This is a genomic window from Gemmatimonadaceae bacterium (assembly GCA_035633115.1).
Classification (GTDB): Bacteria; Gemmatimonadota; Gemmatimonadetes; order Gemmatimonadales; family Gemmatimonadaceae; genus UBA4720.
In genome coordinates, this window is record DASQFN010000102.1 from 57,672 (window position 1) to 241,672 (window position 184,001).

Here is a 184,001-nt window from a genome sequence, read left to right on the forward strand (position 1 = left end):
TCATGTTAGACCGCGCCGACGCGGCGAGCGCCTAGTCATGTAGTCGCTTTATTGTCCGCTGCTTGTTCTTCGGTTTGCTCGGCCTTAGGAGCCGAGGTGTTCGAAGACTCAGCACTATCCTGCGTGTTAGAGTGCTCTGAGGTTTTCGCGGCTTGAGTTTCGGACTGTTCTCCGCCTTGACCAGTTCTCGGCTTATCGGGATCAGGCTTTTCGCCGGCCTCCGCTTGGACTGTTGCTTCGGTTTGCTCGGCCTTAGGAGCTGAGGTGTTCGAAGACTCAGCACTATCCTGCGTGTTAGGGTGCTCTGAGGTTTTCGTGGGTTGAGTTTCGGGCGGTTCCCCGCCTTGACCAGTTCTCGGCTTATCGGGATCAGGTTTTTCGTCGCCCTCTTGGCCTGTTGCTCCTGTAAACGCGGCCTCGATGCGTTTGAGCGCCCATTCCCACTTGAAGCCTACAAAAAAACAAATTGCGAGCTCACCAACGGTCACCTTTGCGAGGTCGGCACTCGCCGTACTCGGGGTTGCAATCACCAGCAAGCCCGCCTTGATAAGCAGAAAGGTCAACATGCCTAAAAGAACACCTGTGAACGGCGCGGCAAGTTGAGCTAGCAGGAACCGCCTGTGATATAGCCGTTCTGACGTTTGATGCCAGAGAAACCAGATTCCGCGTAGCTCCGCTCCAAGGCCACCGGCAAGGAGTGCTAGCATCGGAACGGTGTCGCCGAGCACCGCTCGGGGGATGATTGCGAACCTAGTGCATTCAGTGCATGTAATACCCGCGGCGATGAATGCAAGAAAAAATGCAACGTGATAGAGAAAGAGGGGAACTTGATGAACGTTCACTAAACGCCAAAGGAATCCCCGTTCATCGACCAGTGACTCCAAGACGAATTGTCCTCGTAATGTTGCTTCGCGCGCATCAGCCGCCCGATTGCCTTCGATCGCAAGGTGCGCGTTGTGAAGCTCCGTGATCGCGCGCTCGACGTCGGCGCCCTTTTTCGCGCCGCCTAGCGCTATAACGCCTCTGATTCCTTGCTCCAGCTCGTCAGCTCCGTCGCTCAGAGCTGCTAACTCCTCGTTATTGATCATCGAGAGCCCAATCAGACAGCAGTTCCGTGTTGAGACTGTCCAGCTTGGTCACGGCATCGGTGCGCCCAAGTTCCTGCAGGATGTTCCGAGCAGCTCCGGAGCAGAGATCGAACGCATTCTTGGGACGGCAAACCCTGTAGATGGTTCGCAACACCGCTGGACCGTCTAGGACTCTCTCCTTACTCAAGGCCTCTTCGCCGATTTTCTCGAGAACCATCGACATGTCTTTCTCGTCGAGATGCTTGACGCCCTGACGGCCGGCGTAATTCTTGAGCTCGATCACGAAAGAGTCGTTGACCCTAATGTCTTGAGCCTTCGCGCGGCGCTTGAGAGAAATCCCAAGCTCTCGCAGCATTTCATCTCTGAGCGGCATGGTGTTCTCCTTGGGGAGTGATCGAACGAGTTGTGGCGCTCAGAGAGAAGCCGTTCCACATGACGTACGCTCGCCACCATTCTGGCCTAACGGTCTCGCGGGCCTCGTCGCCCAGAAAGTGATGAGTGTAAGGCCCCGGCGAGATCGCACAATGCTGTTTCTATATCACTGAACTGCACGTTTTGTATCGGTCCGCCCAGAGGTTGGACCTGGAGTTGGCCCATCCCAGGTACAAAAACAGCAGTTGGGTGATACAAAACCGGCATTTCGCAATCGTCGGCAGCACTCATTTTGATGGCTGTTGCACGTTCCACAAGCGAGACGCACCGACGCACACGCTCAAGAGAACCAATGGCGACCTGGCCAAGTGGTGCAACTGTCATGTGAAATCATCGATTACCGAGCGGATAGTCTCTCGGATGTGAGAATATGAGAACAAGGAAAGCGACGGTATTGGTCACTGGTGACGTGAGACGCGGGGCCGCGATTGTCGCCTCCACTCCTCTCGCGCTGAAACTGAACGCCGACCGTGACCTCGAGCGAAGTGGCGAAGCCGATCTAGGCGGGGACACCGTCTACGTTTCCGTCGCGCTTTACAGTGAACCTACCGCCACATTCACAGTGACGATCACGCTCGAAGGGCTAGGCTCTGCGAAGCGCAAAGGCCGTTTTGTTGAGGATGTCGCTGTCCGATCTTGGAAGATTCCGCTGCGCGAGTTTGAGGAGGACGCCGACGAATGAAACCGAGACACTTGCTTGGCACGTCGCTTCGGAGTCTTACGAAATCCTTGACGTTAGTTTCTGTGAGGATTGGGCTAGTGTTCGCCCTGATTATTTTGACCCGTCAGGCACTGCAAGCGCAGGCACCGCTCCACGCCGCAGGGGAACCTGGCGTGATCATTCCCAATCGCGCGGCAACCCTCTCGCTCGATCTAAATGAGGAGCGTTTGGGACTTCATCTCTTTGACGATCAACCTGGCAAAGCGGGTATAGCCAATATTTGCGATGAAATGATCGCAACGGTTCCCGATCATTCTGAACGGCTACTCGATTTCGGCGCCGCTGCCAAGAAGGGCAAAAGGGCGCTTGTTTCCTCTGGCGCGCTTACGCCGGGAATAGACGCAGCATTTAGCCACGTCGACTTTCGAGAACTGGGTATTACCTGCCGACTCCGAACGAATGCAAAAGCGCCGCACGAACGCACGCATATGACCTCGTATCAAAGGGTTACTGGGCGTTTTTTTACACGATCAAGGGTGAGGTGGTAGAACGTAAGATCGCCACTCAGACTGGACCGACGCTGGTCCAGTTCACCGATAAGATCGGCGTAACCGCGTCCATCCTTGGCGGACTGAATCGCTCCTTCGGAAGGTCTCGCATTCTGGGGACCGCCCTCGACCTCGGCCGCGAGTGGCGAACGCCAGGTGAAGATGACCCGCAGAATGCATGTGAAACAACGATGGCTGGCATCGACAAAGACGGGAAGCAGGTTACGGTCGAGACATGCGATGATCGGTTTGTCGGTCCCTTGCCGGATGTATGGCGCGCTCAGCTTCGGTTCAACTGGAGCCAGAAAGTTCGATACCTGTCCGGAGATGCCGGACCAAGTATAGGAATTGTCGGAGCGCTTACTGCCACTGCGCGAACACGGGAACAGGTGAGCTATACAGCAGCAGCGGGGTACACTATACACCCCAAGGGAAAGCCGACGAACATCCTTGGGGCGGCTCTCTTAGAGCTGGCAGACATGACAAACACGACCGGCAAGCATCCGACGTTGCTGAAGATGCTCAATGTCCGCCTCGTACTTGGCGTGCCTCTAGATTGATCGCTTCGGGCTTGAGAGGCCCATCGCTCGGCGTTGCGACGCTCACTGGGAATACTTCAACCCCCAAGATCAGAACCGGGATCGCGCACGCCGATTTAAAAACAGCACTTGGGTGATACAAAACCGGCATTGCGGGCAGACACCGATGAACTATAGTGCCCAGGAGCGAGGGATTTTTGAACAGAATCGATCGAGTCGATCACCAAGCGCTTGGCATTGCGGCATCTTGGGCGCAACCTACTATCGGTTGGCGCTGCGTTTGCACACGGGCGACTGCGATCCAAGGGAGGTCAGGTCATGAAACAACACATTCGCACCATCATGATGGCTGCGCTCATCTGGGGCCCCGCGTCCAGTGGGATGGCGCAGCACCCTTTCCGCGGCTCGCTTCAATGGAGCGTGTTGCTTTGCGACTACACCGACAGCCCCACATCTCCTCGCTCGCTGACCGATGTACGGGACATGTTCACAAGACTCGGCACTGACGGTGTTGCAGACTACTGGTCCCGAGCGTCGAGGCAGGGAATAGTTTCCAACCGAATCGATGTGCGAGGGTTCTTCCGCGTCAATCAAACCGTCGCCATTGCCACCGCGAAAGCGCGCTGGGATCGATTCAACGACTGCACCGCGGCTGCGACAGCGGGCGGATACACTCCGCCAGGTGCAAATGGAATCATCGTCATGACCAACCCGGGAATCGACCTTTGGGGCGCTCCTGGCAGAGCCTTTGCCGCAATCGATCACGATGTTGGCGCTTTTGGCCACGAGGTGGGACACGGCCTCGGATTCAATCATTCGTTCAGTGACGATCCCACGTATCGAAACGCGTCATGGGCGCAAATAGGCGAGTACGGGGATCCGTGGGATGTGATGAGTTACGCTAACGTCTTCGGTCGACCAACAGCGCGGTTCGGCTCCTCACCGGTAGGCCATAACGGTCCGCATCTGGACCGTATTGGTTGGCTACCGCGAAACGAGATCGTGACTTTCGGGGCAGATGGGGCCACTTCCCGGGTTTTCACGCTAACGGCGCTTCATGCTCCGACGCCGGGAGGCACGCGGCTCGTTCGCATTCCGTTTGATCCTGGCGATTTGTTCCACTATTACACGATCGAGTTTCGAATGCCTCGCGCGCTTGACACAGGAATTCCCGCCGGCATCGTGCTACTGCACGAAGTTCGTCGTGGCACACCGGGGGATCCAACGAACGCGCAATACTTCAGCTTCCTCATGATCGATCCAACCGGATCGCGGCCGCCCCGCTCCTCACTCAACGCGAATGGTGTGAATGTCAGCGTAGTCAGCATCGACACCGTCGCGGGTCGGGCGACAGTTTCGGTCACAGGTAATATCGCTCAGCGCTGTCTCCAGGGATTCGTCTGGCGCGAGGCACGCTCCACTGACCGAGTGTGTGTCATCGGTGCTACACGTGCCGAGACCAGGCAAGAGAACTCGCTGGCGAACACGCGGCGGAGTCCGACTGGGGGTCCATTCGGACCGAACACTTGTCTGCCAGGATTCGTGTGGCGCGAAGCATTTCCAGGTGACCAGGTATGCGTTACAGGCGCCTCTCGCACACGGGCAGCCAGCGACAATGCCTCCGCCTCATCGCGCGCGAATCCCGCACGGTTCGTCTTCGGCCCGAATACTTGCAAGTCTCAATACGTTTGGCGAGAAGCAGATGGCATGGACTACGTCTGCGTTCCGGGTGAGACGCGTGCTGACACGCGACAGGAGAACCTTCTCGCGAGCACTCGGCGCAGCCCAGCGGGCGGACCGTTTGGACCCAATACCTGCTTGCAGGGTTTCGTATGGCGTGAAGCGTTTCCCGGTGACCAGGTTTGCGTTACCGGCGCCTCTCGTGCGCGCGCAGCCGCAGACAATCAGCAGGCGGCGAGCCGCGTCGAGAAACCGTGAGTGCGCTGTCCGCTCATTTGTCAGCTCTACATTCGTGGCGCTCTTGCGCGCGACTCTCTTGAAGGAGTTGGACCATGAACCTCAAATCACTCAAGTTGTTTCTTGTCGTTGCGTTGGTGCCGTCCGCGCTGGCGGCGCAGGATACGGCAGTACGTCATCGCCATCAGCCCGAAATCGACACCACACGAATCGGGGTTATGTCACCAATCGTTGTGCAACAGCGGCTGCGCCTGCTTGGATATTCTCGGGTGGCCATTGTCGAGAATGTGCGCTCGCACGTACGCGCAAATGCGTTTAGATCGGGCCGCGCCGTCGCGGTGAAGTATGACCCGCATTCGGGCAAGACCACAGCACTGCCGGGCCGATTTGAAAGGACTCCTCGTGGACTGCTTCTCGTGAGACCTGACGGATCCGCAATCGTACCACCGAACGAACCAGACCAGACGCCCCGGAGACAGTAACGCGCGGTCGATCACACCAAGAAACAGCGAAGGATGTCTCTGGGTTCGCAACGGCGTGGAAGAAACTCAGCTACTGCAAGGCACAGTCGCCTTTTTCTAGTGAACTCCCTAATCGGTGGAGTCCCGTCTGTGTGACCGGCTGCCGGGCCGCCAAATAAAAGCTCAAGTGTGTACTTTGCCGGACTTCGAGGGGCCGATGAAGGAACTGATCAGGAAGGGAGAAGCTGACCGGCGAATCGGTAATCAGGGGCTGCTGCTCTAGCAGGCGGCAGGTACAATGTGCACGCGGCCGTGATAGGAGCGGCAGCAACCGTGTACAAGGCGACCCGATTGATGACAGGCTCGCAGCCGGTAAACATCGCAGCCTCGTATATGACCACTTCGTGGTTGGAGGGGTAAAAGGTCAGCAGTTTGTTCACCAGCAACGGAAGAGCTTTCAGATCGTATCCCGCTCGTCGATATGTCCAATCGCCCAATGCTCCTGCCTGCCACAAGATGAGTTGACTCGAAGGATCAATGACACGGTCGTTCATAAGGAAGTCGGTGGCTTCGTACGATTGGCAACCGTTCACTGCGGGGTCCACGCCAAGGTCAGCGAAAAGGCAGTCTTCAGAAGAGATGCCTGGCAGCATACGCGCCTCAAACCCTTCGGCTCGAGCTCGACGAATAGACTCATGAGGAGGGTACGCAAACACACCGGGGTGACCGTAAAAGGCCCCGCACACGTTTGCGCCCCGCCTCACACGCGAGAGTATGAACTCGATCATTTCGTTGTAACTGTCGATGCGCTGCTTGCCCTCGGCGTAAAACCTCTGGAGTGAAGTTTCCCTGCCCGGTTTGAGCCGCCTTATCACCTCTTCTGCCACTGGATCAGCAACGAGGTGAATGAGCTCGTCCGCTCTTTGAATCCATGCAATCGCTTCAATTGTCAACTGGCCGACGGTGCGAATGCCAGTGCCGACAATCGTTAACGATCCTATTCGAACGGGCTTCAGCATATACGCCGGTGCGATTGGGTTTCCGCAGCCAATGATTATTGGTTTCGCTTTGGCTTAGCACTGCGGCCCGATTTTGACGCCTTCCGCGGTGTCTTGGCGATAGCGCCAGGATTCGTTCTAACCGGTGGCAGAGGCGGTTGGACCACAAACTGTGGCGGGGGGTGCACGACGAATTGCGGTGGCGGGTGCACGACAAATTGCGGTGGTGGATGCACCACGAATTGCGGTGGGGGATGGACAACAAACTGCGGTGGAGGATGGACAACAAACTGCGGCGGCGGATGGACAACAAACTGCGGCGGCGGGTGGACAACAAACTGAGGAGGTACCACAAACTGCGGCGGTACCACGAACTGCGGAGGCACTACGAACTGGGGAGGTATTACAAACTGCGGTGCTGGGGGAAAGATGAAATTCGGTTGTTGTCCAGTCTCGGGCGTGAACGCACTAGAAGTCGGGTTGCCCGCGAGTCGAGAGGCGATCATCGCTGGAACACCGCTACGTAGCGCGACTTTGTCCTCGTCGTTCAGACCGGCTGACTCCATTACAGATTCGGGGTCAAGCAGGAATTCACCAAGTTTCGAGGCGTCTGTCGCTACATCCGAGAGAAAGGTTCTTAGGTCCGCCATAGTCCCTCCTGAAAAGTTGCCGAGTTCGAGTTCGGCGTTCACGGACGCAGTGTAGGGGAGGCGCGTGGAGCGTCAATGCCGTTTTTGTATCATGTAACTGCTGTTTTTCTATCGCCGAGACCGAGGATTCAGCGATGCTTTGATTCTCCTTCAAGGCAAGTGTTCGTCTAATTGGAGAATCGTTCAACCCACAAACGCTGCTCTGGCAACAGCATCCCGTATTCAAGCTCGGTAGGCGTCCAGGAGTCGTTCGAGTAGATCGGGCGGGCGAAGACGAACGTGCCAGGGTGCGCCGCTGCGAATCGCTCCATTTTCCGAAACACTTTCCCAGCGCCAGATCGTCCCCGATTCAGTTCTGGGCGTTGCGGAAAAAGATTGATGTCGAGACCACCGCCTGCTGAGTGAGCGATGTAATGTCCCTTGTCGCGGGCTTCATCATCTTTGTCCTTGAGTCCCGGCCCGAGAAAGCCCCGTATTCTGGATGCGTCACGTTTTTTGTCCGGAGCTTTTGACAGACCGTAAACCACCACCAGCCTGTCCTCGGGATTATCTGCGCTGTGACGCGACGGGTCCGAAGTAAAATCGAAGAGATGTTCAAAGCCGTCGATGTTGATCTGAAGGATATTCGGATCGTGGCGACAGTTCTCGTAGTAGGCGTCGAGCCACAGCGGCGGGAGCTCCCTCTGCAGGAAGACGGCGGCCGTCGCATAACTGCGATCCGGCTGTGGTGGCAACACTTGTGTGTAGTCTATCGAATTGAACACGCTGCGAAATGCTACCTCATCGCCGCTCTTTCGTCCGCATGTTTAGCTGCCGACCCTCGCGAGCGAGTCGCTTGATATCCATTCCATGCCTGACCTTCAACTTCGCCTCAGTCATGAAAATCGCTGCGTCCAGTCCGGTGGCGATCCTCATGTAATCTTCGATCCACTGCGCGCGTTCGGGGTACTCGGCGGTCTGCAACACTTTCAGTAACGCGACCTGCAGAAAGCCGATCTGAGTCCGAGTAAGGCGATAACCTGCAATATCCCGGTCCCGGTAGAAACCCGCTCGCCTGGCGATTCGCAGCTCCGAGCGCCGACGCAAGAGGCCATCCTCGCTGTCATTATCATCTTCCTCGCATGACAGCGGGTTCGGATTGATGGCTGGCGGCGGAAGTATTGTCGGCGCATCGGTGCGGGGTGTCGCGAGTGGCAATAGGTGCAGAAAGTCGTTGGCTGCCTGGTCGCGGTTCGTCAGGTGCGCCATTCCAAACAGTTTCTCCAGAGTAGATAACATCGACGTGTGGTCGTAAATCGTGTGATCGATCACACCGCGCTTGGTGTAAGGAGAAATCACCAGTGTCGGAACCCGCACGCCGAGCTGATCGAACTTGAAACCATGTTGGACATATGCTGCGGTCTCGAGGTCCCCTGGTGGAACCGCGGAGCCAGGCGCTACGTGATCGTAGAACCCACCATGCTCGTCGAACGTGACAATGAGCATGCTGTGCTCCCAGTGTGGTGAATTGCGAATCGTTTCGTAGACTTTCTTGATTAACCGTTCGCCTCGCGTGACGTCGTCGAGCGGGTGCATTGAGTTGCCGCAGGTAAAGTCTCCGGGACCCGTAACGTCGAACTTGTGCGAGCCGTACTTGGGTTCGATGAATACGAATTTCTCGCCGAATGTGGGTTTGTTCACCTCACTCGCGAAGTCATCGAAATCCTTGAATCGACCTTGAAGAGCATTGAGATTCATGCCCTTCATTGCAAAGCTTACAGGAAAATCATCTCCCTCGAAAATCCGCCAGCGTTTGCAATTGGCATCCAGCAGGTCGAACACATTTCCGTTCTGGAATCTGTAACCTTCGACGGTGGTCGAAGTAACGACATCCAGCTTACTTGGGCTTCCGTCGAGGCCCCCCGAGCTCGCCGCCAACAAAAAGAATCGATTGGGCCAAGTGGGCCCGGGCAATGACGAAAACCACTGATCACACACCGCGAACTCGCTCGCAAGTGTGTTGAGTACTGGCAGCTGCCCTGGATCGTAACACAACATTATGCGTTCGGGCGTAGTTGATCCGTTATCCAGGTAATTCTGGATAAAACCAGAGTTGTCGATCGCCGGGTACCCGCCGAGCACTGGGGAGTACGTTGCCCCGTTACCGCAAAGTGACACAAGCGTTTCCTCAAATTCGTGGCCGGGATCCGCGTCGATATCCTTCAGTTGGAAATCCGCTGGGGTGGCGACATTGACCGGGGCCATCGTCACCGGATTGACGTTACTGGTTACAGCCGGATCAAAGCCGACATTGAACACCGTTGGGTGGCCGTCCGGATCCACTCCGACGATCCCGCTGAAGCCCAGCATGTGGTCGAACGATCGGTTCTCTAACATCAGCACGAACACATGCTCGATGCGCGGCACGGGTCTGCGTTGGCCAAAAATCGAACCCACCAATCTGATCAGATTGCGGAAAGCGCAACGCAAGGTATCCCATGCTACGCAGACTAGTTGCAGTGCCCAGGAGACTGCGACACAAACTGTCTTCACTATCCATGCGAACGCTTTGCAAACCCACTTGGAGACCCAGTAGTACGCTTTGCAGACCCATTTCGCGACCCAGTAGTAAGCGCGGCAGAAGAACCCGGCAATGCAATTCCAAGGCGTGTACCAATGGCATTCTTCCCACGACGTGCACTTGCTGGATCCTTCATCGGCCCAACGGGAGCATTTTCTTGACCCTTCGTCAGCCCACGAGGTGCACTTGTAGTCCACTTCCGAGCTCCAGTTCTTGCAACTGATGACGAACGTATCGACCCACCTAGTGCATGTGGACATGATCAGACGTCTCTCATTGGATAAGTCCTGTGGAGATGACGGTACAAAAGGGCGAGTCGGATTCGCGCGACGCCAATGCCGATCAGCTTCCCGATCAGGCTTGCACTGAAAACGAACAGCGTTCCCCAGAACAGATCGACAAGGACCTCACCCTTTCTAATCCCATCGATGACGAAGCGGGTGATGACGAGGCCGAGAGAAACGACCATGAAGGCGCCGCCGGTTGAGCAGCCGCATTCATTGTGGTAGGCCTTGGCCCGGTCGACGTACGGTCGGAGATTTTCACGCTCTGCCGGAAACGACTTCAGCAGTCTCTCAAGCGTTGTCATGCGACAGGGGAGAAGAATGGCGTCGGAGCATGCGAGCTCGAACCAAGTTACGGGAGCGTTATCGGCTTCGAGTTTTTCCGGGTTTACGCTTGGTTCCCTTCTTCTTGCGCGCATTGGCTTTGGGCGTCTTGCTCTTCGTAGCGGATTTCGTCGCGCTTCCCTTGCGAGATCCTGCATTTTCGAACCATGCTGGTCGCGGATTCTCGAAGAACATCTGTCGGCGCAGTGATTTGAATCCGTCTTTCCAGAAATAACTCTCGCTCCAGCCATCTCCTTCGTCGAGGAAAATGCTCTTTGAGTCATTTCCTTTCGCAGCCAACTCATTCGCGACATCGCGGAAGTAAAAGTGACGGAAGAGTCGGTCGAACTCAGTCATATAGATGTCTGCTACCCGCGTATCGCCACGAATGAGGAGCATGTTCTCATCATTTTGAAGCAGAGAGTTCGACGAGAAATTTGCCGATCCTGAGCAGACGAGGGGATCGTCGGAGAGGGGATCGATGAGCAGAAATTTCGTATGGACAAAGAAGATGAAGCCCGAGTTCTTGCTGCGATAATGCTCCTCTTCCAGAAACCATCTCACGAGCTCGAAATCCTTGATCTTGTCCCGTGCAACGGGTTTGCCGTTCTTGAACCTGTACTGCTCCCCAAGCGGCACTCCATAAGAAAGAATCAAATGCGCACGGTCCTTTTGGAACTCCTCCGACTGCGTCTCTGTCGCGGGCTTCTCCATCAGCACGAAGCGGAGAAGCTTTCGTTTTGTGGCGAGCGCCGGGCTGATCTGCTTTGCGATACCGAAGGCGGCTGTGAACATCAGCGAGCTAGCCGAGTCCTCCACTCGATCCGAGTACCATTTGAGCAGATTAGCCTTAGCGCGGGGCGAGAAGACGGCAACGATGGACTCTTTGTCTATCAGCGCGGCTGGATCGGGGGTGAGCTTGAAAGCTCCAGCACGCGCGATTTCGAGGTCCGGATTCTTGCGGAGCAGCTCCCAGTAGGCGAGATACTCGGCAGCCGTGTCCGCATTGCGAACCCAATGTCCAACATTGCTCTGACCGAGAAATCCCGACGCTGTGAAATTCGTCGACCCTGTCCAGACTTCGACCGGATCGCCGTTGGCGTCGAGACGCACGATGAACTTGTTATGCGGTATTTTGGTCTTCGATCGCGGAAACAATACTTGTTTCCCCGCTCGTGTTCGCTTCGGCATGTCAGCCTCTTTGATGGCGGTTTCGTTAGCCGCCTGCTCCTTTCCTCCAGCCTTCGTCGTGTCGTGGTAGACTATTCGGACGTCAACCCCTCGCTCGATCGCGCGTTTTAGCGCCTGCAAAATCGGCGGGTACGTGAACTCATATGCGGCTACCCGGAGAGCATGCGTCTCAGGGGTATCGTCGATGTAACGCAGACATGCTCTGAGAAGGCCGCGTGACAGCCATTTAACTCGCGGATCTTCCGGGTCGTCGATGTTTTCGGGCGCCAAGTTGCCAAACTCCTCGGCGAATTTCTGGCTCGCTATTGCTCCCCGATTGAACCAGACGCCGTGCTCTCCAGCAGAAGGAAATTCCTTCTCGGTTGTGATTTCGAATGAGATAGGTGTTTCGGGGGCGAGTGCCCCGGGCGACCCGTACATTGGGTAGACCTCGAAGCGATAGCTCGTGCCAGGCTCGGCTCCGTAATCGCTCCAGATGAAGCTCTGAATGGGATGCTCGTTTGTGTAAAACCGTTTTGGTTGCGACGCGTCATCCGGATCGAGAGCGTTCTTGGGATCCGGCTCGAGCGACTGAAAGACTTTCGTAGAACGGAGCCATTTCGCGGACTGCCCGGAGCCCTTCTCCTCCCGCTTGAACGCGAACCCCCGAAGTCCGATGCGCCGTGGTTCAGGGCAGTCGATGGCAATGAGTATTGTGCGAATACCGGCAATGACCTTGATGCGGAAATCACCCGCCGACGATTCGATTCTCATGAGGCACCTCGCGACAAAACTGAGTTTGGGGTATAGGCGTCTTTCGTGTGTTAGGCGGCTGAGTATATAGGTCACCCCGCGAGGGGCAATGCCGTTTTTGTATCATCGAACTGCTGTTTTTGGATCAGGGCGGGGGCGATACAAAAACAGCAGTTGAACGATACAAAACCGGCATTTGTCGTTGGCCTCGGCGCCCTGGGGAATGCGGCAATCTGGGCGCTGGCACGCACGTCTGGCCTTACTGGAAACCTATTCTGTATTGATCCTGAAGTTGTGGAACTATCGAACCTCCAACGGTACATCCTTACTCGCGACAACTCAATCGGAACTACAAAAGCGTCGATGGCCGCAGCCGAGTTCGCTTTGTGCGCGCCACAGGACAAGAACTCAATTAGCGTTGAAGGGATTGATGCGACTTGGCAAGAGTTCGTCGACGCCCGTGGCAATTATCATTTTGATCGAGTCCTCCTCGCGCTCGACAGCGCCGAGGGTCGAATGGCTGTACAATCGTCGCTTCCCCGATGGGTAACAAACGGCTGGACACAAGCGGAAAACTTAGGTGTTACCCGGCACCCCAATTTCGAAACGAACGCATGCGTTACGTGTTTGTACATGCCCGCGGGCATTGTCAAAAGTCACGAACAACTTGTTGGTGAAGCGTTGCGCGCGCAGACAGATGAGGAGCGCTTAGAAATTAAACGTCTCCTACATTTAGGAACTCCAGTCGGTGAAACTTTCGTACGCCGAATCGCCTAAAAGTTTGGAGTTGGAGAGACTGATCTACTGCCTTTCGCCACTCGCGATCTCGAGAGTTTCTTCTTGCAAGCCGTCTGCGGCGGCGTCATTCTGAAACTGGGTGGTAGCGTCGGTCTGCCCAAATCCGTGATAGTACCGATGGCGTTTCAGTCAGCTTTGGCAGGGATTGTCTTGGCCGCGGAGGCCGTCTTGTCGGCACTCGGGAAAAGGCCGTCAGACTTTCCTGGGCGAACTGAGATTGATTTAAGGCGTGCGCCCGCAGGCCGGCTGAATTCTCCACTCGCAAAACATCCATCGGGCGGTTGCCTGTGTCAGGATCCGGCGTACCTGCGCGCCTATCGCGCGAAGTACCACTCCGACTCGCCTTGAGGTGAACCCATCAAAGCTTCGCGGCGGGTTAAGTCCGCCACTATTATCGAGCGGCTGACCGTCGTAAAGCCTTGGAGCTTCGGGGTGATGGACGGGGTCCAAAATAGCCTCGCATATCGAGGCCTCCGCGAAGACAGATCAAGCTATTTGGCTTTATCCTAAATCAGGCGTTGACTCGAAGGATTTTCCTGTCATCTCCGGATAGAGCTTCTGGGCGCGTTTGTTTGACATGAAGCTCGCAATTGCCGGCTTGGGTTTGTCAGATGGTACTTCGATCGCGGTGATCTGCTTCCTGGCGTATTCGGGTACCCGCTGCATATCGAGAATTGCATACCTCCGCGCGCTCTTTTTCTTGAGGACACCTTTCTTCACCAGGCTATCAAAGTCAATGGGCGTAGCGATGGCCTTCACTTCAACAGTCCAGTTCGACTCAACATGTGGGAACGCACCACGGCAGAACGGAGTTTGAGCGGCCTTCGCTACCTTGGTGGGCCGCCTCTTGATTGGCGTCTGATAGCCTTCGCATTTGCTCCCAGAGCGCCTGTTGCGGGTTAGACCGCCGGGCCGTGTTGCCGGGACTCTGAAGCGCTTAGTCCTTAGAATCGGAATCCAACGACACCAATGATCTCTCCATTGACGCCGTTAAACGGCGCGTGTCGATCAGCGCGATGGTGCCCTTCGACCCTAGTGAACACTCGACGAGTAATGGTCTTCTGCACGCCAACAATCCACATATTTGTCGCAGTGGTAAAGCTGCCGGAGTCGTCGTCGGAGTTGTCGAACCATAGGACGCCACCGCCCGCTCCGACGAAGACAACAGACATGAATGGCAGAGTTACGCGGGCAGCTGCTGTCAGAGTCGTAATGGGCGTCTTGAAATAGACGTCATTCGAGCCGCGGGCGAAGTAACTGGCCGGTGTTTCAAGAGGAGAGTGAAAGACGTCGATTTCAAGAGTGATGTAGCGGCCAAAGTCCCGTCCAATACCAAGACCGGCGTTTGCATACCGTTTCTGATCGGCAATCGGCGGCGTCTCGGCTTGTGAGCGCCTTCTCGAAATCTGGATCAGCCGTCGTCCTTGATGGTGGGCTGATATGGCCCTCACCAACTGGAATCCCCAGTAGCTGCGGTTGACCTGTTCTACCATTCGGCGGTCCGGACCGCGCTCAAAGCCGCGTGAGCACTCGAAAGAGAGTCGCCAAGTAGACTATCAACGCGACAGTTCGCAGCCACTCAGGTTGGCCCCACAAGGCCCAGACAAGGAGCAAGCCAACGATAGCCGCAGCGAGAACCATGATGAGCCAGATTACCGGCGGTGCCAGGCCCCCGAGCACTACCCAATTCGATCGCCTCTTGCCGAACAAGGGGAATTCTGGTTGTCGCACCTCGTCGTACACAACAAACCGAGCGATCGCATCCCAGTTTTCCTCCCTGACAGCGGTGCTATGATTGCCTCGTACAAACCGAATACGCACGTCTGCTCTTGATCGTGAAGCTAGCTTTTTAGCTTTGCCTTTGGTCATGATCGTTTACGAGTGCGACTGTCTTTTCGCAAACAGACGTCCGGTTTTCCCTGAGTAGTTTTTGCATCAAGCATGTGCTGGTTTTGTGTCAGAATCAGCGCCAATCGGGGTTAACATGTGCTCGCAAATTCGCGCGCGTGAAAATACTGAAAATGCGCTCGGCGAAACTCTCACCATGCTTTGCAGGTTTCGCTGATAAGTCTGCGCCCAGCCTTACCGTATCTTCGCCGTAATCGTAGGTAGCGCCAGTTTGGCGCATGACAATTCCGCGCGGAGGGTAGGTCAAATGACGTTCCCAAATGCAATCGGCAGCGACCAACGCCGCGACATCGCCGTCATGACCGGGATCAGAAGATATATCAGCCGACGACGACGACCCGCAATGCTGTTTGTGAACGAGGAGCATCATAATACGCAATATCGGGCTACCCGTCACGACCCTACTATGCAGGGCGATCTGCCCGACAAACATCGGCTCGGCATAGCGCGAGGGGCGCTGGTATTTGCAGCGATGTCAATCTTCCTGGGAGCTTGTGCGGATTCGCCCACTGCTCCATCAGACTCATTCTGGCACGCGTCAGCTTCGGTCTCGAGTGCGGCCCCTTCTGATGCAGTTCGCATCACACGCGCGATCGCTTACGCGATGCGCGACGCGTCAATACGGAAAGCCGTGCAAACGGCAATGCGCTCGTCGCTGGTCAACGAGCACAAGCTTGTGTTGCAAGATTACTTAAAGACACAGAAGGGCGCAAAACTTTTCTCTGCCACCGCGGCTGCATTAGACGTAACTCCGCAGACGCTCAACGACCTACTTGCAAACTTGCCCAACCTCGACTTCTATCTTCCCTTCAAAGCACATCGTCTTGCTTGGAAACCAACCTCTGACGTCTACGTCGCGACCACGTTTGACCCTGATGCCGCCACGCTTACAGCGTACGGCACCAATGGTCAAACAATACTCACGCGCGTTCGATCTCTCTTGGGATATCGAAACGTAGGTTTCACTGCCGGCCGTTGAACCAGCCTTTGCAACGTACCTGCGCCGACTCTTTCGGATGAGGAGAAGAATTCGTGTAACGTGGACAAACGCTGTCAGTCGTGGACAGAGCGTGTTATTTCAAGACTTCACAACGTTTGATCTAGCCTTTACTGCTCCTATAGGAGCGCCGAACAAGCGAACGCATGACGCCATCGGGGTCAGAACTGAGCCGCGAAGCAAGCTCGCCGGCGGGAATTCCGGCAAGCTGTAATGTCTGCCGCTCGAACGTCCGCCGCGACGCAAGCCCGCTGGCACGCGCAGCCGCAGTTAAAGAGCCGCCAGCCATGAGGACAGGGAAGCTTTTTAGCAGTCTCGCCAGGCCAAGGAACCAACTCGCGGACTGAAGCCCCTCGGCGCTCAGCCAACGATCGATCGACCTTCTGGTGGCGCCAGCGGTATCGGCCAGAGCTTTCGCACTTGTAATGGACGCCGAGCTGAAGATGGCAATCAGCGCCAACTCGAGCTCGAACGGTAAGCGCAACAGTTGCGTGCGCAGTGCATTTAGAAAAAGGACGCCAGTATCTACTGTGTGCAGATCGCCAATTGCGCGTTCCAGTCGAGCCTTCGTATCTCCGAAACCGCGGAGGACGACTTGAGAGACGCCGAGAGGCAGGAGCTCTAGGAGCAGCGAGACGGAGCGAGGACTTGGGTCAATGTAGGCGAGAATGGGAATGGGATCCTTCTGCAAGCAGCGTCTGAGATCGTCGTAGCCTGCGTCGAGACGATGGGTATCGAGAATTAGAGCATCGAACGACCGATCATGGAAAGCGTGGCAAAGATCCCTATAGTTGTTGAATGCCATGACCCGATCGTGTGGAATCGCTTCCCGAATCCGGTGCACCGAGCGTAAGGGGAGAAATGCAGCAAGGGGCATAACGGCTCCGCGGTGCTGACACATAACTGGTGCGACAAACCGAATCAGCTACTCTGACGCTGCCGGCAGCGATGCCGCCAAATGCGTCAAAGATCGAATTGGTGCTCATCATGTCACGTGATCAACGGCACGACAATGCCGGTTTTGTATCGGGAGAGTGCATGTTTTGTATCGGAGTCGAAGTGGTGGTTTCTTAATTGCCCCACGGGATCGTATATCGGCGTGCGAGGAGCTCTTAAGTCTTCGCATTCATAGGAGAAATTCCTCCGACCGTTCGCGGAAAAGGGGCTCGTCGGTCCCGAGCTCGGCTTTCCATCGCTGAGTTTCGCCAGCAACACGTCCGGCGAAATTCTTCGATCCGCTTTGCACGCTCTGCACGCGCTCTGCACGCGCTCTGCAGTCAGCGACGCAGACTCGTCCCACTCTACTTCTCCGATGCAGATCGCGCGGGACACGAGGCACGAATGGATGTGACACGAATTCGGCGTCGCTGCGCGAAGAATCGATGAGCCGTGGAATTCTCAACGCACTGGACGCACCATATAGCGGAGAGCCGATGCTCGTCATCGTCGGTGATTTGCTGACGTGCGGAGAACATCTGGCATACGTGGCGATCATCCGCTCGATATCACGCCTTCAATCGTTCTCGCCGGATGTCACACCGGGCGCTGCACGATCGGCCACGTTTCACTCCTTGACGCTACACCCACAGTCCTCCGCGGACTCGGCACCTCCGTTCCGCGAAGATATGACCCGTACTCACCGACGGGGACTATCAAATCGCCCTCGCGCATTTCAGGTAGCTAGAGTTAGTCCGCAGCCACGTCGCCGTTTGCGGCGGCACCGCGACATCTCATCGGCACCTGAGCATTGCGACCCGCATCGTCGCGCAATGATATAAAACCGACAGTCCGATGATACAAAAACGGACTTTACATACCGCCCGCTAAGGCTAACGTGAACTGGACGGACAGTTTCATTGAATGCCGTAACGACTCTCACGCTCTACGAAGGAGCGTCACAATGAACACCGCTATAGTGTCGTGGTCCGCAAAGTTCTTGTCTCGATTTCCGCAAATCGTTGCCGCAAACGTCTTGGTAGCTTGTATTGCCGGAGCAGCGTCAGCCCAACGCACGTATTACATCGACGAATCAACGGATTTCACAGGAAACGGCTGTCAAAACATCGACTTGAATGATGTCACCTCGAGCTTGCGAAATTCGCTGAACTCGAATGGCTGGTCAGGCCAGCGGTGGACAAATGTTAGCGCGTGGCCCCAGGACTATTACGAATCGACCATGTCGGGGTTGTCCGGTGTAGATAATCTCTATGGCGACAATGCACTGCTCACAGTTTACGCCGGACACGGTAACAGGGCGCTATTCCAGTTCGGCTTCATGCGCAACAACCGCTGCCTGGTCGTATTGGATGCGCAAGCACGGCTCGGCTTGCAAGGCGGTGCCCGCGGAGTCTACGCGATGCATGTGACGAGCTGCACTCTCAACCTGGGCTCGCTTAGCAGGAACTTTAACCACGAGGTTCGGCAGCAGTTCGGCTATCACAATTCGCCATCGGTGAAGGATGACCAGCCGCGCGACTTCTTCGAGGCGACGGAGGACAAGACGAACGCACAGGCGTGGATTGATGAAATGGAAGACCGTCCCGGCTGGTTTACCGGTGACAACTCACCGGTCGTGCTCACATTTGGCTTGGACTCGAACCACGCCGATTGGGTCCGCAACACCGCGAAACTACGAGGCGGTCGACTACTGTACACACCACCTAAGCCATGGGCTTGGTTCAACTGGATAATGTACGATCACGGCGACAATGGATGCTGAGCACACAGCAAGGCATCCTCCGGAGAGCACAATGAAACAATTACTTGTAGTCGCGTGCATAGGATCCGCCTTCATGTTTGGAGGAGCCTGTGTTTCATCGGCGCAGCAGGGGAAAGAAAGCCCCGACCGCTTCGGTAGCTTCGAGATGAGATGGCAGACCTCCACACCTGCGTCAGTTGCAGCTCGAGCGCAGGCGGTAGCTGAAGTAATGAAGGGCAGACGCCTGCCGCGGCGAGCGATGGTCGTGGCTGATACAGCTCATCTCAGTGCCGCGCGGCGCATGCGCATCAACGTGCCCGACGCTCCGGAGCTCGATATTGTCTACCTGCCCGAATATGACGAACTACGAATTGTCGATATCGAGTTGAGCGCCGCCTCGGCTCCGAGCTCCGAGATTTCACAGGCCGAAGCGTTGAAGCTCGCGAAGAAATTCTTCGACGAGCTGGCCGCCCGCAAAATCGTCGATCCCCAGCAGTTCGCCTGGAGCAACGCCGATGTCGCATCAACCTGGATCGGCGGAGGCTCGAGACAGAGCAAAACAATAGAGAAGCGGCGTGTGGAGTATCGTATCACACTTCGCCGACAGCTAAATGGGATCGAGGTGGCAAACTCCGGCATACGGATTGGTGTGCATGTAAGCGGCCGGATTTCAGCTGTGCGCCTTGGCGGAGTTTCGGTGGCGACGCAGCCAAGCGGAATCAGTTCCCGCCGAGTGACAGTCAACGAGATCATGGGCCGCTTCGAGCGGGAGGTAGTGCCGAAGGGCGCCAAGTCGAAGATCGCTTGGTCGCGAGTAATGTACGTAATGCCGGAAACGAAACGCTCTGCACTGGTCGGGCCGTTGTACGTGATCTCGTACTCGCTGGAATTTCCGAGTGACGATCGAAACACGGTTGTCAGCCGACGTAAGACCGTGGGATTCTCTCTCGTTGATGTAAAGGCTGCGCCAATTGACTTGACACCCGAGGTGCGCCCGCCGACGATCGAAAAGACACGTAAGTAGGGCACTATCTGACTCGACCAAACGCTCGGCTCCGCAGACTGGATACCGCCATCCAGGATTTCCGTCGCGAACTTACTGATCGTGAGATGCTGCCCGGCGCCCAACAACAACGCGACGCCGCGTTGAAAATGCTGGATGATGCTGAGCCATTCCAAAAAAGCAGGAAACCTCGAGAACGGCTGGGCGATCGTTCACGGGTCGCAGCGAGTCGCTGTTCTGAGTTACACCGACGACGATCTCAACGCACTGGCGACATCGTTGAGATATGAATGCGAAGATAAACTGCGCGGATGGCGCCGTAGCGCAGCGTCAGAGCACCTTGGTATACCTGGATCAACGCCGCGGCGCGGAGATGTCCAGCAGGCAATGAAATCGATCCACGAGCACTCAGACAACACATCCACAAGCTGGAACTCGTCCACGAGCAGCTGCGTCTTCTTTTTCCAAGTCTTCTCCTCGCATTGTTGTTACTTGCCGGCATAGTGATCTATGGCAAATACGACCTCGGCGAGCTCCAGCCCCCTGACCTGTGGATGGTCATGCTACTCGGCGCACTCGGTGGCGCGCTCAGCGCTGTGCGTAGCACTTCGGGCGGCTCGGACAGGAAGATCCCCGAGAGTCGCTTCGCTGCGCCAATCACTTTCCTTCGGCCGATCATTGGAGCATCCGCTGCTATCGGAGTCGCGTTGCTACTGCAGGCGGGCGTCGGAAAGCTGGGTGACGGGTCGAAGATCGCACTGCTCGCGGCTGCGTTCGCGGCCGGCTTCAGTGAAAAATGGTTCCTTTCACTGATCGAGCAAGTGACTAGCGGAGAGAAGGAGAAGGCAGTAGCATCGAGTGGATCAGGGAGTTGCTTCCACGCGTTGCGTAGAGAAGGGCGCGAGTGTCCTCGAAGCTCAATCGATTGAGCGCTTCCATCGGCTTCATGCGCGACGAGTACGTGCTGGACGCGCAGGACATCCGTTTGGTGATTTTGCTTGGCGGTGACGAGAAGCATACGACGCGCGTCGGGCGAGCGATCGGCCGGATTGGCTCGCTCGAGTTCAAGTTTGGAGACCTATGACGCCAGCCTCCTCGCGAGCCTCGCGAAGTGCCGCGGCTTCGGACCGTCTCACCGTCTTCGATGTGTCCTTTCGGGAAAATCCGGTGTCGTCGAGCTCAGCCAAACTCGGCGTCGGTTCTCGACGCTCGCGACAGCCGTCGCCACGCACAACGATTGCGCCTGCCTCTTCAATTATGGGCATTGCGAGACCGTCGCGAGTTTGCTGTTAGATCACAACACTTACCCGATCATGGCGGAGCGCCATCTTGCACCCATTTGATAATGATTTGAAGTTCCGCCGCAGACAGTGGACCACCAGGCGGCATTCTAACTCCTGAGCCACCAGCGGCGACCTGCGTGCCGTTGAGCTTGTGAATCAAATAACTCTGCGCTGTGTTACCAGGAGTAACCCGGTTCATGCTGCCAAGCTCGGTTGCCAGACGATTTACCAGATTGCCATACGCGACGCCGGCAGACATGTCCAAACCGGCTTTCGGAGAGGCGCCCGCATGACATCCCGAGAAAGCACAGTTCGAGCTTAGTATCGGCTGAACATCTGGCCCGAAGGTCACCACGCCTGGGGGAGAAGGTGGCGTGCCAACGAACGTCACGCAGTCGTTCCCGTAACCGCCTGTCACCTGCGCATCACCGAAGGCCTTGAGCTGCCCGGGCTGGTGCGGATTCAAACTTTGCCAAAACCGATTGTACGTCGCCAACGCGTGAGGCATTACTCGCTGAGTACATACGCGCGACGGGACTGAACCCCCGAGACCAGTGAAGGCGCTCGCCGAAGCAAACCGAAGATCGAGTCCGAACGGCGCCACAGCTGGCTCGGGGCGACTTGCATGGCACATTCGGCAGGACGCCGCCACAACATTGGTGTACATCGCCTGCTGACCAGCGTTCGCTTGCCACCCGCTCACAACGTAGTTCTCCGATTGAACGGTCGCTGCGCCCGTGTACATGTTGTTGATCATGTCAGTGATTGCCGCGCCGGGACTCGTCCCGAGTACATGAGTTTGATTCAGCGCCTTGAACGCAGCTTGCTGATTCGCTTTGTCGTAAGGCGTAGCTCCATTCACGACCACACCGTCAACGATGCGAAGCGCTCGCAAATCGAACGGAATGAAGACTGATCCCATTTTTACTGATGCTTTGTTGTTGAACGTCGGTACTCCCTGTGCAAAGCCCGATGGATACTCTCCACCGTGACAGACCATGCACAGTTGCGGTACGGGCCGGGCACCTCTGCCATCGAGATCGGCCTTCGTCACCAGCGCGCCGGCAGGTTGATTGTACACGTAGAACTTTACGACACGGTCGTGGTCGTTCGGATCGAATTCGTTTGCATCGCCTGATGGGTTTTCGATTCTCGAGTACTCCATCGCCACTGTTGCAAACGCATTCGTCCGATTCGCAGTGTTGATGAAATCCGCGTCATCATCCGCGTTCGAGCCATTCGCCTGTCCGTAGTTCGTGACGTAGCAAGCGATGTCTTCCGCCAAACCATCTGAAGCAGGCGTCCGCTTGCAATGCATCTCGCGTCCGAATGCGAGATCAACGGCGTTGACATACGTTGCGCTGTCATGATTCCCCGGCTGGAATCCATGCTTCGAGAGGAACGCCGCGTAAGTGCTCCGCAAGCCACGGGGATCTATCTGCTGGTAGTAATTCGCGGACGCCGTTTCGAACTGCGCTTCGAGAGCCGGATTGGAAATCGCCAACTCCGTGAGGTTTGCTGCCTCGAAGCTGTAGAGACCATGGAGGAATGCGTCGACACCGGGCACCGGTTGGGTGGCGTCGAAGAGCACGACTGACCCTTGGCAAGCGCCATAGTTGGGCGCCGGTTGATTCGGACTCGTCGGATTCTGCGGGCCGCCGGTGTTGACGACGAACGTTCCGTACAGCTTCGTGTTCGGCGGCGGGTCAGTCGAGTAAACCGCCATCGTCACGTCGGTGTTCGTCGGAAGATTATAGAAGGCGTGAAAGTTCGGCGCGGTGTTCGCGACGAGCCGGCTGAAGAAACGCGGCGCAGCAGTACCCAGCGGTACGGTGATCTCGATGTTGTACTGAGCTGGAAGTGGCGTGAGTCCGGCGCCGGGATCGCCGCTGAAAATACGAATGCATGCCTGGTTGGTCTTCACCAGATCGGAATTGAAATCGGACAGGTGCTTTATCGTGCCGACGTAGTTATTGCCCGAGCGAGTCAGCGTTCCATCCGGCAGCCACACACCATTCTTTTCATCATACGTCAGCAGTGGAATCGTACTCGGCTTCGGATCACTTGACGCAAGCTGGACCGGATCGATTGGAAGCGTCAGAGTAGCCGTCGCGCCCGACTTGAGATTGTATGTCGTGCCGCCTTGAGTTATCTGGATGTGACCGGCTCCATAACTCTCCATCACTTTTGTCGAGCCGGCATCCAGAACAGTGTAGTCGCCCGGCATGTCGAACGGTGTTCTCAGATCGGTTGTATAGAGTGTCACGTTGACCGGGCCGGATGGTGCGTTGCCATTCGCATCCGCCAGCGAATTAGCCGGTATCTGCAGTCGCATTCCCGGGCCGCACGGCGTTCTCGGGTTTTCGCGATTACGAACCGGCTCGCGATCCTTGCGTGCCTGAATCACGTAACCGTTTTCATCTTCGCGCACGGGACGCAACGCCACGCTTCCGGAGTCGAATCGGATCCGAGTGAGAATGGTGCCGCAGCGCTGGAACTTTCGACCGTCGGTTACGTCGATCGGTTGAGTTGGATCGACAGTTTGAACCGTGCCTTTGGTTAGAGTCCAGGCACCGCCCTCGACCGCATCCTGATAAATCTGGGAAAGCAGCTTATATCCCGGCTTTCTGACGTTGAAAACGTACCGGCTGCTCTCGTGCACTCTCACCTGGAAGTAGCCGGACGCACTGGTTGTCGTCCTCACTCCATTGACTTCGACTTCCGCGCCTTGAAGCGCAGGGACATTCGATTCGTTTACGTGACCCGAGAATGCCACGCCGTTCCCCGCCGTGGAAACGAGAGTGTACTGCCGCGCGTAGCCTCCGCGTCCATCCGCTGCAACGACATCAACGCGGAAAAGCCCCGGCTGATTCGGAAGTGTCCATGACACGTTCGCCCCAGTCTTCGCGCTGAGCGTTCCACCTCCTTGGAGCACTCGCCAATTGTATGACACCGGATCTCCATCGGCGTCGCCTGCCGATGCTGAGAGCGCAATGGTGGCTCCCGGTGCGGCGGTGCGGACCCGGGCGCCGCCGATCGAAGCGAGGACGTTTGTGAATCGGGGCAGGTAGTTGATGAAAGTCAGATTGACTTGGTGAATGCCCGAGGATGCCAAGAATTCCGGCACCATCGTTCGCTCTACTCGCGCGCCTTCAACCCGAGCGTCCAATCGAAGCATACGATTCGTTGGAACGCGGGGGAGAACGTAGTCGCCATAATTGTTTACGTACGCACTGTCGAGCGTGGCCCCATTGAGGTCGACCAGATAGACCCGGGCGTAAGAGTTCACGCCGATCATTGGGACGAAGGTGCGCAGGTTACCACCGCGCATATTTACGGAACCATACACGGCGGTGCTTTGACCCTTCGGCTCGACGGAAACGGAGATCCAACCCAGGGTCACCGGAAGAGTCGTAACCGGAACGTACCGGGAGAAACAGCCGGTGACGAATCCGGTTTTGCTCCAGCAAATTCGATAGACGCCGGGTCGAACGCCCCAGAAAGTGAATCGTCCGCTCAAATCAGTGATCAATCGGTCGACGGTTTTTCCGGTGGCAGAGTCGATCAAGGCCACCGGTATCCCCGGTAGGAAGATCACAGGACTCTTGGATGTGGAAGTCACCGCTGCTGCGAGCTCGGTCGTCCGTCCCGTTCCCAGGATCAGAGACCCTCGCACATTCGGGGTGACGTGAGGGCCACCAGTTGTGGGAAAGGCTGGCGTTGATTTGGTCTTGTCACACCCAATCGCAACGGCGAGGAACAGAACTGAGAAACCAATTGCAACCGCGTGACTGAGTTTGCCCGGAGATCTTTGCAACGATCGAGTCTGATTGCCCATACATCCTCCCGTGTTCTAATGCGCGCGTCTGAATCTCGGGCAATCCGCGCTTGGCTGTAATGCGGTTTTTATATCACTCAACTGTGGTTTTTATATCACGTTCAGATCAGGCCGGTCTCCGGACACGCAAGCCGTCCGTCACGAATCAATCGGGAAACCACCAGACGGTAAGACAGTTGGCACGACCTAAACTCGACGTGGAAAAAACCGATTCGCCGTCATGACCACACATGCTTATTGTCGATGGGAGTCCCATGGGCCGACTGACACCGCCGTGAGCTGCACTGTTTCTACGTCCACTGTACGCATTCAGCGATATCACATCACTCAACCATGAGCTGACAACTGGGGCAACGTGTCCGAGGCTGCTACCGTAGGGGCCACCCGCGGCATCGTTGATATACATGATTGTCCGGTAGCCGACGACGTTGCGTACACCGCCGAAAATATTCCACCAGGTATCTGGCCAGGTGGGTGTATCGTCAGGTGCGGGAACGACCTCGCAGGAATGAATGATCCAATCGGCGAGTTTGCCATTGGCTGACGGACCGTAGCCGGGGCTCGGAATATCGCCGTTGATATTCACCAGATCACAACAGTTCATAAGCGTGCTGTACAGCCACCAATCGCCATGAACTTCGATCAAAGCCAAATTCATCGCATTGATGAATGAGTTTTTTTGAGTGGTGAACAATCGCGGCTCAGCCCAGTAGTATTGCGAGTTTGTAAACAGCGATCGGGTCCACGAAGACGCGAGTGAATTCCAGAACGCATTAGCATTGTTCACCCAACCGGCGTCATCATTACGCACAACGTACCGACCGACTATTGGATCGTTCTCGGGTGGACGCGGCTGCGTCACACGGTTTGATGCAGCCGTCGCCGGATTTGGACCGTCAACTTTGTCGAGTGACGGCAGTGCTTCTATCGCCCTGGCAAAAGGGATGTACCCGATGACGAAGTCATCACTGGTTCGCGCCTCAGCATTGGGCGTGATGTGATGGATCCGGGCGGTGAACCGAAAGACAGGTTGCAAGTAAGCTTTGTTGCCGTCGTAATACGCAAGCTCGATTCGATCGACGACTATGTCGGAGTTTCTCAATGCGGGTCTGAGCTGACGCGCGATCTCAGCGCGGACTTCAGTCGGGCTGAGCGACTTCCGCACCCTCTCGACAATGTTGGCTGTTTTCCAGACTCGACTAAGTCCTTCGACAGATCCGCCATTGCCTATTGTCAGTAACGCTCGCGACCCCGGCCCATCGACCGGGAAGTTTCCGACATAGCGACGAGCGGAGACATAGACGGCGTACTGCGCCTTCTTGTCGGTTCTGGTGGAAGTACGCGGCACTCGAAGCAGAGTCGCACCGTTGAGCGTTTGCGGTTTGTCGACGATCGAGCGTGTATCGTCGTGGGGGAACATCTGGGGCGACGCGAAAATGTCGCGGGCAACGGAGGTCAACCGTTCCACATCGGCCGGCGAGATTGGCTTCAGCTTGGAGAGCGTTGGGTAGATCGCTGCCTCGCCGCTGCGCATATCAGCCCACGCCTTGACCGTCTCGCGCTCGACTACGCCGACAACTCCCGCAGGAATGCGGATATTGTTTCTGCGGAAAAAAGGTGTCTCGCCAAGCGCCGCAAGCTTCTGGCTGCCACCCGCAACTAAAACCCTGTTGATCAAATCAACCGGTGCGGCCTGCGCTCTCAGCCGCAGGAGTGGCAGTTCCGCGGGTGCGTCTGGTACCTCAGCTGCAAATCTGAGTGATCCTGCGACCTGAGGTTCGATGACCAAACTTGCAGCAGCAAGTATGGCAAGATGAAAAGGTCGGTAACTCATCTGATGCCTCCCAATGTTTCGTCGACAAACTTCTCGCGCGTATGAATCTCAGGCGCTCGGCACTGGCTGCAATGCCGTTTCTATATCACTCAACTGTCGTTTTTATATCAGCCGACTCCAGTTTGCAGCGAAGTATCGGAGTGATATAAAAACAGCACTTCGGTGATATAAAACCGACATTGTGCGCCCCTTTCGCCGCTCTATCCTTTGCTATCGTCGCGCATTCGTCGGTGACGGAGAGTTTCAAGCGCCGCCGATTCTCACTCCCAGTGCTGGAGATACCATGAGAGCTCGCCTCGCGTTTCCTCAGCTCTCTCTCGTCGCCACTGTCTTAACCTGCTCATTCGTGTTAGCGGTATCGGCCAGCGCTCAGCTCGCCGTCGTCGGACAAACGAACGGGCCACGAGTCACTGTTGTTGACGTGTCCAATCCTGCTACGCCGGTCGTGCGAGGAACGGTCACTACAACCCTTGTTGGAGTTTCGTCAATCGCTGTCGACGCGACTGGTAGCCGAGTTGTCGCTGGTGAGCTCAATGGTTGTCGCATTGCGCTCATCAGCATTCAGAATCCTGATGCACCAGTACAAACTGGCACCGTCTGCACAACGTTTGCGGGAGTGTCCTCGGTAGCAGTGAGCGGGACACGCACGATCGTCGGACAACAGAGTGGCCCCGGCGTAGAGTTGTACGACATCTCGGGCGCGGCACCGGTCAAAATTGGTGTGAATTTGAACACCGTATTGGTTGGGATCAGCTCACTAGCTGCGAGCGGAGGATGTGCAATCGCAGGCGAGCTTAATCAAAATCGTGTAGTCGGAATAAACATCGCCGGCGCGGGTCCTGTCATCGCAGGATCTGCAGTCAATACGACGCTTGTGGGCGTGTCGTCAGTTGGTCTTTCCGGAGCGCGAGCCATCGCCGGTCAACAGAACGGCCCACGCGTTCAAGCATTGACTACGAGCGCTTGCGCGCTCACGCTCGGCGGAAGTTTGAATCTTTCCGGAATCGTTGGCGTAGCGGCGGTGTCTCTGAGTGGGACCCGCGCAATCGTTGGCGAGCTCAACGGTCCTGATGTCGCGATTGTGGACATTATAAACACTGCCGCGCCGGCGCAGATCGGTCTGGCGATCGGTACGGGGTTCGCCGGCGTTTCGTCGGTCGCAGCTAATGGCAACATCGGTGTCGCGGGCCAGCAGTTCGGACCTGGAGTGCGCGCCATCACCGGCATCACCGGTGCTACGCCAACTGCGGCGGGCAGTGTGCTGACGACATTGGTTGGTGTTTCCAGCATCGCGCTCACTTCTTTCTCGCCTCCTGCCGTTGTTTTCAGCGCCACGTTTGCGTTCCCGACCGTGCAGCGTGTCGGCACAGCCTCATCTCCACAAGCGTTGACCATTACAAACACGGGTGGATCGCAGCTGCAGTTAACGAACATCACTAGCTCGAGCGCACGCTTTGCTCCCCAGGTTACAAGCTTGAACGTAGCAGCCATGAGCACGGGAACGCTCAACGTCACCTTCACGCCAAACGCAGAGGGCACAGTCACCGGGACACTTACTGCTCAGACCAACGATCCGGCGAGGCCATCGATCACGATTACGCTCTCGGGAACTGGCGGACTCCCACATCTTCAGGTGGCTTCGAGTCTCTCCTTGCCGAGCGCCGCAGCAAATTGTCAAAGCACAACGAATACGCTCCAGATTTCGAACACTGGTGCGCTGCCCTTAGTGGTTAGCTCAGTCAGCCTGCCCGCGGGCCCATTCACACGAACGCCGGCGAGCCTCACAGTTCTCGCGAATAGCAACGGCTCCGTACAAGTGACATTCACTCCCACTACTGTCGGACCCGCGAGCGCTACGATGACGCTGGCGACCGACGATCCCGCAAACGTGAGTAAGACCATCAGCCTTAGTGGAACTGGTGCATCAGCCCCGCCTCCTTCCGTTGTTGTGAACCCAACGTCACTGAACTTCGGCGCGACACAAGTCAACTTCTTCATCGGAAAGCGAATCACGCTTACCAACAATGGAACGTGCTCACCGCTGAACGTCACGCTCACTTCATCGAGCGCAGTATTCCCGATAACGTCCGACCCGAACCCTTCGACAACGCCTCCATCGACTACCGCCACGAGCACGCTCGCTCCGGGAGCCAGTCAGTCATTCGTAGTTGTTTTTGCGCCGACGAGCGCAGCCCCCGCGAACGGAACTCTCGCCGTTTCTAGCAACGACCCCGCGAATCCGAACGTCTCAGTTCCTCTTTCCGGCACCGGTGTCCTCGCGGCTGCTTCATCTCTCAGCATGATTCTCGACCGCTCAGGAAGCATGGCTGATCCAGTTGGCGGCGGCACTAAGATGGATGCGCTCAAGGCGGCCAGTAAACTTTTCACTGACCTCATCATGGATGGCCAAGGCGACCGACTCGGCACGGTCGAGTTCGACGACGTCGTCACTCCGCTAACGCCTATTGCGAATGTTGACGCCACTCAGAAAGCGTCTGTAAAGACAACTATCGACGGTCTGTTTCCGCGGGGAGGGACGTCTATCGGCGGAGGTCTGCAAGCCGGTCTAGCGCAGCTGACGGGTTCGACGACAACGCGACAGGTGCTGATGGTCTTCACCGACGGGGTCGAAAACGTGATACCCATGATCGCGACTGTGAAGCCGGCCATACCCGCAACGACTGAAGTTTATTCGGTTGGATTCGGAGACCCATCTCAGATTTCTGCCGCAGCGCTCACTGACTTGGCAATTTCGTCGGGGGGTCGATACTTCAACCCGCAGGATCCACTTCTGCTGCGAAAGGATTTTGTTCAAGTCCTGAGCGACGCATTTCGGCAGAACATGGCGTTTGATCCGATCTACACGATGCTCGCCGGGTCGACGAGAGATATCCCGGTGCCGCTCTGCACTTGCGATCGACGAGTCAGCTTCATCGTATACTGGCAGAACCCAAGGTCACAGCTCTCCGTCGATGTCGTTGCACCGAACGGCATGGTTTACACTTCCGCCGCACCGCTGACAAACCGGCTCGTGCGTTACGTCTCTCAACCGGGCTATCGATTCTATCAGATTGCATTTCCGCCGGTCGACCTCGCGCCGGGCGCGGTGATTGGCCCGCCCCGCGCGGGAACGTGGATAGTGCGCGTTCGAGGTGACGGACTCGTCGGCGCATCCGAACGCATATCGGTGAGCGTGGTTGTAGAGAGCGACTTGATGCTCAAAGTTGCGATCGATCAAGCGCGAATCGGTAAGCCAGTTCGATTCACGGCCCGTCTCACAGAGGGAGCGAATCAAGTTCTAGGCGCGCATGTAACGGCCCAGGTGCGGAGCCCGCAGCGAAGCATCGGTGGACTGCTTGCCGATCTCGCGCCCGCGTTGAGAGCGGCAACCGCGCGCAGGCCACAAAGTCGCGACACTGTTCTAGACCGCTCCCTCATCATCCGTGAATTGCTCCGCCGACGGGGCAATTCCTTCAAGCCACTTGTTCCAACGACTGTCAGATCGTACCGGCTTTACGATGATGGTCAACATGGCGATGGAGGAGCGGGTGACGGTTTGTATGGATTTGTATTACCGGCGCTCGCGATAGAGGGAGGTTATACAGTGGAGTACAAGGCGACAGCTGCAGTGTGTGACGGAATGCCGTTACGCGAAGGAACGTTGTCCTTCTACGCTGCACTCCCCGTTGATTCTTCCCGTACAAAAGTTCAAGTCGTTACCAGGCCCGTGCCAGGCGCGGTCACTGTGTCTGTCACTCCTCGCGCATTAGACGGAGCACTCCTGGGGCCAGGACTCGCGACGATGATTCACGCCACTGTGGCGATTGATGGCAGGGATGTATCACGGGTGACGCGGGTGAGAGATAACCTGAACGGCTCTTACTCGATCGACGTTGTCAACGTTCAACCGGGTTCGGTGCTGCATCTCGATATCGATAAAACGAGATTCGTTGTTCCCCTTGGACGCAGCAATCGAACGGGAAAAAGTCAATCCTCCCCGGTAGCGTCGCCCTCCCAATTCAATGTCGGCCAATGACAGAAAATACCGATAGCCCACCAGTCGACGGGGCGACAAAACCGCAACGGAACACCGGCCATCCGGTGTGGGACGTCTATGATCTTTATCGTACTGCTCGTCTGAACGTGAAGTACTACAGTTGCCGTGTTAGTACGCTCCAACGCCAGAATTTCTGGATCGAGTTCGTTTTAGCCGCGACGGCGGCTGGCTCCGCCATTGCTGGACTGACTTTCTGGAGCGCCGGCGTAGGAAGAATTATCTGGCAGATGCTGATGATAATCGCAGCCGTGTTGGCGGTGGCGAAACCGCTTCTCAAGTTGACCGATCGTATTCAGACACTCGCGGAGCTAGTGGGCAAATACCGAGCAGTCGAGTATGACTTGAAAAAGATTGAAGTTGCTATCCGTCAGCGGCGAAAGTTCGAACCAGACTTGCGGGAGATGTTCGTTGCTACACTCGACCGAATGGCGGAGATAGCGAAAGAAAAGAACGGGGAGTTTCGCGTTCGAGAAAAACTTCGTAAGAAATGCCGGCTCGAGGTGGAGAAGGAGTTGCCAGCAAGCCGATTCTTCATTCCAGAGGAGAGTGTCTAATGAACGGGCAAAAGGACCGAGACGAAGAAACTCCAGAACCATTGCCAAGGCGCTCTCCTGAGCCGGATTCCGATCCCGAGTCCGATCCCGAGTTCTACCCCGATGAGGACGTGCCCGAGCCAGGACGAGGGGATGTTTTGCCGGCTCAGGTCGATCCCGATAAGGATTGGGATCGCGGGTAGAGCGCAAAAGTCTTAGGAACTCCGCCTCCGTCAGTCGACCATATCGTAACGGCGTCCACGCGGCGGAAGAAGGATTGACCTTCTCAAACACCCATACTCAGTCACATGCATGATACAAAAACAGCAGTTGGATGATATAAAACCAGCATAGCACGCACCTCGAGAGCAGCCATCTTCTCCAATGAAACGTCGACCCACTTCACGGAGAAGACCATGACCGACCGCGAATCGATGCAGGCTCTGGTGTTTCAATCCGTCAGCCCTTGTCGCAGCGATACTCACCTTCTTCGTAACCGCCGGCGCTTCGGGGCTCTACTTTGTTCTGTTTCTTCCACTGCTCCTGGGCTGCGCTGTAATTCTGGTCGCGTCATCGTCTGTATCCAGATGGATTTACGAACGAGAGTCGAAGTTCGATCGCGTTGAAAGTTGGGCCGACCCGCGCGTTGTCGCGGACAAAGGCATGAGGCGTAGCAAAGTAAAACCGCCTTCAACGCTGGAGGTTGTGTGGCTGAAGAAAGGCTCGTCATCTGGCATGGTATTCCAACCGGATCGCTTCTCAGCATCCTAGTAATGCCTGAGGTGGCTACGATCGAAGGAAAAGGCTTCTTCAAACCAGCATCGGGAAGCAAAACTCCACTTCGTCTAGGAGTTGCGGAACTCGTTGATAATCCCCTCAAGGTCCCCATACGGCAAGGCGACCAATTCTTTCTGCTGATCGAGATGACGTACCTGTCGCCAGGGGATACGAGCGTGGTGGTCGAAGCATCGATCGTAGATGCTGATGGGCGACCCGTCTCGAATGCGGACGGAAATCCAGTCACGCCGTTCCGTTGCGAGTATAGGGGTAGCCTGGGTGGCGCAAACGCCACGGATGAAGTCCAATTCAACGTTCGAGGCGCGCCATGAGCCGCACGTATGCTCGATGGAGTCTGGTCCTCTGCATCAATTTTCTTGCGACATCGCCTGCGCAAGCGCAGCTCAACCAGACGTGCCCCGGAACGATGACGATCGGAGATTGTCTGAAACGCCTGATGGGCGAAGGTGCGGTCAAAGACGAGACTGCGAAGGCGGCCACCGGTGCTGATCTCCAGTCGGGCACCTTAAGCTCAGCAATTCGCGATTTCCTGCCACGCGTAGCGGGCGCCGTGGTACGCCCAGGTGTGGAGGAAGATCGCACAGGTCTCGCCCTCCGTTTCAATCAGCGCATTGCCTCAGCGACTGCTCAGGCCGGTGTCGAGTTCAACGCCCCCGCGATTTACGCACCCCTGCTTGACTCAGTTCCCGAAGCGAGTCGTGATGCCACGAAGGAGCGCCTTGAGAAATCGCTCAAGGATCAGGATGACGTCAGCGCGACAGTGGCCCTAAACTGGGAGAGCCAGCGCTTGGGGCGAACCTTCGCGCCTCACCGCGCGGAAGTCTCTCGATTGGTAGCGTCGATAGCGCAAGCTGGCGGAGTGGATGACATCCTTGCGCTCGGATCGATGACTGAGCTGGATGTTAGTGGCAAGCTGCTGCCAGTTCGACGCTCTGAGCAAGTTTGCAAAGATGCTAATGCTGCCCGTGTGCAACTTGGCTGCTACCTGCCGGCATTTGCGGATAGCGTGCGGAATGCACTTCGAGCCGAAGCGGAAGGTCTACTCGCGAGACGTCAGTTGCGCCGAGCCGCAATGGCGGATGCCGGCCTTGATGCTATCAGTGCGTTATTGAACAATCAGCCACAGCTAAACGTGTCCGCCTCGTATCGTTATCGCGATGACCTCGTCGGTCCGCGCGAAGTCAAAGCGTCGTTTCGTTATGAGGGAAGTTCCCGTAATCTCAATTGGCTGCGTGGTGAATGCCGGCAACTGACGAGCGAGTGCTTCACGCCACTTGTCAACGATGAAGGAACGCGTGACGCTATCGCGCGTGCGGCCAGATACTGGTTCGAGGGAAGCTTTGTCTATCGTCCGGCGCACGACATTTCGTTGCCGGCGAACCTCGTCGCTATCGCTGAGGAGCGCTCGAGCGAAGCAAACTTCGGACTGGGGTATGGTCAGTATTTCGGCAAGCTGGCCGAAGGTATGAACCGACCTCGCATCGACCTCGACGCTTCTTACCGACATCAGATAACAGGAGACCTTCGCACAAATCGCGCAATCGCCAAGATTGCATACACTCAGCCATTTGCAGACGCGGTTTCAGGAATTTTCGGCGTGACTTGGGCGAACAAGCCGGAATATCTAGGCGAGGTCCAAAGGGCCGTCTCCGCCACGCTCGGGCTGACGTATAAACTCGCCAAGGCGGATAACGAGAAATGACTCTCGACGTTACTTCCACGCTTTTGGAACCAGCTTCGGACCGGGCGCCTGACCCGATCAGCAACGTGGGAGCTCACCCAGTGGAAGTAGCACCTCTGAGCCCACCGCAAGACACGGGATTGAGCCAATGGCAGGACCGTTTGCGTCCTTTTATGCAAGGAACGTTGGGTTTGCTTAGTGCGATCTTCATTATTGCGCTCTTCTGGCAAATGCACACAGTCCAAGAACGCGTACTCGCAGGCTCTCAACTGAAATTAGACTCGACCGTGCTGGCTGGAATCGACTGCACTTTACTTGGTCAGTCGGCCTTCTCATGCGCTCGATGGCGCACGGTCGCTGCCTTAGAAGCCAGTGTTATGGAGCGTCGCTACCATCAAGCTACAGCGGCTTTGCTCGCTCGTCTGTGGTTCAAGGCACTTGGCTTTACCACAGGGATGATTCTCTGCCTCGTTGGGGCAGCATTCATACTTGGGAAAATTAGTGACACCACGCCGGCTCAACTACAAGGCGAGGCCCCGTCAGCGAAGTTTCTTCTGACTACCACGTCGCCAGGAATCATTCTCGCCACGCTCGGCGTGCTGCTTATGGTGGTCACGATTACCTCCAACCCTCCTACAGAAGTGAACGACGGCGCGGCATACAGCATTTACGACCGAGGGGTTGTTCCCCAAGATACCGGCTCGTCGCCAACACTCGCGACGCTGCGGCCGACCTACATCCCCGGTTTCACTGACACTGCCGCTAGTCCATCGGGAAGACCGTGACCACGCTGAAAGTTCCGACATCCTAGTGTTTCTTGTTTCCGATTGTGGGAGGTATCGTGCGAAATAACCTTCGACTGCTCCTTTCAACGCTGGTGGCGGTGTTAACCTGGGTCTCTTTCGATTCGGCCGGAGCGCAGACACCGTCCGCTGCGGTCTTCGCTGCCTATAATGCGGACCGCTTCGATGAAGCAATGCGTCTCCTAGAGAGCTTTAGAAACGCGCACGGGCCAACCGTCAGTGGAGATTTTCTCCTCGGGTCGTCGCTCTGTCGAATGCGCAACGCACAGCAAGCTCAGATATCAAGAGGAATAGATCTCCTGCAGTGGATGGTATCGGAGTGGTCGGTGCGTGACGGCTACAAAATTACGCGGAGGGATCGGGACGCTGTACAGAAAGAGATCAGCTTTTGTGAAAGCCGTTTACCGCCAATCAATACGACCTCGGCTGGGAGCTTGGGCTCAGGACGCCTGATTGTCTCAACGGCCCCCGGCAACGGAGCGCCCGGCATTCGATTCCGTCCCGTCGACCCGTCAATGCTGCTACAAGCAAGCGACCTATCGCGAACCTTGGATTTGCTCAAAAAGTCCGACGAGCTTAACAAGACACTGGAAAGGCTTCGCGAAGGGAGTAGGGATCCCTTGGCGCTTCCTAAGCAATAAACCGTATCGGCCGGCGCCATGGTTACGCCGGATTTTCTCACGACTCGGAGAATCGGCAATGCCACCAAGAGCACGTAGCGCATCATTAGCTGCCGGCCGAGGTATTTGCCGCAGGAGCACTGGATTCGCGCGGCACGCCATGCGGTCGCAATCAATCCGTTGAATCACTCCCCAGGGGAACGGATGGGGGCGGCAATGCCGGGATTCATTGACGGGCCAATGCGAATTGCAGTCAGAACGAAACGATACTGGGGGCCCGCGGGCGTCCATCTAACCGTTGCCTTTCTCGACAATCCCCCGACGGCACTTCGCAAGAAAATCCTCTTGCACATGAACGCCTGGAACAAGATGGCTAACATAAGTTTTCGCTGTCGAACACGGATCCGGTCGTCCGTATCGCGCGCATCGAGAACGATCCGCAAAACGACGGCTATTGGTCTTATCTCGGGACGGAGATCAAGGAGATAGAACCCGATCAGCCAACGATGAATCTCGGACAATTCACGCTCAAGACACCGGACTCCGAATTTTATCGCGTCGTTCGACATGAAACCGGCCACACGATGGGGTTTGAGCACGAGCATATGCGGCGGGAGCTCGTCCAACTGATCGACGTCCAGAAGGCGATCGCTTTTTACCGCGAAGATCAGCACTGGAGTGAGCAGGAAGTGCGCGATCAGGTTTTGACTCCGATCGAAGAGAGGTCCATCCGCGGAACCCTGCACGCCGACCCAAACTCGATCATGTGCTATCAAATCGACGGCTCGATCACGAAAAATGGCAAACCGATCGTGGGCGGACCGGACATCGATAAGCTCGACTACGAATTCGCAGGCCTGATCTATCCCAAAGCTGTGCTCGCGCACGGCGGTAAGACGAAGAAAAAGTCAAAAAAGAAGAAGACTCGTAGGAAGGCGTAGACCGGGAGGTACACATGCCGAAACAGATACAGACTGACGTTGCTATTGTCAGCCTCAACGGTTTACGCGTTGGCTCGCCTCCAAGACCGAAGGCGCGAACTGGAACGCGACTCCGCTCCGCGACACCGGTTGCCTCGGCGCCGAATATCGGGGACGCACTCACCAAGAGTTTGGCCGGACAGCAGCTCGAGCTTGTTACAGAGCTTCCGTTCGTACGCGAGCGAATCCCGCAGCCATCCAAGGGCACCAAGCGTCGGGGGCGCCGTCGCCCAGCAGCGCTCAGAGAGGCTGATAATAGACTTAGGCTGACACTTGACGTATCGCTCGCAGACGGCGAGGAAGCAGTGATCCTGTTGGAGGAGGATGGAGTCTTTTCGTGGCATCTACGGAGCGATGATGTCACACCGCCAGAAGCGCATCATGCGGTGCTGCGGCAACGTGCCATACGGGCGACGTAAACAGAGCCAAGGGAGCCATTCATGGCTCAAGCCGTACAGGCAACAGACATCTACGCTCGGATTGGAGACGTAGGCAGCGGCAGCCAGGTCGCTGTCGGTCATCACATCGTGCAGATCGGCGATGTGAAAGGCGGCATCGTCTACGTTCAGAGAGAAGACCCGCAGCCGCCGCGAGCGCGACCTCACCCCGTTTCCCTCCGTCCGAGACCATTCCCCGGCCTGCTCGACCGTGGCACTGAAACGTCCGAAAGTATCCGCGCGCTCGCGTCGAACGAGTCCCTCGAATGCACCGGCGAGCCAGGCTCCGGCAAGACCAGTTTCCTTCGCTACCTCGCTCATCAGCCGCAAATCTCCAGCTTTTCGGCAGGCGTCATCTACTCGCAGGTCAACCATCAGTCCAACGCGGATCTTCTGAAGTCGCTATTCGACGCTTTCTACGAATACGACTCGCCGATCAAGCCGACCGACACGGAGATCCGCCACTATCTGCAGAACTTCAAGGCGCTGATTCTGCTTGATGATGTAGACAGCACTGGCGAGCAAATCCAGCAGCTGATGAATATTGCGCCCAACTGCGCCTTCATCACCGCTACGTCACAGCGAAGTCTCTTCGGTGAAGCGCGCGAAGTAGCGTTGAAGGGACTGCCGACCGCCGACGCGATAAGCCTTTTCGAGCGAGAGTTGGGCCGGACGTTATCCACCGAAGAACGGAATGCCGCCGAGCATATCTGTGAATTGGTGGGTTGTAATCCGCAAAGAATCATGCGAGCGGCCAACCAGGCGCGCGACGAAAAACGTTCACTGGTCGACATCGTCCCGCCTGATCCATCTGTCCCTCTCGATCAAGTGCTCGCGGCGGCGGAAATTGAATCACGGTCAGAGGATGAAAAGAAAGTCCTTTCCGCTCTCGCCGTTTTCTATGGAGCACCCGTCGCAGCGCAGCATGTCGGCGCAGTTGCAGAAGTTTCGGGCGTCGAACGGATACTCGACGATTTCGAGCGACGCGGGCTCATTTACTCTCACGACAAACAATACACGCTGTCGAGTGATCTCAAAAACGCACTCCCCGGAAATCTGACTTCCCTCCGAGTGCGTGCTCTTTCCCATTTCGTCGAGTGGGTTGAGAAACAACCAGGGAATCCCGAAGCAATCACGAAATCCGCGCAGCCCATCCTGCTTATTCTGAAGTGGGGCTCGTCGGCAAAGTTCTGGCCGGAGGTCGCACGCCTCGGTCATGGGACCGAAGAGGCACTGACCTTAAGTGGAAAGTGGGACATGTGGGGCGCGTCATTGGAGTCGATACTCGAGTCCGCTCGCGCCGAGCAGAATCGCGCGGAAGAAGCTTGGGCTCTCCATCAGCTCGGCACGCGCGCTCTGTGCCTTGGAGCTACTTCGGAAGCAAAGGGCGCTCTCACGAGCGCGCTCGCGCTGCGAGAAGCGCTGAACGACCAACGAGGAGCAGCGGCCACACGCCACAATCTGAACATTCTTCTGGGCCCGGCACCGCCAACGGATTCCGATGGCCCGGGCCGCGAACCAGGGCCGGGTGGGATTTCGCCGCTGATCAAATTCGGCGTGCCCTCTCTTGCCGGAGCGGGGCTGCTAGCTGTGCTTCTGTTCGGGCCGTGGTTGCGCGTCGGGAATGACGACTCAGTCGGTGACGTCGATGTTCCTCCGCCTCAATCACCACCGACTGCTCCGAGTGCGATTCCCGCCCCGCCGCCAGCACTGCCTCAGGTTCTGAGCTTCAGTGCGTCGCCGCCAGGAATCGTGGCTGGTGAGAGCTCGCAGCTGTGCTTTCAACTCCAGGACGCCAGCAGCGTGGCGATTGATGGAGGCATTCCAAGTCTCCAGGCAGGAACAGGCAGGCAATGCGTCAGCGTCGCGCCGGAAGCTACTACGACCTACAGACTCACTGCCTCGAACTCAGAGGGTCAAACAAGCACCAGCGAGACAACTGTTACCGTGAGTAAGCCGGCGCCGCAAATCACGGGCTTCACCGCACGGCCGAATTCATTGACTGACGAGGGAAGCGTCGCTCTTTGCTATAACGTCCTCAACGGTGACGGATTGGAAATAGATAACGGGGTTGGCAGGATCAAACCCACGAGCGAGGGATGCGTCGCCACCACCGTGAAAGAGACGACGACCTTCACCTTGACTGCGACCGGCAGTGAGGGGCGCGTCGTAACGCGACAGGCAAGAGTCGACGTTGCGCATCCCGATATTGCGTTGGAGTTCACGGCCGAGCCTTCGACGATTACCCGGCCGAATGCAGCAACGCTCTGTTACCAGGCAAGCGGGGCGATCACGCTGAGCATAGATCACGATGTCGGCCGAGTCCCAATGCCATCGCCCGGAGAGAGAGCCTGTACAGCAGTCCGACCGAGTGAGACGACAACCTACACCTTGTCTGCGGTCGGATCGTTCAACCGTACGGCGAATCGTCAGCTTACCGTTTCGGTCAACGCGCCGCCGAAACATGCGCGGATCATTGATTTCCGCGCTTCTAAGCAGCGCGTCACGGCCGGAGAACCGGTGCAGCTATGCTACGAGATTGCAGATGCGGAGCGAGCGTCCCTCGCACCCATCAGCAAACAAATCCCAACCGGAAGCAATTGCATTAGCAACTCTCCGAAAGCGCGAACTAGATACGTCTTGACTGCAGTAGGCGAAGACGGGCAACCCGAAACGCGTGAGCAAATTGTTGAACTAGCAGAACCGGAGAGAGCGCCTCCCGTCCGGATTACAAAGTTCGAAATCGATACCGGAGATGGCAGGTCGCAACTATGCTACGCGGTCGAAAATGCCGTGAGCGCCAGGATTGAGCCCTTCGTTGGTGCGGTGAGGCTGCCAGGGGATTGTAGGACGATCAGACTGACAAAGCCGACAACTCTTACGCTCACGGCAAGCGATGCGAGCGGGAGAAGCGACCGAAGAAGGGCCGAGTATAGGCCTCCGGAGCCACCAAAAGAATCGATCAGAATCAGATTCTTCTCGGCATTGCCAAGAACAATTTTCGCCGGCGACACCGCCAGAATTTGCTATGCCACCGTCGGCGAAGGCACAGCAAGCATTTCACCGGATGTTGGCAACGTCCGGCCTTCACCGAGAATGTGTGTCAAGGTGACTCCGAAGATCACGACCATTTATACCATGAGAGCAGGTCAAGACCAACCGAGGACTGTGAAAATCACAGTTAACAGTCCGGTAGAGTGATCCGACGACATCGAGGGGAAACCAATGACCGACGAAAAGAAATCGGGCGATCGTATCAGAGCCACTGTTGGTAACGTTGGCGCGCGAAGTCAGGTGGCGGTCGGCAAGGACATCAACCAGGAACAGACCCACGTTGCGGCGGCCGCGCTGACGCCCGCCGAAATGGCCCAGCTACACTCGATGTTCGACGAATTGCGAATGAAGGTCGAGCAGGAAGCTCCCCCGGAGGAGAAAGAGAAGGCGCTCGAGCGTGTGGAAGAACTGAAGGAGGCTGTCACTGCCAAAAAGCCCGACGTGACGACCATCGAATACGTTAGGAACTGGTTCGTCAAGCGTCTGCCTGCACTGGCGGGGTCCGTAGTGGGGCTGATCGTGCACCCACTCGTGGGTAAGCTCGTGGAAGTAGGGGGCGAAGCTCTTGCTTCGACTTTTCGTGAGCGCCTTGGAGTCGAGAAGGCCTGATAGAGTTTCGGACTCGGGCGCTTCGATACAATGCCACGCAACATCGTTATCTGCTGCGACGGAACCGATAATCAGTTCGGGCCCAGCAACACGAGCGTCGTTCGCCTGGCGCAGGTAGCTGTTCAGGACCCCGACCAACAGATCGTCTACTACGATCCGGGAGTGGGAACGTTACCCGCGACATCTGCGCGGTCGAAAACCGCGAAACTACTTTCGCAATGGAAAGCCCAGGCATTCGGAACAGACGTCGACGACAAGGTGTGCATCCCTTACGGGCACCTCATGGAATTCTGGAAGCCCGACGATCGCGTGTTCATCTTCGGATTCAGTCGCGGTGCGTATACAGCTCGTGTTCTCGCCGGCTGCTGTACTCGCTGGGACTTCTGCCGCCAGGGAACCAGCACTTGCTTCCGTACGCGATGCGGATTTTCAAGTCACTCAAGACGAACACCAAGGGGCATTGGGAGCTGTCCAACAATTTCCGATGGTCGTTCGCTCGACCGGTACCGGGCGATGATGCGCGACACTTCCCAGTTCACTTCGTCGGACTGTTCGACACCGTGTCCTCGGTAGGATGGGTCTGGAATCCCACGAAATACCAGTACACGTTCCGCAACCCAACTATAAAGACAGTTCGCCATGCGGTATCGCTCGATGAGCGCAGGGCATTCTTCCGCCAAAATCTGTTCGGAAACGTAGACGGCCAGGATCTGATGGAGATGTGGTTTGCGGGTGTGCACTCCGACGTCGGTGGTGGATACCCTGAGGCCGACGGCGGCCTGTGGCGCGTAACATTCAACTGGATGGTTGCCGAAGCTCAGCTGAGTGGATTTCTCGTCGACTCCGATCGGCTCGGGGCGGTGCTGACTCGATCGATACCGCCGGCGAATCCGTGGGCCGAGCCACAGCATGAATCGCTCAAAGGCGGCTGGTGGATTGGCGAGATAATTCCCAAGCACGTTTACGATGCGCTCACCAAGACCTATCGCTGGAAGGCCAACTTCGGCAAACACCGTTCGGTTCCGGAAGGAGCGTTACTACCGCGAGCTTTGCTCGAGCGCCTGAGAGTTCCGAGCTATTCCCCTCCCAACCTGTCCGACGCCTTCAAGGCTCGCGTGAGAGGTCTTCCATCGGTTCCGGATAGTCTGAGATACGAGTCTTCCCCTCATCGGTCGGATCGATGATACAAAAACGACACTCGCCGATGCAAAACCGGCATTTTCAGCCAGCGCATAACGTTGCATCGTTGAAACCGTGTCGCCTCTTGGCGCGACTGAAAGCATGCGGGGCGAAACTCCCGTATCAGTGCCCCTCGGCCGGTCAGGTCAAGCGAGAGGTTTTTCTGCGAGGTGGAAAGTGTCGAGCAGTAATATCGAGACCAAAGTGGTTGAGCTCGTCAGAAGCCACTGGGCAGACGCAAATGTTCGCAACGTTCGGATTAACAACAACTTCGACCAATTCATCCGAGGCTCGCTTTATGTCGTCGCGATCCATGATGCAAATGACCGCGAGCGAGAGAATTACGTCTATGTCGTCGGGAGGCACCTCAGGTTATTCACTGATCTGACAGAGCTCGCAATGGGAATCGGGGAGGACGCAACGCAGGACACCATGCGCGCATCGTAGATACTGGCGGGGGAGCGCACGTATGGTGCGGTGTTCATAGATCCGGCCAAGGAAGGGGATGATCGATGGCAGGAGAGCCGTGGGATCCGGTCGAGCGCGATCGGCGCTATGCGAGCGCGAAGAGGGACGGTCTCACTCGGCTGCTCACCGAAGGCGACTCGTGGTTCGATTACCCACCCCATCCAAACATTGTCGACTGGCTCGAGGCCGAGGGCCAGTGGGCCATCAAGCGACTCGAGAATCTCAGGTCGCGCTCGCCGGAGAAACGACTACTACCGGAGCAATTCCGGGTGACGTTCCGCCAACCACGCTCGGACGTTGTCTCGCAGTGTGAACGCTATCAGGTAGACTTCTTTAACCTCGCCTTCTGTCGCCGCGCCGGCGCGTTCGTAGTTACTCACGTTCCTTTTCCGGCGGACGGCATCAAGAACATCAACGACATTGCGATCGACGCCGACGGTGTACCGCAGCGACTGAATCGCCCTTTCATGCGCTCGCAGTCGATCCGCCCGAAAGCCTTCGGCAGCGAGGGCGAGCGTAGCCAGCTGTAGAGCGGCATTGTATGCCATCGCGAGGCGCCAATCGGAGCTTACACCGGCGACCTTCGCATCAACCAGATCGCGGTCGACGACAGAAAGGAGGTCCGCGATTTCTTCGGCGCTTGTTTCATGCTCGACGAGCCATCGGTTCGCCAACCAGCTTTGCAAGGTCATTCTCCGTCCCCAGCAGCATGATCTTGGATCGTTCCATAACACGACGAACAAAATGCTCGCGGTGCGAATACTTCGATTTCAGCTCTTCCGGCGTATAGATCGTGGGATTTATTTCGCGGCCGAGTTGGCGTTGGAGGCGTCGCAATCGGGGCAACAGCTCGGCCAATGTGGCTCGGCCAACGACTACGAGATCGATATCGCTTCCAGGCCTTTGACTTCCAGAAGCCACAGATCCGTAGATAAATGCCAGATCGACCAGCTCCTTTCTGTGAAGCCCTTTAAGCACTCTACGTATGACGTCGGCAATCCCGGCAGTCTTCACCAATAAGTTGCGCAAGTCATCAAATACAGGCGCGCCAGGGTTCGCAGAGAAATAGACTTGCTGGCCCTGCGGGACCCGAAGTACAAGCCCGGCATTTACAAGCCGGGCAAGCTCGCGCTGCACAGCTCCCAATCCCGCCCCGGTTTCTCGGACAACCTGGCGCAGGTAGAACGACTTATCCGGCTGACCGAACAGAAGACCGAGCACCCGGCGTTTTGTCCCGCCGAAAAGAGCCTCCGCCACGGCATCGGACGTGTTCATAATATGAAGGTCGGCGTGTATCCATTTTGGTTACGCACGTACTCAATATGGGTACGGCGTCAGCTCCGGCGCAAGTCAAAGCACAGAACCGGGCTTGGCCCATACGCGCGAAAAAAGTCAAGAAGGCGGTCGGATATCTGGAGGCAATTCCTCGCCATCAGAGCCTCGCCACCCATGAGTACGAAGCGCTCAGCAAGGTCCTCAAGTGAAAGTGCTGGTCGCGTATGCTGAAAATGACACGCCTGGGCCTATAGATTTTCTGGCATTATGGGGCCAGCCTTTAATACCTGATCCCACCCTTGCGTATATTAAAGACAGCCTTTAATATACGCTATGCCATCGACCCATATTAAAGTCGCGGAAAAGAAGGGCTACGGTCGCGCTGGGAGGTATGTAAGCCAGCCCACCGGATACAAGGCTTTCATTCCCGCAGCCTTGCCGCCCAACCCCCCGGTCCGGATAAGTCCAAAACTCCAGTTGCTGCTGTCCCAGGCGGATCTGGCTCTGGGACGATTGGACGGCTCAATCCAGACCCTCCCGAATCCTGACCTTTTCGTACTCATGTATGTGCGGAAGGAGGCTGTGCTTTCCAGTCAAATTGAGGGCACTCAAAGCTCGTTGCAGGACCTGCTTGCTGCTGAAGCAAAGGTTCTCGACGCCAAAATTCCGCGAGACGTTGACGAAGTGATCAATTACGTCAGCGCGATGAATTACGGAATAAAAAGGTTACCCGACCTTCCAGTATCCGTTCGGCTCATTCGCGAGATTCATGAAAAACTCATGGAAGGCGTTCGCGGATCGCATCTGACGCCTGGCGAAATCCGACGGAGTCAGAACTGGATAGGCCCGGCGGGCAGCCCTTTGGCCAGGGCAATCTTCGTCCCCCCGCCGCCGGAAGAAGTGCCGCAGGCTCTCGGAGATCTCGAACGTTTTGTACACTCCGAGTCGCCGCTGCCCCTCCTCATCAGGATCGGCCTCGCTCACACACAGTTTGAGACCATCCATCCATTTCTCGATGGAAACGGCCGCGTCGGACGGCTACTCATAACGTTCCTGCTCTGCGAGCAGGGAGTTCTGCACAAGCCTGTTCTGTACCTGTCTTACTACTTCAAGCGCCACAGAAGGGAATACTATGAACACCTGCAGCGTGTGAGAGACGAGGGAAACTGGGAAGGCTGGCTCGAATTCTTTCTTGTTGGAGTTTCGGAAGTGAGCGCGCAAGCTACCGAAACCGCGCGCCGAATTCTCGCGTTGCGTGAACAGCACCGCGCCGCAATCACAGAGCATCTCGGACGCGCAGCGGGAAACGGTCATAGGGTCCTCGAGAGCCTATACCGGCGGCCAATCGTCACCGTCAATTCGGTTCAGGCGCTCACAGGCATCACTTTTCCCGCCGCGAACCAGTTGGTGAGCCGGCTGACCAAGCTCGAGATCCTCAAGGAAATAACAGCGCGAAAACGAAATCGAATCTTCCGGTACGAGGCATATGTCGACCTTTTCGCGGAGTAGGGTGAGCGCCGCTCAGAGCCAGGATCAGGTTTGCATTGGCCCGTGCTCGGATTGGTGCCCGCCGAGGATGTCTGTGCGTACGAGATGTTTGTTACCATTCGGCGGAAGGGGCGACGTTTGGCGGTGCCGCTGATTCAACTTAGACCCGGACCTGCCACTGATCCTCGGAGAGCGGGGCGCTCGCGGATTGGCATTATTGGGTGCGGATGGGATATGAATTCTGAGGACGACCCACCCCGACCACGGTCGGCGTCTCGCCCTGTGACCGAAGCGCGATGACGGATGACACGTGCTGGTTCCTCGCGCCTGCTTTCTAATTACCGAGACCATGACGCGCCGGGCGGAGATGAGCGGAACGAGCATGGCGGCGCCGCACGTGTCGGGCCTCATAGCTGCGTTTCTTTCAAAGCGAAAAGAGTTCCTCGGCCGCCCCGACGACGTGAAGGAGATCCTTCTCAAGAATTGCACGGATTTGCGGCGGCAACGACAGATGCAGGGCGCGGGGATGCCCAACCTCGTGAAGATGCTGGTCAATGTGTGAAGCTGGCGCTGGCCAGCGCTGCTGGTGCGGTATCCATTTGCCTCCGAACTAACCCGCAGAAACACTGCGGAATAAAGGAAGTCAATTAGGCCTCGGAGGCCGCCTTCTTGCACTTCGAGGCCTGGAACGAACCCCACCCAGCCGCAACCAGGCCCACATGACCGATATCGCAATCGCCTCGACCGCCCTCAGGAACGAGGCGGCCGGCGAACACCTCGCCACCCAGATCAGCGAAAAATTCAACGGGGAATCCCCCGACGCGCTGCTGGTCTTTGCGTCGCCTGGCAACGCTTATGAGGCCCTCCTAACAGCTCTTGCCGACGGGTGCCACCCCAAGGCCATGATCGGCTGCTCATCCGCCGGCGAATTCACCACCGAGACCTCCGGCACAGGGCTTACTTCGGCGATCGCCGTCCGCGCGCCCGACATGAAGTTCAGCGCGTCACTCGCCCGCCGCATTTCAAACGATCGCGCCGACGCCGCAGCACAGCTTGTCAATGGATTCAGCGGGCTCGCCTCGGCGGAATTCCGGTTTCGCACCGCGATCATTCTCGTCGACGCGCTCGCCGGCCATACCGAAGACCTCATCGAAGAGCTCACTGTCGCCACGGGCGGGATGTACCAGTTCGTCGGCGGAGGAGCCGGAGACAACGCCGACTTCAAGTCAACTCATGTCTTCATGGGTTCCGACGCCCACAGCAACGCAGCGGTGGCGCTCGAGATTCTCTCCAACAAGCCGATCGGCATCGGCGCGCGTCACGGATGGTCGCCGGCCGGTGATCCACTCCGCGTCACCGAGGCGGATCAGTCGTGCGTCGTCAGCCTGAACGTCTCACCCGCGGCCGAGGCTTTCGAAGCGCATGCGGCAACCACTCATCAGTCGTTCGATCGCACAGATCCGATGCCGTTCTTTCTGCATAACATCGTCGGGATGAAATCAGACGACGGACACAAGCTCCGCGTTCCACTCGGCGTTTCAACCGAGGGCGGAGTGACATTTGCCGCCGAGGTGCCCGCGGGCGCAACGGCGCAGATCATGTCCACTCAGGTGGCATCGGCCAGCGCTGCCGCCGCGGAAGCGGTGCGTGACGCAGTGAAGCAGGTCGAAGACAGCGGCAACAAACCCAGCGGTGCGATTTTCTTCGACTGCGTGGCAACCCGGCTGCGCCTTGGCGATGATTTCGGCGATGAGCTCGACACGGTTGCACGAGAGCTCGAGGCGCCGTTCGCAGGATTCAACTCGTACGGTCAGATTGTGCGCGCAGACGGTCAGTTCAGCGGATTCCACAACTGCACGGCCGTGGTCTGCGTGTTTCCGGATTAGAAGAAAGTGGTGTGAGTGGCATTTATGAGATCACCGCCGTGAGACCGTCGCTGCTGCAAAGCGCCGCGCGGCTGGGCGATGCCGTAACGCGCACTGAAGCGGCGGCTGAGCTCGCCGCCGAGCTCGGCGCGGAAAGTCTCCTGATCTTCATCCGCGACCCGGAGATTGGAGTCCTTCTCTCGGCGCCCGGATTCCCGCAGCAGTTTCCGGAAGGAAAGAATTGGCTTGCCTTCCTGGAAGCGTGCGTGGAGCGCGGGCAGCACCGGGACACCCTTCCATTCCGCGCGCTTGATGACCGCTGCCCTGTAATCGGATACGCCGAGGGGCGGGACATCGTTCTCGTACTCGTGGGTACGAAACAGCCCACCAGCGACGTGGACTGGCTCCGCTCACTTCTTCCGCTGCTCGCGGCCGTATTTCGTGGCGAGCAGACCGCGACCGTTGCGACGGCACAGGCAAGCCTCGCCCGACAATCCGCAGCCAGAGCCGCCGCGCTGGCAACAACACTCGGTCACACGCGCGGTGATCTCGAGGAGGCGCTGGCGGCAGCGCGCAAAGCTCAATCCGAGCTTCAACAGCTTTACCGCCAGCTTCAGGAGCAGTCAGCCGAGCTGGAGCTGACGAACGATCGGCTGACCCATCAGGCAGAACAGCTCGAGACACAGGCGATGGAAATGGAGGCACAGGCCGAAGAGCTGAGCGCCACGAACACCGCGCTTGAAGAAGCGCGCTCGCTCGCCGAGTCAGCGAACCGCGCCAAGTCCGAGTTCCTCGCGACGATGAGCCACGAGCTGAGAACCCCGCTCAACGCCATCGGTGGTCACGTGCAGCTGCTGGCGATGGGAATACACGGCCCCGTAACCAGCGACCAGATGGAAGCGCTGAACCGTGTTGAAAGGAACCAGCGTCATCTGCTCGGACTGATCAATGAGGTTTTGAATCTCTCGCGCATCGAAGCCGGCCGCGTGGATTACGACATCACCGATGTGGCGCTCAGTGAAGTGCTTGCAGATCTGGCTCCCATGATCGAGCCGCAGCTGGAAGCGAAATCACTCGGCTATGAGGTGAAGGATGCTACGCATCTGCCGGCAGTTCGCGGCGACCGGGAAAAGCTCCAGCAGATTCTACTGAACCTGCTCTCGAACTCGGTGAAGTTCACGGGCGCTGGCGGGCGAATCATCGTAGACGCGATGGTGAGCGACGACGGGAAAGGCCGCGTTTTCATCCGGGTCGCCGATACGGGGCAGGGCATTCCGGACGACAAGCTTCAGTTCATCTTCGATCCCTTCACTCAGGTTGACGGGACTCACAGCCGCGTGGGGCAGGGCACGGGTCTCGGGCTCGCGATCAGCCGGGATCTCGCGCGCGGAATGGGCGGCGACCTTCGTGCGAGGAGCGAGCTGGGCGTGGGATCGGTGTTCACGCTCGAGCTTCCGGGGGCCCAGAGCTGACCCGAGTCCTCGTCACCGGGGCCACCGGGTATATCGGCGGCCGCCTCATGCCGCGACTCGTGGCCGCAGGTCATAACGTCGTTTGCCTCGCGCGGGAGCCGCGCCGACTCGCCGGCCGCGACTGGGGTGACGTCGAGGTGTTTCAGGGGGACGTCCTCGAACGCGCCAGCCTCGACGCCGCCTTCGCTGGAGTCGATGTCGCCTATTACCTCGTCCACTCCATGGCTGAGGGCGAGCGCGGCTTCGAGGAACGCGATCGTATCGCGGCGCAGAACTTCGGCGACGCGGCCCGGAATGCCGGCGTTCAACGCATCATCTACCTCGGCGGACTCGGCGTCGACAACAGCGATCTCTCGTCGCATCTCGCGTCGCGCCAGCAGGTGGGAGACGTGCTTCGCGAATCGGAAGTTCCGGTTACGGAATTTCGCGCGGCGGTAGTCGTCGGCTCGGGCAGCATTTCGTTCGAGATGATCCGATACCTCACCGAGCGACTGCCGGTGATGATCACTCCGCGATGGGTTACCACCCGGTGCCAGCCGATATCCATCGAGAATGTCCTGAATTATCTGACCGAATGCCTCGGCATTCCCGAGTCGGTTGGACGAACGTTCGAGATAGGCGGGCCCGACATACTCACGTACGGCGACATGATGCGCGAGTACGCGGCAGCGCGGAAGCTCCGGCGGCTGCTCATCCCCGTCCCTGTGCTGACGCCGCGACTGTCGTCGTACTGGGTGGATCTCATCACTCCCATCCCGGCCTCGTATTCCCATCCGTTGATCGAAGGACTGAGAAGCGAGGCAATCGTGAACGATTTATCGGCGCGCGACGTTTTCAGGATCGATCTCATTCCGTATGCGGAGGCGGTGCGCAGGGCGCTCGAGCGTACCGGCTCTGGTGAAATCGAGACTTCCTGGGCCGGCGCTCAGCAACGGCTGAAGGCCGGAGTGACGACGAGCACCGGCGAAGGCATGATAGTAGAGGAGCGCCGCGTGAAATCGGTTGCTCCACCTCAGGCAGTATTTACTGCATTCTCCGGCCTGGGCGGAAAAAGGGGTTGGCTCTACGCCGACTGGCTGTGGAAGATCAGGGGGTTGATGGATCGCCTCGTAGGTGGAGTGGGGATGCGGCGCGGCCGTCGCAACCCCGACATGCTTCGCGCGGGTGACGCGCTCGATTTCTGGCGGGTTGAAGCCGTCGAGCCGGGACGTGCCGTGCGCCTTCGCGCAGAGATGAGGGTGCCGGGATCGGCAATGCTCGAGTTCGAAGCAGTTCCGCAGGAAAAAGGCGGGACGCTGCTGGTTCAGACCGCTTCGTTCGATCCGCGCGGGCTCGCTGGTCTCGCATACTGGTACGTGCTGTATCCCATTCATCAGCGGATGTTCTCAGGGATGGCGCACGCGATCGTCAAACGCGCAGAATCGCTGGCTTGAAAGCGGGGTGACGCGCGGCCCGGCTTTTGAGTGATAGCCGAGCTCTACTATATAAAGGAGCACAGCACAGATGCCCGACAAGAAGATCATCGCCGTCGCTGGCGCCACCGGACAACAGGGCGGCGGTCTCGTCCGCGCAATACTGAGCGACAGGAGCGGCGAGTTCACCGCCCGCGCAATCACCCGCGATCCGGCCTCCGAGAAAGCGCGAGCTCTCGCTGAGCTCGGCGCCGAGGTCGTTCAAGCGAACCTTCACTACGAGGAAAGCGTCCTGAATGCGTTCGAGGGCGCTTATGGCGCCTACTGTGTCACTTTTTTCTGGGAGCACATGTCCCCGGAAAAGGAGTTTGTCGAAGCGCGGAATCTCGCGAGCGCCGCGGGCAAGGCGGGCCTGAAGCATGTCGTGTGGTCGACGCTGGAGGATACACGAGAGTCGATTCCTCTCGACGACGATCGCATGCCGACCCTGAGCGGCACCTACAAGGTTCCCCACTTCGACGTGAAGGCAGAGGGCGACGCATTGTTTCGCGAGTCGGGAGTCCCGACGACGTACCTGCTGGCTTCGTTCTACTGGGAGAATCTCCTCGCGCCAGGAAGCGGCCCCCAGCCCGACGAGGAAGGCAACCTCGTACTCTCGCTCCCAATGGGTGACAAGAAGCTCGCCGGTATCGCAGCCGAAGACATCGGCAAGTGCGCCCTCGGAATGTTCAAGCGAGGCCCCGAGCTCGCCGGAAAGACAATCGGCCTTGCCGGCGAACAGCTCACAGGCGAGGAAATGGCGCAGAAGTACTCGAAACTTCTGGGGCGTCCGGTGCGCTACAACGCGGTGCCGTTTGACGTTTTCCGCGGACTTGGCTTTCCCGCCGCACAGGAGCTCGGCAACATGTTCCAGTTCTACACTGAGTTTGCCGAGGATGTGGGAAGGACGCGCGATGTCGCCGTTTCACGCGAGCTGAATCCGGAGCTTCAGGACTTCGAAGAGTGGCTCTCGCGTAGCAGGGCAAAGATTTCCGCCTAAGCCGCGGCCTGCCGGAGATCGGTTCGGCGTAAACAGGCTATTCCACGCTGCCGTAATCAGGATTGGGGAGTGAAGTTCGCCGTAGTGATCGTACAGCCCCAGCTCATTCGATCGCCACTCGAAGCCACAAAGGCACAGATTGCTTTCGCGCCGGCATTTCCCGGAGTGCCAATCGTTCTGATGGCTCAGGATTCCACTGGCGCCCCGTTCTTTCATGGACGAAAGGATCTGGTCGCGCTGGTCCATGACATCCAGCTCGACGCGATCCAGCGGCAGGAGTACAGCTACGGCAGGTAAGGCGACGAGGCGATTCGCTTACGCCTGCGTGATTCTGCGCTCACGACAGTCTTTCCTCACGGTGAAATTGCTGGATCCAATCGCGCCGTTCACCGCAAGGGAGGTCATCATGCCCCAGACTGAAATCGCCTCACAATCCATTGACCCCATCGTCGAGCAGCTCGATCGCTTTCGGCAGCGCGCGACGTACGGCGCGGTGGCCGCTGTGCTGAACCGTTCGCCGCGCAACCTCATGTCGGGGAGAACGAGAAGTCAGCAGGACTCGTGGATCGTGAGCAACAAGGACGGTCTGCCGACGGGTTACGAGCCCGAGCAGATTCACCCCGAGATCGAGTCCCGCGAGGTGATTCTCCGCTCCGGTGAGGAGCTCGAGCGTTGGCTCAGCAATCCCAGCTAGCCACCACGGTGGGGTTAGGTTTCCGGTGTGACCGACTTCCATCGCGTATGGTCGCCTGAGCGCCCACACACTCTCGTAGTCGCCTGCTCCGATGGCCGGCTGCAGGAAGAGATCGACGATTTTCTCCATCAGCAGCTTGGCTTGTCAGGCTTCGACCGATTCTATGTACCGGGCGGCGGCGGCGCCCTCGCGTCGGCCGGGCGAGACTTCCTCCGCGCGAGCCAGCTGCGACGCGAGTGCGCCTATCTGGTGGAGCTGCACGAAATCTCTCGAGTGATCCTGCTGTTTCATGGCCCTTCAGCGGGCGGGCCGGCGCACGCGGCGTGTGCCGACTACAAAAGGAAGATGCCCGGGGCATCGCCGGCCCTGCTCAACGAGCAGCAGGAACGCGACGCGGTCGAGCTCAAACAACACCGCGCGGAGTGGGCCGGAAAAGCAGAGGTGGAGGCGTATCGGTGTGAGATCGACGAGTCGCACCATATCGCCTTCGTGGAATTAGCGGATTAGACAGATCGAACGGATCGAACGGATTAGGCACGAACGGATCAGACAGGTCGCGGTCAACGGGCAACAGCCATCGCGCAACCCGAGCTCATGAAGGCGAATCGCCAGCGCGAAGCCAAGCCAAAGGAATTAATGCGGATAGCGTCGCTGTAGCGTACGCGAGCCCGTACTCTTACCGGGAGCCCCTGCGATCTGTTCGCGCGGCACCAACTGCGGATAGCAGCACGGCGGGCATTGCGGCGATTCTACGCATGTTCTCAGGCATGTACGGCGCCGCTCAAGAATACGAACTCCAGTCGCTGGGCCGCCAAATAGCTCGCGACGATGAGGTCAGCGCGGCGCCTGACGACCAGCGACAGCGGCCACGAATGAAGAACGCGGTCAGAAGAAGCGGTGTCGCAAAAGTTACCGTGCTTCGTTCGACGCGGAGCGCACCGATCGTTGGCGAACACCTTGGCAGCTTCGCGGGGTTTTTAGGAAGAGCGTATAGGGAATACGACTATTACACAGGTATCTACGATGGGCTTGAGTTCATTGCACGAAATTTTCTGTGTGATTCGACGACGAATGATACCTGTGCGCGCGAACAGCATGAAATCCTAACAAAGAACGACATTCTAAAAACCGGGCCGCTGGGACGAGAAGTTCTCAAGTGGCATTGGCAACTCGAGTACGATCCAAATCCGCACAGGGCCGCCGCGCCCGATTCGCTAAGCGAGGATGCTCAGATTGCGGACCGACTTCGTCTGCTTACGACGATTCACAATGCGATGTTCCCGTTACGAAGCCGGCAGTTCGAGATACCGTGCGGCAAGCGATTGCTTGAAGAGCAACTTTGCAAGACCGGGTTGGACAAGGTCGTCGACGCGATACGAAATGACCCGAAGAGCATTCTTGCCGCTCGCCGGCTAAGCGATTGGTGCAAGGCGCACCAGAAAGAAAGTGCAGCCGGCGAGTGCACGGTGGATCCACAATTCATGGCGTTTCTTGAACATCCGGTTAAGGAGTTAAACCGCGCTGCAGTCAGAGTTCTATCCAATCTGTGGGACGCGGAAAACATGGCAAAGGAGCAAACCGGTGCGTCGGACTATTCTGCCTGGGTTGAATTTGCGTCCGCGTATTATCGGTCGACGGACTACAGTTACCGCCGAGGCCTGGAATTCAATCCCTCGTCGGCGATGCGCGACAGCCGGACCAGCAGTGCCAAGGTTCTGACATGGGTGAATTATGCTCTTCCGAACGAATTACTCCTGTTTGGAGTGTATCCAGGGGATCCACGGAAACTTGAGCGAACGAGTGACGACAAGCGACGGGTAAACACCATTCTGCTTGCTTGGCAGCCGGTGGTTTGGTTCGCGGGCAAAGGGGGATCGATTCGGACACGCGTTGAGGTGTTTCGCGGCCGTTTCGCTGCACCATCTGACGAAGGAGTCTGGGCTGCCGCGCCTGGGGTAACATTAAGGACCTACGAAAAAATGCCTTGGTTATTTACATCCTTCGAAATCGGCGGACTGTATACTCGTCACATTTTTTCCGAAGTGACGCCAATAGGCGCCGGCAGGAGGATGCAATGGACGGCTACGCTTCGCGGCGTTAATGACCGCATCGTCATATCATATCGCTGGGCAAAGGGCCGTCCGTATACTCTCGCGTTTGGGGTTAGCGACGTGAATGGGCTCGCGTATTGGATACTTCGGTAGTGGGCGTGTTACCCTAAATAACAATGTTTGCTTTATGGATGCCGGCAGTCCTCGCCATTCTCAGTGCATCCGCAAGTGTACAAGACAGCTGTACAGGAACGCCGTTGGCAGAGAGTATCAGGCTTCAATTCGCCGATGGGACCGTTGAGCGCCAAATAGACTCTCGGGTTCGACGGAACAGAACTGGTATCTATCTCGACAGTGGAGGCCAATACCGATTCACGGCGCGAGGCAAATGGCAAGACGGGCAACGGATTCGTCCTACGACTGCCCGCGGCTTCGATTCGAATGTCGTGCCCTGGTACGGACGTCTGTTCATGTTTTTGGGAGAGCCAATCCGACGATACCCCCGCGCCCGCTGGTTTGCACTCGTAGGTGAGCTATCGTCTCGTCCGCGGAAATTCTTCGTTATCGGCGACAGCCTAGTTTGGACAGCGCCGACAACGGGTGAGCTTGTCGCGTTCGCAAACGACGTCAATTCGCATTATGGCAACAATCGGGGATGTATCGCCTTGGCCGCTAAGCGTATCCGGTGAGCACCACTGACAACTAACGTCTGGCACAACGTCTTATGACTTCCGAATTCCACAGGCCGGCGTCAGAACGATTCGCACAGTACTCGACGTCGCTCAGAGACATCGGCCGTCGTCATACCACGTGGCTTGATGGCAGCGCCGCGCGGCACTATGCCTACAAGTGGCATGAACACCGAAATCGACTGACGAGAGGGGTCGCGCTATGAGCAATCGGGCGGAGCCGAACAGCGTGAAACGTGCCTTAGCCATTGCCGAACAGGTCGTGATGACCCAAGGGAGCATTTTTATTCGAGAGCTATTGCGTAACAAGAAGCGCGAGGGAAGCAAGGTAGCGATCGGCACCACAAAAGAAGAAATCTTGGACAATCTCGTCAAGGCGATAAGAGACAACGTAGTTACCGCAGCGGATCTCGACGATTGGGTGGAGGAGATTGAGGGCTGGGGACGACAGCATGTTTACATGCACCGCGTAGGGCAGAGGATCGTGGCGTCGCCGGCGCTAGAATCGCCCGCTCAACTCTTGTCAGCGCTGCGCGACTCGAAGATGGCTGCCACCTGGGGCAAGCGAACATCGCTGGATTTTCCAGACGAACTCGCAATCTCCCGGATCGACTTCGATGGTGATGTGCTCCAAGTTGGATGGCAGCAAAGATACGATCGATGGCAGCGTGAAAAGAGCCTCGATCCACCGCGCCAAACAATCGAGGGCGACGTGTACGAGTTCCGCGCGTACCGACAGGAACTCCTGCGCTCCGTGATGCGGTTTGTGCTATTCGTCAAGTCACGAAGGGCGGCGCTCTTCATCCAACTCCCTCTTGCCGATCCACGACACCAGGCTGCGCGAGATCTCGCAAAGGCGACCCTGGGCAAACTCATCTCTTGGGATGAGCTCAAGCCTCTCAGCATCTCGAAGGCGATCAAAGCAATTGATGAAATAGATTTGCGTGCTCCAACTTCGGGCAACGCCTTAGCCGGTCGAATGCAGGCGCAAAACACGAGGTTTGGAGCTGGGGGCGCAACCGTTGAGTTCGACGCTGACCCAGCAATCGTTGCGTGGAAGAACATTGCGGCGGTTCGACAGGTTAGAAACGCCCTGCAGTTGAATTCTTTTACAGGCCACAGCGGCAAGTTCATAGTGGAACTTCGCTCGGGCACAGGCCTCAATCGAAGCGTGATAGTCTCGCTCGACGGACGGCAAAAGCGGCTGTATTTGTGGTCGCAGATGTCGGCCACTGAAGTCTGGCTTGTGCTCGACGAGGTCGTGAAGCACGGATGAGCGAGTCGTTGCCATACTGGGCGCCGACGTTGGCGAAAGTTTTTTCAGACGACCTGATCAGAATGGTTCTTGCACTTCTAGCACAGGATGGACCTCTCCAGATCGATGCCGAGGATCTGACAGCCGAAACGACAGCCTCCACGGTTGAGGCCGAGGCGCTCCTCAAAGAGTTAGCCAAGATTCACGTATTAGTGGAGCGCACGACCCTCGTATGCGGTCAATGCAAAGAGCCAATTAATGAGGATACAAAAAGGATCGGCCGTTGCTCAACCTGCGAGACGTCCTTTGATGAGGTCTCTCCAGTCTTGAAGACTGTGTACTACCGATCTGGATCACGTTCCCGCGATGTACAATGGGTTGTCACGATCCACGGCATGAACACACGTGGTGGCTGGCAACAGGAGTTCGCGTGGCAGTTGGCGCAGGTCTACGGCTATTCCGTACCGGTCGCCGTTTACAAATATGGACGTATCGCCGTCAGCCCTCTCCTGCAGTTTCGACAATGGAAATACCGCGACCGGCTGATCGCCGAACTTCGGCGCCTCCAGCGGAAGCGTGCCGACCACATGCGAACTGGCCCACCGGACGTCATCGCTCACAGTTTCGGGACGTGGCTTCTTGCCCAAGCCCTTCTCAAAGATGAAAACCTTGTCGTCGGCAGAATCATCCTTACGGGCTCGATCGTCCGTCCCGACTTCAATTGGCGAGCCCTTATTGATGCAAGCCGCGTCGAAGCAGTACTCTGTCATAGTGGCGGGCGCGATAGATGGGTACGCGCGGCTCAATTTGGGATTCCTATGTCCGGCCCGTCCGGCCATCGAGGCTTTAACGATCGAACCTCGGTCGCACATGTGCACGAGCCGGAGTTCAGTCACAGCGATTTCTTCGACGAAAGAGATCTCAGCCGCAGTCTCAATGGAGTTTGGGCTTCGTTCCTTACTGTCCCTCAAGCAGAAATTGCGCTGCTGAACTCGCCGCCTGAGCAACGAGAATCGTGGCGACCGTCCCGCTTGCGAAACGCGACTCCATTCCTAAAAGTGGTTCTGCTCGGCATTGGCGGGATTCTCATCGGAGTCGTCATTGTCGCTTTGCTCTTGGGGGTTCGTGATTTGACCGGCTATTCGGTACATCTGATATCCCAGTGAACGGCGCTGGGAGACCAAGTGGTGCGCCAGTAAGTCTGACGCCCCAGTCACTGACTCGAATTCATCGATAGAAAAACGACAGTTCACTGATAGAAATTCAGCATATCGCGAAGCTTCGTCGTTAGAGACCTTTATGACAGCGAGGCGAGCCAGTCCACCGTGGGTGTCCTTTGCGTCGAGAACTGAATGACCACGGCGAGTCGCTGCAAAGCTCCAAGTCACCGTACAACGTCTACTGGTGAAATGTTCTTAAGCCGAAGCGATTTATCTCACCGGCATTCGGCGTTTCCGCTAGCGGAGGGTGCGATGAACGAGTCGAGCACTTCGTCGAAGATTGACAAGTCGGACGAGCGCAACGGATCACCGACTCAACATCTTGAGCTCCGACGTGACCGAGAGAAGGCGGCCCCTACGGCGCCGACTCCGGAGATTGGAACACCCACGGTCTCGGAACAGCCCGCCGTTCCCGAGAAGTTGCGGCCACCCAACGCGATCTATCTGATCGAGCGCGAGGCCATCGAATTCCGCCGGCAATATTGGGAAGGCCGTTTCAAGTCCGAGAAGGCCCCACGCGACGCCGCGCTCGCGGCGCTCGATTCCAAAACTCTGCAGAGCGCGAGCGGCGACGCGGCACCGTCGCCAGAGTCGCGGGAAGCCGAATCCGTGAATCGCAGTCGCGACCGTGATGTCTCGACCCGTGAACGACTCGCCAAGTACGACCGTCCGCCAGCGAGTAGCCAGAAAGAGACTGCTCACCCTTGGATACGTCAGGTCGGTTCGTGGGCCGGGTCACTCTTCCGCGGCGAGCACTAGAACACAATGGAGCGCGATCCGACAAAAAAAGAGTCTGAATGTCCCACGCCGCCCACGCGTGTACCCGATGTGCACGACCTGGTCGGTCTCGCTCTCTCGGGAGGGGGGATCCGCTCCGCGTCATTCAACCTGGGCGTGCTGCAAGGGCTTGCCGACCGGAAGGTGCTTTGGATCTTCGACTACCTGTCGACGGTTTCAGGTGGTGGCTTCGTCGGTGCGTGGTGGAGCGCTTGGCTGTCTCGCGCCCAGCGCGAGCCCGGATCCATTTTTCCGGAAGCGGAGGAGCTTGAACCGGATCGACGCGAAGCCACCGCGCAGCTGTTGGAAGGGGTGGACCGCGAGACGGGCCTTTCTCGAACCGACACGACGCGGCGCGAGGCGGGCCGCCCCGAGGCATCCGTCATCGCAAAGCGTGGTGATCCGATTCATTTCCTCCGGATCTTCTCCAATTATCTCACCCCTAGAACAGGCGCGGCGAGCCCTGACACGTGGAGATTGATCAGCTGGTACACGCGGAGTCTGCTTTTCACGTGGGCCGCGCTCCTGCCGCTGTTCTGCGCGGCGGTACTGGTTGCGCAGGCGTTTTATCTCTCCAACCCACAAGCAGCGCGCGCCTTCGTTTGCCCGCTTTCCCCAGCCGCAGCAGAGGCCGCGCCGAAGCCCACCGCCTCGTCGGTCGGTCCGACGTCCGCTGAACCGCCTCACGCGTTCTGCCCGTCGGACGAGGCGTACATGCCCCATAGCGTTTCGCGGACCGCGCGCCTCGATTACCTAGCGAAGCCGTTTGTGCTTTTCCTCGCTGTGTGGCTCACGCTAGCGATGCTCTGGCTCGCGCACTCGTCGGCCCGGCCCCGCCTGGCGGTTGGCAGCATGGTACTCGTGTTGCTCCTGGGTTCGTTTGTCCTGCGGTTATTCCGTACGAGTTCGTCCAAAGAGTTTTCCTGGAGTGTCGCGCTCGTCGTCGGGGCCACGATAGCCTTCCATTTGGTTCAGTCGTGGCTCGCCTATCACAAAGCGCACAAGGCGGAAGGGGCCGAAGCCCGAGCGCCGGCCACGGCAGGGGATCATCGCGCGTGGCTCACGCGGCAGCAGGCACGCCTGCTCAAGGCCGGCACGTTCGTCTTTCTCTTCCTGTTGTTTGCCGGCTTTGCGCACGACATCCTCTGGTTCCTGTTCAGTGGCTCGGAGAGCGTCCTGATGACAGCCGTGAGGCGCGCGGCAGGATGGGGTGGACTGCTTTTGACGGTTGGCTCCGCTGCTTACGCTGTCATCAAGGCATCCCCCACCTCGATGCCTGGTAGTGCAAGGGAGCCGGGCAGGATCGGGCAGATTCTCGTTTCCATCGCGCCTCCTCTCGCGGTGATCGCATTGACGTTGGGATTCGGGATCGTATCGCACGAGCTCATCGTGAAGACAATGCGTCTTCCAAAGAACGTCCTCGTTTTGGCGAACGTTGTCGCATGGCTGGCACTACTCGAGGTTGTCTTCGCGTTGTTCGAGAGTTGGGACGATCCCGATTTAGCGCCAGACGAAAGCAAGGTCTCTAGGTGGTGGCGGCTCGTTCCCGAGCACATCAAGGGCGTCATTCTCCGGAAGCGGACCAAAGACACAGGAGATAAGACGCCTTGGTACTACTGGTTCTCGCCGCGCGGGTGGGCCCGTGTCGCAGCCGCTGCGGCAGTCGCCACAGTGTTTGGCCTTGCAACCAACCGCTCATGGAGCGATGTCTTGGCGGCGATGCGCGCGAGCCTCGTCACCCTTGGATCGATTGTTATTTCGATTGCCATTCTTGTTGCCGTAGTCGGTATCAGCTTGGCGCGGCGTAAGTCGAGAATTGCGTTGCGCAGCGCGCGGCCGGTGGTGCTGCTCGGAATCGCCTCAGCCGGTGCCGTCCTTTCGCTCTTGTCAAACGGCGGTATCGCCAACCGCGCACAGGACAATGCGATGCTCGCTGCGTTCCTTTGGATTGCGGTCCTGATTGGTGCGGTGGTTGGAATTGGGTGGCTAGCTGATCCGAACCTGCTTTCCATGCACGGATTCTACAAAGGGCGCTTGACTAGAGCCTACCTGGGAGCCTCGAACTCCGCACGCGACAATGAGAAAATCACCGAGGCCGCACCGGGAGATGACGTCAAGTTGAGCGATTTGTGGAATCACGCTCAGGGTGGGCCCTACCACTTGATCAACACGACGCTCAGTTTGGTCGGAGGATCCGACTTGGCGACGTCTCAACGCTCCGCCGAGAACTTCATCATGTCGAAGTACCATTGCGGCTCGGCGCGCGTGGGATATCGGTGCACTTCCAAGTATATGTCGGGCCATCTGACGCTCGGCGCCGCCGCCGCAGTATCAGGTGCGGCTGTAAGCCCGACCATGGGTTCCAAGTCGCCGAGCGCCGCACTCTCGCTCCTGCTTTCCCTGATGAGTGTGAGACTGGGCTATTGGGCGCCGACGCCATCGGGCCGCCGATGGAATGAGCCGCACGCGCGGCTCTGGCCTTTCTACCTCCTCCGCGAAACGCTCGCGAATACCGGCCAGATTGGAACGTACTGTTATTTGACGGATGGCGGACACTTCGACAACACAGGCGTCTATGCGTTGGTTGAGCGTGGCTGCCGGTACATCGTGTGTTGCGACTGCGGCGCTGATCCTGCATTGGGCTTTGACGACATTGGCGCTGCGATTCGGCGTTGCCGCATTGATTTCGGCACCGAGATCATGCTGGACATCGACAACTACGCGAAGCGGAAATCCCAGGATCGCTCGCGTCTACACTTCGTTAACGGTACGATCGTCTTCCAAGATGCCCACTTGAAACTGCTCGGCATCGAACCGACGGCAGAATCCAAGCGCGGGGTCATCCTGTGGATCAAGCCTGTTGTGCGGCCCGGTGACTCGGCAGACGTGCGTCAGTATAAACTTGAGTGCCCGGAGTTTCCACAGCAGTCGACTGCGGACCAATGGTATGACGAGAGCCAGTTCGAGAGCTACCGTCGCCTTGGCTACGACAGCGCGCGCGAGGCGTTCTCTCCTCCTCGTACAGGCGAGGTCATCCGTCCCGGGGATTTCGAGCACATCGGGGACCTTTTCAAGCCCCCCGTGAATGTCCAAGGCAAAACGCCGACATGAGCGGCGTCACGTCGGAGCAACGACGAGGATCGCACTCAAAGCCGTGTGAGCACTCGAAATAGAGCCGCTAAGTAGACTATCAACGCCACAGTTCGCAGCCACTCGGGTTGGCCCCACAACGCCCAGACAAGGAGCAAACCAGCGCCAGCCGCAATGAGAACGATAATGAGCCAGATTACCGGCGGTGCCAACCCACCGAGCACCACCCAACTCGATCGGGTCTTGCCGTACAAAGGAGACTCTGGCTTTTGAACCTCGCCGTGTACAACAAATCGAGCGATGGCATCCCAGTTTGCCTCTTGAACAGCGGTACTATGGTTGCCATGCACAAATCGAATCTGAGATAAGCCGACTTGTGAGCTTTCCCTAAAGCCATCGTGGCCGGCACTCCCGAGATCCTGCAGCCGTAATTGTTGAAATCCTTTTGGAAAAAAAGCGACTACCCAGTCGCTGGTTGCCACATAATTGAGCACGGCTTTGACGCGCTCTCTTTCAAGCATGTGTGACCAGTCGTACCTCGTGCTGACAACACTCCCCGCGAACACCACCCGCTGAAAATGGCAAGCCGGGTAGTCCTGTAACGCTCTTGCGAGCAGATATGTACCGTTGCTATGACCGACGAATGAAAAGGCCGCATTAGGATACAAGGCAAGATCTTCGGTGTACTCGTCCATCAGCCACTCGACTTTGGCACGACGGGTCGACGGAAGGAGAAAGGGAAGCATCGGAAAGTACCCGTAGCTCGAGGTCTCAGCCTCAAACACGCGTCCTGCTTTCCGACCTTCGACCTTGACGCGCCTTGCGATTCGTTGCGTCCAGTAGCCCTCGTCGCGAATTCCATGAATGACGAAGATTACGTCTGTTACTTTGTCATTGGGCGGGTAGGGTAACAGATCTTCTGGTGGAACAGACTCGCTCTTGAGCAAGTCGGGCTCTGCCAGAAGCGAATGCAAGAACACTTCAGCCCGGCGTTGGCCTGCCTCTGTGCTATCCATGTCGCGGATGTTGACGTGACCAGACATCGGCGCGTCCAGGTACACGAAGTCGCGGCCGGAAACCAGATCAATATTGTCCCTTGGCGACACAAGGTCGTCAACAGTTCCTAACAGCTGAACTGTTACAGCTCCTCCAACTCCCTTGGCGTCAGCGTGACGTGCCATCGACAAGCACTCGATACGAAGTTGCGTGACAAAAGGCGCACCCCGTCGGAAGGCGAATATCAGCGGCCGGCGGCGGGTGAACGGCTGGAGGAGGTTCCACCCCACCGTTGCGACCCAGAATGTGAACGCATGAGCCCGGGAAAGGTTGTGCGAAATGCTCCATCCTCGGCTCATCGCGGCCAAAAGAATTAGACGAGAAACAGACTTCGCCCATGACTTTGGAGCGCGAGACCGAGCCTTTGCACCCCACGGCGCGTCTGCGTTCTCGCCACACGCGTGAACGTAAACCGATCGTGCCAGGACAGCACCGACACTGTGCCCGATCAGGATAATGTGGCGATATGGTTCGCCCTTGGCGATGCGCTCAGCCCATCGAAGATCGATCTGATCGAGCAACTGCTCGGTTATGACGCTCGGATCTTCGAACGACAACAGCTCTATCGGGAGCAATGGAGCGAGCAGGTCCGCATCTGGCATCTTCGACGCGACCGCAGCGCGCACGTATCGAAGCGAGTCCGGCGTAGCTGTGTAGGCATGAAGCATTAGCACCAAGTCGAGTGATTGACCGCGTGCCTCGAACTCCGGGACGACTCGTTTCGGCATGACCCTGCTCCGTATACGGTTAGCGAGCGTGAATTCAAGAAACGCCTGCAGCATGGGTATTTCTATTGCCTGTCCGATACTTTGTACGAGTAACCCAGGTTTAGCCGAACCTTGTGATCCACGTCACCGAGGAACTCGGCCTTGTTCGCCCACTTCAGAGTAAGAATTCCGTCCGACTGGTCGTTGATTTTCTGCGTGAGAGTGACAGTTCCTACCCAGCGCTTCTCTCGCACCGTCTCATCATCGGAGTACCGGTAACGGATCTCCGCATCAATTCGTGCTGTTTGATCGGGAACGGGAAGGAAACTGCCGAAGCCAGCAGCCGGCTCCATTACCAAGTTACGGGGCTTCGAAACGGGTGCTGAGTCGGGGGGGAATGCGAATTTGTAAGCGTCAATTCTCAAAACGTCGACGACGAACCAGATGCGGGTACCGCGGTCGAGGGACGTGAGGACTCCCGGCTGGCTCAAATAATCGTTATAGCACTGAGGATGTAACGTCGGCGATCTACCCGGATCCTGTTGAGCGCAATAAGCACGCGCTTTGTTCAAGTTTACCGGGCTGTACTCGTACTTGAGGCTCGCCTTGAGCCCATTCGGCCCGACGGTTCGACTACGTCTTCGGGTGAAGCCAGTGATGTTTAGCTGCGGCTGATTGTTGAGCAAATCCTCAAGTCGATCGAGACCGAATAGCTTGCTGAGTTTGGCGGCGTTCTGCTCGAAAAGAATGTCTAGTTGTGCCAAGCTGATGATCTTTGTCTCGAATGTCTGTTGGTCTGCTTGACTGAAGCAGTTTAAGGGAATATTGGTTGCCGCATGGGTTTGCGTATCGCACTGAGGGGTAGTTCTTACTGGCTGCCGCGGCAGTGTTAGGATTAGCGAGTTCGCGGATTGGGCGGTAGCAATATCGAGCGGCGTGAAAAGTTCAGTTGTGAGAGCGTTGATCTCGCCTTGATGCGTTCGGAATGAGCGACCGAAGCGCAAGGATTCCCAATTCAACGCTCCGCTGAACTGCACGTCGTCAAAATCTCCCAAGCTCTTCTTAAGGCTGTCGCGGACAGTGGCCCTCGATTTCTCGGGAACGTTCGCGATCAGTGGCTCGTAAACCACAGCTTCATTTGCGATTGATTCCAACTGAAGGGCAAATGGCAGCTTCCAGACGGGATCGTTTGGTTTAACGTTGAAGCGAAGGCCGAGTGCTTTCGTGTCCGCGGTCAGACCCGGGATCGCCAACGCGGTGGCCAGCCTCGGAAGAAAGTCTTTGATTGCAACGCCAGATCCGGCAACTGCGGCTGCTGTACCAGTAGGCTTGGCATCCACGCCCCGCTTGATTTCTTCACCTTCCCTCTGCGCAGCTGCAGCAACGCGACTGGCGTCACTTCCTGACTGCGCGCGCAGCTTTGAAAGACACTCATTGGCAGTCTTGGCGCGATCGCATAACGGTTGTTGACTGTGACCCACCGAAAAGGGACCGAGAGAGGCGACCAAGGGGGCCACGTATCGCGACAGTCGGACTCTCATGGTATTGCAGCGACATGTACCGGAGTCGTTAGCGGACGTTTTCCCGTGTACGTCTCGTCATACGAGTCCTGATGAACCCCCCCACCGGTCTTCAGGCACACACCTTCGATTCTTACCGATTTCGTGGCCTTTGTGAGAAACTCGAGTGCCAGAAAAAGAGTCACGGCCTCCTGATCTTTCATTTTTCGGGTCCACTTCGGAACGAGATCGTTATGTGTCAGTTCCTTCTGCACGTCTTTCTTGCCAGGTCGAGCGGCGATCAGACTGCCTCGGACCGTTACTCCGTCGTCGGGGGTGACTGAGATTGTCAGTTCATAGTCCTCCTTCACGCTATCCCAGTACAACAAGTAGTTCGGCACTGTGTCCTCCCTTGGTTGATCTGAATTGTCCGCCGACTCTTGACTCGCTGTCCCGCCGTGGCCACCCCGTTGTCAACGCTCGATCAGTCGGTCAGCTCAATCGCTTACCAGTCGTCAAAGTATGAAAAAGATTCGGGATCGTTATGACGCTTTGAGTGATACCTTGTGCGCCAGAATGGGAGGCCCCGAGTGGATGGAAAAGGCCGGCCCGTCCACCGAAACGGGCGGCTCGCCCGCGTTGCGCACGGAAGCTCCCGATCCCGCACACGACGATAATCACCAGAGCGAAGACGCCTGCGTCGGTCCATTCCATCAATCATGCTCCTAGTTCGTCCCGATAGAATGCGGACAGCGACAATCTTTATCGCACATCGATCGGCGCAATGCTGATTTCATATCATTTGAGTGTCGATTTTGCATCACGTGCTGCGTGCAGCGTGTACAGGACCGACACTTCGCTGATACAAATCAGTCAGTGCACCCCGCGCGAGACGCAATCGGAACCATCCGCGGATCCCGTCAGCACTTCTAGAGGCCAAGCATCAGATAAGGTCGAAGTACAAGTTTTACAGTCAGGACTTCATCAACAATCTGTTCACGCACCCATATACAAAGATTCAATTTCTGACCCACTCGTTCTTCCAGCCTTTCGCGTATCCGGCGGCTTCATCATCAGTGCCTTCTGCCAATGTATCGGGCGTGTCGTTGGGCAGAGCCTTTCGTCTCAACAAATAGGCTGGAAGGAAAGAATTGGCTGCGATCGCCGCGTCGAGCGCATTTGAAAACCTCATCGCGGCCCGTCCTTCGTCCGATCAGCCAGAGCGCCTTGTCATACATCCATTCGGTTGAATGGTCATCCGGGAACGACGCGAGAAGCTTCTCTATTGCGGCGTGACCTTCAGCTTCGCGTAGCATCAGGAACAGCAGATACCGACATCCCAGCCCGTCCGACGAATCGAGGCGAAGCAAATCCTCAAAATGCTCGCGCGCCTCGTCTGGACGGTCCAGCGTCCAAAGACATATCGCCAGCTCACGTCGGGCTCGCATGTAAGGCCCCGTCTCCAGAATGCCCCAGAACTTTCCGGCATTCTCCTCGAACATCTTGTCGCCGACTGCGCGCCGGCCCGCGCGCACCCCTTCCTCGTAGTAGGCGCGCGCTTCGGCCGCGCTCATCGCTTTTTCATCGCCGAGCAAAGTGAACGCATCCGCGCAATCGGCTGAGATCTCGAGAGCCTCCTCCGCCATCTCGATGCGTTCCTCAGGATCGTCCGCTTCCCATGCGTCGAACATGAGATCCTGCGCTTCCTCGAGTGGCGTAGTCGGTGCGGCCGCCTCCTCCGCTCTGCCTTCATCGAGAAGGCGATCGATATATGCGTCCGCTTCGCCCGGTCCGAAATTCTTTCCCTTCAACGCCTCTTCAGTCCGACCATCATCCGTTCGGCTACTATAGCGCTTACGGTGATTTCATCATCGTCCGCGGAAGAGGTCTCCTCGCTTCGCGCTCGATTCGGTCGCTTGAACCGCATTCTGTGAATATGGAGCCATTTGCCAGCGCTCGCATTAGTGCAGGGCAGCCAAGTTCACGCGCCCAGGATTTCATTCAGACCTTCGACCACGCGGCTGAGTTCTTTGTCTGAGGCGCGCGCGATACGCTTGCCGATCCGTTCCGTTGCAAGCGTCCGAATCTGACTGATCTTGATCCACGACTGCTTCTGCAAACCGGACGCACGACTTTCAAGCGTGAGGGGGAAGCCGGCACGCGGCTCCTGGCTGGTAAGTGCGACGGCGATCACGGTGCCCGAGCGGACATTGAAGACGTCGTGGCTCAAGATGAGGACCGGGCGCTGGCCGGCTTGCTCCTGTCCGCGAGCGGGGACGAGTTGCGCCCAGCGGATTTCACTCTCAGTATGCGGGCCATGCATCCAGCTCGGCGCGCAGCCCTTCTTCCGCAAGTGCCTTCTCTTCCTTCGCTTCAAGCTTGGCGCACTCGTTTGCGAGTCGAGTTCGGCTCAATCGCTCGAGCTTCTCCCAGAGCGCGGCTTCTATCGCCTGGCTCCGGTTAGGGAACCGGTTTTGGGCGATCAGCTCGTCAGCTCGTCGAGGATCCGTGAATCGACGGTGACGGCGACTTTGGTCTTCGGCATATAGGCCTCTTGGTATGACATATTATCATACCCTAGCCGAGGGGAAATTCAACTCGGTTGCGATCATAGATCGCGACAAGCGACCTCGAAATTCGAAAGCCTGCCTTTCGTTTTTCAGGGTGCCTCCATCGGCTCATTTTCCAAACCGCGCCTTCTTTGGGGAGCTGCGCACCGCGCACGAGCCATTACCGCAATTCACTGATTTGCGCAGCGTGCTTCGCATGCCAGCTCTGAAGCTCGCGGATTACTTCGCCAAGAGTAGGGATCAGCCTCTCGTTGGTGAGATCAATCACCTCGATCTCAGTGCCGTTGCCAAATGACGCATAGACGTGCTTGTGAGCGTGCGGTCGATGCTCATGGGCGGACTCGTACCGGAAGACATTGTGCCTGCCGCGAATCCATGCGTGATATCGGAATCTTCGTGTCTGTACAAGCGCAGTCAGCCCGCGCCCTCGAGTATAGCAATCTTTCTCGACTTCGAGCGTGAGGCCGTCCAGACACACGATCGTGCCCTGCAACAGAATTACCGACGGCAGAAACGTGAAGTTGCACTGGTCCTCGATGACGAATCCCTCGCTCAGAAGGGCCGTCATCCACGACTCGCGGCGAGGTAGTTAGCGAGCCGGTTTGGGCCGTGCTTCCCTGGCAAGGTCGCTCCGCAGTTCTGCCAGGAACATCCACTCGCTCACCTCAGCGGTATCGCGAAGCTTTCCTGAGGCGAGCGCATCGCGCAACGTCGACGTTGGAAGCTCGTACCGCTGCTCGAACACGCGGAGGCGCGCATCGAGCACTGCGAGATAGTTGGCCAGCGCCTCAGGCGACGAATCGAAGGCAGCACTGAGTACGTGCATTCGCTCGTCTTCAGTCATCTGGCGCAGGGCAGCGGAGGGTATCGTGACGGGCATCTGTGCCAGAATCTTTGGCAGCGCAACCGGCCGAGTCAAGAGAGACACTCCATCATGTTCTGGTCTTCATGGATGTCAGAGCTTATCCCGAGAATGCGAGCGCCGTGTGACCATCTTATTGCCCGTGTCAGCGTTTTCACACACAAACCATCGTCGAGGAAGCTGCTCTCGCTTCGATGATTTAAGCAAGGTGCTGGGGGCAATTCATTCCGCCAGGCCCGAAGCGATTCTTGTTGCGACGGTCTTGATTGGGCTGTGCGATAAGGTCCTGAATATTCCCGATCAGGTTCACAAGTTTTATCGGGACCGAGAGGTTGAATTCGAGTCTCATGTGGTGCCGAGACTTTCAAGCGGTGACCAAACTCTCTGGAATGAATTCAACTGGGCAATCAGCTCCAATCGTCCAAACGATCCGGCCAAGACCCTGGAGCTGATGCGTACGCTCACAACCCGCAAACCCGGACATACCCATGTCGCGGGGTATGACTACGTTTTGGCTGTCCCGGTGTACATCGACAACGTGAACCCACCTTCCGTTGCCCGGGAAAACACTTTGGGAATTGACGTGGACGGAGAGTACCAGGGGTTGCTCGACCAGATATGTGCCGCCTACACAGCGCGCTGGCACATGTGAAACGGAAGAGTAGCGATATCCGTCACCCCTAGCGGCCCGAGAACGCGACAGCTGGTTGAGCCCGCGCTGAAAGCAGTTTCTGATTAGACGGATTCAGGATAATACCGCGCCGATGGCTCTAGCACGTGCTTAACAAAGCACGCGCCGTGATACAAAAACGGCATATGAGTGATACGAAACCGGCATTGCGGCGTCCTCGCGTGCTTGCAATTTATGCGTGGATCACACTCCGCATGCGCGCGGCCCGATCCATTCTGCGGAATACTTCTAATGCGCAACGCTGCCTCGCTACCGAGCCAAGAATCCCATGCCATGCCTCAAGGGGCTGGGCGTTCACATGTAACCACCGACGAGGCTCAACGACATTTTTCCCACCAGCCGCCCCGAGGCGATCCGAAGGCAATTGTAACTCCCGTACGTCGGAGGCTGGTTGATAGAGCGGTTGCGAGGCTTCTGCGAATTTCGGAAGAAGAGGCTTCGTTCGCCCGTAGAGGGTTTCGGACTGCGAACGAGGATGCTCGGAAGCACTTGGAGTATATCGGCCGTTGCTTCCTTCGCGGCTACAACGAGGGACTAGCCGGACACCAGGCTTTAGCGTTGTCCCACGCAGTAACTCTTGTCGAACCAGCGTATCGCGGATTCGCATTCGAGGGAGTCGCGATGGCGTTGACAATGCTCGGCTATATCACGCCGTGGCGTCGCTCGCGGTTAGAGCAACTATTGCGAGAGTGCGGCGACGAGCATGCGTACATGGCACATATCGGCGCGGGCTGGGCCGTGGCCCGATTAAGGCGGCCTCTTGTGCCGATTCTTGCGCGGCGCGACGTCTTACTCGGCTGGCTTGTCGCCGACGGAATGGGCTTTCACGAAGGATACTTCAAATGGCCACGGTTTGTGGTCAAGGGCGAGCGACTCGCTGGGTTAGGTGGCTACGCATTACGTGCATTCGATCAAGGCGTTGGCCGTAGCCTTTGGTTTGTCGGAGGTGCGGACCCGCAGCGAGTACGACATTTCGCCGACACGTTCGCTCTGTCACGTCGCGCCGATCTTTGGAGTGGAATCGGATTGGCCGCGACGTATGCCGGAGGAATCAGGCACGAAGGCCTCGAAGTGTTGGGCAAGTTGTCCGGAACACACGCCTCGGCGATGGCGCAGGGAGCCGTGTTTGGGGCGAAGGCTCGCAGCCGGGCAGGCAACAGCACGCCTCATACGGACGCTGCCTGCCAAATACTGTGCGGTATGAGCGCGCGCGTGGCCTCACAATTAGCAGACGATACGCTGGCAAGGATTCCGGAGCCATACACTGCTTCTAGCTACGAGAACTGGCGCCTAGCGATTCAGGCCACATGCAATTCCCAGACTGTAGGGTGAAATGCTAAAACTGCCTCACTCGCATCTCACAGTTGCATTCGTTGCTGTGGGCATTGCGTACGCTGCCGCCCGAGAGCCGGAAGTGCCCGCATCTGAGCGATTGGCTTTGAGCTCGGCCTTCCGTTTCACCAAGTTCGAAATGCTGGGTTTAGATGGTGCCGCAGACAACAAACGAAGAGTAGTCAACCCCTCGCTACGCAAAATCCAAGATTGGATATCTGCCGTTGGTGCCGGAGCTGCGCTCACTGATCTCGATGGCGATGGATTGCCTAATGATGTGTGCTATGTCGATCCCCGATCCGATGCTGTGATCATAACAGGCGTTCCGGGGTCGGCTTCCTCGGAACGGTACCTCGCGTTCGGTCTGTCGCAGCAAGCTCCGCTCTTCAATTCAAAGACCATGGCCCCCATGGGTTGTCTACCCGGTGATGTGAACGAAGATGGTCTAATGGATTTGGTAGTGTATTACTGGGGAAGGACTCCGATCGCATACCTCCAGATCCCGGGATCCTCGCTATCTGGGAGATCCTTCTACGCGCAGCCGCTCGTGAACGGAGATCAGCGCTGGTTCACGAACGCCATGGTTTTCGCGGACGTAAATGGCGACGGGCATCCCGACCTTTTGGTGGGGAATTATTTCCGCGACGGTGCGGACATTCTCGACGCTGCTGCACCGCGCACACAGCAGTTGCAACACTCGATGTCCCGCGCTACAAACGCGGGCAAGAGCCGGTTGCTTCTGTGGAAATCAGCATCCACCGGCGCCGTGCCGCACGTAACCTACGATGACGCGTCGGGTGCACTTCCCGCCGCGGTGGCCCATGGATGGACCTTGGCCATCGGGGCATTCGATCTCGATGGTGACCTCCTGCCTGAACTGTACTTCGCCAACGATTTCGGGTCAGACCGGTTGCTGTGGAATCGATCGGCCAACGGTCGGGTGCGTTTCGAAACACTCGAGGGAAAGCGGACGCTGACGACCCCGGCCTCCAAAGTGCTAGGCCACGATTCGTTCAAGGGGATGGGCGTGGATTTCGGTGATATCGACGGTGATGGCATCGCAGATATCGTCGTCAGCAACATCACCGAAGAGTTTGCATTGCAAGAGAGCAACTTTGCCTTCCTGGGCACGGGTAGTTTCGATCAAATGCGGAGCGGCTCGGCGCCCTTTGTTGAGCGCAGCGAAAGGCTGGGTCTCGCGCGCAGCGGATGGGGATGGGACATAAAAATCGCGGACATGAACAATTCAGGGAAGCCAGTCATTTTGCAAGCCACCGGATTTGTTCGAGGCGAAGTCAATCGCTGGCCAGAGCTTCAGGAACTCGCAATGGGAAACGACCAGCTACTCAGCCGCCCAGATGCGTGGCCGAACTTCGACGCGGGTGCGGATCTCTCAGGTAATTCGCGTAATCGGTTTTTCGTCAGGTCGGTAAACGGAAAATATGTGGACATAGCGAGTGAAATCGGATTCGCTGAGAAGACGGTGAGCCGCGGAATAGCACTTGGCGATGTTGACGGGGACGGAGATTTGGACGCGGTCATCGCAAATCAGTGGGGACCCTCGTCCTTCTATCGGAACGATTGCCCCCGCTGCGGCGCGTGGCTCGGGTTGAACCTGGTGCTCCCGACCGACAGCAGGCCGGCCGGCGACACACGAATTATGGCTGGTCTAATAGCGCCAACGTATCCCACGCGCCCGGCCATCGGATCGGTTGTCACGATCAAGCCTGACGATAGAAGGCGAATCTCGGCGCAAGTTGATGGCGGCAATGGTCACTCCGGGAAGCGTAGCCCACAGCTTCTTTTCGGACTGGGGCGGACCCGTTCGACTCGGATAGTGGCTGAAGTACGCTGGCGCGACAGCAACGGAACCCTGAACGCCGACACGTTGAGGCTGACGCCTGGATGGCACACTATCGTTTTGCAGAGAGCGCGGAATGCGAGCCGCTGATATAACTCCGATGCCAGCCGGCGCCAGACCGGATCGCCTTGGAGCCCTTCGCCGTTTTGGTGTCGCTATTACCGTTCTCACGCTACTTGGCCACACCCTATTGGGATTCGAGCAGCCTTGGATTTACCCATTTGTGGCCGTCGCAATCACGGCCACGATGGATCTGATCCTTGCGACGTTGGACGCGAGAGCGAACGGACGCCAACCTTCCTATGTGGGTGGTGTCATTAAGCTGATTGACTTCCTCTTGCCGGCGCACATCACAGGACTGGCGATCGCGCTCCTACTGTACCCAGGCGAACGGCTCGGCCCCCTTGTCTTTGCATGCGTCGTTGCGATCTCTTCGAAATACCTGCTACGCGCGGGGTTGCCCGGTCACAAGAAGCACTTCTTGAATCCGTCCAATTTTGGAATCGCTACTACACTACTTCTTTTCCCCGCGGTTGGGATTGCACCGCCCTACCAATTTACGGAAAGGATCGACGGCGTTGCAGACTGGATATTGCCCCTCCTCATCGTCTTCACGGGAACTTTCCTCAATGCGCGTTTCACGCGACGGCTCCCATTGATTGCAGCGTGGCTCTTCGGGTTTGGTGCTCAGGCCGTCGTTCGCAGCAGCGTCTTTGAAACATCGCTTGCTGCATCGCTAGTTCCGATGACGGGCGTCGCGTTTGTGCTTTTTACTTTTTATATGGTCACCGATCCAGCCACGACTCCGATGCCAAATCTTCTCCAGATAGCATTCGGCGGCAGCGTCGCGGCAACCTACGGTTTTCTGATGACTGTTCACGTGGCGTTCGGGCTGTTTTTTTCACTTGCCATCGTCTGCTGTGTTCGCGGTGCATTCATAAGCCTGCGAGTTGCGCACATCCCGCATACTCGTGTGGACGTTTCCCTTGGCGATCAATCACGCATGAATGGGAATCCAGCTCATGCAGCTAACATTGAGCCGAGATTTGTTGCAGCCATATCCACCTCCGGTGAACTCACAACTCAGAGGGAGTCCGCCCAGCGCCAGGCCACGGCGGCCCAGTGAGCGGCATCGCGATCATAGGGATGGCATGTCGTTTCCCCGACGCTAACTCACCCACACAGCTATGGGAAAACGTTCTGGCGCAACGACGCTCGTTCAGGCGGATACCTCAAGCCCGGCTCGACATCACCGCGTATCACTCTTCGGATAGGGGTGCGTCCGACAAGACCTACGTTACCAAAGCGGCGGTAATCCGCGACTACACTTTCGATCGGGCGAAATATCGCATTCCTGGTACGACCTTTCGCGAAACCGACATGGCGCAGTGGCTTGCGCTGGACGTCGCCGCTGATGCGCTGGCACAAGCTGGGTTCCACGAAGGGGCAGGGAGCCCACGCGACAGCACGGGTGTTGTTGTGGGAAACACTCTTACCGGAGAGTTCTCACGCGCCAATCTGCTGAGGCTTCGCTGGCCCTTCGTTCGCCGGACAGCCTCAGCTGCATTCCGCAATCTCGAACTGCCGGACGACAAGCACAGCGCATTTCTTCAAGCATTCGAGGCCGAATATAAGGAACCGTTTCCGGCGGTTGGGGCAGACACGTTGGCTGGCGGTCTGTCAAATACCATCGCAGGTCGTATTTGTGGCCACTTCAACTTTCGGGGCGGTGGGTACACGGTGGATGGTGCCTGCGCTTCATCATTGTTAGCGGTTATTACCGCATGTAACGCACTCGAGTCGGGCGACCTGGATCTGGCTCTTGCTGGTGGAGTCGATATCAGTCTCGATCCGTTCGAGCTGGTCGGATTCGCGAAGGTCGGCGCACTAGCGAGTCGTGAAATGCGCGTCTACGACCGCGACGCCGATGGATTCCTGCCTGGGGAAGGGTGTGGTTTCGTTGTGCTCATGCGACAAGATGACGCCTTGGCTCAGCATCGCGAAACTTTCGCAGTGATTCGTGGCTGGGGTATGTCGTCGGATGGCAGCGGGGCAATCACCCGTCCTGAGGTCGAGGGTCAACTGCTCGCACTAAAGCGGGCGTATCGCCGCGCCGGAACCACGCCCTCGAACGTCGGTTACTTCGAAGGGCATGGAACCGGCACACCCGTTGGCGATGCAGTCGAGCTACAGGCACTCACTACCGCCCGAAGAGACGGGGGGAGCAGTTCGGTGCCGGCCGCCATTGGATCCATCAAGGCGAACATCGGCCACACGAAGGCGGCGGCCGGCCTCGCCGGGCTCATCAAATGCGCAATGGCCCTGGACGCTCAAATTATTCCACCCACGACTGGTTGCGTGAATCCAAGAGATGAACTCGTAGGAAAAGCACGGGAACTCGAGTGCGCGAACAGCGCTAGACTCTGGCCTGTCGGTGCGCCCCTTATCGCGGCAGTGAGCGCAATGGGATTTGGCGGAATTAACACGCATGTAGTCCTCGAAGCGCCGGTCGGCGCTCTGCGCCGCCCGACATTCAGGGAGGAAAATCGGTACATCGATTCCGTCCGGGACGCGGAGCTGCTGTTGGTCGCGGCTGCGCAAAACTCGGAGTTGAGTGAGAGAGCAACTCGACTCGCCTCCGCGATTGAAGGAATGTCAAGCGGAGAGATTGCTGACGTGTCAGCGCAGCTCTCGCAGAGCCGAGGCCTGTGGCGAGCCGCCGTTGTCGGATCGCAACCGGAGCAAATGGCCGAGAGTCTCCGGGAAGTTGCGCATCGTGCGGCCAACAGTGAACACATTGTTGACCCGATTAGGGGCATTTACCTCGGGCATCCTGGGCTCCCCAAGCCGCGTGTTGGATTTCTCTTCCCCGGGCAGGGATCAATAGCGCGGGATGTAGGCGCATTTGCACGCGTTTTCCCCGAAATCGCGGCTTGGCACACCAGCCTTGGATTTCCCGCGGATTTTGAGCAAGAGGATACATCCGTCGTTCAACCCGCCGTCGTTGCTGCCTCACTCGCGGGTCTGCAGATGCTTGACGCAATTGGACTCGATGGTGATGTGGCAATCGGCTACAGTGTCGGCGAATTGGCTGCTTTGACATGGGGATGCGCGCTCGACAGCATACAGGTCATGGCGATGGCGCGGGAGCGCGGTCGAATTCTGAAGGCGCATTCAGTTCCGAACGGCATTATGGCTACCCTCGGAGCTTCGGTGTCCGACATCGTCGACCTTGTAGATGGTGTGAATGTCGTAGTAGCAGGACATAACGGCCCACGGTCAACCACGATTTCCGGGTGTCGAGAAACAGTTGCTCTAGCGCTGCGAAATGCTCGCGAGCGCGGGATCGCGGGAGTCCGTCTTCCCGTGGCGGTTGCGTTCCACTCACCAATGGTGGACGGCGCAACGTGCCACCTCAAGTCATTTCTTGCACGGACATCATTCGAGCCGCTTCAGCGAACAGTCATCTCGACGGTCACAGGAAGGCCGCTTGGGAGGGATGAGGATCTTGCGCGGCTGTTGTGTCGACAGCTTACCAGTCCCGTCATGTTCGCAGAGGCTGTTCGCTGCGAAACCGGTGTTGATGTGTGGATAGAGATCGGCGCCGGGCGGGGGCTGGCAACCCTGGTGGCCGAGTGGTCCGAGATACCTACGATTGCGCTAGAGATCGGGTCGGCTCGGGTTGCTGGACTGCTGCACGCATTCGGCGCGGCATATGCGCTTGGCGTAAATGTGAGTGCTGGGCCGCTATTCGATCGTCGGTTTGTGCGCCCGATAAACCTCGATCGTATGCCGACATTTTTCGGCAATCCGTGTGAGAGTGCACCGCAGGACAGCTTGACGCGAGATGTGAGCGTTCAGAAAACCGCTCCGTCTGCTTCTGATCCGAATCGTCAGCTTTCGGAGGCAGAGACATGGAGTTGCCCGGTCGCGGCGCTGGATCCTTCGGAGACGACGGTCAGCGTCGTGAACCAAATCCTCTCAGACCGCTCTGAGCTTCCGGTGGCTTCGTTTTCCGACACGACTCATCTGCTAAACGACCTGCATCTCAACTCGATGAGTGTCACGTCGCTCGTCACGTCCTGCGCTCGAAGGCTGAGAAGGAAAGTTCCAGCTGTACCATCAGGATTTGTAGATTCCACGATCGCTGAGGTGGCCCGGTTCATAGACGCACTTCCAATTGAACGCGAAAACGCCTCAGACGAAGTCGCCGCCGGGATTGGGCCTTGGGTCCGCGCGTTTCAGTTAGACTGGGTTCCGGCCCAGACTCGAGCCGATCCCGGCGACCATCCACCGTCGAAGTGGCAAATAGTCGCGTTGCCCGGCGATCAACGAAGTGCCTTGCTCGCCCGCGAGCTTCCGCACAAGGGGTGTGGGGGCATCGTTGTCTGCGTTCCCCCCACTCGGGACGAGCGCGCATTGAATCTGCTGATTGAGGCGGCCCGAGAAGCTACTTCACATCGCGCTCCGTTTTCAACCATGCTCTTTCTTCAGAGTGGCGGGGGAGCGGCAGGCTTTGCACGGTCGCTCTATCTCGAGCTCGGCGGCGTGCCAATCAGTGTTATCAATCTTCCCGTTGACCATCCAGGACTTGCGGAGACTGTTGCTCGTGAAATGACCACCGCTGAAGGTTTTACTGAAGCGCATTACGGCGTGGACGGCGTTAGGCGCACGCCCGTCCTCGTCCACATGCCGCTGCGAAGTCGCAACGGCGCATTCCCGACGATGCATGACGAAATACTTCTAGTGACAGGCGGGGCAAAGGGCATCGGGATCGAATGCGCCCTCGCAGTTGCGCGACAGTCAGGGGCTCGCCTCGCGCTGTTCGGCAGGACGAGTAAGGAGGACGCTTCAGTCAGATCGGCACTTTCGCGTCTCCGTTCTCACGGAGTTTCGTGCGAATACGTTCAGACGGATGTGACGGATTTGGATGCAGTCACAGCATCGATAGGCCGGCTGCAGGTGAGCGGGGCTCGGATCACAGGTGTGCTTCACGCTGCAGGGATTAACTCCCCAAAAGCCATGCGCGATCTCACTCTCGATGACATGCGTTCAACAGTCGCGCCAAAGATCGCCGGGGCCAGAAATGTCTTCACAGCGTTGGTCGGTCAGCAGCTAAAATTCTTCTTCTGTTTCGGCTCGATAATCGCAAGCGTGGGGCTGGAAGGCGAAGCGCATTATGCTCTCGCGAACGACTGGCTCGAGAGTGTCATCGACGAGATCCGGATAGCACAGCCAAGTTGCCGCTCCACCGTGGTTGAGTGGTCGGTCTGGGCAGGCACCGGGATGGGCGAGCGGCTTGGGAGTGTGAATGCCCTCGCCCAACGCGGTATTGACCCGATAACAGTTGAGCGCGGCGGCGAAATGCTGCTACGGCTTTTGACCGCAGATCAACTCCCGCCGAGGGTGGTAGTAACTGGACGTTTCGGGAGTCCGGTAACGCTTGTGCAGGCAGTCAAGCAGCTTCCCCATCTGCGCTTCTTGGAGAAAGTGCAAGTGTTCTACCCGGGTGTTGAACTTGTGGTTGACGCCGATCTGTCTTCGGGGAGCGATCCGTATCTTGGCGACCATGTCCTTCACGGTGAGCAATTACTTCCTGGGGTCATTGGACTGGAAGCTATGGCACAGGCCGCCTCCGTGCTGTTGGACCTGAAAGAAGGTGCCATCACCGTCGAGCGGGCGAAGTTCACACATCCGATCAGTACTGACGACGAAGGACACATGCGTGTTCGCATCGCGGCGCTCTCACAGGACAGTGGGGACGTGGAGGTAGTGTTGCTGAGTAAGAGCACCGGCTACAACGTCGAGCACTTTCGAGCTTCCTTCTCAGCATTTCGGGGGGGCTTGGTGCGGTCGCCCGCTGAGCCCGGTACCGATCAAAATGCCGGGGGGGTCGTCGATCTACTGCCGGAGCGGGATCTCTACGGTCGACTCCTATTTCATGGACCTCGGTTCCAAAGGGTTAATCGTTACTTCAGTCTCAGTGCAACGCAATGCACGGCGGAAATTGATGCTACACGAAGAAACCTGTTTGGTGATTTCTTTTGCCAAGACCTCGTTCTCGGCGATCCGATCGTTCGGGATGCAGCAATACATGCGATTCAAGCGTGCGTTCCACACGCGCGACTGCTTCCAGTCGCAGTTGAGCGGATTGAAATCGATGTTAAGGAGTACGTCACTGAGCGAAGTGTCGTTCACGCTTGGGAACGCAGGCGCGACCGGAACACTTTTACGTACGATCTTGAGCTCATTTCCCCCGAGGGAACGGTCCGCGAGCGCTGGCTTGGACTGGTACTCCAAACGGTAGAGCAATTGCCCGTTCCTGCGGATTCCTGTCGAGCTCTCTTGGGTGCCTATCTCGACAGACGTGTTGGGGAATTGATTCCAGGCGCTGACACCTCGGTTACTGTGTCGACGCGGGGAAACGCGGTGCGTCAACAGGGTCTTGCGGACGGATCCACAGGTCCACTCGTGTATCGCCTCGATGGAAAGCCGGAATCGATCGACGGACGTTTTTTCAGTGCGTCGCACTCGGGCGCAATCAGTGTTACTGCGACTGCGTCGTTGCCGATTGGGTGCGATGTAGAACTGGTCAGATCGAGCGACGATGGTTCGCTTTCCGAGCTCCTCGGCGAGATGGGAGTCGCACTCGCGGTCAGTATTTCGAAATTGACCGGTGAAGACATGCAGCACAGCTGCCTTCGCGTATGGACCGCAAAAGAGGCGGTCTACAAGATTGGCCGGGCCGTGAACTCTGCGCTCCATCTGGTGAGCGTTGCCGATGACGGATGGATCACGATCAGTGCCGATGAAACGCGGATTGCAGTTGGAATCATCCCAGGAAGGGGAACACTCTCCTCTATGGTTATTGCGCTGGCGATCGAAAACTCGGAGCCGATCGTAGCTCCTTATAAAAATGCCCGGCATGCGGCGGCACCGACCTCATACCAATCGTCCAACAGCGGTGTAGGCGTTGCAAACGCATCCGGAAACGGCGATTGATGGCCGAGCTTCCGTTCTTCGAATACCGCCACATCGTTTGTTTCGAAGAGACCAACTTCGTGGGTAATGCTTATTTTGCCCACTATATCCGCTGGCAAGGGCACTGCCGCGAACTTTTTATTCGGGAACGCGCACCAACCCTCCTTGGCCAGCTCTCTAGCGGCCTTGCATTGGTTACTGTCCGCTGTGCGTGTGAGTATTTCAGCGAGCTTTTGCCCTTCGACGACGTGAGTATTCGGATGAGTCTCGGCGCCATCGATCGAAATCGGCTGTTGCTCCGATTTGAGTACGTGCGGCTGTCCGGTCCCAATCCCGGTCTTGTCGCGTCCGGCGAACAGGAAGTGGCGTGTATGCATCGTGAAAAGGGGGGGCTCGTCCCCACGCCGGTTCCAGCCCAACTCTTGAACGCACTCAAACCCTATCTCACAGCCGGTGCGGGCGGCCCCAATGCGATTCGGCCCGTCGAGACAAGGCCAGTTGGCGCCTGATCATTTTGCGGGCGAAAGGAGGAGAATGTATCTGGCTGACCTCGAATCTAACGTCGCGTATGGCTGACCAAGGCGCGTCTGCAACTCACTCCCCTGAATCACCGCTGAAAGGGCGGCGCACCGTGTCATCAGTCGCCGATGTATTTCATAATCATGCGCAGCGCGACTTTGGAGCAAGTGGGTTCCGTGAAGTCGAGTTGGAGATACGCACCGGTCGCCACACGCTGTACAAGTATGACGTAGGGCACGTATGGCAGCGGAGAATGGGCGAATCCCGGTCGCTCTTCTGCGTCACCGCTCCTCGTATTCTGGCGGGTACGAGTCTGTTGATGGTAGAGCGCCCCGGGAAGGAAGAGTTGACTATTGCGTTACGCCTACGCGGGTCGCCAGACGTCCTACGCGTCGATCCTTCGCGGTGTATGGATGCAGTTCTGGGCAGTGACTTCACGTACGAGGATCTTCGGTTTTGGCTGCCGGTGCAAACGCTTGGAGAGCCCTGCGTCAGCACTTGCGACATCGACGGGCGCGAGTCGTTGACGGTGGCCGGAGTTCGTCGCACGAACTTCGGGGTTTCGCAGCGCCTTCGTGTTTCGTTGGACGCTGAACACTGGAACGTAGTGGAAGCCGAATGGCGTACCCTGGTCACTGGTGACCTAGTGCGGGCCTATCGGGCCACATCGCATCTCCGGCGCAGCGGGATCGTTACTCCACAGCGCGTGACGGTCGACGGAGCTGCTCACGGTTATTGCAGTGAGATGAGTCTGATCCGCATCGCTGTCGGCATAGCGATAGATTCGACTGCGCTGACCGAAGATGCTTTCGGCTCGATAGATTACCTGGAGGCGATGGCGACTTGGCGCCGTACGGCGGAAGTCGTATGAGCGCGGCAGCGGTAGGTGGTGAAGGCTCCAAAGCACGGGTGCGTCGCCTGTGGCTCTCCTCTGTCGGTATCTCGGCTGCCAAGCTCCTGGAGCGACGCGGCGGTGTTTCGCTGAAGCTGGCGCAGGTACTGAGCACCAGAGCGGATGTTCTACCGCCAGAAGTGACCGAGCAACTGCGGCGCCTCCAAGACGCGGTGAGACCGATGCCGCTCAACGAAGTTGAGCGCATCCTCGCCGCCGCCTATCCCGGGTGCCTTTCCGCACTCTTCGAACATATTGATTTAGCGCCGATCGCTAGCGGGAGCGTGGCGCAGGTACACCGCGCCGTGTTGGCAGGCACCCATCGCCTGGTCGTCCTAAAGCTCCGAAGGCGCACCATACGTTCAGCGCTTGACCGCGACGTTCGCCTGGTTCGACGTGTCGGTCACTGTCTCTCTTCACTACCAGGCTTCGCAGACATTCCGTTTCGTGAAGCTCTTGACGCTGCGAGTGAAGCGCTCGCAAACCAGGCTGACTTTTCCCAGGAAGCTCGTCATCACAGGGAAGCCGGCGCGTATCTGGCGGGAAATCCACAAGTAACAGTCCCGAATCTCGTTCGGCCCTTGTGTCGCACCGATGTCCTGGTGATGGACTACGTCTCCCAAGCCACGCCACTGGGGAGTCATGCAAGCGACCGCGTAAACCGCGAGGCGACGGTCCTGACTGTCCGAGCATTGTACGGGCTATTGTTCGACCGCGGGTTGATCCACTGTGATCTCCATCCCGGCAACGTTCTGGTACGAGCCGACGGAACGGTGGCGTTGATCGACTTCGGGTACGTAGCCAAGCTGTCGCCCCAAGTCCGCCAGCAATTCGCGGAGTTCTTCCTGAGCCTGGTACTCGGCGATGGGCATGGCGCGGCGCGGATCGCGATTGACATGGCGTCCTCCCGATCACCGCGATTCAACGAATCGGCATTCAATGCTGAGGTCCGCGCACTCGTCGAGAACAACACGCGAAGAGTCGCATGCGAATTCACCATCGTGGGGTTCGTCACAGCCCTCTTTGCCATCCAGCGGCGCCATGGTCTTCGTGCATCACCCGCATTTACCGGAGCGATCCTCGGCTTGCTGGCTCTGGAAGGGACAGTACGCCGTGTGTGTCCTGGATTGGATTTCCAGCGCGAGGCGTTGCCGTTCGTAATTCGCGCTGCTAATGGCGGAAGCCTGCAGACTCAATGATTGTGCGCGATTGCGGTTGCACGGCGATGCGGTCGGACATCAGGATGTCGCGGGCTGCAAAAGGCCCCACGTGAGGATCCTTGCCGCGAATGGACCGTCGATGAGATAGCTCAGGTAGCGGCGGATGAGCCGCTTCCACTTCTGTCGGACGTTCGCCCTTTCGGACATGCCAGCCGGCCCGCCGTAGCCACGCGTGAATCGTCTCAGCGTGCTCCGCTGGCGTTAGCGTTGTCGAGACCGCCCCGTGCCAGGGGCGCAGCAAAAATCTGGCAATTTCGGAGAAGCGACAGAGCTGAAATATCGCTAATGATGCCATGGTACCTGGTCTGACCCGGCAAGCTCTAATCGGCTCCTTCGACCCTCGAGAGGCGACCATGGATGACGCACTGCGCAGTGAACGTATGCAGCAGGTGGTAACCGGTACGTTGGGCTATTTCCCTGTGGGATCGGCCATCGAGTTCGAAGGATCAACGATTACGATTCCGATCGTGGCTCAGCTTAAGAACGGGTGGATCAGCACTGAGGAAGTGGATTTCAAGGCTTTTATGCGGCTCGAACTGGACCGCCGCATCAAGAATCAGCTCAATCGCACGCAGTTCGAGTTCAATATCGTTGTATGGGAGCTATACGGGCGGAGTGAACTGCTTTCGGAAAAGTTTGAAACCGATGTTCACATCACATTCAGTCTGACACCGCCGCCGCAGAAGCAGCCGAGGAGTATCTGCTTCGCGAACCAGGAAGGGACTGACTTTCCCGGGACGATCATCTACAGCGCATGCTACGACGTGTTTGCCAACCAGGAAAGGATCATCGATGGCCAAATGGGCGTCGCCATTTGCACACCGATCGTGGGCATTCCTCCCCGAAACGTACTCGTCGCTTTCGAGAAGCCGTTCGAAGACAAAAAGCGCGGAATCGCGTTCGATCGGGGATGTTGCTGGGGTATGCGGACGATCACCCCTGAGGACTTCCTTGAGGGGGCTAATTTTGCCCGAAGAATTCGGGGATGGGCGCGGCTAGACGATGCCTTTGGCAGTTTCTTCGGCCCAAGGCCAGACCAGAAACACCCGGAACCCAAAAAGGCAAGACGTCGTCGGCCGAGAACCTAACTGATCGCGAGCAGGGAACCATGGCGACAGGTGCAATGCGGTTTCACGAGCATTTCTTCGCCGCACTCGCCGCCGGCGATGTCGTGCTCGAAGCTCCCGTTGACAACACTGCAAGGGATGGCGGAACGGCGTGCGCCACCGTGCCGCTGCTCGGTGACGGATGGCGGCTGGTGCGCAAGGCAGCCGTATAACAAGGCGCTCCAGCCGACATCCCTTCCGCGGCTTCGGCCGTGTCAACGCAACGGCTGAGCCTGGGCGTTTGGCGGACACCAGCGATGTTCACGGGGTGGCTATCGAAGGCGGCGTCGGAGCGGTGGCTAGGCAATTTTAGGAGAGATCAATGCGACTAAGTTCTGCTGACCGCTCAGCGATTAAGCCGAGAGCCGAGCCGTACGCCAGAGCTATTCTGCTCCATTCAGACCTAGAGACTTTAGCCTTTCGATCTGATGAATACCCGGGCTTTCCTCAAGCTGTATTGAATCAGATAAGGGAAGGCATACCCGACTTCGTTAGAACACGCGCGATCTCAGCAAGCCGATTCAGGTTGCCTTCTGTCTCTCGACTCTTATCCGCGGTCGCAACCGAGAGTGACCCCGTCGAGCGCGATCGGTTCGTCTGGGAATCACTAGATCGAGCCCCGACGCTTAAGCCGAAGCAGTTTGAGAATGCCTTCCTTGCAGCGTCTTCAGTGAAGGAACGTATCTCAGCAATGCTCGCCATGCATCACGCGGCACACAAGAGCCCTGAACAGGTGATCGGCTTCTTCGAGGAGCTTAGCGAGGGGGACGATGTCGAAATCGCGGAATGGGCCAAGATGCTTCTGCTGGAGATCGTGGCGACGGCCACCAATGACCCGGCGCGGTTAGAAGAGCCAGTGTCTAGCCGGGACTTCGTGTACTTGGAGAACAGGCAGTTTGACCTAACCATGCCTCTCCTATTCTCCGGGTTTGCATATACCAAAATTGGTGGTGTCACGAAGAACACAGTGCTATCGCCGCTTTGGTTTGAACACGTCTTGGGCGAAGCCATGGTATGTCTGAAGATGGACACCTACAAAACCAATATTGTCCTTGAAAAGAGGGTATCAGATCTTCACCCTGATGGCACGCCACACTATGAATTGTTTCCGTTTGCTGGCAGTACAGAGAACAGGAGCGAACGTGTCTTCTTGCATCGCTACTGGGCGAATCTCGAACGTCCCTACTACAGCTCTGGAAGGACCGAATTGGTTGGACACGGCGATCATGTTGTAAACGGAGTCGAGATGTCTTTCGCGCGAGTTGCCGAAACCACCGCCCCGCGGCGGTATTGGCGCGACGGCAAGCCTCTAGCCGAGACGGTGCGAGGCCAGTTTTTCGGCTACGGCCACATCGAGCCCAAGACTCTGCTTGAGAATCGCTTCAGCATGGGTCCAGGCAACTTTCAATTGACCCCCAAGCTCCACCCGACATCAGGGAAAGAGTCGAACACTCGTTTCTATGGCACGTTCTACGGGAAGCTCGACGACTATGATCAAGACGGGAAGCTAGACATGAATACGCGACCCGTTCACTGCACCATCGACGGTACGCTTGACTATTTTGGAGATGGAACGCTGGCTAGAGATCCGATTAGGCCGAACGACTGGAAATAGGAATGTGAGCAACCGGGAAGAAGGTAACGCAGTTAACCGGGGATGATTGGTAACACTTCGTTGGGCGTGGGGAGTACGCAAGGGTCAGTCTCGTATGATCATCTCGGGTTTCGTCGGCTTTCGCCACAAGGATTGTCCCGAAATGGATCGACCAGATTCCGTCTTCGGTTTCTTCCAAGCCGATGTGATGTTGAGCGCATTGGCAATGAAGACCAGCGTGTGTTTGAGCCGGGACGTCCCAGCGCTCTGACCCGTCTGGGGAGGAAGGGCGCGGGTTCTCAAGGGGGGGCAACCGCTCGGGAAAGGGGGCGAGGCGAGACGGTGTAGCGCGAACTGGGCGTCTACAGCCGGCGCTTACGACGAGGTTTGCGACGAGGTCTTGGCATCCATTCATCATGCGCCCTCGTCTCACACCCGATAGCACCTGTACCTCCTCTCCATCATCGCACCTCCCGCGTGATTTCCTGCCAACTTCAGCCACTCGATCGGGAGACGACCCACAAAAAGTTGACTGGCTTTGTGTTGTCTTTTCGCCTCAATTAGTCTTGCGTCCGGATGCTTGAAAAGACCTAGCCTTTGATTCGGTAATGTAATTGTCTGCTCCATACCGTAAGCTAGTGAGATATGCCAGAGGCTTTCCGGATGGATCCTTCCGATCAAAAAGGGGCAACATAAAGAGCAGAGCGTGTCCGTTGGGGTCGTCTACGGGTGGAATTGATGTGACATGTTCATTCATTAGCAGTATCGGCTCTTTGTTAAAGACACTGATGCCAACCTGGGGTAAGTCAAAGACTACTCCCGTCGCAATCCTGCATTTTGCAGCCCCTTGTGGCGATGTTGCCGGGAAAATCTGTCCAGATGAAAGAATATCTGGATTGAGGCTAACGGCTATCGGCCCTATGTCTCTATTCTCTCCATTTAGTTTCAGATCGATGATGTTTACGAGGAGTTCAAAGGTCGTCCAATTCTTTGTCGTCGGATTGTCGCGAGCAACCCGGAAGTAGCCCGAGAAGTCAACGGTGAACTCCCCCTTACCGGGAATTGTGAAAATATCCGTCGAATGGAGAGCAAGATTGTCAATTCCTCCTGGCGGAACCGTATACGGCTTCGCTTTTGTCCCCGCATAATGATCTTTCAATCCGGTTAAATTAACTTGGGGTCCCCATTGTATCTGATGACCACTCCCCTTTTTGCGACGTGCTGGCATTTTAATTCCTCCGTCGGGATGTAGCGAATTGACTTTCGGTGAAAACTGAGCCACCTGCACACCTGGCGCTCACTTTCGGCGGTCAACTCAACCGCAGAGACGATGGTCCGCCGTTGCTCCATCGTCACCACTCCTTCCCCAAAACATCCTTCAGCGCATGGATGTTCAGTGCCTGACCTGCGGTCACTCTTCTTGAGACGCCGTTCTCGAGAGCTCGCAGGCGATCGCGTCGCTTGCCTGCATCGCTTCGTTTCCTCCGCCAGCAATAAAACGTCTCGCTCGAGATCCCGAACCGGCGTATCACCTCTCTCGTCTTCCCGCGGGCTTCGGCCTCATTCAGGATGCCAGTGTTCTGCCATCGGTGAGACGTGACTTGCGCATTGAGAGTCCTCCTCGCCGGCTCCCGGCGTCGGGGACTGTCAACCTACAAGTGGTCCTCTATATTGGGCGACCGTCAGCCCCCTCCGCTTCTCCTATTTTGCGAACCTGTCCGTCGGAGCTTCGAGCAAAAGGGGCAACGCGATCAGAATCGGCGGATCGAAGGTGTGAAGTGCCCGGGGGTAGAGATCGTACGAATTGGATGGACCGAGAGTCTGTTTCTCAACGCATCGGGACGCGACTAGGATACTCGCTTGTGGTGGGAGAAGAAAAGCCATGGTATCGGTTAAGTCTGGAAAGCCGACCGCAAGTAGGTATGCCGTCGTCGGGGCCGCGCCCCCGTCGAGTTCGAACCGGCCTCCGCTGAGGAGAAGAACCCCACTCAAGGGATGCCGCTTCGGAATCGGTGATTCGAACAGCCCCACGAAGGCACCGCCCACGAAATCAGCAGGGAGATGAAGCGAGCCGCGGAGTCGCGACACTAGTCTATTCATGGCGGGGCGCACAAAGTGGCCTTGTAAGTGCTCCTCAACACTCCGGCTGAAAAAGTCATCTCGCAACTTCCTGAACCCGCTTGGCGGTATTCCCACGAATTCCGAGAATAATCTCGTGAATGTCCCAAGCGATCGGTAACCTACCCCGAAGCAAATCGAAGATACTGAGGTGGATGTACCCAGGAGCAGCTTCTTCGCCAGCTCGATTCGGAGCGCGGCGAGAAACCTTTCAGGGCTGATGCCGGTCGTTTCCTTAAAGACTCTCGAAAAATGAAAGCGACTCATGATCGCCCTTTTCGCCATGCTCGCGAGATCCCAATCGGCGCATGGATCGAGCCGCAGCGCAGCGAGAACCCCCGCGATCGCGCTTTCGTGAGAGGTGATCGTCGCCCAACGGTGACGGGCCAAGGAGTTCGCGCGCCGCACGCGAGTCTTCGCTTCTGCATCCACCAACTCGATAGCGAAGCCCTCGAAAATTCCGCCGGTCTTTGGAACGCTGGGGTGCACAGTCAACTCGACGCTCCGATTTGTCCTAAGTCGTCAATTACCATCGGATGGTCCTTCGGCGGGACTCCTTCGTCGGAATCAGTGCCCCGTTTGGCATTATTATTCTGTCCCTGGAGTTAACACGATTCGCGTTTTGAGTACGACGTGTGGCCAATTTCAAGATGTGCGCTCAACCGAGGCCGGCAATGCTGTTTTTGTATCACTCAAGTGCCGCTTTTATATCACCCCGGGAAGGCTTGCTAAGAGAGCGTTGCCCTTTCCTCCCGCGGAAGCAGGGCAATGAGCAAGTGGGTCTTCGCGGGTGCCGCCCTGTATCCGCTGATGAGCGGCATCGACAATTCTCCCTAGAATCGGCTCGTCCAGCGACGCGGCCCCCTAACTGTCGTGCAGTGCGATCCAACTGCCTGAGGTAATCCGACAAAAACAATGACCTCGAAATTCGAAAGGTTACCTTTCATTTTTCATGGTGTCCGGCCACCGACTCGTTTGCAGACCGCACCTCCTTGAGCAGCCAGGGAGAGCTCTGCGTCGCAGCCCCGTTGTTGCGCTCATCGGTCCCAGACAGTGCGGTAAGACCACAACGGCTCGACTGATACTGTCCGCCGAGTCTTCCAACTACTTCGACCTCGACTAAGCGGCTCTTTGGAGCACTAGTACAAGAGCACCTTTCCGAAGGTCCGAAAGTTTACAGATACCGGCGTCTTATTCTTTTCGTAGGCGGACTCGTGATACCGGCTGTTTTGCTAGTGGTAGCTTGGCGATGGGTAAGCAAAAAACCGCGCACGGCGTGACTCTCCGCGCGGAGGTACAGTTTCCAAACTTTCCGGCTTCAGGGCCGCGAAATCCGTTGCGCCTACCACTGTTTTTCGTTGTCCAATCAGTTCTCTGACTCGCGCATCTGCCCGAGCGAGGCGTTGAGCGAGCTCGGCCTCACGAGCGGTCAGTGGATCGAGTGGTCTTTGCGCAGTTGCAGATTCCGAGGGGACAGACGATGCGATGAGAAGGGGGACCATAATCCCGAGGAATTGCGCAATCCGCCAGCGAGCGTGCTTTGTCGCCGACATAGCCACCTCCTTTGATTGCGATTGTCTTCACGAAGCTCTGAGCCGCGTTCCGACGTTGCCTCAACTTACCCAGTTTTACTCAGTTGGAAATGTCGGTTTTATATCACCCGACTGTTGTTTTTCTATCGTTTGCGCGCGGGGTCGGTTGCGGCGGTTGTGCCGAGCGACGATCTGCCTCCGTGCAGCGTCAACGAGAAGCTGTTGACGTTGTCTTAGCGCGGATGTGGGTCGTATCACGACTTTGGCTAGCGATACAAAACAGGCATAACAGTGATACAAAATCGGCATCGACAGCTCGCCATGTCGAGCATACCCTTCGCTGGCGATCGGCGATCTCTCCGTGGATCCGATCCTCCTGCTCTTGGAGGGTGAGTAAACCGAGAGGAATACCGTGCAACAGACAATTCACTTCGACCCCAACGGCGGCCCGCTTCCGTTAGAATGCTCGCCGGGTTTGCGTCCTCTGGGCACTTGCGGGTAAGCAGTGGCCGTCCTGCCCCGAGCCCTTAAGCGCCTTGTCCTTATAATCGGAACCCTACGACACCAATGATCTCTCCGTTGATGTCGTTAAATGGCGGGTGGTGATCAGCGCGATAATGCCTGTCGAGCAAAGCGCGCAGCGTTAGCGCGGTTACGACTCCACACCCGCACTCGGCGCAGCGGGCGCACGCGTTGCGTGGCTGCGAGGTGCGTGCGCGCCTGAGCGCCCGACCCACGGAGCGCCAGATCGCCAGCATCCGGATTTGCAAGAAAGAGGTCGCTGATCGATGGAATCTTCGCTACGCGCGCTGAAGGGAGTGAGCTATTCGAATTCGTCGAGATCTGGTACAATCGGCAGCGGCGGCACTCATCGCTTGGCTATCGCACGCCAGCGGAATTTGAGAGGGAACTTCTGAACGCCGGCTAAACGAGGTGTCTACTAACCGGGTCAACTTCAGTCCGCGTCTTACGACTTAAGCATGACGATCGAACGAAACCGTTTTCAATGCGAAAGAAGTCACCCGATTGTCGCCAGGTACGTGTAGGTCAAATCGAAGATGTGAAGCATGATATTACCACGGGCACTAGCTCTGCCGTCACTGACCGCAAAACGGGTAGCGCCTACACGAAACACGTAAACCTGAGTCGGAATGGTGCCATCGGTGTACATCGCTGCCATTGCTGTCACTGCGCGTGCACATTCCGCTTCGTCAGACACAAGTTGCACTGCAGGCGTCGTTGTAACCACCGGGAGTTTGAATGCTAGCCGCGCTTTGGCATTCCCCGCATCATTTGCCGTGACCGTTCTCTGTAAATACGACAGAGTGTTCGCGGACCACGAATCAGACGCTCGACACACATTCATCGGTGTGACGGCTCCAAAATGGAGGAGGCTGTGTACGAGCATCCACGTAGGAACCCACATAGTTTGCATCTCCTATTAGACTCTAGAGTCGAACACAGGTTCCAAGTACCCGTGGCGCAGAGTTGTAGTTTACCTTCCAGCCCGTCTTTGGAAAAAAGCGCCAGCTTGTATCTGGCGGAATCTTCATACTGTCCATTGGATACGGATAAATACGATACAGTGAATCGTTATCCGGGATTATTATCGGCATCCCTTGATCTGATGCCACCTTCCAATCGGCTCCACTTGGTCCTCCATATGGTCCGCCATAAGTGATGTACTGCCCTGGAAGTAGCCCAGGGCCTTGGCAAAGCGCCGGCAGACTGTCTGTCATGCTAAAGGGATGACTGTGGGACAGAATTTGCGGAACACCTGGGAAGGGAGTGAGCGGCAAGTCCCAGTTCGTACAAGGCGATGTTGCCGGATTTAAAGGGGACAATCGAAAGATTTTGGCTCCCAGCGAATCAAATATTACTCCAGAGCGCTCTCTTCGGCTGTTGGTGTTCGGAGAAGTCGCGTTACCGGAATCAAGTTCCATACGCATTAGCAGACGATTCACGGGGTCGTCCAACAAAGAGTCTCCGACAGGGCATGGCACCATCTTGATCGGGACCCGCTCTGTTTGTGCAACGCCGTTCACGACCGCATCGACGATCATGAAGCCTTCTTCCTGAATTGGAACGGTGCAGGTTTGCGCGATCATGTTGGTACAATACCAACCCAACTTCGTGGTGTCCGCGCCGTGATAGGTCGTATCGGCCCGTTCCCAGCGCCAGCCAGTTACGCGGCGCGGACGGCCGCCACCGCCGTGATTAGCTGCCATTAGGTTCGGAAGGGCCGAAACGGTGAACTTCACGGTTTGACCCCGTTGGATGAAGCGACCTTTATCCGGCGTCACAAGCAGTCGAGTCGGCAATGCGCTAATACGGACGCGTTGCGTCCCAGTCTGCGAATGGCAAGGCTCAGGATTACATGCTCCCACGGTTTCTATGATCGCCCCGCCCCGGATCGCCTTGCCGACGCCTTTCACGAGAATGGTATCGGTCCACGCGTGATGCTGGTCGCATAGCGGAGGCTTTTTGTACGTGCCTTGTGTCGGATACGAGATGGTAACATCAAGCCCACAGCCTCCGCCGGAAACGAAACTACCGTACGCCCAAACTGGACCGTTAGTGTTGTTCACTGGCCCGATATGTCCCGGATTGGCGGGATTTGTGTAAAGCATGATGCTGTCGATGACGCTGATCTCCGCATAGACGACATCGGCGAAGTAATGCATGGCCGCTGTGTCGCCTGGCGTCGCGTTAAGCAAAGTCTCAAAAGTGTCAACGACGACAGTTGGACGAAGCGAGAGCGGAACGTTTTTCAGATGCGTGCGGGGTGCTGTTACTTCTGACTCGTCTCTGCATGAAAAGGTAACCACAGCGACGACGCTAAGAAGGGCGATCCGGAACCCAAATGCCCTGGGAAGAGTTACTCTTTCGAGTCGCGCCATTCATCGATGCCGGTCAGTGGTGGACGCACGACTAGCGTCGTGCTCGAAGTGTGACGCGAACGTGGCGCATTGGCAAAGCAATTGAGCAACTTTGAGCTGATCAATCCTCGCGCGAAAAGAGTTGTCGCAGTGCTGCGGTTAGACCATGGTGATCCGCAGCAAGCTACCATCAATCGGATTTGGCACAATGGCGATTTTGACACTGGGTGTCGTTTTTGTAATGTCCCTATCGGATTGATTGCCGACATTACAATCGCGCGGCGTATATCGCTCTCCAGCGATCCTCGCGCGCACCCAATCAACTACAGTGGGCTCCTAGATGGAGGCGGAGTGGGCGTTTCGTACGGCACCTGCCTTGTGGATGCCAAGCTGTATTTCTCCAAGATTCCAGCGAACGCTTCTTTGGACGGTGGCAGCTTGCCAAATTCCACGGGTGAACACCAAAGTTCTTGCCTGGGGGCACGACCACACTCTGGGCATCGGTCTCGGCGAAATAGTCATTTGCCCCGGCCGAGTAACGGGAGAATACCCAGTAGACAAGGACGGAAATCTTCTAGGCTTGACGTATAAGGCCGGGCCCTCAGTTAGAGATGGACTGGCATTCTTCGAGCGAGACCAGCCCACACACCCCGACTACGTCGGACCAGTTTCTCATTTCATCATAGACTTTCTCAGATCAATATCATGCGGCCCGGGCAAATCTTTATTGATGCGTTCTCTTTTTCCAACACATCCTGAAAATCCGGCCGAGACACCGCTACGCCGTTCTCGAGGTTGCGAGCGCCGCGCCGGGACAGATGCAGAAGCCTGCGCGGCTCGTGGGTCCCGATGTCGTGATAATGCTCAACGTTCTTCGCACTCATACCACCGAGTTCGCCGATCTCGAGCAGCGCGCAAGGGAGAAAACGATTCTGCTCGAGGCTCTCAAGCCAGGCGGAATTGTCGTGTTGAACGACGACGACCCGCTCGTGGCGAGTATGCCCATGCCCGAAAGCGCGCGCGTGTACAGGATTGGCACGCGTGAGGGAGTGGATGGTCGCGTCGATCAGATTTCGTCGAGCTGGCCCGACCGGCTGAAGTTCGTCTTCCATCAGGGAGCCGAGAGTCGTGAGGTGCGAACACAACTCGTCGGTTCTCACTGGATCACAACGGCTGCGGCCACCCTGACGACGGCCACCGCACTTGGCATCGATCTCGACGTCGCCGTCAACGCGCTGGAAACGGCTCAGCCTTTCGCCGGACGGCTTCTCCCGGTTCAGGTGCCGAGTGGTGCGATCATTCTGCGGGACGATTACAACGCCGCGATCGACACCATCGATGCTTCGCTGCACGTGCTCGAGAAGGCAACCGCGCTCCGCCGCCTGGTTGTGATCACCGACATGTCCGACTTTGGCAAGAATCGCCGGCAGCGGTTCAAGTATCTGGCTGCGCGGAGCGCGAAAGTTGCCGACGGCGCGGTTTTCATCGGCGAGCTGGCGGAGTACGGGAAACGCCGTGCAATCGACGCAGGACTTCCGCCGGAGTCAGTTCACGCCTTTCCATCGATTCAACGCGCCGCGGAATTTCTGAAGAGCGAGCTCAGGGCCGGCGACGTGATGCTGCTCAAGGGCCGGACAACCGATCACGCCACGAGAATTTTCTTCGCTCAGCTCGGTACCGTCAAATGCTGGAAGGAATACTGCGGAAAGCGGATGCTGTGCGACATGTGTCCGGAGCTCGGACTCACACGCGAGGAGAGAGGCCGGTTCGCGCTGTGAATCTCACGATGGCCTTCGGGCCAATGCTCGATGTCCCGAGACTCGTGCAGGGATAAAAACCGTCCCTTGATCTCCGTACAAAACCGGCACAAGCCTGATATAAAACCGGCATTACGCACTGTCCTGCGCGGGCGTCATTTGAGCTTCATGGCCGACGCTCCGTATACTCTCGACCAGATCCTCGACCTGCTCGACCGTTTTCACCAGCGTGCGACCTACAGTGCAGTGGCCGAATTGATCAACAGGCCGGCGCAGTATCTTATGAGCGCCCGCCCCCGACCCGCGCCATTCGTGGATGGTGGATCATCAGACATGGCTACCGACCGGATACTCCAAGGACCACATCCACCGTGACATCATTTCACGTCAAAGAGTCCTCTCGTCAGCCAAAGATCTCGAGTCCTGGTTGCGAGAGCCGTTCTAACGCGCTCGGTCGGATCCGCACATACAGTCTCTGCGCGTGCATTTCGCTCGTCGGATGCGGTGACTCGAAACCATCGGACGGCAGCGGGGCTGGAGGCGGGACTCTCGTAATCTCAACGAACTCGGACCCGAGGATTCTTTTTCCACCACTCATCGCTTCCATACAGGCGAGACAGGCGGCGGAATCCATCTACGACTACCTCGTCGTCGTCGGCCCCGAGATGAACATTGTCGGCGATGCCGGGTTCCGGCCCCGTCTCGCCGAAAGCTGGAAATGGTCCTCCGATTCGCTCTCCATCGCCTTCAGAATCAATCCGAAAGCGCGATGGCATGATGGACGCGGCGTCAGCGCGAACGACGTCCGATACACCTGGCAGGTCTACACTAACCCGCAGCTTGCCTCACCCTCGGCGGACGGTCTGAGCGACATCGATTCCGTGACTGTCGCCGATTCGCTCACCGCCGCGTTCTGGTACCGCGCGAGGTCGCCGCATCAGTTTCTCGACGCGAGCCAGATGATGATCCTGCCGCGCCATGTCTTCGAGAAGATCCCGATGGATTCCCTGAGGGAAGCCGGTGTGCGCGTTGATCCCGTAGGAACCGGTCGCTTTCGCTTTCACAGATGGTCGAGGGAGTCGTCGCTCGAGATCACGGCCGATACAGCCAACTATCGCGGGCGACCGGGACTCGATCGCGTAATCTGGTCGGTTGCGCCGGATTTCCAGACAGCTGCCGCAAAGCTTTTCGGCGGCGAGGCAGATCTTTACGCCGGGATTCGACCCGATTACGTCGCCGAGCTCGTGAAACATCCGCGGCTCCGTCTCGTGACACTTCCCGGAATGTCCTACGTGTTCATGGGGTTCAATCTCCGCGATCCGAAGTCGCAGCGGCGCCCTCACCCTCTGTTCGCCTCACGCGAGCTGCGGCGAGCACTGACCATGGCCCTCGATCGCCCGTCACTCGTCTCGAACGTGTACGACACGCTCGCGCCGGTGGCACTCGGCCCTACGGTTCGCGCTTTCCCGACAACCGATACGACGCTCCGGCAAATCCCCTCCGACCCGCGACGCGCGGCGGTAATTCTTGATTCTCTCGGATGGGTAACGCGGCCAGGTGAGGAGATGAGAAGGCGCGAGGGGAAAGCGCTCGAGTTCGACGTTCTTGTCTCGGCCTCCGCCCAGCCCCGAATGAGAATGGCGGTCCTGATGCAGGAGCAGCTCAGACGGGTGGGTGTCCGCATGCGGATTGCATCGATGGAGGGGAACACCCTGCGGGCACGATTCGGCAGCCGTGACTTCGACGCGATCATGTGGGACTGGTCATACGGCGCGACGCCGAATCAAGTCAGGCAAACGTGGGGAGGAGATGCCGCCCGCAGCGAGCACGGCCACAACCGCGGTGGCTACCAGAGCTCCCGCTTCGATGTCTACGTCGACAGCGCCATCTTGGCGATGAACCCGGCGGACGCGAGGCGCTATTTCACCTCCGCATACCAGACGATCGTCGACGACGCACCGGCGATCTGGCTCTACGAGCCAAAGACGGTTATCGGTCTGGATCGTCGTATAAGAACCGGACGCATGCGGCTGGACGCTTGGTGGATCGATCTGGGCGACTGGCTGGTTCCGGAATCGGAGCAGATTCCGCGGGATCGAATCGCCCGAAGTCGGTGACTGCGGTCGGCCCGAAACCGCGAATTCGAGCCTAATGATGCAAAACAGGCATGCGTTGATACAATTTCGGCATTTCGCTTCCGGCGGCGCAGGGCATTATTCCGGAATGCGACCTACATCGTGAGTTATCTCAAATGATAAAGCATCAAGCATACTTCGATTTCCTGGCCGGCAGCGACGCGGGCGCACCCGAGTGGCAGCCCGTTCTGGCCGGTTTGGCGACTTTGCGTCTAATAGATGCGCGGATCGACGTCGATGAGTCACACCGCGAGCGCGACTGGGCTTCATTCGAGAGCGTGCGGCACGTAGTGAGCGCCGTCAACGTCGGTGACCCGGTTCGCGCGATACTTCTCAGGCTGATCGAGACCGTCAACCAGGACGATATTCCCCGCGAGGATGTTGGGCAGGCGCTCCTTTCATACGGCCGTGCGCTCAATTTTGCCGGCCGATGGGCACTCGCCTGCGACGCCTTCTCGAGCGCCGACAGAATAGCCGCCGCGCCCCTGATTCCGCGGCTTTCGGTTGATGCGAACATCGCTCACGGGGCCGCCGCGAGAAAAATGGGCGACTGGTCGGCTTCAGCGGACGCCTACGCACGAGCCGCGCATATCGCCACGACAATCGGCGACTCGGCTGGTGCGCTCCAGGTGGACGTTGGTGTCGCCAACAATCACATGGCGCGGGGCAACCTTCCCGCAGCCGAGTTGCTTCTGGACAACGTCATCGAGAAGGCACGTGCGAGCGGATTCGATGAGGTGCTTGGCCTCTCATTGCACTCTCGCGCCTCAGTCGCGCATTTGAAGGGCAGGTACGCCGATGCGGTTCGACTCGGACACGAGGCGCTTGAAGCGACAAGCAATCTGACCGCCCGCGACGGGATTCTCTCCGATATTGCCGCCGCATTTGCCGGCATGGGAATGCGCGACGCGGCGCGCGACGGATACCTCATCGTCGCGGTGGCGGCACAATCGCAGTGGGTCCGCTGGCAGGCGGCGCTCAATCTCATGGAGCTTGCGGCGATCGACGGCCGCGAAGCGGATTTCGACGCTTACGCGCGCGAGCTCGAAGCCGCACCGCTCGCACCGCGACTGCGCGCTTACTACTTCATCTATCTGAGCGCCGGCCAGCAGAAATTCGGCAGAAATGCCAAGGCGGAGGCGTCGCTGGCCGAGGGGCTGGAATTCGCGCACAAGAACCAGCTCCACCAGATAGCACACGAGGCCCAGGGCGCGATCGCCGAGCTCGAGTCACGTGCAGGTGGGCGTGCCGAGCCGGTCGTGCCGCCCGTGAACGCGGAAATGCCGTCGAATGTCAGCTACGTCGCGACCGCGCTAAGCAATCTGCTCAGAGAAGCTGCCGCGAGCTCCCCCTGAAGTTGACAGGGGGAGCCTGAGGAAGCAGCCTAGCCATCCTTGCAGGTATCGGAGCCACCGGTGATCGGGCAGGTGTGCCTAGGGCCGGTGAGGTCTGCGCATGCTGTGAGGGCGAGGGCGGCGATGAGGGCGGCGAGAGTAAGCAGGTTCTTGCGGTGCATGGACGACTCCTGGGATGAAATGGGAAAGGCTGGAGCGCCCAAACTAGGTCCATCAGCCGATAGGAATAGGCCGATTTTGTTACACGAAGTGCTGGTTTTGTATCAAAAATGCGGTTTTTCGACAGGTTTTACTCGCGCTAGCGGGGACCACACCCCAAGTTGGATGGGATGCCATTCCCCTTCCCGCCGTGAGCCTCGTTCTCTTTTTGCCCGACCGGCTCCTGGCTCATGTCAGACACGTCTTCATTAAGGAAAGGGATCTCTTGACTGCGCGGTCCTGGGAGGAGCTGGATACGATCATCCGCCAGAAGCCGGTCACGGCGTTGGTACTCGATCCGGCGGCCGACGGCGTGATGAACGTGGACGCGGTCGTAAAGCTCTTGAAACGCTACCCGTCCCTTCCGGTCGTGGCGTATGTCGTTCTCAACCCGGAGTCGTTCGGGGCTGTCGCACAGCTGTCGCGGCAGGGACTCGAGCACATCGTGCTGCAGCGGTTCGAGGATTCGCCAAAGCACTTCAGGGAGGTCGTAGAGCGCGCACAGGCGAATCCGCTCAAGCGGAAGGTGCTGGCCGCACTTCGCTCGCGACTGAGTGAGTTTCCGATCAAGCTCGTCTCGACGGTGAATGAGATGTTCGAGTCACCGCATCGGTTCTCGAGCGCGCAGGATGTTGCGTTGAGGGCCGAGATGTCGAACATCGGCCTGTACCGCTGTTTCACCGCCGCCGGGCTCGGCTCACCGAAGAGAATGCTGCGTGCGGCGAAGCTACTGCGTGCCGTCGGCTACCTGAGTGATCGCGGGTACACTGTGCGCGACGTCGCGAAGAAAGTCGGGTATCGGAATGCGCGACTTTTCGGCGAGCACACACTCGATGTGTTTGGTCTTACTCCGTCGCGGGTGCGGAGTCACCTGGCGCCCGAGGATGCCGCGGAAAAACTGCTCAAATGGCTCGCGGAAGTGCCGGAGGTTGCGCCGAAGTAGAGCGCCAACGGGACGTACTGTTGTTAAGTTGTGCGTCGACAACAGGAGCGCAACCATCCCGCGGAGTACCGTCCGTTGAGAATCATAACGTTAGTGACAGCGGCGCTGGTGCTTGCGAGTGGCACGACCTGCGCTGCCCCAGGTGCCCGATCCGCCCGATCTTCTTCCCCTCCTGACGTCGTCGGCAGCGACGCGCAAGGGGCGCTGAGGTTCGAGGCCATCGATTTCCGCCGGGGCAAATGGTTCAAGGGCAACACGCATACGCACACCCTCGAGAGCGACGGCGACTCGCCTCCGGAGCTTGTCTCCAGGTGGTACAAGACTCACGGATACAATTTCCTCGTCATATCCGACCACAACGTGTGGGTGGATCCCGGGAAGCTCGCTCACCTCGTGGATTCGTCATTCCTGCTCATTCCGGGGGAAGAGCTCACAACCGCATTCCAGCGCAAGCCGGTCCACGTCAACGGACTGAACATCGCCAAGGTGATCGCGCCGCGGACGGATACCACGCTCCTCGGCACGATTCAGAAAAACGTCGACGCGGTACGCGAAGCCACGGGGGTTCCGCACATCAACCATCCCAACTTCGGCTGGGCGCTGTCACAGGACGTTCTGGCGCGCGTCGAACGCGATAAGCTGATCGAGATTCACAACGGGCATCCGCTGGTGAATAACAATGGCGGTGGGGATTCTCCAGGAATGGAAGCTGTGTGGGATCACCTCCTCACCCATGGCAAGAGGATCTACGGGATCGCGGTCGACGACGCGCACCATTTCCAGGGGGAGTTCGCGGCCGACCGTTCGAACCCGGGACGCGGATGGGTCGTCGTGCGGGCGGACCGGCTCGACGCGCGCGCAATCATGGCGGAGATGGAAGCGGGTCGGTTTTACGCGAGCACCGGCGTGGAGCTGGATTCGCTCTCGGTCAGCGCGAGTCGGATGACGATCCACATAAGACAGCGCGGCGACTTGAAGTTTACGACAGAATTCGTCGGCAGAGGCGGTAAGGTGCTGAAGCGGACCGGCACGAACCCGGCAACGTACGACTTATCCGACGATCAATCCTACGTCAGGGCGCGAATAATCGACTCTGCCGGATTCATGGCGCTTGTGCAGCCTGTTTTTGTCGTCGATCGGTAATCCCGTATCGATCGGCTGGAGCGTCTCGAAGGTCAAAGCCACAGCCGCCGGGTATTACGGGACGTCATGTCGAAGAAGATCAGTATCGTGAAAGAGAGCCCGATCGGCGCCTGCTGTTTTGCGATCGCTCTGACGCTCACCGCAATTACCAGAGCCGAGGCCCAGGACTCCACATCCGCGAAGCCCACTTATGAGTCAGTCCGACTCGAGACTCTCGTCAGTGAAGCCGCGCGGATCAACGCGCTGATTCCCGAGCGCCTCCGCGCCTATCGCGCGAGAATCGAGACCGAGATGTCCATAGCTCTCATCGATTCCGCCGGGCGCGAGCGAACGGCGCAGCTCGAGCAGATCGCAAGCGACGTTCGATGGCGCGCCGCAGATCGCTACGATCAGCGCGTGATCGGATACAGATCGCAGGCAATCGGGCCGATGTTCTCGATGATGAGCATCTTCGGCGGCTGGACTACTCCGACGCTCTACGGCAATCGGCTGCAGCTGGGCGTCACTCCAACTGCCGAAGCCAACACGCGCACGAACACTACTGAGCTCACCGTGCATCCGCTCTCCACGTCCCGTCAGTCGTATTACAGGTTCGAGGGTGGCGACACCGTTGTGGTTCTCTACTCGCGCGGACGCCGGATTCCCGTCGTTCGAGTGCGCGTCACCCCGCGCAGCAGCGCGCGCGGAAATACAGTCCTCTTTTTCGGCGACATGCACCTCGACGCGGACAGGAGGCAGATCGTTCGTCTGCGAGGGCGCATGGTCGAAGTGCGGAACGGGAAGGTCACGATCAAAGCCGGCAGCCGCATTCCCGGCATGAGCGGCGCGTCCTTCGTCGAGCTCGAGAACGTCGAGGTGAACGGCGAGTACTGGCTCCCCGCGTATCAGCGCACAGAGCTTCAGGCGCGCATCGCACTCTTCGGAGAGTTCAGGGCAATCGTCCGTATCGTCTCGCGATTCCACGATTACAAGCCGAACGATTCATCCTGGGCGTCGCCCGCCGAACCCCCGCCGGGAAGCGGCCACTATCTCTCGTTCGCGCCTTCGGACAGCCTCTCGCGTTTCAACGACTGGCAGCGGCCCCTCGGCGCCGCCAGCACTGATGCCCAGTACGCAGACTTCGACGATCTCGCGCCCGGCTCGTGGCGAACTGCGGGATCGGCGACGCTTCGATTGCAGCCGAAAGCTTTGGGTGAGGTGTTCCGGTTCAACCGTATAGAAGGAGTTTTCACGGGCCTCGCGGCTGAACATCACTTCCGCGATGCCGCGCCCGGCCTCTCGATTCGCGGGTCGCTTGGCTGGGCATGGTCCGAGAAGACTGCGCGCGGAAGCGTCGGAATCCAGCGTTCGCTCGGCCGAACAACGTTCGGTGTAAGACTCGACCGCTCGCTCGTCCACACCAACGACTTTCAGCTTCCGCTCTCGGGCGGCGCAACGACGCCGGCACTACTCGGCAGCGTTGACGATTTCGATTATCTCGACCGGAAAAGCGCGACTGCGTTCATCACGCGAAGGCTCGGCGCGCAGCGACGGTCGCTCGTGCGACTCGAAGTTGGACCGGCCTCCGACAATGTCGTCTCGCAGAATGCTTCAAAGGGGCTTTACGTCCAGGGCGACGGTTTTCGACCGAACCGCGGAATCCTGCCGGGGAACTTCGTGAGATCAGTTGCCGCGCTCGAGATCAGCCCGCAGGTGAGTGGATTGTTCGTGGATCGCGGAGTCGGAGCGACCATACAATACGACAGAGCGGACGGAGACCTGAGTTGGCAGCGGCTCGAGCTGCGCACCGCGGCGCGGCGAGAGCTCGGACCGTTTCAGCTGTATGCCCGCGGCGACGCGGGCACGCTGATTGGCGATCCTGCTCCGCAAGTGATGTTCGAGATCGGCAGCAGCGAGGGACTCAGCGCGTACGATTACAAGGAATTCGCCGGAGACCGCGCGGGAATCGTTCGCACTGTAATTGGCTATACGTTTCCGTTTCTTCGCGCGCCCATGCGGCTGCCAAGTCAACTGATCGCGCCCGGCATCGCACCTGGTATTGCCGCGGGCATTCATGCGGCGTGGACTGAAGTCTCGAGTCCCGCTGCGGAAACGGCGCTCCTTCTTCTTGGATCACGGCTCGATACGGCAACGAGTCAGTTGATTCCGCTGTCACGTCCGACGGATGGAATTCGGGCATCGGCTGAAGTTCTGCTGACGTTCTTCAGCGGAGCGCTGGCGGCAGGAGTTGCGCGGCCGATCGATCATGCCGGGCCGTGGAAATTCACGGGACGGATTGGGCAGGGGTTCTGAAGAGAGCAAAAACTGAATAGGCAAGGCATCAGGCGTCTTGGCCGTTTGCTGTTTTGGGTTCGCGATCACCCGTACTCAGACTCAACCAGCGACCGATAAATCCGGAACTTTCCGTTCGGCTCTTCCGGGATGTCGTCGACGAACTCCAGATTCAGCTCCACGAGCGGGCCGAGAAGTTCTCCGATAACTCGCCGTAGCTCGGCAACATCCGCAAGCTCCGGTTGCCGCAGGGGAACTATCCGCATCGACACTCGATCGCGTCGCTCCTGAATCACCTGGTACTGGTGCATCCATTCCAGCGACGGCTTCCATACTGCGCTGCCGATCAAGTACGGGTGCAGCACTCTTCCGTCAGCGAGCGGGAAAAAGTCATTCATCCGTCCCTGAATCGCGGTGAGAGTAGTGAACGGCGCTCCACACTCACAGCGCACGGGTCCGCGCGTGACGATGTCACCGAGCTGATACCTGATCATCGGCATCGCCGCGAAGTGAAGGCTCGTACCAATCAACGAGCCAGACTCTCCGGGCTCGACGGCGGCTGACACGCCGTCTGCTTTCATCACCTCGACGATCACGTTGTCGTCGCAGATATGGTACGTTCCGCCGTTCGGGCATTCCCAGGCGATCATGCCCAGCTCGTATCCCGCATAGGTGTCGCGCAGGGGCGCAGCGAAGACCTTCTCTATTCGCGCGCGCATTGTCGGTGTCAGCTGCTCGGCGACGGAAACGACAAGGCGCGGGCGAACTCTCGTCTGGCCCTCACCAAGATGGCGCGCGAGGTGGTTGAGGACGCTCGCGTACCCGCCGATAACCTCCGGGTTGCTTTCCGCGACTTCCCGCGCGACTTCGTCGATCGGCGCGGTGCAGCTCACCCGCGTCCATGCCCGCAGGCCAACGAGACGTTGCACCCGCTTGCGCACTCTGCTGCCGATCGATCCGGATGACGGTCGCGGCCCGAATTTGGTGAGAAACGTCACGCGCACGCCGCGCCCCAATCCGAGTGCGCGCCTCACGCGCCACAGAAACAGCACCGGAACGAGCTGCTCCGCGCGCTGGCGCCAGACGGTGAGAGGCACTCCGGTCGACCCGTTCGTCTGTCGGGCAATGAGACGCGCTGCCGACATTCCGCTCGTCAGCATCTCCGAGCGGCCGAGCGACTGCAGCGTTGCCTTCGTTGTGATGGGAATCCGCTCGAGATCGGCGAGACTCCGTATGTCGCCCGGCTCGATGCCCGCTTCGTCGAAGAGACGCCTATAGTACGGCACGTTGTCGTAGGCATGCCGCACGAGCTGCCGCAGCCGCCGCTCCTGAAACGCGATGATGCTCTCGCGTGAAGTCCGAGGGTGCCACAGGAGCCGAGGGATATCCGCCAGGACTCGGAGCGGCGAGGTAATGCGCATACCTGCCGAAGATAGCACGGGTCTCGGGGGATAGGCTGATTGTACCCTCGCGCCCGGCCGTGCTGGACAGTATGCTCAGCGTGCGCCAACGTCTCGCAATCACATCTCGGGGGAATAACATGAACTCAAAAGCCGCACTTATCGCACTTTCGCTTGGTCTCGTCGTTATGACTGGCTGCAAGAGCAAAGAAGAGAAAGCTGCAGAAGAAGCCGCCAAGCAGATGGAGGTAGCAGCCAAGCAGATGCAGGAAGCGGCCAAGACGGGCACCGCAAACATGGGCGATGCGATGGCAGCGATGGGTGCCGCAATGAGCGGTGCCGCGAACGCCGGGAAAAAGGTGGAGACCGTCAACTACCAGGAGCTGAAGGCGCTACTCCCCGAATCGCTGCCCGGTATGAAGCGGACCAACGCGACCGGTGAAAAGTCCTCGGCGATGGGCATGCAGATATCGAACGCCGAAGGACGTTATAGCTCCGATGACGGCAGCTCGACGACGATAAAAATCACGGACATCGGCAGCATGACCGGACTTGCCGGAATGACCGCTTATGCGTGGGCGAACGTCGATGTCAATCGCGAGAGTGACACCGGCTACGAGAAGACGACGACCTATGGCGGGTACAAGGCTCACGAGAAGTACGACACGCAGAACAAGTCCGGAGAAATAAGTGTTCTGGTCGGCGACCGCTTCGTCGTCGAAGTCGACGGTCGTAACGTCGACATGGACGCCATCAAGTCCACCCTTGGAAAGGTCGACCTCGGGAAGCTCAACTCGATGAAAGGGCAGGGCGTCCAATAAATTCAACTGCGGACTGCGGATTAACTCCACTACGGACTGCGGTACTACACTGCGGACCACGGACTAACCACGTTCGCGCGAAGGCGACGTCGAGTGCTGAAAATCATCGGAAGAGCCTCCGCTTTCGCTTTCGTCTTCATGAGCTGCGCGCCATCGACGCCCGCGCAGGCGATTCGAAAGAGTCAGCTCGCAACAGTGGTCCAGATGGTCGGCACCACTCGGATCGAGATCGTCTACTACCGGCCTGTTGCACGCGGACGCGAGATCTACGGAAGGCTCGTGCCATGGGGCAGACTATGGTCACCGAGTTCCGATACGACTGCGATCTTCAGGACGACAACAGATCTGAACGTCGGCGGCGCGCGATTACCCGCGGGCCGCTACAGCGTCTGGGCAATTCCCGACCGCGATTCGTGGACGATGATCTTCAGCTCGGTCGTCCCCGTCTTTCACGTTCGATATCCGGAAGGACGCGACGTGCTTCGTGTGAAAGCGACTCCCGTTTCCGGCGATCACATGGAGACACTCGCGTTTTATTTTCCGATGGTCGACTCGGACTCTGCGGTGCTCAACCTGCACTGGGCCAGGACGATCGTCCCGCTTGCGATTCGAGCTCGGCCGGCCACAGCGCGCTAGCTCCCTCACGGCGCATCCGCTTGACCGGACTCGGATGCATCCGTCGTCATTCCTTCGCGGCGGAATTTCGCCGGGTTATTGTCGAACTCGACTTTGCACGCCGTAGAGCAGAAATAGTAGTTCTGCCCTTCGAAAGTGCTCGTGCCGGCTGCTGTCTGCGTAGCAACCGTCATCCGACAGACGGGATCGATCGCTGTTGCCATAGAACCTCCTGTTGAGAGGGAAACCCCGCAAGCGACGCGCCAGAATCCTGCCGATTGCGGTGAAGAATCTGTCTTTGTCAGCTCGGCCGAAGCATGTTTGCTCCCGTGTCCGTGAAATACTACTGCCGCGTGCTCTGTATCTCTGCATTCGTTGCCGGCTGTGACCGTTCGGCTGATTCGTCGCCAGCTCCGGCCGCTGCACCGGCACCAGTGGCGAGTGCTTTACCGCCCGGCGCGCCAATCTCACGCGACTCTTCAAGGCCGGGCTGCGTGCACACAGGGCTTTGGGCAGTTTGCAGCCTGGAGAATCGACTTCGGCAATCGGGCTTTGTCGCAAAGCGTGTGGAAGAGGATCCGCCAAGCCGAGCTGGGTTCAATGTGAAACCGCTCGTCTACAAAGTTGGCAGCTCGCGTCTCGAGGTTTTTCTCTATCCGGATGAAGCTTCACTCGCGCGCGATCTCGCGGGAATCGACAGCGCGTCTGCTGCGCCCGCTCGCACTGTGGGATCGTGGGAAACACCACCGCTTCTGATTCACTCGGGCAATCTTGCCGCGGTGCTGCTCAGCCAGAACCCGCGCCAGGCGGAGCGATTGTCGCTCGCGCTCACAGCGGGAGCACCGCAACCAGGGTCCCCTCGATGATACTTGCACACGGTTACAGGCAGACGGCTTATGTGACGCACATGCGGTCGCTCTCCGCCGCGGCCGCCGCCGCCGTAATTCTTGCCGGCTGCGGAACTGCTCCGTCATCTGCTTCCTCAGGGGGACAATCACCGGCTCCTGCAGTCGCGGTCGGATCCGGTGGAATCAATCGACCAGATCAGCTGAGCAAGCCGTACGTCGTCATGGTTTCCTTCGACGGATTTCGCGCCGATTACCTCGATAAGTATCCGGCGCCCAACTTCCAGCGCGTCGTGCGGAACGGAGTGCGTTCAAAAGGCCTCATCCCCGTATTTCCGTCGAAGACCTTCCCTAATCACTACTCCATCGTCACAGGACAGTATCCGGAATCCCACGGAATCGTCTCCAACAGGTTCTTCGATCCGGCCCGGCGGCAAACGTACGCGCTCGGAGATCGCAAAAGCGTTCTCGACGGGTCGTGGTACAGAGGCGAGCCGATCTGGATCACGGCGGAGAAGCAGGGAATGGTTGCGGCCTCGTATTTCTGGGTTGGCTCGGAAGCGACCATCAAGGGAATACGACAGACGCACGTGAAGGAATACGCAGCGGGCGCGCCGAACTTCATGCGAGTCGATACCGTGATCGCCTGGCTTCAGAAACCAGCCCTCCAGCGGCCTCATGTGATCACGCTCTATATGAGTGACGTCGATGGCGCGGGCCACATGCACGGGCCGGAGAGCCCGCAGGTCGCGAGCGCGATCCTCGCCGTTGACTCAGCCCTGGGCCGCCTGCTCGACGGAATCCAGGCGCTTCCGATTCGCGACAGCGCTTACGTAATTCTTGTTTCCGATCATGGGATGACGCCGTACACGCCGGAGACTTATGTCGCCGTCGAGTCGCTGATCGATACCGTCGGGGTTTTCCTCGCCGACGGCGGTCCAAACGCAAACATCCACGTAACCGGGGGTGCAGCGCGTGCCGTGATCCTGCGCGATTCGATCAACGCGAGGCTCACACACGGGCGTGCGTACCTACGTCAGGAGATTCCCGCCCGGCTGCATTATCGCGCCGATCCGAGAATCGGCGACATAGTCGTAATCATGGAGGAGCACTACCAGTTCGGCGGGCGTGCCTACTTGCCGAGACGCCCGGGAGGCAACCATGGGTGGGACCCGGCGTATCCCTCGATGCACGGACTTTTTCTGGTTGCCGGTCCGCGGCTACGACGCGGGGCGATGATTCCGCCGTTCGAGAACGTCAACATCTATCCGTTTCTGACCGAGATACTCGGCCTGACGCCGGGCCCCGGCATCGAGGGAAAGCCGGACTGGCTCAGGAGTCAGCTTATTCGATGACCTTCGGCGCTTCTCCTGAGCTCGGCTCTCCTCCGCCGGGCGCGGGCGCCTTGGTATCGTCCTTTCCCTCGTCAGCCCGCTTCTCCTCCTTCACATCCGGCAGCGCCTCGCTCGAGATCCAGCCCTGCTCGGCTGCATGCTTCGCCGCGCCCAGCGTGTCCTCGGCGAGAACGAGCGTCGAATGCGCCGCCAGTATCTCCTCCGCAAGCTTCTTCACCGATGCCGAACGTTCGGCGTTGCGAGTGACATCGCGGATGTAAATCGCGGCCACGCGATTCGGGAATTCGCTCACGATCTGACTGTAGATCTCCGGATCGTGCTGGCTCGTGTCGCCGATGAGAATGAATTGCAGGTGGGGATAGAGCGTCATGATGTTCCGAATGGCCACGCCCTTGTGACCGAAATGACGCGCCGACGAAAGCGCGCCCCACCCGATGTCCCAGTCGCGGAGGATGATCGGTCCTTTCGGGACTTTCTGGAGGTCCATGAACTCGGCGATCACGTCGTAGATGTTCCACGGACTGCTGGAGACATAAAAGATTGGATTCTTTTCGTCGCCGCCGACCCCCTTTCTCAGAGCCTCGTAGAACGCGGCAACGCCGGGGAATGGCAGCCGCGTTCGCGCGTTGCCGAGCATGACCGTGCGCGCGGCGAGGAGGAAATTCGAGACTCGCGACTGAATCACCGTGTCGTCGAGATCACTTATCACTCCAAAGCGAGCGCTCGGCGCCGCGATCAGCACTTCGCCCGAGCCCTTGATCTTTTCCGCGTCGGTCTGGTGGGGTGAGCCGAGCTCGACCGAGTATTCGCGCCACTCCTTCTCGCCGTCGACTGATTCATCGAGGTCGATCCATCCGCCGAAGAATCCTTCGTCGTCGGTTTTCATCGCGGTCGTCTTCCCCGCGTATTCGACTGTCACCTCGGCCCGCCGGAGCGGATCAGCTTCTGCCCGGCGGTACGTGTAGAGCAGGTTCCTGAGTGTCGAATCAGCGTCGGTGCTCGCGCCTACGTTGCGCTTTTCCAGCACGCGGCCATAGACGTGCGCGCGGGTCGAATTGCCGTACCCGTTGTAGGCGACAATCTCGAACGGCTCGTCGCCAAATGCAGCGTGAGCGACGCGGGCGGCCGCGCCTAATACTTCCTTTCCGAGCCCGCTGAGGAGTGGTGCGACGTCGGCAGCCCACTTTTTCATGGTGATTCCCCGCGTCTTTTTTGTCCGCAGTCCGTAGTTTAGTCCGCAGTCCGCAGTGTAGTACCGCAGTCCGTAGTGAAGTTAGCCTCTCGCCGACAGCAACTGCACTACGAACTGCGGTCTACACCACGGACTGCGGACTAAACTACGGACTGCGGACCAATGCTCTCTTTACTGCCACGCCCGCTCTTAGCGGCCTTCATCACAATCTCCGGCTGCACGTCGAGCTCCGTCGTTCCGCGTGAGACGCCGGGCACAGTCTCTCACCAACGACGCGCCGAAGCCGTCTCCCTGCTCGGCGACACACTCCGGACTTTCCCGCTCGCCCCCGAAACAGTCACTCGTTACGAGCGGCAGCTCGCAGAGGCGCGGTCGGCGTATGAGCGCACACCGACGAATGCGGATTCGATCGTCTGGCTCGGCCGCCGCCTCGCTTATCTCGGGCGGATCAGGGAAGCGATCGACGTGTACACGCGCGGCCTGTCGATACATCCGCAGAACCCCTGGCTCTACCGGCATCGGGGACACCGGTACATCACCGTGCGTGAATTCGATCGCGCGCTCGCGGATCTCGAGCGGGCAGCGTCCCTTGTCGTGGGAAAGCCCGACGAGGTTGAGCCCGACGGACAACCGAATGCGCTCAACCAGCCTATCGGGACGCTGCACTCGAACATCGACTATCACCTCGCGCTGACGCATTACCTCAAAGGTGATTTTGAGCGCGCATTACCGATTTACAGGCGCGAGCTGGACAATGCGCGGAACGATGATCGTCGCGTCTCGATCACGTACTGGTACTACCTGAGTCTTCGCCGGCTTAGCCGTGCAGACGCGGCCGCGGCCGTGCTCGCGCCTGTCTCACGTGGGATGACGGTGATCGAGAACGACACCTATCTGCGTCTCTTATCGTTGTACAAAGGCGAGCTTCCCGCCGACTCGGTACTTGTGCCGGAAGCAGGCGGTGGTGTGATGTCGGTCACATACGCGACCGCCGCGTATGGTACTGCCATGTGGCACCTGCTCAACGGCCGCAATGCCGAAGCCGAGCAGATTTTCCGGCGAATAGTAGCCGGTGGCCAGTGGGGAGCATTCGGTTACGTTGCCGCCGAGGCGGAGCTGGCGCGTCGCCGCACCGTCAGGTCGAGCGTTGATTACGAGCGGTTCATAGGGTCGCCGCGAGCCATATCTATCCGATCTGCATCTCGGGCGGCACCTCAGGACTCATCAACGACGCGCCTCCATCGGCATAGATCACCTGTCCCGTGATCCAGCGCGCCTTCTCGGAGCAGAGCAGCGACACCAAGTCTCCGACATCTGCTGGGGTACCCAGGCGTCGCATCGGTGTCCACCCTCCGCTATGCCAGTTCCGGATGAGGGTCTGGACCGCTTCGGGCAGACTGTTGAGGACACTGTCTTCTATCCAACCCGGGCTGATTGCATTCACCGTAATGCCGCGCTGTGCGACGGCGACGGCGAAGTAGCGGACGAGGGATTCCAGGGCAGCCTTCGCGGAGCCCATCGCCACCCACGGCTGCAATCCCCCTGTGCGGCTTCCTGTGGCGTACGTGATCGCGAAAATCCGTCCGCCTTCTCCCATCAGCTTCGCCGCTTCGCGCGCACCCACCAGGAATGCCTTCGCCTGAGAATTGAAAGCGTTGTCCCATTGCTCGAGGCTTATCTCGAATGGCGCCTGGAAAAACTCGGGTACCTCCGGACGAGCGCTGCTGACGAAAATGTCGAGCTTGCCGAACTCAACTTTCACCTTGTCGAACACGCCAGTGATTGCTTCCATGCTCTTCACGTCGGCCTGGACGAGGAAACCGTCGGATCCACGTTTGCGCACTTCGTCCAGAGTCGACTGCGCGGCGGACTCGTTCTGGTAATAATGAACCGCGACTCTGACGCCGTTTTCCGCTAGTGCGAGCGCAATGCCCCTGCCAATGCCGCGCGAGCTCCCCGTTATCAGCGCGGTCTTTCCATCGAGTGCCATTCGAACCTCCGTGCGTCGTCTCCCATTCTTCGCGTCAGTCGAAGCGACCGCAAGAATACTGCATGGCACGGGCCAGTGGAGTCACAGATCCGGCGGAGCGGCGTTGTTGTCCGACCGATGTCAGAACTCGTTGCTGTAACTCACGAATTTCAACCGTCCGTCGCGCTCGATGATCGATCCGAACAGGCGATGACGAGCTGTCTCAGAGCTCGAATCCATGAGCACGACAGTGCAGTCGGTCCAGATGAGGTTGCCGCCTTGACGTTCCGGGTTTCGAGCGCAGGAGTGATTCACATATCTCAGTGGCTGGCCCCCCAGGCGGCGAAGAAGACGAGTCAGGCCCGACGCGCTTGGATTCCGGATCTGATTCCAGACGAGTGCCGGCGACTGGCGATAAGGCGGACGCGTGTAGGGCGACTCTGGATAGACGAGATCCGCAAACTCGCGCGCGGCGAGGCGCATCGCACGGAGATCGGATGAATCGTTCGTGACGAGCGCCTTGATGAATCGCCTTACGAGAGCTTCGCGCGAACGACTGCCCGATGTCAGCGCAGTCACACTGTCACTGGTGCCGCTCCCGCTCGAGGCGCCTTGTTCGCGCACTGCCAGACGGAAGCGGCGCAGCTCTTCTTCAACCGGAAGAATGGAATCGACCACGTACCCCGGTAGCGTCCGGTTGATCGCGTCCTGTCGGGCGCGCGCGATCGAGTCGGCGCGGATACTGTCCTGAGCTATCCGCGCCGTGGCTGGCTCGTCGCGCGCCGGCGAGCAGCCGGTCGCGACGATGACTCCGAGGAGGACCAGCCTTTCGAATCTAGTTCCGGGAATAGACAGTCCAGCCGGTCCACCACTTGGCACCGCCCGGAGCTGCTGCCCCGACGTACGCGGTACCAGTAACGGCCGTGCCGGCCTTCGTGCCGATCTTGCCCGTGAACGTGGCGAGCCCGCCAGTGGCGATGGGCGAGGCTGCAGGAGGCGTCCAGTCGAACGCAGCGACGTTTGCCGGAACTGCACCCTGCCCCGGGAGCGCCGTGAATAGCGATGCAGCGGTCACCGCCCCAGTTGTGAGGTTGTTGCCGGCGAGGTCGAACGAGTTCTGGATCGTACTTCCGCCACCCGCCTGGAAGACCGCGCTGCCAGCCTCGGTGAAGTAGATGTTCCTGACAACCAGGTCAGCAGTTGCGACATCTGGAGCTGCGACCGATCCCGCGCGCGCGAACGTCTCCGCATCGCGGATGGACACGCCGCCTCGCGGGAAGCGCGCGACGACGCCATTGACGTAGTAGCCACCGGTGCCGCGGCGAAGCATCATGCCGTACCCGCCGCCCGAGCCGACGCAGGCAACGTCACCACACCCGACGAGCGTGAAGTTCGTGACGAGCGGCACTGTGAACGGCGCCTGATTGAACCCAAGGCCGCAGCCCGAGCCGCTGCATCCATCGTTTTCGATTCCCTGAAGGTCAGTGGCAAAGAAACCGGCACCCGTGCGGGGCGTCAGCTGCACAGAGTTGTACCCGATGAGGAACGACAGCCGTCCGACAAATCCCTCCGACATGTCGTACATGTCGTCACCCGACTCATAGGTTACCAGATGGTCGAGGTCGAAGCCGCCGCCGAAGAACTCGAACGAATCGTCGAGCCCGCCCATCGACTGCAGGTAGGAAGCGCGCGTTCCCGATCCGACCGCCGCGAAGGTGAAGGAGTTGAGCTCGTTGTTCAGCGATGGCGCGTAGCCGGCGAACTCCACACGAACGTATGAGAGTGTGCCCGAGTTATCGGTCGCGACGCTGCCACCGGAGTAGAGAACCTGGTAGTTCTTTCCGGCGACGACAGCCGAGCCGTCCGTTCCGGACCCTTCGATCTCCACCGACCCGCTGCGATTGTTGATCGCGTTGCCGACGATGACGAGACCGCCCCAGTCGCCCGGCTGTCGCTGACCAACCGGCCGCGACGATGTCAAAACGATTGGCGCGTCGGCGGTGCCGACAGCCTGAATCCTGGCCCCGCGAAGAATCCACAACGACGAGCCGACAGTTGCAAAGTCGCCCTTGATCGTGGTTCCGGGCTCTATTGTCAGAGTCGCTCCATTGGCAACGTGTATGAATCCCTTGAGCGTGTAAACCGTGTCCGCGTACAGCGTGCGATTGGCTGTGACGTCCGTAGTGAGGTCCGCCGCCGCATTGCCAAAGGTTAGAGTCGTGGCCGACGCTTCTCCCGAAGGAATGCTCTTGAGTGCGTCGCGATTCGTGATTACGCGGTAGCGGTACACCGTATTGACCTTGAGCCCGGCGTCCGTATACGTGACCGCGCCGACGGTTGCGGGCGCGACAATGTTTGTGATTTGCGCGAAGCTGCCCGCAGCGCCCTCTGCGCGCTCGATGTCGTAGCTCGTGTCGCCTGCCCGGCTGCTGAACGACAGTTGAATGGCGCTCGATCCCTTTGCGGTGGTTGAGAGTCCGACGATCGGATCAGGCGCGGACGGGCCGGTATTTGATTCGCTGCACGCAGCAGCGTAGAGTGCGATCATGGCGACCGCGGCAATCAGCGATCGGCGATTGAGCTGCATTCGTTTTCCTCTGGAAATGGAAGTTGTCGCATGAAAAAAGAAGAGGTGGCGATGCCAAGTTCGCCTTCGCCACCTCCAATCGAACAGAACGGTGTCGCGGTTCTGCGTCGCCACGGTCACAACGCAGTCACAATCCGACGAAGCCTGCTACGGACGAATCTGGAAGCCCGCCTGGATTGTCCGGCCAGTTTGGTACAGCTCGCGCGTCGCAGTTCCCTGAGTCGTCTCGTACGATGAATCGAAGAGATTCTTTGCGTCGAAGCGCGCGGTGACGATTCGGGTCAGGCCGAAGCGGAGCGAGAGGTCGAGGACGCTGCGCCCGCGCTGGATCACGTCGGGCAGCGGGGAATCACCGGCCGCATCGATGCGGTCGCCGATTCGGTTGAACAGCAGCGTCGCGGATGATCCTCCCCCAAGCGAGGTGTATGAAAGCCCGGCGTTGAACACGTATGGTGCCTGTCCCACCATCCTGCGGCTGAGGTTCGTCGCGCTCGCCTCCGTGTCCTTGAAAAGGTGGATGGTGCTCTGCATCGCGGTGAGATTCGTGAACACGGCGAACGGAGTGAGCGCCTTGCCCAGGAAGCCCAGGTCCTTCCGCATCTCCAGCTCGACTCCGTAGTTGTCGGCGCTTTCTGCGTTCGTATAGAACACAGTTCGTGTCCCGGAGCCCGCCGCGCGATAGACGCGCTCGATGGGGAGATCGAACCTCTTGGCGAACAGTCCGATGCTCAGAACCTCGCTACTGCTCGGGTACCACTCCCATCTCAGGTCGGCGTTCGAGATGTTCGTGCGCGACAGGTTCTCGTTGCCCTGCGTGTCATCACCATTCAGCACGTCACGGCTCTTGATCGGCGAAAGCTCGCGATACTCCGGACGCGCCAGCGTCCGCGACGCTGACAGTCGCAGCTGCTGCGAGTCGTTGAGCTTCACGTTCAGAGCGAGCGACGGAAGCAGGTCGTTCCATCGCTTTGACGTGTAAACGGGAGATCCGAGCGTGGAGAACGCGTCCACCTCGAGTCGATCGCTCTCGTAGCGGGCGCCGCCGATCAGTCGAAGTCTGTCTGTAAGTGCGATCTCCGCCATCGCGTATGCGGCAGACAATCGGTCGTGCGCAGTATACGAGCCGCCCTGCGCGAGCGGTCCGAAGTCGAAGATCTTCGAGCTGGCAAACCGGCCGTCGAATATCTGTTCGGGAGGCAGCTCGCGAACCGCGTTAGAGATGCCGTTTGCACTTATCGCATAAGCGCGAGTATCCGCATCCCGGTCGGTCCTGCGCGAGAGGGCACCGATACGGAATGAGCTCTGCCGGCTCGAGCCAAGAAGCATCTGGTAACTGCCGCTCACCTCGCGGCTCTTCTCGTCGAGGTCGGAGAATGTGCGCGTCGCCCCCGCGTTTCCGGAGTTCTGCCACCGAAGAATATCAGGGCCATTCGGAGTGTCGCGCTCGATTGCCTGCACGAACTCCGATTTGTCGGGTTCGTAGCGGCTCACGCCGCTCGCAGTACCGGCCCACTCGATGCGCTGCCTCGAGCCAAGCTGATGCTCACCGGCCAGCTGGAGCGACCGGACTCCTCGCTCCACGTATTGCATCCGGCTGATGCGCGCGCGAATTCCCTCGTTCTCGAACGATCCGGTCTCGACGATTGCATCGTTGTCGGCCGTGCGATTGTACAACGCGTTGAGCGAGATGCGCGAGGCATCCCCAATAAGAGTGCTGAGGTTCGCGAGGCCGCCCCAGAGAACGCTCTGACTCGACCGCTGCCCTACGAAGCGATCGATCTCTCTCGTTTCGCCCGTCGTGTTACCGCGATCTGCAAGAGCGCGCACCTGGCCGTCCCGGAAGTCCGTGGCGGACGAGTACGTGCCGGAGAAGAGGTACCCTATACGATGTGAGAAGAGAATTGGGTCGTTGCCGCCGAACGACAGCGACGCCGACGCGACTGGCGGTGCAGTTCCGCTCTCGGGCGTCCACGCATTTCGGAACCGGCTGACGATCAGATCCTTGTCGCCCTGATTCAGGTTGATTCCCTGGAAGTTGCCGAGCGACCGCACGAGTGAAGGCAGATCGCGTCCGGTATTGACCATGCCGAGCCGCTCGCCTCCCGTCGTTCTGCCGGCGAGAATACTCGCGCCGGTAGTGCCGGGCTCGTAGCCTCCACCGAGCTGGAGCGACCAGGTGCGGCGCACGGGAAATTCGCGCGTCCTGATGTCGACGAGCGCGCCTGAAAAATCGCCCTGCAGGTTTGGCGTGAACGTCTTCGTGGTCGTTATTGACTGCACCAGTCCGGCGGGGAACATGTCGAGCGGTACGACGCGCTTCTCCGGCTCCGGGCTGGGGACGCGAGCACCGTTCAGCGAGCTCGTCGTGTAGCGCTCCCCGAGCCCGCGAACGAAGACGTACTTGTTGTCCTGAACAGTTACGCCGCTAACACGCTGTACCGCCTGGGCTGCATTGCCGTCGGGACTTTTGCTTATCTGTTCGGCGGTGACGGAATTGACCACGCCAACCGCTGTGCGCTGCGAGTCGAGCGCGTCTCTCACCGTACCCCGCTCCGCCGACGCGGTGACCACCTGGGTGGTGAGCTCCACCGTCGCGGCCGTAAGAGTGATGTTCTGCTCCAGCGTCCGGCCGGCTTCGAGAAGAATGCCCGTGACGGTCTTTGGCGCGAAGCCGATGCGGCGCACGTGCAGCGTGACCGTCCCGGCGGGGACATTGGTCAGCGAGAAGCGGCCATCGAGAGCCGTCGACACTCCGCTCGTTGTGCCGACCACCTGGACGCCGACGTCCACGATGCCCTGGCCGGTGACCGCATCGATAACGCGTCCAACGATCCGGCCGGTCGGGCTCTCCTGAGCACCAGCAGCCTCACCGAATGTGACCAGTGCGCAAACACAAAGTATGGAGGATAGTCGCAAGGGAACCTGTCGTTGTGGTGGTATGGTGCAAATCGGCAGGCGTCAGGCATTCGCTGGCTCCTGCCCTGGAAAGAACACTGCACGGAGAGGGTCTTGATTCCGCGACGGAATTGCATCGGACGCGTAACGGCGCCTCGTTACGCGAGCTATTTTGCGGTCAGCCCCTCATGACCGTGGCACTGCCCGAGAAATTTTCCATGACCGTACCTCCTACGACTCCCCCCGAGACCCCACCGGTAGCTCCGAAATCGTCGCTGTTCCCGCTGGCGATTCTCGCGGTTGGCCTGCTGATCCTGCTCGCCGCCGGTTACTGCACGGTGAAGACAGTCCCGAGGCTGATCGGCTTCGGCGGTGGCGGGACAACCGTCACCCACGATCTCGTGGTTGACCGCATGCGAACAGTCGCCAAGCTCGTCTCGAGCGAGACGACCGTGCGCGATGTCGTCATCTATCAGAACACGCGATACGGATCGACTAAGCGAACGCTCGTCGTCGTCACCGGCCGGCTTCTCGCGGGAATCAATCTCGAGGCCAACCCCAGCGTCCGCATCGACAATGACTCGAAGAGCATCGCGATGGAGCTGCCGCCCGCGCAGCTTATCGGAGTCGAGGTTCTCGACCTCAGGACTTACGACGAGCGAGCGGGATTGTGGAATCCCTTCACTCCCGCCGACCGCGATTCGATTCAGCGCCAGGTTCGCGCGCAGCTGACCAAGGCAGGCAACGACAGCGAGATTCTCGAGCACGCAAACCGCAGCGCAGTAGAGATGCTCCGTACGATGCTGGCGCAGGACGGCTACCGTGTGGAAGTGAATATCAGGGGGAAACCGAAGCCGACGGGCGTGGATCGCTGAACCAGAAGACTCACGATCGTGGCTCTTGCAAGCCGCCGGGCCGACCCGTCAGAAAGCTGAGATTTCCGTACATTTAATCCGGAGGATCTCCAATGTCTGAATCCAATCGGGGCGGGTGGAGGACGTGCAGCCGAGGTCATAAGTACCGGGGGCCCGGTGGATGCCCGATTTGCTGGAAACGAAGTCATCCTGCCGGTCGGAAGTCCGCGAAGCCCCGGCGGAAATCCGCGTGACCGGAGTGCAAATGACCGGCTCTTCAGAAGTCTCGACTGAAGCTGCACGCGCCAGCGAGGCCGGTCCCGACCCGGGCCCGCGGCCGCTCGATAACCAGCTCGACGTCTACGGCCTTACGCATCCCGGCAAGAAGCGCCCGAATAACGAGGATCATTTCCTCATCTGCGCTCTTCAAAAGCAGATGGAGGTTTACCACACCAGTCTGCCCGATACATCGCACCTGGGTTCCAACGAGCGGATGGCGTTTCTCGCCATGGTGGCCGACGGCGTGGGCGGGGCCGCAGCGGGTGAAGAAGCGAGTCGCCTCGCACTCGAGGCGGTGACCCGGTACGTGTCCGGAGCGCTGCACTGCTACTACACGAGCGATCCGCACGACGACACGAGCTTCATGCACGAGCTCGAGGAGGCCGCGCTCAAGGTGCACAACGAGATCGCCGCCACATCCGCGTCGGATAGGAGTTTACGCGGAATGGCCACGACGCTGACGCTTTTTCTCGGAATCTGGCCGCGGGGTTACATGCTGCAGGTGGGGGACAGCCGCGCGTACACCCTGAAGGACGGGAAGCTGACCCAGACGACCCGCGATCAGACCATGGCCGAAGAGCTGATCGATCAGGGAGTATTCACGCGCACAGACGCGGCGCAGACGAAATGGGCGCACGTATTGTCGAGCGCGATCGGAGGCCCCCAGGCTGCACCCGTTGTAAGAGGGTTCGACCAGGCGTGGGGACAAGTCGGGCTGATGTGCAGCGACGGTCTCACGCGTCACGTGTCAGACGATCAGATCCGCGACCGTCTCATGTCGTTGACGTCATCGCGCCAGGCGTGTGAGACCCTCCTGCAGGATGCGCTCGACGCTGGCGGCGCGGACAACATCACGATCATCGTCGCCCGGACAATAGGCGGAAAACAGAAGGAATAGCGAAAAAAACCGGATGAACGTTTCAGGCTCATCCGGCTTTCGGCGTTTCCTTCAACGCGGCGGCTAACGAGCCACTATGTCTGCCTCCACATCAGAGTCGGTATCCGACTCGGGCTTGGATTCCCAGTCATTTGCCGATTCACGGCCGACGATCTGCGCTCTGGTCTCGACGTAGCGAATGAGGGCCAGCAGCCTCTTCGATTCGAGCGGCAGCTCGAGCGCGGCGAGCGTTGCACGTTGAACCCGCGGAGGCATTGGCACGGCGGCAGCATCCTCACCATGAAATACGAGAAACGCGCCGCCCTCGGCGAGGGGAACACGCAGCGTCATCCGGATTTCGTCGATCGCGGAGCGCTCCACCAGCACGACGATCGGCCGGAGATCTCCGACAGAGTCGAGTGCATCGGTGAGACTTGGAGAGAAAACAAGCTGGTGACCAGCGGCGGTGAGCGTTTGTGAGGCTCCTTCGATGAGCGCCGTATCGGTTCCGATAATCAGCAACATCGCCATGCTTCCACTCCTTCGCCCACTGGGCCTGCCAAAGCCGTGAATCCCAACATCACCGCTTCCTGACTATGGCAAAAGCGGAGCCATGCGGGAAGCACCTCACTGGCTCCTGCGGACGATGCAACTAACAAAAAGCAATTTCTAAGAGGGTCCGTCGGTCCAGGCCGAATCTGTCAAGGCTATATCAATCCAAGTACCGCGGCCTGAATAAAACCTATGAGGAAGTAGGCGATGATCGGCGTGATATCGATCATGCCGAGCGTCGGAATCACCTGCCGGAGCGGTCTCAGGATCGGCTCGGTCACTACGTACGACCAGTGAATCCATTTCGAGTGAGGCGAGACCGGCAGCCACGAGCTCACAACGCGGACGAGCAGTGCGATCCGCACGAAGTCGAACGCCCAGGACACGAGCAGCCTGAACATTTCGCGCGGTCCACCCCGAACGGCGAAGGTCAGTCCGTACATCTGGGCGCGAATGAAATCGAGCAGGCTGATGACGAGGATTCCGCCGATGACGACGGCAGCGAGTGCCCACAGTGGAGCGCTGACCGGATTTCCACCAGCGGAAACGACGCGACGCTCGATTGGCGCGAGGAAGGGATCGATTCTCGTTCTGGTGAATCGCGCCGTCGCGCCAAAGAGATTCAGACGGCGCGTGCGCACGAGCCAGTCCAGGATGCAGATCAGCGCGAATAAAACGGCAAGCGCGAGAATCACGACGCGCACGATCTCGAACGCAACGTTGACCGCGCCAAGCGCGGATCCCACTGGAGAGCCCTGATTCACCTGGGCGGTTTCAGCGGGAAAGCCGCGCGTATCACAGCAGTGAAACGCGCATGTTCAGGTTTTTCACAAGGAAGGCGAACTTGTCCGCGGCCTCCTCGATCAGTTTGTTGACGGGCTTGCCCGCGCCGTGGCCTGCTTTCGTCTCGATGCGAATCAGGATGGGTGCCGGTCCGGCCTGCGCATCCTGAAGGGCAGCCGCATACTTGAACGAATGCCCAGGTACCACACGGTCGTCATGGTCAGCAGCGGTGATCAGAACTGCGGGGTAACGAGTTCCGGGCTTGATGTTGTGAACGGGCGAATACGCGCGAAGGACTTCGAACTGCTTCGGCTCATCGGGAGAGCCATAGTCGGAGACCCACGCCCAGCCGATGGTGAACTTGTGGAACCGGAGCATATCCATCACTCCAGCCGCAGGGAGTGCCGCGCTGAACAGGTCCGGTCTCTGATTGAGAACCGCACCGACGAGAAGTCCACCGTTTGAGCCTCCGGAGATCGCGAGCTTCGGGGTCGACGTGTATTTCTCGCGAATCAGATACTCCGCGGCCGCGATGAAATCATCGAAGACATTCTGTTTCTTTGCGAGCATCCCGGCTTCATGCCATTCCTTGCCGTACTCGCCTCCTCCGCGAAGGTTTGCGACGGCGTAGATCCCGCCCATCTCAAGCCAGACGAGGTTGGCCGATGAAAACGTCGGAGTCTCAGCAATGTTGAATCCGCCGTATCCGTAGAGGATGGTCGGGTTGCTTCCGTCGAGCGCCGTACCCTTTTTCGCGGTGATGAACATCGGCACGCGCGTGCCATCCTTGCTCGTGTAGAAAACCTGCTTTGTCTCGAACCGCGAGAGATCAACCGGCAGCTTTGGAGTAGTGTACGGCTCACTGCGGCCTCGGTCCACGTCGACGCGGTACACTGCGCGAGGCGAGAGGTAGGACGTGAACTGGTAGAACATCTCATCGTCCTCGGGCTTCCCGGTGATTTGCGTGACCGTGCCGATGCCGGGGAGATCGAGCTCCCGGATGAACGGATATCCCACTCCGCCGCGTGCCATGTCGCGCCTCGTCGTATCGAGCCTTTCCGGCATGGGCGCGCGCGAAATCCCGCCGCGCGGGTCACCGGTGGGTGGGCGCCGAAGGTCGCGCAAGTCGCGATCGGTCGGCATTCCATAGAATCGCACGGACGAGCGCGCGTTCTGCAGGTACGACACGACGAGCCGGTTTCCGATAACCTTCGCGTCGGTCAGCGCATCCTTGCCCTCACCGATAACGGTGAGCCACCGGTTCGGCTGCGGGTTGTTGATGTCGATCGAGACTACGCGACCCTTTGGCGCCGTACGGTCCGTGCGAACGAGAAAGACGTCCCCCATGTTGCCAATGAACTGATACTCGGCCTCGAAGCGGTCGATGAAGCGGACAATCGGAACATTGAGGTTTGGCTTCTTTCCGTTGTCGCCCAGGAACAGATAGTAGAGCCGTGTGCGCTGGTCGGTGCCCTGGTAAACCGTGATGATCGCGAACTTCCCGTCCTCCGTAACCTGCGTATCGAACAACCAGTCCGGCTGGTCGCGCTGCTCGTAGACCAGCTCGTCGGACGTCTGCGGCTTGTTGATGCGATGGTAGTAGACCTTGTGTCCCTTGTTGACATTGGTGAGCGTGTTGCCGGTCTTTGGCTCGTCATACCGCTCGTAGAAGAATCCTTTATTGTCCCTTGTCCACGAGATGCCGGAGAACTTCACCCACTTGAGCTGCTCGGGCAGGTCACGCCGGGCCTCCACATTGCGGATACGAATCTCCTGCCAGTCGGATCCGCTTACAGTCGTGGCGTAGGCAACGAAGTTTCCGTCGGGGGAAGGCTCGCTCGCGTTCAGCGCTACCGTACCGTCGGCTGACAGAGTGTTCGGGTCGAGCAGCACGCGCCACGGGCCGTTGCCGTTCCTGACGAAGAGAACGGGCTGGTTCTGAAGCCCGGTATTCTGGAACTGAAAGTATCTGCCGCCCGATTTGTAGGGCGCGTCGAAGCGTGGATAGTTCCACATCTGCGTCAGCCGGTTGCGGATAGCGACACGCTCCGGGATGGCTCCGAGGTAGCCGAAGGTCACTGCATTCTGGGCCTGGACCCAGGCTTTTGTCTGCGGAGAATCCGGATCCTCGAGGCCACGGTAGTGATCGGCGACCTTCACGCCGTGGTAGTCGTCTACCTGGTTTGCCTTTATCGATATCGGATACTTGAGCGCCCCTGATGTGGTTTGCGCGCCCGCAAATATGGGGAACGTGAGCGCGAGCAGCGTCGCTCGCCTGACCGGACGAATACTTGTCACTGGCAGCTTGGGTTGGGTTAGGTCAATCTACGACTAATGAACCGAATGGTTCCAGATACGCTGTACAGCCCTGCGGACTGCGGGAAAAGTGCCGTTGGCCCCCTGGTGTGGCTGAGTCTTGCCGTCGCCATCGCCTGTTCTCCGCCTCCCGCCACGGGCGGTGGTGACTCGCCTGGCCGCGTCATTCGTGTGATGACGTACAACATTCAAGCCGGCGGAGGACAACTGGAAAATGTCGCGGAGGCAATCCGCGGCGTGACGCCGGACGTCGTTGCACTTCAGGAAGTCGATGTTCACTGGAGTGACCGAAGCGCCTTCGCGGATCAGGCCGCACAACTATCGAAGTCGTTGGGGATGCAAGCACGCTTCGCGCGGATCTATCGATTCGCCCCGGCAGACTCGGCCGGACCGCCGCGTGAATACGGTGTTGCCTTGCTCAGCAAATGCCCCATTCTGTCCTTTACCAACCATACGCTCACACGGTTGTCCACCCAGGAAGCGAATGCGGCGCCCGCTCCGATGCCCGGGTTTCTGGAGGCGAGCGTGAATCTCGGCGGAGCGACGGTTCGTGTATTCAACACGCACCTCGACTATCGCGCAGATCCGGCTATTCGGCAGCAGCAGGTCGCCGAGATGCTGGCGATTATCGGCGAGTCGCCCGGCCCAACGCTGCTCCTCGGCGACTTGAATGCGCAGCCGGAGGCACCGGAGCTCCAGCCTCTCTTCGGCAAGCTGAAAGATGTATGGTCTTCACGGGAGGAGCGCGGCTTTACGTATCCCGCAGCTCTCCCGGATCGCCGCATCGACTACATCCTTGCGTCGCCACATTTTCGCGCGCGATCGGTGCGTGTACCCGTCACTCAGGCGTCCGACCATCGCCCTGTCGTTGCAGACCTGATTCTGCCGGGAGACTCAGACGGACACAAAGGCTCCTGTGATGCCGACGGATAGAACGTCGGAGCTGAGCGCGAGCTATGACGAAGTAGCCGAGGAGTACGTGCGGCGAATCGCAGGTGAGCTCGAGCACAAGCCGTTCGATCGTGAGCTGCTGGACCGTTTTGCGGCGATGATCGATGCCAACGAGACGGTTTGCGACATAGGATGCGGGCCGGCGCACGTTGCCCGGCATCTCCTCGAACGCGGCGTAAAGGTCATCGGCATCGACCTCTCCCCCGAGATGGTCGAGCAGGCCCGGCTTCTCAATCCTGAGCTCGACATTCGCCAGGGCGACATGCTGTCGCTCGACGTTCCGGACGAATCATGGGCGGGAATCGTCGCCTTCTACTCGATAATTCACGTTCCCCGCGCGAGCGTCCCTCGCGCTCTGAGCGAGCTTGGGCGGTGCCTGCGTCCCGGCGGACGACTGCTGATGTCATTCCACATCGGCGACGAAGTAATGCACCTGGAAGAGCTGTGGGGCCATCCGGTAAAGATGGATTTCATTTTCTTTCGCACTGACGAGATGCTCGGCTACCTGGGCGAGGCGGGATTCGATGTAGAAGAGGCGCTCGAGCGCGACCCATATCCCGACGTCGAGTACCCGAGCCGGAGAGCCTACATTCTCGCGTTCAAGAGACTCAGAACTTGAAGACGAAATCCAGCCAGGGGAACAACGGCACGTCGTTATTGTCCCCGATCAGCTTGAACAGCGCGAAGTCTACTGTGAGCTTCTCGCTCATGAGTCGAACGCCCCCCGAGACGAGGGGATCGCCGATTGCGCTGGTGACGAAGTAATTCTCCGTCACGAGGGCAACTCTCCTCGAGATACGTTTCTCGCCGCCGATCATGGCCAGCGGCTCGGACGTGACGTCATCCCCCGCGAACCCGTAGCCGAGTCCGCCGGTGACGCTTGCGTCGCTCGTTCCGTAGCTGCCGACACCGTAGAAAATCCCGGCGAAGTCACCCTCTCCCCCGATGACCCCGCCAGCGAGCACGCCTGCGCCGAGGTGGACCTTTTCACCTACGCTCATCCCGATCTTTGGAGTGACATAGTAGATCTGGTCGTCCAATCCGGCCGGGAATACGGACACGCCTCCACCGATTGAGAAGTTGTCGGTGACTCCGTATGCCACCCCTGGAAGAAAGAGCTGGTAGACCGAGAAATAACCCTCTCCCTTCTTGAGCATCCGCCCGGTAGGGGCAAAGAACAGCCTCGTGTCGTTCGGGTTCGGAAACCAGCCTTCGGCCGCGCGTTGCGACGCCGTCTGAACGGTTCGGATGGACGCGAAGGGAATCGTGAGAACGCCGCCGGATGTCTGTACCTGAATAGAGCTGTCGTTAGCCGCCACGACGCGCCCGACGATGGACGACCCGTCGATCGTCGAGACTGTGACGACGATTGTGGAGTCCATGGATCGCAGTCGTTCACGAAGCTCCGGGCTCGCCTGGGCGCGGGATACGCCCGGAAGGGCGAGAACGAAAACGAGAGTGAAAAGGGCTCCTGTGATCGAACGAGATATCTGCACTCGGTATCTTTCCTTTTGGTGGGGTGAGCCTGCGTTAATTCAAGTCCGGGAAGTCTGCCCTTTAGACGGGAGATTTGACAGTGCCCAGTCAAACTGAGCGGGAACGACGTTACTGGCTGTTCAAGACCGAGCCGTCGACGTTCTCGTTCGACGATCTCTGGAAAGCGCCGGCCCGCACCGTTTTCTGGGACGGCGTCCGGAACTTTCAGGCTCGCAACATGCTCCGCGACCAGATCGGGGAAGGAGACCCTGTTTTCGTATATCACTCGAGCTCGGTCCCAACGGGCATCGCCGGCATCGCAGAGGTGGTGCGCGCCGGATATCCCGACCACACGGCCTTCGATCCGGACGATCCTCACTTTGATCCGAAGAGCCACCGCGACTCGCCAATGTGGTACATGGTGGACATTCGCGCGGTGAAAGCTCTCCCTCGACTGATCACTCTCGATGAGCTGAGAAACGTGAAAGGTCTGGAGAAGATGGTTCTGCTTCAGAAAGGAAGCCGCCTTTCGATTCAACCCGTCAGTTCGGAGGAGTGGGAGATCATCAATTCGATCGTCTGAGCTGAGAGGCGGAGTGCGGTACAGTTTGATTTGAGACCGAGAGTTTTTTGGATCTCAATGCCAGTTTTGGCATAAATCTCAATTCAGCGTCTGGGTTAGTAATTGGTCTGAATGCCAAAACTGGCATTAGGATCCAAAAAACTCTCCGGTCTCAAATCAAACTGTACCACTGCCGGCGGGCCAATGTTCTCACTGTGCCGCTTCCGCTAGATTTTGGGGATAACGGGAGAAAGAATGACAAAGGCAACCACGGTCGAAGCGCCGGTCGAGACCGCCACGGACACGCTCGAGCTGCAGGACTCACGCACAGAGCGCACGTATAATATTTTGATCGTCGACGGCGCCATTCGCGCCTCGGATCTCAAGCAGATCAAGACTGACGACGAGGACGACCCCGGGCTCCTGAGCTACGACCCGGCGTTCCTGAACACCGCGGCGTGCCGCAGCGCGATCACCTACATAGACGGCGATAAAGGGATTCTGCGTTACCGCGGCTACCCCATTGAGCAGCTGGCGGAAGGCTCGACTTTCCTCGAGGTGGCCTGGCTCCTGAGGCACGGCGAGCTCCCCAACCAGGGAGAATACGATCAGTTCGTGCACGACATCACGTACCACACATACGTGCACGAGAACATGCGGAAGTTCCTCGAGGGATTCCGCTACGATGCGCATCCGATGGCGATGCTCAACAGCTCCGTTGCCGCGCTGGCGACGTTCTATCCCACCTCGCGGAACATCTTCGACGAGCGTGAGCGCACAATCTCCATCATCCGGCTGCTCGCCAAGGTCCCGACGATCGCCGCGTTCTGCTACCGCCATGTGAAGGGGCTGCCGTTCATCTACCCCGACAATGATCTGAGCTACGTCGAGAATTTCCTGTCGATGGTGGCGCGGATGAGCGAGCCCAAATACGAGGCAAATCCGATCTTCGTTCGGGCGCTCGAGGTGCTCTTCATTCTCCACGCCGACCATGAGCAGAACTGCTCCACGAGCGCCGTCCGCGCCGTCGGCTCATCGCACGTCGATCCCTTCTCGGCGATGTCGGCCGGAATTGCGGCGCTCTTCGGGCCACTGCACGGGGGAGCGAACGAGCAGGTCCTGCGAATGATCGCAGAGATCGAAAACGTGAAGAACGTCCCGCAGTTCATCGAGGGCGTGAAGGCGGGCAAGGGAAAGCTGATGGGCTTCGGCCATCGTGTTTACAAGAGCTACGACCCGCGTGCAAAGATCGTGAAGGCGCTGGCCGACGAGGTGCTCGAGGTCGTCGGAGTCGACAAGGATCTGGAGATCGCGCTGGAGCTCGAGAGGATTGCTCTCTCGGACGATTATTTCATCTCGCGCAAGCTTTACCCGAACGTGGATTTCTACACGGGGCTGATTTATCGCTCGATGGCGTTCCCGACGGATTTCTTCACCGTGCTGTTCGCTATAGCGCGGACAGCCGGCTGGCTGGCGCAGTGGGAGGAGATGCTGCTCGACAAGGAGCAGAAGATCGCGCGGCCGCGGCAGATCTACACCGGCCCTTCGGAGCGGCCGTACAAGCCGCGCATCGAGCACCGGCACATGGCGGGCCCGCGAACGCAGAAAGACGCGCTCCGCCAGTAGCGTTCGGCGCACGCGCCCACGACGCTGATGCCGGATAACTCGAAGCGGGAGCGCCGCTTCAACGAGGAAGAAGTCGCGCTGATCATCAAGCGCGCGGCTGAGCTGCAGCAAACCGAGCACGTCGAACAGGAGCCAGGCCGTGCGCTCTCGCTCACCGACGTGGAGCAGATCGCGCGCGAGGCGGGTATAGATCCGAAGCTCATTCGCCGCGCCGCGCTGGGGCTGGACCAGCCCTCGACGACAATCCGCCCGTCCCCGTGGCTCGGGGCACCGACGCGGATCGTGTTCGAGCGTGTCGTGGACGGCGAGATTCCCATCGAGGAATTCGAGGCTCTGATCGCCGAGGTCCGCCGCACGTTCGGTGACAACGGCGTACCGAGTGTGCTGGGGCGGTCGCTCGCGTGGAGCTCGAGCGGAACCGCTCGGCGGAAAGCCCAGGGGCGTCACCTCGACGTGAGTGTCGTCGTCAGGGGTGGAGTGACTACAATTCGGGTGGAGGAAGAGCTGCGCGGGCTTGCGGATCGTCTCGAGGAGCTTATGACGGCGGCGGCTGTCACTCAGTCGGCGCAGATCAGGGATGCAGGCAGGCGAAGGCTGCCGAGCGTGGATGCGACGGCTGACGCGGAGGCGTGAGCTTGCTGGTCGGGCTCGAGGGTTTTGGGGTGTAGGTCAACTGGCAGACCGCCGGACTGTTAATCCGGAAGTTGGTGGTTCGAGTCCACACGCCCCAGCTCTTGCGCCTCATGCAACGCGCCACAATTCACGCGGTGTGGGGTGCGACAGGAGGCGCAAAGTCGCTCTTCGCGCAGCCGTTTTTTCATGCGCTGTGCTCGTCCTCGCGCCCTCTCTCGTCAACGCCCACGCGAGACTGGTGAGGAGTGAGCCGCGGGCAGGGGAGAGGCTCGCAACGTCGCCGGCTCTGATCAGGCTCGAGTTTTCCGAGATTCTGATGGCGCGAGTCAGCCGCATCGTGCTCGTTGGCCCTGTCGGTGACACGGTCGAACTCGGGCCGGTGGATTCCATGGGCTCCCATACAATTGCCGCGCGGCCCGCTGGCTCTCTAACAGGCGGGACGTATCGTGTTCATTGGGTCGCAGCGGGAAGAGACGGCCACCCCGAGCGGGGGAGCTTCTCGTTCACGGTTGCTGGATCGCACCCTGCCGCGCCCGGCGCGCCCGCCGCACTCGCTGCCCCCATCGGCGTGAGCGGAGATACCGCAGCTAGCGATAATCCGGCCGATGCGATTGCCCAGGGCCGTTCCATGACGATCGCGCGGTGGCTCGGATTCCTGGCACTGTTCTCCGTCATCGGCGCCGTAGCGTTCAGGTTTGTCGTCCTCGGAAGGCTCGCGCGGTTCATCGACGTCGGCGACCCTTTTCTTCACATCGCTTCAGTGGGAGCCGCGACCTACGGACTTTTCGCATCCGTAGCTCTGGTTTTGACGACGGTCATCAAGCTGTACGGCGAATCACTGGCAATGCGGGATATTCCACTCGAAGCGATTTTGTTTGCGACTGGCTGGGGGTGGGCCTGGTGCGCGCAGTTGATTGCGTGTCTGATCGCGATCGTCGCATTTGCCATCGCTCACCGTGGAACGCGCAATGGCTGGCTGATGGCCGCGCTTGCGGCAGTCGTGCTGGTTGTGACTCCGGCTGCGACGGGGCACGCGATTGGAAGCGATCAGGCTTTGCTCACCGTTCCGCTCGATGTGCTTCACGTCCTCGCTGGCTCAACCTGGCTCGGGACGCTCGCGGTCATTCTCATCGTGGGCATCGGCTCAGCCGCGAAGACGCCGGGAACGGTGTCCCTCGGCGCGCGCGTTGCCGCAATGATCAACGCGTTCTCGCCGATGGCCCTCGTCTGCGGGGGGACTATAGTAGCGACCGGCGCATTTGCGTCACTTCTCCATCTGGAGCCACTGTCGAGTCTCTGGACCAGCTGGTACGGCAGGGTTCTGCTGGTGAAGCTCGCTTTTGTTGTGCTCCTTTTCGTAGTAGGAGCCTGGAACTGGAGAAGAATCAAGCCCAGCCTCGGCGGCGACGAGGGCGTTACCGCGCTGCGATTCTCGGCAAAGGTCGAGGTGTCCGTCGCCGCAATGGTTCTGATGGTTACGGCTTTTCTGGTGGCTTTGCCTCTACCCGACTAAGCGCGCGACGGTACTCCGACCGGTGACTCGAATCAGCGGCGCACTCTGTACCCGGGCCCGCGCAACGCCCGTCCAGGAAGCGCGGCAGTGACCTTTCCCTCGTCGACCACGAGCTTGCCGTTGACCATCACATGCGTGACACCTGTCGATAACTGCTGTGGCTGCTCGAAAGTCGCGTTGTCGATAATCGTCGCCGGATCGAAAACGGTGATATCGGCGAAGATTCCCGGCTTCAGCAGCCCGCGGTCGCTGAGTCCCACTCGCTGCGCAGCCAACGAAGTCATTTTCCGAATCGCGAACTCGAGAGAGATCACCGAATCCTGCCTCACGTAGCGTCCGAGTATTCGGGGGAACGTGCCGAAGGCGCGCGGATGCCCGCGCTCGCCCCATTTGCCGGTTGAATCAGGACTGCGTGCGCCCGCATCCTGGCCGACCGAGACCCACAGCTGCTTCATCGCCAGACGCAGAGCATCCTCGTTGAACGAAAAGTAGAGGGCGCTCGTCCGGCCCCGGTCTGCGATCAGGAGATCGAAGGCGGCATCGTATGCGTCGCCCGTGCCTCGCATGCGGGCGATCTCCGTCAATCGCTTTCCCTGGTATTTCTTCAAGGAATCGGCGTTGACTTCATTCACCATCGTTCGATCTGCAGTGCGAATCCCGGCGGCACTATCCTCAGCCAGCTCCTTTTTCAGACGGGCGCGAACCGCGGGATCCCTGAGGCGCGCGACGAGCGAATCGCTGCCGCCTTCCTGCACCCACGTGTTGAGCATGGCGGTGAGGCCGGTCCCGCTCGCCGTGTACGGGTATTGATCCGCGGTGACGTCGATTCCGGCGCGGCGCGCCGAGTCGATCAATGCCAGCGCCTGCTGCATCTGCTCCAGTGAGCGCGACTTGATATGCCTGATCTCGGCCCAGGTACCCGCTTCGGCGGCAATGCGGATTGTCTCGCGAACCGCTTCGATGAGCCGCGCGCCTTCGCTCCGCATATGCGTCGCATACCCGCCACGATAGGGAACCACGAACTTCGTCAGCGCGATGAGCTCCTCGGTCGAGAAAAAGGTGCTGGGGATATAGATCAAGCCTGTCCCCAGCCCCATGGCGCCGTCGCGCATGGCCGAGTCGATCAACGCGCCCATCTGCGCCATCTCAGCGGGAGTGGGGTGGCGATTGACGCCGCCCATGACCGCGCGCCGCACAGAGCTGGTCCCGACGTACGTGCCGAGGTTGATAGCGGTGCCGCGGCGCTCGAGCTCGCGGAAGTACCCGTCGAGCGAGCTCCAGGGCTGCTGCGGGTTCGGCGCCTCGCCAAGCGCCACATTCGGCCAGGCCGAGCTCACCTCACCCGTGATCTCGCTTGTGATGCCCTGGGTGATCTTCGACACCGCATGTGGCCCGCGAAGTATCGACGACTCCGAGTGTCCGAGCATGTCGATGAAGCCCGGTGCTACGACATGATCCTTTGCATCGATCACCCGCTCTCCAGTCAGGCCTGGCAGCGATGGGCCCACGTACGCGATTCGATCGCCGCGCGTGGCCACGCTGCCCCGATACCACGGATTGCCTGTCCCGTCTACAATCCGCGCATTCGTGATGAGGATGTCGTAGCCGCCGGCCGATCTCGGGACAACAGTGGCGCGCGGCGCACAGGCGGCCAGAGCGAATAAAAGGAGGCCCGAGGCGCATCTCACGGGGCCGCTCCGAGCTGCTTCGTCGCGTTCTCTATTTCAGCCGACATCGCATCGAGCGCTTTGGCGATGACCGCGAGTTGCGCTTTCATCTCCTGCCAATTGCGCTGCTCGATTGCTTCTCTTACTCCCGGAAGGGTCTTCACCCCGTACCCCGTGTAATAACCGGGCGCGTAGATCTGATGCCTGAACCACGACCTTCGCGGCAAGCCTGCTTCAGCAGTTAGCGCCCGCTCGGTGCGCATCAGGGTTCTGTCGAGTGAAGCGAGCGCTGCGGCGTTCAACTTCGGCGCGCCAAGCGCGCGTGCAGCAGCCGAGTCATAGGCTTTGGAAACTCGCTCGAGCCTCGTCAGCGCGGTTTGAAGCGGAGAAAAGTCGATCGCCGGAACGGGCTCCATCGCCTTCGGTGGCACGATCGGCAGTTTCGGATCGCCCGCCAGCTGATAGACGCGGTCGCGAACGAGGGCATTCACCCTTTCGGTTTCCTCGCGCATGTCGTCGGCGAGCTTCGTGACTTCCTTGAGATACTTGCCCGCCGTTTCCGAGAACGGCGAGAACGCGAGCGGAAGGATGTCAGCGTTCGCGAGCCTAAGCACGATCCTCCCGCCAACTTTGGCCAGCGCAACGCCGTACTCGAATCCGGGATCACCAAACCGCTTGTAGTGGGCGAACGAATCGTAGATCGAGTGATAGGATCCACCGGCGTCCTCGCCACCGAACCCGATGTTGAGCGATGCGATTCCAAGGTGCTGAAGGAACGGCGTGTAGTCGGAGCCGGAGCCGAGGGCGTCGATTCGAAGATCCGTTCGCGTGAGCGCTTCCTTTTTCTCCTCGTCCGTTCCGCGCAATCGGACTGCGGCCCGTGCTCGCTCGAACACGCTCACCTTTGTCTGCGGATCGGTAACTGACCGCGCAACCTCGCTGACGAACCGCTCGAGTGTGTGCGATCCGCCAACTCCAAGAAACCCTCGTCCGTTGCTGTCGGTGTTGATGTAAACGGCGCCGACTCGTGACAACAGCTCAGCGTGCTGCTCCACCCATTCAGTAGACCCGAGAAGTCCGGGCTCCTCGGCGTCCCACGCCGCGAACACGATTGTCCGCTTGGGCTTCCACCCGCTCTTCGCGAGCCCAGCAATGCCGCGGGCTTCCTCCATCAGCGCGACCATTCCGCTGATGGGATCGTCGGCGCCATTCACCCACGCGTCGTGATGATTCCCTCGAATGATCCATTCGTCCGGCCGCTCACTGCCACGCATCGTCGCTATGACGTCGTACGCCGGCTTGATGTCCCAGTTGAACTCCAGTTTAAGATGGACTTTTGCGGGTCCGGGTCCGATGTGATAAGTGATCGGAAGAGCGCCGCGCCACGACGATGGCGCAACGGGGCCGCCGAGTGCGCGAAGAAAGGGGAGCGCATCGGCGTATGAGATCGGAAGAACAGGAATCTTCGTGATCGTCGGAGCGCTCTTCACGTCGAGCCGCTTCGCGTTTTTCGTGGCGCCCATGCCTGGAGTGAGCGGATCGCCGGGATACGTCGGCATGTCTTGGACTGCACCGCGCTGGGCGCCGTACTCGTTGCGGAAGGCTCCCTTCGGATAAACGTCGCCCGCGAAATAGCCGTCATCGCGCGGGTCCGAATAGATGATGCACCCAATCGCTCCATGCTCGGCTGCAACTTTCGGCTTGATTCCGCGCCACGACTGACCGTAGCGCGCGATGACAATCTTTCCCTTCACGTCGATGCCGCGAAGGGCAAGCGAGTCATAGTCACGGGGGATTCCGTAGTTCACATAAACGAGCTCGCCGGTGACGTCCCCGTCCGCAGAATACGCGTTGTAAATCGGAAGCTGCTCGGCGATCTGATTGCTCGTCGGATCTTCGGTCAGCGCCGGCTCAGCGAGCTTCGCGGTGAACGGCGTGGGGGACAGCAGCTCCAGCCCGCGAGTCTTCGGAGTCGGGAAGAGAACATCGAACTGCTCGATCTTCGAGTCGTAGCCCCACGATCTGAACAGTGAATCGATGAACTGCGCGTTCGCCTTGCCGTGCGGCGACCCAACGTGATGCGGTCGGGCGCTGAGCCGCTGCATCCACGATTCGAGATTCTGCTTGTTCAACGAGGCATCATACCTCCCCTCGAGGGCAATCTGCCGCGTCGAGCTCTCGGCGGTGAAGCCGAGCAGGGGCGCGTCTGCGAGCGGTGTCGCGGCAACCAGTGTCGCAAACAGGCCGAACGCCGCGAGAGTCGAGTAGCGTCTTGCTTTCAATGTGACTCCGGTTGTGTGCGTGTCGCGCGGCGCCGGCCGCAGTCAGGAAACCTTGCGCGTCTTCTTTCGCAGAAAGTCCATCAGAATGAATTGCCCAAGCGTCATCGTGTTCGTGAAGTATGCTTTGCCACGGCTGATCTCGGATACGCGCTTCACGAATTCCACCAGTGCGCGGTCACGGGCGAGCATAAACGTGTTGATCATGATCCCCGAGCGCCGGCAATTTGCAACTTCCTTGAGCGTCTCGCCGACAACCGCGAGGTCGAGGCCCATCGAGTTCTTGTAGATGTGCCCGTTGGGCATCGTGAGAGCGCTTGGCTTGCCGTCGGTGATCATCACGATCTGCCGCATGTCCTTCTTCTGTGCCAGCAGGATGCGGCGCGAGAGCTTCAATCCTTCCGCAGTGTTGGTGTGGTACGGCCCCACCTGCGCCTGTGGCAGCATCGCCAGCGGGATCTCCTCGGCCGAATCGTGAAAGAGTACGACGCGCAGAGTATCGCCGGGGAATTGGGTGCGAATGAGATGAGTCAGCGCGAGGGCGACTTTCTTCGCCGGCGTGAAGCGATCCTCGCCGTAAAGGATCATCGAATGCGACGTGTCGAGCATCAGCACGGTCGCACACGAGGACCGGTACTCTGCCTGCCGCACCATCAGGTCGCCGTAGTCGAGGTCGAGCGGGATCTCGAGTGAGCCGGTGCGCGCGAGGGAGTTCTTCAATGTCTCGTTCACGTCGAGGTTCAGGACGTCTCCGAACTCGTACGGCTTGCTGTATCCATCGGCCTCGATGCCGGTTGCGAGGTACGGTGTGTCATGGCTGCCGAAGCTCGACTTGCCGAGCGAGCTCAGGATGGAGCGCAGCGACTTGTAGCCCAGGAAGTCGATTGCCTTGTCGGTGAGATTGAACTGGACCGATTTCGAGGCGGCGTGTGCGAGTCCGCCGGGACCGGTGACAGACTGATGACCGGCCGGCATTTGCGGAGGCGCGTCGAGCTTGAGGTAGCCCTCCTCGCTCAACCGCTTGACGAGATCGTCGAGAAGCTGGGCGAGCTGGTCCTCGGAATCCTCGTCGCCTTCTCCGCGAAGCGCCTTCAGCAGCTCCGGCGTGAACTGCCCGCTCTCGATCAGCGCCTCGAGGATGGCCTGCTTGAGCGCCTCGAGTGATCTGTCCGCTTCTTCTCCGTAATCGCCCCAGGGATCAAACTGCGAGCCACCGGCAAACCCGGACTGGAGCAGAAAATCGGCGAGCTTCTCCAGCAGCGACTGCAGATCGACCGCATCAGCCATCTCGGGGCTGAACTTCGAGTACGTATGCGACCGCATGCCGAATAATACAGTCCGCGCGGGGGTCGTGTATAATCAAGCGAATGCCGGGAACGGTGCAGTCACTCAATCCCTTCCGGGTGCTTCAGGCGCACCGGAATTTCCGGCTCTTCTGGATCGGCCAGACAGTTTCGCTGATCGGAACGTGGATGCAGCAGGTGGGTCAGGGGTGGCTCGCCCTGCAGCTGTCGAACAGCGCATTCATCGTGGGACTCGTGAGCGCGGCGGGATCGCTGCCGATTCTGTTCTTCTCGCTCTACGCCGGCGTGATCGTCGACCGGCGCGACAAGCTTCGCCTCGTTATGTGGGCGCAGGTGCTGCTGTCGATCGAGGCAGTCATGCTCTGGTGGCTCGTCTGGTCGGGGTGGATAACGATCCCGCTCCTGGTCGCGCTCGCTTTCATCAATGGGTTGATCAGCGCTGTCGAGATTCCGGCTCGGCAGTCGCTGATGGTGGACCTTGTTGGCCGCGAGGATGTGCTGGACGCGATTGCGCTGAACTCGGGCGGCTTCAATATCGCGCGCATCATCGGCCCTTCGATTGCGGCGGCGACAATCGCGGGAATTGGCCTGGCGTGGTGCTTTGCCATCAATGCGCTGAGCTACATCGCGGTGATAGGATGCCTCGCGGCAATCAATCTGCCCAGGTTCGTTCCAGCCGAGACGATCCTGGCTGCGCGGGAAGGGTTCAGGCAGGGAATAGCGTACATGCGATCGCGGCGCGAAGTGCTGGGGATCATGGGCGTGATCGCGGTCTGGTCGATCTTCGGGCAGCAGTACCTGACGATGATGCCGGTGATAGCGCGCGACGTTCTGCATACGGGCGCGGGCGGCTACGGATTTCTTGTGACGGTGGTTGGTGTCGGCGCGTTGACTGGGGCGCTGACGTTGGCGGCTCTCAGCAATCGCGTGCGCCGAGGCCGACTCTTCCTTCTGTCGACCTTTTCCTTCGCGACGTTACTTGTCGTTTTCTCGCTGGTGCGCGTGATGTGGCTCGCCGCCGTGATCCTGGTGCTGCTCGGACTCACGATGATGCTCAACGGAGCGCTGGCAAACGGGATCCTGCAGTCGGTCGTACCCGATGAGCTGCGCGGCCGAGTGATGGCGGCGTACGTGTTCGTTTACGTGGGGTTCACGCCGATTGGAGCGTTGATCACGGGCGCAGTTGCGAACGCTGTGAACGTTCAGTGGGCGATCGGAGGAGGGGCTGGCGTCATGCTTCTCTATTCGGCGTGGGCGTTCTGGAAGTTCCCGGAAATGCGACGAGTATGACCTTTCTGCGAAGAAACAAACTGCACACGCTCGTAGCTAGAGCTTTTCAGCAGGAGCTATTTAGCTGCCTACTACTCTGACCGTTCGATTACATGATAGGGACCTACGCTGACCGTTCTTTTGTTGGCCCGCCACCCGAAAGGTCAGTGTCGCCCGCAGCTAGCAGGCTCAAGCTGCAAGGCTCAAGCTACGAGCGTGTGCAGTTGTTCTTTCATCCGCGCCGTGCGGCCGGCGTTCCTCGCACAAACGCTATGTAGTCAGTAGATGCAGGCGTATCGCCGCCGGCACGAACCGCGGCAGCGATTTGCCCCCGGTGATACGCCCCGTGCAGGGCGACATGGAGCAATATGTCGCGCACGGATGATGTGAACTCCAGGCCCGCGCTGTTCCTGTACGTCACGCCGCTGTCGAGGCCGATGTCGTCGAGTGATTCGACCAATGCGGAGAATTCATCGGCATTTCTCGTCGCCAGTTCCTGGCACTGCGCCAGCGAGAGCTTGGGCCAGACCTCGACTTCCGGTTTCACCTGCCCGATTCGCGACAGCCACACATGCTCGGCCGCAACGACATGGGCGAACAGGTCGAGCGTTTGGGGCGGCGGATTGACGGCGTCGGTGAGGCTGGCCTGCACGCGCGCGTCGGCCCATCGGAGGTGATCGAACAATCGAGAGAGAGAAGCGTCCATCTCAGGAAAAAACTCCGTCAAACATCACAAATCAAGCTCGAAATGTGCTATATTGAGAGAGGAAATGGGGCGCTCCGCCGGCCAAGGCCGGGCGGAGCGCTGCGATTATGGGAACTGTACCTCACCGGTGAAGCTTAGATGAAAACGAAGACAAAGACTCCACAGGCAATCTATCAGCACGAGAAGAAGCGCTCGGAGCGCGAGCGAAACAGCGTTCACGCGGCGCTGATGAAGGACGCGAAGGCTGCGTTCGAGCAGATGCTCGAGGACGGCAGGCAGGCCCGCAAGGGCGGCCGCCCTAAGGGCAGCAAGACAAGAAAAGACTGAACCCGGATCACATTGGTATTGAAAGAGGGCGGCCCGCATGGCCGCCCTCTTTTGTCGTCCCGGCAATGCTGGACACGAGGCTCGGTCTACATAACGTTCAGCGATGCTCGCCGGCTCTCGGGCACCTCCTCGAGCAGAACCTCCTCCGAAACATGCATGCTGAGATGGGCTTTCAGATTTCTGCTGTGTCCAGCTCTTGGGATTTGTGCCCTCCCGGCCATATCGGGCGGCCAGCAATACGTCACGGACGACGCCGCAATCACAGAGCTCAAAGCATGTCAGATTCAAGTCTGGCACGGTCAACGTTCATCATGGGCTCTACCGGTCTGCACCCCGCTTCGCAATCTGGAGGTGTCGGCTGGCCTTATCGCGGTGTGGAAGGACGAAGGTGATGGACATCCTGAGTACGTGGCCCAGCTCAAGTCCATTCTCATTCCGAGCAGCGCAGCGCGTCGCTGGGGGGTAGGGCTGGTTCTCGGAACCGGTCGCGACCCCGGGCTAACTGGGGTCCGTGATCCCGGATGGAACGTGTATACCTACCTGCCTGTCACAGCTTCATTTCTCAACGAAAGACTGATTCTTCACAGTAACATTGGGTACCTGTACGACCACCGGACTGGCCACGAGAACGACCGTCAATTGCTGACGCTCGCGAGTCGTGCAGATGTTCGTTTACGCAAATATTTCGTGATCGTTGGCGAGATTTATGATTCCGCAGGCAGCGAGGCCGAATTTCAGATCGGGCTACGCGCGTGGGGTCGCCCGGAGAAGGTGCAATTCGACCTCAGTTACGGAGGATTCCTGACGCGGGCCGGACAGGCTGCGGGTTTCACGCTCGGCGTCGCGCTCACGACACCGCCCATCCTCTGAGAGACGCGACACCAGAACGTCGTAACACCCGTCTGATACCTGCGAGAGCCGCGCTCGTCACGCAGTCTCTGTTGATCCCGGCTTTTTCCTGGACCAGACTCGAATTGGCGCTAAGCTCGGAGCTGGGCTGGAACATCCCGATCAAAGCTCCTCGAGAGATTGAGTGCCGATGGTTGGCTGCCTCACCGAGTCGAATGGTGAGGGCAATGATGCAAAACCTGCACTCGATGATACAAAAACGGCATTTCGCGGTTGCGCACAGCAGTCATCATTCAATGGCTGAAGCGGATTGTACGTTCGACCGGCGACTGTGGCCGCTGGTGACGCTCAGATATCGGGCAGTCAGCGCGTTTCGGACCCTCATATGCGAATTGCGGCGTTCGTTCAACCTCAGTTGCACGGCAAGCTTGAGCGTGCAGTCAGATCGGATGACTCGCTGATCCAGGCCGAATCATGGTCGGGCCTGACAACAATTGTGCGACGGCACCGTATCGACATCGCAGTAGTCGATCCGTTCGCCCGCCGCCACGACGACGTACAACAGGTGACAAGCCTGGCGACTCACTTTCCTGACCTGCCGATTCTCGTTTACACCGTTGCCGGCCCCTCCACCGCACGCTCAATCCTCGCGCTCAACAATGCGGCGATAAGTCATGTATGTCTTCACCCGTTTGAAGGAACAGGACCAGACTTTCGTGAGGAAATGACTAATGCGATCGAGGACACTCTGTCCTCTCGTTTTGTTGAGGGCGTCGCTGAACGCATTGAGTTGCTTCCGGAGGACTTGCGTCGGGGCGTTCAACGGATGTTCGCGAAGCCCGAGCAATTCAAGACTGCCAGCGATCTAGCTCTGTACGCTGAAGTGACTCCGTTACGGATGTATCGGTGCTTCGAAACCGCAGAGCTGTGTTCCCCAAAGCGGTTGCTCGTAGCAGCGCGACTCCTCCGGTTTTACGGACACACGCACCTTGCAGGCTTGAGCCCGCATTGGGCGGCAAAGAAGCTGGGCTACCCCGATAGTCGTGTCTTAGCACGCTATTCACTGAATAGCCTCGGGGTTGCGCTCACAGAGTTAATCCGTATGGACGAAGCAAAGCTGCTGCCCCAGCTCGTCAAGATGGTAAGGGCTGAGGGAAGCATTCCGGCGCCGCATTTCGCACCAAGGGTCGGTGCACGAGCGCGGCCGTTGCCCGATATGAATGAACGGAAATTGACATAAACGAACATCTGTCCCGTCGCACGATTCATTAGTTTCACCCTGGGTTCCAAAAAAACGGATGATTTTTTCACCAGGGAGCAGTAATGATCGACCGACATTCTTTTGCCCGATCGAAACCCCGCATCTTCGGGTTCGGAGCTCTTGTGGCCCTAACTCTCGCGGTGTCGTGTTCGCCGGATGGACCAACGCCGAGCGCTCCGAGGGGCGAGTCGCTACAACCTCGTCACGTTTTCAGCGACGCCCCCAGCCTGGTTGGCGACGCGCTCGCCGGCCGCGTTAGGCGAGGTGAGCAAGATGAAATGCTTCGTCTCGAGGCTCAACTTCCCGGCTTCGGGGGTTTTTTTATTGATAGTCTTGGCGAAGTGGTTGTGTACATGCGCTCTTCGGACGAGTTCACGCCCGCGAATGTTAGAGCGCTCCTGCACCTGAAGTATGCTGCGCGTCCGGAAGCGCCCGTTCGTTCGGTGATGGCTCCAGCTGCGCGCGCACGAATCCTCGAGGGAGCCTATGCGTTGTCGGAGTTGATCGCCACCGAAAACCGGATCGTGAGCCGGGCGATGGGTATCAAAGGCATCGTTGGGGTAGGCACGTCGTTGATTCGCAATAGAGTGAAAGTAGGTTTTCGTGATAGCCTCAGTATGACGCGGGGTCTCGATGCAATTGCGTCCGCGGGCGTCCCCCTCGCAGCACTAATTCCAGAGGTGTGGGGAGAACTAAGACTTGAGGCAACCTGGAAGAGCAAAATCCGCCCAACGCGCGGGGGTATCGGCATACACGTCAGAAACCAAACGGCGATGCCAAATTGGGGCGCAGCCGGCAGTCACGGTTTCAATGTTCGAACGTCGAATGGAACAAACTACTTCATGACAGCGAGTCACGTAGCACAGAACTACCGGGGAATAAATGGGTTGACGGGCGACACCGTATTTCAGTACGACCGGGCTTGGCCTGGAACTCCCATTGGCGTGATCGAGTTGAACCCTGCTTGGAATACAGGCGCAAGCTGCCCGTTCGACTCCACTACACAAACAGGTGCAGATATGTGCACGGAGGCCGATGTGGCGCTCGGGCGATTTATCGGTGGTGTCACAGGCGAGCGAAAAATTGGAACGTCAGTGTATGAAGGACAGAACGGCCAGCCCGGTACCCAGGACATTAACGGCTATTACCCGATTCAAGGCGTGTTGAGTCCGGAGTTTGTGATGACAAGCACTCACGGCGTGCACAAGTCTGGCCAGACCACGGGCACAACGACTGGCGAGATCGACGTGCCATTGACGACGATCTTTGTGACTGCCGGGTTCCCCTCAGCACCGCCGCCGCCGTCTAACCACCTGTATCTTGCTCTGCAGAACGTAGCCAGAGTCGCCCACGCTGGACACGGAGGAGGCGACAGCGGCGGAGCGGTCTTTGCTGGAAACGGGTCTCCCTATTACGCGCTAGGGATACACGTAGGTGGTGACGGCACCATCAGTAATGGTATTTGCAATGCCGGAGTGAACTGCGCCTTTTACTTTGCGCGCTGGGACAGAATCGAGGCCCGCTTTGGACTTGGGCCGCTTAACCCTAATACAGTGCAATAATCTGTGAGCGATAGACGCGCTGACTGATGCCTTTTCGCGTCGCAAGGAGCTAGTACAGTACAAATGAAACGTCTATTGGAAAGCGAATGGTCGACCGTTAAACGTCGAGCTGGACTTCTACTCCTCTACTCAGTTGCATCAGGTTCAGTTGGGTGTGCCGCTACAACGGCGTTGAATTCGTTCACCATCCGCATAGTCGAAGACACCGTAAGACTGACGCGAAGTCCACAAGGAGCGTCTTTCCATGTTACGGCGGTAATTCGCAACGATGCGGACCGGCTATTGTATTGGTCGTTGTGCGCGCCCTACGCCCAGCGCGAGATCAGCGGCTCTTGGCAGACCGTTTGGGTTCCCGTCTGTTTGGAGGCCGGGACTGCACCTTCAATCGCCCCCGGGGATTCGGCGACTGTACCCGTTCGAGCTTCCGCGTTCACGAGTCCAACCACGTTCCCTCGGCTTGATCCAAGAATGTCCGCCGGTCAATACCGTTTGGTCTTTGATGTTGGGTTCGACATCAATTCGAGCGGTGCAGTGACCTCACTTCCTGTCGAGCGCCGCGCCTCATCGACCTTTGTTGTTGTGGAGTCGGGAGGCTTGTAGCGCCTGTCGGGTTCGGGATCGCCTCAACACTCTGAACCGTCGGATGCGGAACCCGCATGGCCTATGGTGTGAGAGGAGAGAGTAGGAGTTTGTCCTTTACTCAGCATCCCGACGCGCAGTTCGGCTTCGTTTCTCAACGAACGACTGATTCTCCACGTTTGACGGCTATCTGCACGACCGCCGAACCGTGCCCGAGAACCCCGTCAGCTCCTAACGGCCGCGCGTCGTGCAGACATTTGATTTTGCAAATACTTCGTGGTCGTTGGGCGAAGATCAATGCTTCCGCGGGGCGCGAAACCGAATTTCAGCTTGGCGTTTGCGCATGGCCCCTCCGTGAAGGTGCAGTTCGACGTCGGTAACGGGGACACCTAATGCGGGCGGGACAGGCGGGCTGGACTCTCGGCTCGCGCTCACAACACTGCCCATCCTCTGAGAGAAACCCGACAGGAGGCGTTTCACACCCATTCAATAACTTTGCGCAGGCCGCATTGCGCATTACACTCTCAGCTAATGCCCTTCTTGATCGCTTTCGTTACCGCATCAGCGAAGGTGTCAATCTCGTCGAGCGTCGTGTAGACATTGGGCGTGATCCGGATCCCGTTGAACTCCGGATGCAGAATCGGAGTGTTCACGATCCGGTAGTTCGTCATCAACCACGCGCCAAGCTTATCGAATTCCAGCCCGTCGACGTTGAAAAGCCCGAGAGCCCCGGACTGCTTCGCGTCGAACGGCGTCAGCACATGCACCCTCGGACTCTCTGCGAGCAATCGCTTCGCCCAGCGATCGCGCAAAAAGCGCAGCCGGGCGAATTTCCGCTCCCCACCGATCCCGCGCTGAAATGCCAGTGCCGCCGAGATCGCGTTGTGATTCGCCGCCGGATGAGTCCCGATTTCCTCGTATTTCCGGATGTCGTTGTCCTGGCTTGGGGCCGCTGCCATCAGCGGCCATAACGACTTCTGCTTTTCCTTCCGCACGTAAAGGAATCCCGTGCCGATGGGAGCTAGCAGCCACTTGTGCAGACTCGTTCCGTAGTAGTCCACACCCAGCTCATCCCGCGTGAAAGGGAAATGTCCGAACGCATGAGCTCCGTCGACGAACACCTCGATGTTGCGTGGTCGCGCAAAGTCCACGATCTCGCGGACGGGCATTATCTGCCCGGTGAGATTCGTGATGTGAGGGAACTCGATGATCCGCGTCCGCGGCGTCACCGCCGCCTTGATCTGATCCGCGATGTATTTCATCGACGGAGGCGGCACCTTGAACGCCACCTGCTTAACGACGATCCCTTCGCGACGCTCCCGCTGCTGCCATGCGGTGAGCATCCGGCCGTAGTTCTGGTTCGTCACCACGACCTCGTCGCCGCGCTTCAAGTCGAGGCCCATGATCATATTCTCCAGCGCCTCGGACGCGCCACGCGTGATGGCCATCTCCTCGGGATCGCACCCGAACTCCCTCGCGAGATCGCGGCGCACACTCTCTATGCGCGGCTCGAGCACTCGCCACATGTGCTCCGCCGGCGACTCGTTCGTGAACCGAAGGTCGCGGATCATCGCCTCGAGGACGTGACTCGGCGTCGGACACACGCCGCCGTTGTTCAGGTTGATCAACGTGCGATCGGTGTCGAACGCGCGCTGGATCTCGCTCCAGTAGGCCTCGTCGTCCGCCAGCTCATCCGGAGTGCGATCACCCGCGACGGCATTTGCCCGGAACAGCGCGCCAATCGCGGTCTCGCGGAATACCGGAGTGGCGGCGAGACCCGCGCTCGCCATTCCGTGCAGAAAATCGCGACGACTGGTCACGTAACGTCGGTTGGAAGATCCTCGTGCCTCGCGGCGAGGAAGGCGATTATCGCCGTCGCCGCAAACGTCACGAAGAGAATAGTGAATGGGTGTCGGCCAAGATTGCTCTCGATGCTGTTCGCCGCGTACCAGGTGAAATAAAGCGTGGGCGCCAGGCAGAGGACGATCGCGGTTCCGAGCCAGAAGGTCCTCTTGAAATGGATCCACAGCGACGCGATACCGGGAAAAACGAGCGGATAGCCCCACCAGTAGGGAAGGAGCACTTCTGAATTCGCCTGGTTCGCGGCGTGCTGAGCGAGAAACGCCAGCAGATGCGCGACCAGCATTCCGACGATGCCCATGGCGAAGAGCACGGCGTAGGTCATTGCCGTCCGTTCCGGATTAGGCACGATCAACCCTCCGGTCTCGCCGAGCGCGCAACACGCAAAAGGCAACTGAGGACCACACGCGACCCGCTGATCGCTGCTCGCTGTCTGCTGCGCGCTTTTTCACGCTGGTGTACACGCGGCCAGGAAGGTGTCCCTGAAATGCGCTACCGGCACCGGGCCCATCCCCATGAACCGCTCGTGAAAGGTCTTCGCTGAGAAACCGGCACCGGTGGCGGCTCTGCACGCTTCGCGCAGCTCGATGATCGCGTTCTTTCCGAGATTGTACGTGATCGCCTGCGTCGGCCACTTCGAGTAACGATAAATCGCGCGATAAGCACTGTCGGCGATGGCCCGCGCCGTCGGATCGCCGGCCGCATTCAGTCTGGCGTTCGGATAGAACGAGACGTGCTCGGTGAAATAGTCGATCGCCTGATCGAACGTCATCCGCTGCGTGTGCAGTCCCACGTCCACACGAATGCGCACCGCGCGCAACAGCTGCCCCTGTAACTCGTAGAGATATTCGCCCGGCGAGTAGAACCCGTACTTGTGATTCGGCCTGGGCTCGGCCATCAGCTCTTCGCTGTACAATCCCCAGCCCTCGGTTGGCATAGAATCGGTCCACATCGCGGAAGAGTCCTCCACCGCGCCGGGAGTCAGCCAGCGGATGTTGGAGATCTGATCCGCGTGCTGGTTCATGTATCTGTAGTGCCAGTCGTGACCGGGAAAGCCCTCGTGCACCGCGGTATCGGCGACCGACGCGAAGTTGTTGAGCTTGAGTGCCGCGGGATCATTCCCCGTAGGGGTCAGATAGAAGCGGCCGGCTCCTGCCTTCTTGAAAGGCGGCGCGGGATAGTAGGCGGCGTCGATCGCGCTGCGAAGCACGGGCGGCGTCGGCACCACCTCCAGACGATATTCTGCGGGAATGTCGAACAGATTGAACTGACGCCCGTACGCGACAGCGCGCTCACCGGCGTCGCGGTACCACTTGAAGAGCTGGTTGTCGTCCTTCGGGGAATCCTTTGACAGGAAATCCATCACCCGGCGGATGCCGATGTTCTTCTCTGCATCGGTGTTGAAGGAGAGTCCCATCTTTGCTTCAGCGGAGAATTCTCTCGCCACCTCCACCATCTTCGCCGTATAGAGCGCGACCTGAGCAGCTCCGTACTCGTACAGCTCTGCTGCGCCGCGCGGGTCGAACAGCGCGTTATGCACGCGCCATTCGTATTCAGCCTCTCCCGATGCGAAGCGATCCACAGCTTCATTGACATCGTACGTCTGCGAGAGAAAATCAGCGAACGCATCCCAGGCGGCTCCTGCCGTGATACCTGCCGCTGTCAGCTGTGCGAGCATCGGCTGAGCGAACGGCCGGGTTCCAAGAAACGGCTGGGCGGTTTTCGGTAGCGTGTTCCGGAAATAGTCCGCATTCGCTTTGCTCCCCGTGATGCCGTCACGCTGCACCATCCGCTTGTCGGGGATGTTGCCGGCCGTCTTGCCGGCGAGAAGATTCGCTTTCGCCACCTCGAGATAGACGGGAATCGCCTGAGCGCGAATGAGCACGGCTTGCCAGTCCGATTCGTTGCCCAGGAGACCGTTGCCGAGGTCGGGCATCTGTTGGATCTGCCAGTCGATTCCGCGGAATGGCTCCTGGACGTAGGTGTCCAGCGCGCGCTGGTAATACCGGAGATCCCCCAGCTGGTGAATCAGAAAGTCGACCTGCGCGTTCATGAGCCGGTAATCGATCTGCTCGACAGGCGTCAGCGGCGCCAGGACGGTGGGAGCAGCGGCCGCCGGTTGAGACGGCGCGACCGTGGCCGGTTGAGCCGGCGCGACTGCCGCCGGCGCCATTCGAACGAGCACTGCCTTGACGTCGCGATAGAAGCGGATCTCGTCCTGCAGCGACTGAGGGCGATAATCCCGAAGCCGCATGTTCGAGTCGGCAAGCTCGGGGCTGTAGCCGTCGCCGCCGAGGTACGTCGAGGTAACCGGATTGCGCTGGAGATGGAAAATAAAGAATCGGTCCCGCAGAGCGGTGAACGTCGCCGGAAGCGGAGTTACAGGCGCAAGCACTGGAGCCGGTGCGCACGCCTGCACGTTCCGCAGCACCCCAAAGCCGACTGCTGTGACGGATGCTCTCTGAAGGAACGATCGTCGATTCATCGCGGGCCTGGCACGGTGCGAGAGTGGGCTGGCCTCATGACAGATACCTCGCTCGCAAAACCTCGAGATGGTGATGCTCGTGTCCCGCGATGACGAACGCGAGCGCCCGGACGCTCGTCTCGACGCCGTTCGCGATGCCTCGGCGCATCAAAGCCGTCTCGTCGAGGCTCCGATACAGATACAAAGTCGCATGTCTGAGATGCACGAGCTCGGCCAGAAGATCCTGAATCGGAACGTGGGAAAAGGGCGCCTCTTTCACGTATTCGTTCTCGTCGAATCCGGGGAGCGGCGTTGGATCGTTGCGCGAAAAGCGAAATGCGCGCTGTGAAAACACACGCTCGCCGTCCGACAGATGGCCGATTATCTCGCGGATGCTCCATTTCTCCGGCGCATACCGCTTGTCTTCCATGCCGGGCGCAAGCCCGCGCACCAGCGCAGTCGTTTCCTCGATCTGGCTCTCCAGCACATCGAGGACGTTGCCTTCCGGAACACGCGAAACGTACTCCGCAGCGGACAAGGCGTATTCCGTTGGATCGGGCCGTGTAGCGAGTGGATGTCCCATAATCAGGTTGCCCCGCGACGCTGGGGATGCAGCGCTTTCTTGAGAATCGCAATCTGCCCGCCGTGATAGGCTGCATGCTGCGTGACACCGTGAAGCATCGCGGCGATAGTGCGCTCGCTCTGGGGTGCGTTTCTCGCGAGATCCTCATCGCTCATGCCTGCTACGATCTCCCGCAGTCGCTCGTGGCTTTCTGCAAGCGCGGCCCGCGCCTCCGCCCAGCGATTCTCGGAGATTGGGCCCGGTCGGGGCCAGTCCTCACCCTCGGACGGCGCAACCTGGCCACCGGTGATGCGCCGTCTGGCGATGTTGGCCCACGAGGTTATGTGGAGCACCAGCTCCCAGATGTTGTGCGCCGCAGGAATTGGACGCTGAATCGCATCCTCGGCGCTTATGCCGACGAGAATCTCGTTCAGAGCCGGACCATGCCATGCGTCGCCGATCAGCGCACGGCCGATCTCGTCGGCGATGCCCTGACCATGGCTTCGCGCGCGCAACGTGCCTGTCAAATGTCGATCCTCGGATTGTCGATCACGTGTCGGTGATAGCCGGGCAAAGGTGTTCTCGACCGCAGGCGGGGCATTTCATCCGCCCATCCTTGCGAGTGGCTCGTAGAGCTCGATGCGATTGTTGTCCGGATCCCTCACCCACGCAAAGCGGCCGTAGTCGAAGTCCTCGACTTTTTCCATCGCGATGCCGTCGGTCTCGAGCTGCGCGATGAATGCGTGAAGATCGTCGACTCTGTAGTTGACCTCGAACTCATGACGGCCGGCCGAGAGCGGCTTGTCTGTCTGACTGATGGAGAAGACTGTGCTCGCGCGCATGGACGGATCGAGGTCGAAGCGGTAATGGAACTCCATGCCGTAGGTCTGTGTGCCCTCGTACTGGGTGAACTCGATCCCGAGGTGCCGCGTGTACCAGTCGGCGAGCTCTTTCGCCTTGTTCGAGAACAGAAATACGCCTCCAATGCCGTTGACGGCGAGGCGCGGGCCAGCGGTTGATTCTGTCATGCTTGGGGGTGAGGAATCAGGTTCGTCCCCGGGAGGCCAGGTAGAGCAACAGGATGTAAAGCGCGGCCAGTCCGACCATCAGGATGCCGCCCTTCAATGATACCGGCAGGAGGTACGACGCGTTACTGCCGTCGGTGGCGATCAGGTATACCCATTCGTCGAGGGCGAGCGCGAGCCCGGAACCGAATGCCATGGACGCGGCGTCCAGTATCAGCGATCGCCCGCTGAAGAGCGCGAGCGGGATTCCACCTGCGGTGATCAGGAGAAGCCCGGTGAAGAGATGGTGGATGTTGTACCCGGCGACGTCGAAGTCCGAATTCGGCGACATCGTGAGCATCGCACGAGTGACGACGAACGTCACGACGAGCGATGCGAGAACCAGCTTGGCGCGGCGGGTATCCATAGCGCACGAAATTACCGCCCCGGCCCATCGTGTCACAAATCGCGACTGTCTGGAACCTTCTTCATAGATGCCAGAGAAATCGTTTCTCACAAGCTGAACCATGATCTCATGTCGCGCATACAGAATGGGTTATCGTCCAACAGCCTGGGATGCACGAAAAAAAGGCCGCACCCGAAAGTGCGGCTCGATTACCTCTGCGCGGGCCCCTTAGCTAGCGCGGAGGGCGCGCTTCGATCTGGGCGGGGCGGCATCGAGGAGCTGAGGCAGCTGCCAGTCGTTGCCCAGCTTCTTCTGAAAGCAGCGCTTCGGAACTATCTCGACTCCGGCAGTCGTGAGGTTCTCGTACCGCGAGAGCTTCTCAGGGTACCGTGAGATGGCAGTCGGTGCATAGTCGAGCGCGAGGAAGAAGTTGTCCGTCAGACTGAGGGCGAAGATCTCCTCGATGTCCCGCGCCCGTGCCAGTCGCTCGACTCCGAGAACAACCTGGGTGCCGAGGCCATTGCCGTGCTCATCCCGTGCGACGGCCACCGACGACACCTCGGCGAGCGACGGCGAGTACTCGTCGAGCGCGGCACACGCGACGACGCGCCCGCCTTTGACGGCAACGACGTAGTTCTCGATGTTGAGGGAGATCTGCTCGAGGGTTCGGGGCAGCATCAGTCCTTCGGCCGCGTAGCCTTTCACGAGGTCGTAGATCTGCTCCGAGTCCGATTGCTTTGCCGGTCGCACCAAAGGCTGCGCACGGGCGACGCCGGGGCGTTGCGCGAAGGGGAGGCTGGCTGCAGCTGCCGAGTGATTATGCACTCTAAATGAATAAATAATCACACAGCCCCGCGCAAGAGGGAAACGGGGGGAATCGGTCCGGCCGAGCGCTTACCGGGGCGGGAGCTTACCTGTAACCTGCCGCCAGCCGAGTGCGGCGCCGCGTCTCGCGGAGATCTGGGCGACACCGACGAGAACAGCGCTAGCCGCAGTCCAGAGGAGTGCTTCTTTCCACCTGGTTTTCAGCGACTCGGGCCGGTTGGGGGGCTGTTTCGATGTAACTGCCCGCCAGCCGGCGTTCAGGGACTTCTCCACGATCGCGCCGGCCACCACGGCTGATCCAGCGCCGACGGCCATCCAGACTGCTTTACTCGCCGCCTGTTTCATCGGGGCCTACCGTTGTGCGTAAACCCGGCTGCGGCCTGCTCTGTCGAAGGTGAGAACGTCATACCGCTCCTTCATCGCACCCTCCATGCCGGGAGACCCTGCAGGCATGCCCGGGACGGCGATTCCGAGAACAGCGGGCCGCTCCTCGAGCAGTCTTTTGATGACGTCGGCGGGGACATGTCCTTCGACGACGTATTCGTCGACGACAGCCGTGTGACAGGCCTCGTGCTCGGGCTTCACTCCATATTTCTGTTTGACCAGCGCCAGGTCGGGCATGTCCACCGACTCCACCTGAAATCCATTCTGGGCGAGGTGTTGCACCCAGGCCTTGCAGCATCCGCACTGCGGGGTCTTGTAGACCTTGATCGCGATGGGTTTGGCCGAGCTCTCGCCAGTCTCCACGCTCGGCGCAGTTGCATCCGGGGTTGGCTCCGATGCAGTCGCATTCGCGACAGTCGCATCCCCAAGAGTCGCATTCGCCGGAGTCGCATCCGCGCCATCCCCGGAGCACGCCGCCACGAGAGCGACAACGGCCACGACTGAAACTCCAATCACGTTTCGTACAACTTTATTCACTTTGATTCCTCGATTGGTGCGTTTGCTTCCTGCCATGCCCGCCATCCGCCGGCCATCGATGCGACTTTCGTATAGCCCATCCGTTGAAGCGAATCAGCGGCGAGCGCAGCGCGGTATCCGCCGCCACAGTAAAGTATCAGCTCGCTGGCCTTGTCCGGCGCGAACGTTTCGATGTCGCGCTCGATGATACCCTTGCCGAGATGTTCGGCTCCCTTCGCGTGGGCCTCGTTCCACTCGTTGTCTTCGCGCACGTCGATGAGCCGCGCGCGCCCACTCTCGAGCGCTGCTCGCGTTTCTTCGACGCTGACTTCCCGCACGCGTGACTTCGCATCGTCGACGATCCGAAGAAATCCTGGCGAGTGCTGCTTGTGGGCGTGAGCCATTCGAGCCTCTATCGAGCCGCGCGACGTTTTCGTGCCGGACGCGGAGGTCCATCCAGCTCGGCGATTGTTCGCGTCGACGGTCCGCGAATGCTCCTGAGATTCGCCGAGACCTGCTCCGCCCGTTCCATCGCGCGGAGAATGTTTTCGCCGGCGAGCTTTCGGAGATCTTCGTCCGACCAGCCGCGATGTGCAAGCTCCGCGAACAGCGCCGGATACTTCGAGACATCCTCGAGGCCCACCACGACGTCCGTAATGCCGTCGAAGTCGCCCCCGATGCCGACATGGTCGACACCCGACACGCGCCTCACATACTCGATTTGCTCGACAACGTTCGAGATCACCGCTGCGGGCGGAGGCTTCAAAACACGGCGCGCGGTGATCTCCCGACGAATCGCCAGGGTGTCGCGGCCAAGTTGCTTGCGCAGCTCTGCCTGGAACAGCCCGTCTTCATGCGCGTACGCGGCGACCTCGCGCGATACGAATGCGGTCACGAACGGAATCATCACGACACCACCATTTCCCGGCATGCGCCTGAGAATCGCGTCCGGAACATTGCGCTTGTGATTCACGACACCCTGCGCGCCCGAGTGTGAAAAAATTATGGGAGCCGCCGTTACATCGAGGGCGTCGCTCATCGTTGCCGGCGCCACGTGCGACAGGTCGACGAGCATTCCCATGCGGTTCATCTCGCGCACCACTTCCTTGCCGAACTCGGTGAGGCCGCCGTGCTTTGCGGAGTCCTGCGCGGCGTCGGCCCAATCCGTCGTCACATTGTGCGTCAGTGTCATGTATCGTGCGCCAAGGTCGTAGTACATCCGCAATGTGCCGAGTGAATTCTCTATCGCGTGCCCGCCCTCGAGGCCGAGGACCGACCCGATTTTGCCCTCCTTGTGCGCGCGTCTGAGATCGCGCGCGGTGAGTGCCCATGCGAGCCTCTCGGGATATCGCTCGACTATCCGGCGGGCGATGTCGATCTGCTCGAGCTGCACGCGGGCGAATCCTGAGTCTGCAATCTCACCCGGGATGTAGATCGACCAGAATTGTCCGCCGACCATTCCCTGGCGAAGGCGCTCAAGATCAGTGTGACCAGCGGTTCGCTGGCGAAGATCGTAAGCATTGACGTCGCGCGGCGCCGTTCTGCTCTCGCGAATTGCCCACGGAAGATCGTTGTGCCCGTCGATCAGCGGCGTCGTCGAGAGGATGCGCCGCGCGCGGTCGAGATCGGTTTCAGGTTGTCTCGATACCATCGGCATGCAGGCCGTGAGCATCAGGAGCGGCAGTTTCCATCTCATTTGATGAGGATCCGGAACGACAGCGGGCTCTCCGTCGCATGCAGCCGGAGAGCGCACGAATTGCGAAGAAACAAAGTATAACGCGCTGGACGCACCTACTCCATCGCGCTAGAATCCGCGTATGACTGAGCGCGAAGCGGGCACGCTGGATTTTGGAGACCAGGGCTCGCTCGACGCTGCACTCTCCGACATCGCGCACGGACTTCGGGAGTCGGGAATCCTGCGGGTCACGCGCCACGTTCGCGGAATGATCGCGCGCGGCGAGAAGGTGGTGAATCTCACGGTCGGCGATTTCGATCCCCGCTACTTCCCGATTCCGCGAAAGCTCGCCGAGGAGATCCAGGCGGCGGTGGGGCGCGGCGAGACCAATTATCCGACGCCCGAGGGGATGCTGCCGCTGCGGCAGGCGATCTCCGACTATGTGTATCGCACCGCCGGCGTGCGATATCCCATCGAGGCGATTGTCGTGTGCAGCGGAGGCAGGCCGGTTCTCTATGGAGCGTACCGCGCGATCCTGAATCCAGGCGACAAGGTGCTCTACTCAGTTCCGTCATGGCAGAACGACGCGTACTCGTGGCTGACGGGAGCGGAGTCGATCGAAATCGAAGCGTGTCTGGAGACGGGGTTCCAGCCAACGCTGCAGCAGCTTGCGCCGCATCTCTCGAAGGCCACGATGCTGTGCCTCTGCTCTCCGGGAAATCCAACGGGCACGGTGATGACAGCCGAGCAGCTGACGGAAATTCTCGAGGCGGTGGTCGAGGAGAATCGCACACGCGAGGCAGCGGGACGACGTCCGCTCTTCGTGCTGCACGATCAGATGTACGGCGCCCTGGTCACAGAGGGGCAGAAGCACACTTATCCCGCCGCGGCAGTGCCCGAGTCGGCGCGTTACGTGATCTCAGCCGACGGTGTTTCCAAAGCGTACGCGGGGACTGGACTCCGAGTGGGCTGGATGCTCGTGCCCCCGGCGATCGGCGCGCGGATTCGCGATCTCCTTTCACACGCGGGTGCGTGGGCTCCGCGCGCTGAGCAAATGGCCGTGGCGAAATTCCTGAACAATCCCGAGGCGATAGCCGAGTTCCGGGCGGACATGGACGCGCGATTGAGGGAGCGTCTGACGGCCCTGCACGAAGGTTTTGAGGATCTGGAGCGGGACGGCTATCCGGTCGCGTCCATCAATCCTCAGGGCGCGATCTACTTCTCGGCTTGCTTTGCTTTGCACGGTAGCAATTTCGGTGGGAAGCAACTCGAGACGGATGACGATATCCGCGTGCTGCTACTCGAGCAGGCCGGCATTGCTGTCGTTCCTTTCCAGGCGTTTGGCGTCCGCGGAAATACAGGATGGTTCCGGCTTTCTGTAGGCGCTGTATCGATGGAAGAAATACGGGACATGTTTCCACGCATTCGTTCGTTACTCGATCAGTTCTCTCGGCCGCCGGTCGGGACGCGTGAGGTGTCCGTCGGTCTTCGCTAACAACTGCGCACTCTACGGAGCCACGCTTCCGCTCCGCTTTCTTCCAGAAAGCTCCGCTCCAGAGCCGCGTGTCTCCTCGGTGCTTGTGTACGCTACGCCGACGGACACCTCACGCATCCCTCCCTCTCCAATGTCAGTTGGGCGGACGTGAAGACTCAACATTCCGTATCGCAATCAGGCGCGCGGGAGCGGCCCCTACTTCAACCTCTGCATTTTGCTGCGACATCCGCTGGGCAGGATCGCAGTGGGTCTTGCGGCGTAGCGTACACAAGCACCGAGGAGACCGACGGCTTTCGGAGCCGCGGCTCCCGGAGGGAGCCGCAGCGTAGAGTCGGGCTCCGTAGAGTGCGCAGAGTTAGCGCAGCCGCGGGACCCACGACGATCCCAGCCCGCACACAGATCCAGAACTAAGTGGTTACGGGCTGATCAGACGCAGCGGGCGCGCGGGTAGCAGGAGCGCGCGGATTCGGAGGCACACCATCCGGCGGAGCGTCGTTTGCGTCGGGGTCTTTTGATTTCACGTGACGCTTCACGAGGGTCAGGATCGTGTAGACGGCTACGGGCTCGGCGTTCTGGTTCGTCACCTCCACGTCCCAGGCAACGACGCCCTGCGGGATCTGGTCGGGCTGCGTGTCCTTAGGAGTCTTCAGCTTGCAGGTGAGCTTCACCTGGATCGTGTCACCGATGTACACGGGCTTCACGAATCTCAGATTATCCAGCCCATAGTTGGCCAGCACCGGGCCGGGCGCGGGATCCACGAATAATCCCGCGGCTGCCGAGAGCACGAAGTACCCATGGGCTACGCGCTTCTCGAACAGCGACTCCTTCGCCGCGATGTCGTCCATGTGCGCGTAGAAATGATCGCCGCTGATTCCCGCGAAGTTCACGATGTCGGCTTCCGTTACGGTTCGGCGATGCGTCACGAGCGTCTCGCCAATCTCCAGCTCGTCGAAGTATTTGCGGAACGGGTGAATTCTGTCCGTGGGCTGAGCGGCACCCTTGATCCACTCATTCGATACGCGCGTGAGCGTCGTCGGTGACCCCTGCAGCGCGGTGCGCTGCATGTAATGAAGAGCTCCTCGTACGCCGCCCATCTCTTCGCCGCCGCCAGCTCTACCCGGGCCGCCATGCACAAGGCCGGGAAGGGGAGAGCCGTGACCTGTCGACGCCTTCGCGCTCTCGCGGTTGATGATCATCAGCCGCCCGTGATGTGATGCCGTTCCAAGCGCGACGTCACGGGCTACGCGGTCGTCGGACGTGAAGAGAGAGCCGACGAGACTTCCCCGTCCCATCTTCGCCAGCTCAATTGCTTCTTCAACACTCTCGTACGGCATCACCGTGTTCACGGGGCCAAACGCCTCGATGTTGTGCGGCTCGAGAGTGTCGAGCGGCGAATCACAGTAAAGCAGGGTCGCCGGGAAGAACGCGCCTTTCGACTTGTCACCAGAGGCGACCTCGAAGTCGTCCGGATTTCCGAACACGAGCTCGGACCCGCGCTTCAGCTCCTCCACTCGCTCCCGCACTTCCTTCACCTGCGACTTGCCAACGAGCGGCCCCATCCTGATTCCGTCCGTCCGGGGATCACCGACCTTCACACCTGCGAGACGGTTTTCGATCGCCTCTATCGCGTCGTCTGCCATCGCCAGCGGCACGAGAGTCCGCCGAATTGCGGTGCACTTCTGTCCCGCTTTCACTGTCATCTCTCGCACTACTTCCTTGACGAAAAGATCGAATTCCTCAGTGCCAGGCGAGGACTCCGGTGCCAGCATAGAGAAGTTCAGCGAATCGGCTTCCATGTTGAAGCGAACAGCGTTGTCGACGATCGACGGCATGCTCTTGAGCTTTCTTCCCGTGGACGCCGAGCCGGTGAACGTCACAACGTCCTGACCCGTGAGATGCTCGAGAAGATCGCCCGTTCCGCCCACGATCAGCTGAAGCGCACCCTCGGGGAAAATCTTCGACTCGATCATCGCTCTCACCATTCCCTCGGTGAGATACGACGTGATCGTCGCCGGCTTGACTATGGCCGGCATTCCGGCGAGCAAGGTGGGCGCGAGCTTCTCCAGCATTCCCCAGCACGGGAAGTTGAACGCGTTGATGTGAACCGCCGTTCCTTCGAGCGGCACGCAGATATGACGGCCGACGAACGTGTTGTCCTTGGAAAGCGGCTCGACATTCCCCTCGACGTAATACGTCTCATTGGGAAATTCACGGCGGCCCCTGCTCGAGTACGCGAAGAAAGTCCCGATGCCCCCCTCGATGTCGATCCACGAGTCTATCTTGGTTGCACCGGTGGCTTCGGAAAGCTTGTAGAACTCTTCCTTTCGCTCCATCAGATACTTCGCCATCTCCTTCAGCATCCGCGCGCGCTCGTGGAACGTCATCGCCCGCATCTTCGGACTGCCGACGCCTCGCGCGTACTCGAGCATTCCCCTGAAGTCGAGTCCTTCGCTCGTGGCTTCGGCGATTGTCTCGCCCGTGACGGCGTGAACTAGAGGAGCTCCGTTGCCTGCTCCCTCGACCCATTCGCCGTGCGCGTAACTCCTGAGCTTCATCGATTTCCCTTTCGGTGATTCTGATTTCGACGGAAAGCCATCATTGTGTTCGGCCCCCTGCGGTCGACGACTCGTGGACGACCGGAATGAATCCGTCGAACGAAAAAATATTGGCCGGGCTCACACGCGCTCGATGATCGTGGCCATGCCCTGGCCAACCCCGATGCACATCGTGCAAAGCGCGTACTTCCCGTCTTTTTCCGCCAGCTCGTGCATCGCAGTCAGCAGAAGGCGCGCTCCCGACATGCCGAGCGGATGGCCGAGCGCGATTGCACCACCGTTCGGATTCACGCGCGGGTCGTCATCGTCGAGGTTGAGCTCGCGAAGACACGCGAGCGATTGCGCGGCAAACGCTTCATTGAGCTCGATGACCGACATGTCGTCGAGTGTCAGTCCTGCTTTTTCGAGTGCCATGCGCGAGGCCGGAACCGGCCCCATCCCCATTATCCTCGGCTCCACACCCGCAACAGCCGACGCGACGACCCGCGCTTTTGGCTCGAGCCCAAGTCGCTCGACCGCGGCCTCGGATGCAACGTAGATCGCGCACGCGCCGTCGTTGATCCCTGAAGAGTTCCCGGCGGTTACCGAGCCCTTTCCATCAGTGCGGAACGCGGGCTTCAGCTTTGCCAGCTTCTCCATTGTCGTATCGGGACGCGGGAACTCGTCCATCGCGAACTCGTGGGATTCCTTCGCCTTGCCGGCGGGCGGTATCGTCACCGGCGCGATCTCCCGGTCGAATCGGCCGGTGTTCCGTGCGTCGGCCGCTTTCTCCTGCGACCTGCATGCAAACGTATCCTGGTCAACACGTGTCACCCTGAGCTGCTCGGCAACATTCTCGGCGGTCTGACCCATCGAGTCGATCCCATAGGTGTCGCGCATCTTCGGATTCACGAACCGCCATCCTATGCTGGTGTCGAACATCTCGAAATTGCGGGAGAACGGCTGGCTCGCCTTTGCCATGACGAACGGGGCGCGGGTCATGTGCTCGACGCCACCCGCGATGTAAACATCGCCATCGCCCAGGCGGGCCGCGCGCGCGGCGTTCACCACGGCACTCATCCCCGACGCGCAGAGGCGATTGACCGTTTCGCCCGGAACAGAAGTCGGCAGACCGGCAAGGAGCAGCGCCATCCGCGCGACGTTGCGATTGTCCTCGCCGGCCTGGTTGGCGCAGCCGAAGATCACGTCGGTAACGCTGTCCGCGGCGATTTTCGGATTGCGCTCGACGAGCTTCCTGATCACGTGAGCGGCCAGATCGTCGGCGCGGACGGATGCGAGGGACCCGCCGAAGCTTCCTATTGGGGTACGGATGCCGTCTATGAGATAAGCGTCGGGCATGAGGAGAATCTAACAGCGCGTGAAACGGATCAGACGGATGGAACGGATCAAAAGTGCCTTAAAGGGTTGAGCGTCAGCAATTGATATGGAAGTCGTAGCCCGGATGCTTACCTTCAAGTTCCGATGGGATTGAAAAACTAAGCTGGACAGGCAAATGCCCTACGAATTCATTGTCGTTGAAGCTGCGGCCGGCGTGATGACGATCACGCTCAACCGACCGGAGGTGCTCAACAGCTTCAACGCTCAGATGGCTCGTGAGCTGCGCGACGCGTTGGAAGCCTCGCGCGCCGACAAGACTGTGCGCGCGGTGATCCTTACCGGAGCGGGGCGGGCATTCTCTGCCGGCCAGGACCTCTCGGAAGTGCCGGCGGCAAACGAAGGAGGAGCGTTCGACCTCGGTGCCACCGTGCTCGCGACATACAACCCGGTGATCAAGGCGATTCGAAAGCTGGAGATTCCGGTCGTCTGCGCCGTGAACGGTGTGGCTGCTGGTGCCGGCGCCAATCTGGCACTCGCGTGCGATATCGTGCTCGCCTCGGAGACAGCGTCGTTCATCCAATCGTTCGCGAAAGTCGGGCTCATTCCCGACAGCGGCGGGACTTTCTTCCTCCCGCGGATTGTCGGGCTGCCACGTGCCACCGCCATGATGCTGACGGCGGAAAAGATCGATGCCCGGCGCGCCTATGAGCTGGGGATGATCTACCGTGTGTGCTCCGCGGACACGGTCCAGACAGAGGCGCTGACGCTCGCGACCGAATTGGCGGCAATGCCGACGCGCGGACTGGGCCTCACCAAGCGTGCGCTAAATGCGTCGATGTCGAACGATCTCGACGCGCAGCTCGAGCTCGAGGCTGACCTTCAGCGCGAGGCGGGCCGCACAAAGGATTTCGTGGAGGGCGTCCGCGCGTTCCTGGAGAAGCGAAAGCCGAACTTCACCGGGGAGTAGGTGGAGGCACCGGGACGGAAGTCGAAGGTCGGCGTCGTTGGTGCAGGCGCGATGGGAAGTGGAATTGCGCAGGTCGCCGCGACATACGGACATCCGGTCATACTGTACGACACGAGCTCGGAAGCGCTGAGCCGGGCACGCGCGGGCGTCGAAAAAAATCTCGTGCGTTCGGTGGAGAAAAGTCGTATCAGCGCAGATGATGCGGACGCGATTCGAGATCGGATCACGTTCGCCGGTGCCGATACGACCGGCCCGGGCCCGCTCGACGTATTTCGTGGCTCGGACCTGGTGATCGAGGCCGTCATCGAGCACCTCGACGTGAAACGCGACCTGTTCGCACGTCTCGAATCGGTGCTTGGCAACCACGCCATCCTCGGCACCAACACTTCATCTCTCTCGATCACGGCTATTGGGCGTGACTGCAAGCATCCGGAACGCGTGATCGGCATTCATTTCTTCAATCCGCCGACGGTGCTGCCGCTGGTCGAGATCGTTCCTGGGCTCGCCACCAGCGAGGACGTGACGACGGCGGCACGTGCGTTGATCGATGCGTGGGGAAAGACAACCGTGCGCGCTACCGACACACCCGGCTTTATCGTCAACCGCATCGCCCGTCCTTACTACGGGGAAGCGTTGCGCATTTTTGAGGAAGGCATTGCCGACATGGCGACGATCGACTGGGCCATGAGAGAGCTGGGTGGATTCAAGATGGGGCCGTTCGAGCTGATGGACTTCATCGGCAATGACATCAACTTCGCGGCGACACGCTCTGTTTTTGAAGGCACGTACTTCGACCCGCGCTACAAGCCGTTCGTGACGCAGCAGCGGCTTTTCGAGGCAGGGTTCTTCGGCAGAAAGAGCGGTCGCGGCTACTACGACTATTCTCCAGGAGCGAAGCTGCCGGAGCCGAAACAAGACCGAGCACTCGGCGAAACAATCTTCGATCGAATCATTGCGATGCTGATCAACGAGGCGGCCGACGCAGTCCTGCTCCGAACCGCGAGCCCGCAGGACGTCGACCTGGCGATGACGAAAGGCGTGAACTATCCGAAAGGTCTTCTCGCCTGGGCGGATGAAATCGGGATTCCGACAGTCCTCGAACGATTGGAATCACTTCAATCGGAGTATGGTGAGGACCGGTACAGGCCCAGCCCGCTACTCCGGCGCATGGCAGCGCGAAGTACCACGTTCTTCCATGCCGATTGACTAATTTCAGCGAATGACGGGTACGCTTACACCTCCTTCCCCTTCAGCCGGCGCCGCGACCGCAGGCTCTCGATTGGACTGGAAGCGTATTGCCTACCTGGTTCTGGCGTCGCGGGGGCTGGACGACACGGAAGAGCAAAAGCTCATGCCGGAAAAGAAAGTCGTCTATCAGTTTTCCGCGCGCGGGCATGAGCTCGCGCAAATCATTCTCGGCTCGCGCCTCGATGGCGAGCACGACGCGGCCGGCGCGTACTACCGGTCGCGTCCATTGTTACTGACGCTCGGACTCACCCTCGAGGACGCGTTTGCAGGGCCGCTCAGAAAATCCGGCGGCTTCAGCGACGGCCGCGACATCGGAGTCGTCTGCAACCTCCCGAAAAAGAATGGCACGATCGTACTGCCGATGTCCGGAGACGTCGGATCGCAGTACACGCCATCGGTTGGCTGGGCGCAGGCAATCACCTACCATCGCGACGTTCTCAACGATCGATCCTACGATCGCTCGATAGCAGTCGTCCTCGGCGGCGAAGCGTCGGCTGCAACGAATGGTTTCTGGTCCGCTCTGACAATCGCGACGACGCTCAAGCTTCCGATCCTCTTCTACATCGAGGACAACGGATACGGAATCTCGGTTCCGGGATATCTCCAGACACCGGGCGGCAACATCGCGGCGAATCTCGCGTCGTTTCAGAATCTCTATATCCGCGATGGGGACGGCAGCGACCCCGGTGAGGCGGCGGGACTCATCGAGGATGTGATCGGCCACGTTCGGGACGGAAAAGGTGCCGCACTGCTGCGGCTGCGCGTCCCGCGTCTATGCGGCCATTCCGGCCAGGACACGCAGGCTTACAAGTCGCCGGAGTTCATCGCCGACGAGGAGTCGTGCGATCCGCTCCCGAAACTGAGGAAATTCCTCATACCGGCAGTGATGTCCAAGCAGGAATTCGCCGAGCTCGAATCGAAAGCTGAACGCGATGTAAAGGCGGCGCTCGATGGCGCTCTCGCGCGGCCGGAGCCTGATCCGGCGCGGATCACTCGCTACCGATTTTCAGAGACCGGTGACGACGGCAAGCTGGACGTGCAGCAGCTGGGCGGGCTGGCCGCGAGTGGCTACGAGTTTCCCCCTTCGAGCGACCAGCCTCAGCCCGAAGCGCAGCGGACGAACATGCTCACGGCAATTCGCCGGACACTCGAGCACGAGCTCCGAATCAACCCGAGGGTTCTTGTTTTCGGCGAGGACGTAGGGCCGAAAGGCGGCGTCCATGCCGCGACGATGGGCCTGCAGGACACCTTTGGTGACAAACGCGTGTTCGACACGAGCCTCTCGGAGGAGGGAATAATCGGACGCGCTGTCGGCATGGCAATCGCCGGCCTGATGCCGGTCGCCGAGATACAATTCAGGAAATACGCAGACCCCGCGACGGAGCAGCTGAACAACTGCGGGACGCTGAGGTGGCGAACGGCAAACCGGTTTGCTGCACCAATCGTCGTGCGGCTACCCGGTGGATTCGCAAAAGTCGGCGACCCCTGGCACAGCGTGTCGGGCGAAGTGATGTGGGCGCACGCCATCGGCTGGCAGATGTGCTATCCGTCGAATGCCGAGGATGCGGTTGGACTTCTGCGCGCGGCGCTGCGCAGCAACAATCCGACGATCTTCTTCGAGCATCGCCATCTGCTCGACGGGCCGTGGGCGCGGCGCCCGTATCCCGGCGACGATTACGTACTTCCGATGGGGAACGCGAAGATTACTCGGAGTGGCGACGCACTCACTGTGGTGACGTGGGGCGCGATGGTGGAGCGATGCGAGCTCGCTGCAAAGAAAGTCGGCGAGTCTGTCGAGATCATCGATCTCCGCACGATTTCGCCATGGGACCGGAAGACTGTGCTCGACTCCGTGTCGCGGACCCGGCGCTGCCTGATCGTTCACGAAGACGGCATCACGGCCGGATTCGGGGCCGAAGTAGCGGCGACTGTGGCGCAGGAAGCGTTCTTCCATCTCGATGCGCCCATTCGGCGTCTCGCAATTCCCGACATTCCCGTACCGCACAATTTCGCTCTGATGGAGGCAGTCGTGCCGGGCGTCGAGTCGATCGCTGAAAGAATGAGAGAGGTGCTCGAAGCATGACGGTGGCAGGAACGGGCATGGTGGACGTAACGCTTCCAACCGAACAGAGCGAAGGGACGGAGAGTGTGATCTCGCTCTGGTTCAAGGCGATAGGCGACACGGTCGCGCAAAACGAGCCCTTGCTGGAGGTGAGCACCGACAAGGTAAATGTCGAGATCGCGGCGCCCGCGAGCGGCACGCTCGCCGAGATCCTCAAGAAGGACGGCGACAAGGTCGAGCCTGGTGATCTTGTGGGGCGCATTGCATTGGAAGGCTCGACCGGCAAGTCGGAGCCGACTTCGACAAAACCGTCGGCCGAGCCGGACAGCATGCCACAAGCGGACGGCGCGTCCAGGACGCCCGCGGTCGGAACTCGCGTCGTTGGAGACGCGGCAGCGGAGCTGAGTCCAGCGGTGCGGCGGCTCCTGAAGGAGCACAATCTCGACCCGTCCACAATCACGGGCACAGGTCGCGGAGGACGGATTACACATCAGGACGTGATGAGCGTTATTTCTTCCGCGGAAGGCGAAGACGCGCGCGGCTCAGTGGAGACTCCCTCTCGCGCAGCCAGTCCCGGGCGCGCCGCGTCGGCGATTCCCAGCCGGAGCGTGCCACACACGCAAATGCGCCGCAGCATTGCGCAGCACATGGTTCAGAGCATGTCCGTGGCGCCTCACGTGACGAGCGTCTTCGAGGCCGATCTTTCGGCGGTGACAGCACACCGGGACACTAACAAGGCCGACTTCCAATCCCGTGGCGCCAGGCTGACCTACACTGCGTACTTCGTTGCCGCTGCGGTCGAAGCGCTGAAGACGGTACCCGAAGCAAACAGCCGGTGGCACGACGACCGTCTGGAGATTTTCGGCGACATCAACATTGGCGTCGCGACCGCCCTCCCGAACGGCGGGCTGATCGTCCCCGTGATTCGGAAGACGCAGGATCTTGATTTGTTCGCGATCGCCGAGCGTCTCGGAGACCTCACAGAGCGCGCGCGGAGCAGCTCGCTCGATCCGAAGGATGTTCAGGCCGGCACGTTCACCATCTCTAACCATGGAGTGAGTGGCAGCCTCGTCGCCTCGCCCATCGTGATCAACCAGCCGCAGGTTGCGATCCTCGGCGTCGGAAAGCTCGAGCGCCGGGCCGTCGTTGCGGACGTGAACGGCAAGGAAGAGATCGTCATCAAGCCGATGTGCTATGTGTCGCTGACAATCGACCACCGCGTGCTCGACGGTTTCCAGGCAAATCAGTTTTTGACGAGATTCGTCGAGGCGCTCGAGACTCAATAAGCAGTCGGATCAGCGCTCCGAGAGTAGCTCTCGCGCCCGGTTCCTCACTCGCGAATCCCCGCTCGACCCCGCCAGCTCCCGGATCGCCGGAATCCCGGCATCATGATCGAGCTCCGACAGAATCTCCACCGCCTCAAGTCTGATCGCCTCGCTCGGATCTCCGGTGATGATCGATTTCAGAAATGCGACCGCGGTCTGCGAATCCGTATGGTCCGCATAGGTCTCCATCGCCTGGCGCCTGAGGTCCTCGGGACCGATAGCCCGTGCCACGTCGCGCACAGCGTTCAGCGAAGCCTGGCTGCGCTGGTCCCCCAACGCTTCGATTGCAGCGCGCCGCAGCTCGGGATCAGCATCGCTTTTCGCTATCGATATCAACGCGGTGCTGGCGGTCTCTTCGTCGACATCTCCAAGAGTTTCGATAGCCTCCTTTCGCACCTCGGCCCGGGGATGAGTTCGCGCAAGCATCACCAGCTCTCGCACGCTGCTTTCCGACGGCGAGGCGTCGCCCAAGGCCTCTGTTGCCTTGACCTGGACCGCCGGGTCAAGGCTCCGCATCACGAGGTCGCGCAGGATCGCGGCCGCGCGATCATCATGCACTTCGGCCAGTGTTTCAACCGCCTCGAGACGCACCGACCGGTCGGGGTCGCTCTGAATGATTTCCCTAAGAATGTCGAGTGCCCTGCCCGGGGGCTGGGAATCGGCGAGCTCTTCGATTGCCTCGCGCCTCACCTCAGCGTTTGAAGCATTGCGGGCAAGGTCGGCGATTGCGGCGAAACCATCCTGGTTCATGTTGCCGAGTGCTTCGACTGCTTCCGTACGGAGGTTGGGTTCGCCGCTGCCGCGCGCGAGGTTAGTCAGGAACGAAATGACACGAGGCTCGCGCCGCTCGCCGAGCGATTCCACAGCGACGCTGCGAAGACTGCTGCTCTCGAGAGTCGTGGCGAATGCCAGTAACGTGTCCGTCGCCTCGGCGAGGGCCATATGCTCGAACGCTTCGATTGCCTCCTTTCTGAGGTTGCTGCTTCGATCGTTGCGCGCGGCACGGGCAAGCGCTGCCAGGGCGCGGCGGTCGGAGTAATCGCCCAGCACCTCCGCTGCTTCCTTTCGCACCGCATCGGACTCGGTGCGGGACTCTAGCCAGCCGATGAGTGGAGGCAACGCCGCGTTGGCGTCCCTGTGAACGCCGATGGCCGAGACAAGATCGCGTCGAACTTCGAGTGTGCGCTCGCCCGCCGCGAATGATTTCAGTTTCGCAACGCTCTCAGCGTCGGTGGCCGAGTCGAGCCATATCGCTGGCGCTCCCCCGAAGTAGACCGGGAACGCGAACGATCCGACATGAACCCGTCGGAGCCGATCGCTCCCGCCGGCCCTGTCGAACTGCAGGAAGATCGCCACGGAAGTCGGCGCGTGATTGCCGACGAGTGGAGCAAGAGCGGCGCCCGTGAATATGAGATCGCGTGCGCTTCCAATCCTCATTCGCCCCATGAACGTGGAATTGCCCGAGCGCACCGGTGTCTCGCGGTCCGAGTAATACATGCTGCGGGCGCTTGGATCGCCCGCGACGAGATAGCCTATCCAGTATCGGCTCGATCCCAGCGAGCGGGCGCGCTGCTCGGCCCACCGCCATCGCTCGGCAAACGAGCCAGCGCCCGAGTAGCGTAATACTGTGTCCGGATTGGACTGCGCCGGATCAGGCATTCCCTTCGGAGTGTCGGGCTCGTCAGTGAGTAGTCCCAGGACATCGAGCCGCGCAGGCACCGTCAGATCAGCAGCTCGTCCCATTGCGGGGCCGGTGGTAAAGAGCGCCGCGAGTATTGTGATCACACCGGCAATCCAGCGGGCTCCGAGATCGACGTGGGCCGGCCCGCCAGTCATCAGGCGCAGTGCGCGCCGCAGCAGCGTTCCGCTCTTGCCGCCTGTCGCAGCCGCGGCAAAACCGAATCCAGCATCACGAGACTCCTCGAGCGCGAGCAAGGCAGCCGTGTAATTCCTTCGGTCTCCGCCGCAGGCAAGGACCGCAATGTCGTCACAGCAATTCTCCCGTTCCTCCCTGATCCGGTCGGACAGCCACCAGGCTGCGGGGTGAAAGAAGAGGAGTGTTTCGACAACGGTCTGAAGCAGATTCGCGAGATAGTCGTAGCGCCGGATGTGTGCGATCTCGTGAGCGAGCAGCATCTCGAGCTGTGAAGGCGTCAGTCCCGAGACGAGACTCACAGGAAGAACAATTACCGGCCGTATCCAGCCGACGACAACGGGAACCGCGAGGCGGGATCCCTCGAGGGCGCGAACAGCGCGGCGTACGCCGAGATTTTTGGAGATTCGTGCAACGAGGAGTCGTACGCCTTCCGATGCCGCGGCCGTGCCGTCGCGGACGATGCGACGCGTTCGTGCGACGCCTCCGATCATTCTTACAGAGAGGAGGACCAGCCCAATCAGCCAAGCCGCGACGAGCCACGGCAGAGCCGGCTCGAGAGTGCTCAGCATCCACGTGCGCCGATCGACAATTACAGCGAAAGTCCCGGCCGGCTCGACCGAATTTGCAGCGAGCAATGCCTCGTCATTCGAGCTCGGCTCAGGAGCCGAGCGTGACACAACTCCACTGGGCGAAGCCGGAGCGCTGATTGCGCTGGGCGTAGCCGGAGCTTTCGTTGCGCTTGGCACGACCGAGCTCTGTCTGTCCATTCTCGCGGCGGTCGCGACAGGCAACACGAGCATCAGCGCAAGTCCGATCATTCCGATCGCATAGCGTAACGATGCAGCGCTGCTTCGAGTCGCCCAGAAGGCGAAGGCGAGCACGAGAGCGATCACCCCGCCTTCCCACACGGAGTGAACCAGTGTCCAGCCGATGAGCTGCATCGTCATTTGTCCTCCGGCGTCCGGGCGTTCAGCAGCTTGCGGATTTGTCGAATGTCTTCCGGCGATGCGCGCTTCGTCGAAAGCGCCTGCATCACGAGATTGGCCGCCGACCCCTCGAAGACGCGATCCAGGAGATCGGAGACGACGCGCCTCTTGACCGACTTTTCAGGCACCGCGGCGCGATAGACGTGCGATCGCTCGCTCTCGTCCCGCGCAACCAGTCCTTTCTCCGCCATTACCTGGAGAGTCTTCAGCACGGTGGTGTATCCGATGTCGCGCTTTCGCCGCAGAGCGGGATGTATCTCGCGAACCGTCTGGGGACCTTTCCGCCAGAGCACGTGGAGTATCTCGAGCTCCGAATTGGAGGGAATGGGGGTGCCTGCGGTCATCCGCGCTATCTCCTGAAGGTGCCTTCATTCGCAATATACGAGAGGTCTCGTATTTCGCAAGTACGAGTGCTGTCGTAGGTATGGACACAAGGTTTCGCGAAAGGGTTCTGTCCTTTGTCGCGCCAGGGGGCAGCGGCTGCAATGGCCTGAATCTCGCTTGTGTGAAGGGTGATCGACCTTCAGACATCCTTCACAGGGGCAACGGAAATGAGCGGCATTCTCGACACAGTACGGCAGCAGCTAACACCCGAAACCATTGGTCAGATAGGCCAGCAGCTTGGAATGGATGAGGCTACCACCCGTCAAGCCATCGCCGGCGCGCTGCCCGTTGTGCTCGGAGGAATGGCAGGGCGTGCCGATGACCCGGCAAATGCAGCAGCGATGGCAGCCGAGTCGGACAATTACGGCGCAGCGCTCGGTGGCCTGGGCGGCCTCATTCCCGGCAGTGATTCCTCGGGCAGCGGTTCCTCCGGCGGAGTGCTCGGCGGACTTGGAAGCATTCTTGGAGGGGGAGGCCTGGGCGGAATTCTCGGCAACGTGCTCGGCAGCAGCGATAAGGTCGTCGAGGACGGAGTCAGCCAGGCGAGCGGTCTCGATTCGCCGCGCGCCAAACAGCTGATGATGATCCTTGTGCCGCTGGTTCTCGCCGGGATCGCGCGACGCAAGAGCTCACAGGGACTCGACCCTGCGCAGGTCGGCCCGGAGCTGCGGAGCGATGCTCAGTCAGCGCAGGCGTATGCGGAACGAAAGGCGCCGCAAATGGGTGGATTGCTCGGCGCCATCATGGGTCAGGTGATGCAAAAGCCGAAGTGATCATGAACGCAAAGTGCCACTGACAAGGAAGCGACCACGAAGCGCACGAAGGGCATGAAGAACTACTTGGGTGAACAGCTCGCCTACGGCCTGTCTCCCGAGCGCAGGAACTCCGCGAAATCGTTGGGCAGCTCGCTCGTCTCGATCGCCCGTTTCGCTTTCTCGACGTCGTATTCGACCCTGAGGTGTTCGACGGTTACCGGTCCATCGCCCAGCTCGACGACCGTGTAGCCGGCGCGCCAATCGCCATCTTTTGGGCGGCCGACGGTGCCCGTGTTCACGAAATGGATGCCCTCGATCTCGCGGTGCCACGGCAAATGCGTATGTCCGAACGCGATCATGTCTCCGCTTTTCGCTCCGGCAATCGAAGCCATTTGCAGGCAGAACGCATCCGGCCTGTCTTCGGTCCAGTAGACCGTATTCAGGGTGGGTGTGCCGTGCACGAGGACTAGCATCGGTCCGGCGGCATGTCCGCCCTTGGGTTTCACGTCGAGACGGAAGGGGAGGGCACCGAGCGCCTGCTTCGTCTCGGCTGACGTGTGCGCCTTTGTCCAGGCAAAGCTGACGTGCGACAGCTCTTCCTGTCGCGGATCCTCGTATTTGCAGCCGCAATGCTTATAGTCGGTTGCGACAGTCGTATCGTAATTCCCGGATATGCCTTCGATTCCGCGGCTCCGAAGCAGCGCCACAGTCTCATCCGGCCACGGAGCGTAGCCCACCAGATCGCCGAGGTGGTACGTCGCGTCGATGCTCGGATCGCCATGAATTTGCTCGAGAACCGCCTCCAGCGCCGGCAGGTTGGCGTGTATGTCGGAGATGAGCGCGTATCGCATTACTGCTGTTGCACAGAGCCGGGCCTCATGCCAAGCGCGAGCTTCATCGCCGTCGCCGACGACGGGCACGCATCGGTGAACTCCGCTGTTGCCTGGACGGCGGGAGGCACGCCATCGCGTGTCGTCTCGTGAAAGCCAAAGGTCGGGAAGTACTTCTCGGCGGTCGTCGTCAGGAGATAAAGCGCGCGAAGACCAGCGGATTCGGCGTTGGCAATCACCCGCTCGACGAGCATGCGTCCGAGTCCACGGCCCCGCCATTCCGGAGCCACGGCTGCTGAGCGCAGTAGGCCGTAATCGCCGCACTCCTCGAGTCCGGCGACGCCGACGATCTTGCCCTCACGCTCCGCGACGACGAAGGAGCCGAGCGATTCGCTCACACCTACGAGCGGGAGGTCGCTTTGCGTCAGAAGGTCTTTAACCGCCGACAAATCGTTCGCTGTCGCGGGACGAACGTGAACATCCGCGATCGCGCTGTTCGTCATGGTTTCCTCATCAGGAGCAGCACTGCGATCCGCAGCAGGCCTTCTCTTCGAGGGGCTTCGTTGCACGGATGAACGCACTCATGAAGCGACCGTCGATGTCGGACGAGACCGTCGCTGGATCGAGGCCCGTCCCCGCGAGAAAGGTTTCTGCGTCATCGAGACGATAAACCCGGGTCGGCTCGATATCGATGCTGTTGAAACCTGCCGCATTCAGAAACCGGCGATACTCGTCTTCCTCGAGCGCTCCGGCAATGCAGCCGACCCACAGCTCCATATTTCGTTTTACCTCGGCCGGCACCTCTCCCCTGACTACGACGTCCGACACAGCAAATCGTCCGCCGGGCTTGAGGACACGAAATGCTTCCTCGATGACGCGTAGTTTGTCGGCTGAGAGATTGATAACGCAGTTGGAGATGATCACGTCCACCGAGTTGTCCGGAAGAGGGATGCTTTCGATCTCACCCCGCAGAAATTCCACATTGGTGGCTCCTGCTTTCTGCTTGTTCTCGTTGGCTAGATCGAGCATCTCGTCGGTCATGTCGAGTCCGTAGGCTTTGCCGGTCGGCCCCACGCGGCGCGCCGAGAGAAGCACGTCGATACCACCGCCCGACCCGAGGTCGAGCACGGTCTGGCCTTCCTCGAGCGCGGCGAGTGCCGTGGGATTGCCGCAACCGAGCGACGCGAGCAGTGCTTCGGCCGGGATTCCCGCCGTTTCGGCTTCGTCGTATAGGTCTGCGGTTATGGGATCCCAAACCTCGGTCGTCGAGCCGCAGCAAGCGCTCGAGCCGCAACAGGAGACGTCGGTCTTTCCTTCACTGGCCCGCAGTGCCGCTTGCCCGTACTTCTCCTTCACGCTGCTCTTCAGATCCTGCGCTTCAGTGGCACTCATTTGCTCCTCCGTGAATCAAAAAATATTGATGTTTCGAAGAAAAAAAATCACCGGCAACAATCGTCGCTGATCACAGACAGCCTGCGGTGGCCTTTCAGCGATTTGATGTATCCCGTCGCTTCGTCGAGCGCATCCTTGCTGAGTGAGTAGTAAACCCAGCGGCCATTGCGGCGGTCGACGACGAGTCCTGCGTCCTTCAGAACCTTGAGGTGAAACGACAAGCGCGACTGCGCGGCGTCGAGTGCGCCCATCAAGTCGCAGACGCACCGCTCGCCGTCGCGCAGCATCCCAACGATCTCCAGGCGAGTTTCGTCCGAAAGCGCGTGGAAGAGCCGCGAGGCGGAGTGAAGATCTGCGGGGCGGGGCTCAGAAGCGACAGCTGTTGCCATGGCTTGAAGATATCAACAAATCTTGATACGTCAAGCGGCCACTCTGGCATCTGAGTTCAAGGGTCAAACAGATTCGACGGATCGAGCGGATTGTTTCCGAGCTGGCGCCACGGGCACGCGAACCGCCAGTCAGCATCTCGACTTTTGTTGTTGTAACAACAAAAAAATCGTGGCCTTTTTGTGAGCATTAGCTGTACGCCAGTACGACTCAATCCGCTCAATCCGTCGAATCGGTTCAAACCCTTGAACTCAGATGCCAGAAGGCTACCCGTTAACCTCTTGCCGCCATGCGAAGTAGGAGTACCCAATGACGATTATCGCCATTGCCGCGATGGCGCCGGCCATGACGCGGTGAGTCCACAGCGGTACCAGCATCGCGGACGCTCCTATCAGCAGACCAGTCCCGATCATGACGACCCCACCGAACCGGTGTGTTCGTTCCCACACCCGATCGTTCGACAACGTCCACGGAGTTCGGATGCCGATGAACCAGTTGGCGTGCGCCTTCGGGAGCAACGCTCCGATACCGACGAGGAGCAGCCCGATTCCTACCGGCAGCAGTCGCATCACTGCAATCGGCCGCCCGAGCATCGTCGCGAGCAGCGAGACGTGCAGCGCCAGCATGAAGAGCAGAACGATGATGAGAATTCCTTCGTACGCACCGGCAAACTTCGGGTAATTCTCCCGGCGCGGGTCGATCAGCGGGAAGGCCCGGAACACCAGCAGCATCGCCGCCATCACGAGCGGAATGGTCCACGCGCCCCACAAGCGGCTCGACCAGTCGTCGACTTCGCCGCTCATGTTCCAATGTGTGGGCACTTGCTCCGGCAGGCGCGAATACACGGCTAGAGTCGCAAGGACCGCGACGATTACCAGCAGCGACGGAATCCATTTACGCATTGACCCTCCCGAGGCGAGACGCAGCCGCGACGGAAAAGAGGCCGAGAAGCAAGACAACGGGCGCGAGTAAGAACCATGGCGTTCCGAGAGCCGCTGCCTTCAGCCACCAAACGTCCGGCGCGATCTGATTGATGCTGTTCGGAAGCCTGAGAAGATACTGATCTTTTTCGCTCCTGACTGAAATGGCTGCTGTTGCGGTTGGGACTGTCTCTCCCCGTGACGCAGGCGGCGAAACATGCGCCATGACGCCCGGCACGTCTTTCACATTTTTGAGAAGCAGACTCCTGTGCCACCACCGACGCGGATACTCGACATCATAGTAGGCTCTCAGGTAGTAGTGACGACTGTATGGCGGAATGATGCCGATCATCTGGATTGCAATGGCAATAGGAATCAGCACTAACGCAGCACGGGCGACGGTCGAGTGCGAAAGACGGTTCCCCGAGGCTCTGGAGAGCATCGGGCTCAGCGGGAATATCAGAAATGGCAGAACAGGCGTGAGCAATCTTGGTCCGTACGACCATCCTCCCTTCCAGTAGGTATAGACGGAAAAGAAAGTCAGGCTCATGGCGACTACGGCGATGCATACGAATGATTCCAGCCGATACGCGCGGTGGAAGCGACCCCACGTCAGAGGTAAGAGAAGGATCAGGGGAGCGAACCACAAAAGGCCCACGTCCCCATCGGCAAGATTTCCCCAGAGGCCGTCGGCAAGCGGAGTCGAAAACACCGAGCCCAACGTCGGCAGCGCAATGTGGTAGCCCGTGTCGAGTGGACTCCCGAATCGAATCTGGTTGACCAGGCCAACGCCCCCGAGGCACACCAGCACCGGAAGGAGAAACCAGAGCGCCGAAGCCCGACCCGATTGCGGAGGTCGCGAGGCCAGCAGAGCATACCCGACGGCAACCGGAAGGTAGATCAGGCCGAATACCCGGGTTCCGACGGCAAGGCCGAACAACACGCCCGCGATGATTGAGCTGTTCCTGTTACGCCGGCTCAGGCCAGCGAAGGATCCGACAAGAAAAAACGTGAAAAGCGGCTCCGAGTAAAACTCCTTCGTGCTGTGAAACCAGAGGGGCGTGGCGAACGCGAGGAGAACTGCCGCGAGCAGCGACTGCCGCACCGTGCATCCCGCGTAGACAGCCCACAGGAACAGCGCGACGCATGCGAGTGCGCCGACAAGGGAATTCATGAACGACACGGACGCGCCGGTTGCCAGGTCCGCGTCGAAGCCGGTGATCTCACCCGCAGCTCGGCCGGCTGCGTAGAAAGGAAGCGCCGCAACCGACGGAATGACTCCGTAGCCGCTGTAGTAGCGGCCATCTGCGCCGGGCACGCATGCGATAGACCAGCTTCGCGCCTCGCAAGGTCCGACGTCGAGCGACCCTCGCTCGTACAGCGACCGCGTCACCGCGAACATGCTCTCCGCGTCGTAGTTCGCGAAGCGGCCCGCGGCCGTCAGGAGGTACACGCTCGCCACGAGAACGAAGAGCCACGCCGCCGGGCCGGTTACCCGTTGCCCGTCAACCGTTGCCCCGTGCCCCCGGTCAGAGCTCAGAAGTCTTTGAAGTAGTCGAACGGCTGATGACAGCTGTTGCAGTAATGAATTGCCTTGCAGGCCGTCGAGCCAAACTCGCTTTTCTCTTCTGTATTCGCCGAGCCACAATACGGGCACGGAATAGTCTTCCGCATGCGACGAAGCGTGACAAGGTCGTTCGCTCCTGCACCCTCGACCGACATTGGTGGCGCGATTCCGAATTCGCGCAGCTTCGTCTTCGTGCGCTCAGACAGCCAGTCAGTCGTCCACGGCGGCGAGAAAACGTACCGGACCTTGACGTTCGTGAACCCGTCGGCTTCGAGCGCCTGCACTATGTCCTGCTCGATGACCTGCATCGCTGGACACCCGGAGTACGTCGGTGTCACGTCGACCTGAACCGAGGCTCCATCGACAACTATGTCGCGCACGATTCCGAGCTCGACGATATTCACAACCGGCAGCTCCGGATCCTTGATCGAGCTGAGCAGGTCGAGCAGGGACTCACGCGCAGCCGCGGTTTTACGCGAGCTATCCGTTACCACGCGGCCCCCGGGTGAGAGCGCGCGACGATCTGCATCTCCGACAGCATGTGGCCGAGGTGTTCGGTATGACGGCCGCTCCGTCCTCCAGCCATCATGAAAGTGTCGGATGGAATCGAAAGAGTCGCTCGCTGAATCACGTCAGAGACCATGGCACGCCACTTCGTTTGAATTTCATCGAGGTCGGGAGCAACACCGGCAGCTCCCAATTGCTTGTCCACATCATCTCCCGCGAACATCTCGCCCGTAAAGCGCCAGAGCTCGTCCAGCGCCTTCTGAGCCCGGTTGTGGCTCTCCGTGGTGCCGTCGCCCAGTCGCTGCAGCCATTCGCTGCTGTGCCTGATATGGTACCGGACCTCCTTGTACCCCTTTGACGCGATGCCGGCGAGCTCCTTGTTCGCGCTCCTCTGCAATTGCTCCAGATGGTGGAGGCTGAAGACATCGAACAGGAACTGCCGCGCAATCGTGAATGCGAAGTCTCCCTTCGGCAGCTCGACGAGCTGCAGATTCCGGAACTCCACTCCTTCACGAAAGTATGCGAGGGAATCGGCGTCTCTCCCTTTGCCCTCGGTCTCGCCGGCGAGACCGAGGTAAAGTGTCGCCTGGCCAATCAGGTCGAGTGAGATGTTGGCGAGTGCGATGTCCTCCTCGAGGATTGGTCCGTGCCCGCACCATTCCGACAGGCGGTGGCCGAGCACCAGCCGGTCGTCGCCGAGCCGCAGCAGGTACTCGAACACATCGTCATTGCCGGCGCTCGAGGTTGTCTCGGTCATGATAGAAGGGCGGGACTGGCCGCCGCTCAAAAGCCCTTGATTCCGCGCGGAATCTTGTAGAACTGAGGGTGCCGGTAAACCTTGTCCGCGCCCGGCTCGAAGAACGGGCCGGCCTCGTCACTCGGCGATGCGGTGATGGCGACTGACGGAACCACCCAGAGGCTTACGATCGAGCCGCGGCGTGCATAGACGTCGCGGGCGTTCTGAAGTGCCAGCTCTGCGTCGGGCGCGTGAAGACTGCCTACATGCTCGTGCGGCGCTCCCTCACCTTCCTGCGCGAAGATCTCCCACAGCGGCCACTGCGTTTCTCCGTTATTGGCGTCCGCCATGGCTGCTCAGCTACGCGGCGCTCGAGGCCTGCGCGCGCTGATGCTTTGCCGCGTACGCCTCGGCGGCCTCGCGCACCCAGGCACCGTTCTCGTGCGCATCGCGCCGCGCCTGAAGCCGCTCGCGATTGCACGGGCCATTGCCCTTTACCACTGCCCAGAACTCGTCCCAGTCGATTGGCCCGAAATCCCAATGCTGTGTCTCGTCGTTGTACCTGAGAGCAGGATCGGGAAGAGTGAGACCAACCGCCTGCGCCTGCGGAACCGTGAGATCGACGAAGCGCTGACGAAGCTCGTCGTTCGTCTTTCGCTTCACCCGCCACCGAATCAGCTCGGCTGTGTTCGGCGAATCGGCGTCGCTCGGGCCGAACATCATGAGAGAAGGCCACCACCAGCGGTTCACCGCGTCCTGAGCCATTGCCTTCTGCGCCGGCGTGCCGCTCGCGAGCGTGGCGATGATCTCGTAGCCCTGCTTCTTGTGGAAGTTCTCCTCCTTGCAGATGCGGATCATCGCCCGGGCGTAAGGGCCGTACGACGCCTTGGCGAGGACCGTTTGATTCACGATCGCCGCGCCGTCGACGAACCACCCGATCGTGCCCATGTCAGCCCACGTCAGCGTCGGATAATTGAAGATGCTCGAGTACTTCGCCTTACCGCTGAGGAGCTGGTCGACGAGCTCGGCGCGGTCGACCCCAAGGGTTTCCGTGCCGCAATAGATGTAAAGCCCGTGCCCAGCCTCGTCCTGAACCTTGGCGATGAGGGACATCTTCCGCTTCAGCGACGGTGCCCGGGTGATCCAGTTTCCTTCGGGGAGCATGCCGACGATCTCCGAATGGGCGTGCTGCGACATCATCCTGACGAGCTGGTGCCGATAGCGCTCGGGCATCCAGTCTTTCGGCTCGATAGTCTCGCCGGCCGCGATTCGGGCCTCGAACCGCTCGTTCAGCGCTGTTTCGTCAGGACTTTTTTCAGCCTCTTGTTGCATCGGTTTCCCCGTTGCGGAACTGTTCCTGCATCTGTTCTAAACGTATCGGGGGGCTTCGGCAAAAGTTAGCCGCTCCCTCCGCAGCACGATAACATTTCCGATGCAATACCGAGTCCTGCGGGGACGTGTTCGTACCAGGGCCGCCGCGGACAGTACCCTTCACTTGCCACCACACGTGAACGCCAACAACGGTGCAGGACAATCACTTAGCACAGAAGATCCCGAACGGCTGATGGAAGCTGGCACCGTGACGTCCGAAACGGTGAACGGGGTGACGACGATCACGTTCTCTCATCCCAAGAGCAACTCGCTGCCGCGGCATCTGTTGTCCGATCTTGCCGACACGATCAGGGTTGCGGGAAGCGATCCGGCAACGACTCTGATTGTCCTGCGGAGCGAAGGAACGGGCGCATTCTGCGGCGGCGCTTCGTTCGCCGAGCTCCAGGGTATACGAGACGCAGACGGTGGGAAGCGATTCTTCATGGGGTTCGCGACACTGATCATCACCATGCTGCGCTGCCCGAAGCTCATCATCACACGGGTTCACGGCAAAGCGGTTGGAGGGGGCGTCGGAATCGTGGGTGCATCCGACTACGCTTTGGCGACGGACAGCGCGGCAATTCGACTGAGTGAGCTGGCAATCGGCCTCGGGCCTTTCATTGTCGGGCCGGCGATCGAGCGGAAGATCGGGATGGGCCCGTTCAGCGCAATGACGATCGATGCCGACTGGCGCGACGCGCGCTGGGCGGAACAGCACGGGCTCTACGCCGAAGTCCACCCCGACATTCCCTCACTCGATGCGTCCCTCGCCAAACGGGTGGCGACTCTGACGGCCAGCAACCCGGAGGCGATGGCTCAGCTGAAGGCAGTCTTCTGGCGCGGCACCGATGACTGGCCCGCGCTTCTCGAATCGCGCGCCGAAATGAGCGGCACGCTCGTGCTCTCCGAGTACACGAGGAAGGCGATCGGGCGCGAATGACCTAAGGCGTAGATGACGAGGAAGCGACCACGTCTTCGTGTCCTTCGTGGTCCCTTTCCAGGTCAACGCGGAGGGGAGGCAGCTGGGCGCGGAGGACCGCCGGCGCCAGCACCCGGACGCGCCTGTCCACGGTGACACGTTGAGCAGTTCACCGTCGGGTTCGTACTCTTGATATTCGGGATCTTCTTCAGCTCGGCGTTGATACCATTCACCATCGCGAACATGTCGCGGGCGATCTGCTTCGTGTTTTTGTCTTCCCGCTCGTACTCGCCTGTCACGTGACAGTGTGAGCAGCTCACACCGAGCGCCGGCGAGAAACCGCGGGCCATGATGTTCAGCACCCTGATCGCAGGCTGGCCCTTGAACAGCTTGATGTTCTTGTAGACCGACTCGGCCGGCTGATTCTCTCGCCCCGCAAGCCAGGCAACCTCCTCGTTGAAGAGGCGTGTGCGATCCTTCTCGATCGAATCGCGTCGCGCTGCCATCGCTGCGGCGACTCGTGCAGAATCGGCAGCAGTCATCGGCGGTGCGGCGGGAGCTCCGGGCGCCTGACCACTTTGCGTTTGAGGGGGCGTCACGACTGGCGCAGGCGCTGACGTATCAGCCGGCGGCTGCTGGCTGCAGGAACCAACGAGCAGTGCGATCGACAACACCCTCACTGACGACTCGACTTTCACTCGTCCTCCTTCTCAAAGGTGAGGTACGACGGTTCTTGCCCTGACTTCCTCTTCCGTAAGGCCGTACAGCGGCGGCGTATCGACGCCGAGGATTCCCAGCATCATGTAGATCTGGCCGCGATGGTGGGCTTCGTGCTCGACCATGGCGCGAAGCCACTTCCACGTCGTGATCGACGTCCCGGCCGGTGTGGTGCATTTCGCTTTCAGGTCGGCATTACTCAACGTCCTGAAGATTTCGACAGACTCCGCATGCCGGTCGTCGAGGTAATTGATGACTGCCTCGTATCCGTCCGCCAGATCGCGACGGCAACCCGGGTATTTGCTCGGCCGTCCCTTTACCGTCTCGGCGTACATCCAGCGCTCGATTGCGGCGAGATGTCGCACAAGGTCGCCGAGCGTGAACCTGCCGGGCTCGTGCGACCATTCGATCTCATCGGGCGGGATGCGCTGGACGACTCGTCGCGTTCTCTCGCGAACACTCTCCCAGTAATTGAGAAACGGACCGATCGAATTGATTTCCATCGAGCTCAGCCCTGTGCGCGCTCAGGTTACGCCGAGCGTCGGAAGGAATCTCGGGGGCCTGCGATGGTGTGTCGCCTGCTCGAAGGAGTAGGCGATCCGAATCAGCGTCGGCTCGCTCCACGCTCGTCCCATTATGGACATTCCAACCGGTAGCCCATGCGCAAAACCCACCGGAACATTGATGTTCGGATAGCCGGCAACGGCCGCGGGTGTCGAGCTCGCTCCACTGAAATGATCACCGTTTATCAGATCGGTGGGCCACGCCGGAGTACCGGTGGGTGCGACAATCGCATCGAGACGGTGCTTCTTCATCACCGCATCGATTCCCTGGCTGCGCGAGTTGCGGTGATTCTTCGCCAGCGCATCGCGGTACTTCTTCTCGGTCAACGGACCTTTCTTCTCCGCCATCAGAAAGATTTCCTGGCCGAAATACGGCATCTCACGGTCGCGGTTGCGCTCGTTGAAGTCGATCAGGTCCTTCAGCGTGCGCGCGCGAATGTTCGGCCTGAGACCGGCGAGATACTTGTTGAGATCTGCCTTGAACTCATAGAGCAGCACTTCGAACTCGGTGTCGTCGTAGGTGCCGGCATTCGGAATGTCCGCAGGGTCGATGATCACCGCGCCGCGGCTTTTCATCACGGCGATTGCCTCGTTCACGAGTCGATCCGCCGACTCGCTGTACCCGAAGAACCTCTTTCGGGCGACACCAATTCGTGCTCCACGCAATCCATTTGCGTCGAGTGAGCGCGTGTAGTCGATCCTCGTGCGCCCGCGACTGGCGAGCGTCGCGGAATCCGTGGGATCGACGCCCGCCATCACCGTGAGGAGAAGTGCAGCATCGGCGACGGTGCGAGTCATCGGCCCCGCCGTGTCCTGGCTGTGCGCAATCGGTATGATTCCCGATCTGCTCAACAATCCGAGCGTCGGCTTGATACCTACGATTCCGTTGATTGACGCCGGGCAGACGATGGAGCCGTCGGTCTCGCTTCCGACCGCGGCCGCCGCGTAGTTCGCGGAGATTGCACCGCCGGAGCCGGACGAGGAGCCGCACGGATTCCGGTCGAGCACGTAGGGATTTTTCCCCTGGCCTCCGCGTCCGCTCCAGCCGCTGGAGGAATGCGTCGACCGGAAGTTCGCCCATTCGCTGAGATTGGTCTTGCCGAGCAGAATGGCGCCAGCGTCGCGGAGCTTCCGGGCGATGAAAGCGTCGCCTGGAGCAATCGACCCTTCGAGTGCCAGCGAGCCCGCCGTCGTAGTCATGCGGTCGCCGGTGTCGATGTTGTCCTTCAGAAGGATTGGGATGCCGTGCAGCGGTCCTCGAACCCTTCGTTCAGCACGCTCCCGGTCGAGCGACGCGGCGATCGAGAGCGCGTCGGGATTGATGTCGAGCATGTGGTGCAGCGCCGGCCCGCGGTGATCGAGCGATTCTATGCGCTCCAGGTATTGTTGCGTGATGGAGCGCGCCGTTCGCTTGCCCGTCACCATGTCGCGCTGTAGACCGAGGATCGTCGCTTCCTCGAGGTCGAAGACGGCGTTCTCCAGGCCGCCTTTGAGACTTCCCAATTCTGATTCGCTCGGCAGCGCGTGGAGACCATTGAAACCGAGCGCCGGCAAGCCGCCGCCGAGGAGTGCGGCGCCGCCGAGGGCGCTGTGCCGGACGAAATCCCGCCTGCGCATCAGCCGATGTGACAGCTGGCGAGCCCGCGCTTCTCGAGATACTGCTGGTGGTAGTCCTCCGCTTCGTAAAAGGTCGAAGCCGGCGTGATCTCGCTGACAATTGGCCGCCGGTGCGTGCCGCTTCGGTCACGCTCGTTCTTCGACGCTTCGGCCGCGGCTCTCTGCTCCTCGTCGTGATAGAAGATTGCCGATCTGTACTGCTCTCCGACGTCGGGGCCCTGCCGATTGAGTGTCGTAGGGTCGTGATTCTCCCAGAAAACCGTCAGCAGATCGTCGTAGGTCAGTCGCGACGGATCATACTTGACCTCGACAACCTCGGCGTGGCCCGTGCGGCCGCTGCAGACGTCGCGATAAGTGGGATTCTCCAACGTTCCGCCGAGGTACCCGACTCTCGTCGAGAGCACACCGGGGATCTGTCTGTACGCGGCTTCCACTCCCCAGAAGCAGCCGGCACCGAACGTCGCAAGCTTCTCGGTCTCCAGCGTCTCATTCTTCTCCATTCTTTCTCCCTTGATTCATGTAGTGCGCGAGCAGATGGTGAAAGTGGTGGGTTCCGACTTCGCGCCGCGGAGAAAATCGCCCACGATTGTAAAGCCGCGAGCTCACTCCACGCTGCACGGACTCGACCACTTCTTCGTCTTCCATCTCGACTTTGTGCAAGTCGCCGCCCACGCCTTTTTCCCTGAGCGATTCCTTCCATATATACGGTATGAACGACACACGGGATCTGCCGGCGCCGAGCGGATTCACGACGTTCAGTGAGAGGCCCCACGGATAGAAATTCAGCATCACGTTCGGGAACAGCCAGAAATAGAACGCTGCGACACGTTTTCCGTGGTCGGGGTGACCGGCGGGCAGATCGAATACCACTTCACCCTGCTTGGCGATTCCCATCTGGAGACTGCCGGCTGGAAAAACCTCCGTGTAGTACGAGCTGTAATCGAGCTGCTCCGACAGTCCCTGATGCACATACGGGATGTGGAATTCCTCGAGATAGTTGTCGCAGTAGAGCGCCCAGTTGGCGTTGATCAGATACTCGCGGGATCCGTTTGGGTCCCGGCGGAACTGATCCAGCGGCATCCAGCCGACTCTTGCTTCGACCGGTGCGATCCATTCGTCGAATGAAATTGCCGGATCGAGACCCGTGAACAACAAAGGTCCCCATTTGCGGAGCGGCAGTCGTGGCAGGTCGTCCGTCGCGCTTGGAAAGCCCTCGGCACCATCGAACTCCGGCATCGACACGAACGAGCCGTCCATTGCGAAGCGCCGCCCGTGATAGCGGCAGCGGATGGTCTTTAGGTGGCCCTCGCCTTCGATGACCAGCGCGCCACGATGGGTGCACACATTCGAGAGACAACGAAGCTCGGCTGCTTCGTCCGAGACGAGAACGAGCGGCTCGTCCAGGCATCCCGCGAGGAGCGTGAACGGAAGCACGTGGCCCGGAGCTTTGACGCGCGCGGCGTCGCCGGCCCACTGCCAGCTTCGCGCAAACACTGACTCCTTCTGAAGCTCGTAGTAGGCCGGCTGGGAATACACTGCCGCGGGCAACGTCGAAGCGCGGGCAATGTTCGCGTCGATCTCTACTTGCGGGGTTTCGCTGCGGCGCGCTTCGGTACGAGCGGTTGCCTGTTCGGTCTCTGTATGCTTGCCGGCCATGAATGAGATTACGAAGTTTCCGCGAAACTTCCAGCCGCCGAAGCCAGTAGGGATTCTCAAAGGAGGGGTCCATGTTCGGTATGATTTCGCTTCTCATCGCGCTCGTAGCGGTGGTGCTTGGTTACAGTGGCGCGCGGAAGTTCGTCCGCGATCGCCTGCGTTACGTCGATGGTGCGCAGAAAGGCACAGCGCCGATTGTCGCCGGGATCGTCACGTTTCTCATCGCTCTCCCTGTTGTCTGGCTGCTCCCGCTCGTGGGGATAGGCACTGCGATAGCATTTGCGTTGAGCGTTGCCACAGGAGTCGCGGTGGGCGCGCGAGACATCAAGAGCGGCAACTACACGTCACTCCCGCGCGTCTAGCGTCCCACGACAATGACAGACTGGACACTCTAGTGTCCAATTCCCGTGACAACACGCGTCAGCGGACGTCTGGACTCAATCGTCTCAACCGTCCACGCTGCAATCGCTTAGAGTCTTTCGCACAAATCAAAAACCGTTCGGCACCGTAACTGCCCTCCTGGCCCCCGGATAGCATCAACTTTCGGTGACCGGGAGGTCTTGTGTTCAAAAAAATCGTCATTTCCGCCGTGGCACTCGCGGTAGCGTTTTCCATCGTCGCACCGTCCGCGTCCGCGCAGCGCAGCCGAACGAAGCGGCCGCAGCAGAGTGGCGCATCACTCGCCATCTCGCCGTACGCCGGCTACATGACATTCGGCGAGCTGATCGATGGTCCGCTAAATACCACTCTCAAGAGCAAAGCCGCGCCGATCTACGGCGTGCAGCTCAACCTGCCGCTTGGCAACACGATTTCAGTGTTCGGCAACGTCGGCTATACCGAGCCCGACTTGAGCGTAGGCTTGCCGCTACTCGGCAGCATCACGTTCGGGAAGAGCGCCGTGTGGCTGTACGACGCGGGGCTTCAGCTCAGCGCGCCGGGTTACGGTACGGGCGATCGCGGAATCTTCCCATTCATCCAGGTCGGCGCCGGTGCGATGAAGTACGACGTCGACGTCTCGGGATTCGGGCGGAGCGCAACGAACACCGCGTTCAACGCGGGGCTCGGCGTTGATATCCCGCTCGCGCAGAACATTGGCTTGCGCTTCGTCGCCAAGGACTACATCGGCAAGTTCGACTTCCAGGAGGCGACGCAGGTCGATATCGTCGACGCGAAGACCTCGCACAACGTCGCGCTCAGCGCAGGACTCAAGCTCGGCTTCTGAGAACTAATGTGACGGATTGGATCGGATCAGAGACGGATACTTCGTGGTCTGGAGTTCCTCTTCCTGAATGTCTCTGATCAGTTCCAATCCGTCGCATCCGTTTCAACGCGTTGAATTGCAGGGGGAATCTGGCGCCGGATCAGGACCGGGCCGGAGCGCTCGCGCACGATCGCACAGCTTCCGATAGAATTCGGGGGTAATAGCGCGTAGCATGGCGATTGAATATGGACGCGCGCACTTTGGCAACCCACGCGCCACTGAATACTGCATCCCCCTGCCTCGAACGACGGTCATGAAAAATTCTTCTGCTTACCGAATTATCTGGCTCGCCGCCGCGTCACTTCTCTCCGCAGCATGCGAGAGGGAAGAGCCGGTGAGAACGCGAGACGATATCGCGGCCGACTCTGCTCTGGCTGCAGACCTCGCGCTGGCAAATCGCGACACATTGCTGATCGACTCGATCGGGCGATTCGAGCCGCCCGGTGGCCTGGGGTCGGACACATCCCTGGCAGCCATCGATACCGTTGTCGCGCCGGGCGCACGGCCCCCGGAAATTGCAGCCCGGCCGACAGCTGTGCGGCCTGCACCGGTGCCTGCACCAGTGCCTGCACCAGCGAGATCGCGACCCGCTGCACCTCCGGCCGCGCCTCCTGCAGCCCCGACGGCGCGGCCATCGCCTCCGAGAGCAGTCGCGAAATCATCGCCGGCCCGACGGACAACAGGCGATCCCTGCAGCTCTCCGGGATTAGCCAATCAAACCCGGTGCGTGCACTCGAGGCTGGCCGAGACCGACAGGCGATTGAATGGTGTTTACCGCGCACTGATTACCGAGATGCGACGTCAGGAAGGCGTGCGGCCCGGCCAGAAGGATCCGCCGTCGGTGGAGCGGCTGCGCGCAGCGCAAAGGAGCTGGCTCGTCTATCGCGACACGGAATGCAGACGTCGCGGTCGCGGGAGCGAAGGTGAGCTGTGGGCGCGACCGCGTGTGGCGTGTCTCGGAGAATTCTCCGTGCGCCGCGCGAACGAGCTCGCCGACAATTTCAGCCGTCTCACCGCGCGGTGAGCAGAGGAACGAGAGCGGCCAAGAAAGGCGGTTGTCAGATCCGCTAGATCCAGCGACGCACGCTCACTTTGTAACTGTTGTATTCGTCGCCGAACTTCTGCTCGAGATAACGCTCCTCGCGCAGAACAACACCGCGGTGCATAACCAGCAGCACGAGCGGTAACAGCAGCAGAGGCCACGCGGAGTTCATCATGAGCGCGACTCCGATGTAGCCGAGAGTCAGCGCGAGGTACACAGGATTCCGAGTGATCCGAAAGGGTCCGCTCCGGATGATTGCCGTCGTCGGCCTGTACGGCATCACAGCCGTGTGCTTTCGCAGAAACTGAACGAATGCGGAAACGCCCAGCACAACTCCAACGGCAATGAGCGCAACACCGATCCACCACGCGTATTCCGGCGGCATGACTGGAAATGGATCCCTTCTGTCCATGTACAATCCAGCCGCCAGCGGCAACCCATAGATCAACGGCGGCGGGGCGACTACTCCCGGATTGTCAGCGTAGCCGTTGGACACTCCTCAATCCTGCGAAGTCTCATCAGGAGTCTTTCCATCGAGGAGCGAGACGGCAATCTCCACGTCGGCGCGTCTCACCATCAGCCTAATGGGGTGAAGCGAATGAAGCCACGGCATCATCCCGCCGGCATCGTCGGAGATGCGCGTGGAGGGAATGCCGTTCGCCTCGAGCACCGCTTCGGCGAGGCTGGCGTCCACGTCGTTGGAGAAGCTACGAATAACGTACAGGCCGTCGTCGTCGTCCTCGTCTGCCATCGGGCCTTCCTGTCGCTTCTACGGTGTCACACGCGCCGTGTTCTGCGGCGCGATCATGATGTGCGCCCAGGGCTTCCCCGGATACATGATCCACGGGCCGCCCGCGAGCGGGTTCGCTGTGAGGCCCGTCGACTCCGGTGTCGCATAGGGTGTGTAGACAACGTAGAGATACGAGGCGCCGTTCACCACGCCAGTCGCTGCGTCAACGCTGTCACGCGGCGCGAAGTACTGGTACAGAGCCGCGGGCCGCGTCGGCATCCTGTAGCGGCCCCGCTTCACGTCGGCGAGACGGACGCTGTCTATCGCTTCACGCGAAAGCTTGCGCGCCGTCAGCTCGCGACCACGCGCCATGAACGGGTCGAGCGATTTGTGGTAGCACGAAACATGGAACCGCTCCTGCCTCGGATCGTCGGCGAGGCAGATCATGTCGTTCGGTCCTCTCCGCAGCGTTACCAGCTTCCCGTCCGCACGGTATCCGAGCACTGTGGCATTGGCGCGCAGCGGCGCTGGCAGCGGACTCACTGCGGCCGCAAGCTGCCGGTCGACCGGAGCATAATTCACCGACTGACCATCAGCCTGCATCGACACAAAAGCCGTTCCGAGAATTGCGATGAATGTCGCGCTCTGCCTGATCAAATGGTGCTCCAGATGAAAGTGAAGATGGCTTCCCTGCGATCTACAGCGAGCTGCACCCGGCTCCCAGAGGCGGGTCTGCCTTGCCGTAGGTCTGCCTGACCATCTGCGACGATCCGGAGGGCGGCAAATACACGATGAATAAATTCGAGTACTGGCTTTCACAGATGTCTGGCAGCTTCGGACCGCCCAGTGCCTGGATGAGGGGTGGGATGGTTTTGCTGTGCCCCACGACGAGCACCTTCTTTCCGCGATGTCGAAGAACGGCCGCCAACGTGCTGTCCGTATCGCCCACCCTTCCAGCGTGCACGATTTCCGGGGTCACGCCGAGTGTTGTTGCGAGCGGCTCCGCAGTTTCCTGAGTGCGCCTGAACTGCGTCGTCAATATTGCCGCCACGCCCGCGGCGCCAAGCCTGCTCGCCAGCGCCTTCGCCCGCGCCTGCCCCTCCTCCGAAATCGACGGGTCTACCTCTCTGAGGTTCGCCTTCTCCGCGTGCCGCACCAGATACACCGTCGTCGAGCCTGGTTCGGGAGTCGGCTCTGGTACCACTGGAGCAGGAGCGCAGCCGGTGATGAGTGAGAATGCGGCGAACAACAGCTTTACGTGCATCTTTTTTGTCGATGTCATGAAGGTTGAATACGGGTTGGTGTCGGCCACTCGCGAGCTGAGCAGACACGGTATGTGGCGATTACGCCGGAGAAATGTCGCTCACCCAGCTGCTTGCGTGGAGCCCTTGCTCTCGTTGATCACTCGTTGCGCAGCTTCGCCCGGCATCTGCTCGTAACCCTTGAATCTCTGGACGAACGATCCGTGTCCGTGGGTCTTCGAATATAGATCGGTGGCGTAAAGATGGAGCTCGGCCTGAGGTACTACCGCTTTCACACGCGAGAGGCCTCCTGGAAGCGAATCTGTGCCGAGTATGTGTCCGCGCCGCGACGAAAGATCGCCAAGGACATCGCCGAGATACAGATCGGGTGTCGTGACCTCGAGCTCATCGAGCGGCTCGAGAAGCACCGGCTTGCATTTCGCCGCGACGGCGTTGAACGCCTGAATGCCCGCCATCTTGAAAGCCTGCTCGGATGAATCCACGGAGTGGTACGATCCGTCATACACCTCCACCTGGAAATCCACCATCGGATAACCGGCGAGAATGCCGTGGGCCGAGGCCTCCTGAATTCCCTTGTCCACCGCGGGGATGAATTTGGAGGGAATCGATCCGCCGACGATCGCGTTCACGAACTGGTACCCCGCGCCACGCCGCGTCGGAGCCATTCGCACCCAGCAATCTCCGAACTGGCCGCGTCCGCCGCTCTGTTTCCTGTGGCGTCCCTGGCCCTGACCCTTGCCGACGATTGTCTCCCGGTAAGCGATCTCGGGCTTCTTGAGCTCCGACTGAACGCCGTACTGGCGCTTGAGCCGAGCCATGACGACATCGAGGTGTCGCTCGCCGAGTCCGGAGACGATCGTCTCGTGCGTCTCGGGATTGTAGTGCGTCTGGAAGCTCACGTCCTCGTCGTGCAGGCGATGCAATCCCTGCTGAAGCTTCTCCTCGTCACCCCGCGCCGTCGCGTGGACGGCGTAAACCACCCTCGGCTCGGGGAACTCGATTGCCGGGAGGCGCACCGGATGCTCGCGCGTGGACAGGGTGTCGTTGGTATGCGTGTTCTTGAGCTTGGCGACGCAGCCGATGTCGCCCGGATGAAGGAACGGCACATCGACGCGCTCCTTTCCCTGCGGGATGGCGATGTGAGCCATCTTCTCGCCCACGCCTCGCGTCGCGTTGTAGACCTCCTGGCCGTTGTGCAGCGTCCCGGAGAACGTGCGGAAATACGAAACGTCCCCAACGTGCGGCTCGGCGTGCGTCTTGAAAACGAGCGCACTGAATGGGGCATTGTCGACCGCGTGGATCTCGACTGTGTGATCGCCTTCGGACCCGACGAAGGCGTGCAGCTCTTCCATTTCGTACGCGGTCGGCATGAGCTCGACGATCTTCGTGAGCAGTGCCTGCGTTCCGTAGGTGAGCTCGGATGAGCAGCAGAAGAGCGGGAACACCTCCTGTCGCTTCATCGCTTCCTTCATCGCCGTCAGCGCGTCAGCGCGCTCGATCTCCTCACCGCCCAGGTAGCGCTCGAGCAGAACGTCATCGGTCGCGGCGATGGTCTCGATTAGCTGCTCATAGTACTTGTCGAACTGTGCTTTGTTCTCGTCTGGAACGTCGACCTCGTCGTACTCGCCGACCTTCGTTCCTTTCCTGAAGAGATGGGCCTTTTTGTCGAAGAGATTCAGAATGCCGTGGAATTCCGGGCCTTCGCCGATCGGCACCTCGACTGGAATGACACGAGTCGTGAGTGTCGACTTGATCCCCTCGTAGACGGAATCGAACGAGGCGTGCTCCTTGTCGATCATCGATGCGACGAAGAGAATCGGGTCGCGCCTCGCCAGGGCTTCGTTGAACATGCGGGTGGTGCCGACTTCGACGCCCGCTGTGGCGCTGATGACGACGAGCGCGCCGTCGGCAGCGGTCAGGCCCGCAATCGCGTCACCCTGAAAATCGGAGTAGCCCGGCGTGTCGAGGAAATTGATCTTCGAGTCCATCCATTCGGCGTGGGCGCACGCCAGACTGATTGAAAAACCGCGCTCCGTTTCTTCTTTAGTGAAGTCGGTCAGCGCGGTTCCGTCACGAACAGACCCGTGACGCTTTGAGGTTCCGGACACGAATGCGAGGGCGTCTACCAGAGTGGTCTTGCCGCACGCGCCGTGTCCGACGACGGCAATGTTGCGAATGTCTTCGCTTTTATACTCGTGCATCATTCAGGGCTCTGCTCGGCGAGGGGGGTGGGGTGGGGTGGGGTGGGGTGGGGATTTTGTGCTGAGCCACGCCGCTTCTTGCCAATGTGGAGATCGCGGCGGGGTCGCCTCTGAAAAGTGAGCGAGGAGACAGCAGGGTGGCAAGGGCTCAGTCCGCCAGAAACGCTGCCGAGTACACCGCGGCGTTGAGTGCGACGACCACGAAGGCTGCAATTGCGTGATTTCTCCGCGAAACTTCGGGGGCAAAACGGGTTCGAAGGATATGGTGCTGGAGAAAACCCTCCGGATACGGCTCGACCCCGGCTTTTCGCCATGAAGCCTTCTCCCACGGAGTGAGAGGACACCCCAGGTCGAACGCGAGGGTCGCGAACGCCCAGGCGACGGCCGCGAGGTGGAGATAGATCATTCCCGGCCAACGCAGGACGAGGAGGCTCCCAAACAGCACGAAGGCCACGTACGCGACGTGTGCCGTGAGGATGACCCTTGCGACGAATCGGTGGATCATCCGTTATCGCGGTCGCGCCGGCAGCCGCGCGCTCTGGTATTCAACGCGGATTGGACCGAAGATTGGTCAATTCCACCGGAGCATAAGGTCGTGATCTTCGTCTTCATAGCCATCGGGTTCGCCGCCGGAATTCTCGCCGGTTTGTTCGGGGTGGGCGGGGGCCTGATCATCGTCCCCGCGCTGGTGCTGCTGGCTCATTTTACTCCGATTACCGCGATCGGAACTTCGCTCGCCGCGCTGCTCCTGCCCGTCGGAGCGCTGGGAGTATGGGAATACTACAGGAGGGGACACCTCAACATTCCGGCGGCTCTCTTTATCGCGGTTGGAATCCTCTTCGGCGCATTCCTCGGCGCCAAGCTGGCGCACCAGATGAGTCCCCTTCAGCTCAAGCGCGCGTTCGCCGTGTTCCTCGTCGTCGTTGCCGGCAGGATGTGGTTCTCATAATCGTCGAGAACTAGGCGCCAAACTGCTTCAGGTGGTGATCGATGTGCTTGTAGCCGAGTCTTCCCCATGCGCGGCGCGATAGAGTTCCGAACGCGGGGTGGCGCGGAAGCTCCGCGCCGGGCGGAAGGCTCGCGAACGCATCCATCATCTCCTTCAAGCTCTTGCACTCGGCGTCCCAGTCTTCGCATTCCCTGCCGAGAATCTCGGGTGCGGTGGGCGCACCCTTCGGGAATGGCGGACCGTAGATGATCAGCTGCTTGAGGGGAGTGAACCGCAGCGGGAGCTTCTTGTCTTCGGCCTTGAGCTTTCCGGTGGCCATCTTCATCGCGTCGACGAGGTGAGCGATCATCTGGCTCGCGCTCATCTTTCCCCACCGTCGGGGTGCGTCGGGTTTGAGGCGGTCGAGTCGCTGCGCCAGCTCGGCACGCGCGTTGGAATCCCAAAGAGTTTTCACTGCTCACTCCCCTTTTTTCTGGGAAAATACTAGTCCTCGAGAGCGACAGCGAGGCTTCTTGCTTTCGGGTTTTGTTCGGGTTAAAATCAGGGTAAGGCTATATGTCTGCCCTCCCTCTTCTCCGGTCGCTGCTCGAGCAGCGTTTTCCCGATGCGACTCCGGTCACTCATCGGACGGCGGAGCCGGTCACGACAGGGGTCCAGCCACTCGATGCAATTCTTCCAGGAGGCGGACTGCCGCGAGGTCGTCTCTCGGTGTGGCTTCCGAGAGGAGGAGCGACGGCGGTTTTGCGCGCGGCGTGTCACACTACCGTCGCCAACGGTGAGCGAGCGGCCTGGATCGACGCGCTCGGCACTATTGCCGGTGAATTCTGGGAGGAAGGGCCAGTGCTCGTTCGTCCCTCGAGTCGCATCAATTCACTTCGATGTGCGGAGGAATTGCTGCGCTGCGGGGGGTTCTCGCTATTGGTGCTGGCTGGCGCTGAGCCGGTGGGGACGGAGATGGTGCGCCTGTCGCGCTCGGCCCGTGAAGGTGGGAGTGCGTTCGTCGCGCTCACGTCGCACACTTCGATGGCGAGTCTTCGTCTGACGTCTCGGATACTTCCAGAGAGCTACCGTTGGCGAAGAAGTCCATTCGGCGATCCTGCAGAAGCGCGCTCGGCGATGATTCGCGTGCGGGCGTACTCACTGGGATGGAATCGTCAGACAGAGTTTTCGATTCCGATCGAGGCGCATGATCAGAGGATGTCCCTCGAAGCCGGCCCTATAGATCGGCGTGGTGTCAGGGTGAAGTGAGAGAACGCGGAGAAGGGAATTTGAACCGCAGAGAACGCGCCGCGA

At 59.4% G+C, this 184,001-nt stretch carries 163 protein-coding genes, 1 tRNA gene and 1 pseudogene; 85 read left to right on the forward strand and 80 right to left on the reverse strand.

The window, feature by feature from the left end:
• Positions 1-35: 35 nt before the first annotated feature.
• Together VES88_12255 and VES88_12260 are read right to left on the reverse strand one after the other, a co-directional pair.
• Positions 36-1,088, reverse strand: coding sequence for a hypothetical protein (locus VES88_12255; protein ID HYN82268.1), 1,053 nt, complete (start codon positions 1,086-1,088; stop codon positions 36-38).
• Positions 1,078-1,461: a hypothetical protein gene (locus tag VES88_12260; protein ID HYN82269.1), complete on the reverse strand. Its 384-nt coding sequence runs from the start codon at positions 1,459-1,461 to the stop codon at positions 1,078-1,080. Before VES88_12260 ends, VES88_12255 begins: the two co-directional genes overlap by 11 nt.
• A gap of 429 nt (positions 1,462-1,890) precedes the next feature.
• Between VES88_12260 and VES88_12265 the strand changes: the two genes are divergently transcribed.
• From VES88_12265 to VES88_12280, 4 genes are all read left to right on the forward strand, one after another.
• Positions 1,891-2,202, forward strand: a complete 312-nt coding sequence (locus tag VES88_12265; GenBank protein ID HYN82270.1) for a hypothetical protein — start codon at positions 1,891-1,893, stop codon at positions 2,200-2,202.
• 77 nt (positions 2,203-2,279) lie between these two features.
• Positions 2,280-2,729, forward strand: coding sequence for a hypothetical protein (locus VES88_12270; protein HYN82271.1), 450 nt, complete (start codon positions 2,280-2,282; stop codon positions 2,727-2,729).
• Positions 2,723-3,289 carry a hypothetical protein gene (locus VES88_12275; GenBank protein HYN82272.1) on the forward strand — a complete coding sequence of 189 codons (567 nt, stop codon included), beginning with the start codon at positions 2,723-2,725 and terminating at the stop codon, positions 3,287-3,289. The genes VES88_12270 and VES88_12275 overlap by 7 nt, the downstream gene beginning before the upstream one ends.
• Positions 3,290-3,586: 297 nt before the next feature.
• Complete coding sequence (locus tag VES88_12280) at positions 3,587-5,206, forward strand: hypothetical protein (protein ID HYN82273.1); 1,620 nt, start codon at positions 3,587-3,589, stop codon at positions 5,204-5,206.
• Positions 5,207-5,876: 670 nt separating this feature from the next.
• On the opposite strand, the gene VES88_12285 is transcribed toward VES88_12280, so the two are convergent.
• From VES88_12285 to VES88_12305, 5 genes are all read right to left on the reverse strand, one after another.
• Entirely contained in the window at positions 5,877-6,665 is a 789-nt protein-coding gene (locus VES88_12285; GenBank protein HYN82274.1) for an SAM-dependent methyltransferase, read from the reverse strand.
• 796 nt (positions 6,666-7,461) lie between these two features.
• Positions 7,462-8,058, reverse strand: a complete 597-nt coding sequence (locus VES88_12290; protein ID HYN82275.1) for a hypothetical protein — start codon at positions 8,056-8,058, stop codon at positions 7,462-7,464.
• A 16-nt stretch (positions 8,059-8,074) separates the two neighbouring features.
• Positions 8,075-9,700, reverse strand: coding sequence for an alkaline phosphatase family protein (locus VES88_12295; GenBank protein ID HYN82276.1), 1,626 nt, complete (start codon positions 9,698-9,700; stop codon positions 8,075-8,077).
• A 416-nt stretch (positions 9,701-10,116) separates the two neighbouring features.
• Entirely contained in the window at positions 10,117-10,443 is a 327-nt protein-coding gene (locus VES88_12300) for a hypothetical protein (protein HYN82277.1), read from the reverse strand.
• 58 nt (positions 10,444-10,501) lie between these two features.
• Entirely contained in the window at positions 10,502-12,406 is a 1,905-nt protein-coding gene (locus VES88_12305; protein ID HYN82278.1) for a phospholipase D-like domain-containing protein, read from the reverse strand.
• 153 nt (positions 12,407-12,559) lie between these two features.
• On the opposite strand from VES88_12305, the gene VES88_12310 reads away from it, so the two are divergent.
• Positions 12,560-13,162, forward strand: a complete 603-nt coding sequence (locus tag VES88_12310) for a ThiF family adenylyltransferase (GenBank protein HYN82279.1) — start codon at positions 12,560-12,562, stop codon at positions 13,160-13,162.
• Between the two features lie 522 nt (positions 13,163-13,684).
• On the opposite strand, the gene VES88_12315 is transcribed toward VES88_12310, so the two are convergent.
• The 3 genes from VES88_12315 to VES88_12325 form a co-directional block, all read right to left on the reverse strand.
• Positions 13,685-13,942, reverse strand: coding sequence for a hypothetical protein (locus VES88_12315; protein ID HYN82280.1), 258 nt, complete (start codon positions 13,940-13,942; stop codon positions 13,685-13,687).
• Between the two features lie 185 nt (positions 13,943-14,127).
• Positions 14,128-14,676, reverse strand: coding sequence for a hypothetical protein (locus tag VES88_12320; protein ID HYN82281.1), 549 nt, complete (start codon positions 14,674-14,676; stop codon positions 14,128-14,130).
• Between the two features lie 19 nt (positions 14,677-14,695).
• Positions 14,696-14,863 carry a hypothetical protein gene (locus tag VES88_12325; protein HYN82282.1) on the reverse strand — a complete coding sequence of 56 codons (168 nt, stop codon included), beginning with the start codon at positions 14,861-14,863 and terminating at the stop codon, positions 14,696-14,698.
• 475 nt (positions 14,864-15,338) lie between these two features.
• On the opposite strand from VES88_12325, the gene VES88_12330 reads away from it, so the two are divergent.
• Positions 15,339-16,070 carry a hypothetical protein gene (locus VES88_12330; protein HYN82283.1) on the forward strand — a complete coding sequence of 244 codons (732 nt, stop codon included), beginning with the start codon at positions 15,339-15,341 and terminating at the stop codon, positions 16,068-16,070.
• 121 nt (positions 16,071-16,191) lie between these two features.
• Here VES88_12330 and VES88_12335 read toward each other — a convergent pair whose 3' ends face one another.
• Positions 16,192-16,965: a hypothetical protein gene (locus tag VES88_12335; GenBank protein ID HYN82284.1), complete on the reverse strand. Its 774-nt coding sequence runs from the start codon at positions 16,963-16,965 to the stop codon at positions 16,192-16,194.
• A gap of 1,023 nt (positions 16,966-17,988) precedes the next feature.
• Here VES88_12335 and VES88_12340 point away from each other — a divergent pair.
• The 4 genes from VES88_12340 to VES88_12355 all read left to right on the forward strand — a co-directional run bounded on the left by VES88_12340 (position 17,989) and on the right by VES88_12355 (position 20,873).
• The gene (locus tag VES88_12340; protein HYN82285.1) at positions 17,989-18,807 is read left to right on the forward strand and encodes a DUF6345 domain-containing protein; all 819 of its coding nucleotides are present in this window, start codon (positions 17,989-17,991) and stop codon (positions 18,805-18,807) included.
• 31 nt (positions 18,808-18,838) lie between these two features.
• A complete protein-coding gene (locus VES88_12345) occupies positions 18,839-19,810 on the forward strand; it encodes a hypothetical protein (GenBank protein HYN82286.1) in 972 nt (323 codons plus the stop codon).
• 482 nt (positions 19,811-20,292) lie between these two features.
• On the forward strand, positions 20,293-20,718 hold the full coding sequence (locus tag VES88_12350; protein ID HYN82287.1) for a hypothetical protein: 426 nt from the start codon (positions 20,293-20,295) through the stop codon (positions 20,716-20,718).
• Positions 20,715-20,873 carry a hypothetical protein gene (locus VES88_12355; protein HYN82288.1) on the forward strand — a complete coding sequence of 53 codons (159 nt, stop codon included), beginning with the start codon at positions 20,715-20,717 and terminating at the stop codon, positions 20,871-20,873. Before VES88_12350 ends, VES88_12355 begins: the two co-directional genes overlap by 4 nt.
• Before the next feature lie 227 nt (positions 20,874-21,100).
• On the opposite strand, the gene VES88_12360 is transcribed toward VES88_12355, so the two are convergent.
• Together VES88_12360 and VES88_12365 are read right to left on the reverse strand one after the other, a co-directional pair.
• Complete coding sequence (locus VES88_12360; GenBank protein HYN82289.1) at positions 21,101-24,646, reverse strand: PKD domain-containing protein; 3,546 nt, start codon at positions 24,644-24,646, stop codon at positions 21,101-21,103.
• Positions 24,647-25,055: 409 nt separating this feature from the next.
• Positions 25,056-26,588: a DUF6345 domain-containing protein gene (locus VES88_12365; protein ID HYN82290.1), complete on the reverse strand. Its 1,533-nt coding sequence runs from the start codon at positions 26,586-26,588 to the stop codon at positions 25,056-25,058.
• A gap of 439 nt (positions 26,589-27,027) precedes the next feature.
• Between VES88_12365 and VES88_12370 the strand changes: the two genes are divergently transcribed.
• From VES88_12370 to VES88_12425, 12 genes and pseudogenes are all read left to right on the forward strand, one after another.
• Positions 27,028-30,780, forward strand: a complete 3,753-nt coding sequence (locus tag VES88_12370; protein HYN82291.1) for a choice-of-anchor D domain-containing protein — start codon at positions 27,028-27,030, stop codon at positions 30,778-30,780.
• Positions 30,777-31,355, forward strand: a complete 579-nt coding sequence (locus VES88_12375) for a hypothetical protein (GenBank protein ID HYN82292.1) — start codon at positions 30,777-30,779, stop codon at positions 31,353-31,355. Before VES88_12370 ends, VES88_12375 begins: the two co-directional genes overlap by 4 nt.
• Entirely contained in the window at positions 31,355-31,537 is a 183-nt protein-coding gene (locus VES88_12380) for a hypothetical protein (GenBank protein HYN82293.1), read from the forward strand. Before VES88_12375 ends, VES88_12380 begins: the two co-directional genes overlap by 1 nt.
• 504 nt (positions 31,538-32,041) lie before the next feature.
• A complete protein-coding gene (locus VES88_12385; protein ID HYN82294.1) occupies positions 32,042-32,443 on the forward strand; it encodes a hypothetical protein in 402 nt (133 codons plus the stop codon).
• 575 nt (positions 32,444-33,018) lie between these two features.
• Positions 33,019-33,834: a hypothetical protein gene (locus VES88_12390; GenBank protein HYN82295.1), complete on the forward strand. Its 816-nt coding sequence runs from the start codon at positions 33,019-33,021 to the stop codon at positions 33,832-33,834.
• Positions 33,831-34,598 carry a hypothetical protein gene (locus VES88_12395; GenBank protein ID HYN82296.1) on the forward strand — a complete coding sequence of 256 codons (768 nt, stop codon included), beginning with the start codon at positions 33,831-33,833 and terminating at the stop codon, positions 34,596-34,598. Before VES88_12390 ends, VES88_12395 begins: the two co-directional genes overlap by 4 nt.
• A gap of 1,144 nt (positions 34,599-35,742) precedes the next feature.
• Positions 35,743-36,177 (forward strand): hypothetical protein, encoded by a 435-nt coding sequence (locus tag VES88_12400; protein HYN82297.1) that lies wholly within the window; start codon positions 35,743-35,745, stop codon positions 36,175-36,177.
• A gap of 479 nt (positions 36,178-36,656) precedes the next feature.
• Positions 36,657-39,854, forward strand: a complete 3,198-nt coding sequence (locus VES88_12405; protein ID HYN82298.1) for an AAA family ATPase — start codon at positions 36,657-36,659, stop codon at positions 39,852-39,854.
• Positions 39,855-39,878: 24 nt separating this feature from the next.
• Positions 39,879-40,316: a hypothetical protein gene (locus VES88_12410; protein HYN82299.1), complete on the forward strand. Its 438-nt coding sequence runs from the start codon at positions 39,879-39,881 to the stop codon at positions 40,314-40,316.
• 30 nt (positions 40,317-40,346) lie between these two features.
• Positions 40,347-41,500, forward strand: a pseudogene (locus VES88_12415) (DUF2235 domain-containing protein).
• 172 nt (positions 41,501-41,672) lie between these two features.
• Positions 41,673-41,942, forward strand: a complete 270-nt coding sequence (locus tag VES88_12420) for a hypothetical protein (GenBank protein ID HYN82300.1) — start codon at positions 41,673-41,675, stop codon at positions 41,940-41,942.
• Between the two features lie 65 nt (positions 41,943-42,007).
• Complete coding sequence (locus tag VES88_12425; GenBank protein HYN82301.1) at positions 42,008-42,493, forward strand: hypothetical protein; 486 nt, start codon at positions 42,008-42,010, stop codon at positions 42,491-42,493.
• Between the two features lie 115 nt (positions 42,494-42,608).
• Here VES88_12425 and VES88_12430 read toward each other — a convergent pair whose 3' ends face one another.
• On the reverse strand, positions 42,609-43,238 hold the full coding sequence (locus tag VES88_12430; protein HYN82302.1) for a nucleotidyltransferase domain-containing protein: 630 nt from the start codon (positions 43,236-43,238) through the stop codon (positions 42,609-42,611).
• Positions 43,239-43,571: 333 nt separating this feature from the next.
• Between VES88_12430 and VES88_12435 the strand changes: the two genes are divergently transcribed.
• The 14 genes from VES88_12435 to VES88_12500 all read left to right on the forward strand — a co-directional run bounded on the left by VES88_12435 (position 43,572) and on the right by VES88_12500 (position 60,311).
• Entirely contained in the window at positions 43,572-44,747 is a 1,176-nt protein-coding gene (locus tag VES88_12435) for a Fic family protein (GenBank protein ID HYN82303.1), read from the forward strand.
• Between the two features lie 289 nt (positions 44,748-45,036).
• On the forward strand, positions 45,037-45,288 hold the full coding sequence (locus VES88_12440; GenBank protein ID HYN82304.1) for a S8 family serine peptidase: 252 nt from the start codon (positions 45,037-45,039) through the stop codon (positions 45,286-45,288).
• Between the two features lie 157 nt (positions 45,289-45,445).
• Positions 45,446-46,612, forward strand: coding sequence for an FIST N-terminal domain-containing protein (locus VES88_12445; GenBank protein ID HYN82305.1), 1,167 nt, complete (start codon positions 45,446-45,448; stop codon positions 46,610-46,612).
• Between the two features lie 11 nt (positions 46,613-46,623).
• Positions 46,624-48,063 (forward strand): ATP-binding protein, encoded by a 1,440-nt coding sequence (locus VES88_12450; protein ID HYN82306.1) that lies wholly within the window; start codon positions 46,624-46,626, stop codon positions 48,061-48,063.
• Entirely contained in the window at positions 48,060-49,496 is a 1,437-nt protein-coding gene (locus VES88_12455) for an SDR family oxidoreductase (protein HYN82307.1), read from the forward strand. The genes VES88_12450 and VES88_12455 overlap by 4 nt, the downstream gene beginning before the upstream one ends.
• 70 nt (positions 49,497-49,566) lie before the next feature.
• Positions 49,567-50,514 carry an NmrA/HSCARG family protein gene (locus tag VES88_12460; protein ID HYN82308.1) on the forward strand — a complete coding sequence of 316 codons (948 nt, stop codon included), beginning with the start codon at positions 49,567-49,569 and terminating at the stop codon, positions 50,512-50,514.
• 69 nt (positions 50,515-50,583) lie between these two features.
• A complete protein-coding gene (locus VES88_12465; GenBank protein ID HYN82309.1) occupies positions 50,584-50,811 on the forward strand; it encodes a hypothetical protein in 228 nt (75 codons plus the stop codon).
• Between the two features lie 109 nt (positions 50,812-50,920).
• Positions 50,921-51,208 (forward strand): hypothetical protein, encoded by a 288-nt coding sequence (locus VES88_12470; protein HYN82310.1) that lies wholly within the window; start codon positions 50,921-50,923, stop codon positions 51,206-51,208.
• A gap of 27 nt (positions 51,209-51,235) precedes the next feature.
• A complete protein-coding gene (locus tag VES88_12475) occupies positions 51,236-51,715 on the forward strand; it encodes a hypothetical protein (protein HYN82311.1) in 480 nt (159 codons plus the stop codon).
• 365 nt (positions 51,716-52,080) lie between these two features.
• A complete protein-coding gene (locus tag VES88_12480) occupies positions 52,081-53,412 on the forward strand; it encodes a hypothetical protein (GenBank protein HYN82312.1) in 1,332 nt (443 codons plus the stop codon).
• A gap of 738 nt (positions 53,413-54,150) precedes the next feature.
• Positions 54,151-55,224 (forward strand): hypothetical protein, encoded by a 1,074-nt coding sequence (locus VES88_12485; protein ID HYN82313.1) that lies wholly within the window; start codon positions 54,151-54,153, stop codon positions 55,222-55,224.
• Positions 55,221-56,369, forward strand: a complete 1,149-nt coding sequence (locus tag VES88_12490) for a hypothetical protein (protein HYN82314.1) — start codon at positions 55,221-55,223, stop codon at positions 56,367-56,369. Before VES88_12485 ends, VES88_12490 begins: the two co-directional genes overlap by 4 nt.
• A gap of 306 nt (positions 56,370-56,675) precedes the next feature.
• On the forward strand, positions 56,676-57,182 hold the full coding sequence (locus tag VES88_12495) for a hypothetical protein (GenBank protein ID HYN82315.1): 507 nt from the start codon (positions 56,676-56,678) through the stop codon (positions 57,180-57,182).
• A 6-nt stretch (positions 57,183-57,188) separates the two neighbouring features.
• Positions 57,189-60,311 (forward strand): hypothetical protein, encoded by a 3,123-nt coding sequence (locus VES88_12500; protein ID HYN82316.1) that lies wholly within the window; start codon positions 57,189-57,191, stop codon positions 60,309-60,311.
• Positions 60,312-60,346: 35 nt separating this feature from the next.
• Here VES88_12500 and VES88_12505 read toward each other — a convergent pair whose 3' ends face one another.
• From VES88_12505 to VES88_12535, 7 genes are all read right to left on the reverse strand, one after another.
• A complete protein-coding gene (locus VES88_12505; protein HYN82317.1) occupies positions 60,347-61,903 on the reverse strand; it encodes a hypothetical protein in 1,557 nt (518 codons plus the stop codon).
• Between the two features lie 233 nt (positions 61,904-62,136).
• Complete coding sequence (locus VES88_12510; GenBank protein HYN82318.1) at positions 62,137-63,534, reverse strand: hypothetical protein; 1,398 nt, start codon at positions 63,532-63,534, stop codon at positions 62,137-62,139.
• A gap of 56 nt (positions 63,535-63,590) precedes the next feature.
• The gene (locus tag VES88_12515; GenBank protein HYN82319.1) at positions 63,591-63,953 is read right to left on the reverse strand and encodes a hypothetical protein; all 363 of its coding nucleotides are present in this window, start codon (positions 63,951-63,953) and stop codon (positions 63,591-63,593) included.
• A 672-nt stretch (positions 63,954-64,625) separates the two neighbouring features.
• Positions 64,626-65,363, reverse strand: a complete 738-nt coding sequence (locus VES88_12520; protein HYN82320.1) for a hypothetical protein — start codon at positions 65,361-65,363, stop codon at positions 64,626-64,628.
• A gap of 170 nt (positions 65,364-65,533) precedes the next feature.
• Positions 65,534-65,905 carry a type II toxin-antitoxin system PemK/MazF family toxin gene (locus VES88_12525; protein ID HYN82321.1) on the reverse strand — a complete coding sequence of 124 codons (372 nt, stop codon included), beginning with the start codon at positions 65,903-65,905 and terminating at the stop codon, positions 65,534-65,536.
• Between the two features lie 377 nt (positions 65,906-66,282).
• Positions 66,283-66,690, reverse strand: a complete 408-nt coding sequence (locus VES88_12530) for a hypothetical protein (GenBank protein HYN82322.1) — start codon at positions 66,688-66,690, stop codon at positions 66,283-66,285.
• Positions 66,691-66,711: 21 nt separating this feature from the next.
• The gene (locus VES88_12535; GenBank protein HYN82323.1) at positions 66,712-67,041 is read right to left on the reverse strand and encodes a hypothetical protein; all 330 of its coding nucleotides are present in this window, start codon (positions 67,039-67,041) and stop codon (positions 66,712-66,714) included.
• A 151-nt stretch (positions 67,042-67,192) separates the two neighbouring features.
• Between VES88_12535 and VES88_12540 the strand changes: the two genes are divergently transcribed.
• From VES88_12540 to VES88_12575, 8 genes are all read left to right on the forward strand, one after another.
• On the forward strand, positions 67,193-67,636 hold the full coding sequence (locus VES88_12540) for a hypothetical protein (GenBank protein HYN82324.1): 444 nt from the start codon (positions 67,193-67,195) through the stop codon (positions 67,634-67,636).
• 312 nt (positions 67,637-67,948) lie between these two features.
• Complete coding sequence (locus VES88_12545; GenBank protein HYN82325.1) at positions 67,949-69,007, forward strand: DUF1702 family protein; 1,059 nt, start codon at positions 67,949-67,951, stop codon at positions 69,005-69,007.
• Between the two features lie 409 nt (positions 69,008-69,416).
• Complete coding sequence (locus VES88_12550) at positions 69,417-70,958, forward strand: VCBS repeat-containing protein (protein ID HYN82326.1); 1,542 nt, start codon at positions 69,417-69,419, stop codon at positions 70,956-70,958.
• Positions 70,959-70,968: 10 nt separating this feature from the next.
• A complete protein-coding gene (locus VES88_12555) occupies positions 70,969-71,994 on the forward strand; it encodes a hypothetical protein (GenBank protein ID HYN82327.1) in 1,026 nt (341 codons plus the stop codon).
• Positions 71,991-77,870: an SDR family NAD(P)-dependent oxidoreductase gene (locus VES88_12560; protein ID HYN82328.1), complete on the forward strand. Its 5,880-nt coding sequence runs from the start codon at positions 71,991-71,993 to the stop codon at positions 77,868-77,870. The genes VES88_12555 and VES88_12560 overlap by 4 nt, the downstream gene beginning before the upstream one ends.
• A complete protein-coding gene (locus VES88_12565) occupies positions 77,870-78,358 on the forward strand; it encodes an acyl-CoA thioesterase (GenBank protein HYN82329.1) in 489 nt (162 codons plus the stop codon). The genes VES88_12560 and VES88_12565 overlap by 1 nt, the downstream gene beginning before the upstream one ends.
• 122 nt (positions 78,359-78,480) lie before the next feature.
• Positions 78,481-79,239 carry an outer membrane lipoprotein-sorting protein gene (locus VES88_12570; protein HYN82330.1) on the forward strand — a complete coding sequence of 253 codons (759 nt, stop codon included), beginning with the start codon at positions 78,481-78,483 and terminating at the stop codon, positions 79,237-79,239.
• Positions 79,236-80,459, forward strand: coding sequence for an AarF/UbiB family protein (locus tag VES88_12575; GenBank protein HYN82331.1), 1,224 nt, complete (start codon positions 79,236-79,238; stop codon positions 80,457-80,459). Before VES88_12570 ends, VES88_12575 begins: the two co-directional genes overlap by 4 nt.
• Positions 80,460-80,498: 39 nt before the next feature.
• Here VES88_12575 and VES88_12580 read toward each other — a convergent pair whose 3' ends face one another.
• On the reverse strand, positions 80,499-80,627 hold the full coding sequence (locus VES88_12580; protein ID HYN82332.1) for a hypothetical protein: 129 nt from the start codon (positions 80,625-80,627) through the stop codon (positions 80,499-80,501).
• Between the two features lie 206 nt (positions 80,628-80,833).
• Between VES88_12580 and VES88_12585 the strand changes: the two genes are divergently transcribed.
• The 3 genes from VES88_12585 (at position 80,834) to VES88_12595 (ending at position 83,201) form a co-directional block, all read left to right on the forward strand.
• Positions 80,834-81,568: a hypothetical protein gene (locus tag VES88_12585; GenBank protein HYN82333.1), complete on the forward strand. Its 735-nt coding sequence runs from the start codon at positions 80,834-80,836 to the stop codon at positions 81,566-81,568.
• A 20-nt stretch (positions 81,569-81,588) separates the two neighbouring features.
• Complete coding sequence (locus VES88_12590) at positions 81,589-81,759, forward strand: hypothetical protein (protein ID HYN82334.1); 171 nt, start codon at positions 81,589-81,591, stop codon at positions 81,757-81,759.
• A gap of 149 nt (positions 81,760-81,908) precedes the next feature.
• Positions 81,909-83,201, forward strand: a complete 1,293-nt coding sequence (locus VES88_12595; GenBank protein ID HYN82335.1) for a hypothetical protein — start codon at positions 81,909-81,911, stop codon at positions 83,199-83,201.
• Between the two features lie 535 nt (positions 83,202-83,736).
• Here VES88_12595 and VES88_12600 read toward each other — a convergent pair.
• Both VES88_12600 and VES88_12605 read right to left on the reverse strand, forming a co-directional pair.
• Positions 83,737-84,408 (reverse strand): DUF6073 family protein, encoded by a 672-nt coding sequence (locus tag VES88_12600; GenBank protein ID HYN82336.1) that lies wholly within the window; start codon positions 84,406-84,408, stop codon positions 83,737-83,739.
• A 473-nt stretch (positions 84,409-84,881) separates the two neighbouring features.
• Positions 84,882-85,787, reverse strand: a complete 906-nt coding sequence (locus VES88_12605; GenBank protein ID HYN82337.1) for an AraC family transcriptional regulator — start codon at positions 85,785-85,787, stop codon at positions 84,882-84,884.
• Between the two features lie 1,824 nt (positions 85,788-87,611).
• Here VES88_12605 and VES88_12610 point away from each other — a divergent pair.
• Positions 87,612-87,758 carry an IS3 family transposase gene (locus tag VES88_12610; GenBank protein HYN82338.1) on the forward strand — a complete coding sequence of 49 codons (147 nt, stop codon included), beginning with the start codon at positions 87,612-87,614 and terminating at the stop codon, positions 87,756-87,758.
• A gap of 90 nt (positions 87,759-87,848) precedes the next feature.
• Here VES88_12610 and VES88_12615 read toward each other — a convergent pair whose 3' ends face one another.
• Together VES88_12615 and VES88_12620 are read right to left on the reverse strand one after the other, a co-directional pair.
• Positions 87,849-88,019 (reverse strand): hypothetical protein, encoded by a 171-nt coding sequence (locus VES88_12615; protein ID HYN82339.1) that lies wholly within the window; start codon positions 88,017-88,019, stop codon positions 87,849-87,851.
• Between the two features lie 259 nt (positions 88,020-88,278).
• Positions 88,279-89,730, reverse strand: coding sequence for a hypothetical protein (locus VES88_12620; protein HYN82340.1), 1,452 nt, complete (start codon positions 89,728-89,730; stop codon positions 88,279-88,281).
• A gap of 740 nt (positions 89,731-90,470) precedes the next feature.
• Between VES88_12620 and VES88_12625 the strand changes: the two genes are divergently transcribed.
• The 3 genes from VES88_12625 to VES88_12635 all read left to right on the forward strand — a co-directional run bounded on the left by VES88_12625 (position 90,471) and on the right by VES88_12635 (position 94,956).
• A complete protein-coding gene (locus VES88_12625; GenBank protein ID HYN82341.1) occupies positions 90,471-91,487 on the forward strand; it encodes a Mur ligase family protein in 1,017 nt (338 codons plus the stop codon).
• A 350-nt stretch (positions 91,488-91,837) separates the two neighbouring features.
• Complete coding sequence (locus tag VES88_12630) at positions 91,838-93,583, forward strand: peptide ABC transporter substrate-binding protein (GenBank protein HYN82342.1); 1,746 nt, start codon at positions 91,838-91,840, stop codon at positions 93,581-93,583.
• Between the two features lie 134 nt (positions 93,584-93,717).
• Positions 93,718-94,956, forward strand: coding sequence for a hypothetical protein (locus VES88_12635; GenBank protein HYN82343.1), 1,239 nt, complete (start codon positions 93,718-93,720; stop codon positions 94,954-94,956).
• Positions 94,957-94,985: 29 nt separating this feature from the next.
• Here the strand turns inward: VES88_12635 and VES88_12640 are convergent, their stop codons facing one another.
• Positions 94,986-95,117 (reverse strand): hypothetical protein, encoded by a 132-nt coding sequence (locus VES88_12640; protein ID HYN82344.1) that lies wholly within the window; start codon positions 95,115-95,117, stop codon positions 94,986-94,988.
• A 263-nt stretch (positions 95,118-95,380) separates the two neighbouring features.
• Between VES88_12640 and VES88_12645 the strand changes: the two genes are divergently transcribed.
• From VES88_12645 to VES88_12655, 3 genes are all read left to right on the forward strand, one after another.
• Positions 95,381-96,097 (forward strand): helix-turn-helix domain-containing protein, encoded by a 717-nt coding sequence (locus tag VES88_12645; GenBank protein ID HYN82345.1) that lies wholly within the window; start codon positions 95,381-95,383, stop codon positions 96,095-96,097.
• A gap of 75 nt (positions 96,098-96,172) precedes the next feature.
• Positions 96,173-97,240: a CehA/McbA family metallohydrolase gene (locus VES88_12650; GenBank protein ID HYN82346.1), complete on the forward strand. Its 1,068-nt coding sequence runs from the start codon at positions 96,173-96,175 to the stop codon at positions 97,238-97,240.
• Positions 97,241-97,306: 66 nt separating this feature from the next.
• The gene (locus VES88_12655) at positions 97,307-99,532 is read left to right on the forward strand and encodes a hypothetical protein (GenBank protein ID HYN82347.1); all 2,226 of its coding nucleotides are present in this window, start codon (positions 97,307-97,309) and stop codon (positions 99,530-99,532) included.
• A gap of 65 nt (positions 99,533-99,597) precedes the next feature.
• On the opposite strand, the gene VES88_12660 is transcribed toward VES88_12655, so the two are convergent.
• The gene (locus VES88_12660; protein ID HYN82348.1) at positions 99,598-100,950 is read right to left on the reverse strand and encodes a hypothetical protein; all 1,353 of its coding nucleotides are present in this window, start codon (positions 100,948-100,950) and stop codon (positions 99,598-99,600) included.
• A gap of 101 nt (positions 100,951-101,051) precedes the next feature.
• Here VES88_12660 and VES88_12665 point away from each other — a divergent pair, with 101 nt between their 5' ends.
• Positions 101,052-101,732 (forward strand): hypothetical protein, encoded by a 681-nt coding sequence (locus tag VES88_12665; GenBank protein ID HYN82349.1) that lies wholly within the window; start codon positions 101,052-101,054, stop codon positions 101,730-101,732.
• A gap of 93 nt (positions 101,733-101,825) precedes the next feature.
• A complete protein-coding gene (locus tag VES88_12670) occupies positions 101,826-102,368 on the forward strand; it encodes a DUF2911 domain-containing protein (GenBank protein ID HYN82350.1) in 543 nt (180 codons plus the stop codon).
• Positions 102,369-102,373: 5 nt separating this feature from the next.
• On the opposite strand, the gene VES88_12675 is transcribed toward VES88_12670, so the two are convergent.
• Positions 102,374-102,571 carry a YHS domain-containing protein gene (locus VES88_12675; protein ID HYN82351.1) on the reverse strand — a complete coding sequence of 66 codons (198 nt, stop codon included), beginning with the start codon at positions 102,569-102,571 and terminating at the stop codon, positions 102,374-102,376.
• Between the two features lie 270 nt (positions 102,572-102,841).
• On the opposite strand from VES88_12675, the gene VES88_12680 reads away from it, so the two are divergent.
• Both VES88_12680 and VES88_12685 read left to right on the forward strand, forming a co-directional pair.
• Positions 102,842-103,213 (forward strand): hypothetical protein, encoded by a 372-nt coding sequence (locus VES88_12680; GenBank protein ID HYN82352.1) that lies wholly within the window; start codon positions 102,842-102,844, stop codon positions 103,211-103,213.
• A complete protein-coding gene (locus VES88_12685; GenBank protein HYN82353.1) occupies positions 103,210-104,547 on the forward strand; it encodes an ectonucleotide pyrophosphatase/phosphodiesterase in 1,338 nt (445 codons plus the stop codon). The genes VES88_12680 and VES88_12685 overlap by 4 nt, the downstream gene beginning before the upstream one ends.
• Here the strand turns inward: VES88_12685 and VES88_12690 are convergent.
• Entirely contained in the window at positions 104,537-105,739 is a 1,203-nt protein-coding gene (locus VES88_12690; GenBank protein HYN82354.1) for a phosphatase domain-containing protein, read from the reverse strand. The two genes, VES88_12685 and VES88_12690, sit on opposite strands and share 11 nt — an antisense overlap.
• A 162-nt stretch (positions 105,740-105,901) precedes the next feature.
• Here VES88_12690 and VES88_12695 point away from each other — a divergent pair, with 162 nt between their 5' ends.
• Positions 105,902-107,005 carry a tetratricopeptide repeat protein gene (locus VES88_12695; protein HYN82355.1) on the forward strand — a complete coding sequence of 368 codons (1,104 nt, stop codon included), beginning with the start codon at positions 105,902-105,904 and terminating at the stop codon, positions 107,003-107,005.
• Here the strand turns inward: VES88_12695 and VES88_12700 are convergent.
• The 4 genes from VES88_12700 to VES88_12715 all read right to left on the reverse strand — a co-directional run bounded on the left by VES88_12700 (position 106,926) and on the right by VES88_12715 (position 113,211).
• Complete coding sequence (locus tag VES88_12700) at positions 106,926-107,729, reverse strand: SDR family oxidoreductase (protein ID HYN82356.1); 804 nt, start codon at positions 107,727-107,729, stop codon at positions 106,926-106,928. The genes VES88_12695 and VES88_12700 overlap by 80 nt on opposite strands.
• A 120-nt stretch (positions 107,730-107,849) precedes the next feature.
• Positions 107,850-108,587, reverse strand: coding sequence for a hypothetical protein (locus VES88_12705; protein ID HYN82357.1), 738 nt, complete (start codon positions 108,585-108,587; stop codon positions 107,850-107,852).
• Positions 108,544-110,295, reverse strand: coding sequence for a fibronectin type III domain-containing protein (locus VES88_12710; GenBank protein ID HYN82358.1), 1,752 nt, complete (start codon positions 110,293-110,295; stop codon positions 108,544-108,546). The genes VES88_12705 and VES88_12710 overlap by 44 nt, the downstream gene beginning before the upstream one ends.
• A 147-nt stretch (positions 110,296-110,442) precedes the next feature.
• Positions 110,443-113,211, reverse strand: a complete 2,769-nt coding sequence (locus VES88_12715; GenBank protein ID HYN82359.1) for a TonB-dependent receptor — start codon at positions 113,209-113,211, stop codon at positions 110,443-110,445.
• 197 nt (positions 113,212-113,408) lie between these two features.
• On the opposite strand from VES88_12715, the gene VES88_12720 reads away from it, so the two are divergent.
• Both VES88_12720 and VES88_12725 read left to right on the forward strand, forming a co-directional pair.
• Positions 113,409-114,065: a DUF4230 domain-containing protein gene (locus tag VES88_12720; GenBank protein HYN82360.1), complete on the forward strand. Its 657-nt coding sequence runs from the start codon at positions 113,409-113,411 to the stop codon at positions 114,063-114,065.
• Positions 114,066-114,309: 244 nt separating this feature from the next.
• Entirely contained in the window at positions 114,310-115,221 is a 912-nt protein-coding gene (locus VES88_12725; GenBank protein HYN82361.1) for a protein phosphatase 2C domain-containing protein, read from the forward strand.
• Positions 115,222-115,284: 63 nt separating this feature from the next.
• On the opposite strand, the gene VES88_12730 is transcribed toward VES88_12725, so the two are convergent.
• The 3 genes from VES88_12730 to VES88_12740 all read right to left on the reverse strand — a co-directional run bounded on the left by VES88_12730 (position 115,285) and on the right by VES88_12740 (position 118,833).
• Positions 115,285-115,731: a hypothetical protein gene (locus VES88_12730; GenBank protein HYN82362.1), complete on the reverse strand. Its 447-nt coding sequence runs from the start codon at positions 115,729-115,731 to the stop codon at positions 115,285-115,287.
• Between the two features lie 176 nt (positions 115,732-115,907).
• A complete protein-coding gene (locus VES88_12735; GenBank protein ID HYN82363.1) occupies positions 115,908-116,498 on the reverse strand; it encodes a YggT family protein in 591 nt (196 codons plus the stop codon).
• A gap of 49 nt (positions 116,499-116,547) precedes the next feature.
• Positions 116,548-118,833 (reverse strand): prolyl oligopeptidase family serine peptidase, encoded by a 2,286-nt coding sequence (locus tag VES88_12740; GenBank protein ID HYN82364.1) that lies wholly within the window; start codon positions 118,831-118,833, stop codon positions 116,548-116,550.
• A 36-nt stretch (positions 118,834-118,869) separates the two neighbouring features.
• Between VES88_12740 and VES88_12745 the strand changes: the two genes are divergently transcribed.
• Together VES88_12745 and VES88_12750 are read left to right on the forward strand one after the other, a co-directional pair.
• Entirely contained in the window at positions 118,870-119,784 is a 915-nt protein-coding gene (locus tag VES88_12745; protein ID HYN82365.1) for an endonuclease/exonuclease/phosphatase family protein, read from the forward strand.
• Positions 119,771-120,421, forward strand: coding sequence for a class I SAM-dependent methyltransferase (locus tag VES88_12750; GenBank protein HYN82366.1), 651 nt, complete (start codon positions 119,771-119,773; stop codon positions 120,419-120,421). Before VES88_12745 ends, VES88_12750 begins: the two co-directional genes overlap by 14 nt.
• Here the strand turns inward: VES88_12750 and VES88_12755 are convergent.
• On the reverse strand, positions 120,411-121,298 hold the full coding sequence (locus VES88_12755) for a hypothetical protein (protein ID HYN82367.1): 888 nt from the start codon (positions 121,296-121,298) through the stop codon (positions 120,411-120,413). The two genes, VES88_12750 and VES88_12755, sit on opposite strands and share 11 nt — an antisense overlap.
• Before the next feature lie 80 nt (positions 121,299-121,378).
• Here VES88_12755 and VES88_12760 point away from each other — a divergent pair, with 80 nt between their 5' ends.
• The 5 genes from VES88_12760 (at position 121,379) to VES88_12780 (ending at position 125,612) form a co-directional block, all read left to right on the forward strand.
• Complete coding sequence (locus tag VES88_12760) at positions 121,379-121,861, forward strand: EVE domain-containing protein (GenBank protein ID HYN82368.1); 483 nt, start codon at positions 121,379-121,381, stop codon at positions 121,859-121,861.
• A gap of 234 nt (positions 121,862-122,095) precedes the next feature.
• A complete protein-coding gene (locus tag VES88_12765) occupies positions 122,096-123,466 on the forward strand; it encodes a citrate synthase (protein ID HYN82369.1) in 1,371 nt (456 codons plus the stop codon).
• A gap of 27 nt (positions 123,467-123,493) precedes the next feature.
• Entirely contained in the window at positions 123,494-124,099 is a 606-nt protein-coding gene (locus VES88_12770; protein HYN82370.1) for a hypothetical protein, read from the forward strand.
• Positions 124,100-124,124: 25 nt separating this feature from the next.
• Positions 124,125-124,197, forward strand: a tRNA-Asn gene (locus VES88_12775).
• Between the two features lie 140 nt (positions 124,198-124,337).
• The gene (locus VES88_12780; GenBank protein ID HYN82371.1) at positions 124,338-125,612 is read left to right on the forward strand and encodes a CopD family protein; all 1,275 of its coding nucleotides are present in this window, start codon (positions 124,338-124,340) and stop codon (positions 125,610-125,612) included.
• A 32-nt stretch (positions 125,613-125,644) separates the two neighbouring features.
• Here the strand turns inward: VES88_12780 and VES88_12785 are convergent, their stop codons facing one another.
• Genes VES88_12785 through VES88_12795 form a run of 3 tightly spaced genes read right to left on the reverse strand, consistent with a single transcriptional unit; the run spans position 125,645 to position 130,881 of the window.
• On the reverse strand, positions 125,645-127,300 hold the full coding sequence (locus VES88_12785) for a D-aminoacylase (GenBank protein ID HYN82372.1): 1,656 nt from the start codon (positions 127,298-127,300) through the stop codon (positions 125,645-125,647).
• Positions 127,297-129,561 carry a M28 family metallopeptidase gene (locus VES88_12790; GenBank protein HYN82373.1) on the reverse strand — a complete coding sequence of 755 codons (2,265 nt, stop codon included), beginning with the start codon at positions 129,559-129,561 and terminating at the stop codon, positions 127,297-127,299. The genes VES88_12785 and VES88_12790 overlap by 4 nt, the downstream gene beginning before the upstream one ends.
• 42 nt (positions 129,562-129,603) lie before the next feature.
• Entirely contained in the window at positions 129,604-130,881 is a 1,278-nt protein-coding gene (locus VES88_12795; GenBank protein ID HYN82374.1) for a VWA domain-containing protein, read from the reverse strand.
• 44 nt (positions 130,882-130,925) lie between these two features.
• On the opposite strand from VES88_12795, the gene VES88_12800 reads away from it, so the two are divergent.
• Positions 130,926-132,152, forward strand: coding sequence for an MFS transporter (locus tag VES88_12800; GenBank protein HYN82375.1), 1,227 nt, complete (start codon positions 130,926-130,928; stop codon positions 132,150-132,152).
• Between the two features lie 211 nt (positions 132,153-132,363).
• Here VES88_12800 and VES88_12805 read toward each other — a convergent pair whose 3' ends face one another.
• Positions 132,364-132,837 (reverse strand): DinB family protein, encoded by a 474-nt coding sequence (locus VES88_12805; protein HYN82376.1) that lies wholly within the window; start codon positions 132,835-132,837, stop codon positions 132,364-132,366.
• Positions 132,838-132,975: 138 nt separating this feature from the next.
• Here VES88_12805 and VES88_12810 point away from each other — a divergent pair, with 138 nt between their 5' ends.
• The 4 genes from VES88_12810 (at position 132,976) to VES88_12825 (ending at position 136,836) form a co-directional block, all read left to right on the forward strand.
• Positions 132,976-133,164 (forward strand): hypothetical protein, encoded by a 189-nt coding sequence (locus VES88_12810; GenBank protein ID HYN82377.1) that lies wholly within the window; start codon positions 132,976-132,978, stop codon positions 133,162-133,164.
• A 351-nt stretch (positions 133,165-133,515) separates the two neighbouring features.
• The gene (locus tag VES88_12815) at positions 133,516-134,034 is read left to right on the forward strand and encodes a hypothetical protein (GenBank protein HYN82378.1); all 519 of its coding nucleotides are present in this window, start codon (positions 133,516-133,518) and stop codon (positions 134,032-134,034) included.
• A gap of 364 nt (positions 134,035-134,398) precedes the next feature.
• On the forward strand, positions 134,399-135,253 hold the full coding sequence (locus VES88_12820; protein ID HYN82379.1) for a hypothetical protein: 855 nt from the start codon (positions 134,399-134,401) through the stop codon (positions 135,251-135,253).
• Between the two features lie 299 nt (positions 135,254-135,552).
• Complete coding sequence (locus tag VES88_12825; protein HYN82380.1) at positions 135,553-136,836, forward strand: hypothetical protein; 1,284 nt, start codon at positions 135,553-135,555, stop codon at positions 136,834-136,836.
• A gap of 1,103 nt (positions 136,837-137,939) precedes the next feature.
• Here VES88_12825 and VES88_12830 read toward each other — a convergent pair.
• The 12 genes from VES88_12830 to VES88_12885 form a co-directional block, all read right to left on the reverse strand.
• Positions 137,940-139,235, reverse strand: a complete 1,296-nt coding sequence (locus VES88_12830) for an aminotransferase class V-fold PLP-dependent enzyme (GenBank protein ID HYN82381.1) — start codon at positions 139,233-139,235, stop codon at positions 137,940-137,942.
• Positions 139,232-139,624, reverse strand: a complete 393-nt coding sequence (locus VES88_12835) for a hypothetical protein (protein ID HYN82382.1) — start codon at positions 139,622-139,624, stop codon at positions 139,232-139,234. The genes VES88_12830 and VES88_12835 overlap by 4 nt, the downstream gene beginning before the upstream one ends.
• Positions 139,625-139,723: 99 nt before the next feature.
• Positions 139,724-141,760: a DUF885 domain-containing protein gene (locus VES88_12840; GenBank protein HYN82383.1), complete on the reverse strand. Its 2,037-nt coding sequence runs from the start codon at positions 141,758-141,760 to the stop codon at positions 139,724-139,726.
• Between the two features lie 34 nt (positions 141,761-141,794).
• The gene (locus VES88_12845) at positions 141,795-142,322 is read right to left on the reverse strand and encodes a DinB family protein (protein HYN82384.1); all 528 of its coding nucleotides are present in this window, start codon (positions 142,320-142,322) and stop codon (positions 141,795-141,797) included.
• Positions 142,323-142,324: 2 nt separating this feature from the next.
• Complete coding sequence (locus tag VES88_12850; protein ID HYN82385.1) at positions 142,325-142,828, reverse strand: DinB family protein; 504 nt, start codon at positions 142,826-142,828, stop codon at positions 142,325-142,327.
• Between the two features lie 75 nt (positions 142,829-142,903).
• Positions 142,904-143,329 carry a VOC family protein gene (locus VES88_12855; protein ID HYN82386.1) on the reverse strand — a complete coding sequence of 142 codons (426 nt, stop codon included), beginning with the start codon at positions 143,327-143,329 and terminating at the stop codon, positions 142,904-142,906.
• A gap of 16 nt (positions 143,330-143,345) precedes the next feature.
• Positions 143,346-143,732 (reverse strand): hypothetical protein, encoded by a 387-nt coding sequence (locus VES88_12860; protein ID HYN82387.1) that lies wholly within the window; start codon positions 143,730-143,732, stop codon positions 143,346-143,348.
• Between the two features lie 207 nt (positions 143,733-143,939).
• A complete protein-coding gene (locus VES88_12865; protein ID HYN82388.1) occupies positions 143,940-144,461 on the reverse strand; it encodes a GNAT family N-acetyltransferase in 522 nt (173 codons plus the stop codon).
• 144 nt (positions 144,462-144,605) lie between these two features.
• The gene (locus VES88_12870) at positions 144,606-144,881 is read right to left on the reverse strand and encodes a DUF4235 domain-containing protein (GenBank protein HYN82389.1); all 276 of its coding nucleotides are present in this window, start codon (positions 144,879-144,881) and stop codon (positions 144,606-144,608) included.
• Between the two features lie 6 nt (positions 144,882-144,887).
• Entirely contained in the window at positions 144,888-145,457 is a 570-nt protein-coding gene (locus tag VES88_12875) for a DUF411 domain-containing protein (protein ID HYN82390.1), read from the reverse strand.
• Positions 145,454-145,840 carry a rhodanese-like domain-containing protein gene (locus VES88_12880; GenBank protein ID HYN82391.1) on the reverse strand — a complete coding sequence of 129 codons (387 nt, stop codon included), beginning with the start codon at positions 145,838-145,840 and terminating at the stop codon, positions 145,454-145,456. The genes VES88_12875 and VES88_12880 overlap by 4 nt, the downstream gene beginning before the upstream one ends.
• 8 nt (positions 145,841-145,848) lie before the next feature.
• Positions 145,849-147,132 (reverse strand): dipeptidase, encoded by a 1,284-nt coding sequence (locus tag VES88_12885; GenBank protein ID HYN82392.1) that lies wholly within the window; start codon positions 147,130-147,132, stop codon positions 145,849-145,851.
• Positions 147,133-147,253: 121 nt separating this feature from the next.
• On the opposite strand from VES88_12885, the gene VES88_12890 reads away from it, so the two are divergent.
• Entirely contained in the window at positions 147,254-148,606 is a 1,353-nt protein-coding gene (locus VES88_12890; GenBank protein HYN82393.1) for an aminotransferase class I/II-fold pyridoxal phosphate-dependent enzyme, read from the forward strand.
• 407 nt (positions 148,607-149,013) lie between these two features.
• Here the strand turns inward: VES88_12890 and paaZ are convergent, their stop codons facing one another.
• Both paaZ and pcaF read right to left on the reverse strand, forming a co-directional pair.
• Positions 149,014-151,161 (reverse strand): phenylacetic acid degradation bifunctional protein PaaZ, encoded by a 2,148-nt coding sequence (paaZ, locus tag VES88_12895; protein ID HYN82394.1) that lies wholly within the window; start codon positions 151,159-151,161, stop codon positions 149,014-149,016.
• Positions 151,162-151,281: 120 nt separating this feature from the next.
• Positions 151,282-152,499, reverse strand: a complete 1,218-nt coding sequence (pcaF, locus tag VES88_12900) for a 3-oxoadipyl-CoA thiolase (GenBank protein HYN82395.1) — start codon at positions 152,497-152,499, stop codon at positions 151,282-151,284.
• A gap of 154 nt (positions 152,500-152,653) precedes the next feature.
• Between pcaF and paaG the strand changes: the two genes are divergently transcribed.
• The 4 genes from paaG to VES88_12920 are packed head-to-tail and all read left to right on the forward strand — an operon-like array spanning position 152,654 to position 158,041.
• Positions 152,654-153,445, forward strand: a complete 792-nt coding sequence (gene paaG, locus VES88_12905) for a 2-(1,2-epoxy-1,2-dihydrophenyl)acetyl-CoA isomerase PaaG (GenBank protein ID HYN82396.1) — start codon at positions 152,654-152,656, stop codon at positions 153,443-153,445.
• Positions 153,446-154,651: a 3-hydroxyacyl-CoA dehydrogenase NAD-binding domain-containing protein gene (locus VES88_12910; protein ID HYN82397.1), complete on the forward strand. Its 1,206-nt coding sequence runs from the start codon at positions 153,446-153,448 to the stop codon at positions 154,649-154,651.
• A 13-nt stretch (positions 154,652-154,664) separates the two neighbouring features.
• Positions 154,665-156,776 (forward strand): transketolase C-terminal domain-containing protein, encoded by a 2,112-nt coding sequence (locus tag VES88_12915; protein ID HYN82398.1) that lies wholly within the window; start codon positions 154,665-154,667, stop codon positions 156,774-156,776.
• A complete protein-coding gene (locus VES88_12920; GenBank protein HYN82399.1) occupies positions 156,773-158,041 on the forward strand; it encodes a 2-oxo acid dehydrogenase subunit E2 in 1,269 nt (422 codons plus the stop codon). Before VES88_12915 ends, VES88_12920 begins: the two co-directional genes overlap by 4 nt.
• A gap of 9 nt (positions 158,042-158,050) precedes the next feature.
• Here the strand turns inward: VES88_12920 and VES88_12925 are convergent, their stop codons facing one another.
• Both VES88_12925 and VES88_12930 read right to left on the reverse strand, forming a co-directional pair.
• A complete protein-coding gene (locus tag VES88_12925) occupies positions 158,051-160,903 on the reverse strand; it encodes a HEAT repeat domain-containing protein (protein ID HYN82400.1) in 2,853 nt (950 codons plus the stop codon).
• Positions 160,900-161,286 carry a BlaI/MecI/CopY family transcriptional regulator gene (locus tag VES88_12930; GenBank protein ID HYN82401.1) on the reverse strand — a complete coding sequence of 129 codons (387 nt, stop codon included), beginning with the start codon at positions 161,284-161,286 and terminating at the stop codon, positions 160,900-160,902. Before VES88_12930 ends, VES88_12925 begins: the two co-directional genes overlap by 4 nt.
• A gap of 207 nt (positions 161,287-161,493) precedes the next feature.
• Between VES88_12930 and VES88_12935 the strand changes: the two genes are divergently transcribed.
• On the forward strand, positions 161,494-162,099 hold the full coding sequence (locus VES88_12935) for a DUF937 domain-containing protein (protein ID HYN82402.1): 606 nt from the start codon (positions 161,494-161,496) through the stop codon (positions 162,097-162,099).
• A gap of 83 nt (positions 162,100-162,182) precedes the next feature.
• Here the strand turns inward: VES88_12935 and VES88_12940 are convergent, their stop codons facing one another.
• From VES88_12940 to paaA, 10 genes are all read right to left on the reverse strand, one after another.
• On the reverse strand, positions 162,183-162,932 hold the full coding sequence (locus VES88_12940) for a metallophosphoesterase family protein (GenBank protein HYN82403.1): 750 nt from the start codon (positions 162,930-162,932) through the stop codon (positions 162,183-162,185).
• A complete protein-coding gene (arsN2, locus tag VES88_12945; GenBank protein HYN82404.1) occupies positions 162,932-163,414 on the reverse strand; it encodes an arsenic resistance N-acetyltransferase ArsN2 in 483 nt (160 codons plus the stop codon). Before arsN2 ends, VES88_12940 begins: the two co-directional genes overlap by 1 nt.
• A 10-nt stretch (positions 163,415-163,424) precedes the next feature.
• The gene (locus tag VES88_12950; protein ID HYN82405.1) at positions 163,425-164,303 is read right to left on the reverse strand and encodes an arsenite methyltransferase; all 879 of its coding nucleotides are present in this window, start codon (positions 164,301-164,303) and stop codon (positions 163,425-163,427) included.
• Positions 164,304-164,350: 47 nt separating this feature from the next.
• Positions 164,351-164,692, reverse strand: coding sequence for a metalloregulator ArsR/SmtB family transcription factor (locus VES88_12955; GenBank protein ID HYN82406.1), 342 nt, complete (start codon positions 164,690-164,692; stop codon positions 164,351-164,353).
• A 264-nt stretch (positions 164,693-164,956) separates the two neighbouring features.
• Complete coding sequence (locus VES88_12960) at positions 164,957-165,592, reverse strand: DUF1648 domain-containing protein (GenBank protein ID HYN82407.1); 636 nt, start codon at positions 165,590-165,592, stop codon at positions 164,957-164,959.
• Positions 165,585-167,072 (reverse strand): hypothetical protein, encoded by a 1,488-nt coding sequence (locus VES88_12965; GenBank protein ID HYN82408.1) that lies wholly within the window; start codon positions 167,070-167,072, stop codon positions 165,585-165,587. The genes VES88_12960 and VES88_12965 overlap by 8 nt, the downstream gene beginning before the upstream one ends.
• Positions 167,073-167,146: 74 nt before the next feature.
• Positions 167,147-167,671, reverse strand: coding sequence for a 1,2-phenylacetyl-CoA epoxidase subunit PaaD (paaD, locus tag VES88_12970; GenBank protein ID HYN82409.1), 525 nt, complete (start codon positions 167,669-167,671; stop codon positions 167,147-167,149).
• Complete coding sequence (paaC, locus tag VES88_12975) at positions 167,665-168,441, reverse strand: 1,2-phenylacetyl-CoA epoxidase subunit PaaC (GenBank protein HYN82410.1); 777 nt, start codon at positions 168,439-168,441, stop codon at positions 167,665-167,667. Before paaC ends, paaD begins: the two co-directional genes overlap by 7 nt.
• Before the next feature lie 26 nt (positions 168,442-168,467).
• The gene (gene paaB / locus VES88_12980; protein HYN82411.1) at positions 168,468-168,770 is read right to left on the reverse strand and encodes a 1,2-phenylacetyl-CoA epoxidase subunit PaaB; all 303 of its coding nucleotides are present in this window, start codon (positions 168,768-168,770) and stop codon (positions 168,468-168,470) included.
• Between the two features lie 10 nt (positions 168,771-168,780).
• On the reverse strand, positions 168,781-169,752 hold the full coding sequence (gene paaA, locus VES88_12985) for a 1,2-phenylacetyl-CoA epoxidase subunit PaaA (GenBank protein HYN82412.1): 972 nt from the start codon (positions 169,750-169,752) through the stop codon (positions 168,781-168,783).
• A 232-nt stretch (positions 169,753-169,984) separates the two neighbouring features.
• On the opposite strand from paaA, the gene VES88_12990 reads away from it, so the two are divergent.
• Entirely contained in the window at positions 169,985-170,731 is a 747-nt protein-coding gene (locus VES88_12990) for an enoyl-CoA hydratase/isomerase family protein (GenBank protein HYN82413.1), read from the forward strand.
• A gap of 62 nt (positions 170,732-170,793) precedes the next feature.
• Here the strand turns inward: VES88_12990 and VES88_12995 are convergent, their stop codons facing one another.
• Genes VES88_12995 through VES88_13015 form a run of 5 tightly spaced genes read right to left on the reverse strand, consistent with a single transcriptional unit; the run spans position 170,794 to position 175,323 of the window.
• Positions 170,794-171,408, reverse strand: coding sequence for a photosynthetic reaction center cytochrome c subunit family protein (locus VES88_12995; GenBank protein ID HYN82414.1), 615 nt, complete (start codon positions 171,406-171,408; stop codon positions 170,794-170,796).
• Between the two features lie 12 nt (positions 171,409-171,420).
• On the reverse strand, positions 171,421-171,930 hold the full coding sequence (locus tag VES88_13000; protein ID HYN82415.1) for a DinB family protein: 510 nt from the start codon (positions 171,928-171,930) through the stop codon (positions 171,421-171,423).
• 21 nt (positions 171,931-171,951) lie between these two features.
• Positions 171,952-173,607 (reverse strand): amidase, encoded by a 1,656-nt coding sequence (locus VES88_13005; GenBank protein HYN82416.1) that lies wholly within the window; start codon positions 173,605-173,607, stop codon positions 171,952-171,954.
• Positions 173,607-174,107 (reverse strand): peptide-methionine (S)-S-oxide reductase MsrA, encoded by a 501-nt coding sequence (msrA, locus tag VES88_13010; GenBank protein HYN82417.1) that lies wholly within the window; start codon positions 174,105-174,107, stop codon positions 173,607-173,609. Before msrA ends, VES88_13005 begins: the two co-directional genes overlap by 1 nt.
• On the reverse strand, positions 174,094-175,323 hold the full coding sequence (locus tag VES88_13015; GenBank protein ID HYN82418.1) for an aromatic ring-hydroxylating dioxygenase subunit alpha: 1,230 nt from the start codon (positions 175,321-175,323) through the stop codon (positions 174,094-174,096). Before VES88_13015 ends, msrA begins: the two co-directional genes overlap by 14 nt.
• An 11-nt stretch (positions 175,324-175,334) precedes the next feature.
• Here VES88_13015 and VES88_13020 point away from each other — a divergent pair, with 11 nt between their 5' ends.
• The 3 genes from VES88_13020 to VES88_13030 all read left to right on the forward strand — a co-directional run bounded on the left by VES88_13020 (position 175,335) and on the right by VES88_13030 (position 177,548).
• Entirely contained in the window at positions 175,335-175,625 is a 291-nt protein-coding gene (locus VES88_13020) for a hypothetical protein (GenBank protein HYN82419.1), read from the forward strand.
• A 200-nt stretch (positions 175,626-175,825) separates the two neighbouring features.
• Positions 175,826-176,485, forward strand: coding sequence for an outer membrane beta-barrel protein (locus VES88_13025; protein ID HYN82420.1), 660 nt, complete (start codon positions 175,826-175,828; stop codon positions 176,483-176,485).
• 373 nt (positions 176,486-176,858) lie between these two features.
• Positions 176,859-177,548, forward strand: coding sequence for a lysozyme inhibitor LprI family protein (locus tag VES88_13030; protein ID HYN82421.1), 690 nt, complete (start codon positions 176,859-176,861; stop codon positions 177,546-177,548).
• Positions 177,549-177,591: 43 nt separating this feature from the next.
• Here VES88_13030 and VES88_13035 read toward each other — a convergent pair whose 3' ends face one another.
• From VES88_13035 to VES88_13060, 6 genes are all read right to left on the reverse strand, one after another.
• Positions 177,592-178,062, reverse strand: a complete 471-nt coding sequence (locus VES88_13035; protein HYN82422.1) for an isoprenylcysteine carboxylmethyltransferase family protein — start codon at positions 178,060-178,062, stop codon at positions 177,592-177,594.
• Between the two features lie 3 nt (positions 178,063-178,065).
• Positions 178,066-178,317: a DUF2007 domain-containing protein gene (locus VES88_13040; GenBank protein HYN82423.1), complete on the reverse strand. Its 252-nt coding sequence runs from the start codon at positions 178,315-178,317 to the stop codon at positions 178,066-178,068.
• 18 nt (positions 178,318-178,335) lie between these two features.
• On the reverse strand, positions 178,336-178,953 hold the full coding sequence (locus tag VES88_13045) for a hypothetical protein (GenBank protein ID HYN82424.1): 618 nt from the start codon (positions 178,951-178,953) through the stop codon (positions 178,336-178,338).
• 40 nt (positions 178,954-178,993) lie between these two features.
• A complete protein-coding gene (locus tag VES88_13050; GenBank protein HYN82425.1) occupies positions 178,994-179,578 on the reverse strand; it encodes a phosphoglycerate mutase family protein in 585 nt (194 codons plus the stop codon).
• 81 nt (positions 179,579-179,659) lie between these two features.
• Positions 179,660-181,762 (reverse strand): elongation factor G, encoded by a 2,103-nt coding sequence (fusA, locus tag VES88_13055; protein HYN82426.1) that lies wholly within the window; start codon positions 181,760-181,762, stop codon positions 179,660-179,662.
• 145 nt (positions 181,763-181,907) lie between these two features.
• Entirely contained in the window at positions 181,908-182,264 is a 357-nt protein-coding gene (locus VES88_13060) for a DUF2784 domain-containing protein (GenBank protein ID HYN82427.1), read from the reverse strand.
• A gap of 90 nt (positions 182,265-182,354) precedes the next feature.
• Between VES88_13060 and VES88_13065 the strand changes: the two genes are divergently transcribed.
• The gene (locus VES88_13065; protein HYN82428.1) at positions 182,355-182,708 is read left to right on the forward strand and encodes a sulfite exporter TauE/SafE family protein; all 354 of its coding nucleotides are present in this window, start codon (positions 182,355-182,357) and stop codon (positions 182,706-182,708) included.
• A gap of 10 nt (positions 182,709-182,718) precedes the next feature.
• Here the strand turns inward: VES88_13065 and VES88_13070 are convergent, their stop codons facing one another.
• Positions 182,719-183,162 (reverse strand): DUF1569 domain-containing protein, encoded by a 444-nt coding sequence (locus VES88_13070; protein ID HYN82429.1) that lies wholly within the window; start codon positions 183,160-183,162, stop codon positions 182,719-182,721.
• 101 nt (positions 183,163-183,263) lie between these two features.
• Here VES88_13070 and VES88_13075 point away from each other — a divergent pair, with 101 nt between their 5' ends.
• Positions 183,264-183,956: a hypothetical protein gene (locus VES88_13075; GenBank protein ID HYN82430.1), complete on the forward strand. Its 693-nt coding sequence runs from the start codon at positions 183,264-183,266 to the stop codon at positions 183,954-183,956.
• The last annotated feature ends 45 nt before the right edge of the window (positions 183,957-184,001 follow it).

Bases quoted from the DNA above. Each gene is read 5' to 3' on its own strand.
- VES88_12255 (HYN82268.1), bottom strand. From the start codon at position 1,088: ATGATCAATAACGAGGAGTTAGCAGCTCTGAGCGACGGAGCTGACGAG.
- VES88_12260 (HYN82269.1), bottom strand. From the start codon at position 1,461: ATGCCGCTCAGAGATGAAATGCTGCGAGAGCTTGGGATTTCTCTCAAG.
- VES88_12265 (HYN82270.1), top strand. From the start codon at position 1,891: ATGAGAACAAGGAAAGCGACGGTATTGGTCACTGGTGACGTGAGACGC.
- VES88_12280 (HYN82273.1), top strand. From the start codon at position 3,587: ATGAAACAACACATTCGCACCATCATGATGGCTGCGCTCATCTGGGGC.
- VES88_12285 (HYN82274.1), bottom strand. From the start codon at position 6,665: ATGCTGAAGCCCGTTCGAATAGGATCGTTAACGATTGTCGGCACTGGC.
- VES88_12300 (HYN82277.1), bottom strand. From the start codon at position 10,443: ATGACAACGCTTGAGAGACTGCTGAAGTCGTTTCCGGCAGAGCGTGAA.
- VES88_12305 (HYN82278.1), bottom strand. From the start codon at position 12,406: ATGAGAATCGAATCGTCGGCGGGTGATTTCCGCATCAAGGTCATTGCC.
- VES88_12320 (HYN82281.1), bottom strand. From the start codon at position 14,676: ATGGTAGAACAGGTCAACCGCAGCTACTGGGGATTCCAGTTGGTGAGG.
- VES88_12330 (HYN82283.1), top strand. From the start codon at position 15,339: ATGACGTTCCCAAATGCAATCGGCAGCGACCAACGCCGCGACATCGCC.
- VES88_12335 (HYN82284.1), bottom strand. From the start codon at position 16,965: ATGCCCCTTGCTGCATTTCTCCCCTTACGCTCGGTGCACCGGATTCGG.
- VES88_12340 (HYN82285.1), top strand. From the start codon at position 17,989: ATGAACACCGCTATAGTGTCGTGGTCCGCAAAGTTCTTGTCTCGATTT.
- VES88_12345 (HYN82286.1), top strand. From the start codon at position 18,839: ATGAAACAATTACTTGTAGTCGCGTGCATAGGATCCGCCTTCATGTTT.
- VES88_12370 (HYN82291.1), top strand. From the start codon at position 27,028: ATGAGAGCTCGCCTCGCGTTTCCTCAGCTCTCTCTCGTCGCCACTGTC.
- VES88_12375 (HYN82292.1), top strand. From the start codon at position 30,777: ATGACAGAAAATACCGATAGCCCACCAGTCGACGGGGCGACAAAACCG.
- VES88_12380 (HYN82293.1), top strand. From the start codon at position 31,355: ATGAACGGGCAAAAGGACCGAGACGAAGAAACTCCAGAACCATTGCCA.
- VES88_12390 (HYN82295.1), top strand. From the start codon at position 33,019: ATGACTGAGCTGGATGTTAGTGGCAAGCTGCTGCCAGTTCGACGCTCT.
- VES88_12395 (HYN82296.1), top strand. From the start codon at position 33,831: ATGACTCTCGACGTTACTTCCACGCTTTTGGAACCAGCTTCGGACCGG.
- VES88_12400 (HYN82297.1), top strand. From the start codon at position 35,743: ATGAATCTCGGACAATTCACGCTCAAGACACCGGACTCCGAATTTTAT.
- VES88_12405 (HYN82298.1), top strand. From the start codon at position 36,657: ATGGCTCAAGCCGTACAGGCAACAGACATCTACGCTCGGATTGGAGAC.
- VES88_12410 (HYN82299.1), top strand. From the start codon at position 39,879: ATGACCGACGAAAAGAAATCGGGCGATCGTATCAGAGCCACTGTTGGT.
- VES88_12425 (HYN82301.1), top strand. From the start codon at position 42,008: ATGGCAGGAGAGCCGTGGGATCCGGTCGAGCGCGATCGGCGCTATGCG.
- VES88_12430 (HYN82302.1), bottom strand. From the start codon at position 43,238: ATGAACACGTCCGATGCCGTGGCGGAGGCTCTTTTCGGCGGGACAAAA.
- VES88_12435 (HYN82303.1), top strand. From the start codon at position 43,572: ATGCCATCGACCCATATTAAAGTCGCGGAAAAGAAGGGCTACGGTCGC.
- VES88_12445 (HYN82305.1), top strand. From the start codon at position 45,446: ATGACCGATATCGCAATCGCCTCGACCGCCCTCAGGAACGAGGCGGCC.
- VES88_12460 (HYN82308.1), top strand. From the start codon at position 49,567: ATGCCCGACAAGAAGATCATCGCCGTCGCTGGCGCCACCGGACAACAG.
- VES88_12470 (HYN82310.1), top strand. From the start codon at position 50,921: ATGCCCCAGACTGAAATCGCCTCACAATCCATTGACCCCATCGTCGAG.
- VES88_12480 (HYN82312.1), top strand. From the start codon at position 52,081: ATGAAGAACGCGGTCAGAAGAAGCGGTGTCGCAAAAGTTACCGTGCTT.
- VES88_12485 (HYN82313.1), top strand. From the start codon at position 54,151: ATGAGCAATCGGGCGGAGCCGAACAGCGTGAAACGTGCCTTAGCCATT.
- VES88_12490 (HYN82314.1), top strand. From the start codon at position 55,221: ATGAGCGAGTCGTTGCCATACTGGGCGCCGACGTTGGCGAAAGTTTTT.
- VES88_12495 (HYN82315.1), top strand. From the start codon at position 56,676: ATGAACGAGTCGAGCACTTCGTCGAAGATTGACAAGTCGGACGAGCGC.
- VES88_12500 (HYN82316.1), top strand. From the start codon at position 57,189: ATGGAGCGCGATCCGACAAAAAAAGAGTCTGAATGTCCCACGCCGCCC.
- VES88_12530 (HYN82322.1), bottom strand. From the start codon at position 66,690: ATGACGGCCCTTCTGAGCGAGGGATTCGTCATCGAGGACCAGTGCAAC.
- VES88_12545 (HYN82325.1), top strand. From the start codon at position 67,949: ATGCCTCAAGGGGCTGGGCGTTCACATGTAACCACCGACGAGGCTCAA.
- VES88_12550 (HYN82326.1), top strand. From the start codon at position 69,417: ATGGGTTGTCTACCCGGTGATGTGAACGAAGATGGTCTAATGGATTTG.
- VES88_12555 (HYN82327.1), top strand. From the start codon at position 70,969: ATGCCAGCCGGCGCCAGACCGGATCGCCTTGGAGCCCTTCGCCGTTTT.
- VES88_12565 (HYN82329.1), top strand. From the start codon at position 77,870: ATGGCCGAGCTTCCGTTCTTCGAATACCGCCACATCGTTTGTTTCGAA.
- VES88_12575 (HYN82331.1), top strand. From the start codon at position 79,236: ATGAGCGCGGCAGCGGTAGGTGGTGAAGGCTCCAAAGCACGGGTGCGT.
- VES88_12580 (HYN82332.1), bottom strand. From the start codon at position 80,627: ATGTCCGAAAGGGCGAACGTCCGACAGAAGTGGAAGCGGCTCATCCGC.
- VES88_12585 (HYN82333.1), top strand. From the start codon at position 80,834: ATGGATGACGCACTGCGCAGTGAACGTATGCAGCAGGTGGTAACCGGT.
- VES88_12590 (HYN82334.1), top strand. From the start codon at position 81,589: ATGGCGACAGGTGCAATGCGGTTTCACGAGCATTTCTTCGCCGCACTC.
- VES88_12595 (HYN82335.1), top strand. From the start codon at position 81,909: ATGCGACTAAGTTCTGCTGACCGCTCAGCGATTAAGCCGAGAGCCGAG.
- VES88_12600 (HYN82336.1), bottom strand. From the start codon at position 84,408: ATGCCAGCACGTCGCAAAAAGGGGAGTGGTCATCAGATACAATGGGGA.
- VES88_12620 (HYN82340.1), bottom strand. From the start codon at position 89,730: ATGGCGCGACTCGAAAGAGTAACTCTTCCCAGGGCATTTGGGTTCCGG.
- VES88_12635 (HYN82343.1), top strand. From the start codon at position 93,718: ATGATAAAGCATCAAGCATACTTCGATTTCCTGGCCGGCAGCGACGCG.
- VES88_12640 (HYN82344.1), bottom strand. From the start codon at position 95,117: ATGCACCGCAAGAACCTGCTTACTCTCGCCGCCCTCATCGCCGCCCTC.
- VES88_12655 (HYN82347.1), top strand. From the start codon at position 97,307: ATGTCGAAGAAGATCAGTATCGTGAAAGAGAGCCCGATCGGCGCCTGC.
- VES88_12665 (HYN82349.1), top strand. From the start codon at position 101,052: ATGAACTCAAAAGCCGCACTTATCGCACTTTCGCTTGGTCTCGTCGTT.
- VES88_12675 (HYN82351.1), bottom strand. From the start codon at position 102,571: ATGGCAACAGCGATCGATCCCGTCTGTCGGATGACGGTTGCTACGCAG.
- VES88_12685 (HYN82353.1), top strand. From the start codon at position 103,210: ATGATACTTGCACACGGTTACAGGCAGACGGCTTATGTGACGCACATG.
- VES88_12690 (HYN82354.1), bottom strand. From the start codon at position 105,739: ATGAAAAAGTGGGCTGCCGACGTCGCACCACTCCTCAGCGGGCTCGGA.
- VES88_12695 (HYN82355.1), top strand. From the start codon at position 105,902: ATGCTCTCTTTACTGCCACGCCCGCTCTTAGCGGCCTTCATCACAATC.
- VES88_12700 (HYN82356.1), bottom strand. From the start codon at position 107,729: ATGGCACTCGATGGAAAGACCGCGCTGATAACGGGGAGCTCGCGCGGC.
- VES88_12710 (HYN82358.1), bottom strand. From the start codon at position 110,295: ATGCAGCTCAATCGCCGATCGCTGATTGCCGCGGTCGCCATGATCGCA.
- VES88_12720 (HYN82360.1), top strand. From the start codon at position 113,409: ATGACCGTACCTCCTACGACTCCCCCCGAGACCCCACCGGTAGCTCCG.
- VES88_12725 (HYN82361.1), top strand. From the start codon at position 114,310: ATGACCGGCTCTTCAGAAGTCTCGACTGAAGCTGCACGCGCCAGCGAG.
- VES88_12730 (HYN82362.1), bottom strand. From the start codon at position 115,731: ATGGCGATGTTGCTGATTATCGGAACCGATACGGCGCTCATCGAAGGA.
- VES88_12745 (HYN82365.1), top strand. From the start codon at position 118,870: ATGAACCGAATGGTTCCAGATACGCTGTACAGCCCTGCGGACTGCGGG.
- VES88_12750 (HYN82366.1), top strand. From the start codon at position 119,771: ATGCCGACGGATAGAACGTCGGAGCTGAGCGCGAGCTATGACGAAGTA.
- VES88_12765 (HYN82369.1), top strand. From the start codon at position 122,096: ATGACAAAGGCAACCACGGTCGAAGCGCCGGTCGAGACCGCCACGGAC.
- VES88_12770 (HYN82370.1), top strand. From the start codon at position 123,494: ATGCCGGATAACTCGAAGCGGGAGCGCCGCTTCAACGAGGAAGAAGTC.
- VES88_12795 (HYN82374.1), bottom strand. From the start codon at position 130,881: ATGCGGTCGCATACGTACTCGAAGTTCAGCCCCGAGATGGCTGATGCG.
- VES88_12800 (HYN82375.1), top strand. From the start codon at position 130,926: ATGCCGGGAACGGTGCAGTCACTCAATCCCTTCCGGGTGCTTCAGGCG.
- VES88_12805 (HYN82376.1), bottom strand. From the start codon at position 132,837: ATGGACGCTTCTCTCTCTCGATTGTTCGATCACCTCCGATGGGCCGAC.
- VES88_12810 (HYN82377.1), top strand. From the start codon at position 132,976: ATGAAAACGAAGACAAAGACTCCACAGGCAATCTATCAGCACGAGAAG.
- VES88_12820 (HYN82379.1), top strand. From the start codon at position 134,399: ATGCGAATTGCGGCGTTCGTTCAACCTCAGTTGCACGGCAAGCTTGAG.
- VES88_12825 (HYN82380.1), top strand. From the start codon at position 135,553: ATGCTTCGTCTCGAGGCTCAACTTCCCGGCTTCGGGGGTTTTTTTATT.
- VES88_12840 (HYN82383.1), bottom strand. From the start codon at position 141,760: ATGAATCGACGATCGTTCCTTCAGAGAGCATCCGTCACAGCAGTCGGC.
- VES88_12845 (HYN82384.1), bottom strand. From the start codon at position 142,322: ATGGGACATCCACTCGCTACACGGCCCGATCCAACGGAATACGCCTTG.
- VES88_12855 (HYN82386.1), bottom strand. From the start codon at position 143,329: ATGACAGAATCAACCGCTGGCCCGCGCCTCGCCGTCAACGGCATTGGA.
- VES88_12860 (HYN82387.1), bottom strand. From the start codon at position 143,732: ATGGATACCCGCCGCGCCAAGCTGGTTCTCGCATCGCTCGTCGTGACG.
- VES88_12870 (HYN82389.1), bottom strand. From the start codon at position 144,881: ATGAAACAGGCGGCGAGTAAAGCAGTCTGGATGGCCGTCGGCGCTGGA.
- VES88_12880 (HYN82391.1), bottom strand. From the start codon at position 145,840: ATGGCTCACGCCCACAAGCAGCACTCGCCAGGATTTCTTCGGATCGTC.
- VES88_12885 (HYN82392.1), bottom strand. From the start codon at position 147,132: ATGAGATGGAAACTGCCGCTCCTGATGCTCACGGCCTGCATGCCGATG.
- VES88_12890 (HYN82393.1), top strand. From the start codon at position 147,254: ATGACTGAGCGCGAAGCGGGCACGCTGGATTTTGGAGACCAGGGCTCG.
- paaZ (HYN82394.1), bottom strand. From the start codon at position 151,161: ATGAAGCTCAGGAGTTACGCGCACGGCGAATGGGTCGAGGGAGCAGGC.
- pcaF (HYN82395.1), bottom strand. From the start codon at position 152,499: ATGCCCGACGCTTATCTCATAGACGGCATCCGTACCCCAATAGGAAGC.
- paaG (HYN82396.1), top strand. From the start codon at position 152,654: ATGCCCTACGAATTCATTGTCGTTGAAGCTGCGGCCGGCGTGATGACG.
- VES88_12915 (HYN82398.1), top strand. From the start codon at position 154,665: ATGACGGGTACGCTTACACCTCCTTCCCCTTCAGCCGGCGCCGCGACC.
- VES88_12920 (HYN82399.1), top strand. From the start codon at position 156,773: ATGACGGTGGCAGGAACGGGCATGGTGGACGTAACGCTTCCAACCGAA.
- VES88_12925 (HYN82400.1), bottom strand. From the start codon at position 160,903: ATGACGATGCAGCTCATCGGCTGGACACTGGTTCACTCCGTGTGGGAA.
- VES88_12930 (HYN82401.1), bottom strand. From the start codon at position 161,286: ATGACCGCAGGCACCCCCATTCCCTCCAATTCGGAGCTCGAGATACTC.
- VES88_12935 (HYN82402.1), top strand. From the start codon at position 161,494: ATGAGCGGCATTCTCGACACAGTACGGCAGCAGCTAACACCCGAAACC.
- VES88_12940 (HYN82403.1), bottom strand. From the start codon at position 162,932: ATGCGATACGCGCTCATCTCCGACATACACGCCAACCTGCCGGCGCTG.
- arsN2 (HYN82404.1), bottom strand. From the start codon at position 163,414: ATGACGAACAGCGCGATCGCGGATGTTCACGTTCGTCCCGCGACAGCG.
- VES88_12950 (HYN82405.1), bottom strand. From the start codon at position 164,303: ATGAGTGCCACTGAAGCGCAGGATCTGAAGAGCAGCGTGAAGGAGAAG.
- VES88_12955 (HYN82406.1), bottom strand. From the start codon at position 164,692: ATGGCAACAGCTGTCGCTTCTGAGCCCCGCCCCGCAGATCTTCACTCC.
- VES88_12960 (HYN82407.1), bottom strand. From the start codon at position 165,592: ATGCGTAAATGGATTCCGTCGCTGCTGGTAATCGTCGCGGTCCTTGCG.
- paaC (HYN82410.1), bottom strand. From the start codon at position 168,441: ATGACCGAGACAACCTCGAGCGCCGGCAATGACGATGTGTTCGAGTAC.
- paaB (HYN82411.1), bottom strand. From the start codon at position 168,770: ATGGCGGACGCCAATAACGGAGAAACGCAGTGGCCGCTGTGGGAGATC.
- paaA (HYN82412.1), bottom strand. From the start codon at position 169,752: ATGCAACAAGAGGCTGAAAAAAGTCCTGACGAAACAGCGCTGAACGAG.
- VES88_12990 (HYN82413.1), top strand. From the start codon at position 169,985: ATGGAAGCTGGCACCGTGACGTCCGAAACGGTGAACGGGGTGACGACG.
- VES88_13000 (HYN82415.1), bottom strand. From the start codon at position 171,930: ATGGAAATCAATTCGATCGGTCCGTTTCTCAATTACTGGGAGAGTGTT.
- VES88_13005 (HYN82416.1), bottom strand. From the start codon at position 173,607: ATGCGCAGGCGGGATTTCGTCCGGCACAGCGCCCTCGGCGGCGCCGCA.
- msrA (HYN82417.1), bottom strand. From the start codon at position 174,107: ATGGAGAAGAATGAGACGCTGGAGACCGAGAAGCTTGCGACGTTCGGT.
- VES88_13020 (HYN82419.1), top strand. From the start codon at position 175,335: ATGTTCGGTATGATTTCGCTTCTCATCGCGCTCGTAGCGGTGGTGCTT.
- VES88_13040 (HYN82423.1), bottom strand. From the start codon at position 178,317: ATGGCAGACGAGGACGACGACGACGGCCTGTACGTTATTCGTAGCTTC.
- VES88_13050 (HYN82425.1), bottom strand. From the start codon at position 179,578: ATGACATCGACAAAAAAGATGCACGTAAAGCTGTTGTTCGCCGCATTC.
- fusA (HYN82426.1), bottom strand. From the start codon at position 181,762: ATGATGCACGAGTATAAAAGCGAAGACATTCGCAACATTGCCGTCGTC.
- VES88_13060 (HYN82427.1), bottom strand. From the start codon at position 182,264: ATGATCCACCGATTCGTCGCAAGGGTCATCCTCACGGCACACGTCGCG.
- VES88_13075 (HYN82430.1), top strand. From the start codon at position 183,264: ATGTCTGCCCTCCCTCTTCTCCGGTCGCTGCTCGAGCAGCGTTTTCCC.